General features: G+C 39.1%; 200 protein-coding genes and 3 pseudogenes (2 of these 203 cut by a window edge). 121 read left to right on the top strand and 82 right to left on the bottom strand.

Annotated elements, in window-relative coordinates; translation table 11 throughout:
• From CWB62_RS08005 to CWB62_RS07945, 13 genes are all read left to right on the top strand, one after another.
• Positions 1 to 400, top strand: the 3' portion of a protein-coding gene (locus tag CWB62_RS08005; protein WP_138528970.1) for a sigma-70 family RNA polymerase sigma factor. The gene continues 224 nt to the left of window position 1, outside the view; the window shows 400 of its 624 coding nt (coding positions 225-624); its start codon lies beyond the left edge, outside the window; the stop codon is at positions 398 to 400.
• Positions 393 to 1,073 (top strand): ChrR family anti-sigma-E factor, encoded by a 681-nt coding sequence (locus CWB62_RS08000; protein WP_138528968.1) that lies wholly within the window; start codon positions 393 to 395, stop codon positions 1,071 to 1,073. Before CWB62_RS08005 ends, CWB62_RS08000 begins: the two co-directional genes overlap by 8 nt.
• Positions 1,074 to 1,081: 8 nt before the next feature.
• Complete coding sequence (locus tag CWB62_RS07995) at positions 1,082 to 2,035, top strand: YbgA family protein (RefSeq protein WP_138528966.1); 954 nt, start codon at positions 1,082 to 1,084, stop codon at positions 2,033 to 2,035.
• Positions 2,035 to 3,429, top strand: coding sequence for a deoxyribodipyrimidine photo-lyase (gene phrB, locus CWB62_RS07990; RefSeq protein ID WP_138528964.1), 1,395 nt, complete (start codon positions 2,035 to 2,037; stop codon positions 3,427 to 3,429). The genes CWB62_RS07995 and phrB overlap by 1 nt, the downstream gene beginning before the upstream one ends.
• Position 3,430: 1 nt before the next feature.
• Positions 3,431 to 3,859 (top strand): nuclear transport factor 2 family protein, encoded by a 429-nt coding sequence (locus CWB62_RS07985; protein WP_058405142.1) that lies wholly within the window; start codon positions 3,431 to 3,433, stop codon positions 3,857 to 3,859.
• 2 nt (positions 3,860 to 3,861) lie between these two features.
• Positions 3,862 to 4,572, top strand: a complete 711-nt coding sequence (locus CWB62_RS07980) for an SDR family NAD(P)-dependent oxidoreductase (protein WP_138528962.1) — start codon at positions 3,862 to 3,864, stop codon at positions 4,570 to 4,572.
• Positions 4,569 to 5,825, top strand: a complete 1,257-nt coding sequence (locus CWB62_RS07975) for an NAD(P)/FAD-dependent oxidoreductase (RefSeq protein WP_138528960.1) — start codon at positions 4,569 to 4,571, stop codon at positions 5,823 to 5,825. The genes CWB62_RS07980 and CWB62_RS07975 overlap by 4 nt, the downstream gene beginning before the upstream one ends.
• Entirely contained in the window at positions 5,818 to 6,546 is a 729-nt protein-coding gene (locus CWB62_RS07970; RefSeq protein WP_138528957.1) for a DUF1365 domain-containing protein, read from the top strand. Before CWB62_RS07975 ends, CWB62_RS07970 begins: the two co-directional genes overlap by 8 nt.
• A gap of 49 nt (positions 6,547 to 6,595) precedes the next feature.
• Positions 6,596 to 7,858 carry an SAM-dependent methyltransferase gene (locus CWB62_RS07965; RefSeq protein WP_058405146.1) on the top strand — a complete coding sequence of 421 codons (1,263 nt, stop codon included), beginning with the start codon at positions 6,596 to 6,598 and terminating at the stop codon, positions 7,856 to 7,858.
• Positions 7,836 to 8,339, top strand: coding sequence for a DUF2878 domain-containing protein (locus CWB62_RS07960; RefSeq protein ID WP_138528955.1), 504 nt, complete (start codon positions 7,836 to 7,838; stop codon positions 8,337 to 8,339). Before CWB62_RS07965 ends, CWB62_RS07960 begins: the two co-directional genes overlap by 23 nt.
• A gap of 43 nt (positions 8,340 to 8,382) precedes the next feature.
• The gene (locus CWB62_RS07955) at positions 8,383 to 8,874 is read left to right on the top strand and encodes a chalcone isomerase family protein (RefSeq protein WP_138528953.1); all 492 of its coding nucleotides are present in this window, start codon (positions 8,383 to 8,385) and stop codon (positions 8,872 to 8,874) included.
• A 1-nt stretch (position 8,875) separates the two neighbouring features.
• Complete coding sequence (locus tag CWB62_RS07950) at positions 8,876 to 9,415, top strand: DUF3833 domain-containing protein (RefSeq protein WP_058405148.1); 540 nt, start codon at positions 8,876 to 8,878, stop codon at positions 9,413 to 9,415.
• 207 nt (positions 9,416 to 9,622) lie between these two features.
• The gene (locus CWB62_RS07945; protein ID WP_006793424.1) at positions 9,623 to 9,898 is read left to right on the top strand and encodes an HU family DNA-binding protein; all 276 of its coding nucleotides are present in this window, start codon (positions 9,623 to 9,625) and stop codon (positions 9,896 to 9,898) included.
• A gap of 90 nt (positions 9,899 to 9,988) precedes the next feature.
• Here the strand turns inward: CWB62_RS07945 and ilvN are convergent, their stop codons facing one another.
• Together ilvN and CWB62_RS07935 are read right to left on the bottom strand one after the other, a co-directional pair.
• Complete coding sequence (ilvN, locus tag CWB62_RS07940; RefSeq protein ID WP_006793425.1) at positions 9,989 to 10,486, bottom strand: acetolactate synthase small subunit; 498 nt, start codon at positions 10,484 to 10,486, stop codon at positions 9,989 to 9,991.
• Complete coding sequence (locus tag CWB62_RS07935) at positions 10,486 to 12,213, bottom strand: acetolactate synthase 3 large subunit (protein WP_058405149.1); 1,728 nt, start codon at positions 12,211 to 12,213, stop codon at positions 10,486 to 10,488. The genes ilvN and CWB62_RS07935 overlap by 1 nt, the downstream gene beginning before the upstream one ends.
• 481 nt (positions 12,214 to 12,694) lie before the next feature.
• On the opposite strand from CWB62_RS07935, the gene CWB62_RS07930 reads away from it, so the two are divergent.
• Complete coding sequence (locus tag CWB62_RS07930; protein ID WP_138528951.1) at positions 12,695 to 15,709, top strand: immune inhibitor A domain-containing protein; 3,015 nt, start codon at positions 12,695 to 12,697, stop codon at positions 15,707 to 15,709.
• A 52-nt stretch (positions 15,710 to 15,761) separates the two neighbouring features.
• On the opposite strand, the gene CWB62_RS07925 is transcribed toward CWB62_RS07930, so the two are convergent.
• From CWB62_RS07925 to CWB62_RS07900, 6 genes are all read right to left on the bottom strand, one after another.
• Complete coding sequence (locus tag CWB62_RS07925) at positions 15,762 to 16,769, bottom strand: isocitrate dehydrogenase (protein WP_006793428.1); 1,008 nt, start codon at positions 16,767 to 16,769, stop codon at positions 15,762 to 15,764.
• Between the two features lie 186 nt (positions 16,770 to 16,955).
• The gene (locus CWB62_RS07920; RefSeq protein WP_058405151.1) at positions 16,956 to 18,644 is read right to left on the bottom strand and encodes a hypothetical protein; all 1,689 of its coding nucleotides are present in this window, start codon (positions 18,642 to 18,644) and stop codon (positions 16,956 to 16,958) included.
• Positions 18,645 to 18,651: 7 nt separating this feature from the next.
• Positions 18,652 to 19,038 carry a DUF3192 domain-containing protein gene (locus CWB62_RS07915; protein ID WP_058405152.1) on the bottom strand — a complete coding sequence of 129 codons (387 nt, stop codon included), beginning with the start codon at positions 19,036 to 19,038 and terminating at the stop codon, positions 18,652 to 18,654.
• A gap of 69 nt (positions 19,039 to 19,107) precedes the next feature.
• Positions 19,108 to 19,881 carry a flap endonuclease Xni gene (gene xni / locus CWB62_RS07910; RefSeq protein ID WP_058405153.1) on the bottom strand — a complete coding sequence of 258 codons (774 nt, stop codon included), beginning with the start codon at positions 19,879 to 19,881 and terminating at the stop codon, positions 19,108 to 19,110.
• 10 nt (positions 19,882 to 19,891) lie between these two features.
• Positions 19,892 to 21,235, bottom strand: a complete 1,344-nt coding sequence (ppnN, locus tag CWB62_RS07905; RefSeq protein WP_058405154.1) for a nucleotide 5'-monophosphate nucleosidase PpnN — start codon at positions 21,233 to 21,235, stop codon at positions 19,892 to 19,894.
• A 65-nt stretch (positions 21,236 to 21,300) separates the two neighbouring features.
• On the bottom strand, positions 21,301 to 22,836 hold the full coding sequence (locus CWB62_RS07900; RefSeq protein ID WP_058405155.1) for a GGDEF domain-containing protein: 1,536 nt from the start codon (positions 22,834 to 22,836) through the stop codon (positions 21,301 to 21,303).
• 204 nt (positions 22,837 to 23,040) lie between these two features.
• Here CWB62_RS07900 and CWB62_RS07895 point away from each other — a divergent pair, with 204 nt between their 5' ends.
• The 4 genes and pseudogenes from CWB62_RS07895 to CWB62_RS18845 all read left to right on the top strand — a co-directional run.
• The gene (locus CWB62_RS07895) at positions 23,041 to 24,822 is read left to right on the top strand and encodes a M61 family metallopeptidase (protein WP_138528949.1); all 1,782 of its coding nucleotides are present in this window, start codon (positions 23,041 to 23,043) and stop codon (positions 24,820 to 24,822) included.
• A 154-nt stretch (positions 24,823 to 24,976) separates the two neighbouring features.
• Positions 24,977 to 27,064, top strand: a complete 2,088-nt coding sequence (locus tag CWB62_RS07890; protein ID WP_058405157.1) for a sensor domain-containing protein — start codon at positions 24,977 to 24,979, stop codon at positions 27,062 to 27,064.
• Positions 27,065 to 27,493: 429 nt separating this feature from the next.
• A pseudogene (locus CWB62_RS07885) lies at positions 27,494 to 28,764 on the top strand (O-acetylhomoserine aminocarboxypropyltransferase/cysteine synthase family protein).
• Between the two features lie 68 nt (positions 28,765 to 28,832).
• Positions 28,833 to 28,952, top strand: a pseudogene (locus tag CWB62_RS18845) (NADPH-dependent oxidoreductase); the annotation flags it as partial.
• Positions 28,953 to 28,988: 36 nt separating this feature from the next.
• On the opposite strand, the gene CWB62_RS07875 reads toward CWB62_RS18845, so the two are convergent.
• The 3 genes from CWB62_RS07875 to CWB62_RS07865 are packed head-to-tail and all read right to left on the bottom strand — an operon-like array spanning position 28,989 to position 32,109.
• Positions 28,989 to 30,695, bottom strand: a complete 1,707-nt coding sequence (locus tag CWB62_RS07875) for a sensor domain-containing protein (protein WP_058405282.1) — start codon at positions 30,693 to 30,695, stop codon at positions 28,989 to 28,991.
• On the bottom strand, positions 30,692 to 31,675 hold the full coding sequence (locus tag CWB62_RS07870; RefSeq protein WP_138528947.1) for an ATP-binding protein: 984 nt from the start codon (positions 31,673 to 31,675) through the stop codon (positions 30,692 to 30,694). Before CWB62_RS07870 ends, CWB62_RS07875 begins: the two co-directional genes overlap by 4 nt.
• 2 nt (positions 31,676 to 31,677) lie before the next feature.
• Complete coding sequence (locus CWB62_RS07865; RefSeq protein ID WP_058405284.1) at positions 31,678 to 32,109, bottom strand: STAS domain-containing protein; 432 nt, start codon at positions 32,107 to 32,109, stop codon at positions 31,678 to 31,680.
• A gap of 401 nt (positions 32,110 to 32,510) precedes the next feature.
• On the opposite strand from CWB62_RS07865, the gene CWB62_RS07860 reads away from it, so the two are divergent.
• Positions 32,511 to 32,669, top strand: a complete 159-nt coding sequence (locus tag CWB62_RS07860) for a hypothetical protein (RefSeq protein WP_235591490.1) — start codon at positions 32,511 to 32,513, stop codon at positions 32,667 to 32,669.
• A gap of 17 nt (positions 32,670 to 32,686) precedes the next feature.
• Here the strand turns inward: CWB62_RS07860 and CWB62_RS07855 are convergent, their stop codons facing one another.
• From CWB62_RS07855 to hisG, 10 genes are all read right to left on the bottom strand, one after another.
• Positions 32,687 to 32,875, bottom strand: a complete 189-nt coding sequence (locus CWB62_RS07855; protein WP_082653630.1) for a DUF1289 domain-containing protein — start codon at positions 32,873 to 32,875, stop codon at positions 32,687 to 32,689.
• Between the two features lie 158 nt (positions 32,876 to 33,033).
• Entirely contained in the window at positions 33,034 to 33,405 is a 372-nt protein-coding gene (locus CWB62_RS07850; protein WP_249310727.1) for a hypothetical protein, read from the bottom strand.
• Positions 33,406 to 33,547: 142 nt separating this feature from the next.
• Complete coding sequence (gene hisIE, locus CWB62_RS07845; protein ID WP_058405286.1) at positions 33,548 to 34,162, bottom strand: bifunctional phosphoribosyl-AMP cyclohydrolase/phosphoribosyl-ATP diphosphatase HisIE; 615 nt, start codon at positions 34,160 to 34,162, stop codon at positions 33,548 to 33,550.
• Positions 34,153 to 34,932, bottom strand: coding sequence for an imidazole glycerol phosphate synthase subunit HisF (gene hisF, locus CWB62_RS07840; RefSeq protein WP_058405287.1), 780 nt, complete (start codon positions 34,930 to 34,932; stop codon positions 34,153 to 34,155). Before hisF ends, hisIE begins: the two co-directional genes overlap by 10 nt.
• A complete protein-coding gene (locus tag CWB62_RS07835) occupies positions 34,914 to 35,648 on the bottom strand; it encodes a 1-(5-phosphoribosyl)-5-[(5-phosphoribosylamino)methylideneamino] imidazole-4-carboxamide isomerase (RefSeq protein WP_002960267.1) in 735 nt (244 codons plus the stop codon). Before CWB62_RS07835 ends, hisF begins: the two co-directional genes overlap by 19 nt.
• A gap of 33 nt (positions 35,649 to 35,681) precedes the next feature.
• On the bottom strand, positions 35,682 to 36,272 hold the full coding sequence (gene hisH, locus CWB62_RS07830; RefSeq protein WP_058405288.1) for an imidazole glycerol phosphate synthase subunit HisH: 591 nt from the start codon (positions 36,270 to 36,272) through the stop codon (positions 35,682 to 35,684).
• Positions 36,269 to 37,330, bottom strand: coding sequence for a bifunctional histidinol-phosphatase/imidazoleglycerol-phosphate dehydratase HisB (gene hisB / locus CWB62_RS07825; RefSeq protein WP_058405289.1), 1,062 nt, complete (start codon positions 37,328 to 37,330; stop codon positions 36,269 to 36,271). Before hisB ends, hisH begins: the two co-directional genes overlap by 4 nt.
• Positions 37,327 to 38,436 (bottom strand): histidinol-phosphate transaminase, encoded by a 1,110-nt coding sequence (gene hisC, locus CWB62_RS07820; RefSeq protein WP_138528945.1) that lies wholly within the window; start codon positions 38,434 to 38,436, stop codon positions 37,327 to 37,329. The genes hisB and hisC overlap by 4 nt, the downstream gene beginning before the upstream one ends.
• Positions 38,426 to 39,727 carry a histidinol dehydrogenase gene (hisD, locus tag CWB62_RS07815; RefSeq protein ID WP_058405291.1) on the bottom strand — a complete coding sequence of 434 codons (1,302 nt, stop codon included), beginning with the start codon at positions 39,725 to 39,727 and terminating at the stop codon, positions 38,426 to 38,428. Before hisD ends, hisC begins: the two co-directional genes overlap by 11 nt.
• A 5-nt stretch (positions 39,728 to 39,732) precedes the next feature.
• Positions 39,733 to 40,632: an ATP phosphoribosyltransferase gene (gene hisG / locus CWB62_RS07810; RefSeq protein WP_138528943.1), complete on the bottom strand. Its 900-nt coding sequence runs from the start codon at positions 40,630 to 40,632 to the stop codon at positions 39,733 to 39,735.
• Positions 40,633 to 41,041: 409 nt separating this feature from the next.
• Between hisG and CWB62_RS07805 the strand changes: the two genes are divergently transcribed.
• On the top strand, positions 41,042 to 41,290 hold the full coding sequence (locus CWB62_RS07805; RefSeq protein ID WP_058405293.1) for a hypothetical protein: 249 nt from the start codon (positions 41,042 to 41,044) through the stop codon (positions 41,288 to 41,290).
• A 13-nt stretch (positions 41,291 to 41,303) separates the two neighbouring features.
• On the opposite strand, the gene CWB62_RS07800 is transcribed toward CWB62_RS07805, so the two are convergent.
• Positions 41,304 to 42,263, bottom strand: a complete 960-nt coding sequence (locus CWB62_RS07800; protein WP_138528941.1) for a GlxA family transcriptional regulator — start codon at positions 42,261 to 42,263, stop codon at positions 41,304 to 41,306.
• Between the two features lie 187 nt (positions 42,264 to 42,450).
• On the opposite strand from CWB62_RS07800, the gene CWB62_RS07795 reads away from it, so the two are divergent.
• The 4 genes from CWB62_RS07795 to CWB62_RS07780 all read left to right on the top strand — a co-directional run bounded on the left by CWB62_RS07795 (position 42,451) and on the right by CWB62_RS07780 (position 46,311).
• Positions 42,451 to 43,077 (top strand): transglutaminase-like domain-containing protein, encoded by a 627-nt coding sequence (locus CWB62_RS07795; protein ID WP_249310724.1) that lies wholly within the window; start codon positions 42,451 to 42,453, stop codon positions 43,075 to 43,077.
• Between the two features lie 200 nt (positions 43,078 to 43,277).
• Positions 43,278 to 45,194, top strand: coding sequence for a DNA repair helicase YoaA (gene yoaA / locus CWB62_RS07790; RefSeq protein ID WP_138528937.1), 1,917 nt, complete (start codon positions 43,278 to 43,280; stop codon positions 45,192 to 45,194).
• Between the two features lie 9 nt (positions 45,195 to 45,203).
• Positions 45,204 to 45,905 (top strand): tRNA (adenosine(37)-N6)-threonylcarbamoyltransferase complex dimerization subunit type 1 TsaB, encoded by a 702-nt coding sequence (tsaB, locus tag CWB62_RS07785; protein WP_138528935.1) that lies wholly within the window; start codon positions 45,204 to 45,206, stop codon positions 45,903 to 45,905.
• Positions 45,906 to 45,981: 76 nt separating this feature from the next.
• Positions 45,982 to 46,311, top strand: a complete 330-nt coding sequence (locus tag CWB62_RS07780; RefSeq protein ID WP_138528933.1) for a hypothetical protein — start codon at positions 45,982 to 45,984, stop codon at positions 46,309 to 46,311.
• 64 nt (positions 46,312 to 46,375) lie between these two features.
• On the opposite strand, the gene CWB62_RS07775 is transcribed toward CWB62_RS07780, so the two are convergent.
• Complete coding sequence (locus CWB62_RS07775; RefSeq protein WP_138528931.1) at positions 46,376 to 47,665, bottom strand: alkaline phosphatase; 1,290 nt, start codon at positions 47,663 to 47,665, stop codon at positions 46,376 to 46,378.
• A gap of 360 nt (positions 47,666 to 48,025) precedes the next feature.
• Here CWB62_RS07775 and CWB62_RS07770 point away from each other — a divergent pair, with 360 nt between their 5' ends.
• The 3 genes from CWB62_RS07770 to rnd all read left to right on the top strand — a co-directional run bounded on the left by CWB62_RS07770 (position 48,026) and on the right by rnd (position 51,827).
• Positions 48,026 to 48,877 (top strand): alpha/beta hydrolase, encoded by an 852-nt coding sequence (locus tag CWB62_RS07770; protein ID WP_138528929.1) that lies wholly within the window; start codon positions 48,026 to 48,028, stop codon positions 48,875 to 48,877.
• A 115-nt stretch (positions 48,878 to 48,992) separates the two neighbouring features.
• Entirely contained in the window at positions 48,993 to 50,645 is a 1,653-nt protein-coding gene (fadD, locus tag CWB62_RS07765) for a long-chain-fatty-acid--CoA ligase FadD (RefSeq protein ID WP_058405299.1), read from the top strand.
• Between the two features lie 51 nt (positions 50,646 to 50,696).
• Positions 50,697 to 51,827, top strand: coding sequence for a ribonuclease D (gene rnd, locus CWB62_RS07760; RefSeq protein WP_138528927.1), 1,131 nt, complete (start codon positions 50,697 to 50,699; stop codon positions 51,825 to 51,827).
• Positions 51,828 to 51,888: 61 nt separating this feature from the next.
• On the opposite strand, the gene minE is transcribed toward rnd, so the two are convergent.
• From minE to minC, 3 genes are read right to left on the bottom strand one after another with little or no spacing between them, the layout of a single operon-like run.
• Complete coding sequence (gene minE / locus CWB62_RS07755; RefSeq protein ID WP_006793461.1) at positions 51,889 to 52,152, bottom strand: cell division topological specificity factor MinE; 264 nt, start codon at positions 52,150 to 52,152, stop codon at positions 51,889 to 51,891.
• Between the two features lies 1 nt (position 52,153).
• Positions 52,154 to 52,963, bottom strand: a complete 810-nt coding sequence (minD, locus tag CWB62_RS07750; protein ID WP_006793462.1) for a septum site-determining protein MinD — start codon at positions 52,961 to 52,963, stop codon at positions 52,154 to 52,156.
• Between the two features lie 5 nt (positions 52,964 to 52,968).
• Positions 52,969 to 53,673 carry a septum site-determining protein MinC gene (gene minC, locus CWB62_RS07745; RefSeq protein WP_058552296.1) on the bottom strand — a complete coding sequence of 235 codons (705 nt, stop codon included), beginning with the start codon at positions 53,671 to 53,673 and terminating at the stop codon, positions 52,969 to 52,971.
• 155 nt (positions 53,674 to 53,828) lie between these two features.
• Between minC and CWB62_RS07740 the strand changes: the two genes are divergently transcribed.
• Positions 53,829 to 54,110, top strand: a complete 282-nt coding sequence (locus tag CWB62_RS07740) for a YcgL domain-containing protein (protein ID WP_058405302.1) — start codon at positions 53,829 to 53,831, stop codon at positions 54,108 to 54,110.
• Entirely contained in the window at positions 54,103 to 55,119 is a 1,017-nt protein-coding gene (locus CWB62_RS07735; protein ID WP_138528925.1) for a lytic murein transglycosylase, read from the top strand. The genes CWB62_RS07740 and CWB62_RS07735 overlap by 8 nt, the downstream gene beginning before the upstream one ends.
• A 34-nt stretch (positions 55,120 to 55,153) precedes the next feature.
• Here the strand turns inward: CWB62_RS07735 and CWB62_RS07730 are convergent, their stop codons facing one another.
• The 3 genes from CWB62_RS07730 to CWB62_RS07720 all read right to left on the bottom strand — a co-directional run bounded on the left by CWB62_RS07730 (position 55,154) and on the right by CWB62_RS07720 (position 59,964).
• Positions 55,154 to 55,699, bottom strand: coding sequence for a GbsR/MarR family transcriptional regulator (locus CWB62_RS07730; RefSeq protein ID WP_058405304.1), 546 nt, complete (start codon positions 55,697 to 55,699; stop codon positions 55,154 to 55,156).
• Positions 55,700 to 55,886: 187 nt separating this feature from the next.
• Positions 55,887 to 58,304 (bottom strand): TonB-dependent receptor, encoded by a 2,418-nt coding sequence (locus CWB62_RS07725; RefSeq protein ID WP_138528923.1) that lies wholly within the window; start codon positions 58,302 to 58,304, stop codon positions 55,887 to 55,889.
• Positions 58,305 to 58,686: 382 nt separating this feature from the next.
• Positions 58,687 to 59,964 (bottom strand): Xaa-Pro dipeptidase, encoded by a 1,278-nt coding sequence (locus CWB62_RS07720; protein ID WP_138528921.1) that lies wholly within the window; start codon positions 59,962 to 59,964, stop codon positions 58,687 to 58,689.
• A 143-nt stretch (positions 59,965 to 60,107) separates the two neighbouring features.
• Between CWB62_RS07720 and CWB62_RS07715 the strand changes: the two genes are divergently transcribed.
• The 18 genes from CWB62_RS07715 (at position 60,108) to CWB62_RS07630 (ending at position 84,490) form a co-directional block, all read left to right on the top strand.
• On the top strand, positions 60,108 to 61,937 hold the full coding sequence (locus tag CWB62_RS07715) for a DUF885 domain-containing protein (protein ID WP_138528919.1): 1,830 nt from the start codon (positions 60,108 to 60,110) through the stop codon (positions 61,935 to 61,937).
• Between the two features lie 96 nt (positions 61,938 to 62,033).
• Positions 62,034 to 62,546, top strand: a complete 513-nt coding sequence (locus tag CWB62_RS07710; RefSeq protein ID WP_058552291.1) for a YcgN family cysteine cluster protein — start codon at positions 62,034 to 62,036, stop codon at positions 62,544 to 62,546.
• A complete protein-coding gene (locus CWB62_RS07705; RefSeq protein WP_058405309.1) occupies positions 62,546 to 63,061 on the top strand; it encodes an RNA methyltransferase in 516 nt (171 codons plus the stop codon). Before CWB62_RS07710 ends, CWB62_RS07705 begins: the two co-directional genes overlap by 1 nt.
• 156 nt (positions 63,062 to 63,217) lie before the next feature.
• On the top strand, positions 63,218 to 64,123 hold the full coding sequence (locus tag CWB62_RS07700) for a substrate-binding periplasmic protein (protein WP_138528917.1): 906 nt from the start codon (positions 63,218 to 63,220) through the stop codon (positions 64,121 to 64,123).
• An 85-nt stretch (positions 64,124 to 64,208) separates the two neighbouring features.
• Positions 64,209 to 65,459, top strand: a complete 1,251-nt coding sequence (gene fucP, locus CWB62_RS07695) for an L-fucose:H+ symporter permease (protein WP_138528915.1) — start codon at positions 64,209 to 64,211, stop codon at positions 65,457 to 65,459.
• 241 nt (positions 65,460 to 65,700) lie between these two features.
• Positions 65,701 to 67,590, top strand: coding sequence for a methyl-accepting chemotaxis protein (locus tag CWB62_RS07690; protein WP_138528189.1), 1,890 nt, complete (start codon positions 65,701 to 65,703; stop codon positions 67,588 to 67,590).
• 2 nt (positions 67,591 to 67,592) lie between these two features.
• Positions 67,593 to 68,681: a GGDEF domain-containing protein gene (locus CWB62_RS07685; protein ID WP_138528191.1), complete on the top strand. Its 1,089-nt coding sequence runs from the start codon at positions 67,593 to 67,595 to the stop codon at positions 68,679 to 68,681.
• A gap of 8 nt (positions 68,682 to 68,689) precedes the next feature.
• The gene (locus CWB62_RS07680) at positions 68,690 to 69,304 is read left to right on the top strand and encodes a DsbA family protein (protein ID WP_138528193.1); all 615 of its coding nucleotides are present in this window, start codon (positions 68,690 to 68,692) and stop codon (positions 69,302 to 69,304) included.
• A 222-nt stretch (positions 69,305 to 69,526) separates the two neighbouring features.
• A complete protein-coding gene (locus CWB62_RS07675) occupies positions 69,527 to 70,279 on the top strand; it encodes a DUF3450 domain-containing protein (RefSeq protein ID WP_138528195.1) in 753 nt (250 codons plus the stop codon).
• A gap of 10 nt (positions 70,280 to 70,289) precedes the next feature.
• Positions 70,290 to 71,657 carry a MotA/TolQ/ExbB proton channel family protein gene (locus CWB62_RS07670; protein ID WP_058405316.1) on the top strand — a complete coding sequence of 456 codons (1,368 nt, stop codon included), beginning with the start codon at positions 70,290 to 70,292 and terminating at the stop codon, positions 71,655 to 71,657.
• 3 nt (positions 71,658 to 71,660) lie between these two features.
• Entirely contained in the window at positions 71,661 to 72,188 is a 528-nt protein-coding gene (locus tag CWB62_RS07665) for a MotA/TolQ/ExbB proton channel family protein (RefSeq protein WP_138528197.1), read from the top strand.
• A 52-nt stretch (positions 72,189 to 72,240) separates the two neighbouring features.
• Positions 72,241 to 72,651 carry an ExbD/TolR family protein gene (locus tag CWB62_RS07660; RefSeq protein ID WP_006793481.1) on the top strand — a complete coding sequence of 137 codons (411 nt, stop codon included), beginning with the start codon at positions 72,241 to 72,243 and terminating at the stop codon, positions 72,649 to 72,651.
• Between the two features lie 9 nt (positions 72,652 to 72,660).
• A complete protein-coding gene (locus CWB62_RS07655; RefSeq protein WP_138528199.1) occupies positions 72,661 to 73,266 on the top strand; it encodes an energy transducer TonB in 606 nt (201 codons plus the stop codon).
• A 30-nt stretch (positions 73,267 to 73,296) separates the two neighbouring features.
• Positions 73,297 to 74,625, top strand: coding sequence for a CDC27 family protein (locus tag CWB62_RS07650; protein ID WP_138528201.1), 1,329 nt, complete (start codon positions 73,297 to 73,299; stop codon positions 74,623 to 74,625).
• 305 nt (positions 74,626 to 74,930) lie between these two features.
• On the top strand, positions 74,931 to 79,019 hold the full coding sequence (locus CWB62_RS07645; RefSeq protein WP_138528203.1) for a beta-helix domain-containing protein: 4,089 nt from the start codon (positions 74,931 to 74,933) through the stop codon (positions 79,017 to 79,019).
• 63 nt (positions 79,020 to 79,082) lie between these two features.
• On the top strand, positions 79,083 to 81,785 hold the full coding sequence (locus CWB62_RS07640; RefSeq protein ID WP_138528205.1) for a TonB-dependent receptor domain-containing protein: 2,703 nt from the start codon (positions 79,083 to 79,085) through the stop codon (positions 81,783 to 81,785).
• A 203-nt stretch (positions 81,786 to 81,988) separates the two neighbouring features.
• Entirely contained in the window at positions 81,989 to 83,128 is a 1,140-nt protein-coding gene (asd, locus tag CWB62_RS07635; protein WP_138528207.1) for an aspartate-semialdehyde dehydrogenase, read from the top strand.
• A gap of 246 nt (positions 83,129 to 83,374) precedes the next feature.
• Complete coding sequence (locus CWB62_RS07630) at positions 83,375 to 84,490, top strand: DUF748 domain-containing protein (RefSeq protein ID WP_138528209.1); 1,116 nt, start codon at positions 83,375 to 83,377, stop codon at positions 84,488 to 84,490.
• Between the two features lie 52 nt (positions 84,491 to 84,542).
• Here the strand turns inward: CWB62_RS07630 and CWB62_RS07625 are convergent, their stop codons facing one another.
• Positions 84,543 to 85,346 (bottom strand): ion transporter, encoded by an 804-nt coding sequence (locus CWB62_RS07625; protein ID WP_006793489.1) that lies wholly within the window; start codon positions 85,344 to 85,346, stop codon positions 84,543 to 84,545.
• Between the two features lie 100 nt (positions 85,347 to 85,446).
• Between CWB62_RS07625 and CWB62_RS07620 the strand changes: the two genes are divergently transcribed.
• The 6 genes from CWB62_RS07620 to CWB62_RS07595 all read left to right on the top strand — a co-directional run bounded on the left by CWB62_RS07620 (position 85,447) and on the right by CWB62_RS07595 (position 93,913).
• Positions 85,447 to 85,659: a hypothetical protein gene (locus CWB62_RS07620; protein WP_058405325.1), complete on the top strand. Its 213-nt coding sequence runs from the start codon at positions 85,447 to 85,449 to the stop codon at positions 85,657 to 85,659.
• A 9-nt stretch (positions 85,660 to 85,668) separates the two neighbouring features.
• On the top strand, positions 85,669 to 85,950 hold the full coding sequence (locus CWB62_RS07615; RefSeq protein WP_138528211.1) for a hypothetical protein: 282 nt from the start codon (positions 85,669 to 85,671) through the stop codon (positions 85,948 to 85,950).
• Positions 85,951 to 86,018: 68 nt separating this feature from the next.
• On the top strand, positions 86,019 to 86,210 hold the full coding sequence (locus CWB62_RS07610) for a YwbE family protein (RefSeq protein ID WP_138528213.1): 192 nt from the start codon (positions 86,019 to 86,021) through the stop codon (positions 86,208 to 86,210).
• Entirely contained in the window at positions 86,210 to 86,725 is a 516-nt protein-coding gene (locus CWB62_RS07605; RefSeq protein ID WP_138528215.1) for a DUF4240 domain-containing protein, read from the top strand. Before CWB62_RS07610 ends, CWB62_RS07605 begins: the two co-directional genes overlap by 1 nt.
• A 278-nt stretch (positions 86,726 to 87,003) precedes the next feature.
• Complete coding sequence (locus tag CWB62_RS07600) at positions 87,004 to 93,315, top strand: M4 family metallopeptidase (protein ID WP_138528217.1); 6,312 nt, start codon at positions 87,004 to 87,006, stop codon at positions 93,313 to 93,315.
• 130 nt (positions 93,316 to 93,445) lie between these two features.
• The gene (locus tag CWB62_RS07595; RefSeq protein WP_138528219.1) at positions 93,446 to 93,913 is read left to right on the top strand and encodes a hypothetical protein; all 468 of its coding nucleotides are present in this window, start codon (positions 93,446 to 93,448) and stop codon (positions 93,911 to 93,913) included.
• Here CWB62_RS07595 and CWB62_RS07590 read toward each other — a convergent pair.
• From CWB62_RS07590 to CWB62_RS07580, 3 genes are all read right to left on the bottom strand, one after another.
• Positions 93,908 to 95,170 carry a Y-family DNA polymerase gene (locus CWB62_RS07590; RefSeq protein WP_138528221.1) on the bottom strand — a complete coding sequence of 421 codons (1,263 nt, stop codon included), beginning with the start codon at positions 95,168 to 95,170 and terminating at the stop codon, positions 93,908 to 93,910. The genes CWB62_RS07595 and CWB62_RS07590 overlap by 6 nt on opposite strands.
• Positions 95,158 to 95,571, bottom strand: a complete 414-nt coding sequence (gene umuD, locus CWB62_RS07585) for a translesion error-prone DNA polymerase V autoproteolytic subunit (protein ID WP_010556176.1) — start codon at positions 95,569 to 95,571, stop codon at positions 95,158 to 95,160. Before umuD ends, CWB62_RS07590 begins: the two co-directional genes overlap by 13 nt.
• 83 nt (positions 95,572 to 95,654) lie before the next feature.
• On the bottom strand, positions 95,655 to 96,074 hold the full coding sequence (locus CWB62_RS07580; RefSeq protein ID WP_138528223.1) for a MarR family winged helix-turn-helix transcriptional regulator: 420 nt from the start codon (positions 96,072 to 96,074) through the stop codon (positions 95,655 to 95,657).
• Between the two features lie 122 nt (positions 96,075 to 96,196).
• Between CWB62_RS07580 and CWB62_RS07575 the strand changes: the two genes are divergently transcribed.
• On the top strand, positions 96,197 to 96,940 hold the full coding sequence (locus CWB62_RS07575) for a siderophore-interacting protein (protein WP_138528225.1): 744 nt from the start codon (positions 96,197 to 96,199) through the stop codon (positions 96,938 to 96,940).
• Positions 96,941 to 97,269: 329 nt separating this feature from the next.
• Positions 97,270 to 98,262: a patatin-like phospholipase family protein gene (locus tag CWB62_RS07570; RefSeq protein WP_138528227.1), complete on the top strand. Its 993-nt coding sequence runs from the start codon at positions 97,270 to 97,272 to the stop codon at positions 98,260 to 98,262.
• Between the two features lie 279 nt (positions 98,263 to 98,541).
• On the opposite strand, the gene CWB62_RS07565 is transcribed toward CWB62_RS07570, so the two are convergent.
• The 3 genes from CWB62_RS07565 to CWB62_RS07550 all read right to left on the bottom strand — a co-directional run bounded on the left by CWB62_RS07565 (position 98,542) and on the right by CWB62_RS07550 (position 100,494).
• Positions 98,542 to 99,015, bottom strand: coding sequence for a YfbM family protein (locus tag CWB62_RS07565; RefSeq protein WP_058405333.1), 474 nt, complete (start codon positions 99,013 to 99,015; stop codon positions 98,542 to 98,544).
• Positions 99,016 to 99,124: 109 nt separating this feature from the next.
• Complete coding sequence (locus CWB62_RS07560; protein WP_138528229.1) at positions 99,125 to 99,490, bottom strand: hypothetical protein; 366 nt, start codon at positions 99,488 to 99,490, stop codon at positions 99,125 to 99,127.
• Between the two features lie 572 nt (positions 99,491 to 100,062).
• Entirely contained in the window at positions 100,063 to 100,494 is a 432-nt protein-coding gene (locus CWB62_RS07550; RefSeq protein WP_058553230.1) for an Lrp/AsnC family transcriptional regulator, read from the bottom strand.
• 166 nt (positions 100,495 to 100,660) lie between these two features.
• Between CWB62_RS07550 and ocd the strand changes: the two genes are divergently transcribed.
• The 4 genes from ocd (at position 100,661) to CWB62_RS07530 (ending at position 105,324) form a co-directional block, all read left to right on the top strand.
• Positions 100,661 to 101,731, top strand: a complete 1,071-nt coding sequence (gene ocd / locus CWB62_RS07545; RefSeq protein ID WP_138528231.1) for an ornithine cyclodeaminase — start codon at positions 100,661 to 100,663, stop codon at positions 101,729 to 101,731.
• The gene (gene ctlX / locus CWB62_RS07540) at positions 101,728 to 102,639 is read left to right on the top strand and encodes a citrulline utilization hydrolase CtlX (RefSeq protein ID WP_138528233.1); all 912 of its coding nucleotides are present in this window, start codon (positions 101,728 to 101,730) and stop codon (positions 102,637 to 102,639) included. Before ocd ends, ctlX begins: the two co-directional genes overlap by 4 nt.
• A gap of 120 nt (positions 102,640 to 102,759) precedes the next feature.
• Complete coding sequence (locus tag CWB62_RS07535; RefSeq protein ID WP_138528235.1) at positions 102,760 to 104,166, top strand: alanine/glycine:cation symporter family protein; 1,407 nt, start codon at positions 102,760 to 102,762, stop codon at positions 104,164 to 104,166.
• 135 nt (positions 104,167 to 104,301) lie between these two features.
• The gene (locus CWB62_RS07530) at positions 104,302 to 105,324 is read left to right on the top strand and encodes a patatin-like phospholipase family protein (protein WP_138528237.1); all 1,023 of its coding nucleotides are present in this window, start codon (positions 104,302 to 104,304) and stop codon (positions 105,322 to 105,324) included.
• A gap of 5 nt (positions 105,325 to 105,329) precedes the next feature.
• On the opposite strand, the gene CWB62_RS07525 is transcribed toward CWB62_RS07530, so the two are convergent.
• Both CWB62_RS07525 and CWB62_RS07520 read right to left on the bottom strand, forming a co-directional pair.
• Entirely contained in the window at positions 105,330 to 106,250 is a 921-nt protein-coding gene (locus CWB62_RS07525; protein ID WP_138528239.1) for a DUF2971 domain-containing protein, read from the bottom strand.
• A gap of 148 nt (positions 106,251 to 106,398) precedes the next feature.
• Positions 106,399 to 106,962, bottom strand: coding sequence for a lipid-binding SYLF domain-containing protein (locus CWB62_RS07520; RefSeq protein WP_138528241.1), 564 nt, complete (start codon positions 106,960 to 106,962; stop codon positions 106,399 to 106,401).
• Between the two features lie 139 nt (positions 106,963 to 107,101).
• Here CWB62_RS07520 and CWB62_RS07515 point away from each other — a divergent pair, with 139 nt between their 5' ends.
• Both CWB62_RS07515 and CWB62_RS07510 read left to right on the top strand, forming a co-directional pair.
• Positions 107,102 to 108,313: a tyrosine-type recombinase/integrase gene (locus CWB62_RS07515; RefSeq protein WP_138528243.1), complete on the top strand. Its 1,212-nt coding sequence runs from the start codon at positions 107,102 to 107,104 to the stop codon at positions 108,311 to 108,313.
• On the top strand, positions 108,313 to 109,512 hold the full coding sequence (locus CWB62_RS07510) for a cation:proton antiporter (protein WP_138528245.1): 1,200 nt from the start codon (positions 108,313 to 108,315) through the stop codon (positions 109,510 to 109,512). Before CWB62_RS07515 ends, CWB62_RS07510 begins: the two co-directional genes overlap by 1 nt.
• Positions 109,513 to 109,576: 64 nt before the next feature.
• Here CWB62_RS07510 and ydiJ read toward each other — a convergent pair whose 3' ends face one another.
• Positions 109,577 to 112,624 (bottom strand): D-2-hydroxyglutarate dehydrogenase YdiJ, encoded by a 3,048-nt coding sequence (gene ydiJ / locus CWB62_RS07505; protein ID WP_138528247.1) that lies wholly within the window; start codon positions 112,622 to 112,624, stop codon positions 109,577 to 109,579.
• A gap of 144 nt (positions 112,625 to 112,768) precedes the next feature.
• Here ydiJ and CWB62_RS07500 point away from each other — a divergent pair, with 144 nt between their 5' ends.
• On the top strand, positions 112,769 to 112,981 hold the full coding sequence (locus CWB62_RS07500; protein ID WP_058405346.1) for a PGPGW domain-containing protein: 213 nt from the start codon (positions 112,769 to 112,771) through the stop codon (positions 112,979 to 112,981).
• 63 nt (positions 112,982 to 113,044) lie between these two features.
• Here CWB62_RS07500 and ppsA read toward each other — a convergent pair whose 3' ends face one another.
• Positions 113,045 to 115,420, bottom strand: coding sequence for a phosphoenolpyruvate synthase (gene ppsA / locus CWB62_RS07495; RefSeq protein ID WP_138528249.1), 2,376 nt, complete (start codon positions 115,418 to 115,420; stop codon positions 113,045 to 113,047).
• A 154-nt stretch (positions 115,421 to 115,574) separates the two neighbouring features.
• Between ppsA and ppsR the strand changes: the two genes are divergently transcribed.
• Positions 115,575 to 116,384, top strand: a complete 810-nt coding sequence (gene ppsR, locus CWB62_RS07490) for a posphoenolpyruvate synthetase regulatory kinase/phosphorylase PpsR (RefSeq protein ID WP_138528251.1) — start codon at positions 115,575 to 115,577, stop codon at positions 116,382 to 116,384.
• Between the two features lie 62 nt (positions 116,385 to 116,446).
• Here ppsR and CWB62_RS07485 read toward each other — a convergent pair whose 3' ends face one another.
• On the bottom strand, positions 116,447 to 117,796 hold the full coding sequence (locus tag CWB62_RS07485; RefSeq protein WP_138528253.1) for a class II 3-deoxy-7-phosphoheptulonate synthase: 1,350 nt from the start codon (positions 117,794 to 117,796) through the stop codon (positions 116,447 to 116,449).
• Between the two features lie 580 nt (positions 117,797 to 118,376).
• On the opposite strand from CWB62_RS07485, the gene CWB62_RS07480 reads away from it, so the two are divergent.
• A complete protein-coding gene (locus tag CWB62_RS07480; protein WP_138528255.1) occupies positions 118,377 to 119,252 on the top strand; it encodes a DNA replication terminus site-binding protein in 876 nt (291 codons plus the stop codon).
• 64 nt (positions 119,253 to 119,316) lie between these two features.
• Here CWB62_RS07480 and CWB62_RS07475 read toward each other — a convergent pair whose 3' ends face one another.
• On the bottom strand, positions 119,317 to 120,531 hold the full coding sequence (locus CWB62_RS07475) for a hypothetical protein (protein ID WP_006793243.1): 1,215 nt from the start codon (positions 120,529 to 120,531) through the stop codon (positions 119,317 to 119,319).
• A gap of 775 nt (positions 120,532 to 121,306) precedes the next feature.
• On the opposite strand from CWB62_RS07475, the gene CWB62_RS07470 reads away from it, so the two are divergent.
• From CWB62_RS07470 to CWB62_RS07440, 7 genes are all read left to right on the top strand, one after another.
• On the top strand, positions 121,307 to 122,545 hold the full coding sequence (locus CWB62_RS07470; RefSeq protein WP_138528257.1) for an AAA family ATPase: 1,239 nt from the start codon (positions 121,307 to 121,309) through the stop codon (positions 122,543 to 122,545).
• Positions 122,546 to 122,560: 15 nt separating this feature from the next.
• Complete coding sequence (locus CWB62_RS07465) at positions 122,561 to 123,523, top strand: transcriptional regulator (RefSeq protein WP_138528259.1); 963 nt, start codon at positions 122,561 to 122,563, stop codon at positions 123,521 to 123,523.
• A 425-nt stretch (positions 123,524 to 123,948) separates the two neighbouring features.
• Entirely contained in the window at positions 123,949 to 127,095 is a 3,147-nt protein-coding gene (locus CWB62_RS07460; protein WP_138528261.1) for a DEAD/DEAH box helicase, read from the top strand.
• 870 nt (positions 127,096 to 127,965) lie between these two features.
• Entirely contained in the window at positions 127,966 to 129,432 is a 1,467-nt protein-coding gene (locus CWB62_RS07455; RefSeq protein ID WP_138528263.1) for a DNA recombination protein RmuC, read from the top strand.
• A 133-nt stretch (positions 129,433 to 129,565) separates the two neighbouring features.
• On the top strand, positions 129,566 to 130,147 hold the full coding sequence (locus CWB62_RS07450; RefSeq protein WP_138528265.1) for a hypothetical protein: 582 nt from the start codon (positions 129,566 to 129,568) through the stop codon (positions 130,145 to 130,147).
• Between the two features lie 53 nt (positions 130,148 to 130,200).
• Positions 130,201 to 130,653 (top strand): GNAT family N-acetyltransferase, encoded by a 453-nt coding sequence (locus CWB62_RS07445; RefSeq protein ID WP_138528267.1) that lies wholly within the window; start codon positions 130,201 to 130,203, stop codon positions 130,651 to 130,653.
• A 55-nt stretch (positions 130,654 to 130,708) separates the two neighbouring features.
• Positions 130,709 to 131,110 (top strand): hypothetical protein, encoded by a 402-nt coding sequence (locus CWB62_RS07440; protein ID WP_138528269.1) that lies wholly within the window; start codon positions 130,709 to 130,711, stop codon positions 131,108 to 131,110.
• Positions 131,111 to 131,113: 3 nt separating this feature from the next.
• On the opposite strand, the gene CWB62_RS07435 is transcribed toward CWB62_RS07440, so the two are convergent.
• Positions 131,114 to 131,518 (bottom strand): MerR family transcriptional regulator, encoded by a 405-nt coding sequence (locus CWB62_RS07435; RefSeq protein ID WP_138528272.1) that lies wholly within the window; start codon positions 131,516 to 131,518, stop codon positions 131,114 to 131,116.
• 271 nt (positions 131,519 to 131,789) lie between these two features.
• On the opposite strand from CWB62_RS07435, the gene CWB62_RS07430 reads away from it, so the two are divergent.
• From CWB62_RS07430 to CWB62_RS07415, 4 genes are all read left to right on the top strand, one after another.
• Positions 131,790 to 133,034: an NADH:flavin oxidoreductase/NADH oxidase family protein gene (locus CWB62_RS07430; RefSeq protein ID WP_138528274.1), complete on the top strand. Its 1,245-nt coding sequence runs from the start codon at positions 131,790 to 131,792 to the stop codon at positions 133,032 to 133,034.
• 111 nt (positions 133,035 to 133,145) lie between these two features.
• Complete coding sequence (locus CWB62_RS07425) at positions 133,146 to 136,346, top strand: glycoside hydrolase family 2 TIM barrel-domain containing protein (protein WP_138528276.1); 3,201 nt, start codon at positions 133,146 to 133,148, stop codon at positions 136,344 to 136,346.
• A gap of 114 nt (positions 136,347 to 136,460) precedes the next feature.
• Positions 136,461 to 137,039, top strand: a complete 579-nt coding sequence (locus tag CWB62_RS07420; protein ID WP_138528278.1) for a DJ-1/PfpI family protein — start codon at positions 136,461 to 136,463, stop codon at positions 137,037 to 137,039.
• A 212-nt stretch (positions 137,040 to 137,251) separates the two neighbouring features.
• Positions 137,252 to 139,585 carry a S9 family peptidase gene (locus CWB62_RS07415; protein WP_138528280.1) on the top strand — a complete coding sequence of 778 codons (2,334 nt, stop codon included), beginning with the start codon at positions 137,252 to 137,254 and terminating at the stop codon, positions 139,583 to 139,585.
• Positions 139,586 to 139,755: 170 nt separating this feature from the next.
• On the opposite strand, the gene CWB62_RS07410 is transcribed toward CWB62_RS07415, so the two are convergent.
• Positions 139,756 to 140,730, bottom strand: a complete 975-nt coding sequence (locus tag CWB62_RS07410; RefSeq protein ID WP_138528282.1) for an alpha/beta hydrolase — start codon at positions 140,728 to 140,730, stop codon at positions 139,756 to 139,758.
• Positions 140,731 to 141,252: 522 nt separating this feature from the next.
• Positions 141,253 to 141,564: a hypothetical protein gene (locus CWB62_RS07405; protein WP_008110823.1), complete on the bottom strand. Its 312-nt coding sequence runs from the start codon at positions 141,562 to 141,564 to the stop codon at positions 141,253 to 141,255.
• Between the two features lie 109 nt (positions 141,565 to 141,673).
• Between CWB62_RS07405 and nhaR the strand changes: the two genes are divergently transcribed.
• From nhaR to CWB62_RS07380, 5 genes and pseudogenes are all read left to right on the top strand, one after another.
• Entirely contained in the window at positions 141,674 to 142,567 is an 894-nt protein-coding gene (gene nhaR, locus CWB62_RS07400) for a transcriptional activator NhaR (RefSeq protein WP_138528284.1), read from the top strand.
• Between the two features lie 523 nt (positions 142,568 to 143,090).
• Complete coding sequence (locus tag CWB62_RS07395; protein WP_138528287.1) at positions 143,091 to 144,065, top strand: DUF1852 domain-containing protein; 975 nt, start codon at positions 143,091 to 143,093, stop codon at positions 144,063 to 144,065.
• Between the two features lie 31 nt (positions 144,066 to 144,096).
• On the top strand, positions 144,097 to 145,137 hold the full coding sequence (locus CWB62_RS07390; RefSeq protein WP_138528289.1) for a methionine synthase: 1,041 nt from the start codon (positions 144,097 to 144,099) through the stop codon (positions 145,135 to 145,137).
• 295 nt (positions 145,138 to 145,432) lie between these two features.
• Positions 145,433 to 145,590, top strand: a pseudogene (locus CWB62_RS07385) (integrase core domain-containing protein); the annotation flags it as partial.
• 102 nt (positions 145,591 to 145,692) lie between these two features.
• On the top strand, positions 145,693 to 146,928 hold the full coding sequence (locus tag CWB62_RS07380) for a hypothetical protein (RefSeq protein WP_058405366.1): 1,236 nt from the start codon (positions 145,693 to 145,695) through the stop codon (positions 146,926 to 146,928).
• A 453-nt stretch (positions 146,929 to 147,381) separates the two neighbouring features.
• On the opposite strand, the gene CWB62_RS07375 is transcribed toward CWB62_RS07380, so the two are convergent.
• Positions 147,382 to 148,284, bottom strand: coding sequence for a LysR family transcriptional regulator (locus CWB62_RS07375; protein WP_138528291.1), 903 nt, complete (start codon positions 148,282 to 148,284; stop codon positions 147,382 to 147,384).
• A 103-nt stretch (positions 148,285 to 148,387) separates the two neighbouring features.
• Between CWB62_RS07375 and CWB62_RS07370 the strand changes: the two genes are divergently transcribed.
• From CWB62_RS07370 to CWB62_RS07335, 8 genes are all read left to right on the top strand, one after another.
• Positions 148,388 to 149,164, top strand: coding sequence for a DODA-type extradiol aromatic ring-opening family dioxygenase (locus CWB62_RS07370; RefSeq protein WP_138528293.1), 777 nt, complete (start codon positions 148,388 to 148,390; stop codon positions 149,162 to 149,164).
• A gap of 74 nt (positions 149,165 to 149,238) precedes the next feature.
• Positions 149,239 to 149,910 (top strand): haloacid dehalogenase type II, encoded by a 672-nt coding sequence (locus tag CWB62_RS07365; RefSeq protein WP_138528295.1) that lies wholly within the window; start codon positions 149,239 to 149,241, stop codon positions 149,908 to 149,910.
• Positions 149,911 to 150,238: 328 nt separating this feature from the next.
• Positions 150,239 to 151,777 (top strand): pyridoxal phosphate-dependent decarboxylase family protein, encoded by a 1,539-nt coding sequence (locus CWB62_RS07360; protein WP_138528297.1) that lies wholly within the window; start codon positions 150,239 to 150,241, stop codon positions 151,775 to 151,777.
• Entirely contained in the window at positions 151,777 to 153,096 is a 1,320-nt protein-coding gene (locus tag CWB62_RS07355; RefSeq protein WP_138528299.1) for a lysine N(6)-hydroxylase/L-ornithine N(5)-oxygenase family protein, read from the top strand. The genes CWB62_RS07360 and CWB62_RS07355 overlap by 1 nt, the downstream gene beginning before the upstream one ends.
• Positions 153,093 to 154,271, top strand: coding sequence for an MFS transporter (locus CWB62_RS07350; protein WP_138528301.1), 1,179 nt, complete (start codon positions 153,093 to 153,095; stop codon positions 154,269 to 154,271). Before CWB62_RS07355 ends, CWB62_RS07350 begins: the two co-directional genes overlap by 4 nt.
• 25 nt (positions 154,272 to 154,296) lie before the next feature.
• Positions 154,297 to 156,645, top strand: coding sequence for a GNAT family N-acetyltransferase (locus CWB62_RS07345; RefSeq protein WP_138528303.1), 2,349 nt, complete (start codon positions 154,297 to 154,299; stop codon positions 156,643 to 156,645).
• Complete coding sequence (locus CWB62_RS07340; RefSeq protein WP_138528305.1) at positions 156,638 to 157,276, top strand: hypothetical protein; 639 nt, start codon at positions 156,638 to 156,640, stop codon at positions 157,274 to 157,276. The genes CWB62_RS07345 and CWB62_RS07340 overlap by 8 nt, the downstream gene beginning before the upstream one ends.
• Entirely contained in the window at positions 157,260 to 158,339 is a 1,080-nt protein-coding gene (locus tag CWB62_RS07335) for a heparan-alpha-glucosaminide N-acetyltransferase domain-containing protein (RefSeq protein ID WP_138528307.1), read from the top strand. The genes CWB62_RS07340 and CWB62_RS07335 overlap by 17 nt, the downstream gene beginning before the upstream one ends.
• Positions 158,340 to 158,376: 37 nt before the next feature.
• Here the strand turns inward: CWB62_RS07335 and CWB62_RS07330 are convergent, their stop codons facing one another.
• Positions 158,377 to 159,243, bottom strand: coding sequence for a LysR family transcriptional regulator (locus CWB62_RS07330; protein WP_058405376.1), 867 nt, complete (start codon positions 159,241 to 159,243; stop codon positions 158,377 to 158,379).
• Positions 159,244 to 159,357: 114 nt separating this feature from the next.
• Here CWB62_RS07330 and CWB62_RS07325 point away from each other — a divergent pair, with 114 nt between their 5' ends.
• The gene (locus tag CWB62_RS07325; RefSeq protein ID WP_138528309.1) at positions 159,358 to 159,858 is read left to right on the top strand and encodes a lactoylglutathione lyase family protein; all 501 of its coding nucleotides are present in this window, start codon (positions 159,358 to 159,360) and stop codon (positions 159,856 to 159,858) included.
• 240 nt (positions 159,859 to 160,098) lie between these two features.
• On the opposite strand, the gene CWB62_RS07320 is transcribed toward CWB62_RS07325, so the two are convergent.
• Together CWB62_RS07320 and CWB62_RS07315 are read right to left on the bottom strand one after the other, a co-directional pair.
• Positions 160,099 to 160,479, bottom strand: a complete 381-nt coding sequence (locus CWB62_RS07320; RefSeq protein WP_138528311.1) for a hypothetical protein — start codon at positions 160,477 to 160,479, stop codon at positions 160,099 to 160,101.
• Positions 160,480 to 160,592: 113 nt separating this feature from the next.
• Positions 160,593 to 160,928, bottom strand: a complete 336-nt coding sequence (locus CWB62_RS07315) for a hypothetical protein (RefSeq protein WP_138528313.1) — start codon at positions 160,926 to 160,928, stop codon at positions 160,593 to 160,595.
• Positions 160,929 to 161,206: 278 nt separating this feature from the next.
• Between CWB62_RS07315 and CWB62_RS07310 the strand changes: the two genes are divergently transcribed.
• Positions 161,207 to 162,148: a ChaN family lipoprotein gene (locus CWB62_RS07310; RefSeq protein WP_138528315.1), complete on the top strand. Its 942-nt coding sequence runs from the start codon at positions 161,207 to 161,209 to the stop codon at positions 162,146 to 162,148.
• A 66-nt stretch (positions 162,149 to 162,214) separates the two neighbouring features.
• Here CWB62_RS07310 and CWB62_RS07305 read toward each other — a convergent pair whose 3' ends face one another.
• The 4 genes from CWB62_RS07305 to CWB62_RS07290 are packed head-to-tail and all read right to left on the bottom strand — an operon-like array spanning position 162,215 to position 165,574.
• Entirely contained in the window at positions 162,215 to 162,934 is a 720-nt protein-coding gene (locus CWB62_RS07305) for a HugZ family pyridoxamine 5'-phosphate oxidase (RefSeq protein ID WP_138528317.1), read from the bottom strand.
• The gene (locus tag CWB62_RS07300; protein WP_138528319.1) at positions 162,931 to 163,719 is read right to left on the bottom strand and encodes a heme ABC transporter ATP-binding protein; all 789 of its coding nucleotides are present in this window, start codon (positions 163,717 to 163,719) and stop codon (positions 162,931 to 162,933) included. The genes CWB62_RS07305 and CWB62_RS07300 overlap by 4 nt, the downstream gene beginning before the upstream one ends.
• Positions 163,716 to 164,768 (bottom strand): FecCD family ABC transporter permease, encoded by a 1,053-nt coding sequence (locus tag CWB62_RS07295; protein ID WP_138528321.1) that lies wholly within the window; start codon positions 164,766 to 164,768, stop codon positions 163,716 to 163,718. Before CWB62_RS07295 ends, CWB62_RS07300 begins: the two co-directional genes overlap by 4 nt.
• On the bottom strand, positions 164,765 to 165,574 hold the full coding sequence (locus tag CWB62_RS07290; RefSeq protein WP_138528323.1) for a heme/hemin ABC transporter substrate-binding protein: 810 nt from the start codon (positions 165,572 to 165,574) through the stop codon (positions 164,765 to 164,767). The genes CWB62_RS07295 and CWB62_RS07290 overlap by 4 nt, the downstream gene beginning before the upstream one ends.
• 139 nt (positions 165,575 to 165,713) lie before the next feature.
• Between CWB62_RS07290 and CWB62_RS07285 the strand changes: the two genes are divergently transcribed.
• Complete coding sequence (locus CWB62_RS07285) at positions 165,714 to 167,795, top strand: TonB-dependent hemoglobin/transferrin/lactoferrin family receptor (RefSeq protein ID WP_138528325.1); 2,082 nt, start codon at positions 165,714 to 165,716, stop codon at positions 167,793 to 167,795.
• 301 nt (positions 167,796 to 168,096) lie between these two features.
• Here the strand turns inward: CWB62_RS07285 and CWB62_RS07280 are convergent, their stop codons facing one another.
• Positions 168,097 to 168,768: a hypothetical protein gene (locus tag CWB62_RS07280; protein ID WP_138528327.1), complete on the bottom strand. Its 672-nt coding sequence runs from the start codon at positions 168,766 to 168,768 to the stop codon at positions 168,097 to 168,099.
• 108 nt (positions 168,769 to 168,876) lie between these two features.
• Between CWB62_RS07280 and CWB62_RS07275 the strand changes: the two genes are divergently transcribed.
• From CWB62_RS07275 to CWB62_RS07265, 3 genes are all read left to right on the top strand, one after another.
• Positions 168,877 to 169,752 (top strand): LysR substrate-binding domain-containing protein, encoded by an 876-nt coding sequence (locus tag CWB62_RS07275; RefSeq protein WP_138528329.1) that lies wholly within the window; start codon positions 168,877 to 168,879, stop codon positions 169,750 to 169,752.
• A 478-nt stretch (positions 169,753 to 170,230) separates the two neighbouring features.
• Positions 170,231 to 170,854 (top strand): fused MFS/spermidine synthase, encoded by a 624-nt coding sequence (locus CWB62_RS07270; protein WP_058405387.1) that lies wholly within the window; start codon positions 170,231 to 170,233, stop codon positions 170,852 to 170,854.
• On the top strand, positions 170,847 to 171,731 hold the full coding sequence (locus CWB62_RS07265) for a spermidine synthase (protein ID WP_138528331.1): 885 nt from the start codon (positions 170,847 to 170,849) through the stop codon (positions 171,729 to 171,731). The genes CWB62_RS07270 and CWB62_RS07265 overlap by 8 nt, the downstream gene beginning before the upstream one ends.
• 53 nt (positions 171,732 to 171,784) lie before the next feature.
• Here CWB62_RS07265 and arfB read toward each other — a convergent pair whose 3' ends face one another.
• Positions 171,785 to 172,198 (bottom strand): alternative ribosome rescue aminoacyl-tRNA hydrolase ArfB, encoded by a 414-nt coding sequence (gene arfB / locus CWB62_RS07260; protein ID WP_006793276.1) that lies wholly within the window; start codon positions 172,196 to 172,198, stop codon positions 171,785 to 171,787.
• A 211-nt stretch (positions 172,199 to 172,409) separates the two neighbouring features.
• Here arfB and CWB62_RS07255 point away from each other — a divergent pair, with 211 nt between their 5' ends.
• Positions 172,410 to 172,979 carry a hypothetical protein gene (locus tag CWB62_RS07255; RefSeq protein ID WP_058405389.1) on the top strand — a complete coding sequence of 190 codons (570 nt, stop codon included), beginning with the start codon at positions 172,410 to 172,412 and terminating at the stop codon, positions 172,977 to 172,979.
• Between the two features lie 131 nt (positions 172,980 to 173,110).
• Positions 173,111 to 173,446 carry a hypothetical protein gene (locus CWB62_RS07250; RefSeq protein ID WP_138528333.1) on the top strand — a complete coding sequence of 112 codons (336 nt, stop codon included), beginning with the start codon at positions 173,111 to 173,113 and terminating at the stop codon, positions 173,444 to 173,446.
• Here CWB62_RS07250 and CWB62_RS07245 read toward each other — a convergent pair.
• From CWB62_RS07245 to CWB62_RS07210, 8 genes are all read right to left on the bottom strand, one after another.
• Positions 173,433 to 176,645: a hypothetical protein gene (locus CWB62_RS07245; RefSeq protein ID WP_138528335.1), complete on the bottom strand. Its 3,213-nt coding sequence runs from the start codon at positions 176,643 to 176,645 to the stop codon at positions 173,433 to 173,435. The two genes, CWB62_RS07250 and CWB62_RS07245, sit on opposite strands and share 14 nt — an antisense overlap.
• Positions 176,646 to 176,649: 4 nt before the next feature.
• Positions 176,650 to 177,417: a fimbrial biogenesis chaperone gene (locus CWB62_RS07240; protein WP_138528337.1), complete on the bottom strand. Its 768-nt coding sequence runs from the start codon at positions 177,415 to 177,417 to the stop codon at positions 176,650 to 176,652.
• Between the two features lie 91 nt (positions 177,418 to 177,508).
• Positions 177,509 to 178,018 carry a hypothetical protein gene (locus CWB62_RS07235; protein ID WP_058405391.1) on the bottom strand — a complete coding sequence of 170 codons (510 nt, stop codon included), beginning with the start codon at positions 178,016 to 178,018 and terminating at the stop codon, positions 177,509 to 177,511.
• Between the two features lie 345 nt (positions 178,019 to 178,363).
• Positions 178,364 to 179,110: an SDR family oxidoreductase gene (locus CWB62_RS07230; protein ID WP_171034599.1), complete on the bottom strand. Its 747-nt coding sequence runs from the start codon at positions 179,108 to 179,110 to the stop codon at positions 178,364 to 178,366.
• 10 nt (positions 179,111 to 179,120) lie between these two features.
• On the bottom strand, positions 179,121 to 179,825 hold the full coding sequence (locus CWB62_RS07225; RefSeq protein WP_138528341.1) for a histidine phosphatase family protein: 705 nt from the start codon (positions 179,823 to 179,825) through the stop codon (positions 179,121 to 179,123).
• Positions 179,825 to 180,898, bottom strand: coding sequence for a phosphotransferase family protein (locus tag CWB62_RS07220; RefSeq protein WP_138528342.1), 1,074 nt, complete (start codon positions 180,896 to 180,898; stop codon positions 179,825 to 179,827). Before CWB62_RS07220 ends, CWB62_RS07225 begins: the two co-directional genes overlap by 1 nt.
• Before the next feature lie 12 nt (positions 180,899 to 180,910).
• Positions 180,911 to 181,732: an SDR family oxidoreductase gene (locus CWB62_RS07215; protein WP_138528344.1), complete on the bottom strand. Its 822-nt coding sequence runs from the start codon at positions 181,730 to 181,732 to the stop codon at positions 180,911 to 180,913.
• Positions 181,733 to 181,741: 9 nt separating this feature from the next.
• Positions 181,742 to 182,962, bottom strand: a complete 1,221-nt coding sequence (locus tag CWB62_RS07210) for an acyl-CoA dehydrogenase family protein (protein ID WP_138528346.1) — start codon at positions 182,960 to 182,962, stop codon at positions 181,742 to 181,744.
• Positions 182,963 to 183,077: 115 nt separating this feature from the next.
• Between CWB62_RS07210 and CWB62_RS07205 the strand changes: the two genes are divergently transcribed.
• A complete protein-coding gene (locus CWB62_RS07205) occupies positions 183,078 to 183,986 on the top strand; it encodes a LysR family transcriptional regulator (protein ID WP_138528347.1) in 909 nt (302 codons plus the stop codon).
• Positions 183,987 to 184,051: 65 nt separating this feature from the next.
• Here CWB62_RS07205 and CWB62_RS07200 read toward each other — a convergent pair whose 3' ends face one another.
• The 3 genes from CWB62_RS07200 to CWB62_RS07190 all read right to left on the bottom strand — a co-directional run bounded on the left by CWB62_RS07200 (position 184,052) and on the right by CWB62_RS07190 (position 187,846).
• Complete coding sequence (locus CWB62_RS07200; protein WP_138528349.1) at positions 184,052 to 184,927, bottom strand: bile acid:sodium symporter family protein; 876 nt, start codon at positions 184,925 to 184,927, stop codon at positions 184,052 to 184,054.
• A gap of 1 nt (position 184,928) precedes the next feature.
• Positions 184,929 to 186,914 carry an AMP-binding protein gene (locus CWB62_RS07195; RefSeq protein ID WP_138528352.1) on the bottom strand — a complete coding sequence of 662 codons (1,986 nt, stop codon included), beginning with the start codon at positions 186,912 to 186,914 and terminating at the stop codon, positions 184,929 to 184,931.
• Between the two features lie 125 nt (positions 186,915 to 187,039).
• Complete coding sequence (locus tag CWB62_RS07190; RefSeq protein ID WP_089349306.1) at positions 187,040 to 187,846, bottom strand: class II aldolase/adducin family protein; 807 nt, start codon at positions 187,844 to 187,846, stop codon at positions 187,040 to 187,042.
• A 90-nt stretch (positions 187,847 to 187,936) separates the two neighbouring features.
• Here CWB62_RS07190 and CWB62_RS07185 point away from each other — a divergent pair, with 90 nt between their 5' ends.
• On the top strand, positions 187,937 to 188,866 hold the full coding sequence (locus CWB62_RS07185) for a LysR family transcriptional regulator (protein WP_138528354.1): 930 nt from the start codon (positions 187,937 to 187,939) through the stop codon (positions 188,864 to 188,866).
• Here CWB62_RS07185 and CWB62_RS07180 read toward each other — a convergent pair.
• From CWB62_RS07180 to CWB62_RS07170, 3 genes are all read right to left on the bottom strand, one after another.
• Positions 188,850 to 191,234 (bottom strand): TonB-dependent receptor, encoded by a 2,385-nt coding sequence (locus CWB62_RS07180; protein WP_138528356.1) that lies wholly within the window; start codon positions 191,232 to 191,234, stop codon positions 188,850 to 188,852. The two genes, CWB62_RS07185 and CWB62_RS07180, sit on opposite strands and share 17 nt — an antisense overlap.
• Before the next feature lie 265 nt (positions 191,235 to 191,499).
• Positions 191,500 to 192,090, bottom strand: coding sequence for a uracil-DNA glycosylase family protein (locus tag CWB62_RS07175; protein WP_138528358.1), 591 nt, complete (start codon positions 192,088 to 192,090; stop codon positions 191,500 to 191,502).
• 150 nt (positions 192,091 to 192,240) lie between these two features.
• Positions 192,241 to 192,597: a VOC family protein gene (locus tag CWB62_RS07170; RefSeq protein ID WP_138528360.1), complete on the bottom strand. Its 357-nt coding sequence runs from the start codon at positions 192,595 to 192,597 to the stop codon at positions 192,241 to 192,243.
• Between the two features lie 257 nt (positions 192,598 to 192,854).
• Here CWB62_RS07170 and CWB62_RS07165 point away from each other — a divergent pair, with 257 nt between their 5' ends.
• The 3 genes from CWB62_RS07165 to CWB62_RS07155 are packed head-to-tail and all read left to right on the top strand — an operon-like array spanning position 192,855 to position 195,120.
• Positions 192,855 to 193,196: a hypothetical protein gene (locus CWB62_RS07165; protein ID WP_058553285.1), complete on the top strand. Its 342-nt coding sequence runs from the start codon at positions 192,855 to 192,857 to the stop codon at positions 193,194 to 193,196.
• Positions 193,193 to 194,788 (top strand): PepSY-associated TM helix domain-containing protein, encoded by a 1,596-nt coding sequence (locus CWB62_RS07160; protein WP_138528362.1) that lies wholly within the window; start codon positions 193,193 to 193,195, stop codon positions 194,786 to 194,788. Before CWB62_RS07165 ends, CWB62_RS07160 begins: the two co-directional genes overlap by 4 nt.
• On the top strand, positions 194,785 to 195,120 hold the full coding sequence (locus CWB62_RS07155) for a DUF3325 domain-containing protein (protein ID WP_138528364.1): 336 nt from the start codon (positions 194,785 to 194,787) through the stop codon (positions 195,118 to 195,120). Before CWB62_RS07160 ends, CWB62_RS07155 begins: the two co-directional genes overlap by 4 nt.
• Before the next feature lie 208 nt (positions 195,121 to 195,328).
• On the opposite strand, the gene CWB62_RS07150 is transcribed toward CWB62_RS07155, so the two are convergent.
• On the bottom strand, positions 195,329 to 195,850 hold the full coding sequence (locus CWB62_RS07150) for a lipocalin family protein (protein WP_138528366.1): 522 nt from the start codon (positions 195,848 to 195,850) through the stop codon (positions 195,329 to 195,331).
• A 120-nt stretch (positions 195,851 to 195,970) separates the two neighbouring features.
• On the opposite strand from CWB62_RS07150, the gene CWB62_RS07145 reads away from it, so the two are divergent.
• From CWB62_RS07145 to CWB62_RS07135, 3 genes are read left to right on the top strand one after another with little or no spacing between them, the layout of a single operon-like run.
• The gene (locus tag CWB62_RS07145) at positions 195,971 to 196,426 is read left to right on the top strand and encodes a YaiI/YqxD family protein (RefSeq protein WP_058405404.1); all 456 of its coding nucleotides are present in this window, start codon (positions 195,971 to 195,973) and stop codon (positions 196,424 to 196,426) included.
• Complete coding sequence (locus tag CWB62_RS07140; RefSeq protein WP_138528368.1) at positions 196,427 to 196,966, top strand: DUF6942 family protein; 540 nt, start codon at positions 196,427 to 196,429, stop codon at positions 196,964 to 196,966.
• Between the two features lie 23 nt (positions 196,967 to 196,989).
• Positions 196,990 to 197,382 carry an ACT domain-containing protein gene (locus CWB62_RS07135; RefSeq protein ID WP_138528370.1) on the top strand — a complete coding sequence of 131 codons (393 nt, stop codon included), beginning with the start codon at positions 196,990 to 196,992 and terminating at the stop codon, positions 197,380 to 197,382.
• A 71-nt stretch (positions 197,383 to 197,453) separates the two neighbouring features.
• Here CWB62_RS07135 and CWB62_RS07130 read toward each other — a convergent pair whose 3' ends face one another.
• From CWB62_RS07130 to CWB62_RS07100, 7 genes are all read right to left on the bottom strand, one after another.
• Positions 197,454 to 197,846: a tellurite resistance TerB family protein gene (locus CWB62_RS07130; protein ID WP_138528372.1), complete on the bottom strand. Its 393-nt coding sequence runs from the start codon at positions 197,844 to 197,846 to the stop codon at positions 197,454 to 197,456.
• 128 nt (positions 197,847 to 197,974) lie between these two features.
• Positions 197,975 to 198,421, bottom strand: coding sequence for a hypothetical protein (locus tag CWB62_RS07125; protein ID WP_138528374.1), 447 nt, complete (start codon positions 198,419 to 198,421; stop codon positions 197,975 to 197,977).
• A 149-nt stretch (positions 198,422 to 198,570) separates the two neighbouring features.
• Complete coding sequence (locus CWB62_RS07120; protein ID WP_138528376.1) at positions 198,571 to 199,227, bottom strand: class I SAM-dependent methyltransferase; 657 nt, start codon at positions 199,225 to 199,227, stop codon at positions 198,571 to 198,573.
• Between the two features lie 20 nt (positions 199,228 to 199,247).
• Positions 199,248 to 202,898 carry an SbcC/MukB-like Walker B domain-containing protein gene (locus tag CWB62_RS07115; RefSeq protein ID WP_138528378.1) on the bottom strand — a complete coding sequence of 1,217 codons (3,651 nt, stop codon included), beginning with the start codon at positions 202,896 to 202,898 and terminating at the stop codon, positions 199,248 to 199,250.
• The gene (locus tag CWB62_RS07110; protein WP_138528380.1) at positions 202,895 to 204,142 is read right to left on the bottom strand and encodes an exonuclease SbcCD subunit D C-terminal domain-containing protein; all 1,248 of its coding nucleotides are present in this window, start codon (positions 204,140 to 204,142) and stop codon (positions 202,895 to 202,897) included. The genes CWB62_RS07115 and CWB62_RS07110 overlap by 4 nt, the downstream gene beginning before the upstream one ends.
• A 78-nt stretch (positions 204,143 to 204,220) precedes the next feature.
• On the bottom strand, positions 204,221 to 204,457 hold the full coding sequence (locus CWB62_RS07105; RefSeq protein WP_138528382.1) for a hypothetical protein: 237 nt from the start codon (positions 204,455 to 204,457) through the stop codon (positions 204,221 to 204,223).
• Between the two features lie 135 nt (positions 204,458 to 204,592).
• The gene (locus CWB62_RS07100) at positions 204,593 to 204,829 is read right to left on the bottom strand and encodes a hypothetical protein (protein WP_138528384.1); all 237 of its coding nucleotides are present in this window, start codon (positions 204,827 to 204,829) and stop codon (positions 204,593 to 204,595) included.
• A 558-nt stretch (positions 204,830 to 205,387) separates the two neighbouring features.
• Between CWB62_RS07100 and CWB62_RS07095 the strand changes: the two genes are divergently transcribed.
• From CWB62_RS07095 to CWB62_RS07080, 4 genes are all read left to right on the top strand, one after another.
• Complete coding sequence (locus CWB62_RS07095) at positions 205,388 to 207,835, top strand: M1 family metallopeptidase (protein ID WP_138528386.1); 2,448 nt, start codon at positions 205,388 to 205,390, stop codon at positions 207,833 to 207,835.
• Complete coding sequence (locus CWB62_RS07090) at positions 207,835 to 208,329, top strand: DUF6702 family protein (protein WP_138528388.1); 495 nt, start codon at positions 207,835 to 207,837, stop codon at positions 208,327 to 208,329. The genes CWB62_RS07095 and CWB62_RS07090 overlap by 1 nt, the downstream gene beginning before the upstream one ends.
• A 312-nt stretch (positions 208,330 to 208,641) precedes the next feature.
• Complete coding sequence (locus CWB62_RS07085; RefSeq protein WP_138528390.1) at positions 208,642 to 209,259, top strand: HAD family hydrolase; 618 nt, start codon at positions 208,642 to 208,644, stop codon at positions 209,257 to 209,259.
• 121 nt (positions 209,260 to 209,380) lie between these two features.
• Positions 209,381 to 210,106: a YebC/PmpR family DNA-binding transcriptional regulator gene (locus tag CWB62_RS07080; RefSeq protein ID WP_058405417.1), complete on the top strand. Its 726-nt coding sequence runs from the start codon at positions 209,381 to 209,383 to the stop codon at positions 210,104 to 210,106.
• Positions 210,107 to 210,379: 273 nt separating this feature from the next.
• On the opposite strand, the gene CWB62_RS07075 is transcribed toward CWB62_RS07080, so the two are convergent.
• Complete coding sequence (locus CWB62_RS07075) at positions 210,380 to 212,560, bottom strand: malate synthase G (protein ID WP_138528392.1); 2,181 nt, start codon at positions 212,558 to 212,560, stop codon at positions 210,380 to 210,382.
• 233 nt (positions 212,561 to 212,793) lie between these two features.
• Between CWB62_RS07075 and CWB62_RS07070 the strand changes: the two genes are divergently transcribed.
• A complete protein-coding gene (locus tag CWB62_RS07070) occupies positions 212,794 to 214,395 on the top strand; it encodes an isocitrate lyase (RefSeq protein ID WP_138528394.1) in 1,602 nt (533 codons plus the stop codon).
• Between the two features lie 591 nt (positions 214,396 to 214,986).
• On the opposite strand, the gene CWB62_RS07065 is transcribed toward CWB62_RS07070, so the two are convergent.
• The 3 genes from CWB62_RS07065 to CWB62_RS07055 all read right to left on the bottom strand — a co-directional run bounded on the left by CWB62_RS07065 (position 214,987) and on the right by CWB62_RS07055 (position 219,710).
• Positions 214,987 to 217,011 carry a S9 family peptidase gene (locus tag CWB62_RS07065; RefSeq protein ID WP_058405419.1) on the bottom strand — a complete coding sequence of 675 codons (2,025 nt, stop codon included), beginning with the start codon at positions 217,009 to 217,011 and terminating at the stop codon, positions 214,987 to 214,989.
• Between the two features lie 160 nt (positions 217,012 to 217,171).
• Positions 217,172 to 217,897, bottom strand: a complete 726-nt coding sequence (locus tag CWB62_RS07060; protein WP_058405420.1) for a 5-oxoprolinase subunit PxpA — start codon at positions 217,895 to 217,897, stop codon at positions 217,172 to 217,174.
• A gap of 1 nt (position 217,898) precedes the next feature.
• Positions 217,899 to 219,710 carry a glycoside hydrolase family 3 protein gene (locus CWB62_RS07055; protein WP_138528396.1) on the bottom strand — a complete coding sequence of 604 codons (1,812 nt, stop codon included), beginning with the start codon at positions 219,708 to 219,710 and terminating at the stop codon, positions 217,899 to 217,901.
• 305 nt (positions 219,711 to 220,015) lie between these two features.
• On the opposite strand from CWB62_RS07055, the gene CWB62_RS07050 reads away from it, so the two are divergent.
• From CWB62_RS07050 to CWB62_RS06995, 12 genes are all read left to right on the top strand, one after another.
• Entirely contained in the window at positions 220,016 to 221,584 is a 1,569-nt protein-coding gene (locus CWB62_RS07050) for a sensor domain-containing diguanylate cyclase (RefSeq protein WP_249310683.1), read from the top strand.
• Positions 221,585 to 221,734: 150 nt separating this feature from the next.
• Positions 221,735 to 222,388, top strand: a complete 654-nt coding sequence (locus CWB62_RS07045) for a thermostable hemolysin (protein ID WP_058405422.1) — start codon at positions 221,735 to 221,737, stop codon at positions 222,386 to 222,388.
• Positions 222,385 to 223,854, top strand: coding sequence for an AMP-binding protein (locus CWB62_RS07040; RefSeq protein ID WP_138528398.1), 1,470 nt, complete (start codon positions 222,385 to 222,387; stop codon positions 223,852 to 223,854). The genes CWB62_RS07045 and CWB62_RS07040 overlap by 4 nt, the downstream gene beginning before the upstream one ends.
• A complete protein-coding gene (locus tag CWB62_RS07035) occupies positions 223,847 to 224,536 on the top strand; it encodes an iron-containing redox enzyme family protein (RefSeq protein ID WP_058405424.1) in 690 nt (229 codons plus the stop codon). Before CWB62_RS07040 ends, CWB62_RS07035 begins: the two co-directional genes overlap by 8 nt.
• Positions 224,533 to 225,303, top strand: a complete 771-nt coding sequence (locus CWB62_RS07030) for an SDR family oxidoreductase (RefSeq protein ID WP_058405425.1) — start codon at positions 224,533 to 224,535, stop codon at positions 225,301 to 225,303. Before CWB62_RS07035 ends, CWB62_RS07030 begins: the two co-directional genes overlap by 4 nt.
• Positions 225,304 to 225,331: 28 nt before the next feature.
• On the top strand, positions 225,332 to 225,979 hold the full coding sequence (locus CWB62_RS07025) for a tetratricopeptide repeat protein (protein ID WP_138528400.1): 648 nt from the start codon (positions 225,332 to 225,334) through the stop codon (positions 225,977 to 225,979).
• A 9-nt stretch (positions 225,980 to 225,988) separates the two neighbouring features.
• Positions 225,989 to 226,648, top strand: a complete 660-nt coding sequence (locus CWB62_RS07020; RefSeq protein ID WP_138528402.1) for a response regulator — start codon at positions 225,989 to 225,991, stop codon at positions 226,646 to 226,648.
• The gene (locus tag CWB62_RS07015; RefSeq protein WP_138528404.1) at positions 226,648 to 227,958 is read left to right on the top strand and encodes an ATP-binding protein; all 1,311 of its coding nucleotides are present in this window, start codon (positions 226,648 to 226,650) and stop codon (positions 227,956 to 227,958) included. The genes CWB62_RS07020 and CWB62_RS07015 overlap by 1 nt, the downstream gene beginning before the upstream one ends.
• Entirely contained in the window at positions 227,951 to 228,304 is a 354-nt protein-coding gene (locus CWB62_RS07010; protein WP_138528406.1) for a cupredoxin domain-containing protein, read from the top strand. Before CWB62_RS07015 ends, CWB62_RS07010 begins: the two co-directional genes overlap by 8 nt.
• Positions 228,291 to 229,031, top strand: coding sequence for an FTR1 family protein (locus CWB62_RS07005; RefSeq protein ID WP_138528408.1), 741 nt, complete (start codon positions 228,291 to 228,293; stop codon positions 229,029 to 229,031). Before CWB62_RS07010 ends, CWB62_RS07005 begins: the two co-directional genes overlap by 14 nt.
• Positions 229,028 to 229,744, top strand: coding sequence for a hypothetical protein (locus tag CWB62_RS07000; protein WP_138528410.1), 717 nt, complete (start codon positions 229,028 to 229,030; stop codon positions 229,742 to 229,744). The genes CWB62_RS07005 and CWB62_RS07000 overlap by 4 nt, the downstream gene beginning before the upstream one ends.
• A 239-nt stretch (positions 229,745 to 229,983) precedes the next feature.
• Entirely contained in the window at positions 229,984 to 230,193 is a 210-nt protein-coding gene (locus CWB62_RS06995) for a cold-shock protein (RefSeq protein WP_002959120.1), read from the top strand.
• 423 nt (positions 230,194 to 230,616) lie between these two features.
• On the opposite strand, the gene CWB62_RS06990 is transcribed toward CWB62_RS06995, so the two are convergent.
• Positions 230,617 to 230,686: the 3' portion of a substrate-binding periplasmic protein gene (locus CWB62_RS06990; RefSeq protein WP_058405432.1), read on the bottom strand. The gene runs 641 nt beyond the window's last position; the window shows 70 of its 711 coding nt (coding positions 642-711); the start codon falls outside the window, past its right edge; it ends in the stop codon at positions 230,617 to 230,619.

The raw sequence follows: 230,686 nt of genomic DNA, 5'->3' as shown, positions 1-230,686 counted from the left end.
AACATTAACGTCAGTTTGGCGTAAAGCGCATTTATACAATAGCGATAAAGGTGCTGCGACTACTTGGGTTTACACAGTAATGCGTAATGCCTCGTTTGATATGCTCCGCAAAATGAAAAGTAATAAAGAAGAAAACATCAGCGAAGATATATGGCCTTTAATTAACGATTCTGAAGACACAAATCATGAATACACTGACCATTTAGAAGATAAACAAATTAAACGCTACCTTGATAAATTGCCTATCGCTCAACGCGAAGTTGTTCGTGGGGTTTATTTTCAAGATATGTCGCAAGAGCAATTAGCTCAACAACTTAATATTCCAGTAGGCACGGTAAAATCACGATTACGTTTAGCCTTGCAGAAATTACGTAATGAAATGGGAGATCAGGATGATTAAACATCACCCGAGTGAAACACTACTTACAGAGTATTGTTCAGCGTCGTTAAGTGCCTCTTTGAGCCTTGCAGTTTCGATACATGTAGACATGTGTCCTGTTTGCCAAGAAAAAGTAGCAAAAATAGAAGCAAGCAATGCAGATGCTTTGTTTAGTGAAGACACCGGATCTTTTGAGCAACCGATTAATATCCAATCTCAATTGCTTGAAGAGTTTGATATGAACGTGCTTGACCTAATCACTGCTGATGATTCTATAGATGAAGTGTATGAGGTAGAACCTGTTAAAGTAAGTGTTAATGAGCATAACTACCAATTGCCTCGCGCATTGTCGCGTATTTCACACAGCAAATTTACTCAAGTTGGCAAATTAGCTCGCTCACGCGTTGCACTAGACGATGGTGCGCTACGCTCAAGTTTGCTACATATAGACGCTGGCGGTGAAATTCCTGAACATACTCATACAGGTTTTGAAATAACCCTGTTACTAGACGGTGAGTTTTGTGATGAAGACGGACACTACGTACCAGGTGACTTTATTTGGCAAGATGGCAGCCACCAACACACGCCAATAACAAAAGATGGGTGTTTATGCTTTACAGTTGTGAGCAGTGCGCTACATTTTAATAAAGGGCTAAGTAAGTTACTAAATCCAATTGGTAATTTAATCTACTAAGAGATTACATGCAAAAAACTACAATAAAAATAGGTATAAGCGCCTGCTTAGCAGGCGAAAAAGTTAGGTTTGATACAGGTCACAAAAGGTCAAACTTTTGTATGGACGAACTTGCAAAGCATGTTGAATATACACGCTTTTGTCCTGAGGTTGCGGTTGGCTTACCAATACCTCGACCTACAATTCGCCAAGTTCGAGTTGGTGACACTATTAAAGTTTGCCGTCCTGACGGCTCTGGCGACGTAGGTCCGCAGTTAACTGAATACGGTAAAAAGGTAGCGACTGAGCAGGCTAAAGAGTTGAGTGGTTTTGTATTTTGCGCCAAAAGTCCAAGTTGCGGCATGGAGCGTATAAAAATATACAATGAGGCTGGTACAGGTAACACCTCAGAAGGCGTTGGTTTTTTTGCCGAACAAATTATAAAGCATAATCCGCTGTTACCTTGCGAGGAAAATGGCAGATTGAACGATATGCACTTACGTGAAAACTTTGTAATGCGCGTATATGTTTTAAATAGCTGGCAGCAGCTTGTAAAAGAGCCACTAAGTGTTCACCACCTAACTCAATTTCATGCCAAGCATAAGTATTTATTAATGGCTCACAACTATCAAGCGTATCGAGAACTTGGTAAATTGCTTGGAACTTATACAGGTGACGACATAAATACGCTGGCTGATGAATACATTTTAGGCTTAATGACAGGGCTTAAAAAACCTGCGTCACGCCGTAATAATTGTAACACATTAATGCACTTACAAGGTTACTTTAAAAAAGACTTAGCTAAGGTTGAAAAACAAGAACTGCGTGAAGCAATAGACGAGTATCGCTCTGGTTTAGTGCCGCTTTATGTACCTCTTACTTTACTTAAACACCACCTAAAAGTTCACCCTAAAGAGTACCTAGAAAAACAGGTGTTTTTTAATCCCTATCCTCATGACTTAAAACTACGGTTTGGTATTTAATGAATACATTATTTTGGTTTAGGCGCGATTTGCGCCTTTTTTCGAATGAAGCGTTAATAGAAGCGCTAAATAATGGCGCTAAACACGCCATTTTTTTTGTTTGCGAAAAGCAGTGGCAACAGCACCAAGCAGCGCCCATACAAATTGATTTGCTTAAGCGACGTGTTGCTTATTTACAAGACCAACTTGCCAATTATGGTATAACGCTTCATGTTATTAATGCCCCTAGTTTCGACGACTGTGAAACTGAATTACTTTCGTTTTGTGAAACTAACAACATTGAGCACATTATTGCTAATACAGAATACGAATTAAACGAAGTTAATCGCGACAAGGCCGTTCTAGCAAAGTGTGACAAACGTTCTATTACTTTTACGTTATATGAAGGGGATTTAATTGCGCCTGTTGGTAGCGTTAAAAACCAAAGTAATGAAATGTATAAAGTATTCACACCATTTAAACGCGCATGGTTAAAGCAATATCAAGACACCCACTTTAGCTTGGCGCGATGGCCACTAGAGCAAAATCCTATAAAAATTGAAAAAAGCCAGTACCTTGAAAGCGATGGTAGCTCGGATAAATGGCCCGTTGATGATGAAACACTTTTAACCGTTGTTGAAAATTTTATTTGCGATAAGTTAACAAGCTATGACGACCAGCGTGACATCCCCAGTGTTAAAGGCACATCAGGTTTAAGCCCATATTTAGCTTTAGGTATAGTTAGCCCAAAACAACTATTGATCAATATACAGCAACGTTACCCCGACATACTCACCACATCAAAAAGTAAAACATTTACGTGGGTTAACGAGCTAATTTGGCGAGAGTTTTACAGGCACCTTATTGCAGAGTACCCGAAGCTTTCGCGTGGCGAAAACTTTAACGAGAAATATAATCCGGTTGTATGGCGTAAAAACGAAAAAGAGTTTAAAGCATGGACCGAAGGGCGTACGGGTTACCCATTAGTAGATGCAGCCATGTTACAACTAATGCAAACTGGATGGATGCATAACCGTTTACGAATGGTAGTAGCCAGTTTTTTAACCAAACACTTATTAATTGACTGGCGTGAGGGTGAGCGCTTTTTTATGCAGCACCTTATTGATGGTGATTTAGCCTCAAATAATGGTGGCTGGCAATGGGCTGCAAGTACAGGCTGTGATGCGCAACCGTATTTTAGAATTTTTAACCCTATTACCCAAAGTGAGCGATTTGATCCGACAGGTAAGTTTATACGTAAGTATTTGCCTGAGCTTGAAAATGTGCCAGATAAACACATTCATTTCCCACATACTTACTTAGCTGCAACAGGCAAAGGAAGTGAATGTTATTGGCCAGCAATTGTTGATCACAAAGCTGCACGTGAACGTGCGCTCGCTGCATTTAAGGTATGATATGGATAACCAGTTACCAGTAGATAAATTTGTTGATATTTACCAGCAACTCAATAGTTCTAACTTGGATTTATTAAGTGATATTTATGCCGACAACATTCAATTTATTGATCCAATGCACGAAATTAACGGCATAGTAAGTTTACGAGACTATTTTGCAAATTTATATAGTAACGTTAAGCACTGTCAGTTTGATATTACAGATTCGTTTGGTATTAATAACAATGCATTTGTCTATTGGACAATGCATTATTCACACCCCAAGCTGGCCTCTGGCAAAACCATATCTGTGCAGGGGCATAGCAAATTAATTTTTGATAATGAAAAAATTATTAAGCACCGTGATTACTTCAATGTCGGCGAACTACTCTACAAACACATCCCTATATTAGGCAGTGTGGTTAATTACATTGATAAAAGGGCGGGTTAATTATGGTTACCTTAATAACAGGCGCAACGTCAGGTATTGGCGAGCAATTAGCAATTAAATATGCACAAATGGGTGACACTGTTATTGCATGTGGCCGTAATACAGAAAAATTAGCGGAGCTTTCAAAACATAAAAATATTGAAAGTTGTAAGTTTGATGCAACAAGCCTAAAAGATATTAAAGAAGCAACGATTGGGTACCCGCACTTTGACCGCGTTATTCTAAATGCAGGCAATTGTGAATACATAGACGATGCGAAAAACTTTGACAGTGCCCTGTTTGAACGAGTAATTAATGCCAATTTACTGTCGGTAGGCTTTTGCCTAGAGGCGTTGCTCCCCAAAGTTAAAAGTGGCGGCCAGTTAGTTATTGTTAGTTCAAGCGTTACATACTTACCGTTACCACGCTCTGAGGCTTATGGTGCGTCTAAAGCGGGCGTGAGTTATTTAGCTAAAAGCCTAGCCGTTGATTTGACCGATATAGATGTAACGTTAGTTCATCCTGGATTTGTTAAAACTCCTCTGACCGAAAAAAATGATTTTCCTATGCCTATGGCAGTGACCGCTGAAGAAGCAGCTGATTATATGATCAAAGGAATAAACAAGCGACGTAAAGAAGTACATTTTCCGTATCGTTTTACGCTTATATTAAAAGCATTGCGGATTTTACCTTTATCGCTTTGGCTTAAAATAGCAAAAGGATTAACCCGTTGAAAAAAATAGCAATAATTGGAACTGGTGTATCAGGTTTAACCTGTGGGCATTTGCTTCACAAACACTACGATGTCACTTTATTTGAAAAAAACGATTATATTGGAGGGCACACTGCGACAGTTGACGTAGCTGTTAAGGGCGTTAATTACGCAGTGGATACCGGCTTTATTGTTTTTAATAACAGAACCTACCCTTACTTCGAAAAGCTACTTGCTCGCATTGGCATAAAAAAGCAAGAAACCCAAATGAGTTTCAGTGTTCATAATGAGGCAACAGGGTTTGAGTACAATGGCCATACCTTCACCAGTTTGTTTGCACAAAGAAGAAATATTTTTAGGCCTAAATTTTGGCGCTTGTTATCTGACATAGTTAAATTTAACAAACTATGCAAAGCCATACACGAAAAAGGCGAATACCAACAATCTCAAACATTGGGCCAGCTTCTTAATGAGAATCAGTTTAATGACTTTTTTAAGTATCATTATATCCTACCCATGGGCGCAGCTATTTGGTCTACTAGTATTAAGGAAATGGAAAATGTAGGTGTAGAGTTTTTTGTAAAATTTTTCTTTAATCATGGCCTTTTAGATATTACAAATAGACCTCAGTGGTATGTTGTGCCGGGCGGTTCACGCGAATACATTAACCCATTAATAAAAGGGTTCGCTGATAAAATAAAGCTTAACACTGATATCAAATCGGTAATTCGTGCAAATGACCAAGTAACCATTGAACTTACCAATGGTGAGCAGCATATATTTGATAAGGTGGTTTTTGCTTGCCACTCAGATCAAGCACTAAAATTACTTAGTGATGCCACAAGCCAAGAAAAATCTGTACTTGGTGCAATTCCTTATACTGAAAATTCAGTAGTGCTTCACACAGATACAAATTTACTACCTGACAGAAAAGCTGCTTGGGCTAGTTGGAACTATTTATTGAACAATAACACCGACAAAGCAGCTGTTGTTACTTATCAAATGAACATATTGCAAGGTATTCAATCAGACACTCAGTTTTGTGTTACGTTAAACCACCTTGAAGGGATAGATAAAAGCAAAATATTGCGTGAATTCACTTATCATCATCCTGTTTTCAACAAAGAATCCATTGCTGCGCAAGGTCTTAAACAAACTATCGATGGCCAAAATAATAGTTATTTTTGTGGTGCCTATTGGTACAACGGCTTTCATGAAGATGGTGTGCGCAGCGGTGTAGATGTGGCAAGGCAGTTAGGGGTTGAGTTTGACTAGTGCTGTTTATTTAGGCGATGTTAAGCATCGCCGTTTTGCTGTTAAGACTCATCATTTTAGTAATCCACTGTATATGATGTGGGTTGACCTCAATAACCCAGAGCAATTGAATAATAAGCATAAATGGTTAGGCACGTCTGGTTCAAAAGCATTAAAGTTTAATGAATCAGACTATTTTGTTAATAGTCCCCACAATAATGATGCTTCAATTATTGAACGTGCAAATCATCAGTTATTATCGCTCGGTGTAACAGAGACTTTTAGCCATGTTTACATGCTTGGACAGCTTCGTTGCTTTGGTATTTACTTTAGCCCAGTAAACTTCTTTTTTTATGGTAATAGTGACAGTGAATTTAAGTACATAGTCGCTGAGGTTAGTAATACACCATGGAATGAGCGACACTACTACTTGATACCTCTAGAGAAAAAAGTGAACTTTAAAAAAGTATTTTCCGTATCACCTTTTATGAATCTTGATATGAACTATCATTGGACAATCAGGTTAACGCAAGATAAAACATTGATTCATATTGAAAATAAGCGGGATGGTGAGTTGCTATTTGATGCTACTCTTCGATTAACCCGCAAAGAACTGACTGAAAAAGAAATGAGTCAGTTGTTAAAGCGTTTCCCAGCAATGACGTGGACAATATTTAAAGGTATTTATTACCAAGCGTTAAAGCTATTTATAAAAAGAGTGCCTTTTTTAGGCCATTCTTAAAAGTCACAAATTACATATAAGCAGTAATAAAAATAACATAGGTGTTCTAATGGAAAAAGTGTCTAGCTTAAATTGCGAACAAAACACAGGCTGGTTTACAGGGCTTTATAAAAAATTAGTATTTAAAGCCTTTTCTTCAATAGAAACAGGGCAAATCACCGTGATTGATGAAGATCTGCAGCTTGTTTTTGGAGATGCATCATCTGACTTAAAAGTAACGGTAACAATCCACGACAAAGCAATGTACAAGGCATTTGCGTTGTCTGGCAGTGTTGGTGCAGGCGAATCTTACATTTTAGGTCAATGGAGTTGTGACAATCTAACCCGACTAATTGAGTTGTTTGCCATAAATGAGAAGCAGCTGGATGAATTTGAAAGAAAGTTTGCATTTTTCAGTAATATTGCTAACAGGCTGACTCATTTAAAAAACAAAAATTCTCAGTCGGGATCCAAGAAAAACATAGTTGCTCATTATGATTTAGGTAACGATTTATACGAGTCGTTTTTAAGTAAGGAGATGCTTTATTCGTGTGCAGTATATCCCTCAAAAGATGCCAGTTTAGAAGATGCTCAGCAACACAAGCTAAAGCGTATTTGTGAACAGGTTGAATTGAAAGCCGGTGACTCAGTAATAGAGATTGGTACAGGGTGGGGGGCATTTGCCATTTTTGCGGCAACGCATTATGACTGCCAAGTAACGACTACAACGATATCTGATGAGCAATACGATTATGTCGCTCAAAAAGTTAAAGAGCTAGGCTTAGAAAATAAAATAACGCTCCTTAAACTCGACTATCGGTTGCTGACAGGCAAATACGACAAGTTAGTATCAATTGAAATGATTGAGGCGGTGGGCCACGAATATCTACCTAGCTTCTTTACGCAGTGTGGGTCCTTGCTAAAAGACGATGGCGCAATGTTGATACAGGCAATCACTATTAGCGATCAGCGTTATAAGCACTACCTTAAAAATTCAGATTTTATCCAGCAGTATATTTTCCCAGGTGGGTGTTTACCCTCATTAAACGAAATGAGTGAGCAAATTAAGAACAACACCGATATGGTTATTCATACTGTTAGTGATATTGGAACGCATTACGCAAGAACGTTAGCTGATTGGCGTGAGCGCTTTATCAAGAGTTGGCCAGACCTAGACCGCTCAAAATTTGATGACCGCTTTTATAGGCTATGGTTATTTTATTTTGCGTACTGTGAAGGTGCATTTAGAACCCGTGCAACCAGTACCGTACATTTAATGGCGCGTAAACCTCGCTTTAGTAGCAGTGTAGATGAAATTGCACTCGCTTATTAATTTTATTTTGTTTCAAGCAGTGTGGTTTTTATCATTACTGCTTGAAGGGAAATCACTTTTATTTAGTGCGATTGTTATTGTTTTAATGTTTTATTTATCAAAACAAAAAAAACAAGACGCATTACTCTTACTGAAAGCACTCCCAATTGCATTATTGCTCGAATATATTTCTGTAGAGCTTGGCTTACTTGCGTTCAAGGTCGATCCATTTCCTTTGTGGTTGGTTTTTCTATGGGCCGCACTACTACTATCATTAAACACATCGATGCACTTTTTGAGTCGTTTAAAATTTTGGCAAGTTTTTGTTGTTTGTTTGGTTTTTGCACCTGCTAGTTATTGGGCGGGGGCACGATTTAACGTAATTGATTTAGGGTTACCCCTTTGGCAATTTTGGTTAGCCTACGGTGCGATGTGGTCAGCAGCCTTTACGTTCATTGTACTTATAAATCAAAAAATAAAGTCGATAATACCTCCTACTTGAGGCCGGTTTACCTAGTTAATTTTTTATTTAAATAAGGACTTTAATGTTGAAAGCACTCATTAATACAACTTTGCTGTACCTATTATTATGTACTTCTGCTCTTGCTAATGCTGAATTTAGCAAAGTGGGTGAGGGTAGAATGGAGTATTTGTTTTGGGATGTATACGACGCCACCTTATATACTCCTTCTGGCGATTATGTTTTGGGTGAACACCCTGTCAAATTTAAGCTTATCTACTTACGTGATTTTGAAGCCAAAGAAATTGTAAAAGCAACTAATGAGCAGTGGGAGTTAATTGGTAAGGAAGATTTAGTTAATAAATACGATAAGCAGCTTTTATCGCTTTGGCCAAACATAAGCAAAGGCGACTCTTTAACCTTGATTACAGACGAACAAGGCAAAAGTACTTTTTTGTTTAACGATGAAAAAGTAGGTGTAATTGATGATATTGCCTTTTCGAGTGATTTTTTAGCTATTTGGTTAGCTGAAAATACGTCTGAACCGGCTTTAAGAAAAAAACTATTAGGGAATTAAAATGACTATTAATAACGCGTTAAAAATGACTTTTGTGTGCGTACTTGCGCTCCTTTTAGTTAGCTGCTCTGCACCTAGCGTTGAGCATTACAGTAAAACAACCCCCAATTTTGACTTTAAAACGTTCTTTAGCGGTAAATTAAAAGCCTACGGCGTAGTGCAAGACTTTAAAGGTGAATTAACCCGTAAGTTAGTGGTTGACATGAACGCTACGTGGGAGGGCAACCAGGGCGTTATAGAAGAAGATTTTGTGTATGATGATGGTGAAACACAAAAACGCATTTGGAAAATAACCCTTAACGATGATAACACGCTTACAGGTACTGCTGCTGACGTTCTTGGTGTAGCAAAAGGTAAGAGTGATGGCAGTGTATTTCATTGGAATTATAACGTTGAGCTTCCTTATGACGGGAGTACTTTAGATGTTAATTTTGATGACTGGATGTATTTGGTAACACAATCACGCTTGATTAACCGCACATCTATTGTTAAGTTTGGTGTCGAGGTCGGGGAAGTGACCTTAGTTATCGAAAAAATATAGTTTTGACATGTTGATGAACACGCACCAAAATTGTACAAAAATTAAGTCTTTGTTAACACAAGATGCTGTATTTTAGCGGAAATTAATAAAATTTTATGTGTTTTATAAGATTTTAACTAAAAATTGCAATTTGCTGTTGCTAACTTTTAAAAAATACATAAAGATAGGTTTTGCGAAGGCAAAATAATAACGAATAGGAATCTAACAATGAATAAAGCTCAATTAGTTGAAAAAATTGCTACTGACGCGGAAATTTCTAAAGCCGCTGCTACCCGTGCGCTAGACGCATTTACTGGTGCTGTAACTTCTGCACTTAAAGAAGGTGATTCAGTAGCATTAGTTGGTTTTGGTACTTTCTCAGTAAAAGAACGTGCAGCACGCACTGGCCGTAACCCTCAAACGGGTGCTGAGATCCAAATCGCAGCGGCAACTATCCCAAGCTTTAAAGCAGGCAAAGGTCTTAAAGACCAAGTAAACCTATAATTGGTTTTACAAATTAATTGAAAAAAGGGCTAATAAGCCCTTTTTTTTATATTCTAAAAGCCGTATTTAAACGGCTCCGTATCAGTAAAGTTAGGCTTTTAAGGCTTTATCGCCTCTGCCAATTCCAACTGCACCTGAACGCACAACTTCAATGATGTCTGTTTCATGGCGTAACGTATCTAAAAATGATTCTATTTTATCTGTGCTACTTACAAGTTGTAAGCTGTAACTCTGACGCCCCATATCTAAAATATCACCTTTAAACACATCGACCACACGCGTTACCGCTGCACGCGTTGTTTCATCTTGCGCAAATACTTTTACAAGAAGTAGTTCACGTTCAATGTGGCTCATTTCAGTTAAATCAATAATTTTTAGAACATCAACTAGCTTATTTACTTGCTTGGTAATTTGTTCAACAATTCGGTCATCACCCATTGTTGTTATCGTAATACGAGACAAAGATTGATCGTCAGTGGTACCCACTGTTAGGCTATCAATGTTGTATGCCCGTTGCGAAAATAACCCTACAATACGAGATAGTGCACCGGGTTCGTTTTCTAATAATATCGATAAAATACGACGCATTATGCTTTTACTCCTTTACGTAACCACATTTCGTCAATGCCACCTAATTTAATTTGCATTGGGTATACATGCTCTTTCTCGTCTACAAGTATATCTAAAAATACGAGACGATCAGTTATGCTCATTGCTTTATCAATAGCGGGTTGGAGCTCTTCAAGCGTGTTTACCTGAATGCCAACGTGGCCATAGCTTTCAACTAATTTTATAAAGTCAGGCAACGAGTCCATATACGAGGAAGAATGACGTCCGCCATACACCATATCTTGCCATTGACGAACCATTCCTAATGAACGGTTATTGAGAGAAACCACTTTAACCGCTAAGTTGTACTGTAAGCACGTAGAAAGTTCTTGAATATTCATCTGAATAGAGCCATCGCCCGTTACACATACTGACTCTTTATCAGGAAATGCAAGCTTAACACCCATAGCGGCAGGTAAACCGAAGCCCATAGTGCCTAGGCCACCAGAGTTTATCCATTGGCGAGGGTACTTAAATGGGTAATATTGTGCTGCAAACATTTGGTGTTGCCCAACATCAGAACTGATGTAAGCTTCTCCTTCAGTTGCTTTATAAAGGGCTTCAATAACGGCTTGAGGCTTAATTTTTTCAGATGGTTGTTGTTTATATCCCAAACATTTTTGTTCACGCCAGCTAATAATTTGTCGCCACCAATCCTCTTGTGCACTGCGATCTATTTGAATTGTGCTTTTATCTATGCCGTCTTGTAGTTGTTTAAGTACCGTGTCTAAACAGCCTACAACAGGGATATGTGCTTTAATGGTTTTAGAAATTGAGGTTGGATCTACATCAACATGAACAATAGTGGCGTTAGGGCAGAATTTTTTAACATTATTTGTCACCCGATCATCAAAGCGGGCACCTAATGCGAGTATAACGTCGGCGTTAGCCATCGCTTTGTTTGCTTCTAGAGTACCGTGCATCCCTAGCATACCAATAAAATTAGGGTGGACTCCTGATATACCACCAAGCCCCATTAAGGTGTTAGTTATGGGCGCATTTAATGATTCTACTAATCGAGTTAATTGCTCAGATGTGTTTGAAATAATAATCCCGCCACCAGAGTATATAACTAGCTTTTTAGCTTCCAAAATAGCAGCCACTGCTTTTCTAATTTGTTTTGAGTGGCCTTTTGTATTTGGGCTATATGTTCGAAGCTCAGTTGTTGTAGGAAAGTCGTATTCAAATTTGATTGTCGGATTTAGCATATCTTTTGGTAGCTCAACTACAACAGGGCCAGGGCGGCCAGTGCTTGCAATATAAAACGCTTTTGCCAAAATAGCTGGAATTTCTTGCGCGCTTCTGCAGTTAAAACTGTGTTTTACAATTGGGCGAGAGCAGCCAACGATGTCTGTTTCTTGGAAGGCGTCGTCACCAATTAAACTAGTGGGTACTTGTCCTGATAATACAACCATTGGAATCGAGTCCATATAAGCGGTTGCAATACCCGTAATACAATTTGTTGCACCAGGGCCTGAGGTAGCAAGAACGACACCGACTTCTCCGGTAGCACGTGCATAACCGTCAGCCATGTGTGTTGCTGCTTGCTCATGCCTAACTAAAATGTGTTCAATGTCATTTTGTTGAAAAAGTGCATCGTATAAATCCAATACCGAGCCACCAGGGTAGCCAAATATATATTTTACTTTTAATTCTTTTAATGCCTGAACGACTAGTTCAGAGCCATTATACTCTTGTTTGCTCATCCTCATTCCTCTGCGCTTTTTGTGCATAAAAAAACCCCCGCTTAAAGCGAGGGTTTTTAAAAAGCAGTATTACCTTTTAATACATCCCCGCTGGGCTTATTACTAAGACCAGTACGAGAACGACTAGAAGATTAAATTGTGTTTTCATAGTTATTTACTCTACTCAGCAAAACACTGCTTTGATGCGAAATTTTGTATAGGGCTATTTTTAAGTGTTTTAGGTGTGCATGTCAACCTTGAATGTGTATTTTTGCATTTTAAATTCATTTACTGGGCCTTTTTGGCTTTTTAATGCTTTATTTGAATGGTATTTAAAGGTTTTAAGGAGATAATATGCAATTTGTTTATTTTCATTTACTTGCTGTTGTTTTAGGGTTAAGCAAAAATAGGTTGCTAGCATATACTTTAAGCTAGTTTATAAACTGTTTAAATGATTGTTATTAGGTATGATGTGTCTAACAATCTGTTTGAGGAACACACAGTGAACAAAATAGCGTTACTTACTTTTTTTACTATGTTTTTTAGCACTATCGCTACTGCTAAAGCACCGACTCCGCACGATTTAGGGGTGACTAACAAAGAACGTATTTTGTATTGGCTTAATAAAAAAGAGGGTTTAACTCCCGATGAGTTAGAAGCTTCTTATAATGAATTCATCAGTAATCAATCACCACTGCAACTGCCGTTAAAAAATGGGTTTCGTCAATCATCAGGCATATCATCGTATAACTCGTTACAAAATAAGGCCTTGTTTAAAAAACAACCGAGTTATTCAACAGGCTTAGTTCCTGATGAGCGAGTAAATACAGTTAAAGTGCTAACTATTTTAATTGATTTTCCTGATTTAAAACACGACGAAAACCAGTTAACTCCTCAAGATACAGACATGTTTTATGCCGATTACTCAGCCGATCATTACCAGCAGATGTTGTTTAATCTCAGTGGATATGAAGGTCCTAATGGAGAGACTCTTTCGTCTGCAGCTGAGTATTATGCAGCTGCTTCGGGCAACAGCTTAAATTTTGAAGGGCAAGTTTACGGGTGGGTAACTGCAAATAATAATGCTAAATTTTACGGTGAACGTTTAGGCTCCACCCGAGATAAAGACGCTCCAAGCCTAGTGCAAGAAGCTGTGGAAAAAGCGGTTGCCCAATTTAATATTAATTTAGCAGACTATGATTTAACCGACCTTGATGACATAGACGGTGACGGTATTACCGATGAGCCAAATGGGATAATCGATCATGTTATGATTTTTCATTCTAGTATTGGTGAAGAGTCGGGCGGTGGTTATTTAGCCACTGATGCTATTTGGTCACACCGCTTTTATGTTTTAGACGAAAATAGCCAACCCTCTGAAGTTGTTGGTAGTGACATTAAGTTATTTGGTTACACAATAAACCCTATCGATGCAGCCATTGGTGTTGTTGTTCATGAGTTTGGACACGATTTAGGTTTAAAGGATGAATATGATTTACAGTCTAATACGGTTGGTGAACCCGTTGCTTCATGGTCTGTTATGTCATCAGGTACGTGGGCGGGCTCTCCCAGAGGGTCCGAGCCGGTCATGTTCAGCCCTTATGCGCTAGAGTATCTACAAACACGCTACCAAGGTAATTGGGTAAACCAGCTTAGCCTTGATATGGATGAGATTAATACCAATGCTGTGCAAGTGATAAATAATGCAGCAAGTACGTCTATTTCACAAAGCCAAATAAAGGTTGCATTACCACCAAAACTTGAAAAATTTAAAACCCCGGTAGAAGGTGTTTTTCAATATTATTCAAATACTGGCGATAATCTTAATACGAGCTTAGTAAATACCATTAATTTACCAAGTACAACTGAGTCGCTTATGCTGAGCTTTGTTGCCTTTTACAGCATTGAGAAAGATTACGATCTAGTCCAAATAAAGGTTAATGGTATGCCTATTGCTGGTAACTATACACAATCTATAAACCCTTACTATGGCAATATTGGCCCTTATATTACAGGCGATTCATTTTTAAATGCTGATGCGCAGCTTCCTAACGGTTATTTAATACACCAATTTGATTTATCTGCTTATGCAGGGCAAACAATAGAGTTGCAAGTACAATACTTAACAGACGCTAATGCGCACTATTATGGCTTTGTTATTGACGATATGCGCATTGAGCAAAGTGGTTCATTAATTTGGCAAAATAACGCAGAAACTCAAAGCACTATCACCTTAGCCGGCTTTTCAAAAGTGGGTAGTTATGTATTTGCTAGGCCATCATATTACTACCTGCAGTTGCGTGACTATTCGGGTATAGATAGTGGATTGCAAAAAGAAGGTTACTCGCCGGGGTTATTACTGTGGTACAGCGATGAGTCGCACACTGATAACAATACAACTGAGCATCCCGGCAGTGGTTTTGCATTGGTTGTTGACGCAGATCAGCGTGCTATCAATAAAGGAGCTACGCAATCGCCAGCAAATACAGCTATTCAGTTACGAGATGCCGCATTCAGTCTTTATGCTCAACGAGCTGGGCTAGGAGATAATGACTTATCTGCTATTAGTTCATTTAACGATAAGACGGACTTCAGCTTTGCAGAACAAGCTGAATCGGGTGTTAAATTACCACAAGTTGGTTTTGGTTTTACGCTCACAAACCAAGAAAGCAATAATGAAAGCATTGAAATATTATTAAATTATGAGCCATTAAATGGTATTAGTTACTCACTCTCAGATTTCACAGCTGATTTTAAAGTAGAAGGGTTATCGCTTTCACCATCTGACACGTTTATTTGGGATTTTGGTGACGGAAAAACAAGTTCTGAATTATCCCCCTCGCACGTTTTTGAAGGTTACGGACGCTATGATGTTAAATTTACAGCCAGTAACGGCAATGATGAGCAGACAGCAACAACGACAGTAACCATTGTTGCTCCCCTGAGTATCACTGCAATTGATTATGAAACAACACAAGGGCTATTAACAGCACAAGCTGACGTTGAAGGAGGGTTAGCGCCGTACAGTTACGAGTGGAATTTAGGCGATGGCAGTTCGTTAGCATCACAAAGCGTTTCACATAACTATTTATACTCGGGTGATTATTTAGTGTCGTTTACCGTGACTGATGACCAAGGGGTGTCGGTATCTCAAAATGTAAATGTAAACGTTAATGTTCCATTAGCAGTTAATACCACTTTTTCAACGAATAACTTAACGGTTCAATTTAATGCAGATGCAATAGGTGGCTTTAAAAATTATGCTTACAGTTGGGATTTTGGTGACGGCAGCGACCTATCTCAAGTTCAAAACCCACGTCATACGTATCAAAGTGCTGGCAGTTACTCTGTGGCTTTAACCATAACAGACACAAATACGGGTGAGGTTATCAGTGAAAACTTGTCTGTAAATGTAGCGCAGCCAGAAAATAATAATGGTTCAAGCTCTAGTGGCGGTGCGCTTGGCGGGTTATTAATTTTTATGTTGTTAATTTCAATTAGATTTAAACGCGCTTAAATGGCATAAAAAAGCCAGCAAAAATGCTGGCTTTTTTGAACGTCCTATTAAATTACAGACGGTCAATCACTGATTGTGTGAAATCAGTTGTTCCGTGGCTGCCACCTAAATCACGTGTAGTGCGGTCACCTGATTTGATTACATCAGCAACGGCGCTGCGTATACGCTCTGCTGTGTCACCCATATTTAAGTGCTCTAACATTTGAATAGATGCTAAAATTACAGAAGTTGGATTTGCTAGGTTTTTACCTGCGATATCTGGCGCGCTACCGTGCACAGCTTCAAAAATTGCAGCATCTTCGCCAATATTTGCACCTGGTGCCATACCTAAACCGCCCACTAAGCCAGCACATAGGTCTGATAAAATGTCACCAAATAAGTTTGTAGTAACAACTACATCAAACTCTTCAGGTGTCATTACAAGCTTCATACAGGTTGCATCAACAATCATTTCTGTTGATTCAATTTGTGGGTAACGCTCAGCTACTTCACGAGCAACTTTTAAAAATAAGCCAGACGTAGACTTTAAAATATTTGCTTTGTGAACAGCGGTTACTTTTTTACGGCCTTCACGCACTGCAAGTTCATAAGCAAATGTTACAATTTTTTCAGCGCCTTCACGTGTTATTACTGATTTTGCTTCAGCTTCATTGCCATCTTCACTCACTACTTGGCCTGCACCTGAGTACATGCCTTGTGTGTTTTCACGAATAGTGATGATGTCAATATCATCGTAACGGGCTTTAGTGCCCACAAATGATTTTACAGGGCGAACGTTTGCGTATAACCCAAATTGCTTGCGCAGTGTTACGTTGATAGACGTAAAACCTTCACCTACAGGGGTAGTTAATGGACCCTTAAGTGTAATTTTGTTTTTAGCAATGGTATCGATCGTCTCTTGTGGAAGTAACTCACCTGTTTTCTCAAGAGCGGCTAGGCCAGCATCAACAAATTCATAATCAAAATCGCATCCTGCGGCTTTTAGTATTTCAAGTGCTGAGTCGATGATGCTCGGACCGATGCCGTCGCCTTTGATCACTGTGATGGTTTGTTTGGCCATTAACGTTTCCTTTAAAGAGTTTGATGTGCACATAAAAAATTACTCTAAAAGAGTAACTGCTTGTTAGGTAATTTATGTGAATGATTGAAAATTTTAAGGGCGCATTTATACCAATTTACCACTTATTTTGCCAGTTTATAGAATAAATAATGGGTATAATTTCTATTTATAGTGGTAATAAACGAACTAAATATTGTTATATATTTGTAAACCCGCTAATTGGGCGTAAAAAGGTCGCTCATCATCCCAGCCATTTAGTCTTAGTTGCTCACTCAGAGTTTGCTGTTGCCATGGGGTTAATTTTAGCTCAGGTTTGAAAACCCGTTGAGCAATCACTTTTAAAGCAACCCATAGCTTATGCTCATTTGTTAGCTGTTTTTTTGCTGTTTGCTCTGCCTGTAACAACATGTTTGCCCAAGGGTTATCGCTTAGTAATTGCAAAAGCAATGCTTTAATATGCTCATTATTAATATTAGCTACACCAAAAAATGCACTAAATGGAGTGCTTAACGTTTTGTTTGGCACTTCATCGATAGCTATTTTTCGTGTTAAGCGAGTACTGCATTGGGTTAACAAAAAATGAGTATATGCGTACAAAGGTAAAGTGATGTGCTCAAATTGATACTGCTTATTGTGTGTTACCAATAAAGCCATTATTTTTACCAAACAGTCTAGTCGATTTAATATAAACTTTTGTAGTGGATGGGGTGTTGAATTAACCAATTGCTCAAATACGACGCGCTGAATAATAGCAGGCGCATTATTGTATCCAACCATAGACAAGCTATGGCGCAGATCTTTAGCTGCTTGATGTTCTTTATTATAAGGTTTAACGGCTTCACATACTCGCGCAATAATCTCAGGGTGATGAGCCATTATTTTATTCAAACCTTTAAAACTATATTCTTGGTTAACTTTAATTTGACTAATTAACTCAATTAGTTGCCTTGGTTTATCTAAACTGCTTGGCTCGTTAATAGTAATATGTTCACTGTTCCATACACTGTATAGAAGCTTTTTATCTGCACATTTCCATTGTTTGGGGTTGTCTTTTAATGTCGCTTTTACTCTAAACCAAGCTAATTTTTGTTTATTTTCAGGGGTAACTATTATATGCCTGTTTTGTTTATCGGTTGCTAGATAAACCATATTTTGATCTTGATACACAACTCGGCTACCAGCCAAAAATGCCCCTACGTGGGCAACGTAAGATTTAATTAAATGTTGTGCAAAAATATTTGGCGTGCGTAAATATAAATCGGACAAGGCCTGATAAAAGCTTATGTGCTTTTTAGCAGGGGTATGGGTTATATTCATTGCTATTATATTAGCGAGTGCAACAAGCGTAATTCCACCATCGTAAAGCATTATCTTTGGTGTATTTACGAGAGCTTGCTTATATTTATTTAGTTTTGCGAGTATATGTGTAATCGGTGCAGCGCTATTGCCACAGCTTAACATTATTTTTGCTGCAAATTGGTGGCGCAGCTGCCAAATCTTTTTATCGTTAGCACTAAATTCAGATTGTTCAGCTAGCTTGTTTAGTTGCGAGCAGACACACAAATGCTCCACAAGTGCGGCGTTTATGTAAAGTTCGGTTAGTTTTTTGTCGTAATTTTGGCTAGCACATAAGCTTGCAGTAATGACACACTGGCTTATCACTAAATTAGTTGAATAGCTGTAGTGGGAATTAAATAACGTTAATTTGGATAGTAGTGCATTAGGGCAGTGTTCGTATAAGACTCTATACTGTTCGGCTAATTTACAGGCCATAGGGTATAAGGCTTGCCAATGGTCTTTATTATTATAGCCAATTAAAAAACGCTGCGTATTTTCGTGCAGTTGTTTTAAACGATTTGCAAGGGGCTCATCCATTATGCCTTCACCTAATTTCTTCCTGATATTTACTATATGCACTTGGTCCCCATAAAATTAGCTGGCCATTTTTAAATAATAAGCCTGTGCATTCATCCATCGTTGTTATACCGTCTGACGTAATATGCTGTGTGCGATAAAAAATAATTTGTAATACTTGTTCATTATCGCGCTTGGCAAATGTTAAGTCTGGGCTACCAAGGTAATCAAGTACGGTGTTGAGTGTAGTTTGAGAATCTAGCGAAAGCTTTTCAATGTAGCGCTTATTAAATGATTCTCGATCTTGCCAAATCATTGCTTGTGGATCGTCTTTGTAAAAAGCAATCACTAAGGTTGCAATGAGCGCGTATAGCCCCAACCCTAAAATTAAATACCGTATAAACTTTTTCAACACTATTTACCTTAAATGCTACCACGGGTATTAGTATACGTTTTGTTATAAATACACGCTATTTACTTGCGACTAATTAAGCCTAAGCTGCTTTAAACTAAACCCTAAATTTATATCTGTTCTTAAACTAACCAATTGTTTAGATATAACGAACATGTCCATATTGGCTTCAAGTTTTTTGCGTAGCGCTGTGTTTAGTAATTCATCACTCAATGCTTCATTTATAGAGGTGTAATTATTAACAAGCTGCTGAGCTGATTTTATACCAACTCCTTTTACACCAGGTATGTCATTCGTTTTATCGCCTGCAAGTGCCCAAAAATCGACGAGTTTATTTTTTTCTACACCAAAGCGCTCTTCCATTGTGGGTTCATCTAAATACTGCCTTTTAAAATAATCATAAATCTGTATTTCATTGTTTAAATACGGTAAAAATCCCTTGTCAGTAGATACAATCGTATTCATTATTTTTTTATCAGCGGCTTTGCAAGCAAGCGTAGCAATAATATCATCAGCTTCATCATTTATTGGTTCAAACACAATAATACCGGTTTCCTCAATTGCTGATTTAAAATGATGTAACGCACCTTTTAGTGTTTCGGGCATCGGGGCTCTTGAGTGTTTGTAATGTTCATAAAAGTGATAGCGCCAACTTTTATCTCCGTCAAACACTGCAATTGCATGCGTTGCTTGCGTTATGCGAAGCAATTTTTTGCATGCTTGCGCTACACGCTCACTGCACGTAAGTATTAATTGGTCTTCGTTGTTGTGTTTTTGGTTTACATCAACTGCATAAATGCGCCTAATTAAATTAAGCGCATCAATTAATAATAAATGGGGTTTCAAACTATATGACTCATGCTTTTATTTTGTAACACGGAGTATACTTACTGCCAGGTAATTTCATGCGGCCTTGGTCAACAAAGGCTTGTAAAAGTACATCCATATCTTGCATTAATGCAGGTTCACCACTGAGAGTATAAGGTCCATGTTGTTTAATAGCGCGTACTCCCTCATCTTTAACATTACCGGCAACAATACCCGAAAACGCACGTCGTAAGTTTGCTGCAAGCTGTTGTTTTGGTTGATCCAAGTGTAAATCTAGGTTTGCCATGTTTTCATGTGTAGGTGCAAAGGGCTGCTGAAAATCGTTATCAATTTTAAGCGTCCAATTAAAATAGTATGCATCGCCCTCACTTTTTCTATACTCGCGAACATTAGCCATTTTAGATTTTAGTTTTTGTCCAACTAAACTGGGATCGTCAATAATAACTTCAAATTTGTCTAGCGCTTCTTTTCCGAGCGTCATTTCAATAAATTCGCACAGTTTTTCAAAGTAATCTTTGCTTTGTTTTGGTCCGGTTAAAATAACGGGTAAGCACTGCTTTTCGTTATCTGGATGCAATAAAATGCCTAATAAATACAATAATTCTTCGGCAGTGCCCGCACCGCCTGGAAATATAATAATTGCATGGGCTGTGCGTATAAATGCTTCTAACCGTTTTTCTATATCTGGCAATATAACGAGTTCGTTTACTATTGGGTTAGGGGGTTCTGCTGCAATAATGCTGGGCTCTGTTAGTCCTAAATAACGATTGTTTTTAATACGTTGTTTTGCATGGCCTATAGTAGCGCCTTTCATTGGACCTTTCATTGCACCAGGTCCGCAACCAGTACAAATATTTAATCCACGCAGGCCCAATTCATAACCTACTTGTTTGGTATACTTATACTCAATTTCGTTTATTGAATGCCCGCCCCAACAAACCACCATATTGGGCTCGCTATTTACACGAAGCGCATGCGCATTTCTAAGCATGTCAAACACCATATGAGTAATGGCTTTTTGTTCTTTTAGATCTTTTTCGTACTTTTGACAAATAAATAAAATATCGCGGATAACTGAAAATATGTGTTCGTGTATACCGGTGATTATTTCACCATCTACAAAGGCAGTTTGAGGTGGGTTTTCAAGCTCAATTTTTATTCCGCGCTCTCGGCTGAGTAAGCGAATGTCAAAGTCTTTATACTTGTCGTATATTTGCGAACTTTCGTCGGTATGGCTGCCTACATTGAGTACCGCTAATACACAATTTCTAAATAGTTTATAACGCTCGCTAGTTGAGGATTGTTCTAATAAATCAACCTCTAACTGAGATAGTAAATCTAATACACCAGTTGGGTTTAACTGTATTAACATGGGCGTACTCCTTGCTATTTATGTAAATTACTACTGAGCCATACATTATTTATACCCGTATGGCATTATTTACTTATACAAAGGCGGTCTCTACCAGTATTTTTGGCTTCATACAAAGCATCGTCAGCTCTATCAAAAGCTTTAATTGGGGTATCCCCTTTTTTTAACTGCGTAGCGCCTACGGAGATAGTTATTTCAATTTGCTTATCTTTAAATTTAAACGGAATATTTTTAATAACTTTTCTGAGTTTTTCAAGCGGTGCAACTGCATTGTCAACAGTGGTTTCACTCATTAATAAGACAAATTCTTCACCGCCATATCGCGCTATAAAATCAGATTTTCGTATCGACTTTTGTAATGCTTTTGCGATCACTTGCAACGTAATGTCGCCAGCTGTATGGCCAAACCTGTCGTTTATTGATTTAAAATGATCAACATCTATAACGACTAGCGTAACATTTGATTGCTGAACATTAAATAAATGCATTTCGTGGTTATAGCGTTCGTCAAAAGCGGCTCTATTAGGTAATTTTGTTAAGCCGTCTAGTAGGCTTTTAAAGCGTTGATCGTTTAAGCGCTTTTTGTATTTTGTTAGTTTTGTTTCAAGCGTACCAATACGGCCATTAATCTCATTAAAACTCGATACAAGTATTTCCCTGTCTTGGCGTTCTAGTTTTTCTTTTGCCATAAAGTCTTGAGTCAACGACTTTAGTTCATTATCAACAAGCTCTTTTAAAGATGAAATAGAAGTAGCGGATTGTGTTTTTTCGTTTAAGTTTTCTATTTTACTTTTAATATTTTTATTGAGGGTCTCAAACTCAGCCCCCATTGACGTCGAATGTTTACTTGTAGCGACTATTGATTTGTGAAGTTCTTCAATTGTCTGGTTAAGCGATGATAAAAAGCTTTGAGCTGACTCGCGTTCTTTATTTATATTTTTTACGACAACAGTAATTATGTTTATGGCCGTATCGAGCAAAGAGCCTAAATTATCGCTTTCAGATATGATGCTTTTAATACGCTTAATTTCTATTGTTGCTTCATCTTCAAGAACTAAGTCGTTAGCGAGTTCAAGTAGTTTTTGTGCTAATGCAGGCGTCGCTTCACAAGTAATCTTGCTATCTGCACGTAGTTTTGTGTTTAGCGCATGGTGATAAAAGCTAATTAATTTTTCCAGTAACGGAATAAAGTCATGAGTGGAATGAACGTTATTCATTTCGTGATCGAGTAAATTTCTTAATGAACGGCGTGTGCCTTCTGGCAAGCCTTTGGTTTTTTGGAGTTGTCTGCCCGCTGATAAAACACTTTCTTGTAGGTCACGTTGTTGCGAAAGTTGAATGGACTCTTGTTTTTTTAACAGCTTTATTGTTTCGTCAATTAAAGGGGATAAATCATCAAAACCAACGCCTTTGTTGAGTGCACTTCTAAAGTTAGCAAGTCTGTTGTCAAGTTCTGTGTCAAGACCCTTACACGCTAAGGATAATTTAGATGAAAAAATAGAGAGGGTGTCTACTTGATGTTTTCGCGCGTCTTCCAGTGCCATGCGCGCACCAATTGCTTGTTTTAGTTTTCTCTCTGTAGCAGTAGATTTTTCTGACACCTAGGCAGCCACCATGATTTGTAATTTTGTTACTCTAAGTCTACAACAAATTTATATTAAGTGTAGTTATCTCGGTAAAAACTCTATATTTTTATTAGCCTTGTGCGTACAAACTCGTATACATGAGGGTTTATCGCTTTTAATTCACATTTAAATGTTCGCTTGATAACCTTGGCTGCAATCAAGGTCTTAAATAGAGTTTATATGAAAAAGTTATTAGTTTTATCAATTTGTGCTGCATTATCGGCATCTGCTTTTGCTGATGTTGACTACTCATTGAGTATCGATGAGCCTCAGCATCATCTTGGTGATGTTCGCGTTCAATTTCCTAAGTCAGCACAAGCTCATCTTGATATTAAATTACCTTCTTGGCGCACCGGCCGTTATGAAGTCCTTAATCTTGCCAATGGAGTACGTTATTTTAACCCAACGGATAAAGAGGGTAATCCTCTAAAGTGGGAAAAAATTGATCACAGTACATGGCGTGTCCATATTGATACACCCACAGAAGTAAGTGTAGGTTATCAGGTTTACGCCAATGAACTAGGTAAGCGTGCTCGCCACATTGATGATAGCCATGCTTTTATAGATGCTTCTGGCTTTTTTATGTTCAGCGAATCATTTCGTCAAGAGCCTGTAACGGTTAAATTAGAGGTTCCTAAACTGTGGCGTTCTGTTTCTGGGATGGCTAATTTAAATTCAACACACTCGTTTATAGCAGCTAATTACGATGTACTCGTGGACTCGCCTATTGAAACAGGTATTAACCAACTCCATTCCTTTAGCGTTGATGGGCGTGAGTACGAATTGGTAATTTGGGGCGAGGGGAACTACGACGTTGAATTAATGCTGCGTGATCTCAAAAACCTAGTCACAACAGGTAATGTAATTTGGGATAGCTACCCGTATGAACGCTATGTATTTATGGTGCATGCAACGTCTGGCGCAGGGGGGGCAACTGAGCATTTAAATTCGACCATAATTCAACGCCCACGCGACCGTTTTGGTAGCCGCGAAGATTATTTAGGCTTTATTAGTACCGCTGCCCACGAATTTATTCATACTTGGAATGTAAAAGCATATCGTCCAGAGGGGTTGGTACCTTACGATTACACTAATATGAATTATTCAAAATTACTTTGGATAGCAGAAGGTTCAACAAGTTACTTTGAGGATCATTTGTTAGTACGCTCAAAAATTGAGACGACTGATGAGTTTTTTAATGGATTGACAAAAACCATAAATCGACACTTACAAACACCAGGTAGAGACGTTCAAAGTGCCAGTGAAACAAGTTTTGACAAGTGGATTAACCAAGGTGGAGATCACGGACGTAATTACAGTACAAATATTTATTCAGAGGGTTCATTGCTCTCAATGATCCTTGATATAAACCTATTAGAAAAAACAGCAGGTAAAGTCAGTTACCGGGATGTGCATAAAGCACTCTATAACAACCATAAGTTACCATTAGGTTTTAATGAAAAAGACGTACTAAGCATTTTACAAAACCTGACGGGTCTCGATTATTCAAACTGGTGGAAAGAGTATGTTGATTCACCTGCAAAAATTGATTTTGACGAATTACTCAATAAAGTAGGTTTGGTTTTTGAGCGACCCAAAGACGCTAAGGTTGTTGCCAGCATAGATGCAGTAGCTAAAAATACCGGGCAGCTTTTAACATTAACACATGTTCAACGTGGTGGTAGTGCGTGGAAAGCGGGATTAACGACCAACGATAAAATCGTAGCTATAAACAAGCATCATGTAGGAAAAGATCTGAAGTCGACCCTTGAAACCTTTAGTCCGTCAGATAAGGTAACCATTGACTTTATTCGTCGTGATTCACTGCAAAGCCTTACCTTAGTGTTAACTGAAAAGTTTGATAAGCCCAAAAAGGTAACAGCAAATCCCCAAGCAACTACAGATCAAAAAGCACGCTTCAAAGCATGGATGGGAGTTGAACACCCAAATGATGTTAAATAGAATTTAACAACACTAATAAAGGAGCTAAGGCTCCTTTATTATTATTTTAACAGTGAATAATACACTTAAGCTTACTTTTGAATATATGTGTATGGAAATTCAACAATTAACTTCTATTATAAAATGAGAAAATTTTATAGGAGATAACCACAATATGAGTTCCAACACGGTTGTTAATCAATTATCTAAACAGTTTGTTACTAACGATTCATTGCACCAACTATTTGAAAGTGTAAATTCAATTTCAGTGCAAGGTTATGATGAACAAAGACGAGTTGTGTATTGGAACAAGGGAAGTGAATTGCTTTATGGGTTTAAATCAGAGGAAGCATTTGGAAAGAAGTTAGAAGACCTTATCGTACCCGCTCCGATGAAAGACATGGTAGTTGAGGCTCATACAAAGTGGATAAATGAAGGCGTAGCAATACCCGCTGCAGAAATACTACTTAAGCATAAAAATGGAACTGATATATACGTTTATTCAAGCCACGTAATGTTTGAAAATGAATTTAAAGTCAAGCAAATGTATTGTATAGACATTGATTTGTCGGATGTAAAAAAGGCCCAAGCCATTGCTACTTTTAAAGAGCAAATGCTGAAAACAATCTTTGAAGCAATCCCTGATTTACTCTTTTTAATGGATCATGATGGAATCATCATTGATTACCATACTAATAACAAAAATACCCTTTATGTATCCCCTGAAAAGTTTATTGGTAATAGTATGCTTGATATTTTACCAAAGGGTGTTGCAAAAAAATTTGAAATACATATCGCTAAAGCAATCGAACAAGAAGAGATGGTGACATTTAAATATGAGCTTACAGTACGCCAAGGCTTAGCCTACTTTGAGGCAAGGATAAATAAAGTCTCTAAGTATGACCAAATAATGATAATTATTCGAGATATAACCGAACAACACCAATCAGAACAATTAATTCGTAAACAAGCTTATTTTGATAGCCTTACACAATTACCAAACCGCTTACTAGCCCTCGATCGATTATCACAGGTAACAGTAGAAGCCGATCGCAATGATGAAAAAGCCGCGATATTTTTTTTAGATTTAGACGACTTTAAAAAAATAAATGATTCACTTGGCCATGAGGCTGGCGATAAGGTTTTGATTGAAACAGCTAACCGCCTGCAAAGCGCTTTGAGAAAAGCAGATACAATTGGTCGACTAGGAGGAGATGAATTTATAATTCTGTCTAAAGGAATTTCTACTCAGCAAAATGCAGTGGGTATTGCTGAAAAGATTCTACAAAATTTTAGAGACCCCTTCACAATTGAAGGCCGTGAGTTAATGTTAACAATTAGTATTGGTGTGGCAATATTTCCAGATAACGGCAAAACGGCTTCTGATTTACTCAGAAATGCAGATACAGCGATGTATCAGGCAAAAGCACTGGGGCGCAACACATATTCGTTTTTTACCAGTCAAATGAATACCGTTATTCAACGACGCCTAGCAATAGAAGAGCAAATGCGAGGTGCTCTACAGCGAAAGGAGTTTATCCTTTATTACCAACCGCAATTTGATGTTAAAAACAATGAAATTACAGGCGCAGAGGCATTACTACGGTGGCTAAACCCTGTACTCGGTAGCGTGGCACCAGATGAGTTTATCCCTATTGCAGAAAAAACAGGCGTAATTATTTCTATTGGTGAGTTTGTTATTAAAGAATCACTTCACTTACTCAAACGATGGAAAAACGTAGAAAAGTTAAATAAAGATTTTACTATCGCTGTAAATTTATCTCCAAGTCAATTTAAAGATTTAAGTCTGTTTAACTTTATTAAAACATCGTTATTAAATGCGAATATTGAGCCTAAAAACCTTGAGCTTGAAATTACAGAAGGAGTGTTGATGACTGGAGAGTCCACCATTACTGACACTTTAACCAACATCACAAATTTAGGGGTTATTCTATCCATGGATGATTTTGGGACGGGTTATTCATCACTTAGCTACTTAAGGCAATACCCGTTTAATGTATTAAAAATAGATCGTGGTTTTATTGGGGGGATTACTGAAAACAATGAAGACTACAGCTTAGTAGAGGCAACAATTGCAATGTCGCATGGTTTAGGGTTAAGAGTGGTTGCTGAAGGAGTTGAAACTCAAGAACAACTCACAATATTAAAAGAACTTGGTTGTGATTTTGCTCAAGGGTATTATTTTAGTAAACCAATACCTGAGCAAGACCTCATTGATTTTTCGATACGTTTTTATAGTTAACTTGCAGTAAACCTTTTAAAGGGTGCGATGTAACTACCGTGTTTAAATAACATTTTATATACGGTTTTCGAATTCAAACATAAATCGATTTAAGACTTCGTTTAATTAATTACTTCCACATATTGCGGCATGAGCGCGTATTTTAACGTTTTGACTGTGCTATCGCTCTTAAATCTGTTGAGTTATATCTGCACGTCGGATTCAGCGTCTGCTATGTTTTGAGGTGACAATTTAATAGACAATAAGAAGTGCCAAGTTTAGTTCATGCTCTAGTATTAGCTGGTAGGAACTCCAAAACCAAATTAACTAGTTTAATCTTAATTTATAGATTTAACGATTATACTATTCTTTTCTTGTGAATTTATATTTTTACGTGCATTTAATTACCCTTAAGTGGTGTGTTTTAATAATTTACCAAAGGAATTAATTATGAAATTAGAGTCTTTAGCACTACACCATGGTTACGAGTCTGAAGAATCCACGAAATCAGCAGCAGTGCCTGTTTATAATACCTCATCGCACACGTTTGATAACACGTAACATGGTGCCGATTTATTTGATTTAAAAGTACCTGGAAATATCTATACCCGCATAATGAATCCGACCAATGCGGTACTTGAGCAGCGTATTGCGGCAATGGAAGGCGGCATTGGTGCGTTGGCTGTAGCCTCGGGTATGGCGGCGATTACCTATGCGATTCAATGTTTATGTGAAGTAGGTACTAATATTGTAAGCACCAGCCAAGTGTATGGCGGCACTTATAATTTATTTGCCCATACATTACCACGCCAAGGTATTGAAGCGCGTATGATTAAGGCTGATGACTTTAGCGCATTCGAGGATGCCATTGACGACAATACCCGTGATATTTTTGTGAATCTATTGGTAACCCTGCAGGTAATATTGTTGATATTGAGCGTTTAGCTAAGATTGCTCATAGCAAAGGTGTGCCACTTATTGTTGATAATACCGTTGCTACGCCGTATTTATGTCGGCCATTTGAGTTAGGTGCCGATATTGTGGTGCACTCACTCACTAAATATATTAACGGCCATGGTACCGCGATTGGCGGTATGATTGTTGATTCGGGCAAGTTTGACTGGAAAGCCAATGCGACTCGTTTTGTGATGATGAATGAGCCTGATCCGTCGTACCATAATGTAGTGTATACCGATGCATTTGCTGAGGCGGCGTTTATTGGTCGTTGCCGCGTTGTACCACTTAGAAATACCGGTGCGGCGCTTGCGCCTAAAAACGCATCTGATATTTTAATTGGCCTTGAAACGTTGGGGCTAAGAATGGATCGCCACTGCGAAAACGCGCAAAAAATTGCTGAATATTTAGAGAGCCATCCTAAGGTGCTTTGGGTTAATTATGCGGGATTAAAATCAAGCCCGTATAACGAAATGAGCCAAAAAATTACCAATGGTAAAGCGTCAGGTATTTTAAGTTTTGGTATTGCCGGTGGCCTTGAAGCCGGTACGCGGTTTATTGATGCTCTAAACATGATTTTACGTTTGGTAAATATTGGCGATGCTAAATCGCTTGCTTGCCACCCAGCATCTACCACTCACCGCCAATTAAATGATGAAGAGCTGGCCAATGCTGGCGTTAGCCGCGATTTAATTCGTTTATCGGTGGGTATTGAAAACATTGACGATATTATTGCCGATGTAAGCCAAGCGCTCGATAAGGCCTAAATCGTACAGTAAATACCTCAAACTTTTTTGAGGTATTTATTTTTGCAATTAAAAAGGAGTGCCGATACATGAAATTTTTAATTTTTCTCGGTTCGGTTAGAAAAAGTACCCCACCTAAACCTGCGCGTTTAGGGGAAAGGGTAGCGAAAGCATGTGAGCGATATTTGCTTGAGCATTACTCTGAGCACTAAACGTAGTAGTCAACTAATTTAAAAGTATTACCTCTACAATCCATTGTTTGCACTGGCTTTAGGATTAGAACTAACTTCATAGAACCCTTTTGGCCTAAGCTGTATTTCGTTAATCAATTCTGCTAAAAGTTGCGGTTTATGGATAAAGAAACCTTGGGCAAAATCTACTTTCATTTTTTTGAGTTCTTCCACGATGTCATTGCTAGAGGCGAATTCAGCAACAGTTTTTAAACCTATCTTGTGGGCAAAATCATTTATTGAGCATACCATTGCATGAGAAAAACTATCATCATTTATATCTTTTACAAACATACCATCAATTTTTATATAATCAACGCGAAGACTTTTTAAGTATTGGTAAGAAGAAAGGCCTGTTCCAAAATCATCTAATGAAAATGTATATCCATTTTCTTTAAGCGAGCTAATAAAGTTTTGAGTTTTCTCAATGTTTGAAATTACTGCTGTTTCTGTAATTTCAAACGTAACTTGTTTAGGGTTGACCTGATATCTATGAGACATACATATTATGAATTCAGCTAACGTCATGTCTGAGAGCGATTGACCGGATAAATTAATTGAAACATTAACTTTTGAATTAATTTTTGAAAAGGTTTCTGCGATTACCCAACGATCTATTTTTGCCATTATTCTAGCTCTCTCAGCAACTGGTATAAATAGGTTAGGAGGAATATTTGTACCGTCTTCAGATTTTAACCTAAGCAGAATTTCATAATGTTGGTGTTCCGAATTGCAAACCAGAGGTGATATTTCTTGTGCAACAAGATAAAAACTATTGTTAGCAATAGCAAAATTAATTGTATTTAAAAGATTGGTATCTTGTAGATAACTTTCAAATTCACCATAGTAACTATCAATAATATGAATTCGTTCTTCATTATCTCCTTTTGCTAATCGGCAAGCTGTATCTGCAGCATTAATAACTTGGCTAACATTGTCATACTTGCTAGGGTCAATAGGGGCTATTCCCGCGGATAAACTAACACCAAGTACTTTCCCTGAGCTTATTAAGTTAATATTTTCAACTTTTTGCAGTATTACATGAACTATGTCCTTCGCGCGATTTAGGGAACAATTTCTGATCAACAATGCAAATTCATCCCCGCCAATTCGAGCAATATCATCCGAATCTCTTACACAGCTGACAAGGGAAGTTGCTACTCGTTTTAAAACCTCATCACCATAAGCATGTCCTGCAATATCATTAATGAGTTTAAATCTATCTAAATCTATAAATACAACGACCGCGTTGTCGTTTATATTACTTTTTTGGTATGTTGTTTCTAATATTTTTTCAAAACTTTGACGATTCAATAATTGCGTTAAGTGATCATGTGACGTTTTATGAATTAATGCTTTTGTTTCAGTTCGGTCTTCTATTATGAATAACGTACCCTTTAGCATTTTCTGACAGGTAACATAAATGTTTAGGTTATGTTGTTCGCTGTCGCAAGGGAGCGCAAACTTTCTTCGCTTACCTGCCACAATTAAATTCTCATACTTGTCAACCAGAACTGGAATATTCATAAAGCTATCTTTATAATTTTGATCTATAACATCTGATGGACTTTGACTTGTTAAGCCAAGAAACTGGGTAGCGGAGGCGTTAATAATCTCAATTTCGTGAGAATCTGAAAGCACAACAACACCAAATGGGATGGCAGAAATAATTCCTGTCAGCTGCTCGTGTAGAGTCGTAAATTGATCAAATTGAATAGTCATAAAATCTTATCTCTTATAACAATTAATGTCGCATCATCATCTGGTAAAGCGGCTTCATTAAATAGTAAACATGCACTACGTTCTAAAGAACTAGCTTCTCTAATTTCTTTGAGATCTTGAGGCAGTATTATTCCGTCAGAATATAGAAAAAGAGTCATGTTCATAGGACGGTTAACTCTTATATTGTGGATTTTTGAAGGAAGTGTTAAACCTACACTGCCGTCATTTACTGGAAATGCTAATTGAGAGTCCGAAATAATTTTGATACCTAAATCTCCAACAACACAATATTCCAACCAATCAGGTGAGATACGTAATAATGCAATCTGCACAGGGCGATAGGGATAATTGTCTTTGAGGCTCGAGTGGCATAGGCTAATAATGGTCTTCAAATCATCAGTATAATGTTCTTTGACTATATTGAGTGCGCACTGCGATGAATTCGATGCATTGATGCCTTTTCCCGATCCATCAATTAAACAAACAAAAAGTTTATCGCTATGATATTGTTTCAGAAAATATTTATCCCCGTTGACACTGTTCCCAATAGCAGGAAAGGATATCGATACTTTGTCTAATTGATTTTCGGGAGTTGTTAGATAGTGCCGTAATGTAATTGAAAGGCCACTGGGATCATTTTTGTTGACTATAAATTCTTCAACGCACCTTTTAGCTGACCCTAGACCCTTACCTATACTTGGCTCTGAGTGAGTGCTAAATCCATCTACCATAGCTTTTTCAAGATCTGTAATGCCTGGTCCATTGTCTTTTATGGTAACTTGAATACCTCTGCCTCGCTCTATAACTGTCAAAGTAGCGACGCCCGGTAAAGCATAGCGAACTACATTTGTAGTAATTTCTGCAACAGCGATTGTTATCATACCAGCTTCAAATTCATTAAAGCCCAATTCAAAAGCTAATTTGCGTGCTTCTTGAGCAACATAATAAGCATCAACAGGCTCTTCGATAGCAATGTCCATTTTTATTTAGCAATAACATTTACTAACTCTAGGCCAGATGAGCTATAGAAAAAAGTCAATGCAGATTTTAAATCTTTAACCGTATCAAATTGGTCAAATTCCACGCCAGCAGTAACCATAGTTCGTGCTATATTCCCTTTTATCCCACAAAAAACAATTTTCACGCCTATAAGTTCAAGCACTTTTCCTAATCGAACCAAATGTGTGGCCACAGCAGTGTCAATCGCATCAACATTACTGAGGTCAACAATGGCTACGCTATAAGTTTCTTTTTCACATCGAAGTGTCAATGACTCTGTAATTTGTGCCATTCTGCCAGAGTCAATAGATCCAAAAAATCCAGTGTATAGACATTTTTCTGCAATTTCACACGCTATCATAGGAACTTCACCTATTATGTGCCTACGACTAATTGCGACATTTTCTTTAGACATTTTATGTTCCTTTTAAAATATAAAACTAATTTACTCAATGTCTAAACTATAATTTATAAAGGCAAAGAGTGATTAAAAACGTAATTTAATATTGTTAGTGAAATATGCTAAAGATTAACGTTTTTAAATTATGTTTCTTTTTTAAACCGTAAATATTCTGGGCTGTTTTTTATCTGGGTTGGTGTTTTCTTAATAATAGTTTATGAAATAGATTAAGCAAAAAAATTCTTGTATTTTCGATCTTTTACGTAAGTCTTCAAATTGTAGTGGCACACTAACTTTAAATATAAGTGGCTCAATTTGTAATTGACCAAGGCCATTAAGATAATAAGTCAACAGTAGGTAAATGTGGTACTCAATTAAATCAAGTATTTAATAGCCTGGCACCACCCGTTTCCCCCATGATGCCTGAGCAAACATCGTGGGATAGCTATTTTTCGCGCACCTTTAATCAATTAATGTGGTGGGCTGAGGGCTCCAGCAAACAACGTGAAGCGTTAGATCCTAAGCAATTAAGCAAAGATTTTAAACGAGACCCATCACAACGTAATGCGCCCTAACAGTTGATAAATTTATGCTAGTCTTTGTTTGCGTCTTCGCGGGGGGAGGCCAATATTGCTTGCTTTTGTTCGTCAGTTAAAATAATCCAGTCGAATATTTCGTCGCTAGTGCGCCCGCACCCAGTGCAGTAGCCATTCATTCTATAACATTCACCGATACAGTCTGTTTTTAAATGAGTGGATTGTTTACTGGGTGTTTGGCGCATACATTCTCTCGTTATTATTTAGTGGCGACGGGCTTTCCTACTTCTAAATAGGTCGACCAAGTTTTAATTTTTGATAACGTCTTACTGGTATAAACAGAAATAACCGGCGACTTATCATCAAGTACAAAGGTGGTATGCAGCGACGTTTCTGACTCTTTTTATGTTTCTAACCAGTTGTTTGTTTTAGTTAAACATTGGCGAGTGAGTTCAACTGCTTGTTGATGCATAGCTACCGCTTGTTGTTGATCTTTGTAGCTTTCTTGGCATTGATAGGTCACAGTTTTATTGTTAAAACTAGTCACTTGGCAGTTATCGCCAAATACATTGTACTTTGCAGTCCACACATCTAAATATGAGTTTTGTACTTTGGTGTCTTTTAATGCATCAAAGCGATTATCGAATTCGGTTATTAAGCCATCCATTTTTTCACAGGGCGTTAAGCTGTCTAATTTGGCTTTTTGTTCGCTGGTTAAACTGCTACAGCCAGATAAAATAAGGCCCGTGAGTATAAGCGTTAGATAAGTTTTCATAGTGCGCTATCCTTTTGTAATTGCTACCAAGGATACTTAAGGTAGAGAATAAATGCTATTGAGAGTCTGAATTAAAAAAGAAAAATTATGGCTTGTTATAACGATGTACGCCACATAATGGCGCACACAGTAATCGTTGTATTTACTTATGACGACCTTGTAGGCAAGCAACTACATCAGTGAGTTCTAACCCTTGGCGTTGTAATAGTACAACAAGGTGATACAACAAATCGGCCGATTCGTTGGTAAGCTCATCGTTATCGTGTTTCATTGCGGCAAGGGCAACTTCTACGCCTTCTTCACCTACTTTTTGACAACTACGGCTTAAGTCTTTAGCAAACAATGAAGCGGTGTAGCTTTTTGATGGGTCATCATTTTTACGCTCAACAATGACATCTTCTAATTGTGCTAAAAAGCTTAAGCTTGGTTTAGCATCATCGCCAAAGCAGCTTTGTGTGCCTAAGTGGCACGTTGGGCCCTCAGGGTTTGCCAGTACTAAAATTGAGTCGTAGTCACAATCGGTATGAACCGACACCACATTTAAGTAGTTTGCTGATGACTCGCCTTTAGTCCATAAGCGCGATTTAGAACGCGAATAAAAGGTTACTTTGTTGCTTTCAAGCGTTACCTTTAGTGCTTCGCTGTTCATAAAGCCTTGCATTAAAATAACACCAGAGCGAGCATCTTGAACAATAGCAGGGATCATTTCGCTTTTAGCAAAATCAACTTGAGTTTGGTTTTGTTGTGTTAATTGCATAATCTTGCTGCCACTTGGTTATCGGTTAAAAATTGTTTTAGTTCGCCAATGTTAATCACATTTTTGTGAAAAACACTGGCTGCTAATGCGCCATCTACTTCGCTTTGTTTAAATACGTCTACAAAGTCTTGCATGCTGCCTGCACCGCCAGAGGCGATAAGTGGGATATTACATAATGCACGCATTTTACTTAGCTGCTCGTTGTCGTAACCATTACGTACGCCGTCTTGGTTCATACAGTTTAAAACAATTTCGCCTGCGCCTAAGTCTTGAACGCGTTTAACCCATTCCTCGGTTTTATAACGTGTGCGGCTTGATGCGTTAGGATCGCCGGTTAATTGATACACTAAGTATTCGCCGGTCACTTCATCGTAAAAACTATCAATACCTACAACAACACATTGCTTACCAAATTCATCGTGTAGCTCTTTTATAAGCTCAGGGCGTGCAATAGCCGGGCTGTTAATACTTATTTTGTCTGCGCCGCGCTCTAAAACACGCGCTGCATCGGCTACCGATTTAATACCACCAGCCACACAAAATGGAATATCAATATGGCGGGCAATGCTCTCTACCCAGTTAACATCAAGTAAGCGTTTTTCAACACTTGCGCTGATCTCGTAAAAAACCAGTTCATCAGCACCAGCATCGCTGTATGCTTTTGCCATTGTTAAAATATCACCAACAACTTCATGGCCTTTAAATTTAACGCCTTTTACTACTTGGCCGTCTTTAACATCTAAACACGGAATTATGCGTTTTGATAACATGCCAACGCCTCCTCAACACTAAATGCGCCATCAAGCAGTGACTTACCTAAAATAACGCCGCCTACGCCAAGCTCTTTAAGTTTTTTAATGTCATCAAGTGAACTTACGCCACCAGAAGCTTGTACTTTAATGGTGCTGTTGTGACGAGTTAAATCTTCATACAATTCAAACGATGGGCCTGTCATGGTGCCATCTTTACTGATGTCCGTACATAAAAAGTCAATAACGCCCAAGCTTACATAAAAATCAACAAGCTCAAGTAAACCAAACTCAGATTCACTTAACCAACCGTGCGTAGCAGGTGCCCAGCCAGTGGCTGTTTTATTTACATCAAGGGCAATAACAAAGTGCTCTGCGCCAAATTGTTCAATCCAGGCTTTTACTTGCTCACGTTTTTCTACCGCCATTGAGCCAATAACAACTTGGTTAGCGCCGGCTTTTAGCCAATCACTTACATCTTGCTCTGAGCGAATACCGCCGCCCACTTGGTACGGTACGTTAAGCGCTTTAGTTGCGGCTTGAATATGTTTCCACTGCTTTTTGCTTGGATCGCGTGCGCCCTCTAAATCTACAAGGTGTAGCTTACCTGCGCCGCTGTCGGCGTATTCTTTTAAACGTGCACCAAGCTCAAAAGGGTAAAACTGAGCGGTGTCGTATTTACCTTGGTATAAACGAACAATTTGATTTTGTAATACGTCTAATGCTGGAATAATCACAAATAATCTCTTTATTGTTAGTTAATGGGCAGTTTATAACTGCCAATCAACAAAATTTTGTAATAAACGGGTGCCTACTTTTGCACTGCGCTCAGGGTGAAATTGCATGCCAGCGTAGTTGTCTTTAGCAACAATAGCTGAAAAGGTTTGGCCGTACTCGCCACTTACAAGTGTTGCGTCGTTTACAGTGTGCGCAAAGCTATGTACAAAGTACACTTGCTCGTCTTGTGTTAGCCCTTTAGTAAGTGCATGCTCTTTATTAATACTTAAGTTATTCCAACCCATGTGCGGCGACGTTAAACTGCCAACATCGAGGGCTTTTACTTGCCCAGGTATTTTACCTAAGCACTGTACGTTACCTTCTTCTGTGCTTTCGCACAGTAACTGCATACCTAAACAAATTCCCATCAGTGGGCGCTGGTATTCGTTTATAGCTTGTTGCCAGCCGTTATCTACTAGGCGTTTCATGGCAACAGATGCATGGCCAACGCCAGGTAATATTGCCCGCTCAAAGCCTTTTAATTGCTCTGGCGAGGTAATGACTGTCGGCGTTTGCCCTAAGCGTTCAAAGGCAAAACGTACTGAATTTATATTGGCACAACCTGTATTTATTATGGCAATCATAAACATCCCTTAGAGCTGGCTGTTTGTTGGGTCGTGTCTTGTGCTACTGCCATACGAAGGGCACGTGAAAACGCTTTAAATAAGCCTTCTACTTGGTGATGACAGTTACCGTCGCTCACCGATAAAATAAGGCTAATAGCAGCATTATCGCTTAAGCTTTTGAAAAAGTGCTCAACCATTTGTACGTCTAAATCGCCTGCTTTTTCGCGGCTAAAGTTAGCGTTTAATACAAATGATGCACGGCCCGATAAATCAATTTGTGCCTCTGCTTTACATTCATCCATTGGCAGTGCAAAACCATAGCGCGCTATTTGCGATTTAGTACCAAGCGCTTGCTTAAGCGCAACACCTAGGGCAATACCAATGTCTTCAACAAGGTGGTGCTCGTCTATGTGTAAATCGCCTTTGGCTTTAATGTTTAAACCAATGTTTGCGTGTGTGCGAATTTGATCAAGCATATGATCAAAAAAGCCAAGGCCGGTGTCTATGCTACCGTTTTTAGTTTGATCTAGGTTTATGGCTACATCAATTTGGGTTTCTTTGGTGTTACGCGTAACACGGCCTTCGCGGTTGGCTGTGGTTAGCTTGGTAACAATGGCAGGCCAGCTGCCATCGTACAAAATGCCTTCACAACATAAATTTTGTGCAAGGCCAATATCTGTTTGGCGATCGCCAATTACATATGAACGTGCTAAATCAACTTTGCCAGAGCGCATAAGCTCAGTTAATAAACCTGTTTTAGGTTTACGGCAATCACAGTTTTGCTCGTCAAAGTGTGGACAAATTAATACCTCGTCAAAGCTAATGCCTTGGCTTTGCATAATATCCATCATTTTATCTTGTGCTATATCAAAGTCAGCAGTCGGGAAGCTGTCTGTGCCTAAGCCATCTTGATTCGATACCATTACTAAACGGTAACCGGCGGCTTGTAATTGTAATAAAGCCGGAATTACACCTGGTAAAAAGGCAAGTTTTTCTAGGCTGTCTACCTGTTTGTCGGTAATTGGCTCTTCAATTATGGTGCCGTCGCGGTCAATAAATAAATAGGGGTTACTCATGATACTTCGTTTCCTGCTAATGGTGTTGTGGTAGTCGGCGTTTGTAAGCCATCTAACCAAATTTTAACTTGTTCGAGCTCTTGTTCACTACCAATTGAAATTCGTAGCCAATCGTCTTCACCGTATAGGGTAAACGCGCGCATTACTAAACCTTGCTCAAGGGCTACTTTAAAGTAGTTTTTGTTGGCTAATTTTAAGGTAACAAAGTTACCTTCACCAGTGAGGATTTTTAATGCAGCGGGGGAGGCGTTTAACCACTGTACAAGTTTAGCTTTTAAGCTATTTAAAATAGTCACTTGGCGGCGCATTGATGTAATTGCATCAGGTGCAATTGCCTGAGCTGCAATACTTGCCACCACCCCCGATACCGGATACGGCGCAATCACTTTACGAACTGGCGCAAGTACACTTTCTTGTGCAAGTGTAAAACCCGTTCTAAGGCCTGCAAGTGCAAACGCTTTAGATAATGTGCGCAGTACCACTACATTACTAAATTCGTTTATAAGTGCTGTGGCGCTTTGCTCTGGGCAAAATTCAATATAGGCTTCATCAACAATGACGAGTGCTTTTCCCGCAAGCGCTGTAGCAATTGCTTTTACTTTATTAAGCGGTGTTAGGCTACCTGTTGGGTTATTTGGATTACAAATAAACACCAGTTTCGAGTTGCCCACAGCCTTTACTATTTCATCAACACTACCATCAAGTAATAGCGCTTGCGTTAGGCTATTAATGGCAACGTTATGAGTATCAGCCGTTACTTTGTACATACCGTATGTTGGTAAAAATAACGCAATGCTGTCTTTGGCTGGTTCACAATAAGTGCGTACTAAAAGCTCAATGCCTTCATCGGCGCCTCGCGTCATTAATACGTTTTCGCTTTCAAGGTCTGTATAAGCAGCGTAGCGGTCAATCACTAGTTGCGGTTGGGGATCTGGGTAGCGATTTAAATCTTCAATACTCAGTTCAAGGTTTTTAGCATAAGGGCTTTCGTTGGCATTTAACCACGTTGTCCCTGATAGCTTTTCACTTTTAGCAGAGCTATAGGCAGCAAGTGCTGCAATATTTTGTGGTAATAAGCTTGTCGCTTGTGCGCTCTCATTGCTCATTTTTAATTGCCTCTAAACGAATTGAAACCGCATTTGCGTGTGCATCAAGGCCTTCTGCATCTGCAAGTGGTAAAATAGCTTTTGACAGCTGTGTTAAGCCACTTTTACTAATAGTTTGCACTGTGTACGTACGGAAAAAATCAAGCAAGTTTAAACTCGAGTAAGTTGCACTGTAACCGTAGGTAGGTAAAACGTGGTTAGTACCCGATGCATAATCGCCCGCTGACTCTGGCGTGTAGTCGCCTACAAATACTGAGCCTGCATTTTTTACTTTATCTAAATAAGGTGTTGAATCTGCTAATTGCAAAATTAAGTGCTCAGGGCCGTATTGCGCTGATACGTCAAATGCTTGTTCAACAGAGTCTACTAAAATAAGTGATGAATTAGCCAGTGCTTGCTCGGCTGTCTCTTTTCGGCTTAAGTTTGCAAGTTGGCGAGTAAGGGCCTTTTGCGTTTGCTCAATGATACTTTCGCTGTTACACAATAAAATAACTTGCGAGTCAGCGCCGTGCTCAGCTTGTGAGAGTAAATCTGCTGCTATAAATTCAGGATTTGCTCGCTCATCTGCTATTACTAATACTTCAGACGGGCCTGCTGGCATATCGATTGCCATACCAGGAATTGTTTGCGCAACAAGCTGTTTTGCCATCGTTACAAAGCTATTACCTGGGCCAAAAATTTTGTTCACTTTAGGCACTGATTCAGTGCCGTAGGCCATTGCGGCTATTGCGCCTGCGCCACCACTTTCAATTAAAGTTGTAATGCCACATAACTTAGCTGCATATAATATCGCAGGGTTAATGCTTTCATTACCTTGCACAGGGGTTGCAAGTACGACAGTTTTAGCACCACTTAATTGTGCAAGTACACCTTGCATAATAACTGATGATGGCAGTGGAGCACTGCCACCTGGTACATAAATACCCACAGCTTCGATGGCTTGATATTTCAGTTCACATACAACACCAGGTTGGGTTGATAACTTAATATCTTTAGGCAATTGCGCTTCGTGAAAACGTTTAACGTTTGCATAAGCGGTGTCAATTGCGTATTTAAGCTCTGCGCTTAGTGCTTGCTCTGATGCATTTATTTCATCAAGCGGTACACGTAAACGAGGGTTAGCTCTATTATCAAACTTTTTAGCCATATCAAGTAAGGCTTTATCGCCTTGCTCTTTAACATCGCTCATAATTGTTTGGCATATTGCTTCAACCTTTGCGCTGGCAGAAACCGCAGGGCGCATTAGCGCCGCTGCTTGTACTTGTGAAGATTCCTCATTCCAACGAAGCATGGTACTTACTCCATCATTTTTTCAATTGGCATTACTAAAATAGAGTTAGCGCCTAGGGCTTTAAGCTGCTCCATTGTTTCCCAAAATAATGTTTCGCTGCTTACCATGTGAAGCGCTACGTACTCTTCATTACCAGCAAGTGCTAGTAGGGTAGGTTGGCCTGAGCCTGGTAAAATTTCGCAAATTTCATCAAGTTTAGTTTTTGGCGCGTGTAGCATAATGTATTTGCTTTCTTTAGCTTGTTTAACACCACGAAGGCGCGGCATAAGCTTATTGATTAGCGCTAGTTTGTCTTCATCTTGAAGGTCTTTATTTTGAATTAAACAGGCGTTTGATTCTAAAATTGTTTCACCTTGCATCAAACCGTTCGCTTCAAGTGTTGCACCAGTAGATACTAAATCACAAATTGCATCAGAAAGACCGGCACGAGGGGCTACTTCTACTGACCCTGTAAGCATTACAGTGCTTGCATTAATGCCTTCGCGCTTTAACCACTGCGTTAAAATTTCTGGGTAGGTTGTAGCAATACGCTTACCTTCAAACCAGCTCTTATCACGTGGGCCAAGCTCTTGTGGCCATGCAAGTGCAAGGCGGCAGTAACCAAAATCTAGTTTAGCTAGTTTGCTAACTTCGCTTGTTACACCTTGGCGTTCACGTTCTGCTTGTACTTCTACTAGTACGTTTTCGCCAACAATACCTAAATCACAAACACCGTCCATTACTAAACCAGGAATATCGTCATCGCGCACACGTAGTACGTCAATTGGCATATTAGTAGAGTGTGCAATTAAGCGTTGTTCACGTAGGTTTAATTTAACACCTAATTGCTTTAGTAAATCTTGACAATCTTTAGACAGGCGACCGCCTTTTTGGATGGCGATACGTAAACGATTTGTGTTACTCATTATTCATTTTCCTTTAATTTAAAAACTAAAAACCCCGAGGGGAACCTCAGGGCGAAAATGAATCAATGTGTTTTGAATCGCCAGAGGTTCCTTTTAGGAATAACCTCTCAGCGAAAGACCTGACAGGTTATTCCGGTGAATGGTGGTGATGATGTACTGTTGTCAGGTTTAAGCGCATTTTTATATCCTATTATGCTTAGCGCTGTTTAGTGAGCGTTAAGCTTTAATCTGTTTCAATAATTTTCAAAGCTATAAAAACATATTAGCTATGCTTATAGCAAGTTTTTTTTAGCTTAATTAAAGCATAAGTTATAACTGCCGATACTATGGATATAACGACATAAGTTTGTATTATATCAACTGTTTGATTTTTGCTCACAACTAAGCGATTGCCTTTAAGGATGTATGTATGGATATGATGATACCTTACTTGGGTAGAATTACCCGATTGTCACTTGAGTCAAAAGGTGCATTTTATATCGCGGGTGTGCAAAGCAGTGCTGCTAGCGAAAAAATAGAACGTGAAAACAAAAAAAAACGTGAATTACAAAAGAAGAAAAAACTCAGTGTCATAGAAGATCAAACCAAGCCGCAAGTCAAAAAAAACAGTGTTACCCAAGACGATGATGGGATAGAACACTTAGATACATGGGCTTAAATTATTATCTAATCTAAGTAACTAAATCATTCTTGCGCCACTTAGCAGGCGTTAGTCCTGTGCTTTTTTTAAATAAACGGGAAAAAAAACTACTGTTTTCATAGCCCACATCTACCGATATTTCGTTCACGGTTTTGTCTGTTGCTAATAATTGCTTCTTGGCTTTATCTATTCGTACTTCTTGCACATATTTATTAATTGATATTCCTGTTGCTTGCGAAAATCGTCTTTTTAAATTGCGTTCACTAAAATTAAATTGTTTTGCTAACTCATGTATTGTGATTAAACCACTTGAATGGTTATGAATCCAATCTTGTATCTCATTAATTTTTTCGTCTTTATGATTATTAAATTGAGGCAAAATAAGATTTAACTTACCAGAGTCAGAAATAAGCAAATGAGTAGCGCATTGTTGAGAAAAGCGATCGCCTTTGTCTTTAGCAACAACACCTAAAAGCACGCTAATACCCGCCTCAAAAGAGCCTGTTGTATAGATATTCCCCATTTTTAAATACGATTTATGACTAATAAATTCACAATCAGGAAATAATCCACTGAGTGGTTTAACTAAACTCCAGTGAGTAGCTATCATCGTTTTGTTTAATTTAACTGTTGCTGCTAAAAAATATGAACCAGTACTTAAACTAAGAATAGACGTATTACTCTGTATTTTAGGTTTAAGCCACTCAATAATTAGGTCAGTGCCCAATGGCATATTTTTTAATTTAGAGCCTTCTATGGGCGGAATAATCACCAAATCATATGACTTGTCAGAAAGCGAATTATCGGCAACAACCAGTGAATTACTCGAGCTTGTTATAGGTGCACCGTCGGTCGTTATTATTTCTATGTTATAACTTTGAGGCAATGAGTAATGCGAGTCGAGTAGAGAAACAATAGTAAAAAAATCTTTTGCTAAAAATACGCTAACGGCCCAGCAGCCTTCGTAGGCAATAATTGCTATATTCTTCATAATTTCATTTGGCCTAATCGGACTGTTATAAATACCTGTGCAGACATATTATTTTAATTTTTGTAGAAGTAACATTAAAACATACTTTAAAGACTAACTTAACTTTAAAGTTGTTGTTTTAAAATGTTTTTTACTATTGAAAGATATAGTTTAAATATAAGCAATTACAATAAATATATTTATTAAGGTGGCAGGTTTGAAGCAGTACTTACAAAATGATACTTTTTTTAATCAAAATCATCATGAAATAAGCAGCTGGTTAAAAATGGTAAAAGGCAGCGGGGAACGCGCTAAGGCCGTTTCAATTTATTACCTTGTAAGAGACGGAATTAAATATGATCCCTTTACACTTTTAGATGGTGCAAAGTCACTCAGCAGCGATTATTGCTTAGACAACAAAGCAGCATACTGTATTCCCAAAGCATCATTACAAATAGCATTAAGTCGGGCTTGTAACATTCCTTCGCGATTGGGCTTAGCTGATGTGCGTAATCATTTAAGTACCCCTAAATTAGATGAGTTACTAAAAAATGAGGTATTTACAATGCATGCCTATGTAGAACAGTTTATTGAAGGGAAATGGGTTAAATCAACCCCAGCCTTTAACAAGGAACTATGCGACTTAGTTAATATAAAACCGCTAGAATTTGACGGGTTAAATCACTCTTTATTCCATCAATTTACCACTGATGGTAAAAAGCATATGGAATATTTAAAAGATCATGGTCAATATGCTGCAATGCCAACAGCGTTTATTAACCAAAACTGTGAGTTTTATTACCCACATTTAAATCTTAATTTCAACAATATTTAATAATACATAAACGAAAAGGGCTCAAACATACGCTCATTTGTTTGGGTAAAGCATAACCTGATTTTGAATAGGAAAGATTAACAGACAATGTTATTCAATTATGTTCAAAACCTATAATAGTTTTATACCTTGCATAGGCTTGTATTTGCTTGCCCTTGGTTAAAGCCTTACGTAAAATCACACTATTATTATTTTGAAAAGTGATTGCTGTTATCAAACAACTGTTTAGTGCAACCGGCCCTTTGGCGTTATCTTTTGATGGCTATACTCCGCGCCAACCACAAATTGATATGGCTGTCGCAGTTGCTCAAGCATTAAAAAACAGTTCACAACTCGTTGTTGAGGCGGGCACAGGAACAGGTAAAACTTTCGCTTATTTAGCGCCAGCCCTAAAATCTAAAGGTAGAACAATTATTTCTACCGGCTCTAAAGCACTACAAGAGCAGTTGTATCATCGTGATTTACCTCAATTGGTTAAAGCACTTAGCGCGACAAAAAAAACGGCATTACTAAAAGGGCGTGCTAACTACTTATGCACATACCGTTTAAATCAACATGTTGCGCATGTACCAACAGACGATCCCGATGTAATGCATCAACTGGCTATGGTTGCAAAATTTGCAAGCGAAACACAATCAGGCGATTTAGCTGATTGTATTGGTATAGAAGACGACGCCAAAGTTTTACCTTATGTGAATTCAACTGCCGATAATTGTTTAGGCAAAGAATGCCCAGACTTTCAAGAGTGTTACATACGTAAAGCGCGTTTGACTGCGGCGGAGGCGGATGTAGTTGTTATTAATCACCATTTATTTTTTGCAGACATGGCAGTTAAAGAAAGTGGCTTTGCCGAATTGATGCCCACAGCCGACGCCTATATTTTTGATGAGGCCCACCAACTAAGTGAAATTGCCAGCGATTACTTTGGTGAAAGTGTGAGTACTAAAAAGCTGGTGGACTTAATTACTGATTTACGCGCTATATACCGAGCTGAAATTCCTGACATGTTACAACTAGGTAAAAGCTTAAATAAATTAGAAACCAGTGTTGCCGACTTACGTTTACAGTTTGGTGTAGATGGTAGCCGAGGAGATTGGCGAGAAAAGCTGAGTGATAAGCAAATATGTGCAGCACTGCATCGCGTTATCAGCGATTTAGACTTTGTTTATCAAGTGCTAAAACTGTGCTTAGACAGAAGCGATAAAATAGAACATCCATTCGAACGGGCTTTAGCATTTAAAGGGCAGTTAGAACGGGTTTTTGATACCGCACAAACTGGTTTTAGTTATTGGTACGAGACAACACGACGCTTTTTAACTATAAATATTACACCACTCAATGTGTCTGTAAAATTTGCGCAAATGATGAAAGATACCGGTGCTGCGTTTGTGTTTACCTCAGCGACGCTGTCGGTCGACAATAAGCTTACCCACTTTAATGCCAGCTTAGGCTTAAAGCCAGAGCAAAGCATGATGGTCGACAGTCCGTTCGACTACCCAAATCAAGCATTATTGTGTTTACCTAGGTACTTACCAGAATCACATGCTGATAATATGCCTCATGCTATTGTTAAATTAACCCTTGAGCTTATAAAGTCAGCACAAGGGCGCTGTTTTGTGCTTTTTACAAGTTACCGTATGATGCATTTAGTCGCTGAGGGGCTTACAACACAAATTGACTACCCCGTTTACATGCAAGGGCAAATGTCTAAGCGAATTATTTTAGAAAAATTTACCCGCCATGGTAATGCCGTTTTATTAGGTACGGCATCATTTTGGGAAGGGGTGGATGTGAGAGGCAGTACGCTTAGCTGTGTTATTATTGATAAATTGCCTTTTGCAGCACCTGACGACCCCTTGCTACAAGCTAAAATGCAGGATTGCCAAATGCAGGGCAAAGATCCATTTGCACACATTCAATTACCGCAAGCAGTTATTGCATTAAAGCAAGGTGTAGGGCGTTTAATACGCGACAGCAAAGACAAAGGCGTACTTGTTATATGTGATAACCGATTAGTGACTCGACAATATGGTCAAGTGTTCTTAAAAAGCTTGCCTGCAATGCGTCGTACGCGAAGCTTAGAAGTCGCTAATACATTTTTACAACAAATTAATTAGAGTAATAAAATGATCAAAAGTAATATTCTTGCCCTTGATGCTTCAACAGAAGCACTATCACTTGTTTTACATTATAAGGGAGAGACATTTCATCATTTTGAAGAGTGCCCACAGCAGCACAGTCAAAAAATTCTACCTTTAATTGATGAGTTATTGACCAAAGCAAACTGTAAATTAAAAGAACTGGATGTTATTGGTTTTGGGCAAGGCCCCGGCAGCTTTACTGGCGTAAGAATAAGTGTGGCCATAGCTCAAGGGTTAGCGTATTCAACTAATTTACCTCTTGTAGGGGTTTCTACACTGGCAGTTATGGCACAGCAAGCCTATGAGCAAAACAACAACACACTTGTTTTTCCTAGCATAGATGCGCGCATGGGTGAAATTTACTTTGCACAATACAAATTACATAATGGTTTAATGAAATTAGTTAATAACGAGTGTGTTATTAAGCCTGAGCTTTTAACTAGTGAATATATAACAACCAATGAAGCATCAGTTGCAGTAGGCACTGGCTTTAAAACTTACCCTGATGCATTGTCAAACTTTGAAAACATTACGATTAATACAGATATAACATTACCAGATGCACGCTATATGCTTGCCTTTGTTGATGCAGCATTTATTGCAGGCAAGGGCGTTCGAGCAAGTGATGCCCAACCAAAGTATGTTCGTGATACTGTAACATGGAAAAAGTTACCGGGGCGCGAGTAATGCCGTGTTAGGTTAATTTGCAAATTGGCTATTTTTAAATCATAATTTTAGATATGTTCAAGGGTGGAGAAGCGTGATGACGCTGCCTATAGGCTCAGGTTTTTTTACAGGTGGTATTCCAGGCAGAATAATCCCTGCGAAGGGAGTGACTGCAAAACCACAAGGTTTGGTTGAACAGGGTTCTGTTCAAAAAACAAATACTGATTATGTAAAAAGCAGTAAAGAGGGCGTTGAGCTTGCTAACCAATTGTTTAAAAGTACCGCCAAGAGTAACGACTACAGCCAAACAATTTACGACCAACCGACTGCAAAAAATAGTAAAGCAATTTCTACTTATACTGAATTTGCAAACTTAGAACGCAGAGCAGAAGTCCAAAACTTAATTGGGGTAGATATTTACGCTTGAACGTAGTTAATCTCCAATAATAAAAAACCCGAACAATGTTCGGGTTTTTTGTTTTACTAACTGTTTAGTGTTTAATGAAATTGATTAACTTATCTGCGATGTCGGTGTTGTTTTGAGAACCAATAAATTGCTCACTCCCTTTGCCATAAGCAAAAACTTGAACATCTACTGCGGTATGTCCACCTGTTGTCCATCCTGTGAAGCTTGTATCACTTATAATACTTTTAACGGCTAAGTTAAGTGCTTTGTCACCCATAGATTTAGCTTGTTCAAGCTTTATTTTATTTTCAGGGGTAAATTCGATATTAGTATATTTATTCCACACCAATTTTAGATCATCAGAGTCGAGTAACTGTTGAGTAATTTTACCTGCTGTTGCTTTTACACCATGAACAACATTAGCTTCCCACTTGTATTGGCCATGTGCACCTAATGTTAACCCCCCAGTGGAGTGATCAGCAGTTATAACAAGTAGGGTGTCTTTATTTTTATCAACATATGCTTTTGCTTTTTCAATAGCAGATGCAAAATCATCCATTTCAGCCATAGCACAGGCAATATCGTTTGCGTGCCCACACCAATCAATTTGACTGCCTTCAATCATCACAAAAAAGCCATTTTTGTTTTGATTGTCTAATAAGTTGAGTGCCTTGGAGGTAAGCTGCGTTAACCTTGTTGGGTTTTTGTCTAACGCAAAAGGTAAGCCTTTAGCGGCATATAAACCAATGGCAGGAATTTGCGTAATTTGATCAAGGTTTTGAATGCTATCGCCATATTGGTAACCAGCAGCTTTAAATTCGTCTACCAAATTTCTGTCATCACGTATAAAGTATTGAGTCCCGCCGCCTAGCATTAAATCAACAGGTAACTTACCTACAATTTTATTATCTATATAGTCATCAGCAATATCATCGTAATTATTACGTGATTCATTATGAGCTGCAAAGCTTGCTGGTGTTGCATGGTTTATTTGTGATGTAGCTACTAAAGCTGTGGTCATGTTACGTTCTTTGGCAATTTCTAGCATTGTTTTAAGCGGCTTTTTATCGGTATCGACTGCAATTGCGCCATTATAGCTTTTATGTCCGCTGCTCAATGCTGTTGCACTTGCGGCGCTATCGGTTACAACTGTGTGATCGTCAGGATAAGTGCGTGCCATCCCTGTGAGCATGGTATCAAAAATGGTTTGCTCAACATTTTTTGTTGTTGGGTCATCTTTAAAATAACGATAAGCCGTTGTGTAGGCGGGCCCCATGCCATCGCCAATCATATAAATTACATTTTTAGGTGCGGTTTCGGCCATTGCACCAGACGCTGTACACATTAGTGCCAGCATACTTATCTGTTTTTTCATTTTTTTCGTACCTTATGAATGTACTTTATTAATAGCTAAATTATTGTATACCTTAACTATGATAAATAAATTAATAGATTGGGACAAATCACTGATTAGTGCGATTAAACATTGTTTTGATGCGTTATAGTCTAACGTATGGATACATCAACGCCTATATTGAACTCTCAATGAGTAAAGTTTATTAGCACTGAGTAAATAGGGCACTTTATAAAATTAACATTATGAATAAAAAGGTTTTTATTCATAATGTTGTTTGCACTTGTGCTTTTGACTACTAAAATAATAAACATTTAGGTAAACTATTTAGTGGTCTGACAACTTGTATGTTATATATTTATAAAATAAGAAGGAGCATATGTGCAGCCATTTAATATTCAAACACGTAATTTAAATATTCATGGCTTAAAAATAGGTTCCGGAGAAGAGGTTGTTGTAGCGCTTCACGGTTGGTTAGACAACTGCAATAGTTTTACTCCTATGCTTAATGGGCACACTCCTGAACAAACATGGTACTGTATTGATTTTTCAGGACATGGATTAACATCGTGGCGAAGTGATGATGCACATTATTATTTTGTTGATTATATTGACGATGTTTATCAATTTATTGAAGCTATTGGTGTAAATAAAGTTCACCTTGTTGGGCATTCTATGGGGGCTATGGTCGCTGGCCTTTTTGCAAGTTGTTTTAGTGATAGGGTAAGAGCAGTTAGTTTTATTGAGGGTATTGGCTGTGTGACAACACCTAGCGAGCAAGTCACTGAGCAACTGAAAAATGCAGTTCTCAATCGTACTAGAACGCATAATAAAAAAGCGCGAGTTTACCAAAGTAAAGCGCATATTTATGAGGCACGTGCTAAAACAACTGATTTAAATAATGAACTAATTTCGCTTTTAATGCAGCGAAACATAAAAGCACTTCCCAGCGGTTTTACATTAACAACCGATCCCAAGCTCAAAAATCATTCAGGTTTTAGGTTTGATGAAGTGCAATGTATTGGTGCAATAAAAGAATTACATGCACCATGCCAATTAATTTTAGGTAACCAAGGTTACCCATTTGTAAAACAAAATTTAGAAAAGTATATTAATTATTACAACCACTTGAGTGTAATTAATGTAGAAGGCGGACACCATTGCCATATGCAAAGTAGCAAAGAATGTTATGAACACATTCAAGCATTTATGGTGCAAAGTGGTGCACGTTAATTGTATATTGACGTTAAATGTGGGATTATCCTTGCATTAGAGTATTTGCTCAATTGTTAAAGTGCCTTACTTAGATTAAGGTTAATAAAAATATAATTATAAACAGGGGCTAAGAGTGGAAAAAATCTGGCTTAAGCGCTACCCAGAGGGTATGCCTGAAACAATCGATCCTGAGCATTACAACTCGTTACTCGAAGTGTTCGAAAAAAGTTTTTCTGATTACAAAGATTTACCTGCATTTACAAACATGGGTAAAACTTTGTCATATGACGAAATTGATACAGCAACTAAAAAAGTCGCCTCGTATATCCAAAATGATTTGGGTCTCAAAAAGGGCGAAAAAGTTGCCGTAATGATGCCTAACTTGTTACAAACACCTATTTCTATTTTAGGTATTTTACGCGCCGGTTGTGTGGTTGTTAATGTTAATCCTCTTTACACTGTTCGCGAATTAGAACATCAATTAAAAGACTCAGATACAAGCGCCATATTTATCCTTGCAAATTTTGCAGATACGCTTGAAAAGTCACTTGCTAAAACAGACGTAAAACACATCGTTGTTACTCAAGTTGGTGACATGGTGGGTGGTCTTAAAAAGCACATTGTTAACTTTGTTGTTAAGCACGTTAAGAAAATGGTGCCTAAATACAACTTACCGAACACCATTAAATTTTCAGATTTATTGAATGCTGACGAAAATGCGTACACACGCCCTGAATTGAATTTATCTGACTTAGCTTTTTTACAATACACAGGCGGTACTACCGGTGTATCTAAAGGCGCTATGCTGAGCCATGGTAATATGGTTGGCAACCTTGAGCAGGTTTCTGGCTGTTTAGATAAAGTGTTAGACCGTGGTACTGAAGTTGTTGTTACGGCACTGCCGCTTTACCATATTTTTGCACTTACAGCTAACTGCTTAACGTTTATGAAATATGGTGGTTTGAACTTATTGATCACTAACCCGCGTGACATGCCGGGTTTCGTTAAAGAGTTAAGCCAAACTAAATTTACAGCAATCACTGGTGTAAACACATTATTTAATGGTTTATTAAATACCCCAGGTTTTGATGAGCTTGACTTTAGTCACCTCAAAATGTCACTTGGCGGTGGTATGGCAGTACAACGTCCTGTTGCCGAAAAGTGGCAAAAAGTGACGGGTTCAAAACTAATGGAAGGCTACGGCCTTACTGAGTGTGCACCGCTTGTAACAATTAGTCCGTACGACTTACAGTCTTACAATGGCTCAATTGGTTTACCTGCACCCAATACTGATATTAAGCTAATTCTTGAAAATGGAGAAGAGGCAGCTAAAGGTGAGCCTGGTGAGTTATGTGTTAAAGGTCCCCAGGTTATGCTTGGTTACTACAAGCGCCCAGATGCAACTGCTGAATGTTTAAAAGACGGTTGGTTTGCTACAGGCGATATTGCAACATATGATGATGAAGGTTTCTTTTACATTGTAGACCGAAAAAAAGACATGATTATAGTATCTGGCTTTAATGTTTTCCCAAATGAGATCGAAGAAGTTGTTGCAATGCACGACGGAGTGCTTGAAGTAGCAGCGGTTGGCATTCCTCACGATGTAAGTGGTGAACAAGTTAAAGTTTTTGTTGTTAAAAAAGACCCTTCTTTAACTGAAAAAGATATAATAAACCATTGTCGTGATAATTTAACTAATTACAAGGTTCCAAAACTCGTTGAGTTTAGGGATGAGTTACCTAAAACTAACGTAGGTAAAATACTCAGACGAGCCTTGAAAGATTAGAAAACTATAAAAAAGCCGGCATTAGCCGGCTTTTTTATTGTAGGAGACTAAGTGCAATACCAATTAATTCAAACACAAGTTCAGCTCAATACTTTTGTTGAGCAGATCCAAAGTAAGCCTATTTTAGCTATTGATACTGAGTTTATGCGTCGTCGTACTTTGTATCCAGAAGTTGCACTCATTCAGGTTTTTGACGGTGAGCACCTAGCACTTATTGATCCCTTAGCTGAATTATCGTTATTTGATTTTTGGCAGGTATTAAAAGATCCAGCAGTTTTAAAAGTATTGCATTCACCTTCTGAAGATATTGAAGTATTTCAAAAATATGCTGGGTTTGTTCCTGCTCCTTTATTTGATACTCAATTTGCTTTGCAATTATTGGGTGAAGGTAATTGTATGGGCTTTGCCCTTATGGTTAAAACATTACTTGGTATTGAAATAGATAAAAGCGAATCACGTACTAATTGGCTACAGCGCCCGTTAACCACTAAGCAGCTAGATTACGCCGCCGCTGATACATTTCATTTATTACCGTGTTTTGAATTGATCATAGAGCGTATTAAAAAAGCCGGCTTTTTTGAAATTGTTTTGGATGAGAGCGAATTAATTGCTAATAAACGCGCGTTTCAAACACCAGATGAATTGCTCTATAAAGATATAAAAAATGCGTGGCAATTAAAGCCACACGAACTAGCAGTGTTAAAAGAGTTAGCCGTTTGGCGCCGTAATAAAGCAATTCGCAAAAATTTAGCTCTTAACTTTGTGTTGAAAGAACATAACATGACTGAAATTGCTAAGCGTGGGCCTTCTAGTTTAAATGCATTACGTCAAATACCGGGCGTGGAGTCGATTGAAGTTAATCGCTCAGGCGTTGAGATTTTAAAGTGTATAGAAAAAGCGAAGGCAATTGCTGTTGACGAGCACCCGCAAGCATTAAAACGGTTAATTGATTTTACTAATTACAAACAAACAGCAAAAGATATTAAGCAAAAAATAACCAAAGTTGCTAAAGCTAACGCTATTCCTGAAGATGTTATGGCATCTAAAAAGCAAGTAAATCAGCTAATTAGCTGGAACTGGAAGCTAACAGAAGAGCAAAAAAAGGCGCATATAAAGCCAGACTTAATGAGTTCTTGGCGTTATAACTTTATTAAAGACGCGCTAAAAGAGTGGGATACCTAAAGGGTTAACCTCTCAGTTGTTATTATTTATAAAGAGGGCGCTTAGTGCGCCCATTCTTCATTTATTTTTTCTCTTCGTCAGGTAAAGTAACGTTTAGCTCTAATACAGCTAAATCGTCTTCATTTTGATCAAATTGTACCTGAACTGCATCACTATTAACGTTCACATATTTTCGAATTACATCCAAAATATCTTGTTTTAATTGTGGTAGGTATTCAGGTGTTCCACGCTGCGAACGTTCGTGTGCGACAATTATTTGCAATCGCTCTTTTGCAAGAGACGCACTGTTTTTCTTTTCTGAGCGGAAATAGTCAAGTAACGACACATTAGCCTCCAAAAATCCGTTTAAAAATGCCTTTCTTCTCTACATCTAAGAAGCGAAAATCGACGGTTTCACCAAGTAAGCGGTTTATGGCATCAGCATATGCTTGGCCAGCATCTGATTCACCATCTAATATGACCGGTTGGCCTGAATTTGATGCACTTAATACTGCTTGTGACTCAGGAATAACACCGAGCAAATCGATTGCTAATATATCTTGTACGTCTTCTACAGAAAGCATTTCACCTTTAGCTACACGCTCAGGGTTGTAGCGTGTTAATAGCAGGTGCTCTTTGATGTTTTCTAGGCCTTCTTCAGCGCGTTTAGATTTGCTATGCAAAATACCTAATATACGGTCAGAATCTCGTACAGATGAGACTTCTGGATTGGTGGTTACAATCGCTTCATCAGCAAAGTACATTGCCATCATCGCACCTGCTTCAATACCTGCTGGCGAGTCACATACAATATAATCAAAATCTTCTTTAAGCTCGTTTAAAACGCGTTCTACACCATCGCGAGTTAGTGCGTCTTTATCACGAGTTTGCGATGCTGGAAGCAAAAATAACTTTTCTACACGCTTATCTTTAATAAGTGCTTGGTTTAAGTTTGCTTCACCATTTATAACGTTAACAAAGTCATAAACAACACGGCGCTCACACCCCATAATTAAATCAAGGTTACGTAAACCGATGTCAAAATCGATAATAACCGTTTTGTAGCCTTTTAATGCTAAGCCTGTGCCTATTGCGGCGCTTGATGTTGTTTTACCAACACCACCTTTACCCGAGGTAACGACAATTACTTTTGCCATGAGATTTATCCTTTAACCAAAGCTGAAATTTCTAATGATTCATTTTTTTGTTGTATTTGCACAGCACTGCCCCAAAACTCACCTTGTAGAGAGTCACTGATCCAGTAGTTGCCATTTATGGAAACAAGTTCCGCTTCTAGCTTTTGGCAAAATATATGTGCGTTTTCTAATCCTTTTGCGCCCGCTATAGCGCGACCGCGAAGGGTTCCGTAAATATGTACGTTGCCATCTGCTATTACTTCTGCACCATGACTAACAGCGCCTAGTACAATAAGATCGCGGTCTTTTGCATAAACCTGTTGACCTGAGCGCACCGTGCCGTTAATTATTTGTGCAGGAAGTATAATGTTTTTTTCAACAATTGATGTGTTTGGTTGTTTTTCAACGGGCTCTGCTTTTACGTCTTGCGAGTAATTTAAAACTGAGAAGCCAGCTTTTTTTGCGCTTGTATGTTGCTCTTCAGAGCCATTACATACACCCACTGCGTTAAAGCTCATTCGCTCTATAAGTGACTTTAAATGAACAAAGTCCAAAGAACTGCTTTTTACTTCTTCTAAATTAACAACAATAGGCGCTCCCTCAAAAAAACGGGGAGCTTGGGCTATTTTTACGTAGAGTTGCTCTGCTAAAAGGTTAATATCAGCACTATAAAGATGTAAAACTGATAACGTAAAAAGATTCCCTTTTAACTCAAAAATTTGGTCCGACATACACGCTCAATTGAATTGTATGATAAGAAATTGTAATTAGATAAACACAGGCTGAATAAGGCGTTTATCGAAATTTCTAATCTAAATTTTCTAACTTATTATTACTCTCATGGTATAGTGTGCGGCATTGTTGTGCAAGAATTTATAGGGTCATAATGTTAACTGCGGTGTATAAAAGTAAGAAAAAAGCGGATACCTTCTTATTTGTTGAAAAAAGAGATGATTTTAGCAAAGTTCCAGAACCTTTAATGGCTATGTTTGGCAAACCCCACTATGTGATGATTATTAATTTGGCTAAACGTGAACACCTAGGTGGTGCTGATTTAGAGACTGTTAAGGGTGCATTAACCGATCAAGGTTACTATTTACAGCTTCCACCACCGGAAGATAATTTGCTTACTGAATTAAGAAAACAAAATGGAGCCGATCGTGATTAAAAAACTGGCAGTTGTATTATGTGGTTTATGTTTAAGTTCGTCAGTGGTTGCAAAAACACAAGCCGAATTTAAAGATTACTTAACAAACTTAAAAAAAGAAGCAATCGCAAAAGGCTACGAAACATCGTTAATTGATAGTGCGCTTGCAACCGCAACCTACAAAGAAAAAGTAGTATCGGCTGACAAAAATCAGCCTGAAGTTAAAGAAACACTTGAAACCTATTTACCAAAACGTGTTCCGCAATGGAAAATTGACCGTGCTCGTAAACTGTATGCGGAAAATAAAGACATTCTTGAGCAAGTAGCTAAAGAATTCGGCGTACAAGCGCGTTTTATAGTGGCTTTGTGGGGCCTTGAAAGCAACTTTGGAACTATTCAAGGGGGGCACAATGTTATTTCATCATTAGTGACGCTTGCTTTTGATGGCCGCCGTGAAGCTCTTTATAAACGCCAATTATGGGCAGCTTTAGACATTTTAAAATCGGGCCATATTACCTTAGATAAATTTAAAGGCTCTTGGGCTGGCGCTATGGGACAAACTCAATTTATGCCTACGTCTTTTAATGCTTACGCCGTTGACTATAACAACGATGGTCGTAAAGATATTTGGACGACTAAAGAAGATGCGTTTGCTTCTATTGCTAATTACTTAAAGCAAGAGGGCTGGAACGATTCATTAACTTGGGGCCGTCAAGTCAAACTTCCAGATGGATTCGATAACAAATATATCTTAGTACGTGGTACGAATACGCGCAAGCAGTGGCTTGAATATTGGAATGATTCAGAACGTTCACTTGCTGATTGGCAGGCACTAGGGTTGAGAAAAGTCGACGGCAGTGCTTTACCTAATGTAAACGTGCGTGCTGCGTTGGTGATGCCTGATGATATTAACGGCCGTATGTTTTTAGCCTACGATAACTATAAAGTGTTGATGCATTGGAACCGCTCGTATTATTTTGCAACGAGTGTCGGTTATTTATCTGATCGAATTGGCTATCCAAAAATATAATATTTAATTAATCATAAAGCCGCACAGTGCGGCTTTATTCTTTTTTAAAAATCTTATCTTTTAGGTCTATTACCTTGCCAATGCCAGAACCGAGTTTCATTAGTTTATTAAGTTGCTCAGGAGTTAAACGTTGTAATTCAGAAGACCATTTAGTCACTGTTTCAAGTAAGTTGTGAATTTCCCCCATTTGTTTTTGTGCATAGATTTCTTCTTCATTACTTGCTTCGTCTAATAAGTTGTCGCGTAATAGGCTAAGTGTTGGATCGATTTCACGTTTTTTACGCTCTTCAAATACACGATTTGCCATATCCCAAATATCGCCTGCGGGTGCATAATACTCTTTACGGTCACCAGGAATGTGCTGAACTTTAATTAATTGCCAAGACTGAAGCTCTTTAATGCCCATACTCACATTGCCTCGTGAAATACTCAGTGAATCGGCAATTTCATTCGCGGTCATTGGGTTTTTAGTGATAATAAGTAATCCACACATTTGACCAATAGTACGGTTAAAACCCCAGCGGCTTCCCATTTCGCCGCAATGCATTACAAAGGTAAAGTTTTTCTCAGATAAAGTCATATCATTAACTTTCAGTAATTTCAGAAACTAAATGCTAGCATGTTGGTTAGTGATAGCAAGGAATTAGACTCATTAAAATACAGCTTAAGGTAAAACCTTAAACTTAACCAATGTCCAATGCCCTTGGCTAATCTATCCGTTATGATTAAAAAGCGCTCAGAAATGCAAGCGCTTATACATGAGCAAACTACAGTGTATAGCTAAAGCTTAGCTTAGCGTTACGTTCTTCACCCGGCATACCACCTAAAAACATCGCTTTAGAATAATATTGCTTATTGAATATATTGTTTAAGTTAAGTTGCATATGCCATTTGTTTGTTGTGTATGAAACAGCCGCATCATGAACCGTGTAACTTGGTACATAGCCATCAGGAATACCAAAACTTGATGAGTTGGTACTCCTATCATCAACATAAGTTACACCTGCACTTATATTTAGCGTTTCAGGCAAACTAAAAACAGTTGCGTAATAAGTTACCCACGTACTGGCAGTTACATAAGGAACCCCTTTTTTACGTGTGGCGTGATTGTTTATATTAGGGTTTAGTTGGTTTCTTGCATCTTGATAAACACCATTTATATTTACTTTCCATTGCTCATTTAAATGCGCATTTAAATCAAGCTCAACCCCTTTTGTTTTTTCTTCCCCATCATAAAAGCTTTTAACTACATCTGGTGCCGAAACGCCCGCTTCATAAAGTGGATTGCTGTATTCTAGGTTGGTTCGCGCACTTTCAAAAACAACGAAAGAGGCAAGTAGTTGGTCGTCAAACGCTTTATATCTAAATCCTAAGTCATTGCTCATTGATTCTGAGTCTTCTCTATCCGCTTCGTTACCAGCAATGGACCCTAATACACTATATGCAGTGCGGCCTTTAGCGTGATTAACAAATATAGAAAAGTCTTCAGTGGGTTGATATGTTGCGCCTAAATTATACGTTAAACCACTGTCTGAGGTGTCAGCCTCTGGTGTTGGTTCTGCTCGACTTGCGCTATAACGCTCATCTACACCAAAATGTTCATAACTTTGTTTAATGCGGTTATAAGCAACACCTACGCGTGTTGTTAAATGCTCATTAATATAGGCAACATGTTGGAGGCCCAAACCCCAGGCCTTTACTTTTTTATTGTAGTCACTGGTTTTAAGAGGATCGTAATCGTAAAAATTACCTGTTGGCCAATTGGGATCTCGTATATCAAATATATAGGGTAGGGAACCTTGATATGTTACTTCGTTGTTTGTATCTGTAATAACGTAATCTTTATCCCATATAGAATATTGTTTAAAACGAATATCGCGATCTTCATAATTAGCATTAACCAAAAGTTCGTTATCAATATCACCCAACATAAAGTCGTAGCGCAAATCTAAAAAGTACTGCCATGACTTTTCATCAGCCTCAACTTGGCGGTATTCTTGGCGACGAGCAGCAAAAGGGTAAAGCACATCGTCAACGACTAACGGTGAACGTGGATCTTGATTAATAACACCACGACGATCCCAATAAACATAGTTATAAGCCCCCGTTTGACGTGCGAAACTTGATGTGTAATTACGGTATTGTAACTGTTGATTTAAAAATAAGTCGTCAGTAATAAAGTAATTATGAGTAAGCTTAAAGCGCAACTCTTCACCTTCGTTATCATCAGCCATTGGCGAAATAATTCCGTTAGTTCCAAATTGATAAGGTGTTAATCCGTCGTTATCTGACAATGAGTTTGCCAGTTCATTGCGCTGAGATTCACTAAGCTGTAAACCACTACCCGTAGGATCGTTAACTAAATCAGATCCTGTTACTTGTGAGGCTGTTAAACCATTAGCAGAGTCTGCATTATAAATTCGAATAGGGTGACCAATAGAGTCCACCGCTATTGAGTCTTTAATGTATGCAGCAGAAACCATAACGTCTTGTTGATCACTCAAAATGTATTTAAGTGATGTATATATTTCGTCTCGGTCTTCTTTTAAATCACGAAAACCATCACTTGATGCTGTTTTAGCCATCACGCGGTATGCTAAGTCATTTGTAATTGCATTGGTGCTATCAAAGGCAAGTGAATAGCTATCCCACTGACCAAGCTCAGCTGATACTTTATGTTTTTCTTCAAACTCTGGCTTTTTTTCAATCAGGTTAATTACACCACCTGCACTACCAATGCCGTATAAACCTGTAGCAGGGCCCTTGAGTACTTCAACTGATTCAACATTAGTAAGTGAACGGGTAGGGTTAAATGTATTACCTAATCCTGCACCGCCATACATCCCATCGTAAGTATAATTAGCATCTAGACCTCGAATAACTAAGTTATCGCCAATCCCGTAGTTATTACCTGCTTGGGTTAATCCACTTACATTACGTACAAGCTCTTGCAGGCTATCTACACCTTGGGATTCAATCAGTTCACGGTCAATAATAACGACAGGTGCTGGGGTTTCCATTAACGACATATCTGACTTAGTTGCAAGCCCTGAGCTCATAACAACTTGGTTTTGTTTCTGATAAACACTTATATGTTCGATATCTTGATTTGCAGTGGCTTGTGCTAAAACGGCTTGCGCATTTAAACAAGCGAGGGTGAGTAATGAGTAATTGAAACTTTTCATTATGATAATCATTCGCATTTAATAAAGTGCGGCAATAGTAATGATTATTATTTGCAAAATAAACTAAAAGTTCAATTAATATTAGATTTAAACAACTGCTTGCATGTTTTTTAAACAACCGAGTGGATTTAGAGGATGTAAATCAACCAAATATAAAAGAGGTGGGAGTTACGTGGCGACCATAATAAATAGATTGCAACATGCCTTGGCTAAAACAACCTCTCAATGAAGGGTAATCAGATCAAAATGATAATAGAGCTAAGCTAAAGTAATGCTATTAAAGTGTAACTTTTAACATATTGTTTAGCTAAGGCCTTTAATTTTTTAACGTTAAATGTAAAGGCTAACACTATAAAGTCAGCCCTTATTTAGAATGAAATTTTTATTTTTCAGCTTTATAAACAATACCCGCTTTCATAACGAAAGGAATTTGCTCTAATGTAGAAATGTTTTTTAATGGGTTTCCCTCTACTGCAATAATATCTGCAGCAAATCCGGTTTTTATTTGCCCGAGCGTATTTTGCATTTTTAAAAGCTTGGCACTGTTTATAGTTGCTGATTGAATGGCTTGCAGTTCAGTCATGCCAAATTCAACCATGCGTGAAAATTGCTTTGCATTATCACCATGTGGGTAGATGGCCGCATCGGTTCCAAAGACCATATTTACACCGGCTTTAACTGCTCTGCTAAAGCTATCTCTTTGTTTTTTTGAAACTTGACGTTCTTTATTTAAGTTTTCTTCGTCTACACCATTTTGTTCGCCAAAGCTTAATGTATATTCTGTGTTGTATATGTCCATTGAAAGCCAAGTCCCATGCTTTTTAGCCAAGGCAATGGCTTCATCGTCTAAAAAGCTTGCGTGTTCTACGCTGTCAACGCCTGCAATAATGGCTGTTTTAATCCCACTTGTACCATGTGCATGAGCAGCAACAGGAAGGTCGCGCATGTGTGCTTCTTCAACAATGGCCTTCATTTCTTCTAGTGAGTATTGTTGTACTCCTACTTTTGTGCCCTTTGAAAATACACCGCCTGTTGCGCAAAACTTTATAGCATTAGCTCCATACTTTATATTTTCACGCACTTTTGTCCTTACGGCCCATGGCCCATCGGCTACGCCTGTTGAGGTATATTTTAACTCAGGCGGTAAGCGGTTATTGTCACAATGCCCGCCTGTTATACCAAGAGATGGACCTGCAGCCCAAATTCTTGGGCCTATAATATCACCTGCATTAATACCGTCACGCACCGCAATAACACTATAACCATCTGCGCCTACATTTCTCACAGTGGTAAAACCGGCTTCGAGTGTTTTTTTAGCAAAATAGGCCGATTTAACGGCCATGCGTGGGATTGACTGACCTAACCGCTCACTACGTGAAACAGTAGGATCACTTGTTAAATGCACATGCATATCCATTAAGCCTGGCACTAATGTTAACTGCGGTAGATTTATATGTTCATCACTTTTGCCAACTAGCGGCTTTTTGTTGCGTTCTATCGAGGTGATCACGCCGTTATCAACAGTAATAAGAGGGGATTGAATAAGTGTGCCATTTTCTACATCTAACATGGCCTTTGCAGAAATGTAGGTAACTGCTTGAGTGGGTAGACTACTCAAACATAACATGGCGACTGAGGCTGATAACAGGTGCTTTTTCATTTTTTAATTCTTTTATATGACATTAAAGTTATTTTGACTTTACCAAGCTTAAGTAAAAGTGCAATAAAATAACGACTAAGTAACTACTTTATTTAGCTTAATTTAAAGCTCATAATCGGTTTGTATTTTTTAAAAGGATTAACATGAAATTATTAAAATTAGCACTTGTGGCTACATCAGTGATGGGTGCTTTAACGGGGTGTAGCAATACTGCGCCTCAACAAAGTAATAGTAAACCGGTTTCTTCATTTATAAATGCTGTGGTGTCAGAGCTATCTGCTGAGCAACAACTTGATGTGCTAGTTAACCAATATTATGAAGAGTCACTCACGTTTGCACCAATTCGTGCTACATACAGCGGAAAAAATGAATTTAATGATGTATTCACACCTGAGATCTCAGTTTTAAATCGTGATAAAAAAGCGGCTTTTTATAAAAAGTATCAACAACGCCTTGGCTACATTGATTCCGAGCAGTTAACAGGGCAAGCGCTATTAAGTTATGAAATTTTAAAGCGCGACTTAGCACTTAATTTAGAAGGAATGCAGTTTCCTAGTTATCTTTTGCCAATAAATCAAATGTCGGGTGCGCATAATATTTTTGCGGGCTTTGGCTCTGGTCAAAGTGCACAACCTTTCAAAACTATGAACGATTACGCTAATTTCATAAAACGCAGTGATGGGTTTGTTAAGTGGCTTAAAAGTGTTGAGCTTTCTATGGCTGAAGGTATAAAACAAAATATTGTTTTACCTTCTCCACTTGCAAAAAAATTAGCGCCACAATTTAGTGCGCATGTTGTCAATAAGGCTGAAGACTCACTGTTTTGGGGGCCTATCAATAATTTACCAGACTCGTTTACAGCAGAGCAAAAACAAGAAATAACAGCCCAATACCGTGATTTGATCATGACGCAATTAGTCCCCGCTTATCAAAGCATGCACACATTTTTAATTAATGACTATATTCCTAATAGTCGTGCTTCAGTAGGCTACAGCGATTTTACCAATGGTAAAGCTTGGTACGAATATCAAATAAAGAAAAACACAACACTTAGCCTGTCTGCCGATGAAATTCATGATATAGGTTTAAGTGAAGTATCTCGTATTTTAAGTGAAATGAAACAGGTCAAACAAACAGTCGGCTTTGATGGCGATTTACCTGCATTTTTTACTCATCTACGTGATTCTGATGAGTTTTACTTTAATACCGCTGAAGAGCTTGTTGAAGCGTACGAAAACGTTAAGAAGAAAATAGATGCTAAAGTACCGCTGTTATTTGATGTTGCGCCTAAAGCCCCTTACGTTGTTAAACCAGTTGAAGCGTACCGTGCGCAATCTGCGGCAGGTGCTTCTTATGCTGCTCCAGCCCCAGACGGTTCTCGCCCAGGTATTTTTTATATTAATACATTTAATTTAAAAGCACAGCCTAAGTTTTTGCTGGAAACACTCTCGATTCATGAAGCGGCGCCGGGTCATCACTTTCAAATTGCTCTTCAACAAGAAATTGACGGCTTACCTGATTTTCGTAAATTTGGAGGGTATACTGTTTTTGCAGAAGGGTGGGCGCTTTATGCTGAAAGCTTAGGAAAGGAGCTTGGTTTATTTACCGACCCGTATATGTGGTACGGGCGTTTAGCCGACGAGCAATTACGAGCCATGCGCTTAGTACTCGACACCGGTTTTCATGCAAAAGGATGGACACGCGAGCAAGGTATACAATATATGCTTGCCAACTCTTCAATGGCTAAAAGTGATGTCGTTGCAGAGGTGGAGCGTTATATTGCGTGGCCCGGGCAAGCTCTCTCATACAAATTAGGAGAGTTTAAAATTAAAGAACTTCGCGATTATTGTAAAAAAGAGTTAGGAAACCGGTTTGACATTAAGGCGTTCCATACGCAAATATTAATAGATGGTGCATTACCCATGCCTATTTTAGAGAAGAAAATTAAACGTTGGGTGCAGTCGCAGCAATAAACTACACGCAAAGCGAGTATCGTTTCAAGGTATTGGCTTTGCGCCATTTAATGCATTACGGTAGAATGCGCGCTCTAAAAGGGGCGTGAGTACACTATGTTTGATCAACAGTTAGCAAATACACAATTTTGGCTTAAAAAAAGCCTGAGCGAAATGAGCCAAAGTGAATGGGAAGCTATTTGTGATGGCTGTGGTAAGTGTTGTTTAAATACATTTATAGATAGTGAAGACGAAGATGATTTTGCCCCAACCGATCAGCTACGTGAAGGTGAGCAGCTTATTTTCACTAATATTGTGTGCCAGTATCTTGATAACAATACCTGTGGGTGTAGTGAATACGAAAACCGACAAACTTTGGTACCCTCTTGTGTAAAACTTACTAAAGAAAACCTTAAAGATATATTTTTTATGCCGCAAAGCTGCAGTTACCGACGTTTACACGAAGGACGAGGTCTTGCATCGTGGCATCCGCTAGTGAATAACGGCGATAAAAGTCACATGCACGAACTCGGTATTTCAGTGAAAGACAAAACAGTGAAAGACTGTGATGTAAAATTAGATGACTTTGATTTATATATTGCAGAATGGCCAACAAAGGATTGCGATTAATGAGTAAGTTACAAGCAAGTATTGGCTTAATAAACCCAAAAAGCCCCACCAACGTTGGCGGCGTTTTGCGAGCTGCAGGGTGTTACGATGCAAATCAGGTTTACTTTACGGGTAATCGTTATCTTAACGCAAAAAAGTTTCATACCGACACTAAAAATGTGGTTGAGCGTATTCCCTTAACACCTACGGATTGTTTGGAACAATGTAAACCGCAAGGAGCTACTGTCGTTGTTATTGAGCTCATTGAGGGGGCGACTCCTTTACCCGAGTTTGAGCACCCAGAAAATGCATTTTATGTATTTGGCCCTGAAGATGGCTCAGTTTCAAAAGACGTACTAAAGTGGTGCGACGAAGTCGTGTATATACCGACCATTGGCTGTATGAACCTTGCAGCAACCTGTAATGTCGTGCTTTATGATAGGCTTGCTAAATTAGGTGGCGTTAAAAGTAGCGATGACACCATAATAAGCTCGCGCGATACTAACAACAAAATGAAATGGGTAAAACCAGCTTAATATCTTCCTTTAAACGCCAATAAACCTTATTAATTGGCGTTTAAACTTTGTATACATTCCCCTTTTAACGCTTACTTAGAGTCCTTTTAATTAAATTTTATTTCACTGCTCGTATGTGAACTACACTTAACTAAATAAATTTATGATAATTTTAATATGCATATTGTTATTATTTTATTAGCGTTAGTTAGTTGTTTTAGTACTGCAAGTACATCAGTGAGTTATCTTAACAAAAGCACACTTACCACTGTTGAGGGTCAGCGTTATAAGTCAGGAGTATTATATAAATCACCTAACAATAAGCGTACTTTGCATATTGCTACTTTGAACTGGCCGCCTTACATAAGCGATAGCCTTTGCAATAAAGGTTGGGTTTATCATTTTGCTGTTGCTTTACTAAATAGCCGAGGTTATGACGTTTATATCGAGTTTTTACCTTGGGCGAGAGCTGTACGAAATGTTGAAATAGGGAAAGCCGATATTTTAATGCCTGAATATTTTATAGAAGACACAGCCCCCTCTGACTTTGTTGAAAATAGAACCAGACGAGAGTTATTAGGTATTTCAAATACATTTAAAGGTGGGAATATTGCTTTTTTAAAGCGTAAAAACTCACCGGGTATTTTTACAGGTAACTTAAATTCGTTAAAAAGTGCAAAAATAGGCGTTGTTAGAGGGTATCAAAATACCCCTGAGTTTGATGCAATGATGGATAACAATGAATTTAGTATTATAAGTGCTGTAGATGACCTACAACTAGTGCAGCTACTCGTTGCAGAACGTGTGGATCTTATTATTGGCGATCCAGTTGTATTGGCGTATTCAGTTAAATACTCAACATTGAATGACAATGCTAAATCAAAGTTGCTCAATTTTATAGAGCAAGATGGCAAGCCACTTCGTTATAACCCATTGTATTTTGCAATTAGTAAGCAAACACCCAACTGGCTTGAAGTACTTGAAGACATTAACCAGGCTTTATATCACTTTAACAATAGCGGCGAAACTAAGCGATTAATTGATGTAATTTCAGCTGAGTGTCCGAGCACAAGTTTGAATTGAATTGGAACGTTCTTATTTTGGTGTGATAAAAAAACTTATTAACAATGTAGAATCAGTTTAACTTGTTAATGGAGTGAAAATAAAAATGAGCACACTGAACACTAATCAACCCTATGGCGTGAATGAACAGCAAAAAAATAATTATCTGTTTCCTTTGACTGCCATGACTACCTTATTCTTTTTATGGGGATTCATAACCGTTTTAAACGACGTGCTTATTCCTAGATTAAAAGGTGTATTTGATCTCACATATTTTGAAGCAATGTTGGTGCAGTTTTGCTTTTTTGGTGCCTATTTCATTGTATCTATCCCTGCAGGTATTTTAGTTAAACAACTAGGCTATAAAAAAGGAATATTAACGGGGCTCATTGTTGCCTCTATTGGTTGTATGCTTTTTTACCCTGCCGTAGTGGTTCATGAATATTGGTTGTTTTTAGGTGCATTGTTTGTACTTGCTGCAGGTATAACGGTGTTACAGGTGTCTGCTAACCCATACGTTGCGGCTCTTGGTCCTGACAAAACAGCCTCTTCACGATTAAATTTAGCACAAGCACTTAATGCACTGGGCACTACTGTAGGGCCTTATGTAGGAGGGATTCTATTTTTCGGAACGGCAGGCACATTAGCAGCATCTGCTGCATCTGCAGAATCAGTAAAAGTACCTTACTTAATGCTAGCAGCGGCACTTTTACTCATTGCTATTGTGTTTGCATTTATTAAGTTACCAGAAATAGAAGCCCACAAAGATGACAGCACTGATACCGAAACGCGCTCATTAATGCAAGCACCGCATTTAACTATGGGGGTTATTGCTATTTTTTGTTATGTAGGTGGCGAAGTGGCCATTGGTAGTTTTTTAGTTAACTATTTTGGTGAAGCACACATCGCCGGGCTTGAAGAGCATGCAGCCGCTGCACTAATTAGTTATTACTGGGGTGGCGCTATGGTAGGGCGTTTTATTGGCTCTGCTTTATTACAGAAAATTGCGCCCTCTAAGGCTATTGCTTTTAATGCGATAAGTGTTATTGCTTTGTTATTAATCACTATCTTTACACAAGGTGACGTGGCTTTATATTCAGTACTGGCAATTGGTCTATTTAATTCAATTATGTTTCCGACTATTTTTTCTGTCGCAATTGAAAAATTAGGCGCGCTAACAAGTAAAGGCTCTGGTTGGTTATGTTTGGCTATCGTAGGTGGAGCTTTGGTTCCATTATTACAAGGATATATTGCTGATACTGTAAACATTCAAGATAGCTTTTTTGTTCCTATGCTATGTTATGTATTCATCGCTTGGTATGGTTTAAATGTGGTTCGTTTAGCTAAAAAGTGGTAAAGAGCAGGCTGTATAATAATGACTGAATACGTATTCAGTCATTATTAATCCTCCTTTTAACTGGAACATTCCAAAATGAGTTCTTATCTAAAATTAATTACTTAAAATTTACAATCAAGTTTACCTAATCCTTTTTTATTGTTTTTAAGTGGTATTTTCGTAAAAAGCGAAAATTGCTAAGACAATCCTCCCAATATTTGCTAAAACTAAACTGCTAAAAATTAAAAAATAAAGGGCATTTATGTTTGGGGCACTTAAGTTCACAACAAAAGTTACAATAGCAGCGTCAGTAGTACTTGTTTTGGTGTTAGGCTTATTTACCGTAAATAACTACACCACTTTAAAAAACCAAACACAAACGCAACTTGCTTTGGTGCTTCAACAAAACTCAGAGTCAGTGTCGCAAAACATTGCAAGCTGGCTAAATGCCAAACTATCAATCGTCAATGCGTTTGCCCAAACGCACAAACCATCTGATTCAAACACATTGACGCTTTCTCAATTAAATACGGCTGAATTAGCAGGTGACTTTAAAAATACTTATATAGGCCAATCAAACGGTAATTTTATTTTAAACGACCAAACAGTAGTTTTACCTCCTGATTTTGATGCGACGTCGCGCCCCTGGTATAAATTGGTTGAAAATAAAACCAACACCGCTTTTACAACTCCTTATATAGACGTAACAACCAATGAGCTAACTATATCTGCCGTTGTGCCTATAAACCACAATGATCGCTTTGTTGGGGTTGCAGGCGCTGATATAGACATGCAAACGGTCACAGACATTATTAACGACATTGACTTTTTAGGGTTAGGCTACGGCTTTTTGCTCGATGACAACGGTCAAATATTAAGCCACCAGCAAAGCAGCTTTAATTTAAAAAATATTTCAGCGCTTTTTGGCACTAAGCCACCTCTGAGTAGCGAGTTTGTTGAATATAAAATTGCAGGCGAAACTAAATTGGTTTCGTTTAATAAAATCCGTGGAATCGAAAATGTAAATTGGTATTTAGGGGTTGTTATAGATCAACACAAAGCATTTGAGAGTGTATCCAGTTTTGGTAAAACAGCATTTATATATTTAATTGTAGGTACGATAGTCATTGTAATTTTAATGCAATTTTTGCTTCGTTACTTAATGCGCCCAATGAATCGGTTAAATGATGCTATTAAAGATATTTCTCAAGGAGAGGGCGATTTAACACGTCGTTTAGAAATAGAAAATGACGATGAGTTTGGTGAGTTAAGTCATTCATTTAATGTGTTTATCGAAAAAATTCAATCTTCAATAGGGCAAGTTAAAGATACAACTGTCCTTCTTGATGGTGTTATAGCAAGCCTTCTAACGCAAACGCATTCATCACTTGCTATGTATGACGATCAAAGTATGCGTACTGATAGCGTTGCAGCTGCAATTAATCAATTTACAGGGATGACATCAGATATATTCAATAGTGCGTCTGACGCATCAACACTTGCAAAAGATGCAAATCAACACTCGACAAAAAATCAAGAAATATTAAGTAACAACGTTGCTGGGATTCACGAACTGTCTGCCAATATAGAGCAAGCTCAACAAACTATTAATAGCTTAAATGCACATACAGAAAGCATTGGTAATGTTTTAGAAGTGATTAAAGGCGTGAGTGAACAAACCAACTTACTTGCATTGAATGCGGCTATTGAAGCAGCTCGCGCAGGTGAAGCAGGTCGAGGTTTTGCAGTAGTGGCAGATGAAGTTCGACAATTAGCTCATCGCACCAAAGAATCAACACAAGAGATAGAAGAAACAGTTATAGAATTGCAAAAAGGGTCAACTTTGGCGGTTGAGTTAATGAAAACAAGCTTGCAAGGCAGCGAAAAAAGCGTGTCAGAAGCGGATGCTGTTGGTGAATTAATGCAGCAAGTAATAGAAGATATAAAACAAATAAGCGCTGCCAATCATGTTGTTGCTGGCGCTACAGAAGAGCAAAATCAAGTTGTTAAATCACTTGATGCGGATATACAAACCATCAGCGAGTTGTCGATTCAAAGTAAAACCAACCTAAATAATACGCTAAACGAATGCACAAAACTGAGGCAACAATTCGGTGATTTAGAACAAATGGTTAAAAAGTTCAAAGTATAAATATGGAAAAGGAAACCTTGAGCAAGTCGAGCTGGCGCAATTTAATTAACATAGATAGCGTTTACAATTCTGACAGACAGCGTCAAGCATTTTCGTTATTTGCAATGATAGCCTTCGCAATTGTTGTGTTAGGTTTTTTACTTTTAGCTAATTATGATGTGTATTCACCTATTCTCAGTGTCGCTTTGCTCGTTGCTAATATGACGATTATTGCCTGTACCGTTTACTTTTTTAAAACAGGTAAACTAGAGGTTGTATCTATAACGACCATGTCGATCATATTTATTATGTGTATTGCGCTGATATATACGGGGGGGAAAGAAAACACGGCGCTTTACTGGCTTATGTTTTACCCAGTTGTTACTTTTGCAACGTTAGGAGTAAGATTGGGCTTTTGGCTAAGTTTTAGTCTGATCCTTTGCTGTATAGCGCTTTTATATGGTCCTAATTTTGGACAAGTCGATTACGGCATTGTTGAAAAATCACGCTTTATGGCTTCGTTTAGTTTGGTATTTACGTTTTCGTTTATTGGTGAATTTTTTAGGCAAAAAAGTCACGCGTCTATTGCTGAAATCACATTGGCACAAAAAAAGGATGCGTATACCGATCAGTTAACAGGAGCTGCTAACAGACGCTTTGTTACATCTCATTTTTTTAAACTGGTTAGCGATAATCCCGATATTTATTTACCGTTCTCAATTTTACTTTTGGACTTAGACCATTTTAAATCTATTAATGATAACTATGGCCATGACAGTGGTGATACGGTATTAATTGAATTTACTAAAATGTTAGAGTCACAATTTAGCCGTGATTCAATAAAAGCGCGTTATGGTGGGGAAGAGTTTGTGGTGATATTACCTAAAGAAACAATCGAAACCGCTGAAAAAGTTGCTAATAGTTTTAGAGAAAGTGTCGCCAATACAACGCTTTTGAATGTTGACAGCAAAAACGTAGCACTTACCTGCAGCATAGGTGTAGCACAAGTTAATAAGCTAACAGACTACAATGATGCGCTAAAACAAGCCGATCGATGCCTTTATAAAGCAAAGGAAACGGGTCGAAATAAAGTTGTCTCAGCTTTTACTTAGGAGTTGTTATGTTTCAAAGTAAGTTAATTTATATACACGATCCAATGTGTAGCTGGTGTTGGGGCTATGCGCCTACGTGGCTAAAATTAAAAGAACAGCTTGAGCACAAGATTATTGTTGAATATAAAGTGGGTGGTTTAGCACCCGATAGCCAGCAACCCATGGAAAAAGCAATGAAAGCAATGCTTGAAGAAACGTGGCATAAAATACAAAAGCAGTTAGGCACAGAGTTTAATTATGACTTTTGGCGTAATTGCGAGCCTCGTCGTTCTACTTATCCGGCTTGTAGAGCAGCTCTTATCGCGCGTAAAACCAATAAAGAAGCACAAATGATAGAAGCAATCCAGCATGCTTACTATTTAAATGCGCAAAATCCATCAGATGAAATCACGCTAGTAGAACTAGCTGAAGGAATCGGTTTTGAAAAGACTGCGTTTGCAGAAGAGTTAGCGTCATTATCACTAAATAATGAATTAAGTGACGAGCTTAATTTTATAAAAACGTTGCCTATTAACGGTTTTCCTTCTTTAGTGTTAATTCATAACAACAGCTACTACCCCATTGCGGTTGATTACACAGATTGGCAAAGTACCTATGACAAAATTAGTAGCATTATTGATTAATCGCTCTTCAACAGCCTGCTAGTTTATTTATTTTTAATTTACAAAACCTCTTTAATACCAAATTATGACAGCTGTCATAAAAGCGACTTTTTTGCGCAACATCCTTGTCATCTTTTATCTATAAACTTCCTTTCATTGAATTATTCAAACCAATAAATCTCTGTTTATTGGTTTGAAATACAACCTAGCAAATCCGCTAATTAACGAGTAAAGGTGTATGCGATGAAAGGCGTTAAACCATTAATCTTAGCTGGTATTGTGGCCGCAAGTGCAGCAGTACACGCTAACGATTTAGACAAGGTTATTGATAAAAGCAGTGAAATAAATATATCAGCTGCGCAATCACAAACAAAAATAGACAAGATTGCAGATTCAATGCAAGGTCGTTTACAGCAGTTTAAAACACTCAATAAAGAAATTGATGGTTTAGCTGTATACAACGCGCAGTTAACTAAACAACTTAATAATCAGATTGAAGAAATGGAATCGCTTAACCTATCAATGGATCAGGTTTCTATTATTGAGCGCCAAATTACCCCGCTTATGATGCGAATGATCACCGGTCTTGAGCAATTTGTATCGTTAGACATTCCTTTTTTACAAGACGAACGCGCAAAGCGTTTAGCATCACTTAAAGCCATGATGGACCGTGCCGACATTACGTCTAGTGAAAAATTTCGTCGTGTACTTGAAGCTTACCAAGTAGAGGTCGATTACGGGCGCACTATTGAAGCTTACACTGCATTGCTAGATGTAAACGGTAAAGATCGTGAAGTTGATTTTTTACGCATTGGCCGATTAGAGCTGATTTACCTAACGCGTGATGGTAAACACGCTGGTAGCTACAACACAGAGACCAAATCGTTTGAAGCTTTACCTGATTCAACAATAAGTCAAATAAATAAAGGTTTACGCATAGCGCGTAAACAACTTGCCCCAGACATGCTAACTCTGCCAGTACATGCAGCAGAATAAGAGGTTAAAAATGAAATTGTTTACTCAAATAACAAAAGTGGCGCTGTTTGCAACAAGCATTAGCTTTGCAGGTGTTAGCACTGCGGCAGAAACAATGGATCTAGATTCATTATTAAAAGCATTAGAGAGCGGTAAGTCTGCACAAAGCGAGCAAAACAAACAACGTGAACAAGAGTTCGCGTCTCGTCAAAGTGAACAAGTGCAAATGCTTAAAAACACACAAGCTAAACGTAATCAAATGCTTGTTGAATCAGAGCGACTTGAAACACAATTTGAAGAAAATGAAGTTAAACTTGCTAACTTAACCGATACCTTGTCAAAACGTATGGGGTCACTTAAAGAATTATTTGGTGTTCTACAGCAGGTAGCTGGAGACTCTAGCAATAAATTTGCAACGTCGGTTGTATCCGCTCAATTACCGGGTCGTAGTGACTTTATGGATGAGTTAGCTCAAAAAATGGGTTCAACGTCTAAACTAGCGTCAATTGAAGATATTGAAAAAGTTTGGTTTGAGCTACAACGTGAAATGACTGAACAAGGAAAAGTAAGTCGCTTTAATACAACCGTTATTATAGAGGGTGGTAATAAAGCAGAGCAAGAAGTTGTACGCGTTGGTGCGTTTAACTTAATTTCTGAGGGGCAATATTTAGAGTACAGCCCTGGGACAAATACACTGAGTGCGCTTACTCGTCAGCCAGTATCTCGTTATACCTCTACGGCTGCTGATTTACAAAATGCCAAAAGCGGTGTTGTACCGTTTGCATTAGACCCAACTGGCGGTTCTATTTTAGGCTTACTTGTTCAAGCACCTGATACATCAGAACAAGTACACCAAGGTGGTGCAGTTGGTTATGTTATTTTAGGTGTTGGCTTATTGGCTTTATTAATTGCTATTGAGCGTTTTATTTCATTGTTGCTTGTTGGCGGAAAAATTCGTCGTCAGCTAAAGGATTCGGTTGCTCGCGACGACAACCCATTAGGTCGTGTAATGAAAGTAAAAGACGACTACCCAAATGTAGCGTACGACACGCTTGAGCTTAAATTAAGTGAAGCAATTTTACGTGAAATGCCAAAAATTACCCGTAACTTAACGCTGATTAAAATCATCTCAGTGGTAGCCCCCCTGCTTGGCTTACTAGGTACCGTCACGGGCATGATCAACACATTCCAAGCTATTACATTATTTGGTACGGGCGACCCTAAACTAATGGCTGGTGGTATTTCTCAGGCACTAGTTACGACCGTACTTGGCTTAGTTGTCGCAATCCCAACTGTGTTTATTTATACATTACTAAATACACGTTCAAAAGGCTTATTGCTTATTTTACAAGAGCAAAGCGCAGGTATTATTGCAGAGCGAAGCGAGAAGGGAGAATAAACCATGGTGCTATTGATTGACTCAATCAATGCTATCCGTGATTTTCTCGACACCGGTGGCCAAGTCCTCTTGGTCATTGGAGTGTTAATCTTCGCGATGTGGTTATTGATACTCGAGCGATTTATATATTTTTTTAATGGTTTTCGTGGATATAAAAGCAGCGTTAAAGGCACATGGTCAACGCGTACCGAACGCAATAGCTGGAACGCGGAACAAATACGACAGGCTATGATTTCGCGAGCAAGTATGCGCTTGAATGCAAACCTTGCGCTTATAAATGTAATGGTGGCTTTATGTCCGCTGCTGGGCTTACTTGGCACAGTAACGGGCATGATAGAAGTGTTTGATGTAATGGCTATTACAGGTACAGGGAGTGCACGTTCAATGGCGTCAGGCGTATCTAAAGCGACAATTCCGACAATGGCGGGCATGGTCGGGGCGTTATCTGGGGTATTTGCCTCAACCTACTTACAACGTAAAGCCAAACGCGAAGTAGAACTACTTGAAGACAGCATGTTGCTAGATCACTAGATAAATTTTATGGGCGGCAAAATAAATCCCGCTCATATTAGGAGAATAAAAAATGAGAGCCCCTTTAGGTAACTTAATGCAAGAAGACGAAGCAGAAGAAATAAACATGACGCCTATGTTAGATGTTGTATTTATTATGCTTATTTTCTTTATTGTAACGGCATCGTTTGTAAAAGAAGCAGGCATTGACGTTAACCGCCCAGAAGCTGCAACTGCGGTTAAAAAAGAAAGAGCCAACATTTTAGTTGCTATTTCAGACAAAGGTGAAATTTGGATTAACAAACGCCAAATAGATGTTCGCGCTGTGCAAGCGAATATTGAACGCTTAAAAGCTGAAAACCCACAAGGTAGTGTTGTAATTCAAGCTGATAAAAAAGCGACTACCGATACGTTAATTAAAGTAATGGATGCCGCACGCGCTGCAGGTGTGTTTGATGTTTCAATTGCGGCTCAAGAAGCGTAAGGGTAAGTAATGCGTTATTTAGTAGCATTAATAGTAGCCGGTGTAGTCACGTTTATGCTGTTTTTGGGCATGCAAGCGCTTATAACCGGCGGCGAAGGGGCTATGAGTGAGCCTGCAAAAGGTAATGTACTTGATTTTGTTCGTTTGAAAAAAGAAGAAAGTGTTCAAAAGAAAGAGCGTAAACCACAAAAGCCACCTACGCCAAAAGAGCCACCACCACCCATGGAGTCGCCACAAATGCAAAGTAGTGATGCCAATGCCAACGCCAATAATTTTGATTTTGGCGCAAATGTTGATGCCGATGTTAATTTGGCGGGTGGCTTAGCACTGGAAACCAGTGATGGCGAATACTTACCTATTGTAAAAGTTGCTCCGGTTTATCCGCGTCGTGCTTTATCACGTGGCATTGAAGGGTATGTAATTGTTGAATTTACTGTTACAAAGCAAGGCACAGTTCGCGACCCTCAAGTATTAAAAGCTGAGCCTGAGTCGTTATTTGACCGAGCTGCAATGGATGCAGCCCTTAAATTTAAATACAAACCTCGTGTTGTCAATGGTGAAGCTGTTGAAGTGGCGGGTGTTCAGAACAAAATATCTTTTCAAATTGGCGGATAACAGCCAATTTTTAAAGTCTGTGAGGCGATTATGAAATTACTAACTACAGCTCAATTTTTAAAAGTAACACTACTTTGTACCACTGCGATAGGCATGAGTATTGTTACACCGAGTGCACTAACGTTGTTACCTGGCGTATCTATTACAAGTGCGCAAGCGGCGCAGCAGCAAAAAACTAAACGCGTACCTGCACTACGTGAAAAAGTGTACAGCCAATTAGCGCGTGCACAAAAACTGGCAGACGACGGTGATGTTAAAGCGGGACTTGAAGCGCTAGATAGCATTAATGAACGTTCTTCAAGTATGAACTCATACGAAATAGCCATGATGCATAATTTTTATGGGTTTATTTACTACAATCAGAACGACTTACCAAAAGCGATTGCTTCTTTCGAAAAAGTAGTAGCAGAAGAGGGTATCCCTGAAACATTACGTTTAAGTACCACTTTTAGCTTGGCGCAATTGGCTATGGCAAACAGTGATTACGACAAGGTTATTGCGTTTTTAGATAGTTGGGATGAAATTAACACTCAGCCAATCCCTGAAGGGTATTACTTACTTCGCGCCCAAACGTATTATCAATTAAAAGACTATAAGCAAGGGCTTAACTATATAACGAAAGTTATCTCATTAAGTGATGACGAAGGCAAAACGCCAAAAGAAAACTGGCTTGTGCTGCAACGCGCAATGTTTTACTCATTAAATCAAACCAATAAGGTTGTTGAAGTACTTGAACGTATGGTTAAACTTTACGACAAACCAGAGTATTGGGTACAACTTTCAGGTATGTATGGTGAAACCGGGCAAGAGAAAAAACAATTAGCCATCATCGAGGCAGCATACCAACAAGGTTTTTTAACTTCTAGAGCTGATTTACGCCAACTTGCACAAGTTTATTTATACAATGGGCTTGCATATAAAGCGGCACAAGTAATGAGTAAAGCAATTGATAAAGGCATTGCCGAACAATCAGCTAAAAACTATGCGTTTGTCGCTGAAGCAATGATCCAAGCAAAAGAAGATGAAAAGTCGATTACTTATTTTGTAAAGGCGGCTGATTTATCAGAGCATGGTAAATATGACCAACGTTTAGCTGAAGTTTACGTAAACATAGAGCAATACGACGATGCTGCTGATTCAGCTCGTAAAGCCCTTGATAAAGGCGGCCTTGATTTTGAATCAAATGCATTTGTTGCTTTAGGGATGGCGCAGTACAACCTACAAAATTTTGATGCGTCTATATTAGCGTTTGAACAAGCTGAAAAACACAAAAAATCTCAACGTTTAGCACAACAGTGGATCAAGTATGTAAAGCGTGAAAAAGTGCATGCAGAAACCCTAAAAACTGCGCTGCTTTAAATTTAAAACAACCAAACGCCAAAATTTTTGGTGTGTAATACCTATTTCATAATCGCACTACGCAAGCAGACTCAATAATAATTGAGTCGGCTTTTTTATTGTTTCTAAAATTAAGTTGTTGAATTTTAATAATATAGTTTTGTCATGTTATGTTTATTAAAGTGTAACTCCAGTGTCATATAGCTCCCGTAAGGTAAGCCCTGCTGATAACTCAAGTGACCTTAGCGCATTACTCAGTGCTTTAAAGTGACTTGAGTTTTTATAAAGCGCTAACAAAATAATTAAATACTTTAACGGAGTGAACAATGAAATTATCTGACTTATTCAAAGTTAGTTTGATTGCAACTGCAGTATCTTTAGCGGGTTGTGGTGGTGACTTAGTAGTATCTGAAGGCGACACAACAATTAATGAAGGCGATACAATAACAAACGTTGTTGAAGGCGGCTCAGACACAGGCGGTGAAACGTCATCTCGCGATGACTCACAAAACGGCACAACTGGTTTTCCTACCACTATTGATAACGCATTTGTTCAAGGTTTAGCTACTGATGTTTCTAGCGAATTTCCGGCAATTACAGACAAGCCAGTATATCGTCTAACAGCAGATACAACGTTCACTACTGATGCAACATTTACAAATGATGCACATTGGATTTTAAATGGTCGTACAGCGGTAGGTAATGACCGTGCAGATAACGCAAAGCTATACATTCAGCAAGGTACAACAATTATTGGTGAGTCAGGGGATGACTTTTTAGTTGTTCGTCGTGGTTCACAACTTGAGTCGGTTGGTACTGTAAGCCAGCCAATAACAATGACCTCAATTCAAGATGTAACAGGCGGCGAAACAGCCATTGGCCAATGGGGTGGTTTAGTATTATTAGGTAATGCACCTGCCAATTCATGTGGCGACCAAGAAGGTGAAGCAACTGCAGATGAACTTGCTAACTGTGGTGTCTCTGCAGAAGGCGATGCAGGTCAATTTGGTGGCGATGTTGCAGACGATGATTCGGGTACATTAAAGTATTTAATCGTTAAGCAAGCGGGTAAAACATTAGGTAACGGTGATGAGCTAAACGGTATTTCGTTTGCTGGTGTCGGTTCAGCTACAACAGTTGATTACATTCAAGTACACGAAAACCTTGATGACGGTATCGAGTTTTTTGGTGGTACAGTTAATGTAAGTAATGTTGTATTAACCAGTATTGGTGATGATTCACTTGATTGGTCGTTCGGTTGGACAGGCTCTGCAACAAACGTATACATTCAGCAAGCTGCAAACGTCGGTGATAACGCAATTGAAGCTGACAACTCTGAGTTTGATTCAAACGCTACACCATTAACCATGCCTACAGTTTCTAATGTAACAATTGTAGGTGCAGAAGGTAATAATGGTATTCGCTTGCGTGCAGGAACTGCAGGCGCATTAAGCAATGTATTCGTAACGGGTCCCGCTACTTACGAAAATTGTTTACGTGTGGGTTCAGACTCTGTACCTCGCGCAGAAGACGGCACACTGACTATTACTAATTCAATTGTTGCATGTCAAACAACGGCTAACAACTTTGGCAGCGAAGCGATTAATGGCGGCGATGTTAAATCGTGGTTTGAGGCGCAAGACGGCAACCAAACACTAACTCCAGCAGACTTAATGCTTGACGATAATGGTTACACACCACTTCCAGGTTCACCGCTTATTGCCAATGGTCAAATTGGTGCATTTAATGGCACAACCAATTGGATGGAAGGGTGGACTGTAGGTATTAATGGTGGCTTCCCAACCGATATTACAAATGCATTGGAGCAGGGTTTAGCGACTAATGTATCAAGTGAATTTCCACAAATTACCGATAAGCCAGTTTACCGCTTAACTGAAGATACTACATTTACAGCCGATGTAACGCTTACAAACGATGCTCATTGGATTTTAAATGGTCGTACTGCGGTAGGTAACGATCGTGCAGATGAAACAACGCTTTACGTTCAAGCGGGAACTACGCTAATTGGTGAAACAGGTGATGACTTTTTAGTTGTGCGTCGTGGTTCGCAAATTAACGCAAATGGTAATGCAACAGCGCCTATTACTATGACATCTATTCAAGATGTAACGGGTGGCGAAACAAATATTGGTCAATGGGGTGGTTTAGTATTACTTGGTAATGCACCTGCTAACTCATGTGGCGACCAGCAAGGTGAAACAACACCAGAAGAGCTCGCTAACTGTGGTGTATCGGCAGAAGGTGATGCCGGTCAGTTTGGTGGTGATATCAGCGATGATAACTCAGGTGTTCTTCGTTACATTGTTGTAAAACATGCTGGTAAAACACTAGGTAATGGTGATGAACTAAACGGTATTTCGTTTGCGGGCGTGGGCTCACAAACTAAAGTTGAATATATTCAGGTTCATCAAAATCTAGATGACGGTGTTGAGTTTTTTGGTGGTAGCGTTAATGTACGTAACATTGTACTGACTGATATTGGTGATGATGCATTTGACTGGTCGTTTGGTTGGACAGGTCGTGCACAAAACATCTACATTCAACAAAGTGCTGTTGAGGGCGATAACGCCATTGAAGCTGATAACTCTGAGTTTGATTCAAATGCAACGCCATTGACTAAGCCACTTATTTCTAACGTCACTATTGTAGGTGCCGATGGTACTAACGGTGTTCGTTTACGTGCAGGTACAGCGGGTGTGCTTCGCAATGTTGTTATCACTGGCCCAGATGGATATTCAAACTGTTTACGTGTAGGTTCTGACTCGGTAGCTAATGCAGAGTCGGGTGAGCTTTCTATTGAGAACTCAGTAGTAGCCTGTAATGAAGATAATAACTTCGGTAGCGAAGCGATTGCTGGTGGCAACGTTCAATCGTGGTTTGAAGGCCAAACGGGCAACCAAACACTCACCGCTGCAAGCTTAAGCTTAGCAACAGATGGATTTACACCTAAGTCTAGTTCACCTTTACTAGGCGCAGGTGTTGATACCTCTGACCTTGATTCGTTCTTCACTAAAACCGATTACATTGGTGCGTTTGATGGCGATAACAACTGGATGGAAGGGTGGACCGTTGCTATTAAACCTAGCTTTCCAACTGATATCCAAAACGCATTAGAACAAGGGTTAGCAACAGATGTCTCTGCTAGTTTCCCAGCTATTACCGATAAGCCAGTTTATCAGTTAAATTCTGATGTGGTATTCACCGCTGATGTGACACTAACAAACGATGCGCATTGGATCTTAAAAGGACGTACAGCTGTGGGTAATGACCGCGCTGATAACACAACATTGTATGTTCAGTTTGGTACAACATTAATTGGTGAATCGGGTGATGACTTCTTAGTTGTTCGTCGTGGTTCTAAAATTGAGGCGGTAGGCACAGCAACGCAGCCAATTACCATGACGTCTATTCAAGATGTGACGGGTGGCGAAACAACAATTGGTCAATGGGGTGGCTTAGTATTATTAGGTAACGCACCGGCCAACTCTTGTGGCGACCAAGAAGGTGAAGCAACTGCGGATGAACTTGCAAATTGTGGTGTATCTGCGGAAGGTGATGCTGGCCAATTTGGTGGTAATGACCCAGAAGATAACTCAGGTACGTTAAAGTATGTTGCTGTAAAACAAGCGGGCAAAACGCTAGGTAACGGTGATGAACTTAACGGTATATCACTGGCTGGTGTAGGTAGCCAAACAGAGCTAGATTACATCCACGTTCATGAAAACCTAGACGACGGCGTAGAGTTTTTCGGTGGTACTGCAAACATTAGCCACTTAGTGCTTACAAACATTGGTGACGATTCTCTAGATTGGTCATTTGGTTGGACGGGTAAAGCGCAATACGTACTTATTAAGCAATCAGGCTCTGAGGGCGATAACGCGATTGAAGCTGATAACTCTGAATTTGATTCAGATGCATCACCACTTACTATGCCTACTATTTCTAATGTAACCATTATTGGTGATGCAGGCGTAAACGGTATTCGCTTACGTGCAGGTACTGCCGGCATACTTAAAAACGTAGTGGTCACCGGCGGCGCAGATTACGCAAACTGTTTGCGTGTAGGTTCAGACTCAGCACCACGTGCCGAAGACGGTTCACTTAGTATTACTCACTCAGTGGTTGCGTGTGAAACAGCAAACAACTTTGGTACTCAAGCAATTGGTGATGGCAATGTTGAGTCTTGGTTCTTAGGTCAAGCTGGTAACTCAGTACAAGCTGCTGCAAGTCTTGCACTAGCGAGTAACGGTTACATGCCTTCAAGTGAGTCATTATTACTGGGTGCTGGTTTTGATTCGTCTAGCTTAGATAGTTACTTTGATAAAGTAGATTACATTGGTGCAATGGATGCACAAACAGACTGGACAGCGGGTTGGGTAAAAGTAGGTCTTTAACCTTAAACGCTTTAGGCCGGGCGAAAGCCCGGCTAATGTCTTGTTTTGTTTCGGAGTATAAAAATGAATTCTTATAAACCCTCTAAACTTGCCCTATCAACATTAAATTGCGCCGTTTTGGCTGCACTATTTGGTTGGTCGGTAAATACTGCCGCTGCTGCAGAAGCCGAAATTCAAGAGCAAGAAATAGAAGAAGTGGTTGCAGTAGGGCAACGACTCAAAGGGAGCGCAGGTGCAGTACTGCAAGAACGCCAAAATCAGGCGTTTGTTGCTGATATTATGGGTGCCGACCAAATTTCACGTACCGGCGATGGTGATGCAGCATCGGCTCTTCGCCGTGTTACAGGCTTAACCTTAGTTGATGGTAAATTTATATATGTGCGTGGTTTAGGTGAGCGTTACTCAAGTACACAATTAAATAGCATGTATGTACCAAGTCCCGATCCTACCCGCTCGGTTGTACCTCTTGATTTATTTCCATCTGAAATAATCGAAAGCTTAAGTGTACAAAAATCTTTTTCACCCGACATGCCAGCGCACTTTGGTGGTGGTAATGTAAATATTCGTACTAAATCAATTCCTTCTGACTTTTTATTTAAAGTAAAAGTAGGTACTGCGTACAACACATCAAATAGTGACACGGGTTACTTTTACGAAGGTGGTGATGATGACTGGATGGGGCGCGATGATGGTACGCGAGCTTTATCAGGTGTTTTTACTGATGCACTTACCAGCGACGTAGGCCTTGAAGGTAATATTAACTCTACGCTAGATGAGCGTAAAAACCTGATTCAATCGCTTGATTGGAATGTGGGTATTAGCAAGGAAGATGTTGACCCAGCTATGAGCTTTTCTGTTGCCGTGGGCGATAGATTTGAAAGCGAAATAGGTACGTTTGGTGTGCTTGGTGCTGTGTCCTATGACAACGAGTGGGAAGTTGTTCAAGAACAAAGTGGTTCAAGCTTAGGTAGTTTGGGCTGTGAGAACAAATGTTTTGCACAATATTACAATGGTACATCGACTGAACAAAATGTTCGTTGGAGCGGTACATTAAATTTAGGGTACGAACTTAATTCAAACCATAAGTTTGAGTTAACCAATATAGCTTTGCATGATATGAGCGATCGTGTTCGTAACCGTAGCTACTACGACGCTAACGAAACCGAAGAAGGTGAGACTGAACTTCGTCGTGTTGATATCAGCTATGAAGAGCGTGAAATGTTTTCTTCTCAGCTAAAAGGTACGCATAACTTTCCAGATTTAAATAACTTATTTGTTGATTGGTATGGTGGTTTAAGTCGCGCAAATCGAAACGCACCTGGTGGCTTAGATGTCGTTTTTCAACAAAACTTTAATAACGGCGTATTTGAGTCTGAGCAACTTCAAGATGTGGCTGCGACCAATATTACGCGTGAATACCAAGTACTTCACGATGACGTAGAAACGTTTGGTTGGAATATGGGGTTACCTTTTTATGGCGATGGTTACGAGCTTGAACTAAAAATTGGTGGAGATTTTTCAGAAAAAACGCGAGATGCAAGCAATGTTAAATTTGGCATAACGCACCGTGGTATAAGCGATGAGTTTACGTTTGGTAATAACATTAGCGATATTTTTGCCGATGCAAACACATCAAACGACGCCTTTTATACAAGTAGCACAGGCGCTGGTATTTTTGACGATGGTACAACTGACGGCGACAAATACAGTGCAGCGCATAAGTTAGATGCTTATTACTTTATGGCTGACTACTTTTTTGAAAATACGTGGCGTATTACTGGCGGTGTTCGCTGGGAAGATTTCAAGCAAGTATCGGTAGGGTATCAGGCACACAGCAATTTATTTGAAAATACCCTTGAAGAAATTCAAGACGTTGCGATAAACGAAAATAATTTTTTTCCATCGCTTGCTGTTACGTACATCATGGATGAAGAAATGCAGTTTCGTTTAAATGTCAGCGAAACCACCATTCGTCCTGACTTACGTGATGTAAGTACCTCGTTCTTTGTTGATCCGCTAACTGAATTTTTGGTTCGTGGTTCGCCTAGCTTACAAAGCTCTGAATTAACGAATGTTGATTTTAGGTTTGAATGGTATATGCCAACGGGTAACAACCTATCGATTGCCTTATTCTATAAAGATATAGAAAATCCAATTGAAATGGTCGAGCTTGCAGGTGTTGGTGGTGCGTCACCGCAGTTACTTACGGCGAATGCGCAATCGGGCAAACTTTCAGGTATTGAGGTCGACTTTTTAACCGACTTTGGTTTTATTAATAAAGATTGGTCGTCTGCATTTTTGTCGGGTAACGTAACGCTATCTGATTCAAGCGTTAATTTAGGTATAAATGACTCAGATAATGTCGATTCGTTATTTGAAGCTCAGCTTAAAGAAGCGCTAGAGGCTGATACTGTATCAAACATTGTTACTAATAATAAACGCCGTTTGGTAGGCCACTCTGAATGGGTTGCTAACTTACAAATGGGTTACGACTCAGATGATGGTTTTCATTCAACATCAGTTATTTATAACGTTTTTGGCCCACGAATTATCGTACCCGGTACGCGTGGAAATGAAGATGCTGAAGAAAAGTCGTTCCATTCTCTTGATTTAGTTTATTCTTACTTTCCTAACTTTAACTCTAAAGTTAATTTTAAAGTGAAGAATATCTTAGGCCAAGAAAAGCAAATAGAGCAAGAAGGGTTAACACTTTGGGGCCAAGAAACTGGCACCGAATTTAGCTTAAGCTACAGTTACGAGTTTTAACTTTATCGATCCAAACATAGTTCATTTATGTTCTTATTAGCCCTGTATTTTATACAGGGCTTTTTTATACCTTATTGATGCATGAAAAATATTTAAGTTCTATTTTATTCACTAGTTTTAGCCGTCTAGCAGTGTTAGTTTGTTAACTTGAAAATTAGATCTCACGCAATGAATTTAATTTTTAATGTATTAAGGCATTTTTTATGAACAAAACAGTGGGAAAAACAATGAAAAAAGTAGGTTTAGTCGGTTGGCGTGGCATGGTTGGCTCTGTGTTATTAGAGCGTATGAAAAAGCAAAATGATTTTGCCAACATAGACACCACTTTTTTTACCACCTCACAAGCCGGTCAACTCGGTCCTGATTTAGCCGGTGACGCAAAACCGCTACTTGATGCAAGTGATGTATCTGAACTTGCAAAAATGGACATTATTGTTACTTGTCAAGGGGGCGATTATACCAAAGCGGTTTACCCAAAACTTCGTGAGTCGGGCTGGAATGGTTACTGGATAGATGCAGCTTCTGCACTTCGTATGAGCGACGATAGTATTATTGTACTCGACCCTGTAAATAAAGATGTAATTACTCAAGGTTTAGCGCAAGGCGTTAAAACCTTTGTTGGCGGTAACTGTACGGTATCGTTAATGCTACTTGCTTTAGGTGGGTTGTTCGAGCAAGACCTTATTGAATGGGTTAGCCCAATGACTTACCAAGCGGCTTCGGGTGCGGGCGCACGCAATATGAAAGAGCTGATTGCACAAATGGGTTCTATTCATTCAAGTGTTGCCGATCAATTAAATAACCCAAGTTCAGCTATTTTAGAAATTGATAAAATAGTGAGCGAAAAAATGGCTTCAAGTGACTTACCACAAGATCAATTTGGCGTGCCATTAGCCGGTAGCTTGATCCCATGGATTGATGTGCCAATGCCAAGTGGTCAGTCTAAAGAAGAGTGGAAGGCACAAGTAGAAGCTAATAAAATTTTAGGTTCTACTCATCAGCCTGTCCCTATTGATGGTTTATGTGTTCGCATTGGTGCTATGCGTTGTCATAGCCAAGCAATGACCATTAAATTACGCGAAGACATTAGCGTTGAAAAAATAGAAGAAATATTAGCTTCGCACAACGAGTGGGTTAAAGTTATTCCTAACGAGCGCGACATTACATCCACCGATTTAACACCGGTTAAAGTAACGGGCACATTAAGCATCCCTGTTGGGCGTATTCGTAAGCTTGCAATGGGGCCTAAATATATTAGTGCTTTCACCGTGGGCGATCAGCTTCTATGGGGCGCAGCAGAACCCCTTCGTCGTATGCTTCGTATCATTGTAGACGCTGAGTAATTTCAGTTTTTTAATTTATTTATTTTATCGGGTTAGCATAGTGCTAACCCTTTTTAGTTTTTATTCCTTCCTTTCACACTTTTTTGTGACCTTTAAATAACCGTCTGTGTGGCATAGCCATTGCAAAGGTAAAATAGTATTTTGCGTGCACCTAGTAATTTAAGTACTTAACAGCTTAGTTGTGCTTATTTTTGTGTAGTTTTTACACATCGTCATGCTCATAATTACACAAATAAGGATGGTTATATGGCGTTAATTTCAAAGGTTACTCAAGCTAAATGGTTTACTACTTTTGTTTTAATCATTGTGCTTTTATTACTATTGCGCGTTGCTGCGCCCCATGCTATTCAATATTATGTTACCCAACAAATTAAACACACGCAGGGAATTACAGGCCACGTAGGTGACGTAGATTTATATTTATACCGCGGTGCGTATTCAATTGACGGCATAAAAATTTATGCAAAAGAGGATAATTTAACCCCTAAACCGCTACTTAGTGTTGCAACCCTCAATTTTTCACTTTCATGGTCAGCACTATTGAAAGGGAATTTAGTAACTAACATGCAATTTACCCATCCTGAAATTGTTGTTTACGACAAAGCCCCTAATAAAATGGAGCAAAACAAACAAGTTAAAAACGAAACAACGTGGATTGGTCTTGCTAATAATTTAGTCCCTTTTTCAATTGATACATTAATTATTGATAACGGTAAGGTTTCATTAGTTAATGCCACCCGCGAGGGTGATAAACCTACTTATATTTCAAATATTAATGCTGATATTAAAAACATTACCAATGCCCAAAACCTCACTAAAACGTTAGTAACTTCTTTAAACGTTGAGGGGGATTTAATGGGCGAAGCTGCACTTTCTTTAACGGGTAAATTAGATCCATTTAGTGAAAAAGCAAACTTTGACTTTAATGTAGAGGTCCAGCGCTTTTCTGTTAAACACCTCGAAACTGTTTTTAAAGTTTATACCCCGTTTGATATTGAAGCGGGCGGAATAGATGGAGCAATGGAACTTGCTGCAAAGAACAATGTTTTAAACGGCTATGCAAAAGCTGGCGTGTATAATTTGAGTGTTTTTTCATGGCGTGAAGATATAGAAAAAGACGATGACGGACTGTTAACCGCTATTTTTGAAGGCAGTATTGATGCTGTCAGTGCTTTACTTGAGAACGCTGACTCAGAGTTAGTTGCTGCGCGTATACCGATCGACGGCACATTAAACAATACCGACATATCAACGTTTCAGGCAGTGGTATCAGTATTAAGAAATGCGTTTTTAGACGCGTTTAAAATGGAAGTGGACGACGTGATATCGTTTGAAACAATAGAAAACACATCAGATGAATAACAGGTTAAATGAGTTTTAAGCCCCACAAACATATTTTGTGGGGCTTAAAGTGTTACTTTTTACTCAGCAATGTTTTTAACTCTGCTATTTGCGCTTGTAACTCGTTAACTTGCCCTTGTGTTGCAGGAAGTGAGTCGTTATCAGCTTGCTCTTCTCGTGCATTTCGGTGTTCTTCACCCATTACCTCTAAAATAGCCCCAACCATCATGTTTAAAAATACAAAGGCGGTTAAAAATATAAAGGTCAGGTAGTAAATCCAGCTTAGCTCGTACACCGCCATTGTTTCGTACATTATGTCGGTCCAATCTTCAAAGGTCGCTATTCTAAATAGTGTTAGCATTGAAATAGACACATCTTGCCAAAGCACAGGGTTAATGTCGGCAAACATCATACTTCCCATAGCGGCGTAAATATAAAAAATAACAAACATAAGCAGTGCAATGTAGCCCATTTGTGGGATTGCTTTAAGTAACGAGTTAACGAGTAATCGAAGCTCAGGGATCATCGACACTAACCTAAGCACTCTGAATATACGCAGTAAACGTGCTATTAGCATTGTAGAGCCCGCGGCGGGGTACAAGCTACCCAATACAATAATGGTGTCGAATATATTCCATCCCTTCGAAAAGAAGTCTTTTATGCCTTTACTTGCAACAAAGCGAATAATAAGTTCAATTAAAAAGAATGCGGTTATGCCAATATCCATCCAGTTAAGAGCAAGCTCAACCGTAGGATGAAGACTATAGGTATGAGCGCCTACAGTTAGGGCAGAAACAATAATGACAGCTATAACAAATGATTGAAATATCTTGCTTTTGTCTATACGCTGAAACAAGGCTTGTAACTGCGACATCATAATAAGTGGTCCTGTAATACAAAGGTTTTTATGGCGCTAATATACAATATAATCGCCATAAATTAACGTCTTTTTAAACGCAATTGTGTAAGGAAATTTAATGGTTATCAATAAACTAAAAACCGCGGCTGTTTTTATAATCGGATTACCTATTTTAGCCGGGTGTAGTTCCGATGCACGCTTTGAACAATTGCAGTCAGCTCGCCTTAACGAGTGCAATTACAAAGCAGATAAAGAGTATTATGAGTGCCTTAAAGAGCAAGACTCAAATTACGAAGAATTTAAAAAACAACAAGCAGAAAAAAGTAAATAATTTATCCTCATGACTAAAACACAAAAGCAACGAGATAAACAAATACGCGCTGCGCTGACTAAAGCGTGTGAGTCCATTAAAGACTCAGTGGCCGGTTTTTCATACCTTACTCACACCGTTGATTTAAATAACGAAGCCAACACCTTAAAAGTTAACTGCTATTTTGAAGACACCATAGCGCTTAATAACGCTGACTCTGAGATTGAACACCTTAAATCTATAATACTTACGCAACTTGCGAGTATTAAGTTGCCGATAAAACCGTCACATATTGTGTTTTTTGCTAATTAAAATGGGTTTTGTTGGTTTGCCTGCTGTTGGGCGGTATAATTAAGAAAATTATATATAGGGTTTAAATAATGGCTGTTCCTTCTCGTTCGCAAATATCACCAGGTACTGTAGTTAATATCGTTTTAAAAGAAGACCAACGCAGCGGAACATTAACCGAAGGCGTAGTTGAGCGTTTATTAACTAAATCGCCAACCCACCCGCATGGTATAAAAGTGAGATTAGAAGATGGCCAAGTGGGCCGAGTAAAAGAGATTTTATAATGGCAGCGTTATCAGAACAGGCTTTTTGGGAGTTAGTAACTACACCCGACTTAGGTCTAGACCCAGAAAGTGTCAGCGAGAATTTAAAAGTTAAACTAGGTGCTCTAACTGACGAGCAGCTTATTGCCTTTGACAAATTTTTTGGTATTAACATGCGCAAGTGTTTTACCTGGGATTTATTTGGCGCGGCATTTGTTATGGCAGGCTGTAACGATGAATACGGCTTTAGTGAGTTTAGATGTTGGCTTATTTCACGCGGCAAAGCCGTGTTTGATAATGCACTTGTTTATGCCGACTCTATTGCATTATGTACACCTGTTTATCACTTAAATGAACAGCCTTACCCATATATTGACGAGTACGACCTTATCGCCGGCTTATTATATGAAGAGCGCAACGAAGATGAACTTCCCTTCGTGCCATCAGGTGAACAACCCGCAGGCAAACGCTTTAAAGACAAAGCAAAATTTTTAAAACAAGCCTATCCACAATTATTTGCAAAATATTGGCGTTAACACGCTAATTTTGCATTACTCTTAACAACTTTTTGAAACAGAAATCTGCGTAGATGTTTAATTTTTATGCAGTTTTTTGTATGCTTATTATTTATTTTTCTCACCTTTAAAATTCAAATCACAGTTTCAATTAATTATTTAGTTACCTTTTACATTAGTTAACAATTGTACCTATTAAACTAGTTTTTTGAATGACTCTCCATTATCAAATATGTTACATTTGACTGTTTTTAAATGAATAAACACTGAATAATTACAATATACGACATAGGAATGTTATGTATAAAACACTTTCATCAGGATTGATAGCATTTTGCTTTTTGAACACGCTAAGTTCTCAAGCTGCTGTTTCACAGCGAATAAATAAATCATCCACCCAAGAAGTTAAGCAACTTTTAAATCAAAACCCTTCTATTGCCAATACATCTTCGGCAAGTTCTTATTTTGTAGAATTAGAACAACCTCAATTGAGCCTTTCACAACAAGTTAATGCATCTTCTAAAAAGATGCAGCAATACTTTTCTGGGGTTCCAGTATGGGGGCAGCAAATTAGAGTTCAGTCTAACTCTGAACATATTAGTGGTTTTTTTGCTAAAAACATTAACTTTGCATCTTTGAATAAAACCGCGAGCACCACTTTTGATCAGTCAAAGGCGGTTAAATCGTTGCTGACTAAGTCTAAATTAGATGATTCACTAGAGAGTGAAATAATAAATAATAAGCGCTACATTTATATTCATGATGGAAAAGCTTACTACGTTCGCTTAATTGAACTCAAAGTAACTGAGAGTGGCATTGAAAAAATGCCAATAGGTTTAATAAGTGAATCGACTTATCAGATTTTTGAACTGTGGGACAATATTCAAAGTGTTGACGGGACAGGACCTGGTGGTAATCAAAAGATTGGCCAGTATGAATACGGTACAGATAAAGACGCCTTTAATGTTACCCAAGTTGGCGATACTTGTTTTTTAGAGAATGACAAAGTAAAAACGGTCACTATGGAATCGGGCTCTGAGCCAAGTGAAGCCTTTTCATTCACATGTGATCGTAATACACATAAGGAAATAAATGGTGCTTTTTCTCCATTAAATGACGCTCATGCATTTGGAACCGCTGTTTTTGATATGTATCAGCAATGGTACAACACTGCACCGCTTACATTTCAATTGTTAATGCGAGTTCACAGCGGGGATAACTGGGAAAATGCCACCTGGAATGGCCAAGCAATGACCTTTGGTGATGGCGCTGATAGGTTTTACCCGCTGGTTTCACTTGATATTGTATCTCATGAGGTTAGCCACGGCTTTACTAGTCAAAACTCCAATCTTATTTACTCTAATCAATCAGGCGGAATTAACGAGTCTTTCTCTGATATGGCAGGTGAAACTGCAGAGTATTTTTTACGTGGTGAAACCGACTGGTTATCAGGGGCGGATATTTCAAAAGTAGATCCAGCTCTTCGTTACTTTGAAACGCCTTCATTAGATGGTGTTTCTATTGATAAAGCCAGCGATTTTTACCCGGGCATGGATGTTCACTTTAGTAGTGGTGTTTTTAACCGTGCTTTTTTCCTGCTTTCAAATACTGATGGCTGGGATCCTCAAAAAGCGTTTGAAATAATGCTAAAAGCAAATCAAAACTACTGGGTTAATTCGAGTGGTTTTATCGATGGTGCATGTGGAGCAATCAACTCTGCAATTGACTTAAACTATAATGCATCTGATGTAATTTCAGCATTTAATGAAGTAGAAGTTATTTGCGATAATATTAAGTTTGTCGATACTGATTCAGATTTAATGGATGATAACTGGGAACTTTTATACGGACTAGACCCTTCAGATGCCGATGACGCCAATTTAGATTTAGACCAAGATGGCCTTTCTAACTTGGAAGAATACTTGGCAAATACTTTTCCAAACTTAGTTGATTCTGATGCTGATAGTTTATCTGATTACGATGAATTAAACGTCTACATGACACTGCCTAACAATACGGATTCAGATTCCGATCGTATGCCAGATGGTTGGGAAGTCACTTTTGCATTTAATCCACTTGATGCAGCTGATGCAGAACTTGATTTTGATTCCGATAGCTGGGCTAACTTAATTGAGTATTATGGCAACAGCGACCCAACTGATCCAAACTCTGAACCTTCTGTTTTTCCTGAAACTACCTATAATTTTGATGACGCAGTTGTCCCTGAACTTTTAGTTTCTTCAAATCCTCAAGCCCCTTGGTTTATTACTGATTATGACGGTCATGATGGCTTAGTGTTATCTAGCAGTGATATTACTGATTCGCAACAAACGAGCATTGAGTTTCAATTTTTAAGTGACGAACAACGTTTTGTTAACTTTAACTACCTATTGGAAACTGAAGCAACTTATGACTTTTTCAAAGTTTATATTAACGATTCATTAGTGCTTAATGAGTCAGGCCTAACTGACTGGAAGGTGGCTTCTTTTCCAGTTCCTGCTGGGTTCAATACAGTTAAGTTTGTGTACACTAAAGACGTTATAGTGTCTGAAGGTTTAGATGCTGTATTTATCGATAATTTATATATTGGGCCTAGCTTCCCTGATTCTGACGGTGATGGTATGTCAGATATGTGGGAATTATCTTATGGTTTTGATATAAATACTGACGATTCAGTACTTGATTTAGACAACGATGGTTTATCTAACCTTCTTGAGTTTTTAAATAATGGTTTACCTAACAACTCAGATACTGATGGCGATTTAATGCCTGATGGGTGGGAATATAACAACAGCCTAAATCTTACGGATGCCTCAGATGCGTCACAAGATGCTGACAATGATGGATTTACTAACCTTACAGAGTTTCAAGCAAATACAGACCCTCAGTCAGATACCTCTTACCCTGTTGCTTTAAATATCACAACGTCATTTGAAAGCGATACACTTCCAACATGGATGATTGAATCAGCAAACTCAAGTGCGCCGTGGTTTATCACAGACGACTTTGCCACACAGGGCTCACAAAGTATTTGTTCAGGAGATATCTCTGATTCTCAGTTTAGCGGGTTTACTGTCACGGGTTTATTTGAAGAAGGGGTTTTAGCGTTCGATTATAAAATTGATTCTGAATATTGTTGTGACTTTTTTATGGTGACTATAGATGGCCAAGAAGTTATTGGTTTTGCTGAGCGTGGAAATTTAGAAGCACCTGAACCAACTTCATTTTTAGTTAATATTAGTGAAGGGGTGCATAAGATTGAGTTCAAGTATACCAAAGACGGATCAGTATCAACTGATGCTGATGCAGTATGGCTTGATAACTTTGTTATGCTTCCAGTCGGTGATCAAACCGATACTGATAACGATCAAATACCAGACTACTGGGAACTACTAAATGGTTTAAATCGTTTTGATGCAAGTGATGCACAATCTGACAATGACGCTGACAGCCTTTCAGCCCTTGATGAGTATAACCTAGGAACAAATCCAAATTCAGCTGACACAGATTCTGATGAGTTAAGTGATGGCTATGAAGTTAATAATGGCTTGCTACCACTTGACCCTTCGGATGCAAGTTTAGATTTTGATGCTGATGGTTACACTAATATCCAAGAGTTCTATGGGCAAAGCCTTGCTAATGACGCAACATCAACTGTGCAGTCTTTTTCTCAGCTAAATGAAAGCTTTGAAGAAGGGCTTTTGCCAGCTATATTTACAGAGCTTGCAGAACATACTACACAATGGCAGCTTAATACCAACTGGTCTACGGATGGTTCATCAAGTTTAAGCCTAAATACTTCTCCAGCAGGTAGTATAAGCGGCTTTGCAATTGCAGGGTTATTTGAGGCAGGGTTCATTAATTTAGATTACTTTTCAAACAATAACTCATCATTCCAAATTAGTGTTAACGGTACTCAGTACAATATTAAGCATTATCGCTCTCGCTTGTTAATTCCGGTAAATGATGGTTTTAATATTGTGAAGGTAAAATACGAAAGCCCTTACTTAGCAGATATGCCTTTTTCAGTTGATAATATTTCATGGACTGCTGAGCTGGATGTAGTTAGTGACTTTGATGGCGACGGTATTCCAGATTATTGGGAAGCACAGAATGGACTAAATGCACTTGATTCTAATGATGCATCAAAGGATTCAGACTACGACGGTTTATCTAATCTAAACGAGTATCAGATGTCTAGTAATCCGCTTTCTACAGATACAGACGGCGACGGTGTGCAAGATAGTGAAGATAGTCACCCAACTGATTCTAGCTTGGGTGAAAATATAGCCCCTGTTTTTGTATCAAGTTTAGAGCCTATTACTCTTGAAGCAACGTCTCAAAATACTAACCTTACAAATATTTTTGTTCCTGAGGCGACTGATAACGGACATTTAGAACCTTATGTTTATACTTTCTCTGGCTCATGGTTGCCCCTTGGTGAACATCAAATCACATGGGTTGCTCGTGATTATGTTGGTAACGAAACGACGGCTATTCAAACGGTAACCTTAGTTGACACAACGCCACCTGTTATACAAGACTATTACTCAGTTAATGTTTATGGAAGCTCAATCGATGACATAAAAGCGGCATTATTTAACTCTAATGCTATCTACGATAGTGTATCGGGTGTGGCTATTATCGATATTGATAGTAACTTTGTGTTTAGAACCGGGGATATTTTAATTCCTGTTTCTGCCGTTGATGGAGCGGGTAATACTTCTACAGGTGAAATAAATGCTTATGTTTTTCCTAAAGTCAGTATCCAGCCTACTACGTATGTTTACCAAAATGGTAATGCGGTTATTGATGTACTCATAAGTGGTAAAAGCCCATACGGTTCAGTAAGCTTTGATCTTATTGGCAATAATACTAGTAAATATATATCTACAAACCATCATGGCCTTGTCAAGGTAGAGCTAGAACGTGAGTTCTTTGAAAATGCGTCGAATATTCGCATTAATACGACAAACAATTCATTTACCGATGGAAATGATACTAGCCAGTTAGTTTTTCTAAATGAAACTGCAAAACCTGAATTTATTACTAATCTATATCAAAATGGAAAAGTAATAAGCAAGATGGTTCAACGTGATTCGTCAGACTTTATTGTTGATGTTCATGCAGTTAATTTACCTAGTGCAGAAGCTGATAATTCAATAGAGCTCCAGCTATCTTCACAAGGTGATTATTTTGTAAATAAAATTGGTCCCTCAAAGTGGAATATTACTTTTACGCCTCAATTGCTCACGGACTCTAACAATCTAGACATTACGTTTACTATAAAACAGAATAGCGAGACTGTTGCAACGGATCAAATTAGTTTACGTGTGATTGACGCAGTTACTTTTAATGATCCTGAGTTAGATACTGATGGTGATGGTATTCCTGATGCTGAAGAAGGTGTGAGCGATGGCGATAAAGACGGCATTGTTGATTACTTAGATAGCTCTTCTATTACGCATTCAGCTGTTTTAGATTCAGGTGATACGGTTCGTAGCATCGATGAGTTTAATCACTTGTCAGTAGGTAACATTAAACAGACTAGTGTAACGCAAATGATTGCTGATATGTCTATTTCAGAGCAAGACTTAAGTACTTACTTTGATAGCTTAGATATTACAGAACCTCACTTTCAAGCTAAAAGTGATATTGTAAATATTCATATTACCCTCTCAAATTCATCGGGTACCGCTGAAATTGCGATACCAGAGTACGTTAACTCTATTTTAAGTTCAGAAATGCAAATTCGTTTGTTATCTAATACAGGTTGGCAGTCGGTTGCAAAGCTAACTGGTAACGTGTACGAGCAAATTTGTTCAGGTTGCTTTACTTTTGCAGTAACAGACGGCAGTGAATTTGACTTAGACGGTGAAGTTAATGGAGTGATTGAATTAGTTGCTAAGTTAGCTGAAGAAAGTTTAAACCAAGCGCCTGTTTTAGATATAACAATTCCAGCAACCATTGAAGAGCTTTCAACTACTGAGCTTGATGCGTCAGGAACAACAGATCCTGATGGTGATTTGCTAAGTTTTGAGTGGAGTATTGATCATCCTCAATTATCACTGGCGCCTTTAGAGACAGACAGTAAAGCGACACTGACTGTAGGTGAATTAGAGGAAACGTTCACTACAGATATCACTTTATTAATCTCAGATGGTTACGAGCAATTCACAGAGGTATATACAGTGACCTTTATGCACGTTAATCAATTACCAGCAGTTGAGTTGAGCTCATCTTCTTTATCGGTTGATGAGGGTAAAGACGTTAGCGTTACAGCAACTGCAACAGACAAAGAGTCATCTGAACTTACTTACAGCTGGGTTCAAACACAAGGTATAGAAGTCGCAATTGAAGATGCTAATTCAAATACATTGTCGTTTATCGCGCCAAGTGTATCTGTAACAAGTGAACTTGGCTTTAAACTCAGCGTTTCTGATGGTGAAGGGGAGACAGAGCAAAGTGTTATCGTTACCGTTAATGATGTACCTGTTGCACTGCCAACACCTAAAGAAGGTGATAAAAGTGGAGGAGGTTCTTTCAGTTTCTTCTTATTACTCTTAACCGCTTTGTTTGTTTACAGAAGAGCACAGTTGTTTCACAAATAACAACAGTCTAATTGTATAACTATTAAATCCCTTGATTGCTATCAAGGGATTTTTTTTGCATAAATTTTAAAATAAGTAAGTAGGTTTAATGTGTTAAGCTAATTGTATTGTGACTTGTTAGGTTTCTTTAATGAAAAATTATAAAGTTTTACTATGTGTTTGTTGTTTATTTTTTGCTAATCAGTCTTTTGCTAAAACGATTTTACCTAGTAACAAAACTAAGTTTGTTAGCTTGTTTAATAGTAAAGTTGGCGATTATGAATTAGTTTCTGGCGATGCTCGCTATTGCGATTCAGGCTCATTAATGTGGCTTGATAAAAATAATACTGATTTGGGTTTTAGACTTGGCAGTTTAATTTCTTTTATTGATTTACATAATGGCACACAAACTAATAAAGTCCCTGATTTTTGCCTAGTAACTACAAAGTTTAAATATACGAGTATTGGCTTAACAATGGATTTACGCCAAGATCGGTGTGACAATAATAACGATATATTAGATGTTAGCCGCACGCTAAATTTTGTTTCTGATACACAGTTAGAATACTTGATTAAAAATGCTAATGTTCAGTGCAAGTTTGAATTAAAGCGTCTATAAATCGCATTTTATTTTTGGTATATCGCGCCAGCGGGTTGTGTACTGAGGCGATAAAAAATCTCTGTTCATATGCCAGCGATCGTTTAATTTACTACTTGCTAAGCCCAACATACCCTTGCCGTATCGGGTATTAATAGCATCTAAACAGCCCATCAACTTTGGGTTATCTTGTTGTGGTGCAAATAAGTCACTTTGCTGAAATTGCTCAGCGGTGAGTTCTAGTGCACCTACACCACACTTATAAAACCGCACGCCAGGTTGGTAAATTTTTTCAAACACCTCAGACACCGCATTGGCCATAACGCAGGTATCGTTTGTTGGCATGCTAAACTGATACATATAAGACTTCTTATAAAATACGTCTTCATGGGATGAACTCGATGCAAAAATATATAATTGCTTTGCAAGCGACTTTTGCGATCTTAGTTTTTTACCCACAATAGTAACATGGTTAATTAAAGCGGTTTTAAGAGCGGTTGGTTCATAAATACGCTCTCCAAAGCTGCGAGTTGAGTAAATTTCGCGTTTATCTTGGCGTACATCATCCCAGTTTAAACATACTAAGCCATTAAGCTCGCTTACTGTGCGCTCTACCACCACACTAAAAGCGCGGCGCATAGTTTTTGGGTTTTGTTGGGCAAGCTGCCATGCGGTATTTATGTTCATTATTTTTAGCTTTTTAGCTAAGCGCTTGCCAATTCCCCATACATCTTGGCAGTCCATGCGCTGTAAAATTGCACGGCGGCTTGCTTCGTCATTTATGACAGCAACACCGTCAAAGCCTGTTAATTTTTTAGCTGCATGATTTGCTGCTTTTGCAAGTGTAGGCGTTGGCCCAAACCCAACGCCCACGGGGAGCTTTGTTTCTCGCCATACGGTTCGTCTAATAAGGTGCCCGTAAGTATGCCAATCTTTTACAACGTTTTCATAGCCGCTAAAGTGCAAAAACGATTCATCAATACTGTAAATATGCTGGGTATCACAAAAGCGACCAATCACACTCATCATTCGGTCGCTTAAATTAGCGTATAGTTCATAGTTACTAGAGCGTACAACCACATTGTTTTGTTCTAATAACTGCTTAACTTTAAAGTAAGGGCCAAATTTAGGAATATTAAGCTTACGCGCAATAGGGCATACCGCACACACGCAGCCATCGTTATTGGTAAGTACTACGACAGGTTTTGAGCGAATGGCAGGATCAAATACTTTTTCGGCGCTGGCATAAAACGCTACTGCATCGACTAAGGCATACATGAAAGTAACTCAGGGCTTTGGCGATGCATACGAATAGACAAACTGACTACGCCTTCAAGCTGAAATTCATCGCTAGGCGTAATATTTACGGGTTGATATAAAGGCGAAGCCGATAGCAATCGAGCGTTTGTTTTATCAAGTAGTTTACACACAAATAAGCCATTTAAATTAGCCACAATTACATCGCCATCTTTAGCGTGCTCTGCTCGGTCTACTACGAGTAAATCACCCTCAAAAATCCCTACTTCTTGCATAGAGCTACCCGACGCAATACCAATAAATGTGGCATCAGGGTGCTTTATTAATAGCTCATCAAGGGAAACGCCAAGCTCAGTGTATTGTGCTGCAGGAGATTCAAACCCGCAAATACCTGCTTCTATATAAATAGGAATAACAAACATAAATAAACAACCAAAACACATATACTGTATAAGTGTACAGTATATGTGTTTTGTATTCGTTATGCCAAGTAATGAATGGCAGATCAATCCATGTTTTTGATCATTTGTTGGGCCGTGTGTAAAAAGTCATTGATTTGCTGTGAGTTTAAATTTTTACACATTTGTGCATTTACTTGCTGTTCGGCAGCTAATAGCTTGTCATAAAGCGTACGACCTTCAGAGGTAAATGACAAAATAAAACAACGCTTGTCGTGTTCACTGGCCGTTTTATTAATCAAGTTTAACGCGAGTAGTTCTTTCACTAACCGTGCTATTTGGGCTTTATCGCGCTGAGTTTGATTCACAATATCGTTTGCTGTGCACTGAGTTGTGGTTGCAATAATATGAAAGCAGCGTACGTGCATTGCGTTTAATCCAAGCTCGCCCGCATTAATCGCTTCGCGTATGGTAACGCGGTAATTTTGCATTAAAGTAAATAATGTATTGGCTAATGAGGTATACATAATAAATCCATAATGGTTGACAATGTCAATTAAATTGCTATAGTTGATTTTATCAACCAATGGGGCGTTGTGCAACATCTGCTTTATAAAGCAGTAATTTTTAATCAATGAGGTTAATTTATATGGCAAAAAAAATACGCAAAGTAAGAGTATTAAGCACAAAGCAAATAACCCCACATTTACAACGTATAGTTTTAGGCTCTGAAGAGTTTACAGATTTAACTTCTGATCACATTGGCAGTTATGTAAAAGTGCTTATTCCAAAAAACGGTGTGGCCGACTTCAATTTAAAAACGGCGTGTATGCGTTCGTACACAATACAAAATGTAAATAAAAGCAATGGTGCAATTACGCTCGATTTTGTTATTAATATGCACCAAGGCCCGGCGACTAATTGGGCAAAAGTTGCCAAAGTAGGTGATGAACTAGCTATTGCAGGCCCTGGCCCTAAAAAGCTTGAAAATTACCAGCACTCACATTATGTGTTACTAGGCGATTTAACCTCGGTGAATGCTATTAAAGGGTATGTTCAGCAATTGCCAATAAACGCTAAAATTGACGCGTTTATTCATACCCCGAATAAAGCGGATATTATCAGCTTAGATTCAACGCGCCAGGTCAATTGGTTGATAACTACAACGCCAGAGATTGAGATGGCTAATGCCTTAAGCACACTACAGCAACATGAACAGCCACCTATTATATTTATGGCACTCGAAGCAGGGTTAGTACGTGAGCTGAAAACGCTATTAACTAGTAAGCTTGCTGTACCGCGTACTAATATCGTGTCATCAGGTTATTGGAAAAAAGGCTTAAACTCAGAAAACTATAAGTTAGAGTGCCAAGCTAATACACAAACGGCTTAATTTTTTATAGCTAAGTAAAATAGGTTACTTAGTTATTTAATACACTCGTTAACACTCATTTTTATTTTAGTTAAGCAAGCGTACACCTAAGGCTTGTTAAAGTAGGGGCATCAATCAGTAATTTACAATTTAAATTAATTGATGTGATGCCTAAACATTTAAAATAAAACAAAACGCATTAGTAACTATTAGTTAAGTGTATTAATAGATGGTTTATCGTTCTGTTTTATCAATCAAATTGATTTAAACAATCAATTTTAAGGCATTACTTTAATTCTATAAAATGTATTTATTGAAACAAACATTATTAAATTAAAGGCAGGTACCCCGTGAACTCTCTAAACAGCGCAACAGCTTCTTCAGTAACTAAAATAGCACAGCCTAAGGTTGCGTTAATTGCTGAAGGTGGCGGACAGCGAGGGATTTTCACCGCAGGTGTACTTGATGCGTGGTTAGAACAAAACTACGACCCATTTGATTTATTTATTGGCACATCGGCAGGTTCACAAAACTTAACAAGCTATTTAGCTCGTCAAAAAGGTTACGCTAAACGCCTGATTAGAGGGCTGTCTCGTAATAAACGTTTTTTTCAACTAGGTCGTGGCTTAATGGGAAAACACATTGTTGATTTAGACTGGTACTTTGATAAAACCAAAGAAGTAAATAGAGCAATTGACTTTAAAACAGCTAAAACATCATTAGGTGAACGTGAGTTACTTATTACTGCTACAAACGCACGTGACAGAAAAGCGTATTACTTATCACCAACAGGTGAAGAGCATCAATGGCGCGAGCTATTAAAAGCGTCAAGCGCATTACCCTTTTTGTACAAACAAGGTGTTAAATTAACACCTTGGCTAAATGCACAAGCCGCTAACGAAGCAAACACAATTACCGAACCTCAAGAAGACTTTTTTCTTGACGGTGGACTAGCTGCACCATTACCAGTCCGCGAAGCGTACAACCGTGGCGCGCGTAAGATTGTGGTTATAAGAACGGTAGACGCTGATTTTCAAGCGCAATCGGCATGGGTTCAAAAGCTTAGATCGCTTGCTACGGCAGCAGGTTACTGTCCAAAAACGCTCGACTACCTAATTCAGCATGAACAAGCTTACCTAGACGAGCTAAACTTTATGACAAACCCGCCTAGTGATGTAGAAATTATACAAATTTTTGCAGATGAAACACTGCACAGCAAATTACTAGGCAGTACAAACGACGATTTACGTAAAGATCATAAACTTGGTGTAAAAGCGGGACGTGAATACTTAAAAAGCCAAAATGCACGGATTGTAGATTACGCACACAGCTACGCAATGTAGCTGTAAAACAAATAGTTTAGAAACAACCGTAAAAAATTACGGTTGTTTAACTGAATAAGCCTTAACTAAATATGATAGTCATATATGTGCTGCGAGAAAACATTGAAGGTTTTTAATGTATGAAGTCAAGATTTGACCCCATTAGCTTTAACAGCCGTATCGACAGACGAAGTAAACGAATTTGTTTATTGGTTTAGAATTGACCGTCAATTTATAAAAACGGTCAAAAAGAACACTAATGCCTATTGACAGAGTTAAGGCTCATATGTGTTATGATTTTTAGCACATATACGTAATTATACTGTTTCCAGACTTAACCACTTCCGAACAAAACTCTTTTAAGTGTGTAAAATTCTGAGCGATGTACTCTCTATCTTCTTCATTATCTGAAAATCCTGGATAAATTTCTGATTCAGATACCAAAGCCTCAAAATGTTTCAGAAGAGTAACATCAGAAACTTCCATTAATTCTTCTGAGATTGCGGCGCTCTCTTCCGCGGTAAAGTATCGGGCTGGTCCATATCCAACATCTTCATCTGAGATCGGAGTTCCACCTAAAAAAACAGAACCACCAATAGATGAAAACTCCCATACAGCCTTATTTAATAGGAAATGAATGGCATGCCAAGCTTTATCAACATCACAAACTTTCCCATCTTCTTCATATAAATATGAAGTTAATCCATCAGGATTTGATAACAAACTCTTTAGTTTATTTTCATTTACACTCTTCAATGACGCAATCATTGACATGTCCAGCACTCCTTACTTGAGAAAAACATAACGCCCTAATAACAGGCAAAAAATTGTTTGCTAAAATGTTGAGGAACGAAAACAGCAAACTGTTTTTTGTCCTTGTTAATTAGCTTGTTAGGCATACTTTAAACTGCTTACGCTTTATTAACAAAGTAATACCAAGCAAGACTCCAAATAAAGTAGAGAATGGAAAGCCTAGAATTAAAAATACGGAAATCATAACTAAAAAGTTGTAGTAGCGCTTTGACCTATATTTGGTAAAAAATAAAACACTCATAGCTAATAACCAGCCTGGTAAAGCCAGAAAAAAGTAAACTACATAATTAACTAATGATTTGCTTATGTGGCCAGCCATGACTTTTGGATCTCCCACACCATCAAGTTTTATGGTTTGGAAAACATCATATAAAGATAAACCTGTTTTAAATATGCCGATAAATATCACAAGCATGGATAAACTCAACATAGCCATTATATAGCTAGCTTTAGAGTAATTTTTTTTGACAGAAATTGAATCTTCGATGGTAGCGACTTCCTTGTATGCCTAAGATGTTTATAGCGAGCTAATCGCGCGTATTTCTACCACAATGTAGCTCGTTTTCTTATTGGTTTATTTTTAACAAACTTGTCAACTAATTGCCAGTGTTATTAAAATTCATCCGTGCTCGCTTTTCTTTTCATTATAAAACGAGCGACTGGGTCGTTTTCTTGACTATGCGAGCGACTGAGCTATTACTGTGCATACATACAGCGTCAATTCGACGGATTGAAAATAAAAACTCGCTCTGCGTATTTAAATTACATTGCCGACTATATGCTCACTCGACAGTATTCATTAAAAGCCTAGAAAAGCCTAGGGTCAAATCTTGACTTCAGACATTAAAGGAAAGCCTTGGGTCAAATCTTGACTTCAGAAATTAAGATTTTTGACTAACTACTTCTTGCTAATAGCTGTCTGTTAAATGAGGTCAAAATCTAATTACTTAAACTGTAAGATCAGACATGAGCAAGGCGATATCAATATTCACGTGTTAACATTAATGCTTAAGTAGATGACAATAAAATACTGGTTTCGCTATTTAAAATGCCATCTATCTCGCGTACTTGCCTAAGTACGCCATCAAAGTCACTTAGGTTTCCTGCTTGTATTTCTGCTACTAAATCCCAAGCGCCGTTGGTGGTATGTAACTTAGTGAGCTCGGGTATGCCGCGCATTGTTTTTATAACTTGCGAGGTCGATTTACCCACCACTTCCACCATCATTATTGCTCTTACGGCTTCGGTTTCTATGTGTTCGTGCACCCGCACAGTAAAACCTAATATAGCGCCCGATGAAACTAACCGATCCAAGCGGTTTTGTACTGTCCCGCGCGACACCTTTAAAACATCAGCTAAAGCAGAAATAGATGCACGGCCGTCTTTTCTTAATTCGGCTATTAGGGCGTTATCTAATGAGTCATAAATATAAGGGAGCATACGCTTACCTCTAATTATTTTTTATACAAAATACTAAAAATTTATATTTATGCCTAGCAAATTGCTAAAAAATACCATTATTTGTATAAAGTATTAGCATTTTAAGTGGCATCTGTAGTCGATAAACTTATTTTAATTAGTTTATATTGTTATTACAGAGGTAGTCATGAGTCATTTTATAGCGCAGCCAAAACACGGTGTTCCATTTGTAAGTGTTCAAGCTATGGCCAAGCTAATAAACACATTAGGAATAGAAAATGTATTAGTTAGCCTAACTAACAAACTAAAACACGACTTTGCTCGTTGGCACGAATTTGATAAATCGCCGCGTTATGCAGCACATTCTCCCGATGGTGTAATAGAGCTTATGCCGGTAAGCGATGGCAAAATGTTTAGCTGCAAATACGTAAATGGTCACCCAAAAAATACCTTTAAAGAGCTTCAAACGGTGGCAGCATTTGGTATTTTGTCGGATGTGGATAGCGGTTACCCGGTGATGATCAGCGAAATGTGCCTATTAACCGCACTACGCACTGCTGCAACATCAGCGCTTGTGGCTACTTATTTAGCACCAAAAAACTCAACCACCTTAACCCTGATTGGTAATGGAGCTCAGTCTGAGTTTCAGGCTTTAGCGTTTAAAGCGGTATTGGGTATTACACACATTCGTTTATACGATATAGACGAAGCAGCCTCTCTAAAAGCGTTTAATAACTTAAGCACTAAAGGTTTAAACGTGACTATATGTGAAAGTGTTGAAGAGGCAATAAAGGGCGCACACATAATTACCACATGCACGGCCGATAAAACAAACGCAACCATTTTAACAAACGATATGATCCCAGAAGGTGTTCATATTAATGCGATTGGTGGCGACTGCCCAGGCAAAACCGAGCTTGATTCCGCTTTACTCGAACGCGCTAATGTATTTGTAGAGTATGAACCACAAACCAGAATCGAGGGCGAAATTCAACAAATGAGCAGGTGCTTTGCTGTAACCGAGTTTCATAAAGTCATTAATAAACAGCAACTTGGTCGTACAAGCGAAAAAGAGCTTACTATTTTTGATGGTGTCGGCTTTGCAAGCGAAGATTTTACCGCATTAGTGTATATTCGCGAGCAACTTATTAAATCAGGAGAATACGAAATACTCGACCTGATCACCCAGCAGCGCGATCCGCGTAACTTATTTTCAGTTCTTGAAGTATCGCGTATAGATAAAGAGAGCGCAGCATGAGCCTAACACAACAAGCACCGAGCGCAGTTGTGATGGTGCGTCCGCATCACTTTACGTCTAATCCACAAACTATGCTCGACAATGCGTTTCAAAGTGAATGTGCAGCAAAAAATGAAAGCGAACAAGCCTTTAAAGAGGTTACCAATGCGGTTGAGTTATTACAAAATGAAGGTGTAACCGTTCATTTATTTGAAGACGAGCAAACACATACGCCCGATTCTGTCTTTCCAAATAACTGGTTTTCTACGCATCAAAATGGGCAATTAATTATTTACCCAATGTTTGTTGAAAACAGAAGATTAGAATATCGTAAAGATATAATTGATTATTTAACAGATCACTATAAAGTGTCGGTAGTGAGTGATTATGCACATTTAGCGAAAGAAAATGCATTTTTAGAAGGCACCGGATCATTGGTACTCGATCACCACTATAAACTTGCTTATGCGGTAGAATCTAAGCGCACAACAAGATCGGTAGTAAATACTGTGTGTAATTTACTTTCGTTTAAGCCAGTTGTGTTTAACGCCGCTGATGAGCAAGGTATAGCGGTGTATCACACTAATGTACTAATGTGCGTAGCCAGCAAGTTTGTAATGATTGGCTTAAGTATGGTGCCCGAAGCGCAGCGCAGTGCGCTGGTAGGGCATTTTTTACAAAGCCATCACGAAGTAATCGATCTGTCAGTTGAGCAAATAAATAAATTTTGCGGAAATGCCATTGAATTAAAAGGTAAAAACGGCCGAATTTTAGCGCTGTCGCAAACCGCTTACAATGCGCTAACGGGCGAGCAAATAATTGCGATACAAAAAACGGCTAAACTAGTGGCTTTGCCTATACCTACCATTGAATCTGCTGGTGGCTCTGTAAGGTGTATGATTGCAGGGGTACATTTACAAAGCAAATAAGGCGAAATTTAAAGGCAACATGGTTGCCTTTATTGCATATGAAAGAGTAAGCGTTGCGAGTACATTTTAAAATGACTATGTTAAAGCGCATAACTATAAAAATATAATAAGGAATTCGCAATGTTCGATACGGTAGTAAAAAGTGTAAATAACCTGTTGTGGGGAGAAGGTCAGGTACTCATCTATATTTTACTTTTCACCGGCGTATGGTTTTCTGTTCGTTTAAAAGCAATTCAAATAGTTAAATTTAAACATATGTTTAGCCTGTTAAAAGGCAGTAGTAAATGTAATAAAAACGATATTTCGTCATTTCAGGCATTGTGTACCGGGCTTTGTGCTCGGGTAGGAACGGGTAATTTAGCCGGTGTTGCCGTGGCTATCTCGCTTGGCGGCAGTGGTGCCATATTTTGGATGTGGGTTATTGCCATACTTGGCATGGCAACCGGGTTTGCCGAAAGTATATTAGGCCAAGTATACAAAATTCGCGATAGTAACGGTGAATTTAGAGGTGGCCCTGCGTATTACATTCAACAAGGGTTGGGCAGCCGTGCCTTTGCTATAGTATTTGCCGCGTGTTTATTTTTAGGCTATGGCTTTACCTTTAGCGCAATGCAAACAAATACAATTACCGATGCACTAAACTATGCATTCGAAGTACCCACTTTTTATTCAGGTTTAGTTATTACGGTATTAGCAGGGTCGATTATTTTAGGCGGCTTTAAAGCCATTGCCCGTTTTGCGGAGCGTGTAGTGCCATTAATGGGTATATTGTTTGTAGCAGCTGCCGTTATTATTACAATTATGAACTTGCCACAAGTACCTGGCATGCTAAAAGATGTGTTTTTATCTGCTTTTGGTTTGCAAGAAGCGGGCGCAGGTGCAATGGGCGCAGCCATTAAAAATGGTATTCAACGCGGTCTATATTCTAACGAAGCGGGTGCGGGTAGTGTGCCGCATGCCGCAGCAAGCGCAAGCCCCATTCCTAATCACCCAGTAACACAAGGCTACATACAAATGCTTGGCGTGTTTTTCGACACCATTGTACTTTGTAGTTGTACCGCCGTCGTTATTTTATTAGCCGATGTAGACATAAGCGGCGAAATGGAAGGCATACGTTTAACGCAAAGCGCCATGACCGCGCATTTAGCACAAGGTGGTGTGTACTTTGTAGCAGCAGCTATCACGCTATTTGCATTTACCTCGGTGGTAGCTAACTATGCCTACGCTGAAAGTAACTTACATTTATTTAAGCTTGATAACAAAGTAGGGCGCGGTATTTACACGTTACTTTATTTATCAATGATGCTTTGGGGCGCATCGGCCACATTAAAAGAAGTATGGGATTTAGCCGATATTGCCTTAGGGTTAATGACAGTGGTTAATGTAATCGCTATCATACTGTTAACGCCAACTATTTTGTCGGTAACACACGATTACCACGCACAAAGAGACAAAGGCATAGAACCCGAATTTAAAGTAAAAGACGTAAAAGTACAGGGAAAATGCGAAGACGGCATTTGGGATTGATTCGCGTATTTTAAGTAACTTTAACGATAAAAAGCGGTTTTATGGCAGCATAAAGTCGCTTTTTAATTTTGCATAATTATTCATATTTAGAGCGTGTGAAATTTAAAAATAGATATAAAAGGTAAAAATACAGACATGATCGACATTGTCGCAGGGAAGAACGCAACAAAAATAATAAACGAACAAGGTTTTAAACCCGAGCTATTTACCTCTTTTTTAGGAGCAAGTGGCGGGCCTAAATGGTTTACCTTATTTGGATTAGACAAATATATTTTTGGCGAATTTTTTAAAAACCGCACCCAACCCCTTAACTTAATTGGATCATCGGCAGGGGCTTTTCGTTCAGCGTGTTTTGCCCAAAACGATCCGGTTGCTGCCATTGAGCGGTTAGCAAAATCGTATTCGCAAACGCGTTATTCTAGTAATAAACCAACGCCTAGCGAAATCACAATAAAAGCCCGCGCATTACTTGAAGATGTTTTTGGCGATAACGGAGTAACCGAAATAATAAATAACCCCGTTTTTAAAGCGCATTTTATAGTGGCTAAATCGAATGGTTTTATTGCCAGCGAAAATAAATTGATTCAGCTTTTAGGTTTATCAAAAAGTTATATGCTAAACCGCGTTAACCGAAAATTATTAGGCTCTCAGTACGAGCGGTTTATTTTTGGCGCGCCAAACAGTAACTTATCAATAACCGACAGTTATAATTTTAAAACGCAAAACATAGCACTTAGCCAAACTAATTTAAAAGATGCCTTACTTGCATCGGGCTCTATACCACTAGTAATGCAAGGCATAAAAAATATTGCAGGCTCGCCACAAGGTATGTATCGCGATGGCGGAATAATTGATTACCACTTTGATTTAAAAATTAACAACCCAGGTTTAATTTTATATCCGCATTTTAATAGCGAGCCAAAAGCAGGGTGGTTTGATAAAAATTTAAAACGTAAAGTAGCACCACAAAATTACGATAATGTAGTGATGATCACCCCATCAAAAGAATTTATAGCCGGTTTACCTTACGGAAAAATCCCAGACAGAAACGACTTTACCGATCTTGATGCAGACACGCGTATTAAATATTGGAATACTGTTTTTAGTGAAACGGAAAAATTGGCTGAAGCGTTTGATGATTACATTAACTATAGCTGATGACTTTATATAAATTTGTGCTCAACAATTTCAAAAGATAAACCCGTGCTACCTCTAGTAATTTTAAATATATTTTTTAGCTCTCTATGGTATATACCTGGAGTACTAGTAATAAAACGTCGATTGAAAAAATCATGTTTTTGTAAGTTTTTTATATTTGAGGTTAAATTTGGTAAATCAAAATTATTCCCTAGAATAAGTTTTCTAATTGCTACAGATATTCCCATTGAACCTCTATTTAAATCAATTCTTTTAAGAAAAAGAATCTGGTTACCTTTATCAAATGAATAAAACCAAAGTTTTTTCCTTTGAAAAGAATGAATATCAGCTATTTTGTTACATGCTCTTTTGAAATCACATGTGTAAAACATACAACCATCATATATAAAATCTAAATCAATAGTTAAAAAAAATGAATCTGATTCAAAAAGTACTTTATGTATTTTAATAATATCAACATAGTAATAGGGTAAGATTAATCTAAACTCATTTTCAGGTAAGAACGAAATATGCTTTTGGAATGGGTAATAATCAAAGATTTCCATAGGGTTAGAAAAATCTGAAAAGCTTTTTAAATCAATACAATATTGAATATTTTTAGCAATATATAAATTAGGATCTACTGCAGGGTTCAAATAAAAAATAGAACCTATAATGTTAGAGCTATCTGCTTCAAGTACAAACGAAAAACCTTTATGATTATTAGCATAGTTAGTCCACATCAAAGGTGCGGTTTCGCTTTTAGTTAAAGAAATGACTCCATGCATATTTATAACATTATCCAACTCAGGGTTGGTTATGAATTCATGACATTGTGCTCCAAACTCAGCTTTGTCTTCAAAGCATTTACTTGGTGTTAATCTTAAACAAGGATCTTTTAAAAAGCTATCAAGAGCTGACTCTGGTAAATACTTAACTAATTTCATTTATCGAGCAATAAGAAATAATAAGAATAATATCATAAAAGGAGGATATGATATACGCCCATAAATTACGTTATGTTAAATTGCGAGGTAAGTAATAAAGCGGGCGTGATTATTCAAACCAGCCCGCTTTTAGGAGAGTTATTAATGGTTAATTTAGCTCAGAATCTACCCAAAATTTAGTGCCTTTTAATACAGCTTGAAGTGCAAGGCCATTTTCGGTTACAGAATATACAGTAACTTGGTCTGCAATGGCTTCGGCTACCAATGCTCCACCTTTATCTTCGTATTTTGCTGCTGCATCTGCGTTTCCGCCAAAAGCCCAACCGTGTTCAATAAATCTATTTACTGCTGCTTGGGTATGAAAAACCATAACTACGTTAAAATCTTTAACACCTAAACCTAACCCTAAACCAGCTTCACCCATGTTCATGTAAGTAGATTTACCGGTTAAGTTATTTTTTACTACACCATAACCACCACCAAAACTAGCAAGAATAACGTTAACATTCGCGTTATCAAAAACTGCATAGCCTGCTGAGTTTGCTATTTGCGTTTTAACATCAGGCTTTTTAGTATAAAGTTTACTAAGCGTGTTACTTTTCATACTTTGTACTAAAGACCGTTTTTCGCTTGGTGATGCACTACCGGTAGTCGCACAACCTGTAAGTACCAACAAGAGTGTAAGTAAAAATAATATACTAAGTTGTTTCATAATTTTTCCTTAATAAGATTTGGCATGGCAATTTAAACATAGTCTAAAATAAGTATTTAATTACTATGTCCAATACTAGACAGTATCGGACTTAAAGGTTATTCTGTAACTAACTTATTTAATTGAATATTTATATACTATGCTTGTTGCGTTAGTCGATACGTTAAAACAATTAAGGTATCAAATTGCTCATCTTGATGATGGCACTCTTAATTCAGAATACCCAGAACTTGCTACCTTTATACAGCAAGTTAGCTTGACTGTAACTGAATCAGAATCTGATCTTAAATTTTTATACCAATTTTTATATGTGTATGGCCGAAAATCAGAGGCAACATACAGTCGTTTTAGAAACGAACTTGAACGTTTTTATTTATGGTCATGGTTAATTGCCGAAAAATCAGTGTTCGATTTAAAACGTGAAGACATAGAAGCTTATGTAGATTTTATGGTTGAGCCTGATAAAAAATGGGCATCAACATCAGTGCAATGGCGCTATAAAGATGAGCAAGGTATCCGCCGATTAAACCAAAATTGGCGCCCTTTTATGTTAAAAGAATCAACGGCAAGTCAGCAAACATTATCGGCTATGTTTACTGCACTCAATGTTTTTTATAAATTTTCATTATTAGAAGAAAAAACCTTTGCTAATTTTGTTCCTGTTGTGAAAAAAAATAGCCCGTATTTAGTTGTGCAATCTCAAATTCAGATCCCAGACACCTTAAGCGATATACAGTGGGAATATGTGTTTGGGGTTACTCGCGATTTATGCGAGAAAAAACCAAATTTAGAACGTAATTTATTTACCTTAGCTTGTTTAAAAGGTTTATATTTACGAATTTCTGAATTGTCAGAGCGCCCGCAGTGGTCGCCAGTTATGTCGCATTTTTGGCAAGACAATGACGGCTTTTGGTTTTTACGTATTATGGGTAAGGGCAATAAATTACGAGATGTTACGTTAAGCGATGATTTTGTTGAATATTTAAAACGTTATAGATTATACAGAGGGTTACCCGCCCTTCCCCGAGTTGATGAATCCGAACCTTTGGTCCATAAAATTAGGGGCCAAGGTGGCATGACTGTTAGGCAAATTCGCCGTTTAGTACAACAAAGTTTTGATTTGGCTCAACAATCATTATTAGATGATGGTTTTAAAGATGATGCAGAACAACTTGAAGCTGCTACTGCACATTGGCTTCGCCATACTGGTGCAACACATGATGCGCAAACGCGGCCGCTTAAGCATTTATCTGAAGATTTAGGCCACGCAAAAATTGCGACAACAGATCAAATTTATATTCAAACTAATATTAAAGAACGAGCAAAGTCTGGCGTTAAAAGGAAAATTTAATGACCTATTTAATTATCGCCTTTATAGGTGCATTATTTTTAATTTATTCATTAACATTTAGACAGTTAGAAAAAACAGAAGTCACCGGCCCAATGTTTTTTGTAATGGGCGGCATTGTTTTAGCTAACGTATTGCCTAATAACGGCGGTGAATTAAAAGCTGGTGTAGATTTATTACTTCCGTTTATAGAGTTAACCTTAAGTATATTTTTATTTTCGGATGCGGCAAAATCTAAGTTGAGCGTACTAAGGCATAGTTTTCAATATCCAGGCTTATTGTTATTTATTGCCCTCCCCTTAACATTATTGTTGGGGATAAGTGTTAGCTTGTTTATTTTTTCCGAACTTTCATTAATTCAATCTGCATTAATCGCAATTATATTAACACCAACCGATGCGGCATTAAGCAAAGGATTATTAGCAAGCACAGAAGTTCCTGAAAAAATTCGCGAGGGTATTAATACCGAAAGTGGATTAAATGATGGATTATGTGTTCCAGTATTTTTAATATTTATTTTGTTAGCTAAAAACCCTGAGTCAGCTATTACCGCTTCTCACGTTGTAAGTGTATTTTCTCGAGAACTTGGATTAGCACTGTTTGTTGCTGCAGTTAGTATTAGTATTTTTATTCCCGCTTTAAACTTTGCAATGAAACGGCACTACTTTGCACAAAACACTAGCCCATTTTTATTGCTAGGTTTTGCAATGGCTGTATTTTCTATTACACAGTATTTTCATAGTAGTGGATTTATAGCTGTGTTTGTTGCAGGTTTATTGTTTGATAAGTTTTCAACTAAAGCAGTTAGTACAGAGTTAATTGAGGATTCAGAACATATTGCTGATTTTACGTCGCTGATGATTTGGTGTTTATTTGGCTATGCATGTGCGTATTTAGTTTTTCCAAAAATGAATTTTGAAATTGTAGTTTATGCGTTGCTAAGTACTACGCTAATCAGAATTATTCCGGTTATGTTATCGCTGCAATTTACATCTTTAAATCTAAAAGAACGATTTACCTTTGCATGGTTTGGGCCACGGGGACTTGCATCGATAGTATTTACTTTGATGGTGATTGATACGCAAATAGAAAATAAATTTCAAATTGCGAGTATTGCTATGACCACAATATTTTTTAGTGTGTTTATTCATGGGATAAGTACAAAACCAATCGCGCAGAGTTTTAAAAAAGCATCAAAATAAACGTATAAAAAATTTAAATAATAAGGCAGGGATAAATTTATTGCTGCCTTTTTATTTGATTAAATTATTTGAGCACGTGTGCTAGTAATTCAATTGGGTGTTTAGGTTTAAATTTCTCATACCGCTTTACTTGGCTACGACATGAAAACCCGGTTGACAAGAGTTGTTCTGATTTAGTTTTATCAACAATGGGCTTCCAACTCATTTCGTATAATGCACGAGAGTTATTTTGGTTTTGGGCTTCGTGCCCGTAAGTTCCCGCCATGCCGCAACAACCTGTATTGGTTGTGTTTAATGTTAGCCCAATATCGGAGAATATAGATTGCCAAACATTGGCTGCTTTTGGCAGTGATGTGGTTTCAGTACAATGGCTCAATAATGTAAATTCGGTTTCACTATTTTTATTTGCACTTAAGCCTTTAAACGATTGAGTTTCTAACCATTCGTGGGCAAGTTGTACATTAAAATCACCGCGGTTATTTTCTAAAATTGTATTATATTCATCACGGTAACACATAACCAACGACGCATCTAATCCTACTAATGGCGCATTTATATCATTTAATTTATTTAAAAATTCAGCTGCTTTTTTGGCGGTTATTTTAAATTCATGCAAAAACCCTTTTACATGTTGTGGTTTACCATTGGGTTTAAACGGTAACAACATTGGTTTTTTGCCAAGTTGAGTTATTAGAGTAATAAAGCTTTCTACTAATTCAGCTTCATAAAAACTAGTAAATGGATCTTGTACTATTAAAACGTATTCGCTTTGTTGCTGGGCAGTTAAGTTAGTTAAAAGCTCAAAGTTAAATTGCTGTGCTTTGTTAATTCGTTTTGAAAGTGCCGGAATGCTCAGTTGGGGTGTATCAACATAGCCAACAGTTTTTTTAATTAAGCTGCTAACAAACGTTGTATTTACAACTGGGTTAATTATTTTTCCAAACTTGGCCATCAGTGGCGCGCTACTTTCTATGTTACCTACTAAGTAATCTTTAAGTGGACGTGCATAGTAACTGTGGTAGTAATTTAAAAATCGAGCACGAAAAGTAGGAACATCAACTTTTATAGGACAAGCCGTTGTACAAGCTTTACAGGCTAAACACTCATCCATAGACGCTTTTACTTCGTGAGAAAAATCGTAAAGACCTTTCTTTTTCTCGCGGCTATGTACAAATCGTTCCCACCAAGTGATGACTTCGCCTTTGTTTAATTCTTTTTCTACACCAAGCAAATCTATGTTTTTAGATTCTTGCAAACGCAGCCATTCGCGCATTAAACTCGCTCGTCCTTTTGGTGAATTCCGACGATCGCCTGTCACTTTATAAGACGGACACATTGGCGAATTTTCATCGTAGTTAAAACAAATACCATTACCGTTACACGTCATCGCGTTATTAAAACTGGTTTTTACATCGATTGAAATTTGTTTATCGAACCACGATCTTTTTTGCCCATCGACGCTTACTAGTGAGTCTTCACTATCGATCGGGGTGCATATTTTACCTGGGTTTATTCGATTATATGGGTCGAACGCTGTTTTAATTTTTCGTAGTTGAGTAAATAATTGTTCGCCAAAAAACGCCGGTCCATATTCACTACGGTAGCCTTTACCATGTTCGCCCCACATTAGGCCGCCGTACTTTGCAGTGAGTTTAACTACTTGGTCTGAAATTGTACGTAGTAGTTTTTCTTGTTCTGGATCGCACATATCGAGTGCCGGTCTAACGTGCAAAACGCCGGCATCTACATGACCAAACATACCGTACTGTAAATTATGACTGTCGAGTAAAGCTCTAAACTCAACAATATAATCGGCTAAATTTTCAGGCGGTACTGCAGTGTCTTCTGCAAAAGCTAATGGTTTTTGACTGCCTTTTACATTACCAAGCAAACCAACAGACTTTTTACGCATTGCATAAATTTTTAAAATGTCACTTTTGTTACTGGTAAGCTGATAGCCAATAACTCCATTTGTTTGATTAGCTACACAGTCGTCTAGTAATTTACAAAGGAAGTCTACTTTATCTTTTATGTCGTCGGCGGCCACAGCATTGAACTCAACCATATTGAGTCCTTGCATGTCTTTATGTGGAACGTCGGTTATTAAGTCCGATACTGAATGCCAAATGATATCTTCACGTGCAAGGTTTAATACTTTGCTATCAACAGTTTCTACCGATGTAGCACGGGCATCAACCAAAAAGGGAGAGTGACGAAGTGCTGAGTCAAAGCTGTCGTATTTAATATTTATTAATGTTTTAAATTCGGCTATGGGGGTTAGGTTTAATTTTGCCTCAGTAACAATTCCAAGTGAACCTTCAGCACCGGTTATTAAGCGGCTCATATCAAAAGTAAGTAAGTCATCACTTAGTATATGTTCTAAGTCGTAGCCGGTTAAAAAACGATTTAAACGTGGAAATTTAGTTAAAATAGCATCACGTTCATCAATGGCAATATTAAGTACGGTTTTGTATATAGAGCCGACTAAAGTGTCTTGCTCTGCAATAATTTTTGCTTTTTCGACATTTATTGGAGCGGTACTCATTGGTGTACCGTCTACTAAATAGGTTGTAAGGCCTAATATATGATCGCTTGTTTTACCGTAAACGAGTGAACCTTGACCTGATGCATCGGTACTTATCATACCGCCTATGGTTGCACGATTACTGGTAGATAAATCGGGAGAAAAGAAAAACCCATAAGGTCTTAAAAAGTCGTTTAACTGATCTTTTATTACGCCGGTTTGAACCCGAACCCACCCTTCTTCTACGTTAATTTCGAGAATTTCACGCATATAACGGGATAAGTCAACAACGATACCAGGTGTTAAAGACTGGCCATTAGTGCCAGTGCCACCACCACGAGGTCCAAACGTTAATGATAAAAAAGGGTCTCGTGATGCGGTTTGCAAAGCAAGTTGAATGTCTTTTTCGTTTTTGGGAAAAATAACACCTTGCGGCAATTGTTGGTAAATACTATTGTCGGTTGACGCAGTAATACGGGTTGCATAACTTGCATCGGTATCACCCGTAAAGCCTTGCTTTTGTATTGTATTTAGGTAATTTGCGACAAGGTCTGACGCGGCATCTTGCTGAGTAATTGTTGCGATCATAACGGCATACTTTTAGACATTTGGTTAATTATATCATGCTGATTGCTAATAGAAATTGAAGAATTTACAGTTTGTAACACTCTTTTTGTCGATTTGAGCGCTGCTGTAATTATAATCAAGTTAACTACACGAGAGGTCAATTATATGAAAAAAATTGTATTACAGATCATGGGTGCGTTATTTATTTTATTAGGATTAATATTTGCGGTTGTACCTGGTCCATCACTTATATTTTTTATGGCTGGTTTATTGTGTTATTCGTTTTATTATCCAAAAGCGCGGTATTATTTGTCGCTTTGCCAAAAAGCACTGACTAAATCGTGTCAGTATTTAGATAAAAAATTAGCACGCTATTAAAACAAATTAAATTAAGCAACAAAAAAGCCAGCATAAAATGCTGGCTTTTACATAGTTACACGGTTATTTAGCTAATTTTTTAGCTAAATATAACCAAGTTTCGATTACTGTATCTGGGTTTAATGATACAGAGTCTATGCCTTGGTCTACCAACCATGCAGCAAAGTCTTCATGATCTGAAGGGCCTTGACCACAAATACCTACATACTTTCCTTTTGCTTTGGCTGTTTGAATTGCCATAGAAAGCAGCTTTTTGATTGCAGGGTCTCGCTCGTCAAATAAATGAGCAATTAGACCTGAATCTCGGTCTAAACCTAGAGTTAACTGTGTTAAATCGTTAGAGCCGATTGAAAAGCCATCAAAGTGTTCTAAAAACTCTTCAGCAAGCAATGCATTTGACGGAAGTTCACACATCATAATTACTTTAAGACCATTTTCGCCACGTTTAAGGCCATGCTCTTCTAGTAATTCGATTACGCGCTTACCTTCTTCAAGTGTGCGTACGAATGGAATCATGATTTCAATGTTAGTCATGTCCATGGTATTACGTACACGCTTAATAGCTTCACACTCTAGTGCAAAACAGTCGCGGAAGTCTTCAGATATGTAACGTGCTGCACCACGAAAACCTATCATTGGGTTTTCTTCTTCTGGCTCGTATTGTTGGCCACCCACTAAGTTAGCATATTCGTTTGATTTAAAATCAGACATACGAACAATTACACGCTCTGGTGCAAACGCACAACCTAATGTCGAAATACCTTCAACGAGTTTTGAAATGTAAAATTCGACAGGTGAATCGTAACCGGCAATCATGTCGGTTATTTCAGCTTTAAGGGCATCTGTTTGTGCATCAAAATTTAATAACGCTTTTGGATGCACACCAATCATACGGTTAATAATAAACTCAACACGGGCAAGACCAACACCTGAATGTGGTAAACGTGCAAAGTCGAATGCGCGGTCTGGGTTACCTACGTTCATCATCACTTTCATTGGTAGGTCTGGCATTTCGTCAACACGTGAAGTGAGCACTTCAAAGTCTAAAATACCTTCGTAAATGAAACCCGTATCGCCTTCGGCGCATGATACTGTTACTTCCTGTCCTGCTTTAATTAGGTCGGTTGCATTACCACAACCTACCACGGCAGGAATACCAAGTTCACGAGCTATGATTGCTGCGTGACATGTACGGCCACCACGATTAGTTACAATCGCTGCTGCACGTTTCATGATCGGCTCCCAGTCTGGGTCGGTCATGTCGGTAACTAAAATATCACCAACCTGTACTTGATCCATTTCGTCAATCGAGTCGAGTACACGTACAACACCGCTACCAATTTTATGGCCGATTGCGCGCCCTTCTACAACAATGTTGCTTGAACCGTTTAATTGAAAACGTTCCATTACGTTGGTGTCTTCGTTTGAACGAACCGTTTCTGGACGAGCTTGCACTATATATAGTTTGCCGTCGTTACCGTCTTTTGCCCATTCGATGTCCATCGGACGGCCGTAATGCTTTTCAATTATTACAGCTTGCTTGGCAAGGTCTTGTACTTCTTCGTCTGTAATTGAAAATTTATTAGAAAGTTCTGGATTAACATCCACTATTTCTACTTGTTTGCCGTGTGCTTTGTCGTCTGAGTAAATCATTTGAATGGCTTTAGAACCAATATTACGACGAACTACAGAAGGCTTCTCTTTTAATAATGTTGGTTTATGTACATAAAATTCGTCTGGGTTAACAGCACCTTGTACAACCATTTCACCTAAACCGTAGCTTGAAGTAACAAACACAACATCTTCAAAGCCAGATTCAGTATCGATACTAAACATAACGCCAGATGCTGATTTATCTGAGCGTACCATACGCTGGATACCAGCTGATAAAGCAACACCACGATGATCGTAACCTTGGTGTACACGATAAGAAATTGCGCGGTCGTTAAATAACGAGGCAAAAACGTGTTTAATTGCAACCATAACGGAATCGATACCAACTACATTTAAAAATGTTTCCTGTTGGCCTGCGAAAGATGCATCGGGCATATCTTCAGCGGTTGCAGATGAGCGAACTGCAAATGATACATCTGCTGAAGCGTCGCCATGAAGTTGGCTATATGCATCGCGAATGGCTTGGTCTAAATTTGGTTGGAATGGTGTATCGATTATCCACTGGCGGATATCGGCACCTACTTTAGCGAGTGTATTTACATCATCAACATCGAGTGTATCTAAGATGTCATGAATTTTGGCATTGAGTCCAGATTGGTCTAAAAACTCATTAAAAGCATCGGCGGTTGTTGCGAAACCACCCGGTACTTGTACACCAGCGTTAGCTAGGTTAGAGATCATTTCACCAAGGGAGGCATTTTTACCACCTACTCGAGGAACATCTTGCATACCAAGCTCTTGATACCAGAGAACGTATTCTTGCACGGGTCTTTCTCCAAAAAACAAATTGTAGTTGAAACTGTGAGAGTTAAGAAAGAAAACCTTTTATAAAGGCCACCTTCATTCTACACTGGCAACAGTCCTCGCGTAAACCGTGAGTAACCCATTTTAGGGATTAAAAGTAACAAAAAGGTTAATTATGAGAACTGCATTTTATATATCTGATGGAACAGCAATTACATCAGAAGTGTTTGGGCATGCAACATTATCTTTGTTTCCAATCGATTTTAATCACAAAACTATTCCTTTCGTAGAAACAGAAGAAAAAGCACACGAAATTAAAGCGTTAATTAATGCAACGGCTGCAAAAACAGGTGAAAAACCCTTTGTATTTTTTACATTTGTAAATCACAGTTTGAGTGAAATTATAAAGTCAGCAGATGCTATTCCGTATGATTTTTTGACCACGTACAGCGAAAAAATTGAAAAAGAACTAGAGGTAGCGCCTGTACCAAAAATGCACCGGACACATTCTATACACGAGAAAAGTTATGACTTTAGAATAGACGCGGTGAACTACGCTTTAATGAATGACGATGGCGGCAATATTAAAAACTTTTCTGAGGCTGATATTATTTTAATTGGTGTGAGCCGAAGTGGTAAAACACCAACTAGTTTGTACTTAGCTTTACAATATGGCATTAAAGCAGCCAACTACCCTATCACTGAAGAAGATTTAGAAAGCGAAGGTCTACCTAAATGCTTAGTGCCTTACAAACATAAATTATTTGGTTTAACTATTGACCCAGAAAGGCTCGCTGCAATTAGACACAGACGAATGGCCAATTCCAAATATGCTTCTATTAGGCAGTGCCGTATTGAAGTACGTGAAGTTGAAATGCTCTATAAACGCCATAAAATTGCGTACTTTAATTCAACCCATCATTCTGTTGAAGAAATATCTGCAAAAATACTAATGGATAACGACTTAGAGCGTCGTAAGTACTAACTTATTTATAATTAAAGTAATAAAAAAAGCCGCAATTAAGCGGCTTTTTATATGAGTGCGTTTTATTTACGTGCGTCTTTTAATAAATCAGCAACTAAAAAGCCTAACTCTAGTACTTGGTCTGCATTAAGACGAGGGTCACATTGTGTTTTGTAACGCTGCGCTAAATCGTCGTCTGATAACCCATATGCTCCGCCGGTACATTCAGTAACATGTTGACCTGTCATTTCTAAGTGAACTCCACCTGCGTATGAACCTTCTGCTTTATGAACAGAGAAAAACTGGCTAATCTCACGCATTATATTGTCAAAGTTACGAGTTTTGTAACCAGAGGTCGCTTTTTCAGTATTGCCATGCATAGGATCTGAGCTCCAAATTACCTTACGCCCTTCCTGTTGTACTTTACGTACTAGTGCTGGTAATTTTTCTGGCAGTATATCTGCACCCATGCGCGTAATTAATGTTAACCGACCTGGGATGTTATCTGGATTTAATGCATCAATTAGACGTATTAATTCATCTGGGTCCATACCTGGGCCAACTTTTACACCAATCGGGTTTTTAATGCCTTTAAAAAACTCAATGTGTGCGTGGTCTAATTGACGTGTGCGTTCACCAATCCAAACAAAGTGCGCTGAACAGTCATACCAATCGCCCGATAGGTGATCGCGTCGTGTTAGTGCTTCTTCGTAGCCCAGTAACAATGCTTCGTGTGATGTATAAAGGTCAGTTTCTTTAAGGCTAGGAGCAATAGTTGAATTAATACCACATACTTCCATAAATTCTAGTGCATCTTGAATTTTGTCAGCTAACTGTTTGTATTTTTGTTTTTGTGGATTGGCAGCTACAAACCCCATGTTCCAACGATTGACCTGATGTAAATCAGCTAGACCACCCTGTGCAAATGCACGCAATAAATTCAACGTAGCAGCACTATGATGGTACGCAGTCATCAAACGCTGTGGATCTGGTATGCGCGCTTCAGCTGTGAAGTCAATGTTGTTAATGATGTCGCCACGGTATGATGGTAGTGAAACACCATCAATAGTTTCTAAATCTGCAGAACGTGGTTTGGCATATTGTCCAGCCATACGCGCTATTTTAACTACTGGGCACTTTCCGCCATAAGTTAAAACCACTGCCATTTGTAAAATTGTTTTAAACGTATCTCGAATATTGGCTGCGTTAAAATCACTAAACGACTCTGCGCAGTCTCCACCTTGAAGTAAAAATGCGCGGCCTTCACATACATCTTCAAGCTGTTTAAATAGGCTACGCGTTTCTTCTGCAAAAACTAACGGTGGTGCTGTTTTTAATTGGCCTTCAACAGACTTTAATACTTCTTGATCTGGGTACTGTGGTTGTTGCAGTATTGGCAGTTCTCTCCAGCTATTTGGGTTCCACGATTGCATATTCTATCCTCATTCCTACTTTACCTGATGTAGTGAAATTAACGTATGCAAGTACCTCTATTCAAGCACTAAATTCACTATTTACTAATTATTTTGTTATGGGGTAGTTATAAACAAACATTAATCACTTTATTTTTGCATTTATATGAAAAATAAACTTCATCAAGTTTGTAATATAAACGCTTAATATCAATAAATTACAAATAAAAACATTAGATTTATAGTGTACAAGAACTGTTAGCATAGTAAGGGATATTATTAGCAATATATATAGGAACACATCATACTTAATTACCGCTCATTGTACTCTTAACTTTACAGTGGTAGTTAAGTAATTGTTGGCGCTAGTATTGCGTTTGTAAATTATTGTGCTAACAAAGCATACTCAAGGTTTAGGTACGACCCCCTAAGATTAATAATCTTATGTAAAAGAGTCACCTATGTGCACAACACAAAGAACACATCATACTTTATACTATTAAGATTTTAATCTTAGCATGTGAAGATATATAAACTATTGCAATCAAAGGACAAGGTTAGTATTCTTATTCATAAATGTAAGATGTGTTCTTGGTGTGTTGTGGCCTCAAAAATTAAAATAAGAAGTCAGTTTGATTTAATGAGCGAGTTAACCTCATTATTGATTGGTGAACTCAAGCTGTGTGAATATTCAAAAGCTGAATATTATAAGTTGCCTGATGTGAGTGCTAGCGAGGAAGATAATGTGCCTCAAAGTATATCCGTTTCAAAGATAAAGGGAGATGATGCTCAACGAGCTATTTTTAATTCATTTACTGATATATATACAAAGTCAGGATTAAGTAGTCGAGTACTTAAAAGACACCCTGGTTTATTAATTATAAAAAACGCTGATAAACAGGCGCTTGCTAATAGGATTGCTCAGGTAAATACAGCTAAAGCAGCATTTAAAGAATGTATTCTGAGTATTGATAACAACGACGCTCGTTTTGAAGCTGTTCATAATGCTGTACCAAATTTAATTACCCTAGCCGCATACAGAAAAATACACAGTGAAAGTGAATCACCTTTTTCTGTTAGATTTACATGGATGCACAAACACGCAACCAAAACCCTCACTAAAAAAATGGCTCTCGAGATGTTAAGTAAATCTGCAGGTTATACAAACCCAAGAATGATCGACCAACAAAAATGGCAATCTCTGGTCGCTCAAGAACAAATGAGAATAGCAAGTTTAGGTGAAAAGGAAAAACTAAGAATAAGACGCCCTACTCGAGTAAGCCCGCAAGTTAATATCAGATACACTGCACAAAATCGTTACCACGTTAGTGCTGCATTACCATTTATATTAATAAACCCCGAGCCCGATGTTAAAATTGGTACCTTACCAGATTACGAAAAGCCAGCTAGTCACCCTCGAAAACGAGAGTATGATTTCCTAGTAGATAGACTTTACCTTGAACAGGTAACAAATTAATTATGTTAAAAAGGCCACATTAAGCGGCCTTTTAGTATGTGTAATAACAAAAATAAATTATTAACTATTTTTCGACTATTTCTTCTATTTTATCTTCATCAATTAAAACGGCGTTTTCAACGATGCGTTTACCGCCTTGAATTTCAATACGTTTATTATGCTTGTTCAATGTAAGTATTTCATCACAAAATTGATCTGACGGGTGCATTTCATAGGTGTAATCTATAATATTGCCTGTTTTATCGTCTTTTACATTGGTAATACTGTATTCAGAGATAGCCCCCTTTTCAATAAGGTCTTTCATAGTCGTTGTCATATCACGACGTAATGCTTTTAATTTGTTTTCTGTAATGTTGTCGGTTGAGTATATCGAACCATATTTTTCCATAATAGAAAGCAATCTGAAATGATACGTTTTGCCAGGTGCCGCATAGCGCCAAAGGTGGTATAAACGTAACATCATCCAGCGTGATAATCCCCGCTTTAATTCTTGGGCACTATTAAAATAATAACCTTTATATTCAAGGTTATCGATCATGTTATGAACAAAAGCATTTAAACACGCAACGCATTTAACATTGCCTCCCTGCCCCTTTTTCCCGCTAAAATGTAAAGAAGATAAAAAATTCATATTTGATTCGTAGAACGAATCATCAATATCTGAATTTTTAGTATCTGTTGCAGAATATTTAAAAGAGAGTTTTGAGCCTTGAAGTGCTTCAAGCGATTCTTTAATAGCAGGATATGGCATAGACTGACCAACCGCTTTAAGTTCTTGTGCTAACTCGTTCATAGAAAAAACAACGGCATATTGAATACCGGACTTAAAATTTATTTTTACTATTTTACCTTTGGAGGCTAAACGGATAAGAGCACGTTCTACTTTTTCTTCTCTATCTGATGGCCAGACTAGGTATTCAATATCTTCACCGTCTTTACGAGTACTAACAACTGCCGGTGTTATTTTTATTTCGCCGTCATATAAGATACCATCTACTTTTTCTGATATCTTACGCGTAATAATTGTTTTTTTAGGCGCTTCTTCTAATGGAAGTTTTTTATGACCCGATCGAACAAAACGTCCCCATAAATCGTAATGATTAAATGTATTAGAATAAGCACGTAAACCATGTGCTGCATTTTCAATAGAAATGCGAACGTCTTTGTTATCTGTAAATAGTGCTAAACTTTCGTTATCAATTGCACTTTCCACCCCGTGAATTTGGCCTCTTAATGTATCAGGCAAGTTATCTACCGAGATGTTGACCTTTCGGCTCATTGTTCTTATTTCCATTTATTATTGCGACATCTAATAACAACACATAAAACAAAAAAAGTTAAATGTTTAAGTTAGTATAAAAGTGATCTGCCTTTAATTAATCAATTCAGATCAGTTTTATACTAAGTAGTCGCGTTTTTCTTTAATTTAAGATCATCATTATACTAACAAAGGTGTTTCAAATCTCATTTTTACTAACTCAGTTAAAAATTTGTCCACTAGTATGCTAAATTTAGCGGGCAAAGCACGACAAATTTTGTATTTAATATACCAGCCTGTGTATAAGAGCATTGTCAGTTAGCATAGATCTGATCTGTACTTACTACAGATCAGATCTATACCAATTAATTACTGCATTTACTTAACTGAACGGTGTATAACTTTCTAATTTACTTAGTAAATGCATGATCTTAAGCACCGTATTTGTTTATAACTTTAAGGGTAAGCTGTGTATAACTGCAAAATATATTTAGCAGTTAATCAAATGCTGATCTGTAAGTTATTAAAGATCTGATCTTAACCACGTATAATACTGATCTACTTTTTTAACATTTATTTATATTTATCATGTATTTACACGCTTATTTTCCGCCCTTAGCCTTTATTACCTTATATATTTAACCACCTTTATACTTCTTTATTTATACTAAGCAATATTAAAGGTGTAAAATTATTATATGATGTCTTCTTTTTAAAACACATGTCGCCATAAATAGTTGTTTACAGGTATTTGAATGGACATTATACTAATTACCTAACTTTGAGGAATGAAAGTATGTCAATTAATAATAATGCGCTAGATACCTATCGACTTTTAAAAGCAACAGCTGAAGTTGCTGAAAAGTCACTAGAAGGACGTATTCAACATTATCGCGCTCATCTTAAATCAGAAGAAAAAGAATTAAGAACATACACCCAAAAAGCAGCCGCTGATTTATTAGGATGTAACAATCGTACATTAAAACGTCGTCATGACAATGGTGACTTTGACGATTTGAACATCAAACGTGGTGCTAACGGGCATTACGCTTACACCTTGGTTAATATATTTGCAATGGCAGATATAATGGATATAAAGCCTGATCACCGAGCTAATAGCGATAAACTACAGGTTATTGTTATTAATTCGCTCAAAGGAGGATGCGGCAAAACAACTAGTATGGTTAATATTGCAGCGGCATTAGCCACTACAAATATTAAGCGTTACCGCATTGGTATTATAGATCTCGATCCTCAGGGCTCTTCGTCTAGCTTTTTCCCATCGAGTGAGCATGATCCCATTACTGTCGGCGACTTAATGCGCGATTGTATTGATTTAGATGACGGTGAAACCTGGCCAGAATTCGTTTCAAGTTCATTTTTACCAACGCATATACCAAACATTCGCGTCCTACCTTCCGGTATGGATGATTTTTACTTTGAACACGAAACTGCAACTTTACTCAAAGACACCTCAAATTATGAAGAGACTCGTCATTATCATAAATTACTCGAAAAGGTCATTGAGCCTGTAAAAGACGAATTCGATATATTACTAATAGACACAGCACCTACTCTTAACTTTATGTTTTACAATGCATTAATGGCATCAACAGCAATGTTAATTCCTGTTCACCCAGAAGCGGTCGATTTTGATGCTAATAATAAATATTTAAAACGTTTAGGTGAGATTTATCATACTGTTGCAGCTCTTGGCCATGAAGGTTGGGACTTTATGCAATTTCTAGTAACGAACTACGTTAAAGGTAACCACTCACAGCGTGACATTGTTAAAGATGTACGTAGTGCTTTTGGTCGTCAAGTCATGAGTTATCCAATTAACCATAGCTCTGCAATTACGGCTAGTTCGTCTTCTTTCAACACGATATTTGATCAAAAAGCGTCAGACAGTTTAGCAAGCCGCGAATCTCTTATGCGTGCTCAAGAAAATATTAAAGATGTTGTTGACGAGCTTGAAATGCTGATCCGATCTAACTGGCAATCTACCCAATCAAAATTAAATACCCCTAGGTAAGGATGTTAAATAACAATGGCTAAAAAACGTAAAAACGACACCCGCTTAGATCCGTTTGCAACGGCTGTAGGGAATAGCAGCCTTGATGCGCTTTTAGAGCAAGCGAATGCTGGCGATGTTATTAAAATGCCTGCACCGAGTGACTCCTCGCGCCAAATTACCCTTGTTTGTAAAGTAATTTCGCATGCTGATATTCAAAAAACGACTAATGTTTATGGTAAAAATCGTCGTGTCCAGTCGTTATTAAATGAAAAATCGGTATCGGATATCCTTCCTGCTATTCGTGTGGATGGACGAAACCAGCATCCAGCTCTGCTTTGGGAGCAAGATGATTCAAGTTTGGTACTTGCTGGTTCGCGCCGTCGAATGGCGTGTATTTTAGGTAATGCAGATTATCTTGTTTTAAGTTCAAGCGATTTCACAGAGCAAGATGCTAAAATTTTAGCTGTATCGTCCGATCAATACATAGCACCAAGCCTGTGGGAATTAGGCCAAGCTTACCAACAAACCAAAAACGAGCTGCTCGAACAAGGTAAAAAAGGATCGTACCGCGAAATTGCTGCGATTGAAGGTGTATCTCACACCGCAATTGCAGACGCAATAAAAGCGTATGAGCAAATACCGTCTTCTGTTATTGCTTTGTATCCAACCGCTAATCACGTTGGTCGAGAAGTCGCTAAAAAGCTTATTACTGCCAAGGAGCGTAACGCAGAGAGCTTTAACCGACTGATAGCTGATGTAGCTAGCAATACTGAAGTAAACGCTATTACAAGTGACGACAAGCGTGCTATGGCTATCACTAAGTTATTGACTACAGAACCTCAAGCGGCTTCAAAAAAAGAAGCTGTACTCGAAAACGAGTATGTAATGTTGCAGCGAAACTTAAAAAGTGGCGATGTATCAATTAAAATTAACAATAAAGTTATGACAGACAAGCGTTTAGAGCAGTTAACTAAGTTACTTAGTGCATTTAATTAGTTAGTAAAAAAATGATCTGCTAGGTCCTATAAGTTAGTAAAATCATGATCTACCAGCTTGCTCAGTTAGTAAAAATTTGATCTAAAATAACGTTTATTTAGCTGCTTTACCTAAATAGCGTCACTGAGATCATTTTTTTACTAACTTTTTACCACTTCAGCACCATTCTGTGAGTTATCCGTTTATCCCTTAGTAAAATTATGATCTGTAAAGCCCCCATGCTGTGTAAAAGGTATTTATATTTTGTACGTTATTTGTGGGTTATTGTTTATTTTTTTATTATTGGGCTATTTAGTACCACAAACCGAATTTTTACCAAGCTATCAGCTCCAACCAGTTTACATTACTGTGAATAGTGCTTTAGCTCAGCGCTTATAAGGCATATACTGGGAAAATTATTTTTAAAAATTAATCCTTTGAGTGACATGTCTGCTAACCTATCAAAAAATGATTTACTCGCTATTTTTGAAGAAATTAAAAATGAGCAGGCTACCCAGTTTCCTCTTTCCGAACGCTTTATAAATAAACTGTTTAAGCCAAACGTGTTGGCAAAAGGAAAAGAATATTATAAAAATGGTAAAATTACTTGGTTAGAACATAACAGTGATTTTTCGGTGGTAGACTCAACTGTTCAAAGTGATACCGGTGCTTCGTATAACCAGCGAGTTGAGATCAGTAAATTACCAACGGGTTATTCTGTTGATACCCATTGCACCTGTAATATCAAAACAAAATGCCTACACCTCGCAGCCATTTTACTAAAGCTCAAAATAGAGCACTCTGGTGAGTATGGCGAAGACTACTTTATAAATGATTGGTTCAGCGAATTAAGTACACTTAAAAGTACCGAATTAACAACCCCATCCCAAGTGTTACTTTTTATATTAAGTGTTGAAAATAATAAAGTATTTATATCTCCCAAAATTGCTAATTATGATAAAAACCAAAATTATACGTTAGGGCGTAACTTAACCGACCAGCAATTAAATAGCTTTATAACGCCAAATGATTTACTTGAAAGTGACTTTAGGCTTTACAGCTGGATTCGCTCACAAAATGCAGTCGGTAGCCTCGAGCTAAAAGGTCAATGGGGATTTAGTGCGTTACAGCAATTAATTGCTACCGAGCGCTTATTTTTACATCGCTCTCGTGTTGCAATTAAACCTCAAAGTGGTCAATCACTTAGTTTTAATTGGCAACAAGAAAAAGAGCTTACAAAATTAGTTGTTAACTTAGAACAAAGTAAAAATTGGGCGGTGCTCAAAACCACACCGCCCACATATATTGATCTTGACCATCTAAAAGTTGGCCGCATACGTACACCGTTAAGTGGCGATGAAATAGCGCATTTACAAACCATGCCTGCAATACACAGCGCTAATTTTGATCGTATTTATAAGCAGCTTGCAGATAACTTTGGTGCGGGAGTTATCCCTCACCCTACCAATACGCAATCTGTTTTACCGCAAACAGCGAGTAACGCAGTAATTAAAGTATCTATGGGAGATGCTGGTTTAAGGCTGTCCTTATCCTTTAGGTATAAAAATAAAAATTACCCTGCAGGTAAAGCGTCAAATAATTTAATTAACAGCGCGTTTGAAAACACAGTAACCAATGAGCTTGTTAATTTAGGTTTTGAGTTTTGTAAAGGGGGTTTACAAAGTGAGTTTACTTTCAACAAGCAATCGGCTATTCATCTGCATTGGTTAACTTACGAGGTATTTCCGAGCTTTAAAGAGCATGGTTGGAAAGTCACTATTGGTAAGATGGATATCGCCAATCCACAAAGTGAAGTATCACTTATTGCTAATAGAGCTGCAGGGCATCAAATGCACTGTAAAGTGCTCATTAACAATAGTAAGCTTTCACACCTTTTTAGTAACGAAGATCCACTTTATCAATCGTTAAATCGACAAAGTCAGTTGTTTCATTACTACCCTGTTGGCCGACAGTTTGGTGTTATTAATAAGTCAGCTATAAATTTGCTGACTGATTTTAAGCAACGTTTTGAATTTGTAAAAACGCGTGATGAATTTAATATACCGCTTTCGTACTTGCCAGAACTTGTAAAAAATACTGCAATCAACGTTGAGCTTCACGACGATTCACTCGAGCGCTACCTTGAGGAGCTTAACAATACCGGTAAAGCTATGCCGAGTGTATCGCTGCATGGCTTAAATGAGTCGGTTGAACTTAGAGAGTATCAACAGCAAGGTGTTGATTGGCTAAGTTTTTTAAAACGTCATAAACTTGGTGGCATTTTAGCTGACGATATGGGGTTGGGTAAAACACTGCAAGTCATTGCGTTTTTAACAAGTACGTATAATCGTCCACAAGCGGGCCCTACACTCATTGTGTGTCCAACTAGCTTAGTGAGTAACTGGCAAAACGAAATAATAAAATTTACTAAAGGTCTTAAGGTAATAACCATATTTGGCGCTAATCGCAACGAGCCATTAAAGCACCTAGCACAAGCACAATGTATACTTACAACTTACCCTTTATTAAAGCGCGACATAGCTTATTATTCGCCGCTTTATTTTGAAAATATAATTCTTGATGAAGCGCAATATATTAAAAACGATACTGCTCAGGTATCACGATTAGTAAAAAGGCTTAATGCTGATTTTAAATTGTGCTTAAGCGGTACCCCAATTGAAAACAACTTGCTTGAGCTAAAGTCTTTACTCGACTTTGCTATGCCCTCTTTATTAGGCTCTCAGGCTCATTTTAAACAACATTTTCAAACGCCTATTGAACGCGAAGCCGATATGGAACGTGCCGAGCAATTAAAAGCACTCATAATGCCGTTTATTATGCGTCGAACTAAAGCACAAGTTGCGCAAGAACTACCGCAAAAAACAGAAATTACTAAAGAATTTGAGTTTGAGCCTAAACAAAAAGAAATGTATCAAGGAATAACACGTGCACTTGAAGAAAAGCTAATTGATCTATTTGCTGAGCAAGGCGTTCAAAAAAGTAAACTTGCCTTTTTAGAGGCTTTACTAAAGCTTAGGCAAATTTGTTGCCATCCAAAGCTTATTGAGCCCGATACACAAGCAGGCTCTGCAAAATTAGAATGGTTGTCTACTCACCTCCCTTTAATGTTAAGCCTAGGGCGTAAAGTAATTATATTTAGCCAATTTACGTCCGCGTTAGATTTAATTGCTAAACAATTGAATGAGCTAAACATTAACTTTAGTTTATTAACAGGCCAAACTCGCCATCGCGATAAAGTCATTGATGAGTTTACCAGTGGTAAAACGTCTGTATTTTTAATTAGCTTAAAAGCAGGTGGTACTGGGCTTAATTTAACACAAGCAGATACCGTTATTCATTTCGATCCATGGTGGAACCCTGCGGTAGAAAAGCAAGCCACCGATCGAGCCTACCGTATTGGGCAAACAAACCCTGTTTTTGTTTATAAGTTGATCATGAGTCATTCAATTGAACAAAAAGTTTTTAAAATGCAAGAGGACAAACAAGCGCTTGTTGATGCCCTATTTACTGATAAATCAATGAGTTTTACACAGTTTGATGAGCAACAAATGTTGTCACTTATAAAAAGTTAATTTATTTTAAAATTAGTGCGATCTTTTTTGAACTTATTCAAATCTAGGGCGTCTACTATTATGCTTGTTGATTAATTGCAGTTAACACAAGCTTTCATGTTGATTTCCTATTTAGTTACTAACTTTTAGTAATGATTAAGCCAGTTCATTTTGAACTGGCTTTTTTTATGCTTCTTTTTAGCTGCCCATAAGCCGAGGCTGAAGTTATACCAATCCGCAATAATGCTTAATCATTTTGTGGGGCCAAAAGTGTCGCTATCTGAGTTAAAAAATTCTCATTCACGACTGCATGGGTGCAGAAGGTAGAGCAATGCAGGAGTAATTGCCGAGAACAACTAAATAACGAATTTTTTGCCTAGCTATCAATACGTTTACCTACCCTCAAAATAGATCTCTTAATTAAGCGGATTGGTATTATTTAAATTAATTCGATCTTTTTATGAACTTAATTCAAAACAGAGCGTCTACTATTATGCTTGTTGATTAATTGCAGTTAATACAAGTTTTCATGTTGATTTCCCCCATTTAGTTACTTATTTAGTAATGATTAAGCCAGTTCACTTTGAACTGGCTTTTTTATTGCTAATTTTTAGCATTTAATGGTTTATGAGCCAAAGATCAGTTTATTTAGAATAATTTGATCTTTTAATGAACTTAATTCAAATAGCGGCGTCTACTATTATGCTTGTTGATTAATTGCAGTTAATACAAGTTTTCATGTTGATTCCCCCTGTTGTGTTACTTATTTAGTAATGGTTGAGCCAGTTCACTTTGAACTGGCTTTTTTTATGGCTGTTATTTACTACCCCCTACTTCTGTTCAAACTTATTCGTTATGATGGCATGTCCATAAATTTTATAAGTTTATTTTATGATTACTCAAATACTCACCCAAATTGATTGGGTAAGCACTGCAGCAGGGTTTACTGCAGGTATTGTGCTTTATAGTGTTATTGCCGTTTTGCCTCGCAAAAAATTAAAAAAAACAATTAACGAGCAGCAACAGCAACTTTTTTTATTACAAAGTCAGTTTGATAACAAAGCAGAGCAGCTTAGCGCCTTACAAGATGAACACGAGCTGCTTGAACATAGCCATCAAGAACAGCGTGACGAGGCGCAGCATTTTAAAACGCGTTGCAGTGAGCAAGAAAAACAAAGCATGCAATATAATCAGTTTTGGCAAAAAGCCGAAACTGAATTAACTCAGCTACGTGCGCAATATAATAATCGAGACGTAGAGCTCAATAATATGCGAACCACGCTAGAGCAAAAGCAGCAAAACTTTACTGAGCAGCTAGCGCAAATAGAGCAAAGTAAAAACGTACTTAAAAAAGAGTTTGAAAACTTAGCCAATAAAATACTCGATGAAAAAACCCAAAGCTTTAAAGTGACCAACCAAGAAAGTATTGAACAACTGTTAAAACCTGTTCAAGGCGAGTTAAAAGGCTTTAGAGATAAAATGGAGTCGATTCATGTTGAAGATTTAAAACAGCGAGCTCAGTTAAAAACAGAGCTTTTACACTTACAAGCCAAAAGCCAATCCATCACCGAGCAAGCTGATAAACTAAGCAATGCGCTGCAAGGGCAAAAGAAAACCCAAGGTAACTGGGGAGAGCTGATGCTTGAAAACGTACTCGATAGCGCAGGCCTTCGCGCCGGTACTGATTACAAGCGTGAAGTGTCGTTTAATACCGAAGACGGCCGCTTACGCCCCGATGTTGTTGTGTACTTACCACAAGGTCGTCATTTAGTGATTGACGCAAAAACATCTCTTAATGCCTACACCCGTTATGTAAATGCTGAAAATGAACTGGATGCTAATCAAGCTATTAAAGAGCATGTAAATGCAGTTACAGCGCGTATTAACGAGCTAGCAAGTAAATCATACGACCGTTTGCCAGGGCTCAACTCGCCAGAAGTTGTGATTATGTTTGTACCAATAGAGTCTGCGTTTGTAGAAGCGCTTAAATATCAAAGCGATATTTACCAACAAGCGATAGAAAAAAATATACTGGTTGCCACACCTACAACGCTGTTAACCAGTTTAAATATTGTTAAACAGCTTTGGCGTTTTGAAGAGCAAACCAAATATTCAAAAGAGCTTGCAAACCGTGCCGAACGTTTTTACAACAAATTAAACGGCTTTTTACTGAGTATGGAAGGGGTTGGTAAACAGCTAGACCGAGCAAAAGAAAGCTACGACAAGGCTTTTTCGCAGCTTTACCGAGGCAAAGGTAACTTAATTAAACAAGCCGCTGAATTTAAAGAGCTTGGTGTATCTGTTCAAAAAGAGTTGCCTAACGAGAGTGTAGAGCGAGCACAGCTAGAGTTAGACTAGCCCTATTGGTTTGCTTGGTGATAGCGTTTATAAACTGTAAGCGCTATTTATCAAACTTTGCTTTAATCGAGCAATACCCTCAATTACTAGGCTTAAACACAAAAGTAAAACGCAATAAAAAGGAATAACGTAAATGAACGCTAAATTTATTATTTTTGCTTTAAGCCTATCAAGCTTTTTTACCCACGCCTCAAATGAAAAAACGTATCAACCAACTCAAGCTGACTATAGTGAAGGTGAAAAGTGGGTATGGAAATATAAAGGGGTAACACCTAGCAATGAAATACGTGCACAAGGCACCGACACTAAACAAATAGTCAGCAAAAGTGGCACTCTAGGTATGTTAACGGGTAAAGGAATTACCACTTTAAAGGTATTAACAAAGCCTAATAACAGCACAACGGCGCGTTATTATTGGCCGTTATATGTGGGTAAAACATGGGTGTTTGAAGAGCACTGGGAAAGCGAAGATGGCACTAAGGGCTCAACAATTCAAAATGCTAAAGTTATCTCATATAAAGATGAAAAAGTAGAAGCTGGCACATATAAAGCTTATACCATTGAGTACACAGGTAAAATTACTAACTCAAGAGGCTACTCAGCCGACACACAAGATATTCACTTATATGCACCTAAATTAAAAACATTCATTAAGTTAACTCAGCGTCAAAAAGGGTATTTATACGTTGAAGAGCTAATTGAATATACCAATTAATAATTTATTTTTTTCAAATAGCTGCAATATCCAAAAACATAAGTGACATTAAAATGGTCGTACAACTAGAAAATGCAGTTCCTTCTGTAGCCGAGAAAATTTATAACGTTTTTCAGAGTGCTTATAAAGTAGAGGCCCTTTTAATAAAGGCTTCACATTTTCCACCTCTTAGCAGAATGCAGCACGATATTGTACGCAGCAACGCATTATTTTATGGTTTTTATTGTGAAAGTACCCTAGCTGGAGTTATAGAAATTAAAGTAAAAAATAAGTGCTTAAGTATCGAAAGTTTAACTGTGCATCCAAGCTACTTTAAAAAAGGGATAGCGGGTAAGTTAATTGCTCATGCGCTTAAATCGCATACGTATAACAAAGCGGTAGTAGAAACTGCTGTCGCAAATACGCCAGCAATTAATTTGTATAAAAAACATGGCTTTTCTGAATATAAACAATGGTTGCCGGCACATGGTATTTTAAAAACGGCGATGCTACTTGAACTTAACTAACAAAGTACATGATTGAGTTATCTACTTTAATTAACAAACCGGATAGGCAGAAAACATGACAAAAAATAAGCTAATTAAATTTGGTTTTATTATGGCTGCAGGCATGAATATAAGCGGGGTTTTACTTTTCTCTCGATTTTTTACAAATCCCGTAATAAATGAACTAGACCCTGTTGTTATGTCTAACTTTGGCTTGTTAATGATCGTTATATGGGGCTTAGCGTATTTAGCTAGCGCTTTTATTACCTCAAATATAAAGTGGCTTGCCGGCGCGTTTGTTATTGAAAAACTGGTTTATGTTGTGACTTGGTTATTATGGTTAGCAAACAACAACCTAAGTAATGTATATGATAAAGATTTATTCGCAGGTATTTTTTACAGTATTTACGGTATAAACGACTTTGTGTTTATGGTGTTTTTTGCTTGGGTATTTCTACTTAATAATAAAAACGGCTAACCGTTAAAACTGGCCCTCATTCAATAAATCACTCATTTGTTTCTGTGTTAAACATTGTCCATTTGACCAGCTTGAATTTAATTGCGTAATTAAGCTACCAATGCGCTGCGATTTTTTTTGCAGCTGAGTTATCAGCGCATTCGCTTCGTTTTGCTTTTGTTGCAAGCGCTCAATAACAACCGTGTGATCTAGGTTATTTTCTGGTGTTTTTAACGTCGGTATTTCCTCTAACGAAAACCCTAAACTTTGTGCAAACTTAATCATTTTTATTTGCTCAATGCTTGAATATTCGTATTGCCTGTAGCCATTACTATTGCGGCTGCTTTTCGGTAACAAACCTTTACTTTCGTAATAACGAATTGTACTAGGGGCAACGCCAACGAGTTTTGCAAGTTCACTTATTTTCATCGTGGTCCTATTTAACCTGAACTCTGGATAATAAACCTATATCTAGCAGCTATTTTCAACGCTAACTGCGCCAGCTATTGACGCGTAAAATCGCCTTGTTTTCATTGAAAATCTCTGGCTAGAAAAAATCAATTTAAATACCACCTTTATGCAATATATTAGTAAGTCTCTTAACCATAGTTCAGGTTAATTAATTTATAAATACTGCCTTGACCTTAAAGCTAACTTTAAAGTTATAGTGGCGATAATGTCAATTTAATTGGTTTGTAACATGCCAGAAAATCAACAAGGTGTCGTCTTTTCACCTATTACTTTACCTAGCGGTTTAGTTTTAAAAAATAGGCTAGTAAAAGCGGCCATGGAAGAAAACCTAGCTGAAGTCGATCTTACACCATCGCAAGTACTTAAAAATTGTTACAGCGCATGGGCACAAGGCGGGGTTGGTTTAGTGATCACCGGTAACGTTATGGTTGATCACTTAGCTATGACAGGCCCAGGTGGCCTGGCGCTTGAGCAGCACACTGATATTACATCGTTTGCTGAACTTGCGCGATTATCAAAGCAAAAGGAATGTAAAGTTATTATGCAAATTAACCACCCAGGCCGCCAAGTATTTAAAAAAATGGGTGGGAAAGTGCTGTCAGCCTCTAACGTGCCACTAAACATGGGAAAACACTCTCATCTATTTGGCCAACCAAAAGCAATGACACACAACGAAATTAATGATGTTGTTGAGCGCTTTACAAATACGGCATTGCAAGCACAAAAGGCAGGGTTCGATGGTGTGCAGATACATGCGGCTCATGGTTACTTATTAGCCCAGTTTTTATCGCCTTTAACCAACAAGCGTGATGATAAATACGGTGGCAGTCTTGAAAATCGTGCGCGTTTATTAACCGAAATAACGCAAAAAATTAAGGCTAGTTGCGCAAATAACTTTTCGGTATCGGTTAAACTAAATTCTGCTGATTTTCAGCGCGGTGGATTTGAACCTAGCGACGCCCAAGCTGTGGTAACCCTGTTAAGTAACTTAAATATAGATTTTGTTGAGCTTTCGGGCGGTAGTTACGAAGCACCTGCCATGCAAGGTAAAACGGCCGATGAACGCACACTCGCTCGTGAGGCGTATTTTTTAGAATTTGCCAAAGCAATTAGTGAAAAATCCAGTATTCCTATTATGACTACGGGTGGTATAAGCCGCTTAGGTGTAGCAAGTACGGTTGTTAGCTCAGGAGTGGCGCTTGTAGGGATGGCAACTGCGTGTGCATATTACCCTTCTCTGGCCAAAATTTGGCAAACAAAGCCAAATTTTATTGCATCACTACCTGTTGTTACTCTAAAAGACAAAACCCTAGCAGGCCTAGCCACTATGGCATTAGTAAAAAAGCAAATTCGCCGCATGGGCCAAGGAAAACCTGCAAAAATTAATGCATCAGCGGTATTTACTTTAATTGGCGACCAAATTAGAGCCATAAAATTAACAAAGCGCTATAAAAAACGTTTTATTGAAAAATAGTCCTCATAACCGCCGTTGTTGTCTCTATTAATTAAGTTTATTAATTGTTAAAAGTACGCTAAAGTTTAATTAGCATATTTATATGATAAAAACCAATGAAAGGAAAACAGAATGCGGTTTAAAGGTTATCTAAAAAAGCTTCTATGCTTTTGGGGACTTCATTTATTAATAATTAGCTTGCCAGGCCTTGCAACAGAACAGCAAGCAGCGCAGGCATGGCAAGATCCAAGTATATTTAGAGTCAATAAACTCCCACCCCGCTCGTTCTATTACCCTACAGCAACCGAGCAAAACGCATTTACAATGGAGCCTTGGCAGCTAGATAACTATAAATTACTAAATGGGCAGTGGAAGTTTAACTGGGTTGACTCTCCTAGTAGAAAACCAGATGGATTTGAAAAAGTAACCTTCAATGACGCAAGCTGGGATGAAATAGCCGTCCCTGCCAATTGGGAGCTAAATGGTTACGGTTCTCCTTTTTATCACTCTCACTACTGTTTAATACCTAATACTGAGCAAATTGAGCTGCCGCGTTACTATAATCCTGTTGGCTCATACCGAAAAATAATTAACATTGACGAAAGCTGGAATAACAAACAAATCCTTATTCATTTTGGGGCGGTAAAGTCGGCGTTTTATATTTATGTAAATGGTCAGCAAGTTGGTTATTCAGAAGACTCTAAAACTGCCGCTGAATTTGATATTACGCCATACGTTTCTGAAGGCGAAAATACCCTAGCACTACAAGTTTACCGTTATTCAACAGGGTCTTACTTTGAATGCCAAGATATGTGGCGTATGAGTGGCATTGAGCGCGATGTATATTTATATGCTGCGCCAAAAGTGCGTATAAGTGATTTTGAAGCCAATACCACTTTGATAGATAATTACACAAACGGCGAGCTAACGCTAACCACAACAGTACAAAACCACACTAAGCAAACCCACGCTAACTTTGACTTGCTCGTTTCACTGCTAGACGCAAACGATCGGATAATTAGTACTAAAACGTTGTCAGTTCCTAAAATAAAAGAGCAACAAAGTACGCAAGTTAAAGCAGTGTTTAAAGTCAATGATGTACTGCCCTGGAGTGCTGAAGTTCCTAATCTTTATAAATTAAAAATAGGCTTACGCAATAGTAATGAACAGGTGGTTGAGTGGATCGGAAAATCAATAGGTTTTAGAAGCAGTGAGCTAAAAAATGGCAATATTTTAGTTAACGGCAAACCGGTTTTATTTAAAGGTGTAAATAGGCACGAGCACGACCCTGTAACAGGGCACGTGGTTTCTAAAGAGTCTATGGAAAAAGACGTAGCATTAATGAAAGCCTTTAATATTAATGCAGTACGTATGGCTCATTACCCGCAAGATCCATACATATATCATCTTGCAGACAAATATGGCTTATACGTTATGGATGAAGCTAACATTGAGTCACATGGAATGGGAGCTGCAAACCAAGGTAAGTACGACCCCTCGGCACACTTGGTAAATAAGCTTAGCTGGCAAAATGCATACATAGATCGCATTTCAAACATGTATCACCGTTCTAAAAATAACCCATCGGTTGTTATGCGCTCACTGGGTAATGAATCGGGCGATGGTATTAATTTAGAGGCGTCGTACGACTGGCTAAAGCGTCAAGCCCCAGGATTTCCAGTCGTATCTGAACAAGCACAGTTAAGACGCCACACCGACGTATACGGCCAAATGTATGCGCCAATTCATTCGGCTGTTCGCTATGCGAAAACGAAGCATGACGTATCAAGGCCCATGATCTTAATTGAATACGAACACGCAATGGGTAATTCGCTAGGTAACCTTGAAGAATATTGGCAGGCCTTTGAAAAATACTCACAGTTACAAGGTGGTTTTATTTGGGATTGGGTCGATCAAACTTTTACCATGAAAAACAGTAAAGGTGAGCTTTTTTGGGCATATGGTGGCGACTTAGAGCCACCATTTGCGGTAAGCGCAAAAAGCTTTGCTGCAAATGGGTTAGTTTACGCCGACAGAACGCCTTACCCTTATTTGTGGGAAGTTAAACAGGTACAGCAAAACATCGACTTTGAGTTAACGAGCAAAGCTCCTTACGAAATAAACGTAATTAACAAACATTTTTTTGCCGACCTGTCTGACTTTACTTTGTCATGGCAGCTAATGGCCAACGGTGTTGAAGTCGAGCAAGGTGCTAACCTTGGTATTAATGCCAAACCACAAACATCTCAGCGTGTTAGTTTGCCAATTAAAACAAAACTAGGAGCAGGCATTGAATATTTTTTAAATGTACAAGCCGTTCTCAAAAACGCTAAAAATACATTGCCAACGGGTCATGTAGTTGCATCAGAACAACTAGCATTAACAGGCTTTGCACTGACTATTAATACAAAATCAGCCTCGTTAAAAGTAAAGGATTCTGAAAATTCTTTAGCTTTTTCTACTAAAAACGCTCGGTTTACGTTTAATAAGAAAACAGGCTTATTGAATGAAATTAATGTCTTTAGAAAGCCATTACTAGCCAATAGTGTAGACCAACCTGTGCAGCCTAACTTTTGGCGTGCGCCTACCGATAATGATTTACCACAAAAGGGATATGGTGACTCGTTTGCTGTGTGGCAACACGCGGGATCAAATACAACACTGACTAGTTTTAGTAGTAAAAAAGTATCCTCAACACAATACAAAGTCGAAACAGAGCACACATTAAATAACGTTGAAAGTCGGTACTTCACAACTTACACAATAAATGGCAATGGCGTAGTTGATGTAGATGTTTACTTTTATGCTGCACCTCATAATTCGTACTCAGCCTTACCCAGATTAGGTATGCAGTTTGTTGTGAACGAGAACTTTAAAAACGTACAGTGGTATGGCCGAGGGCCTCACGAAAACTACGACGATCGTAAGTCATCGGCTTTTGTTGGCTTATATCAGTCTGACGTTGACTCTTTACGTGTACCGTATGTTCGCCCGCAAGAAAACGGTCATAAAACGGATGTACGGTACGTTACGTTTTATAATGATAAAGGAATTGGTGTTAAGTTCTCTGGCGATCCCTTAATTGGCTTTAATGCATCTTTCTACGATATGCACGACTACGATAAGAGTACTGAACAAGTTAATCGGCGCAATATGCACCCATCAGATTTAACCAAAGCCCCGTACATTTTTGTAAATATAGATTACAAGCAGCGTGGTGTTGGTGGAACGGATTCGTGGGGTAGTAAACCCTTGTACGAATATGAGCTCCCATGGTTAGACTACAAATACAGCTATAAAATTGAAGCTGTTAAGTTAAACGCTAAAAAATAGCTATACATAAAGCTTTAAATGACTACCCTAAGCCCGCTTTTTCCCCTTAAATAGTGGGCTTTTTTTATGTAAAACATGTAAGTTAAAACCATTAAAAATAGAAAAGGTCGTTAAATGAACATAGGTATTTATATATATGATGATGCTGAAGTGCTCGACTTTTCAGGCCCATTTGAAGTATTTAATACGGCTAAACGTTTAGCTAAAAACGAGTGGAACATATTTTTAGTCGCGCAACATATTCAGCCGGTCAATGCGCGAGGTGGTTTTAGTGTAAACCCCCATTACAGTTTTGCTGACCATCCTGCCATTGATTTACTTTTAGTGGTTGGCGGTGTTCATAATAATGAGCTTACCAAAGCACCTGTGATTGATTGGATAAAACGTACAGCCCAGTCAGCTCCGGTAGTGGCATCGGTTTGTACCGGTGCATTTTTATTAGCAAAGGCAGAGCTATTAAATGGTAAAAATGTAACAACTCACTGGGAAGACATAAACGACCTAGCTGCGATGTTTCCTTTACTCAACGTAATAAGTAATAAGCGCTGGGTTAAGCATGATAAGTTTACAACCTCGGCGGGTATTTCGGCAGGTATCGATATGAGTTTACATTTAGTCGCTGAGCATATAAGCCCTGAACTTGCAGAGCTAACAGCAAAACAAATGCAGTACACCTGGCACAAAAGTATTTAATCACCCTCTAACAACCTATTGTAAAAAAAGAAGTTTACTGATTAGCAAAAACAATACGGCTTAAATGTACCTATTATGCGATAAGCATACTGATATAAAGCAAAAAAGTTTGCTAAATTAAGGTTGGTTAATACAAGTATGTATTGCTAAATCAACTTATTGCAAAACTCATAAAATAATAGCAGTAAGTAAATATCACTTTAGGGATTCACATGACATTACTTAAAACCTCGGCACTTGCTTTTTCTATATTAGCGGGGCTGTCTTTATCTGGCTGTTCTATGACTCAAAATACTCCATCTACCTTGGCCTCTGCTGAAATAGTCACGTCACTTTCACTCGCGCAAATTTATAAAGATAAAGAATTTAAAACCCAGCGTAGCACTTACTTTAAGTGGCTAGATGATGGCACCGGCTACACCGTACTTGAAGAGCGCGAAAGCGAAAAAGAAAAAGCAGACGACAGCAACACCGATGACGAAAAAGAGCACGGCGTAAAAGGTAACGACATTGTATTTTACAATGCTGACGGCACAGGCCGTAAAGTACTGGTTGAGTTTGAAAAGCTACTGCCAGAGGCCTCAGACGAGCCATTTGCAATAGAAAGCTACCAGTGGTCAAAAGACGGTAAATGGCTGATGGTATTTACCAACAGCGAGCAAGTTTGGCGTTCGCGCAGCCGCGGGGATTTTTGGTTACTTAACCTTGAGACTAACCAATTACAGCAATTAGGTGGTAAAGACGTTGAGCCAACTAAGTTAATGTTTGCTAAGTTCTCGCCAGATAGCTCAAAAGTAGCCTACGTACGCGATAACAATATTTATATGCAAGCGGTTGGTAGTAACGATGTAACCGCGCTCACAACCGATGGTAACGCCACTATTGTTAACGGTAATTTTGATTGGGTATACGAAGAAGAATTCACTATTGCCGATGGTTTTCGTTGGAGCCCCAACAACAAATCAATCGCCTATTGGCAGCTTGATACCAGTGACGTTAAATTTTTCACTATGATCAACAACACCGACGAACTGTACCCTACCCTTAAAAAGTTCCCTTATCCTAAGGCCGGTGAAACCAACTCTGCCGTGCGTGTTGGTGTGGTAAGCCTTAGTGATAAACAAACCCGCTGGGCTGAGCTTGAAGGCGATAACCGCGACCGTTATATTCCTCGTATTAGTTGGGCGGGCACCGGTAATGAATTAATGATTCAAGACTTAAACCGCCCACAAAGCCATAACAAAGTGTGGTTGTTTGATTGGCAAAAGCAGCAACTGACCAAAATTTTAGAAGACAAAGACGATGCGTTTATCGAATGGTTTTATAAAGCCAACTGGTCAAAAGACGGTGAGTTTTTTATTTGGCATAGCGAACGCAACGGTTGGCGTCATCTTTATCGTGTATCGCGCGATGGCAAAACTATTATCGACCTAACCCCAGGCGATTACGACATTATTGATATGCTTACCATCAATGAAGATAAAAACGTAATGTATTTTATTGCCTCGCCAAACGATCCTGGTCAGCGTTATTTATACAGCACACCGCTTGATGGCAGCAGCAAACCGGTACGGATCACACCTGCTGAGTTTGAAGGTTCAAACAGCTACTACATGTCAAAAGATGCCTCGTGGGCTATGCACACTTACTCAAAGTTTGGTATGCCACCGACTAAAGAGATCATTAAAGTGAGCGATCATAGTAATGTAAAAACTTTAGTTGAAAACAACGAGCTTAAACAAAAACTGGCTGAACAAAGCTTACCAAAGCATGAGTTTTTTAAAGTAAATGCGCAAGATGGCACTGAGCTTGACGGCTACATTATGTTCCCTGAGAACATGGATAAAAGTAAAAAATACCCAATTGTGTTTTACGTATACGGCGAACCATGGGGCTCAACCGTGCAAGACCGCTGGGAAGGCAACAGTTACTTGTATAAATCACTGTTAACGCAAAAAGGCTTTATTGTCGCATCGGTTGATAACCGTGGTACACGTGCACCAAAAGGCCGCGATTGGCGCAAATCTATTTATAAAAAAATTGGCTCCATTACCGTGCAAGACCAAGTAGACGCCCTAGATGCCATGGCTAAACGCTGGGATGTAATAGACACCGAGCGTGTTGGCGTATGGGGACACTCAGGGGGCGGTAGTTCAACCCTTAACTTATTATTCCGCCATGGTGATAAATTTAAAGTAGGGATTGCCTCAGCACCGGTGCCAGACATTCGTTTGTACGACACCATTTACCAAGAGCGTTATGCAGGCAACCCAAATACCGATCCTGAGAGTTACGATAACACCTCGCCGATTACCTTTGCCAAAAACCTAACCGGTAAGCTATTGCTTATTCACGGCACAGGTGATGATAACGTGCATTACCAAGGCTCAGAACGCTTAATTGACGAGCTTGTAAAGCATAACAAGCAGTTTGAGTTTTTCTCATACCCTAACCGCTCACACAGCCTACGTGAAGGCAAAGGCACCACCTTGCATTACCATACTATGATGGCTGACTTTTTTGAAAAGCACTTACTAAATCAATAGCTTGATTAGTTAGTTTAGAGACTAAAAAGCCACGCACTAACAATAGTGGGTGGCTTTTTTAATCAAAGTGTAACGGGGGTTTACAGTCTGTAGGTTGGATAGAGTGCAACGAAACCCGACAATAATAAAAAATGACTTATACACTCAATGTCATCTAAAATAGCCAAGGCTCACCATGTTATTAGCCAGTTTTCAATTTCGATAACATCATCACGATCAAACACCATTAAACTTGAATGAGAGCGAGCATTAAAAGTTATTTTTTTTACTAACTCATTTTGTATAGATGAAAAGTAAGCTGGGGGGGATAGAGAGTCAACATCTGAGTTAATTAACAATACAGGCTTTTTAGTCTCAGTTAATTTAGGCAATAAATTTGTTTCTTGAATGGTTACTCCTGCCTCAAACATTGCTTGGTTAACAATATTATCAATCTCGTTATGAAAAAAATGACTAAGCAAAGGCGATTTATAAGGTAAGTACTCCTTAGCTGCAACCTCAAAACTCATCATTGGGGCAAGTAAAATAGCAGCGTCAACATATTCTGATGATAATAAGTTACTTGCAGTAAGTGCTCCCATAGAATGGCCGACTACAACAGTCTGGTTATTTGTTTGATTTAAAAGTGGTTCAGCAAGCAGTTCATTTAAAATGCCGTGCTCTTTTGTTGCAAATACAAATGCTTCAGTTGATTCACCATGGCCAAAAAGATCTGGAATAATAACGTTCATACCAAGCGCTCTAAAATAGATAGCTGAAGCCATCATTGCTTCCTTACTGCCCCCATAGCCATGAAGTAATAAAGCAGTGCCTTCAAAACGATTAAATGTATCTGGTGTCATTCTGTGTGAAATTGTATTTTCTACATTATTACCAGTTGCATGAAGGTTGTAATAAACAGAACTCTCTTGCGAAAATTCGGCTGCCTGATAAGGTTCAGCAGTCAGATATGTAATGCATTGAGTGGTACTAAAAGAGCAAAATTTTTGTTTTTTAAAGCCAATGTCGCTAGGTTTTGCTTTTATAAACTGTGCTTCAGAAAGATAGATACCGGGGTTTGACATGACGTAACTGCCAATTGAAGTGCAGCCAGACAAAGAAAATATATAAAGTGTAACTGCTAATAGTTTGGTGAAATTTTCCATTTTCGCTTCATTAGTTAAACTTGAACATCAACACTTTAATTAAGCAGATAACGTCCTATGAGGTGGAGGAGGTTTTAGCCGTTAGTTAGGCATTTTTTTATTATTTCAAAGTACCTTAACAGTATCTTCTATCCACCTCAATTTTCTCAAGTAAATAAATCTGTTTGGCATTAGGTAGACACTTGCTTATTAATCAAAACCCAAATTTAGTGCTTAGTTACGACTTTGAGTTACTTTTTTTAGCTGAGTTTTATGGATTTAGAGGCTGAAATTTCACTCTCTTTTTAATCAAAATGGTGCGGGGGTTTACAACTGAGGTCAAAGGTCAAAGGAACAAGGTCAAAGATTTTTAGTTCCGGTAACTTGGGTAGAGTGTAACGAAACCCAACAAGGGAAAGGCGGCTTTGCTCAATAGCAATGCGCTAAAGGCTCAATAGGCAATAATTAAATCGTTTTTACTAAACAAAGTTTGGTATTAAAGGGCATTAAAAAAGTAGCATCCTTGCTACTACAAGTGCGATATTAAGAGCTTGGTTGCGAAGGTTGATACTTATTAACGAGAATGTGCTGCAAACTTTTAAGTGCCCGCTTTATCGCTTGCAGCATACTTCTTCCCTTTGTATTTACATTAATACTGGGTAGCCCAGGCAAAAGAATATTAATTTTACATTGCTGCAAAGTGCCGTGGCGCTCACTCGAAAGATCATTTATTTGAATCTCAACTTTACGAATATTTAAAGCATGTTTTGCCAATTGGCTTTTTATCAACTTCAAAAGCGACATCTTTTCACTTGCGTTAATTATCTTGTTTTTAACTGTAAGTTTTAGCTTCATGCAATGACACCTTTTAATAGTAACTATGTTGCAGGCATGACTGTAATCTACTAACTTAGTGTCAAAGGAAAAAGCTGATTATTTCTTACTTTAAAACAGGTATTTTCGAATGATTACCAACATCAACTACAATCACTTATATTATTTTTGGCAGGTAAGTAAGCACGGCAGTATTGCGGCGGCGAGTAAAATACTTAATTTAACGCCGCAAACAGTCAGCTCGCAAATTACTAACTTAGAGCAACGATTAGGAAAACCACTGTTTGTTCGCCAAGGGCGAGGCCTACAGTTAACGGAATTTGGCCATGTAACCCAGCAATATACCAATGATATGTTTGCTATTGCCCATGAATGGCTAGAAACCACGCAAGGTGATACCACGCATTATTCACGAACGTTAAAGGTGGGTATTTCAGATGTATTGCCTAAATCACTGGTGTCGAAGTGGCTTGCGCCTTTAATTAATAACGAGCGTATTACAAACTTACACTGTATTGACGGCCAACAAGATGAGTTGCTGGCACAAATGGCGATTCATAAGCTCGACTTAGTGTTAGCCGATAAACCACTAGATACCACCTTGCCGTTTAAGGCGTTTTGCCATGAAATAGGTAAAAGCCAAATCGCGCTTTTTGGTAACGAAACATGGCATTCGCAATTACATAAGCAGTTTCCGCAGTCTTTAAATAACAAGCCTTTAGTACTCCCCGCAAAAGAAAGCCCCGTCGCACGCGCTATTTATTATTGGCTACAAGAACAAGATATTGAAATGACAATAGCTGGCCATGTTGACGACAGCGCATTAATGAAATCGCTTGGCGAACAAGGGTTTGGCATATTCCCCGCGCCAATTTTAGTAAGAGCCGAAGTAGAGCGCCATTACGACGTTAATTACATTGGTACAATTAATAATGTTTATCAGCATTATTATGCCTTTACGCCTGACAGGCTCATTAAAGACAGTATTTATGATGAATTTATAAAGCACGCTCAAACAACGTAAGCTTATCGCTATTCGTCATGTACATATTAGTTGGCTTAATTAAGTGCTCTATTTTTAAATACAAAGTGGTATTTATAACAAAGTAAAAACTTCGTCATTTAGCTTTATATTAAACTTTCAACGCGAGTCATCCGATACTTAAATCCATAAATAAATTAGATTTTATACCTAAGCCGACTTACCAGTACCAACCATAAGCACGTTCTAAAAGTATTGAATAATATTCAGGTTTTATATGAATAAACTGCATGGCTTGTTATTTTAAATAGATATCTAGATGGCTTAAATGCGTTTTACCTCTTATCACTTATCAATCAGTGCTGTTAATTTAGTTAATTCACTTAAGCGTGAATCTGGCTCATGTTTTACCTGAAATAAACCCGTTTTTCTTCATGCCGCATACCGCGTATAAATTTAATAACTCTGCACAGCACCATTACAGTTATCCCGTTAGTTTGGTTTTAACAGCGAGTAATGTGTCATTGATAAAAGCAGCAACAACTCAAATTGAAAGGATACGGCTATGAGCACTGATCTTACATTTACTATTAAAAGCACTAACTTGGATGAAAACTACCATCCATCAAATAACACACGTATTACGACCAATTTCGCTAATTTAGCAAGGGGTGAAAGCCGCCAACAAAACCTGCGTAATACCCTAAAAATGATCAACAATCGTTTTAATGCCCTGGCCAGTTGGGATAACCCACAAGGGGATCGTTACGAGGTTGAGCTAAAGATCATTTCGGTTGATTTAGACATTGCAGGCAGTGGTGAGGCATTTCCGTCAATTGAGGTATTAAAAACTAATATTATTGACCGCCAAACCAACGAGCGAATTGAAGGCATGGTGGGTAATAACTTTTCATCGTATGTGCGCGATTACGACTTTAGCGTGTTATTGCTTGAGCATAACAAAAGCAAACCGCAATTTAGCATTCCCGATAACTTTGGTGACTTACACGGCAAGTTGTTTAAATGCTTTGTAAACTCACATACCTATAAACAGCATTTTAAAAAGCCGCCAGTTATTTGTTTAAGCGTGTCTGATAACAAAACCTATCAGCAAATCGAAAACTTACACCCTATTTTAGGCGTAGAGTACCAGCCTAATGAGTCGTCGTTAACTGAGCAATATTTTAAAAAAATGGGCTTACAAGTGCGCTACTTTATGCCACCAAACAGCGTTGCACCGTTAGCGTTTTACTTTTTTGGTGACCTACTCAACGACTACAGCAACCTTGAACTAATTAGCACCATTAGCACCATGGAAACGTTTCAAAAAATTTATCGTCCAGAAATTTATAACGCCAATGCCGCCGCAGGTAGCCGTTATAAACCGAACTTAAAAAATGACGACCATTCATTAACGCAAATTGTGTATGACCGCGCAGAGCGAGGTCAATTAGCGGTTGAGCAAGGCAAATTTACCGAGCAGCATTTTATTAAGCCTTATCAGTCAATGCTGCAGCAGTTCTCAGCAAGTATCGCTTAATCACACAACAAAATTAAAGGCAGCATTTATTATGAAAAAACTATTACCTACATCATCAGCAGGCAGCTTGCCAAAACCGTCATGGCTTGCTGAGCCCGAAACCTTATGGTCACCGTGGAAATTACAAGGCAATGAGCTGGTAGATGGCAAACACGACGCCCTGCGTATTTCCCTGCACAAGCAACAAACCGCAGGCGTAGATATAGTCAGCGATGGCGAACAAACTCGCCAGCACTTTGTAACCACCTTTATTGAACACTTAAATGGCGTTGATTTTGAAAACCGTAAAACAGTTAAAATTCGCGACCGTTACGACGCCAGCGTACCCACAGTGGTTGGCCCTGTGTCTCGCACTAAATCGGTATTTGTTGAAGACGCCAAGTTTTTACGTCAGCAAACCAGCCAACCAATTAAATGGGCACTGCCAGGGCCAATGACTATGATCGACACCCTGTATGACGATCATTATAAAAGCCGTGAAAAACTAGCATGGGAATTTGCTAAAATACTCAACCAAGAAGCCAAAGAGCTAGAAGCCGCTGGGGTTGATATAATCCAATTTGATGAACCCGCTTTTAACGTGTTTTTTGACGACGTAAACGACTGGGGCATAGCTTGCCTAGAGCGAGCCATAGAAGGGTTAAAATGCGAAACCGCCGTGCATATTTGTTATGGCTACGGCATTAAAGCCAACACCGATTGGAAGAAAACCCTCGGCACCGAGTGGCGACAATACGAAGAAGTATTCCCTAAGCTGCAAAAATCGAATATAGATATTATTTCGCTCGAATGCCAAAACTCACAGGTACCCATAGAGCTACTTGAACTCGTACGCGGTAAAAAAATAATGGTAGGCGCAATCGATGTAGCCACCCATACTATAGAAACCCCTGAAGAGGTGGCCAACACCCTTCGCGAAGCGCTTAAATATGTAGATGCCGATAAACTATACCCTTGCACCAACTGCGGTATGGCACCCCTGCCCCGCGACATCGCAAACGGTAAGCTCAACGCCCTAAGCAAAGGCGCAGAGCTAGTACGTAACGAGCTATTAGCAGCGAATGTCGCTTAATTTTTAGTTGCAGCTGCTGCAAAAAAGCCGCACTTTAAAAAATGTTGAGGTGTGGCTTTTTTAATCAAAATGTAACGGGGGTTTACAGTTAAAATAAAGGTTAAAGGCAAAAGGTTCTAAGTTCGTTGAATATTGGTTGGATTTAGAGCAACAAACCTAGTAAAAATAGTTAAATTTAACCGAGCCGTAAGGTAGTACTGGTTGAGTGGAAAGTGCCTCTTGCAGACTATCAGGATCTATAATATCTGAAGTCAAGATTTGACCCCCTTTGACTGACCCTCTGACTTCTGGAGGTAATACTGTCATAGAGCGCTTTTTTGGTAATTTAAAGCATGATTGGTTATTCAAAGTACATCAGTCAACGAGAGTGTTTATGAAAAAGGCGTGGCTGCATACATTAAATATAACAACTTAGAGCGCCTGCATTCAGCGAAGAATGATCTATCGCTTTGAAAGTTTAAAATTATCAAGTTAAATTTTCCAGCTTTAGTTGAAAAGAACTGGTTCAAAGTCTAGTGTTTAAGGGATTAAGTAAAGCATGTTTAAGGAAAGTTCATGAATATATTAAAAATAAAAATTATCGTAGCATTTTGCTTTACCTTTTTCTTTATAAACAAAGTATATGCAAGCGGTCTTACCGCGGCATACTCATGTTCAAACTGTGATTATCAGGGGGCAGTAAACCTCGCTCAGAGTTTGTATATTAGTCCGAATTGTAATGAAGAAAATCTACAAGGTGGTCAAATATTTTTAGGAACAACTACTTTTCAGTGTTACAGCAATCCTAGAACGCTCATCATTGCAAATCCAATTACAAGAGACGCATTCAAATTTGTGGTGACTACTGAACAAGTTTCTAGTTTTAGCAATACTTACAACGTTCTTGTTAGTGATCAAGTATTGACCGTGACAGAATCGCAAGCATTAGAGACCTTTTACAATATCGATGCAGACTTTAGAGAGGCCGTAACCTCCTTTGCCGCTACCTCTGTTACGAATTCGCAAGTGCAAAAACAAGAATCCTTTTACAATAAAAATGCATTTGTATTGAACAGCAATGCGTCAACATTGAATAACAATGAAACAAATTGTGATGTACATCCAGCCAATTTTTTGTTTAACCCATCGTTTGGAAGAGATTTATACGAATCACTTACTAATGATATCAGTTCACAAATAGGTTACAGGCAAACGTGGACAGATTTTACGTCTTCTCAATCTATCACCGGTAGCGGATTAACTGTATCTAATAACGGAGTTGGAATACAAGTAAACTTATCGAGAGATATCAATAAAGTTTATGCATCTCAGGTTTACGGAAGCTCCAATAACTTACTAAACTTTGAAGTAACATATCATGGTGATACATTTATAGGTGACCGAAGCTTTCAATATACTCCCCCACTTGATATTGGCTATTTGCCGGACAGAGTGCTCAAACTTAATTTTACATTTTTGCCTGGCTCATCGAGAATTGATGGGTATCCTGTAAGCTTTTTTTCTAGGTCTAATTTAAACTTCCAAAGTGAAGGTATGTCTGAGTGTCTTCAACAAATATTGGAGCAGAATTCAAACTCAACCCGGAGAATACTCGTTAACCCAGACGGGACAGGCACAGTTGTAGGCGCAAGTGGTACAGGAGGGTCTCTTGATTCAGGTGGTACTGCTGTCACAATACCTGGTATCTACCGAAATATGGGTGGTTGTCATATTGTCGAGCTTGTTGTAGTGGTAGAGTACCCGGATGGTACTGTTAGCAGCAGCGTAAGTGCTAGATGGTTAGATTGTTAAAGGTCTTTGCCGAATAACGTCATGATTGTTGAAAAGCATTTGTGCGAAGTTAGTTAGCAATCATAGCGTTTGAATCTTAGGACTGTATCCAAGTGTTCTTATCATTTAAACTCACTTTAAATATGACTACGCACTCAGTAATGACATCGATTGGTGTGAATATGCATCATTCACGCATATGAATTAAGTCAGTTTAATTAAAACCAAAGCGGTCAAAAACTAAAGGGATCAGACCAAAGAGAGACAAAAAAGTTATTTGCCAACCAGTTTTTCTTATTTTAACTTTTAGGTAAAGGCTAATACGCTGGGGGCGACTTTTGTAATTTACTTTTTAAAGTTGCTAGTTAGCTAGCAAGGTGAGCCTTATGAAAATAAGATTGGCTAACCGCTAACCGCTAACCGCTAACCGCTAACCGCTAACCGCTAACTATTAACCTTAACGCCTTCTTTGTATTAATAGCTATCCCAATATGGGGTGTCTCCGAAGTATTTGCTTGAAAAATCAACAAACGCGCGTACTTTACTCGGTAAAAATTGCCTGTTTGCATACACCATGTAAAGCCCCATAGGCTCGGGTTCAAGGTGTTGTAAAATACGTACTACTTTTCCTTGGGCTAATGCCTCTCCTGCAATAAAAGTAGGTTGCATGGCAATGCCGCCGCCTGCTATGGCTGCGTTTAGTAATATATCGCCATTGTTAGCCACTAAATTACTATTAAGTTTAAACTCACCTTTTAGCTGGTCTACACCTGCAAGCATTTTTGTTGGCTCTGCGTTGGCGTAGCGCAAATAGTTATGTTGTTGCAGCTCTTGCAATGTAGTGGGTGTGCCGTGCTGTTTTAAATATGCAGGCGATGCAAATACTGCTAACTGTATAGGCGCTATTTTTTTAGCAATAAGGGATGAGTTTTTTAACACGCCTATACGCAATGCTATATCAATGCCTTGCTCAACTATATCTATAAATTGGTCTGTTAGTTTTAAATCTAACTTTAAATTTGGGTACTGTTTTTGAAACTCAACCAGCAGTGGTGCTAAATGCCTTGTACCAAACGACATAGGCGCGCTAACACTTAATACGCCAGATACACTGGTGCTTAAATTATTAAGAGAGTTTTCCATATCATCAATATCAATAATAACTTGCTGGCAGCGCTTAAAATACTGAACACCCGCTTCGGTAGGGCTTACTTTACGTGTAGTGCGGTGCAGTAAACGAGTATGTAAATTATCTTCTAGGGCTGAAACATATTTACTAACTAACTGAGGAGAAATATCGAGCTTTTCGGCAGCTTTAGAAAACGAACCTTCTTGCACAACGGCTAAAAAGGTTTTCATGGTGGTAAGCTTGTCCATAATTAACAACAATTTGTTTTTAATATATAAATAAATAGCATATTTATCGTCAAAATAAAAACCAATATAGTGCTTAAACTCATTGTTAGTTAAGGTTTTTAGTATGACTCAGCCCGCATTATTTTTATCCCATGGTTCACCAATAATGGCTATAGAGCAATCGGCTACTGCTAATTTTATAGCGTCTTTGGGGCAGTCACTTAATACACCCAGTGCTATTGTGGTTTTTTCAGCGCATTTTGATCAAGCAAGCAATATTAAAATTACCGCAGGGGCAGCACCTAAAACTATTCACGACTTTTATAACTTTCCAACTCAAATGTACAACATACATTATCGCGCTCCTGGTTCACCAAAACTTGCCAATACTATTGCTAATTATTTTAATAGCGAAGGAATGAATGCGATACTTGATACCGAGCAAGGGTGGGATCACGGTGTGTGGATCCCATTACGTTTAATGTACCCACACGCTAATATTCCTATTGTGCAGGTGTCTATTAATACCCGCTTAGGCGCAAAAACTATGTATAAATATGGCCAGTTACTTGCTCCGCTTCGTGAGCAAAATATATTAATTATTGGCTCCGGCGGTATTAGCCATAACCTAGCTGAAATATTTAAAACCCCGGCTACCCCAAACCGAGTGCCCATGGTAAAAGCATTCACCCATTGGGTTGAACAAACGCTTTTAGCGCACGATATTCCAAAACTATTAAATTACTTAACCGAGGCGCCATTTGCCTTATTTAACCACCCTACACAAGAGCACTTTTTACCATTATTTGCTGCTATGGGTGCAGGGGGCAGTTACATTGAAAAGATTCATGAGCAAACCGAAATGGATATTTTAGCGCTTGATGCATATAAATTTTATTAATTTGAGCAAGTGTTCAAATTAAGTTAAGCTGGTAGTCACTAATCTACAAGTATCTTAAATTTTTGGGAGTAAACATGGCAACCACACTCGCATTTGACGTATACGGCACGCTTATAAATACCCATGGTGTGCTTACATTACTTAAAGATATGATTGGCGATAACGCACAAAACTTTTCAAATACATGGCGTGAAAAACAGTTGGAATATTCGTTTAGGCGCGCCTTAATGCAAAACTATGTTCCGTTTTCAGTTTGTACTAAACAGGCACTTGATTACGCGTGTTTAGCGCATAAAACACAGCTTGGTGACGATCAAAAACACCAATTGCTTGAGCAATATAAAACGTTACCCGCCTTCGACGATGTTAAAAAAGGGCTTGAGCAACTTAAAGCACAAAATTACCGATTGTTTGCGTTTTCTAATGGCGCGGCCGCTGCGGTAAATACCTTACTCGAAACGGCTGGCATTATTGAGCTTTTTGAAGGTGTTGTAAGCGCCGACGACATTAAAACTTTTAAGCCAAACCCGGGTGTTTACAGCCATTTTTTACGCGAGGCAAATTCAACGGGTGCAAATACGTGGCTTATTTCGAGTAACCCTTTTGATATAACCGGCGCTATTTCGCATGGTATGCGCGGTGCGTGGATAAAACGCTCAGAAGACTCTATTTTTGATCCATGGGAAATTCAACCAATTACCACAGCAACCGATTTAGTTGATTTAAAGACCAAATTGGTGAGCTAATTAACATTGCCTTTAATGCACTCATTGGTGCAAAGCCAAGGTTTTATTAAAAGGTTTTAGGGCGTTGCTGTTAACGCCCTTATTTTTAAGTATTTTTAAATACCCAACCTTCCCCTTTTTATGCATTTTATTCAAATTACACATAAACTCGACTTCCAAACTTTTAATATAAAACGTGTTTACATTATTTCTAATGTAATTTTTTGTAATTAATTATCCATTTCTTAACCCGAAAAAAAAACATAGAAGTAATCCATTTTCATTATTGTAAATAAAAATCATTACCATTAAGATCCTTGAACCCAAAATGAGTACCAAGGAGCGAAATATGTCACAATTACAAACTGCACAGCTCAGCCCTATCCAAAACCAAGCTATATTTGAGAAAAATGGCCTTCCGCCGCAATTTAATCTTGATCAATTTATTAATTATCAAATAGCGTCGTTGCAGGGGCTTTCGGCTGTGCAACAAGCTATGGCAAAAGCGCAAAAGCCGTTTTCTGGCGTGTCTGTTAATACACTTGCCGCCACTGTTAATGATGTAGATTTAGCCAAACCTCTCGCTGATTTTCCTGCTGTATTAAACGAGCTTAAAAGCGTGTATTTGGATCACGCTGTGTATTTTCATCATCCGCGTTACATGGCGCATTTAAATTGCCCTGTTACGTACCCTGCGGTTGTGGCAGAGCACATAATTGGCGCAATCAATACCTCGGTAGACACGTGGGATCAAAGCGCTGGCGCGACCCTTATTGAGCAAAAATTAATTGATTGGAGCTGTGAAAAAGCAAAATTACCGAGCACTGCCGATGGCGTTTTTACAAGTGGTGGTACGCAATCGAATTTAATGGCTATGCTTGTTGCACGCGAAGTCGCAGTGAGCCGTTATGCCCCTGAGCATCAAGTAAAACTTCAAGGTTTGCCAAACGTTGCCTCGCGTTTTCGTATTTATTGCTCAGAGGTTGCGCATTTTAGTATTCAAAAGGCTGCGGCGTTATTGGGCTTAGGTTATAACGCGGTAGTGCCTGTGGCTACAAACAGCAAAATGCAAATGGATATGGATGCGCTTAACCATGCAATTGAGGATTCTAAAGCAAAGGGCGATTTACCTATCGCTGTGGTAATTACCGCAGGTACAACCGATTTTGGCTCAATTGACCCTATTGAAGACATAGCAAAACTTGCTAAAAAAGAGCAGCTTTGGTGCCATGTTGATGGCGCATACGGCGGCGGGTTACTAGTAAGCGAGCATCACCGAAGTGCTTTAAACGGCATAGAAAAAGTAGATTCAATTACCATTGATTACCATAAATCATTTATGCAGCCGGTTAGCTGCAGTGCTTTTTTATTAAGTGACAAACGCCATTTTAGCCATATAACCCTTTACGCCGACTATCTAAACCCGCTTGCTGAGGCCGGCAATGGCACGCCAAATTTAGTTGATAAAAGCTTACAAACCACACGCCGTTTTGATGCCTTAAAACTTTGGTTAACACTGCGCACTATGGGCGAAGCGCCACTTGGCCGAGCGTTTGATAAAGTAATTGGGCTTGCTCGTCAAACCCACATTGTGCTTAACGACCACCCTGATTTTGAAGTTATAAATTACCCAGAGCTTAGCGCGCTAGTATTTCGCTTTGCGCCAGAAGCGCTAAAACATAATCCCGATTTACTCGATATCCTAAACCTGCACGTACGCCAAACATTTTTAAATACCGGTGAAGCCATGATTGCGCGCACCAAAATTAACGGCCGTCACTACCTTAAATTTACGTTACTCAATGCGCAGTGCCAATTGAGCGATGTGCGCGCCGTGCTTGAACAAATTAGCACTATTGCGTGGCAAACGTATAAGGAGCAAAAATAATGAGTAACCAACCTTATGATTTTATAGCCATTGGCCTTGGCCCGTTTAATTTATCGTTAGCGTGTTTAAGTGAACCATTAGAGGGCGTTAAAAGCTTATTTTTAGAGCAGCGTAGCCAATTTGATTGGCACCCAGGAATGATGCTAGAAGGTGTTACTTTGCAAACGCCGTTTATGTCTGACTTGGTGACCCTTGCAGATCCTACTAGCCAGTACAGTTTTTTAAATTATGCCAAGCTTAATAATCGCTTATACCCATTTTATATTCGCGAGAGCTTTTTTTTACTGCGTAAAGAATACAACCTATATTGCCAGTGGGTGTGCTCGCAGTTGAGTAACGTAAGCTTTGAGCAAAGTGTAACTAAGGTTGAATTTTGCCAGCAAACTCAGTGCTATACCCTTACCTGTAAAACCCCAAACGGGGAGCAACACTATGTTACGCGCCACTTAGTACTTGGCACCGGCCCTGCACCATATATTCCTGATTGTGCAGTGCAAAGTAATTCTAATAACGTAATGCACAGTAGCGACTTTTGCCACCGCCTTGATGAGCTAAAATCTGCTAAGCGCGTAACGGTTGTGGGAGCAGGACAAAGTGCTGCCGAAATTTATCACACCCTATTACAACAAGCGGTGCCACAAGGTTTGCAACTAGATTGGATTGCGCGATCGCCGCGTTATTTTCCGCTGGAGTACACCAAACTCACCCTTGAGATGACCTCTCCTGAGTATGTTGATTACTTTTATAATTTAAAAACAGAGCAACGAGATTGGCTTAATCAAAATCAAAAAAACCTATTTAAAGGCATTAATGGCGGTTTAATTAACGACATTTTTGACACCCTTTACGCGCAAAGCCTAGATGGGCCCATTTCTACCACATTTAAAACTAACAGCAAGCTTACTAATACACGTAAAAGTGCTGGTCGCTTAGTCACTGAGTTTTATCATCAAGAGCTAAATGAAGCCTTTGAAATAAAAACCGATTACTTAATTTGTGCCACGGGCTTTAAATACAAGCGCCCTGCTTTTTTAAATTCTATTGCGCAGCAGCTCCCAGAAGATGAACAAGGCCGCTATTTAGTTAGCCGCGAGTATGCGGTAGATAGCGACCAAAAACGTATATTTGTACAAAATGCAGAGCAGCACACCCATGGTTTTGTAACCCCCGATTTAGGCATGGCGTGTTATCGCAACAGTATAATTTTGCGCGAAATACTTGGTTATGCGCCGTATCAGGTTGAGCAAAAAATTGCTTTTCAGTGTTTTGATTTAAGCGATGTAGAAACCCATTCACAGCAAAAGAGTAACGCCGCATGAGTTTACGTTTAGCACTTATTTTGCTTACGGTTATTTCGGTGGTGTGCGACACCTTATTACTGCCGTTTTATCCGCAATTTTTTGCCAGCGAATTTTCTGTAAGTAACCCCACACTAATTGGGGTGTTTGTAGCTAACTGTTGTATTACCGTTATGCTCGCGCTGCCCCTGTGGGCAAAGGTTGCCAAAAAATACCACGAACTGGCTCTTTGGCTTGTAACGCAAGTGATTGCCGCCTGCTTTGGGTTGCTTTGTTATTTTGCAACTAATGTGTGGGAATTTTGGTTTTATTATCAGCTTATGTTGGTGCTTAAAGCCAGTTACCTGCTTATTTACCCGTTTGCACTGCGTTTAGAGCAGCAAAGTAAGCACCTTTCTATTATTGGCTTGTTTTCGGTACTTATGCACTTTGGCGCTATTGGTGGCGCATTAGTTGGCGGGTACTTTTTTAGCTTAAACGAACCGCGTTATGCACTGTTATTAAGTGCTGCAGGCGATGTAATACAAGTGCTGCTATGTGGCTATTTAATGCTGAGCTTAAAGCTAGGTATTTATCAGCACGCTATTGAAAGCGAAAAACCGCGCACTCGCACACCTTACTTTATTTGGCAATTTTGTTTTATAAGCGTGGTTGTTTACTTTAGCGCCTTTTTAATTAGGCCATTTTTTACGACCCATTGGCAAGGAATGAGCGCGCAAAGTAGTGCGTTTGAAAGTGCGCTTGTGTACGCCATTCCTGCTTTTTCAGCCCTACTAATGCTGTTGTTTAACCACTTTAGGCAGCACTTACCTCTTCCTACGCTTAGCCGCACAAGCACATTATTGTGCGCGCTTATTTTTGGCGCTATTGGGCTTTATTTACAGGCGCAAGAGTCGGTGTGGTTAGTTGTCAGCTCGCGCATTCTATACGGTATAGCGCTGTTTCAAGTAATGGTTTTATTGGAGGTTATGTTATTTGCTAAAAGTGAGCCTGCTCACTACGGCAGTGATTTTGCCAAAGTGCATGTTGCGCAAAATATTGGCGTTATTTTAGCGTCGTTATTGGTGGGTATGAGTGTGGAATATTTTAATACAACCGTGCCTTTTTACTTTGCAGCCATTGGCTTTGCAAGCCTTGGCGCTATTTTGCTATGGCGGGTTAAATTTGTTGACCGCACTGCACACACAGCCACTTAATAATTAAAAAGATTTAGGAGTTTTTATGTATTTTTCATCTTTTGTAACCACGTTACAACACACAGGTAATGTGACTATGCGGTTACTACAGCAAAGCGACATGCCTATTATTTGTCAGTGGCTTACACTGCCTTATGCGCATTTTTGGGGTATGAGTAAACACACACCCGAGCAAATGTGCAGCGCCTACCAAGATATAATTAACAACCCACATCATCATGCGTATGTTATTGAACAAAATAATGAGCTACTTGCCCTTGTTGAGCTTTACAGTCTAAAGCATGACGAGCTACTCGCAGCTGCCTATGAGGTAATGCCAAACGATACGGGCATGCATATTTTACTTGCCCCAAATACAAGGCCCAAACGCCATTTTAGCTTTGAAATAATGCAGTGCGTATTGCACAGTATTTTTACCCATAATGATAATGCACGGGTAGTGGTAGAGCCCGATATTGCCAATAGTAAAATTCATACCTTAAATAAGCGTTTAGGCTTTGTGCATATTAAGCAAATAATCCTTGGTGATAAAAACGCATACCTTGGATTTTGTAATAAAGCCGCGTTTGAAACGCATGTTGATTTACATTACAAATCGCAAACGCCAATAAACACCGACTATGTAAAGTTTGATCACTGGCAGTGGGCAAATAGGCACTTACAAAGTAAAGCCATTAGCGAGCTTGTACACGAGCGCTTATTGGTTGCGGAGCAAACCCCACACGGTTTTAAAGTCAATATTGAAGGGGGTTACTTTATATTTAATGGCTGCGCTATGGCGCTTAACCACATAGATATAGACGAGCCAAGCTTATGTTTTTATAACCTTAACAATGAGCAAGTAGCGCTTGATGTACTACACTTTTTTAGTGTGCAAGGCCCTGCGCTGGGTTTAACTGGTGAGCGTTTAGCCACCTACCTTGAAGAGCTTAACGCCACACTTGCCAGTGCCTGTTATAAACGCGAAAACAACACGCTTAGCGCAGCCGAACTTGCGAAATTAGGGCTGCAACAAATAGAGGCTGCAATGAGCGAAGGCCACCCTGCATTTGTGGCTAATAATGGCCGAATTGGTTTTAGCAAAAGCGACTTTTTACGCTATGCGCCAGAAGTGGGTAAACCGTTTAAAGTGCTGTGGTTAGCGGCGCACAAAACAGTATGTGATTTTGCTTATAGTGAATACTTTAGCGATTATCCAAGCCATATTAGTGGCGAGCTTGATTTAACCACTCGTGATGCGTTTAATAAAGCGCTAAAAGCGCAAAATCTAAACCCCGACGACTACCTATTTATGCCGGCCCATCCGTGGCAGTACCAGCATAAATTAAGTGTGGTGTTTGCCAACGAGTTTGCCAATAACCGCTTAGTGTATTTAGGAGAAGGCGACGACTTATATCAAGCGCAGCAATCTATTCGTACATTATATAACTGCTCGCACCCGCATAAACCGTATTTAAAAGTGGCGCTGTCTATTTTAAATATGGGCTTTATGCGTGGGCTTTCGCGTGCTTATATGGCAGTCACTCCGGCCATAAATGATTGGGTGTTTAATAAAGTAAACCACGACCCAACACTTAGCGCGTGTAACTTTACAGCACTTAGAGAGTACGCCACTTTAGGGTATGCGCATCACACTTTTGAGCAAAGTGCACTCGGTGATACACCGTATCGTAAAATGTTTGCGTGTTTATGGCGCGAAAACCCAAACCATAATTTACAAAATAATGAGCAGCTCACCACCATGGCCGCATTGCTGCACCTAGATAACAACGGTAAAAGTATGGCAGGTGCATTAATAGATCAAAGCGGTTTAACCACACACGCTTGGCTGCAAAGCTATTTTAACGCCTACCTTATTCCTTTAGTGCATTGTTTTTATGCCCATAAATTAGTGTTTATGCCCCACGGCGAAAACCTCATTTTAAAGCTTAAAAATTCAGTGCCTGTGGGCGCTTACATGAAAGACATAGGCGAAGAAGTCGCGCTGCTTAATAGCACTGAGTCTTTACCTGAGGAAGTGTCGCGTATTCATATTGCTATGCCTAAAGAGCTTGAATTACTAAGTATATTTACTGATGTATTTGACTGCTTTTTTAGATACCTAGTCGCTATTTTAGTAAGAGAAGCGCGCATTACCGAGCACGATTTTTGGCAAGGCGTTGCGCAAAGTGTAAACGCGTATCAACAAGCCAACCCTGCCTTAAATGAGCGCTTTAAAGAGTATGACTTTTTTAGTGATGAATTTGCACACTCTTGCTTAAACCGCTTACAGCTTGGCAATAATAAGCAAATGGTTGATTTAACCGACCCCGCAGGCAGCTTACAGTTTGCAGGAAATTTAGATAACCCGGTATCGGCAAAGCTGTATGGCTAAGCCTAACACCCTTTCGCACTTTTTGTTTTGCCCAAATGAGCCGGTTGCTGCGGCTCATCCAAGCTTAAATTTAGTGTATGTATTGGCTTCTCATTGCAAGGCGCACTACCCCCATGCGCCTACGCAATTTATTAGCCGGCATTTATATTTGCAGCTTTGTTGGCAAGCTATTCATGCCTATTGTTATTGGCATACGTGCAAACACAACGCGCATAACCCAATACATTTACAGTTAAAAATGAGCGGCGCGTATAGCCGAGGGTTTACCCTTACAGGCGCGCCTTTATTAAGTAAAGCTGAGCAAAATAATGCACTAATTGAATTTGTAAGCTGTGTAGGTAAGTGGATAAATATTAAGTATGCGCTGGGTAAAAAAGAGCAAGGCCGGTTGTTAATCGACACCCTTAACAGTGCATTTGAGCGCGCTCATAGCTTAAATTTAGCAAGTGCTGAGCACATTACACATTGCCATCAACAGTTACATAACTTAATCAGTAATCACTTTAATTTAAACACCCCATTTAAATTAACGCCTAAGCGCTTAACGTGCTGTCGTTATTATTTAGCAGGTTATAACAAATGCCAAACCTGCCCAAAAAAGGATATTAAAACCAATGAACACACGTCTTAAAACGATTGACCTTGCCCGAGGTGCGAGCGTTTTTATTATGATTTTAGTACACACTTTATGGATGTACTCGAGCACGGAGCTTCAAAGTGAAAGCCTATTTGGCGCTGTTATTCATATACTTGGCAAAGGCACAGCCTCGTTTTTGGTGGCAATGGGGCTATCTATGGCGCTTTCGCGTAGGCAAACACCCATGTTATTAATTAAGCGCGGCATACAGCTTTTACTACTTGCGTATTTAATGAATGCGGCAAAGTTTTGGCTACCCATTGAGGTATTTAACACCATGCCAGAGGCATTTATAAATGCCTATGGCTGGCAAAGTCCGCTCAGTGCGGGGCAATTACAATTTATGGTGCTTACAGGTGATATTTTACAACTTGCCGGAGTAAGCTTATTGCTGTTTGGGGCGCTTAATATTGCCCGTTGGAAAACCGCATGGATTGCATGCTTAGCCATTGCTATTGCACTTATAAGCCAGTTTTTAAGGGGGCAGCAGTTTGCACTTTCGCCTTATATTAGCGATTTGTTTTTTGCTAATAACTACCAGGTTTATTTTCCGGTGTTTCCGTGGATAAGCGCTATATTAACCGGCTACGTGCTTGGGCGTTTATACATAAATAGTCAGCATAGTGCTGCGTATTTATTTAGTGTATGCGCAAAGTTAGGTGCTGCATTATTAATTATTGGCACAGCGTGGCTTATTACTGATTTTAAGGGGCAGTTTGGCAACTTTTTTCATTTAAATGGCGGCGGTATTATTTATTTAATCGGTTTAAATTTATTTGGATTAGCGGTAATAGAGTATGTGTTTGCTAATAAATTCAACGGCCCTATTACCCGCGCTCTTTTGTATGCGAGCAAACATGTAACTGCTTTGTATGTTATTCAATGGGTGCTAATTTGCTGGCTTATGGGCGTGTTTGGTTATCACACTCAGTCACTATGGCCAACACTGTGCTTAATGGCCCTTATGGGTTTACTAACCTTTGCAGTGCACAAAGTGTATTTGCAAACTAAGCAAAACATACTCGCAATTAAGCAAAAGCCTAAGCGCACAGCTTAAGTTGTAAAGGGGCTTTACGGGCGCAGTTACACGCGCCCTAGCCTGCCTTTATTGCTTCAATTACTGTATTCATGCGCTTTGCCATTGGCCTATTTCGGTGATGGCACACATAAATATTTTCGCTAATCGGATTAGCTAAGTGGTGCGTTTTAATTAGCGCAGGTTTATTAAATGCGCTAACGGCATGCGCAGGTAAAACCGTAAAACCTAGCCCTAAACTTACCGGCTCCAGTATTAAACTTATCTGGTTAGAAAACCCCGTGCGTTTAATTTGATCAACATGTTCAAACTCACTGTAGTTTTCGCTTAGTAGGAGCTGTGCGTGGTGTTTTGCATCGGGGTGGCCAATAAAGCCAAGCTCACATAAGACCTCCCACGTTGGGTTTTTAATATGTGCGGGTGTGACAAGTAATAAGGCTTCTTTACCAATTTTGTGGCTGGTGACTTCGCTAAGCGTAGGGGCTTGGGTTAAAAAGCCTATGTCGGCACTGTGGTTTGCCACAGCTTGCTCTACACTTGTATTGGGTGCAAAGCGATAATCAATATTAAGCTCGGTATGCTTTGCCTGCAGCGCTAATAATTGGCTATAAAATTGTAGCCCACAACTACCAGGCGATTGTATTTTTACCAAGCCGCTGTAAGGTGAATCATCTTTTAATTGTTGTTCTAAAAATTGCCATTCCTTTAATAACAAGCTGCCTTGTTGATACAAGTTTTGCCCATGTACGGTAAGGGTAAATTGTTTGCCGTGGCGCTCTAATAGCGCGCAGTTTACTTGCTGCTCTAGCTTTTTAATGTGCTGACTTACGCCCGATTGGGTCATAAAAAGACGCTCGGCGGTTTGGGTAAAATGATTTACCTCAACCAAAGTACAAAACGTGTTTAACCATGTTGGATTTATCATTACAAAACGTACTCAAAATGATGATTAATGATAATTTTACTTAATATTGTTCAATTCGTAAACTAACTCCATCAACTAGTCACAAGATAAGTCACAAGTTAAAGAGGAAGTATTATGAGTCATACATATCCACGTAGTTTTTCGCACATTGGTATTTCGGTTCCCGACGTTGAAAAAGCAGTCGAGTTTTACACTAAGGTGATGGGTTGGTACACAATAATGAAACCGACTTTAATTACCGAAGACAAAAGCCCAATTGGCGAAATGTGTACAGAAGTATTTGGCGAAAAGTGGGAAAAATTCAAAATAGCGCACCTATCTACAGGGGATCGTATTGGTGTCGAAATTTTCGAATTTAAAAACCAAGAAAACCCAAAAGACAATTTTGAATACTGGAAAACAGGCATCTTTCATTTTTGTGTTCAAGACCCTGATGTAGAAGGTTTAGCCGAGCGTATTGTAGAAGCTGGCGGTAAAAAACGTATGCAAGCCCCTCGTTATTACTACCCGGGTGAAAAGCCGTACCGCATGATCTACATGGAAGACCCGTTTGGTAACATCCTTGAGATTTACAGCCACAGCTACGAGCTTATTTACAGCGCAGGCTCTTACTAAACTTAGCTAGTTTAAAAAAGTTTAGCTAAAAACAAAGGCCGCAGTATTTATTACTGCGGCCTTTTTGTTTCAGTTATAGAGTTTTTAAATACACTTCACCGTCTTCTTATTCTCTATAACTTGTTTTTGCTTAGCTTGTGCAGCATGTTTTGCCCTGAGTTGAAAATATTATCAACCTCCAGAAAAACACTACCAATCGAACTGTGTACTAGTGAATTTATGAACGACATAATGTATTTGTCAGGAACTTTTGCTCTTATCCACAAACAGGCTACATGTCAGTACCGCTGAGATTAAAAAACAAAACATTACGCTTAATGTAAATAATATAAAGTTTTCATTTTTTGATATAGCTGCTCCTTTAAGGAGTATTTCACCGCTATTAAGTGCATCTACTCCTACATAGATCATCAACGGAATTACAAAAAATGCATTGCTGAGCTTAATAAGTAAGTCCTTCGATGAAAGGCTTACTAATTGAGAAGCTTCATGGTCTTCTTCGTCTCTATTTAATAGTTCGGCTTTTAATAGCTCAAAGCGTTCAGGGTACAAAGCCCTATCAATAGACGTGATAGCTTCTTGCAATTCAGTAATAGAATATTCTGAATAATTTGGTTCCATCTATTAAACCTTCTCCAGTGCCTAGCGCTTACATAAGCGGAAAAATATAGTTGACAAAAATGGTTTTAGGAACAAAAAACAGCCAACTATAATTTTTTCATTTGATATTTACGTTAGGTTTTTTCAGTTAACTGTATATAAAACAGGTGCATATAGCTAATGGACCAAAGTAAGAATATGGAAGCTACTAGTTTAAAGTGTCCATTTTTATATGAATGTGCTTGTGCTGAAAACCAACTTAACAAAACTCCAATTACACATAAAATCTGAAGAATGTTACCAAACCAGTGTTCATTAAGGAAACTCATAAAACTGGTGTTTTGACTTGCAAATATAAATAATAAAAGAGCTGAGGTACCAAATAAGAGACAGCTTCTTGATTCAGAAGATTTTAGTAAGAATAGGCTAAAACCATCTTCCATGTTTTCACTAAAAAGTGGATGCTTCATAGAACTCCATTTAACATCTAACAATTTTATAGACCGCGAATCGAGCATACTTCTGCCGATGTCACGCTCATGTTTCTACTTTATACAGTTTTAACAAATTACCTAAGGCATTGCTATCAAATGCTATTTAATATTTACAAGCAAAGTTAAGACATATAAATACACGTTTCGCTCATTTCCTTGATTATGTAAGTAAGCTGCAGTTTGGCTGGCTTAGTACGCATTATAAATATATGATATTGATAATTATTTGCATTAACGGATTTTAAAAGGTGTGTATGAAAAAGTCTATGTTAACTCTGGCGTTAGTTGCGGGTTTGAGTGGTTGTAGCACAACAGCCACGGTGCCTGATAAAAGCTCATCATTATATTACTCAGCGCTTTATAATGCACAAGCAAAGCCTGTTAGCTCTGTATTATTAGAGCCCAAGCTATTAAATGCCGATGTGGTTTTAGTAGGAGAATGGCATACGCACCCGGGTGTGCATTTATTTCAGGCTGAGTTATTTGAGCAATTAAGCAAAAGCAATAAACGCACTGCCCTTTCGCTTGAACAATTTAGCCGCGCCGATCAGCTTACTTTAAACCAGTATGTTAAAGGTGAAATTGGTGAGCAATACTTAATTGACAACACCCAAGCGTGGCCAAATTACAAAAGTGGTTACCGTGCGCTGGTAGAGCTGGCAAAAACGAACAATCGCGATGTAATAGCTGCAAATGCCCCTAAAAATATAGTCACCTGTATTGGCAGGCAAGGGGTAAGTTATTTAAGTAAACTTGATGAAACACAGCAGAGCTATATTGCAGCCGCTATTGATACGTCTCCCAGTGATTATAAACAACGTTTTATGACCTCAATGCACCACGGCTCGCCCAGTCAAAACGAGAATTATTATGCTGCGCAAGTTACATGGGATGAAACCATGGGGGAGTCTATCGTTAACTATTTAAATAATCATAAAGATGCGCAGGTAATGCATATAGCGGGCGATTTTCATGTGAAAAATGGCGAAGGTATAGCGCGCGTTATTAAGCGTTTAGCGCCAGAGCTAAATGTTGTGTGGATATCGCCGGTAACGAATGTGCAAGCTAATCAAAATGGATATCAGTTGCAGGTTAACCCTTTGCCACCCCGTTATGTACAAAAACAGCATCAGCAAGCCGCTTTTAAAGCGTTAGGCAAGCGAAGTGAGCGAGGCGAGCAAACAGCTTGCTTATAAAATAACGACATAGTTAGTAAATCTCTTAACCAAGGCTCAGGTTAACTATGTCGCCATGTATTTAGTTTAGTTATTTCGGGCTTGGTTGGTTAGCTCAACCAGCGCTTTACGTACCTCTAGCGGGCTGTTGCACTGGGTTTTAAAATTAATAAAGTAATTACGCTTTTGGCTTTGAATATAAAAGCCTGTGGGTAATAAGCCGCTCATTATTGGTGTGTTGTCGGCAACGTTATAGTGCTGCATTAATATGAGCGACATAGCATCTTGGTGATCTTCATTCATATGGTTAATCATGCTTTGCTGTTGGCTTTCGTCCCACTTTTTAGGCTGAGCTTGCCATTCGTTTTGCTCAAGCCAAAATATTTTTCCAAAACCGCCAATATAACGCACCCGTACTACATCTAATTGCCAAAACTGAAAATCATGCGCATTGCGATAGCTTGCAGCCTCAGGATACAAAGCTATATATTTATCAAGTAGCACTTCGCTTCGCTCCTTTGTCACAATAGAGCCATCACCTACGAGTGTTACGCGGCCGTGCTCGTTTTGATCGCCACTGTCGGCGGCGTCAAATACAGTAAGGCTCATACGCGAGTCGTGCTTTAAATTTTTAGTGTGCTGGGCTATATCGCTAATAAAAAAGTAAACACGGCCTTGTTCGTCGCACATATAGGGGGTTACTGAGCCAAACGGGTAGCCGCGTAAATTATTAGAAATGGTCGACATGACACCGGCATTGGTTTTGTAAACCAAGGTACGTGCATCTTTTAACGCTTGCTCTCTCATAAAAACTCCTGACGTTGAGAAAAAACCATGGGTGCATCGTTATAAGGATGAGGGTTTACGTGCAGTTTCATGGCATACATTTGTTGTAAGTTTTGTTCAGTTAATACGGTGTTTATAGGCCCGCTTTGCAGCACTTTTTTGTTGTGCAGTAAAATAGCATCGGTTGAATACAGGCTGGCCAAATTTAGATCGTGTATTGCTATAATAGCGCTGTTACCTTGCTCTACAAACGCTTTAACACAGCTGAGCAAAGCATGCTGATGGCGCATATCTAGTGCTGATGTAGGCTCGTCGAGCAGCATGATTTTTGGCTCAGCCGATTGTGTAAAGGCGTTTAGCTGCGCCAAAGTACGCGCCATATGCACACGTTGTTGCTCGCCGCCCGAAAGCGCACTTATGCGGCGAGTTAAGTAATTACTTAAATCCATAATGGCGGCGTATTTATGTACTTTTTCGCTTTGCATTTTTAATGACTCTACATACGGGTAGCGGCCCATGGCAATAAGCTCAAATACTGTAAAATCAAACCCGACGTGGTTAGCTTGCATCATTACTGCGCGCTGTGTGGCTAGGCTTTTTTTAGCATGAGAGGCCAGCGGCTTATTATTAAAAAGTACATTACCTGTAAAGGCATGCATACCAGCTAAGGTATGCAGTAAAGTAGATTTACCTGCGCCATTTTCACCAAGTAGTGCAACAAGTTGGCCTTGTTTAGCACTGCCATTAATGGTGTTTAAAACGTTATGGTTGCCAAAGCCAACACTTAGGTTGTTAAACGCGATCATGACCAGCCTCGCTTATTTTTAACGATTAAATAAATAAACAATGGCGCACCCAAAAGTGCGGTAATAATGCCAATAGGTAGCTCTGCTGGCATAATAATAATACGTGCTAACCAGTCAGAAAGTAGCAATACCACTACGCCAATTAACATACAAAGCGGCAGCATATTACGTAAATGCGGCCCCACCATTAAGCGGGCAATATGCGGGACTACTAAACCAACAAACCCTATTAAACCAGTAAGTGCCACAACCGCACCCACGCCTAATGCAACAAGTATAATTACATATAGTTTGAGTTTGCTGGTGTCTACTCCTAGGTACTGAGCTTGTGATTCGCCAATAAGGAGCAAGTTCATGGGCTCTTTTAACCGCCACAGGCCAATAAGGCTAATAAGCAGTAACGGTAAAGCTTGAATAATAGTGCCCCAGCTTGCTCCGCCTAATGAGCCCATGGTCCAGTAATTTATTAATCGCAGTGCGCTGTCGTCGGCAAAAAAGCTCAATAGCCCAATAACCGCAAAGGCTAACGCGTTAATGGCCACCCCCACTAATATAAGTGTGGTGATATTTATTTGCCCTTGTTGCTTGGCAATAAAATATACCAGCGAGGTAACACCAAGCGCCCCTAAAAACGAGGCATAAGGTAAATACAGCTGCGCGTTAAAATTAAACTGCGCGCTAAGTGCTATAAACGCCACAGCAACCATGGCTGCACCTGCACTAATGCCAATAATGGATGGGTCGGCCAATGGGTTGCGACAAAGCGCTTGCGTTGACGCGCCTGTTTGGGCAAGTACCAACCCTACAAGCACAGCAAGCATAAAACGTGGCAAACGTATTTGCATAACCACATTAATTTGCAGCGCATCAAACTGATTAAAGCGCTCAGGCGCAAGCCAAGCAATGGCTAAACGCCAATCCCATCCGGCAGGCCCGTACCCTATGCTTAGTAGCGCCAAAGCAAAAATAAAAACTGAGGCTAATAGCATCCATTTATAGGGTTGGCTAAGTGTTACAGGGTTAAAACGGCTCAATGTTAGGGTGTTCATAAGCGGGTTTTATACTCGCTAAGCTCATTAATTGCTGTGGCAATACGCGGCGACATGCCAAGCGAAAGTAGGCTATCCATTACAAGTAAGTTACAGGTTTGCGCCGCTTTTAATAAACGTAGTGTAGGCTGCTCACAAAAGGCCTGCTTACCGCCAAGGCTGTGTACAACATGGGCTGGGGCGACTAAAAAATCGGGTTGATTTACAGCCAGCACCTCAGTGTTAATTGCTTTAAAGCCTGAATGCGTAGCGCCTATATTGGTAATGCCTGCATAGCTAAATAATAAATTAGGCACGGTTTCCTGCCCGGCAGCAACAAGCCCGCGCTCATTAGCTGAGAGTAAAAATAGCGCGCTGTGTGTTTGCGCTTTTGCTTTTTCAGGTAACGATTTTGTAATGTGTGTAATAAGTGTTTGTGCTTTTTGCTTGGCGTTTAAATCATCACCAAGGCGTTTAATTAGCGCAAGTAGCTCGTTAACTGAAGTAGGCTTTTTATAATGAATGAGCTTAACCCCAGTTGCCTCAATTTGCTTAAGTGCTTGGCTTCGCCCTGCGCCTTCAAGCGCTAATAAAGTGGTTGGGCGCATAGAAAGCACGCCTTCTGCTGCTAAATCGCGATAATAACCCACCTGGGGTAATTGCGTGGCTTGGTGCGGGTACATGCTCGATTGATCCACAGCTACAAGGGTATTTTGTTTGTCTAGCGCATAAATTATTTCAGTAAGGGTGCCGCCAGCGCTAATAACGCGCTCTTGTGCAAGTGCAGATTGGGCCATTAAAGCAAACAATATAAATAGGTATTTCATTACACACTCCGGTTTTATTTTTTGGCTATTATAACCACTTAAATCTAAATGAAAATGATTATCATAATTATTTGATCTTATTTTGACTTAGTTGTAACATCTCCGCCATAAATAATAACTATTATCATTTGGAGTTAAAATGAATCCCTCTGCGTTTAGATTTACTGCTATAGCAACCTTACTACTCGGCTCGGGCACTGCCATTGCCGAAAACATAATTGACGATCATATTGTTGTAAGTGGCTCGCGCTTTGAGCAAAAGCTTAAAGATGTAACAGGCTCAGTCACTGTTATTACCGAGCAAGACATAGAGCGTCAGCTAGCTGTAGATTTACAAACCATGTTTAAGTACGACCCAAGCATTGCAACGACAGGCAGTGGCGCAGGCGCGCAAACACTTACAGTACGTGGTGTTGGTGGTAACCGGGTTGTATTTATAAAAGATGGCCGACGCACCAACGATGGTTATGCAGGTGGAGGGGGCTATTTAGTTGGCCGTAATTATTTTGACGTAGCAGGTGTAAAACAAGTAGAAGTAGCCAAAGGGGCTGTATCGTCATTATATGGCTCTGATGCACTTGGTGGCATTGTGGTTATAACCACTAAAGATCCTAGTGATTATTTAAAAAATAACAGCAGCTTTGTAAAAATGGCGCTTGGGTATCAAGGTCAAAGTAATCAAGTTGCCGCCGATATTACTGCGGCAAAAGACTTAGGCGACTTTGCAGTAAGTGCCGTGTATAGCCACCGCGATAGCGAAGAAGTACAAAACTATGACGAAAACTTACCCGGTTATGATGCTAAGTCGGATGCTTTATTAGTTAAATTTGAGCAACAGCTTGATGAAAAACGCACACTTAAATACACCCTTGATTACTTTAATCAAACAACTGAGCAAGTAATAACCCCCGCTGTTCAAGAAACCGAAGAAGATGACACGAGTTGGTCACTGGCGCTCGATTACCATTCAGAAGTAGCAACCGCTGCGTTTGATAAATGGTACGGGCAAGTGTCTTATAGTAGTTACGAGCAACAAAGCGATCAAATTAGTGGCGCAAGCACCTACACCGATTATAACGACTATCGTTTTGAGCAAAATATTTTAGGTTTAAAAGCGGTATTTAATAAAGGGTTTAACGCAGAGGGTGCCGATCATGAAGTGGTATACGGGATTGATATAGACTTATACGACACCACCCGCCCACGTTTTAAAACCCGTATTTTAGCCGATGGCACTGTTGATTTTACAGACCAAAAACAAAAAGCATTCCCGGGGGCTGATACCTCTTTAATTGGCGCTTATGTACAAGACAGTATCTCGTTTAATAATAGCGCGTGGTCGGTTATTGCGGGTGTGCGATATGATTACTACACCCTAGAGGCTAAAAATGATGAGCTATACGCCGATGCGCAGCTTGGTGATATTACCGAATCTGCTTTTTCGCCTAAGCTAGGTGCTATATACCAAGTGGATGATAACTTGTCGTTGTACGGGCAATACGTACGAGGCTTTAAAATACCACCACACGACCAAGCCTATCAAAGCCACGGCGTTGAACCGTTTTATCAAATATTACCAAACGCCGATTTAGACCCTGAAAGCAGTGATTCGTTTGAGCTTGGGCTAAGATACGCCAGCAGCGATATTAGCGTAAATTTAAGTGCTTTTTATGCAGCATACGATGACTTTATAGAAACCGCCGTAGTGGGTGTTGAGCCAACGTACATTCCTGGCGTAAACAAAACGCTGTATCAGTACCAAAATATTAGCGAAACACAAATAAGCGGTGTGGAAGCCGGAATTGCCATGTATGTAGCTGAAAATATACTACTAGAGGCAAACGTAGCCTACGTTGATGGTGAAAATAAAGAAACCGATCAGCCACTTACCAGCATTAGCCCGTTAAATGGCTCAGTATTGTTAAGTACAGAACAGGGTAATATTAACTGGACCGCCGCGTTGCGTTTGGCTAAATCGCAATCGGATGTAGTACTTGATACAAACGGTAATAAAACTACGCAAGGACATGGCTACGGCGTTGTTGATTTATACGCAAACTACGAATGGCAAGCGTGGCAGCTAAATGTAGGTGTACTTAACTTGCTCGATAAAGAATATGTACCTTTTGAATTGATTGCAGGTCAATCACAAGGTGCTGATTTTAGCCAATACACCCAACCTGGGCGTAACTTTTCAGTCAAAATAAGCTATGAGTTTTAATTAGCTCCTAGAAAATTAAATAGCAACAAACGGTGCATGAAGCTGCAGCGTTTGTTGAGTTTATTTTTATGATGACACCCAACCTAATTTTTTATTTATTGATTCCTAGATTCTAGTTGGAAGTGCACCACCTAATTCATTATGGCTAAAGTACAAAATTAACGGTGGGTGTCATCTCAAAATTTCAAAGTACAAAATTAACGGTGGGTGTCATCTCAAAATTTCATCTTAAAATTTACTAAAAACGAAGCAACACTTCATAAAACCAGCGATTTAAAGCCAAAATTACTGGTTTTATAAATTAATTAACTGCAAAGTCTTTGGTTTCTAAATAGCTTGGTACAGTTTTAAAACATGCCTCTAGTTTGCTTTTAAGTGCAGTGCTTATCGAAGCATCACACTTCAATTTCCCGTTATATTTACTCATAGTAAGCGGTACTAAGCTTAACGAGTCATAGCTTGGCTTGCTTTGTATTTTATGAATTACTAAACCTTGCTGCTCTGTTAGCTTTATTAATGCAAACACATTTTTTTGTGCTTGATTAGTCGTTATTTTTTCAACATATAGCGGGTTTTTAAAGGTTAGCTTTGTAGTAAAAAGTGCGTTGCCACCGCGTTCAAAATGGCCGTTAAATACAGTTACATTTAAGGTGGGTGTCTTTTTATTTATTAATAAATTTAGGTCAAACTTGGTTGGTAAAATAGTGATCTTTTCTTGCTCGTCTGCTGCTTTATTTAAAATATTTTTGATTGTTTTTAAGTGGGTGTCATCCGTAGTTACTTCATACACTATTTGGTAGTTGTGTGGAGGGGCGTATAAAGGCATGTGGCTGGCAAGTACTTTATCGCCGGCTAAAATAAGCGCCATACCATGGAAGCCATTATAGCTTTGGGTTTTGTGTGAATTGTGTTGAGGTGTATTTGCGTGCGCTGCACTCGATAATAAAATAAAAAATAGCAGTATGTGTTTCATGTTAGTGCTCAAAAAATATATATAGCGCCACTATAAGCTGATTTATATATACAAATAATCGATAATAAGTGATTAGTTGTTTCCTTTTAGTTAATACGGTTTGGCGCTATGCATTTAGATGACATTGAAAAAGTAATTCATATGGCGAGTTCGCAAAACCTGCATACAACCGCTAAACATTTTAATATTACCCCAGGTGCGCTGTCTAAAACGCTTAAAAAGGTTGAGGCAAACTTAGCCACGGAGCTGTTTAACCGTGTGGGTAAAACCTTAGTACTTAATGATAAAGGCAAAGAGTTTGTTAAGCACAGTAGCGATTTAGTTCATAATTACCAGCAGCTTACTAGCCGCTTTAAAAGTGAAAATCATAAATTTAATGCGGTTATTTCAGGGCCTGCCATTTTACTTAAAAGTGGCCTTAGAAAGCTACTTACACCTCTTAGCCAACTGCCCTGCTCGGTGCGTATTAATAATGTATTTGAAGGTGAAGCCATAAGCCAAGTTGCGTCTGGCTCGGCGCATATTGCGCTAGTAACTCGCGAGGCACTAAATAATAGCTCACACTCTAATTTAGTGGCGGTTGATGTATTTAATACTAGGTTTAGTGTGGCTGCGCATGCTTCGCATCAGCTAGTGCAACAAGGTGCGTTAACGCTTAATAAAAACCAATTACTGCATACGGCTTTTGCATGCCCTTTGTTTTCGCCGTTATGTGGCTTAGAGCAAGGTATAGGCTCCGACGGCTGGCAAGATCACATGGCCCCGCGCAATATTGTATTTAGATGTAGTGATTACAGTGCATTAATAGAGGTGGTTCAAAGTGGCTTGGCGTTAGCATATTTACCTAACTTTGTGATTGACGATTTAGGGCTTACAAAATTAGCTGTAAAGGGGGTTAACAGTCACTACACTGAAAGCATTGTAATGATATATAAGCCATCAAAGGCCGATGGTTGGCTTAATAAACTTATGCACGCTTTATAAAATGAGGCCTAATAAATAAAGCGCTTTAGCCACTACGCTAAAGCGCTTTAGGATGAAAACTACATTACAAAATAAGTAAGGTGGTTAAAAATAGTAATTCGTAATAATACTTAATCACTTTGCGGGCTAAAGGTGGCGCTACTTGCGTTAAAAACTTTCATTTACGGCTGCTGGATGCAGAAGTTACAGCAATGCAGGAGCAATTGCCGAGAACAACTAAATAGTAAATTTTTTTAGCTAGCTATCAACACATTTTTTAGCATCAAAGTAGATCACGTAATTAAACGAAAATATACAACTACAATTAACCGACAACACAACAAAATAAATTATGTTATATTGTAACAAAAATGATAGCATAACAAATTAATAAGCAATACTCTTTTTTATTCCTGCAAACGGCTAATTATTACACTGGCGACTCTGGTGGCATCACGTTAGTATGGTGATCTACTTATAGTTACATAACGATAAAAACATGACTTTAAAAACAAACGCTTTGATTTACTTTTTAGCCTTTTGCAGTGGCTTTTGCATTATGGGGATTGAGCTTTTAGGAGGGCGTATTTTAGCGCCTTATTTTGGCAGTAGTGTGCATATTTGGGGCAGTATTATTACTGTATTTATGCTTAGCTTGTCGTTTGGCTACTTGCTTGGCGGTAAGCTGAGTACAAAAAATGCGTCGCTAACAAAATACGGATTAATATTTTTAGTGGCGAGTATTATGGTTGTGCCTATTACATTGTTTGCTGAGCCTATAATGGAATTTATTTTTACTCATATTGAAGACAGCCGTTATGGCTCGTTACTCGCCTCTACGGCTTTATTTTTTATTCCAACCATTATTTTAGGCATGATTTCGCCTTATTCAGTAAGGTTATTGGTTACCGACAGCGAAAAAAGCGGCCAAGTTGCGGGTATTTTATATTTTGTAAGCACGCTAGGGAGTGCCCTTGGTACTATTATTACTTCGTTTTACTTTGTACTCGCGTTTGATGTTAACACCATTATTAGCGCCTTTGCTTTAACGCTTGGCTCACTTGGCGTACTCGCAATTGGTGTTAATAGTTTTGCTGGTAATAAGGAGTTGGCTCATGCTTAAATATTTATTGTTAGCTGCGAGCGTCTTTTCGGGTGCAGCAATGAGCGAGGTCATTCATGAAGAACGCTCTTTGTATCGAAATATAATTGTTGATGAAACTCGCGACTTACGTTGCCTAAAATTTAACACTAAAAGTAGCCAAACAAGTCAAAGTTGCATGTACAAAAACGACCCCGACAAACTCGTATTTAACTACACCAAGCTTACTTTTGCGAGCTTGTTAGTAACCGAAAACCCTAAAAACGTGCTGGTTATAGGCTTAGGTGGCGGCACGCTTTCTAATGTTATTCATGAACTTTACCCTGCCGCTAAAATTCATAATGTTGAAATAGATCCGGCAGTATTAAAAGTAGCCCGCGATTACTTTAATTTTATAGAAACCGATAACGTGACATCAAGCGTACAAGACGGCCGTATATTTATAAAACGCGCGGCTATTAAAAAGCAAAAGTACGACTGGATCATTCTTGATGCATTCAATGGCGATTACATTCCTGAGCATTTGCTTACCAAAGAGTTTTTTGAAGAAGTACAAAGTGTACTGGCTGAAGGGGGCGTGATTGCTGCTAATACGTTTTCGAGCAGCAAGTTATACGAGCATGAGTCGGCAACGTACCACAGCGTATTTGGCGATTTTATTAATGTAAGCCGCGCTAATCGAAGCAACCGTATTATTTTAGCGGGCATTAAGACTATGCCAACACAGGCGCAACTTAACGAACGTGCTAAAGCGCTTGAGTCAAAGCTTAAAAAATATGATGTAGATATAAACGCCATAAGCAATTACATGCAGTACACAAAAAACAGTCAAGATTGGCCTAAAAATACCAAAATACTGACCGATCAATACTCCCCTGCTAACCTACTTAACTTTTAATATGCAATGTGCCTAACCATTGTGTTGTTAGGCGCAGCCATTTAGGTTTGTTGTTAAAACTTAATATTACCGCGCAGTGCTTTAGTTTGGCCGTGTTTGGTTTTTTTATCCATGCGTTTACGCTGCGAGTTACGGCTTGGCTTGGTTGCGCGGCGGGCTTTGTTAACCTTTGTTGCGCTTAATATGAGATCTTTTAAACGTTTTAACGCGTCTTCGCGGTTGAGCTCTTGAGTACGGTGGCTTTGTGCTTTAATGATGAGAACCCCCTCTTTGGTGATCCTCGAATCGTTTAAAGCAAGTAAACGTTCTTTGTAAAAGTCAGGTAATTTAGAGCGATTAATATCAAAACGTAAATGAATGGCGCTGGCTACTTTGTTAACGTTTTGGCCACCGGCACCCTGAGAACGAATAGCGGTGAGCTCTAATTCCCACTCATCAATAGTGACTGTATTTGAAATTGTTAACATTGCGTTCAGTTTCCGTTGTTAAAAATGCATTGTACCATTTGTACATTGACTTAGGGTGAATAAGCCTAATGGGCGGTTAATGCTAAGTTGAGTAATCAATGACGCCAATAGACAAGTTTAGATTGGCATATGCAATTATTTAGTTTTTAATTGCGCAGCCCTTATACGGGCCTAATATAATAATCGATTTTCGATAATAGGAAGTACCTGCATGAAAAAATTACTTGTATCACTGAGCTTGTTAGCGATGAGCTTTTCTGGTTTTGCTAAAGATATCACCGAGGGTGACTTACAAAGCTACATGAAAGCTCTACCTGCTGTTACAAGCTGGGCGAGCTCGCAAGATGCGTTAAAAAACGTTGACTTAGGTAGCATGCTAGGCGCAACCGCAGATCAAACTACAGCAGAACAAGGTGCGCTTGCAAATACAGCCCTTAACATGATTAAAGAGCAATCATTGTATAAAAGTTTTGCGAGTGTCACTACTCGCTACGGGTTTACGCCTGAGCAGTTAATTACTGTTGGTTCAGAAGTGTCTATGGCGTACATAGAAAATCTTAAATCGGGTTTGTCTGATGAAAATAAAGCAACAGCAAATTCACTAATGGGTGGCTTTCAAAGCATGAAAAGCGCTAAAGATAAAGGCGCTACATCGTTAATGGGGTCGTTAGGTAATGCGTCAAGCGCTGCTGATACAAACGAACCTCTTGTTAGCGAGAGCAACTTGGCATTAGTAAGTGAATACATGCCACAGCTTAAAAAGTTGTTTGCACTTTTATAAGTTAACCAGAGTTCTCGTTAAGTTAATAAACACTTTAAGGTGGCATTTGCCACCTTTTTTAATGCCTAAAATAAGTGCATAAAGCTTATTTAGTTCTACAATTTAGGTATGTTTTATTTGGGTATGACTTTATGAAAACGTGGTACGTAGTGGTAAGTATATTGTTATTTTGCAGTGCCTACTTTTCGGTGTTTGCGCTTGCTAAATCAAGCAAAACATTTAGCGCAGGCGTTATAGCTCAAGAGCAGCACTTCCCTATAAAAGAATTAAAGCTGGGTAACTATGCGCGTTGCACAGTTATTTCAGCTCAAAAAGAAGATGCTTTTTATTCTGCTTGTTATTTAAAGCGTGAACAAAAATCAAATTGGATTGCAGAGTCAGCGGGCGCGCGCTGTGAAATAAAATGCGAATCTTATGCCGATAGTAGTGGAAATATTAGCGCGCATTACTTCACTACCTTAAAGTAACAATACTTTCCCACGATTTTTTTATTGGTGTGGCAAGTTCTTTTATTTGCTTACTGATGTTTGTATCGCATGCATCTTGTTGTTGCGGTTTATGTGGGCCAGAAAGCATTAACAAGTGTTTTTTACCTTTTATATTTTTATCAAGAACAAACAAGGATGGGTTTGCGTTTAGCACATTAGTTTTTAGTGACTTTTTTGAGGTATAAGCTGCATATTGGCAAAAATATAGCGTGGCTTTGTTAGCTTTTTCAGTTTCCCATAAGCCCATTAGCTGCCAATCTAAAGAGGCATAGCGCCTCGCATCAACCATAAAACTTCCATAAAGAGCTGGGGTTGAATAAACCGCATTAATGGTTGTTTGCGCCTTTTTAGCATTTGAATAGGGGCCAGCTACTAAGTAGTAGTTATCTCGATTTTGATGTTTGTATAACCTCAATGGGTATTTATCCCAATCTACTTTATTAGCAACAATAAGGGCTGATTCAAACTGCTTAAACACGCCTAATTGAACAAAATACGCAGTGTTATTTGTGTTTATTACTGGCGCTTTAGGTGTGCTGGCAAGCATCGAAGAGCTTTGAGTGTGCAGTACAATGTCTTGTAATATTATGGTGTCACCGGTTTTAGAGGTAATGACATGCTCTGGTAAGTTTTTAACACTCAGTTGAGAGGTGTCAGTGTTTGTGTTTTGAACTGAAAGGGTGTATTCACCCTGCGTTATATTGGCAAAATAATAGTAACCATCGTATTCGGTCACTGTGCTGTATGTTTTATCTGAATCTATGTCGTGTAAGTTCACAGTAATACCTGCAGCAGGTTTGCTCATTCCATTAACTGAAATATAAACGGTCCCTTCCACCTCATTAAATATCACCATAGGTATGCTAACTTTAGTTTGCCCTCCCCTGTGGGCGTTTGTTTTAATTTTTCTGCGTGTTGGCTGTAAATAAGGGTTAGGTAAAGAGCGTAAATCCACATCTAAAATTTGTCCGCCATGGCTACTGGGTAACAAAATTTTTCCATCGCTATTTGTATATTTATCTCGCCATTGGTAGTTACCCGTAAACTTTACATCTTGGAGTGGCTCATCGCCGTCATCAAATAGTTGATTTTCGTTCCAATCAATAAACGAAGAGGCTTCTATTTGCCCGGCACTCAACGATCTAGGAGTATCAAATACAAAATCTGTTTTTAGGTGATCAAAGCTAAATGTACCATTTAAACCAAACGATAAAAGCCAATCGCCATGACTGTCATATTGCCCCGAAAGTTGCACGTTAAACGCGTCGTGTCGATAAGTATATTGATGACTCAGTTTGGTACTTGCTGCCAAGCTTGGGTTATATGAAATTTGTGTTTGGTTAAAAGTGTCTTGAGTTTGAGGCCAACGTAAATTACTGCTTACGCTAACAATGTTGTTCCCATTAGAGGGCATCCAGTCTAGTGTGTTTGTTAACTTCCAGGAGTTAATATCGATTGATGCGTAAAGCTGATTGGTTAGTTCGTTATTCTCATCGTTATAAAAAAGTCGGCTTGCCCAAGTGCCGCCTACAAAATTATTATTAATACCAAACGAGTACGAGTTTTTAGCAGCAGTGTTTTGGCGCTTTTCGTTTTGCCACCTCATAGTCCAATTTAACGAATCAAACATACTCGTTTTGCCATTTAAGCTTAGGAGTAGCTTATTTTTAAGAATAGTACTTTGTGGTAAATATAACGCGCTCGAAAAATTATTTAATAGGCTGTACTCAATATTTACGTTTATGTCGTTGTATAAATCGTTTGAAAGTAGGCCCCTAAAGCCTGCAAAAAGAGCATGCCCCGCCTCAAGTTGATTAGTCGCTAATAAGCGATAACTACCATGTTCAGACAGTATATTAAGCCCAGAAGAGATATAACTATTGCTATTTTTATCACCATTTAAGTGGGTTAGTTGCGCGTCAAACGTGACGTTATCGTTAACCCCATAGGAAACAATACTTTTAAAAGAGTTGCTAAAGGGGGAGTTGTTAGATGCCGCTTGACCAAATACGCTTTTATCTGAATTTATTAACTCAACCTGATAACTGATTTTCCCTGGCGATAGGGCGTCTAAGCCTATGGTATATTTTTGGGTCCGTGTTATTTGCTCCCCTTGCGGACCGAAAAGTTTAATTTCAAAAATGTTGTTTCCGTAAAACGTTTCAATATCGGTAAAGGTCACCAAGTTATTATCGTTTGCTTGTGTGGTTGCTATAAATTGACCGTTTCGGTACAGCTCGGCTTGCCAGCCTGGTAAGGCCGGTTCTTCAATGGTAATAGCTGAAAAGTTTTGTGTAGAGTGAGGATTGGCATTAGAAATATAAAACCCCATACCTTGGCTTGCACCTGCAATAAGTGGATCTGATTGCGATTGAATGTCACCTATTTGATAGTGTATACGCTCAAGAGAGTGATCTTGCGAAGTTAGGTTAAAGTCTTTACTCACTTTAAAAAAGGTATTGGCAGTGTTCTCGTTTTTATTAAATCGTATCTCCGCTTTATGATGAAATAAATCAAAGTAACTATTAAGCCTTATTAAGCCCTTGTAGCGGTTTTGTTTGTTGCGATAGCTAGCAGAAAGCGCGTATTCAGATACAGGGTAAGTGAGTGTTTGATACTCATCGTCAATAACGTGTTCGTACGCGGGTTTTAAAACTTGTTTTTTACTTGAGTAAGGCGCCGTTTTATTGCTTTGTTCGCTGACTAATGAACTTATAAAAGACACCTGCATGAGCGAGTAATCAAAAACAGCCTCGGTTTTTAAAAGTGTATTAATAACCGACAGCTCAACATAATGATCGTAATCATCACGCGCCCACAATGTATCGTTTAATTGCGAGGTATTTGCTTCTTTAATTGGGATATTTAAAGTGTGCTTTGAATCGTCAAGGGTGGCTATTAATTCGCTTCGGGTAATTTTAAAACTAATTCCCATCGTCGATTTTAATGCACTAACAGGCAGCAAAAGTTTATTTGTTTGCGTGTAGTAAGCTTCTAAGTCAGATACAACAGAACGGCCATTAACTCTTACATTGACGATCACAAATGCCTCTTCATCAATAGGCCATTGATAAAGAGGCAATAATTGTGTTGCATGTGTGGTTGTAGGTACTATAAAAAATAAAATAATCAGTAAGCTAATTAAAGCGCTACAACAATATGCGCGTGGTTTAAACACAGTTTTACTGAATATTTACAGGGATAGCCAACTCAATATTTCCGCCATATGAAGCGTTTTCTTTATATTTTAAAGTGAGCGGTCCTGATATAGGTTCTTGAAGTGTTATGTACACTTTACGACGCGACAAAGGGGTATAAACAGCGACGTTTGTTAATTCACCAACAGGTAAGTTGTCGCTATTAACGAGTTCAAAATTACCATACACAGAACGATTACCGGTTAATGTTTGCCAAAATGTAAGGGTTGGATGCCCATTTTGAGTTATTAGCTGCGGGTTTATTAACTTCGAATCGGCTTCTAATTGCCCGTGGCGAACAATAACAGGCACGCTGTAAGCAACTTTGGGGCGTATGCTGATACCTGTTGAATTAGGGTTTTGAGATTCAGAAGCGATAATTCTTAAAACAGCTCGGTACTCTCCCGCAGGGAGTTGTGCTTTTTTTCGCACCGTCATTCTTATTGCTTGCATGCCTTTAGGAGCAATTTTTCCGCGTCTGGGCGAAAACTTCAACATGTCTTTAGCTGAGCGACCTTCAACTTGTTTGGGCGAAACATCTATTAACGCGCCTTCTTCAGTCATGTCTTTGTGGGTGATCTCTAGTTTAAAGTCGAGATTTTTGTCAGACGTATTTCTGATCATTAAAGAATTGTTTTTTGTACGTCCATCAAAGTATAAACGGTATTCAGACAAAGCAAGGTTGGCACTACAAATTTGGGGAAGTAGTAATGTTAAGCACAGAGCGGCCCAACAAAAAAATTTAAAAGTCATGGGAGTCAACTAATTCATAAAACATATAACATGTGGGGTAATATCCCCACATTATGCGTGTAGTTATTATTTACTAACTACATAGTACCTATTACTGAAAAGATACATCTACAGTGTAATCTACTGTATAGCTTGCACCAGCTGTAAGTGCTGTATCTACGTTCATAGCACCGTATACGTTAATACCAATATCTGTTGCACTGGCATCTGTTGTAAATGCTGATGCTACGCCGTCAGCAGTTGTTACAGTTGTTGTACTATCGGTTGCAGTTGTTACTGGAGCAAATGTTAGATTGCTGCTTGAGCTACCTGAAACAGTAATGTTCATCGCAGAATTTGGTGCTAATCCTGAAACAGTTAATGCACCTAGTTGAATGTTTGCATCTGATGCATCACAGTCACCCGTAATTGCGCCAGCATTATCCATTGTACACGTAGAGCCTGTTGCTAAACGAATTTTACCAAAGTGTAATGCGCTATTTTCTGCAAACGTTGGCTCGCTCCAACCATTTACACTTGCTTGAAATGTTTGGTTAGATGCTAATAAAGAAGTAGATGAAATAGCTAATAAGGCTGAAGCTGCAAGGATTTTTTTATTCATAATTTTACCATTTTAAATGTTTATTATTTTATTTACCTCCGTGTGCGGTCTTATTTATAAGTATTTTATTCCATTGCGGCAATTTAAACATAGTATGTACCTGTTTGAAATAAATAATTAACATATTGCATTTTTAGAAACAATAAATGATTAAAAAGTATTGGTTTTTGAGGGTTTTAATTTCTATTCGGTATAAAAATTAAGCTGCTGCATGTGACTTGTTAAGTTTAGGATGAAGAGCGCAAACTATTTTGTTAACTTTTTAATTTGGTAATTGCAATAGTGGAATGGCCTAAACATTATTTTTTAGGCCATTAAACTATTACATTATTCTATCAACTAGCGCTATGACATTTTACGAAGTGTGCTTAAAGGCACTATGCGTAAAACCCAATGTAAAAACGCCCACGGCCAGGTTGGCACAAAGCTGTTGGCTTTTTCTTTATTAATGGCTTTTACAAGCGCTTTACAGCCGGTTTCGGTATCAACAATAAACGGCACTGTTTTTACTTTTTCGTTTATTTCGCTTCTTATAAAACCTGGGTGTACACAGCTTACTTTTATAGGCGTGTGCATTACATCTATGCGTATACCTTCGCTTAATGAGGTTATGGCCGCTTTTGTAGCTGCGTAAACGGTCATGGCGCGCCTAAAACCTCGTACCGCACTTATAGACGAAATAGTCACTAAGTGGCCATGGTTTTGCGCTCTAAAAATTTCCATTGCGGCCTCAGCCTGGGCAAGGGCGGCTACAAAGTTGGTTTGTGCGGTTTGTTTATTAGCATTAAAATAACCCGTACCAATAGAAGCACCTTTACCCATACCTGCATTTATAATTACTCTATCAAGGCCGTTAAGCTCTTCTTTAAAGGCGTTAAATACGCTAAACACTTGGTCGTGATCGTTAACATCAAGCACTTTTATGCTAATGGTTATATTAGGGTTTACCTGTTCAAGCTCGCTTTTTAGTTGCTCTAGCAGCTCAAAGCGCCGAGCACATAAAGCAAGGTTACAGCCTTGTTTTGCAAACTCTTTTGCCATACCTTTGCCTAAGCCTGAACTTGCACCTGTTATGAGTATATTTTTGCGCATAATTAAATCCTTAGGTATATGTAATTAATTTTTGTTGTGGGTGGCACTCTAAAAAGTGATGCTCGTTTAAGCTGCTAATGCCCAATTTACGGTTTGCTCCTTTGCCGCGCGCCACTACTTTGGTTACGCCTGCGTTTACTAAGCTCCAATTTATATCAATAAAGTGCTCGAGTTTTAGCCCCATTAAATGGCTGGTAATAATGCTAATAGGCCCGCCAGAGGTATAAATAAGTACTTTTTTGCCATGGTTTTCATTGGCTATTTGCTCAAGGGCACCCAGTACTCGCGCAGTAAATGCATTAAAGCTTTCGTTGTATAGCGTGCTATCGGGGTTAAGCACCCACTGCTCAATGGCGCTAATAAATACCGTTTTAAAATACTCCATTGGGTCGGCTTGTTTGCTAAGTGCAGCACGCACTTGGCGTGCGGTGGCAAGCTCTGGGTTATAAACCGCTAAAATGTGCTCGTGATCGTACTCGTTTAAACGCGGATCGTTTATTACCACTGGCGTATTATTAATACTTGCTAAACTTAGCTCTGCGGTTTGATTATGGCGTAGCATACTCCCTGCAAATACCACATCGGGCGTTAGCTGCTTTTGTGCTAAATACTCACCCAATAATGTGGCTTGCTGCTGTCCTTTTTCTGAGAGCATATCGTAATTATCAGCCGAAAAACTGGCCTGCCCATGGCGCACTAAATATAAAATACACATTAGGCTTTTCCTTGATTTTTAATGGCTTTATTACAGCGCCACAAAAGGTAATGTACAAACACCCAAAAGTTTTTAAAGGCGGGGTTTTTAGTTTGCCCATGGTGATAGCGGTAATAAATTTGCTGCACAATGCCTGCAAGCCTAAATAGCCCGTACACTTCGTAAAAAGTAAAATCGTCTACGGTTATATCCATTTTTTTACAGTAATAGGCCACGACTTCTTTACGCGTTAGCATGCCCTCTAAATGGGTAGGTTGGCGGCGCGTGGCTTGGGCTAAAAAGTCATCGCCGGGCTCTACCCAGTAAGCCAATGTGTTGCCTAAATCCATAAGTGGGTCGCCAAGGGTGGCAAGCTCCCAGTCTAAAATACCCAGTACTTTGGTGTAGTCGGTTGCATCAAGTACAACGTTATCAAACCTAAAGTCGTTATGCGTTATACAAATGCGCTCGTGGCTTGGCATGTTGTTTTCGAGCCATTTAATTACTTTTTTGCCGCTTGGTACATTCCACGTTTTAGCTTTAGTAAAGCGCTCGCTCCAGCCGCTAATTTGGCGCTGCGTGTACCCTTCGCCTTTGCCTAAATGGCTTAAATTGGCCTGTTTGTAATCTACTTTGTGCAGCTCTACTAGGCAGTCGAGTACGTTTTCGCACAGCTGTTTGGTGCGCTCGGGCGTTACCGTTAATCCGCGCGGCAAGTTTTTACGCGGAATAATACCCGTAAGCTTTTCCATAACGTAAAAGTCGGTGCCAAGTATGCTTTCATCATCGCAAAACGCTTGCATAGTAGGTACGTAACTGTAAACCGGTTTTAGCGCCTGCTGTAATTTAAACTCGCGCCCCATATCGTGTGCGCCTTTGGCTTTTGTACCTTTTGGGGCACGGCGCAAAATAAGTGATTGCTCTGGGTAGTCTAGGCAGTAGGTCCAGTTTGACGCGCCCCCTGCGTATTGTGTAACGTTTGGATCGCCAGTTAACTGTGTAATGTGTTGTTTAAGCCAGGCATCTACTTTTTGTGTGTCGAGCTCTTCGCCTTGGCGCACGCTTTTGGCTTGATCTAATAATTGTGTGTTCATTGTTAGCCTTTATTATTTTGATTTTAAACGTTGCATAGAGCGTGTTTTTTTCAGCATGCTTTTAATGTACCACTCAACGGGGAGTAGTTTTTTCATTAAAAAGGCCTGTTTACCTAATTTATGGGTCAAAATTAAAAATGGGCGTTTAAGTGACTGCTTATAAATAATATCTGCAACTTGTTCGGCATTAATGGGTGAGCGCTCAAAGGCGCGGTTTAACATAGTTTTCATAGCCGGTTCGCTGGTGCGCATAGATTCATCAAGGTTGGTTTTAAAAAAGCTAGGGCACACAACACTTACATCTATATTGTCGTAGGCAAGTTCAAGTTTTAGGGTTTCGCTAAAGCCAATAACTGCCGCTTTTACTGCGTTATAACTGCTCATAAACGGAATAGGTGTAAGCCCTGCTTGCGACGCTACATTAATAAAGTAGCCACTGCCTTGTTGCTTAAGTAGCGGGTAAAACGTTTGGCACACCCGCACCATAGACAGCAAATTAATATCCATAATCCACTGCCATTGCTCAAGCGATTCGCCCTCAAGTGAGCCGCCCGTAGCAACGCCTGCATTATTTATAACAATATCCACGCCTTGCCACTTGGTTTGAATTAAATCGTAAAGCCCCTTTACATCGGCTTGTTTTGTTACATCGCAGGCGTAAAAAAAGGCATCGGCTTTTAATGCTTGTAGCTCGTTAATAGTTACGGCTGCGCGTTCGGCGTTTATATCGGCAATACAAATTTGTAAGTTTGCGCCCAAATTACTCGCGTAACTAAGTGCTAATGCTTTGCCAAGCCCTGTGGCTCCACCTGTTATTATTAGTTTTGTTTTCATGGTGTTGCCTTAGCGGTATTTGTTAAGTTCGAGGCGCGAAACCATGCCCATGTGTACTTCATCTGGGCCATCAGCAAGGCGTAAAATTCGCCCCATTGCATTAAACGAGGCAATAGGGAAGTCGCTCGACACCCCCGCGCCACCAAATACCTGTATGGCCATATCAGAGACCATTTGCAGCATATTTGGCACCACTACTTTTATACTCGATATTTCGGTCATGGCGTGTTTAACGCCTTGAGTGTCTATTTTCCATGCGGCATGCAGTGTTAATAAACGGGCTTGATCTATTGCCATACGCGCCTGCGCTACGCGTTCTAAATTGCCGCCTAATTTAAGTAACGGTTTACCAAAGGCGCTGCGCGAAAGCCCGCGTTTAATCATTAGCTCCAAACAGCGCTCTGCAGCGCCAATTGCGCGCATACAGTGATGAATTCGCCCAGGCCCTAAACGCCCTTGTGCAATAGCAAAGCCTTTGCCTAACCCTAAAATAAGGTTTTGTTTTGGTACACGCACGTTATTAAATTCCATTTCGCCATGGCCGTAGGGGGCATCAAAATCGCCGCAGGCACTTAGCATGCGTTTAATATTTACGCCGGGTGTATTTAGCGGCACAAGTACCATGGAGTGCTGGCTGTGTTTATCGTTTTCGGGGTTAGAAAGCCCCATAAAAATAGCTACCTGCGCATTGGGGTGGCCAAGGCCGGTGGTCCACCATTTTTTGCCATTTAAAATGAGTTCGTCGCCATCAACATCTATAGTTGCTTGCATGTTTGTGGCATCTGATGAGGCTACATCGGGCTCGGTCATGGCAAATACAGAGCGTATTTCGCCATTTAATAAAGGTGTTAGCCATTGCTGTTTTTGCTCATCGTTTGCAAAGTGATACAGCACTTCCATATTGCCGGTGTCGGGGGCGTTACAGTTAAATATTTCTGATGCAAATAAACATTTACCCATTTGCTCTGCAATAGGGGCGTACTCTAAGCAGGTTAAGCCTTGTGCTAGCGCTGCATCGGGTAAAAATAAGTTCCACAGGCCAGCGGCTTTTGCTTTCGCTTTTAATGGCTCAATGTGCTCACTTAGCTGCCAAGTGGTCCAATCGTTTGAATTGTTTTTTGCGTGATTATGCGCAACGACCGCTTGTTCAATAGGTAATACGTGTTCATCCATAAAGGCGGTAACACGCGTTAGGTAGTCTTGGCTTTTTTGGCTTGGCTCAAAGTTCATTAGGGTTGCCTGTTTATTTTTTAGTTAACCCAGCATAAAACATTCGCCCCAATGAATTAAATGAAATATATTACCAATTAAGTGTGAATAATATTCATAGTGTGAGCGGGTAATAATGATTGAAGCTAAAAATATTCAGCAGTTAGACTTAAATTTACTTAAAATTTTTGAGTGCCTCTACCGAGAAAAAAACATGAGCGAAACCGCAAAGGTGCTGTATATAACGCCCTCAGCAGTAAGCCATGCTATAAAACGCCTGCGCAGTGTATTAAACGATCCGTTATTTGAGCGCCAAGGGCAGTTAATGTTGCCCACCCCAGCGTGCCAACGTATGGCGCCAGCGCTAATAGATTTGCTCGAAAAGTTACGCCAAGTACTGCAAGCCTGTGGCGATTTTGACCTAGCCACCACCGCGCAAACCTTTAAAATAGCCCTTCACGATGCCATTGAACCCATAGTGCTGCCAAAGTTGCAGTTAATAATTGCAAAACACGCCCCTAACGCAAGCATTGCAAGCGTTAAGCTAAACCGTGACGACATGCACAAGCAATTGGCTAATCATCAAATTGATATGGCCATAGATGTAGCGCGGCCAATAAAAGCGCCTATTAGCCATGCTGTGCTTTCAAGCGATCACTTTTGTGTATTACTAAAAAAAAATCACCCGCTAAAAAATAAGTTAAATATAGAAAATTACTTAAGCGCTAAGCATGTAGCGGTTTCAAACAGAGCCACCGGCACCGTAATTGAAGACATAGCCTTATTGCAGCTAAGCTTTAACCGCGAGGTAGCGATGCGCTGCCAAACGTATTTTGCCGCAAAAGAGGTAATTAAAAACTCGCCATTTTTACTTACCCTGCCCTCAATGGTTGCAAGCCAATTGCTAGACGACACGCTAATAGCGCGCCCCGTACCCACCACAATGCCAGCTATTTATCAGCATTTATATTGGCACCAAAATACCGATAAAGACGACGCCCTAATGTGGCTACGTAGCCAAGTAGAAAATATATTTAAGCGTTAATTTATACAAAAAAGCGCCAAACTTAGCAGGCTAAGTTTGGCGCTTTGTAAGCATTATTTAAGGGGTTATAACGTAATTAGTGCGCGTTTGTTTTTAATTTTTAGCGCAGCAATTAATAACAGTGGGCCTATAAACATGGCAAGGCCATATACGCCGCCTGTTACTGCGTATTCGGGCTTATTTAAAAAGCTTATAGCAATTAAAATAGCCAGCGATGCGTTTTGAATCCCTACCTCAATACCCAGTGTTAGTGAGTCGGTAAGGTTAAGGTTTGAAAGTTTTGCTATGAGCAAACCAATAATCATTGAGCCAATATTAAGCGCTATACACGCCCAAAATACATCGTTAAACGAGTTTACCAGTAATGCGCGCTCTTTTATTACAAGTGCGGCTATCATGGCAAGCATAAAAAATAACGAAAAACGCCTAAAAAACGGCTCGCTTTTAATCGCAAATTCGCTTTTAAAATGGCGCAGGCTTATGCCTATTGCTACCGGTACTAAGGTAATTACAAATAGCCCAAGTGATGTGGTTAATATAGAAAAACTGGCATCAGTTTGCGGGGCAAATTGGTGCATGGCAAAACCAATAATAAACGGTGTGGTAATAATGCTAATAGCGGTTGAGGCCGCGGTTAAGCTTACCGACAGCGCTAAATTAGCTTTTGCCAGTTGGCTCACCACATTTGACATAGTACCGCCTGGGCACGCGGCTAAAATCATTAACCCTATTGCAATTGGCGTGGGTAAATTAAGTAAATAACATAAGCCTAAAGCAAGCAGCGGCATGGCAATAATTTGACCCACCAAGCCCATAGCAATTGCTACGGGCTTTTTAAAAAGCCGCGTAAAATCGTCAAGTGTAAGCCCAAGTCCCATGCCAAACATAATAAGGGCAAGCGCGAGGGGGAGTATGATTTCTGTTAAAAATGATGCATTCAAATTAGGCGGCCTCTGTTGTTTTTAATGCCAGCACTTCGTAGTTAAATGAGTACGGGGTTAGCAGCGTTTTTATGTGTTGTTGCAGCGCGTCTAACTCACCTTCTTTAACTGAAATTATGGCTTTTATGCCTAACTTTTTATCAGCAAATACATTTATTTGCACGGTTTTGTTGTTTAAATGCTCGTTAAGTGCCTCTGTAATGGTTTGTTTTATTTCTAGGCAAACCAGTTCGGGTTTATAAATTTTACCTACGGCAGTTAGCGGTATTTCATCAATTACATAAATAGCTTTAGGTATTGCAGCTCGCTCAGGTATGTGGGTACTAACATACGTGGTGAGCTCATCAAGGTTAAGCGTGCTTTGTGGACTAAGCATTACGTAAAGTACCGGCACTTCTCCTGCGTAGCTGTCGGGGCGTGGTACGGCGGCTGCAAGTGTTACATCTGGGTGGCTGGTTGCTGCATCTTCAATCATTTTGGGGTCTATATTATGCCCGCCACGTATTATTAGCTCTTTTTGCCTACCACATAACGATACATAACCGTTGTCGTCTATTTTTCCTAAATCGCCGGTTCTAAAATACTGTTGGCCGTTTTCATCAACTACCCATGCACCTTGGTTATGCGCATCTTCTACGTAACCCGGAAATACGTTATTACCGGTTATTATTATTTCGCCAACATCGAGTGTATCGCACATTTTAACAAGCCTGCCTTGCTCGTTTATATCGGCAATTTTAAGCGTAATACCCGGTATTGGCAGCCCTACAGACGCCTCTTTATTAATTGGATTTACAGGCATTAACGTACTCACTGAGCTGCCCTCCGTTGAGCCATAACCTTCTACCAGTGGGGTGTTGGTCAGTTTAGTAAACAGGGCTTGCAAGTCTGATGAAAGCGGCGCAGCCCCGCAAATGGCAAACTTCATTTTAAGCGGTGGTACAGTAATTTTTTGCGACGTAATTTGTTCAACCATAGCAGCGTAAACTGTGGGTACCGCGGTCATAACGGCTACATCGTAATTATTAATTAGGGTGAGCAAGTTTTGAATGATGTTTTTACCCCTAAAGCCAGAAGGGCTTGCGAGTAAAATTTTACAGCCTTTCATTACCGAGGCTATGCCCGTTGCTACCGCTGCATTTACATGAAATATGGGCAAGCCTACTAGCATGGTATCGCCTGCATTTACCGGCGAAAGTAAATTAACCTGCCCTGCATTTGTAAGCTGGTTTAAATGTAAGTGCTTGGCAAGTTTTGGTAAGCCGGTTGTACCACCCGTATGAAAATACGCGCATACATCGCTTTGCTCAGGCACAGTAAAATTAGCTGCTTGAGTATTTTGCGCCGCGAGTAACTTTTTAAACCCATACACAGGTACTTTATTGTTTTGCGAGCACGCTATGTCGTCACCAAATAAGCTAATAACCGCTTTTAGGCCGGGTATATGCTCTTTAATTGCGAGTACTTTTTGCCAAATATCGCTACCGGGTACTGGGCCTAGAGCAATAATGACTTTGGTATTGGCAGAGACCATAATTTCTTTCATTATGGACTCATCAAGCAAGGGGTTTATTGGGTTTGCAATGCCAGCGGCCTCTGCTGCCCAAAGCGATACATAGGTTTCTGGAAAGTTAGGTAACACCAGCGAGGTTACATCGGTTTTTGTTATGCCTAACGAGTGCAATGCATTACCAAGCCCTGTTACGTTATTGGCAAGCGCTTTGTAGCTCATTTTACGGTGTGGATTTGCAAAGCTTTTACCTTTAAAGGTCATTAAAATGCGGTGAATAAGCTTTTTTGCAAACGGAATTTGCGCTGGGTTAATACAGTCGCCATCTAAAATGTATTCAATAGCGGTTGCATCACCAAAGTTTTTTGCCGACTGTAAAATGGCATGATAAGTAGAGCGAGGAAGTTGCTCTGGTGATATTTCAGCAAGGTTTAAATTGCCAACATCGGCGTGGTTTTTAATTGTTGTTATAGTCATAAAACCCTCAACGTATTTTTATAATGTGTGTTTTGTGTGAGTGCATGGTGTTTAAACGCGGCTATACTGTGTGGGCATTAACCGCGCAAAATTTAGTCTATCAAAATTAAACCATTACCACTGTTTTAATCTAAAAAACTGTTATCTTTTGCGGCAACTACCTGATACATGGGCTGAAAATTTCCCCATGTAACCAGCTCTGAGCCATTGGCTTGTTTAGTATGTAGTGCTACCTCGTGAGAAATAAGCTTAGGCTCGCCTGCAGCTTGCGCTAATAACTGGCTTTGGCAGCAGCTATCTAGCAATACAAAATTGGCAACAGCGGCATCAACCGACGAACCCGCAGTTAGCAAACCATGGTTTTGTAAAATAACAGCGCAGTTGTCAGCTAGTGATTTAGCTATCATGTCGCCCTCTTCGCTGTCGGCTACTACGCCGCTAAATACATCAAATACACTGTGGTTTTCGTAAAATACGCAGGCGTCTTGCGAAATAGGTTTAAGTAGCTCACCTAATGCCGAAAACGCACGGCCATAACGTGTATGCGCATGGGCTACTGCGTTTACATCGGGGCGCGCCATATGTATGCGTGAATGAATAGCAAACGCGGCATTATTAATCGGTGTGCTGCCTTCAATAATATTGCCTTTATGGCAAACTCTAATGAGATCTGACGCTTTAATATGCGCAAAGTGCATACCTACTGGGTTTACCCAAAAAGTATCGGGCTCTATGCAATCGCGAAGCGTTATATGCCCCGCAAGGCCTTCGTCAAAACCGTACATGGCAAATACTCTAAAACCCGCGGCTAAGCGTTGTTTTTCGTAGCTGCGTTGCTCTTCTAGGGTGTTAAATTTAGGCGGCATAATAAGTTTAAATTTGTCGCTGCCTATGGTCATTTTTGCGGCTTGCTGCTCTAGTGTATTGCTCATAATAATCCTAAATTAAACTCTGTTGACTTTAGTTTAGTCTCGCTTATGATAAATAGAAGTGATGTTAATTAATGGTTAAATATAAATACTATGCATGGAAAGATAGATTTAAACTTGTTTGTAATCCTTAAAACGGTATACCAAGAGGGCAGTATTACCAGTGCGGCCAATAAACTTCACTTAACACAACCGGCTGTTAGCCACGCGCTTTCTCGCCTTAGAGACAAGTTTGACGACCCCTTATTTATTCGCCACGGTAGGCGTATGGTGCCCTCGCCTTTTTGCCAAAAAATAATAGCGCAAGTGATTGAGTCGGTGCAGGCGTTAGAGGCCACCATGAACAACGAGCGGCTTTTTGATATAGCTGCGTTTAAGCGCGAAATTAAATTTGGCTTTAGAGATATTTTAGAATCGATATTTTTTCCGCCACTAATGAGCGACCTACTCACAAACACCCCCAATATCACGATTAACAGCCGACAGGTGTCGCATGTTGATATGGAAAAATCTCTCGAAAACCAAGAGCTCGATATAGTTATTGATGTGCTTACACCAACGAGTAACCACATAAAAAACACCTTTATTTGTAATGAACATTTTTCGCTAATTTGTAGGCACGATCACCCCATATTAAATGATTTGACTGTACAAAGTTACGCAAAGGCGTCGCACGCGGTGGTGTCGTTAAAAGGGGCGCAGGTAGATATTATTGATATGGCGCTGGCAAAGCATGCGCTGGCGCGCAATGTGGTGCTTAAATGTGAACACTATTTTGCGGCGACTAAAGTGATTAGCCAAAGCGACATGATAATGACCATGCCAAACTCGTACGCGCAGGTATTAAAAGAGCAAATGCCTGTGCATGTAACTAGCTTGCCGTTTGATGTGCCGTTAATGCCCGTGCACATGTATTGGCACGAACAAGCGGAGGACGATTTAGTAAATAGTTGGATGCGAGAAAAGCTGCTAGGTTTGGCCCAGCAACTTATCCCTGCTGAAAAACTTAAAAGCGGTAATTAAATTGTGCGTGATAGCTGCGCCCACGCTCCGATAAAAAACGGTGTGCGTAGCTAATTACAGGCACATCATTGGCCTGCGAAAAAGTTTGCTTATCGGTTAGGTTTTTAGCTAATAACGACACCGACCAATCTCCTTCACTGCTGCCTAGTTCTACGCGTAAATTTAGCTTTTCAAAAGCGCTTTGCTTGGCTATTGGGTCAAGATCTTGTTCTAAAAAGTAATCGTCACTAAAGTTAAGCGCCAAATTACTGCTTAAAGTTAAGTTAGAAAACACCTCGGTATTATAATCAATTGCTATATTGCCTGAGTAATCGGGAGCAAACGCGCCCGTTTGCCCTGTTAAATCTTGAAACGCTTGGCCAAGTAGCTCGCTTTGCATAACTGTGGGTGAGGCGCTAGCGTATTGCTCGTATTCAAAATCAAGCACAGCAAGGTTTGCCGATAGCTGCCAGCTTTGATTTATTGCCCAGCGCGAGTCTACTTCAATCCCTTTTACTTTGGTTTCGGCAGCATTTTTAACTACAAATGCATTACCATTAAATTCAGATACTTGTAGGTCATCGTACAAGGTATAAAACAGTGTGGCGTTTACTTGTAATATATTTTTAATTGGCTCTGCTTTTATGCCAAATTCAAAGTTTGTGGCTTTTTCGTCGTCAAACTCAAAGCCTGAGTTTTCATCAATCGTATTACCTTGTGAGCCATTTAAGCCTGAGCCATCAAAGCCACCGGCTTTATAACCTATGCCTGCGCTTGCAAATAACATGGTGTTGTTAAACCCTAAATACTGCACACTAATATTGGGTGATAAGTGCGATTCATCACGCTTAGCAGAAAGGTTATGTACACCCGCACCTGAGAGCTGCCCAGCAATAGTGGGCGCGGCCACATTGGCAAATTGTTGTACTGCAAGCGGTGTATTGGGCTCAAATACGCTATACACACTTTGTACGCTGCTCACTTCTTTTTCTTCTTTTTGATAACGCAGGCCAAAATTAGCGCGCCATTGCTCGTTTACATTCCACGTAAGAGCTGTAAATGCTGAGTAGCTTTGTTGGTCTTGATCAAACAGGGCATTTACGCCCAGTGATGTGCCAGGCAACTGAGGAATAAGTAACGATGCGCCAAATAAAATATTGTTTGGATGCTCAAGCTCGCTGTTCATATAAAAAATACCCGCAACGTATTCAAGCGTGCGCCCTGTTGGCGAGCTTACTCTAAACTCTTGCGTAAACTGGTTATAGTTTTCTAAGTAGTCTTGTTTTATAAGCGGGATTTCTGAAAAGTCGGCGTCAAAGGTTGAGTCCCAATCGTACTCACTATACGTAGTTACAGAGGTAAATTCGTATTCGCCATGGTTATAAGTTAGTTGCAGTGAAGCGTTATCAAGCGTGGTTTTACTTTGCTCATTTAGCCCACCGGGGTGGCCATTTCCCGATACCGAACTTGTATAATCAAGGCCTGAGTTATCACTTAATAAAAGTGAGCGGTAGCCAACATTGCCTGGGTTAGTTGGGTCATTCGCTATTTGTAAATCGCGGTTGGGTGTATCAATAATGTATTGATAGCGCGAGCCATGCGATTCAAACTCACCGTGTTCCCATTTAAATAATGCGTTTATATCATCGTTTATTTGCCAATCTATTGATAAACGTGCGCCTGATGAATCGTTAGATTGCTCATCGCTTTGGCGCGCTTGGTTATATAAAAAGCCATCAACAGAATGATCAAACGCGGCAATACGAATGGCTAAATCATCATTTATGGGAATATTTATAACGCCGGTAAAACGCTTTTCGTTGTCTGATCCAAACTCTACCGACACATTGCCCTCAAGTACATCGGTAGGCGAATTTGAAACCATACTAAATGCGCCTGCCGTGGCGTTTTTACCAAACATAACCGACTGCGGACCTTTAACAAGCTCAAGGCGCTGCATATCTAAAAATGGAAATTTAGCCTGATGCCCGCGCCCTAAATAAACGCCATCTTTAACCATAGCAACCGATTGTTCAAAGCCTGAGTTAGTGCCCGAGCCAATACCGCGTACAAAAATACGCTTACTACTTGAGGTTTCGGTAATGTGTACGTTGGGTAGGCTTTCACTTAAGTTGAGTAAATCGTCAACGCTGTTTTGCTCGAGGTAGTCACCCGAAAGCGCTTGAATAGAGGTAGGAATATCTTGCAGTGATTGCACCCGCTTTTGCGAGGTGACGGTAATGGTTTCAAGCTCGCTTTTATTTACCTTATTATCGGCAGCTTGTGCCATGCCCACGCTGAGTGCGCTGAGGGTAAATAAAGTAAGTGCTTTTTGCTTTAAAAAAGCATGATTTAAACGTGTGTGTGACTGTGTGTGTTCAGTTGTCATAGCTGCAACTCCATTATAGAGGTTATTTTTATTGGATATTTTTGCGTCTATTTCATACTGACGAGTCTTAAAATAAATAACAGTGATGTTTATTTATTCAGCACTATTAGTAATATTTATAGTTGAGCTAAAAAAGTTTAGTTTTTAATGGGGGTAGTGCGGAGTTAGAGCGGATTAAAAAATACCTGTGGATTAGCGGTTTTATTTAGCTCGTTGTTGCTGTAAAGCCCCTTTACAAGCATATAACCATCTGTTTTGTAACTGCTCATTGTGGCTCTTTGATTAATATTTTAGCTACACGTTCGCTTAGCTCTGGTAATACCGTTTGCTCAAACCATGGGTTCTTTTTAAGCCAAATATTATTGCGTGGGCTTGGGTGCGGTAACACTAAATATTGTGGCCAATACTCACGCCACGATTTTACTAACTCGGTTAAAGGCCTATTTTTAGTATGCGGTAAATGATACGCCTGCGCGTATTTACCAAGCACTATTGTCAGTTCTAAATTTGGCAGAGCGGCCAGTAATTGCGCTCTCCATGCGGGCGCGCATTCTTTTCGAGGTGGTAAATCGCCCGACTTTCCTTTACCAGGATAACAAAAGCCCATAGGTAAAATAGCTATTTTTTGTGGATCATAAAACTCATCAACACTTAGCCCAAGCCATTCGCGTAGGCGGTTTCCGCTGGCATCGTTAAAGGGCTTGCCAGTTTCGTGTACTTTTATGCCCGGTGCTTGGCCGGCAATTAAAATACGCGCATTGGCATTAAATTGTATAACGGGGCGAGCACCTAACGGTAAATGAGGTTCACAGATCACGCATTTACTAACTTGCTCAATTAAATTGATGGGAACCATATAAATTTGGCCTTAAATGCTTTAATTTTGTTCTAAATGGCCATTTTGACCCAATGAGTTGGTAAAAAATCGGTTTATTTTAATTAAAACGGACCGTAGTTGGTAAAATCGTGATCTCTGTTTAAAACAGCGCTGTAGCCCTTGTAATACTTAGTGTTTTTCAGACCAAACTGCAAATTCGTTACCACTGGGCTCTGTAAAATGAAACCGGCAACCACCCGGGAACTCAAAAATAGATTTTACTATTTCACCGCCAAACTGCACGACTTTTTTATAAGTTGCGTGAATATCGTTACTGTAAAAAACCAGCAAAGCAGCCCCATTTTGAGTAAGCGATTTAAGCGGCGCATTAAAAAATCCGCCATCAAGCCCTTGGCCGCTAAACGCCGTGTAATCTGGGCCGTAGTCGGTAAACTGCCAATTAAACACGTTAGTAAAAAAGCTTTTTGTGGCTGTTAAATCGCACGCTGGAAACTCAACATAATTTAGTTTTTCGTGGTTGCTCATTATAATTTGATCTTTTTTTATTGTTTGATTTTAAACCTTAGCCTTTAGTAAATCGTTGTGCAACGGTTACTTCAAAACATAGATCAGTATTTTACTAAGTAATATACGTTATTTACTAGTGAATCCATTTAATTGCACGCTAGGTTGAGTTTGAAATTACAGCCTAATAATCTAAATGATAATTACTATCTTTTGCATCTTTCGAATGTATAATAGCGCCCTAAATTTATTCTTCATGCTTAAAGAGAAACAATGCTATGCGTGCAGCGTCTTTCAACGCATTACTAACCAAGCTGAGCTCATTTAGTCTTTTAAATAAACGGCTAAGCCGTTATCAGCTATTAGTATTTTTACGTTTTTTTATCGCTATTGTTGGCGGGTATGTGTTTACCTCTACCCTAATTGCATTACTTAGCGTTGTATTGCCTATGGCTAAACAAGACGCCGTATTACTTTGCGTTTCGCTTAGCATTTTAATTTACGCGGTTGTGTTTATATGTGCCTTTTGGGTTAAATCGTTAACAACAGTATGGATCAGTATTTTACTAAGTAGTGGAGTGTTTTTAGCCATACTTGCATCACTAAAGGATTGGGTATGAAAGATAGCTTTTTTAGATCGATGACCTGGCTTCATACATGGGTAGGCTTACTTACTTGCTGGATAATTTACGTTATATTTTTTGCCGGAGCGGTGAGTTTTTTTAGAGACGAAATAAACCTGTGGAACCAGCCCGCAATTCATAATGTGCAAGCTCAAACCGACAGAGTGGCCGCGCAGCGTATGCAAATTGTTAAAGGCTTTGATTATTTAAGCCACTATGGTGCAGGCTCTAACAGTTGGCGAGTAACGCTACCAGAGCAGCGTATTCCCTATTTAGTGTATGGCTATGCCAAACCAAAAGAGCCAGGGCAGCGGCGTAGCAAATTTGTAAATACCCAAATAAACCCTAATACGATGCAAGAACTACCACCTTTTGTAGAAACCAAAGGCGGTAACTTTTTTTATCGGCTGCATTACCAGCTTTATTATTTAGATGCCATAACAGGGCGTTGGGTGGTGTGTTTTGCCAGCTTTTTTATGTTGCTTGCGATTATATCGGGTGTAGTTATTCATAAACGTATTTTTAAAGATATGTTTAGTTTTAGGCGTAACAAAGGAGTGCGTAGCTGGTTAGATGCGCATAATTTAAGCTCGGTGCTTGCTTTGCCATTTCATTTAATGATTACCTACACAGGCATTATTACGCTTATATTTATGTTATTCCCCTACCCTGCGCTAACTACCTACGACAATGGCATGCGTGGCTTTTTTAACGATGTATCACCTAGTAATAACGTGACGAATAAAGCGCAAGGTAGCGCGGCAATGTTGCCTATTAATACCATTTTGGATCAGGTTTATACTAAGTGGCCAGATGCAGATATACGCAGTGTAAGAGTTAGCGAGCCTAATATGGCGGACTCAACGGTTACTGTTTTGGTAGACCCAGGTAAGGCGCTGCGCGATCAAACGCCAAGGCTTTTATTTAGTGGCGCTACAGGTGAGTTAGTTGCACAAAGCGATGATGAACTCACTAACAGTAAAGCGCTATACGAATCGCTAAACGCTATGCACACAGGGCGTTTTGCCACACCGTTATTACGCTGGTTGTATGTATTAGGCGGTATTGCAGGCTGTGTGATGATAGCTACTGGCTGCATACTGTGGGCTAAACGTATACGCGAGCGCAGTAAAGGTAAGGCATCGTTTGGTTTACAGTTAGTAGAAGGCTTAAACCTTGCCACTATTATGGGCTTACCGCTTGCAACTTGCGCATTTTTTATTGCCAATAGGTTACTTAGCCCTACCCTTTCTGGGCGCGACGATAAAGAAGTAACAGCGTTCTTTTTAGCTTGGTTGGTGGCGGGTGTTATTGCCCTAATTAAACGCGATAAGCTCCAGTGGCGGGTAATGGCCGCTATTAATGCGCTGGCGTGTTTAAGCGTACCGGTAGTTAATGCGCTTACAACTAATGGCAATATTGTTAGTTATTTAATGCATAAACAGTGGGCGTTATTTATATTTGATGCGCTATTTTTGCTCTTTAGCATATTGTTTTTTGTACAAACCGAAAAATTACGTACTGCTACAAAGGCAAAACACACACCCTTAACTCGCCGTTCAAATACTAGTAAAGGGCAAAAAGCATGATTGATTTACTCAGTTTTAGCCTGTGTTTGTTCGCGTTTAATGGTTTTGCGCTGGCTAAATTTAACCACTTTAAAGATGTTTTTAAAAAACGCCCTACCGAATTACAACGCACACTGCTTTTAGCTATTGCTTGGATCAGTATTTTACTAAGTTTAGCGATGTGTGTAGAAACACAAAGTGGCTATGGCGCACTGCTTTTTTGTGGGTTTATGAGTTTAAGTGTTTTAATTATAACGATTTTTTATAATTTACTAACTAGGTTTGTAAAAGTATTTAGTGTTTTAAATGCGGTATTAATTACAGTGAGTGGGCTATTTTTAGCGTTAAATTAACTTTAGTTAGTAAAATCATGATCTGTAGCTATAAATTTTAGGCAAAAAAATGGCAAGCCATTAGGCTTGCCAAAAATAGGGGGGATATTCAGTATGTCCAACACTTGTATGTCTCGTTGCAAGTGCAGCTAATATAGCCCCAACATATTTAACTTACTTTACAATAAGGTGATCCTTTTATTACAGCTGTAAAGGGGCTTTACACATCTTATTGCTCAACCCAAATTATTTGCTCTGTAGCAAAATCGAGTTTTTTAGCTTTAGCTATAAAATGTTGTTTAAGCTCGTCGCTAACGTTAGGCGTGCGCGATAAAAACCATAAAAAGTCGCGGTTATAGCTCGTTATAAACGCGTATTGGTAATCGGCTTGGTCGAGCTCAAAAATTACGTAAGCACCATAAAATGGGCCAAAAAACGACACTTTAAAATGGCCCGTGTCACTGCTTTCTAAAAATTTAGCTACACCTTCCGCTTCATCCCACTTTTGCTCTTTAGTAATATACCCTTTGTTAAGCACCTTTACTGTGCCGTCGTCGTTTACTGTGTAAGTCGCGGTTACTTGCTCCATACCTTCTTCAAATGAGTGATTTAGGCGGGCAATTTCGTACCACTTACCTTTGTATTGCTCAAGGTCAAAGTTTTTAACGGGGGTAATTCCTTCAGGTGCACTTGTGCAGGCAGTGAGTAAAAATAACCCTGTAATAAGTAAAATAGCTGTAATGGCCTTCATGAAAGCTCCTTTTTAAATATGATGCTGTTTGTACGGCTATAAGCCAATAAAGTTTGCTAGCCGATTAAAATAAATTGCTATAGGATCAACTAAATACTAGAGCAATTAAAAGATTAAAGCATGAAAATATGGGTAGATGCCGACGCGTGCCCCGTGGTTATAAAAGAAATTCTTTTTAGAGCCGCAGAGCGCACGCAAACACCAACCATTTTAGTGGCTAACCACGCAATGCGCATTCCGCCTTCAAAGTTTATTAGCCGGGTACAGGTTTCGAGCGGGTTTGATGTGGCCGATGACGAAATAGTAAAACGTGTAGAAAAAGGTGATTTAGTTATCACGGGGGACATCCCCCTTGCCAGCGAAGTTATTGATAACGGCGGCCAAGCACTTAACCCGCGCGGCGAGCTTTACACGCCAGAAAACATTCGCTCGTTACTAAACGTGCGCGACTTTATGGATACTATGCGTTCAAGCGGCGTTGAAATGAGTGGCGGGCCACCACCACTTAGCCAAACTGACCGCCAAAACTTTGCTAATAACCTTGACCGCATTTTAGCGCAAAACAAGGCCAAGTAAGTGACAGAGCAAGCTGTTGGCTTAGGCGAGCATGATTTTAATGTAGCCGTGTATGTCGCAAAAGCACCGCCTATGCCCTATTTTGAAACCCTGCAAAGTGTTGAGCCTGTAATCAACAAGCAAATTAATACCATAAACCAGCACTGTGGAAATGGTTGGCGCAAGGTGTTTAACGTATACGCTAAAGTGTTGTTTGCTCTACCGAGCGAGCATTACAGCTTTGCTAAACAAGTCGATAGCTGGCAAGCGTATCGCGATAAATTTTTACTGCAAAATAACAGTAAAACAGCCCTTTTATTTAGTGCGCCTATTATTAACGGCACTAACAAAAACCAGCTACATATAATTGCTGGGCGTACACACGCTAAAAACCTACTTCAACAAGGTAAGCTTAATGCGCAATTTAATTGGCTCGACGATGAGTTTGCAATTGATACAACCAACCACATTATTGTGTGCCCATATTTTGATTACAGACAGTTAAGTAATATAAAAATAGCCCGATTAAGCGAGCTAGTTGCCGAGCTTAAAAATGGCTAAATAAAACATTGTAAGGAATCCACATGGCGGGAATTTTAGAACTGAACACCTTGCTTAAAACAATGAACCCTGAGCTTAAGCAAGGTGAATACATATTTTGTTGTTTAGCAGGTAGCCTTGCCGACTACGTTCACTTAAACCCACTTGCTAGCTATGCTGAAGATGAAGGCTTAACCCTTATTTTAAATGCAGATACCGCCGACAAAGCCGGTATTACTTATGAGGGTAAATATAATTTAATTACCCTTAATGTGCATTCAAGCTTAGAGGCTGTTGGGCTAACTGCTGCGGTATCGGCTAAATTAACCGAGCATAATATTAGCGCTAATGTAGTGGCTGCGTTTTATCACGACCATATTTTTGTACAAACCGATAAGGCACAGGCTGCATTGCGAGCACTCAAGGAGATTGGTTAAATTAAACTTAACTATAAAATCACTCGGTTATGGGGTGTTTACTGCCCTAACCGAGTTTTTACTTTTTGTAATTACACAATCGATTCAACTATATTTAATGCTTTAATTTCGTTTTCATGGGTTATGCCATCAGCTTCAATTACTTGCTTAAGTAGCTCTAAAACAAACACCCTCATTGGTTGGTCAATAATGTGCGACATACGGTGTTGAATAAATGACTCTATTTCGTTTGCCTGCACAGCTGAAACACATTTTTTAGTCATTTCTATAATATAATTGTCTATCTCTATTGCTGAGTTCCATTCAATTTTTTGTGCCCAAGCACTCACTACATTTAGCTCTTCGTCAGCGATAGAGCCATCAACGGTAACAAAAAGTAAAGCAAGATCTAATAGCGATTCTTTTTGAAGTTGCTCAACACAAATGCCCATATCAAAATTATTTAATAACTGTTCAAACTTCATAGTGCTTCCTTGATGGATAAATATACTGCTAAAGAGCTTATAACAAAGCACACCAAAAAGTAATTTTAATGGGTTGGTTTAATTGCAACATTTTGTAAGTAATAAATAATACAACTTTTGTCGCTAGCTTAGCTTTCGGTACTTTTATTGTTTATGCAAAAGCTGTTATTAGCCGCTTTCAGCTGTACTTTATTTCCAGTTTTAACTCTTACACAGCGAGTGCTATTAGGCAGTTTTTTCTTTTGAATAACTATAAACTCGCCGTTCTCTGCATCGTTAAGTGTGTATTGATATGCTGTGTTACCGCCTTCAAATAAGGCCGTGAAAAGTCCGCCAACCAATGCTCCCGCAATGGCGCCGCTGATCATGTCTTCGGTGTTACCATCTAAATCTTCGGCTAAACCAACGCCGGCACCAACCATGATTCCGGTCCCTACTTCAGATGACAGCTTTACCTTTTCAATCGATTCGACTGTTGCATAGTAATGCTTAATGATATGACCTTGGTCGTCACGGTCAACGCCTTGAGAAGCACAGCCAGACAGTAATAAAAGGGCAATTAAACTTTTTTTCATGATTATTCTCTGTGTTGATAATGAGTACAATCATAATCGCTAATTCGTAATAAAACTGTGAGAGCTTTGTTTGTAGCTGTTAGAAGTTGTAAGAATGTGTTCAGAGGAAAACATCGACTCAGGAAAAGCCGATGTTTAAATTAAGGCGATTAAACAACGTATCCGCTAAAACCAAGCGCTTTAAAATAAAGCTTAGGAATACCGTATTTACACTCGTTAAGTAACTCGCTAAAGCGCATTCTATCAAGTGGATAAAATTCACTTTCTAAGTTTTGAGCTGTGTAGGCTTGCCCTGCATCACTTAGGCCTAAATCGGCACACACAGTAATTTGCGCTTCGCGCTCAAAGTCGGTTTCGGGTTTCATTAAATCGCTAATATATAAGTGTGCGCCTTTATTTAAATTAGCTTTAATGTTTTTAAGTAGCTGCTTTTTGCTGCCATCGTCTTCTAAAAAGTGCATTACGAGTAGGCATAGTGCGGCATCGGCCTTGGTAGAGAGTTTATCAAGCTCGCCTTCAATAACGTTAACGCGCCTTGTTATGCCGTGCTCTTCAAACGCTTGTTTAGCAATGGCAAGCATATCACTTGAGGTATCTTGCGCGGTAAATTGCCAAGTAGGGTTAAGCGCGGCAAGGGCGAGTATTTCTTTGCCTGTGCCTGCGCCCACAACTAAAATATGTGCGTTATCGTTAAGGGTTGCTTTAAGCTGTGCATTAGTCAGTTGGTGCAATAGCTCATAACCAGGTACTAAGCGCGTTATGCGGCTGTTGTAATGCGTTGCTTGCTCGCCTGTAAATGTTGGCATTTTTAACTCCTTTAATCAGCTTATAAAACTTCAACAGTGGAGTATCCACCACTTTGTTTACTTACATGTACTTGCGTGGCTACACGTTCGCTCATTTCGCTCACATGAGATATAACCCCCACTTTGCGGCCCTGTGCTTGTAACGAATCGAGCGCGTCCATAGCAACGCTGAGTGTTTCGCTATCTAACGTACCAAACCCTTCGTCAATAAACAAAGAGTTGATTTGCACTTTGTTTGAAGAAAGCGATGCAAGCCCTAATGCCAGTGCTAGTGATACTAAAAATGATTCACCACCAGAGAGCGTATTAACCGAGCGTTGTTCGTCGGCCATGTCGCGGTCAATAATGGCAATATCGAGCGATTGCGCAATGGCTGTGAGTTCGTAGCGTTTGTTAAGGGTTTTTAAATGGCTATTTGCATAATGCAGTAATATTTTTAGCGTTTGTGTTTGCGCTAAATTACGCATGGTTTTACCGGTTGCATCGCCTAATACTTTATTTAATAAATGCCACTGCTCAACTTGCTTTTTAAGGGCAGCTAGCTGTGTTTGCTTACCCTCAAGCGCTTTGGCATTTTGGTTATGCTGCTCTATGGCGGTGTTTGTGGCAAGTAAACTATTTTGCTGCTCAGTTTGCTTTGTATTTAATGCCGCTAATTGCTCGCTAAGTTCAACTTGGTTTTGTGATGGCTTGTTAGTATTTTGGTGATCTGTATGCGCACTTTGTTGCTGTTTAAGCGCTGCATTTGCATCTAAAAGTGAAGCTGTTAGCTGCTCAAACTGGGTTAAATGGGCTTTAATTTGCTCACTACTTAAAGTTAGTAAAATTGTGATCTGCTCATGCGTTGCCTCACTGTACTGGGCTTTAAAGTCGCTAAACCACTTGTTATAACGTTCCTCAAGGGTTGCAAGCTCTGTGCTTTGCTCGGCTAAGCGAAGCTCTGCGTTTTTAAGCTCAATTGCATGCTCGTCTCGTTTTTTAACAGCCCTATCGTAAGCTTGCTGGCTTGCGTTTAACTGTGTTTGGCATTGCTCAAGTTGGGCATTAATTTTTGCTTGATAGTCGTTTGCGCTTATTTGTTCGTTATTAAATAACGCAAGGCGCTCACTTTGTGTTGTATTTTGTAGCTGCTGAGCGCTGACTAAATCCTCTTTTAGCGTTTTAAGTGCACTTTCGCTTTTAGTCATTAGCGGCGTAAGTTGCTGCAATTGCTGATTAGCAGTGTCTATTTGTTTTTGACTTTGCTCAAGTTGCGCATGTGTTTGCTGATACTGCTCAACCTGCTGGTTTAAATCGCTTAGGTTAAGCGAGCTTGCTTGTAGTTGTTGCCAAAAGTTGCTGTGTTCAAATTGTGCATTAAGCGCTGTAGTGAGCTCACTAATTTGCGCCGTTAGCTCAGTGTGTTTTGTATTTATTTGGCTTAGTTTATTGGTTAATTCACTATTTAAATGATGCAATTGCTGCTGTGTTTGTTGCTCTGCTTTTAGTGAGTTTTGTTGTTGGTTTACTTTTTCTTGCAGGGCATTTTGCTGTTTTTGCGATTCAAAATACTGCGCTTTTTGCTCATTAAGCTGTTTATAGGTTTCATCAAGCTGTTCTGCTGTAAGGGCATTTAGATGAGTACGCGCAGCCTCCATGGTGGTTTTCATTTCGCTTCGTTTAGTATTGAGCGTTTGAATGGTTTGGCCGTGCTGAGCGTGTTCGTTAACGAGAACGGCATGCTGTGTTTGATGCGTGTGTAACTGCGTTTGGGCACTATCGTGCTGCTTTTTGGCATTAGTATAGCTGGCTTCAAAATCGGCTATTAAGTTGTTTAATTGCGGGCTTTGATTAGTAGCATAGGGGTGCTCGGTTGCACCGCACACTACGCAGGGCTTGTTAGGGTTAAGCTGCGCGCGCAAATGCTCTACGTTTTCGCTGGCACGAAGGCGAGCTTGGTTTAGCGCGTACTCGCTATGTTTTAGTGCTTGCTCGCACGTTGCTAGGTTTTGTAAAAGCGACTGCTGCTGTTGCTCACTTTGGCTAAGTTTAGCTGCAATGTTATTTTGCGTTTGTGTGCTTTGCTTTAGCTCTTGGGTAAATTGTGCGTAGCGTATTCGCTGCTCTTTTAAGTAATCAATATTTTTAAGTTCGCTGTCGCATTGCTCAATATTAAATTGGCGTTGTTGCTCATTCAGCTCGTTTAGGTTTTTTTGATCATGGCTTAGCTGCTGCTCTTGCTGCTCTACTTTTTTATTTTGCGTTGTTAAAAGCTCAGCCTGTTTGCTTTGCTCTATTAGTAACTGCTGGTTTTGAGTTGCAGCTTTATTAAGTTGCTTATTAGCGCTTAGATACTGATTAAAGCTATGTTGGTAATAATTCCAATCGTTCGCTAATGGCTTAAGCTGTGTATGCTCAGCAAGCCATTGCTGATGCTGCGTGTTTAGCTTAGTTGCTTCATCAAGCGCGGTTTGGCTTTGCTTATGTTGTGCGTGTAAATCACTTAATTGCTGTTGTTCTTTGTTGCGTTGCTGAGTAAGGCTAGTAATGCTTTGTGCGTGTATAGCAAGCTGACTGTCGAGATCGCGGGCTTTTGCAATAATTGGCTCAGCAGATTGCTTTTGCTTTTGCGCTGTTTTTAACTCGCTTTGCTTTGTTTTAAGTGTTGCGGCCTGCTCTTCTATAAGCGCTGCATGGTCAATATTTTTTAAGTCAGTTATTTGTGTATTAAGGGCATTATTTTGCGCCGCTAAATACGCATGCCGCTTACGGTTATCTTTTATTTCTAGCGCGCTTTGTGCTTGTTTTGCTTGCTCACTTTGCTGTGCAATTGCTGCAAGTTCGCTGTTTGCATGCTGCTGATTTTTTGTGGCTTGTTCAAGAGCTTGCTCAAGGGTATTGGCTTGTTTATACCAATTTAGACTTTGCTCTGTGTTTGTTAGCGCTTTTTTAGTGTGTTCTATTTGCTGTTTTAGCTCATTAAACGTGGTGTGTTTTACTGCTAATTCATCTTCACTTAATAAGGTATAGCTTGCGAGGCTTGCTTGTTGTAAATCAAATTCATCTTTTAGTTCTTTGTTGCGCTCAAATATACGCTTACCAATCAGGCTAAATTTATCGGTCCCGGTTAGGCACTCTAATAATTGCGCGCGTTCATCGCCTGTGGCTTTTAAAAATGCAGCAAATTCGTGCTGCGCTAGTAATACCGCACGGGAGAATTGCTCAAAGCTTAGCCCTATTTTGCTTTCTATTTGTTTTAGTGTTTGGCTTTTGTCGGCTATGAGGGTTTCATCTGGCAAGGTAACTAACGTATGCTCGGCTACTTTTAATTTACCTGTGGCTTTTTTATGGGTGCGCTGGATTGAATAACGGGCGCGGTAAAGCTGTTTGTCTTGCCCTACAAAGTCAACTTCTGCGAAGCCTTCCCATTTTCCTCGGCGTAATAGGTTACGGGCATCGTTTAACTTTATGCTGTCGCCATTAAAATCAATCAGGTTACCCTTATCGCCCTTTAGTCGTGCTGTTTTTGTGTAAAGAGCTAAACAAATGGCATCTAAAAAGGTACTTTTACCCGCGCCGGTGTCGCCGGTTATAGCAAATAAACCTGCATCTTTTAGTGGGGCTTGTGTAAAGTCGATTTCGGCGTCAACTATTGATGCTAAGTTGTGTATGCGTACTGCGGTTATTTTCATAGTTGCTCTTGCTCCGCTAGTTCATTTATAACATCGTTTAAAAGGGCTTTTAGTTCATCGGGTACACTTTGCCCTGCCATGTCTTTATCGTTTGCAAAAGCTTGCTCTAATAAATTTTGTGGGTTAAGCATTTCAACTTCACTTAAATCTTCAAATACAGCGTCGCTGCTGGTGTTATCTGATTGTTCGCGTACGCGTTCGATACCGCAAAATTTTACATTTTTGCCCTCCAGTGCCTGTTCAATTTGTTCTCTGAAAGTGGTGTCGGTATCACTTGATTTAAGCTTTACGCGTAAATAGGGCGCTACAGTATTTTGCGATATATCGAGGGTTTTAATTTGTTTGCACAGTTCATCTAATGGTACACACTCCCCTTTTGGTAAAATAATAACGTCTGCTGAGCGCGGAATGTAAAGGGGGTTTACAGTTGTACTAATGTTCTTTTTTTCATCGCTTATAAATTCAATAATATTAATTTGGTGAGAGTAATTACGCTCTGAAAACGACATAGGAATAGGCGTGCCGCTGTAGCGAATAGCGTCATTTTTAGCAACTTGTTGCGCTTTGTGTAAATGGCCCAAAGCGACATAGTTGGCTTTATTGCCAAATACATTGGCCGAAATAGACTCTTCACCACCTATCACTAAGTTACGTTCTGAATCACTTGATATGTCGCCTCCTTTAGCGTGTAAGTGGCCCATAACTATGAGTGGTGCGTTTTGCTTGTTAATTTTATAAGCATGATTTAAGGCAAGTTCGTATGCTTTTGCAACGCCTTGTGCGTAGCTAGGGCCGTTTTCTGTTTGGCTTAGTGAACTTATATCGCTTGAGCGTAAAAAAGGCATAGCGGCGATTACAGCACGCTTATCATTAATATTTACTTCTAAAATAATATCGCTAGGCGCTGATACATCAAAACGACCTACTACGTGGGTATCAAACTGAGCAAGTAAAGGCTGAGCTGCTAAAATACGATTTGCAGAGTCATGGTTGCCCGCAATAATAACCACGTGTAATTGTGGGCACTGTTTTTTGGCGTCTTTTATAAACTGATAAAGTTGGTTTTCGGCGCTAGAACTGGGTGTTGCCGTATGATAAATGTCGCCAGCAACTAATAATAAATCTATTTGCTGCTCAACAAGTGTGGCAAGTAACCAGGTAAAAAATGCTTGATGCTCTTCACGGCGGTCGTGTTCATAAAATTGTTGGCCAAGATGCCAATCGGAGGTGTGGAGGACTTTCATGTCGCGCTCTTAAAAACCAGTAAGAGCGCCAATATACCCAAGGCAGTTAAAGATGCAAGCCTCTGTAGTACTAAACTGTTAGCTTAAGCTGTACCAAATGCCAAAAATCACCGGCAAAGCAATTAATGCAAGTAGCAGAGTTTTTTTTAACGTTTTGGTTTGCTTTGTTTGCAGCCTTTTAAGCGCATTCGTTTCATTACAAGCGGCTACTTTGTCAATGTAAAAATAACCTGAATCAAGATACTGCTTACAGCTGTTTTCGTTGGCTGGGATTGCAATTAGTTCTTGTTGTTTTTTTAGGATATAAAAATCCATAAGCCCACCGCATTTCTTACTAGTAATCGATACTGTATTTGAGGATAAATATTAGAAATTTATTTGCCTCAAATAAAAAGGTGGGCGATTTTAAATACAAATGGCTACAAAGATCAACCAAAAACTACCGTATTTTTAATTTATCGTACAAATAATTAAAATTAGTGAAATCACCGCAATATTTACGCCAATTATTAGCCGTTTTTTACTGTGTTTTTGTTCAGTGTTAAGGCGTTTTAGTGCATCTTCTTTATTGCAGGCAGATACAACATTAACATACGAATAATGATTGTTTTTGTAGTGCTGTAGTAGCTCTTTATTGGCAGGGATCGCTTCTAACTGTTGGGCCTTTTTCACAATGTAAAATTTCATATGGAGGACCTAAAAAACGTCACTTAATTTTACTGTAATTTAGGGCGTGTTGACCTTTGCGGAGTGAAATTTGTTCAATCTAGGGGTGATTAAATCGCGGCGCGAGGTTTGTAACTTAGTGGGCTAAGTAAAAACCGAGTAACAAAGAGTTTATCGCCCCTAGGCAGAACCCGAAGGGCAGCGCCTGTTTGGCATTTATGCTGCGTTATCGCCTATTTATGGGGAATAACCACACTACATAGACTCTGCCTTGCCTAAAAGCCAAACATGCTGCTGCAAATTCAATCATCAAAGATCAACACGCCCTAATTTGATGAACTTGACCTTAAGCTATTAGTGCGGTTAATACCTTTGCTTTTTAATACCCTATTCGGCTTGTAAATTGTAAACCCCCTTTACACTTTTTTATGAACTGAAATATGTAACATATTATTCTTATTTTATTGTTTTAAATATAAGTGAATACCACCCTAAAAATAGGGTGTTTGGTCGCTATTTAATTGAAGAAAACGACTATATTTGACACAGTAAGCTCACAAAATTAATTTAGGACTAACAATGAAAAAAATAAGTCTTACGCTAAGTGCGCTTTTATTGCCAGTGGTAATGTCGGGCGGTGCTTTTGCGTCTTCAGTTGAACAAACAAAAGGGTCGTTCGTTGATAAGTTTCGTCAATTAGACGAGGCATTACCTACACCAAATGTGTATCGTAGCGCAGCGGGTGAGCCGGGTGAAAATTACTGGCAACAAAAGGTAAATTACGATATTGACGTGAAATTAGATGAAAAAAAACGTCGTTTGAGTGCAAGCCAAAGTATTGAATATAAAAATAACTCGCCTCATACATTAAAATATTTATGGTTACAGTTAGATCAAAATATTTTTAAGAGCGATTCAATTGCTGAAACTACAAAAACATTTAAAAGCACACTTGAAAGCTTACCAGCGCAAAAGCCAGCAAAGCTTAGCTTAGGGGAGTTGCGTCGTCAGCAGTTTATGAGCGATAACGAGCTTGGCTTTGCAATTAGCAATGTTAAAGACGAAGACGGCAAAGCACTACGTGTAACAATTGTAGATACATTAATGCGCATCGACTTAAATGAGCCACTGAAGCCAGGTAAAGAAGTTGAGTTCAGCATGGACTTTGCGTTTAATATTGTTGAAGAAGATGCTGTAGGCGCGCGTTCAGGTTATGAGCACTTTGAAAAAGACGGCAACGATATATTTTTACTTGCACAGTGGTTTCCGCGTTTAGCAGCGTACACAGATTACGAAGCTTGGACAAACAAAGCCTTTTTAGGGTCGGGTGAATTTACCCTTGAGTTTGGCGACTACGATGTAGAAATTACAGTACCCGCTGATCACATTGTTTCGGCAACAGGTAAGTTAGATAACCCAAGTAAGGTACTTACGAGCACACAGCGTAAACGCTTAAAGCAATCGGAAACGGCTAAGCGCCCAGTGTTTATAGTGACCGAAGAAGAAGCACTCGAAAACGAAAAAGAAGGCACAGATAAAACTAAAACGTGGCGCTTCAAAGCCGAAAATGTTCGTGATTTTGCGTGGGCGTCTTCACGTAAATTTATGTGGGATGCAAAAGGGTATCAGCAAGGTGGCGATGTTCAGCCACTTGTAATGGCAATGTCGTTTTTCCCTAAAGAGGGTGGCGACTTATGGAAAAAATACTCTACAGAATCGGTAGTACACACAATGGAAGTGTATTCAAAGTATTCGTTTGATTACCCATACCCAACTGCACAATCGGTAAATGGTCCGGTTGGTGGTATGGAATACCCAATGATCACTTTCAACGGTCCGCGTACTAAGTTACAAGATGACGGCACACGCACTTATTCTCAATCAGAGAAACGCTTTTTAATTGGCGTTGTTATTCATGAAGTGGGTCATATCTACTTCCCAATGATTGTTAATTCTGATGAACGTCAATGGACGTGGATGGATGAAGGCCTAAATAGCTTTTTAGATGGCGTTGCTGGGCGCGAGTGGGACCCTACTATTCCTTGGGGTGTTGAGCCTCGTGATATTGTGTCGTACATGAAATCTGAAGTTCAGGTACCGATTATGACGCAATCAGATAGCGTACTTCGCTTAGGTCCTAATGCGTATACTAAACCTGCTGCTGCGCTTAACATTCTACGTGAAGTGATTTTAGGTCGTGATTTATTCGACTTTGCGTTTAAAGAGTATGCCCAACGCTGGAAGTATAAGCGCCCTACTCCTGCTGATTTTTTCCGTACTATGGAAGAAGCTTCAGGTGTTGATTTAGATTGGTTTTGGCGTGGTTGGTTTTACACCACAGACCATGTAGATATTTCGCTGGATAAAGTGTATCAACTTCGTTTAGATACTAAAAATCCAGATATTGACTACAGCCGCCTACGTGATATTGAAGCCGATAAGCCAACATCGTTATTTGTTGAGCGTAACCGCGCTGAAGGTAAAAAAACATGGGTTGAGCAAAACCCTGATATTACCGATTTTTACGACGAAAATGACCGTTTTACGGTAACGAATAAAGAGCGTAATGCTTACAACAAGTTTTTAAAAGGGCTTGAGCCGTGGGAGCGTAAAACGCTAGACCGCGCACTAAGTGACGATCAAAACTATTACGTAATGGAATTTTCAAACCTAGGTGGTTTGGTAATGCCTATTTTACTTGAGCTCACGTACGAAGATGGTAGCAAAGAAGAGCGCTATATACCTGCTGAAATTTGGCGTCGTAATCATAAAAACGTGCAAAAGCTTATTGTTACAGATAAAGATAAACCGCTTGTATCAGTAAGCGTTGATCCGCGATGGGAAACAGCAGATGTCGATATAGAAAATAATAATTACCCGCGTCGTATTATTCCTTCACGTATTGAAGTGTTTAAAAAGAGTAAGAGCAAAGCTAAAGTGAGTCGCGATATCATGCAAGATATTAAAACAGAGCTTAAGAGCGATGAGAAAAAAGACGAAAAAGATGACGTTGAGGAACAGCAATAATGCGTTTTTTGCTTATTGTTGTTTGCCTTTTAGTTGCTGCGCCAAGTTTGGCGCATCAATTAAAATCATCTGTTACAACCGTACTTTTTAACAAAAGAACCCACAACGTTGAGCTTATGCATCGATTTTACTTGCACGATACAGAGCATGCGGTTGGTAGTTTGTTTAAAGGCAAAATAGACATAATTAGTAATAAAAACGACCAGCAACGTTTTGCTAAATATGTTGAGTCACATGTGGCTTTGCAAACATTAAATGGTGACGCTGTGCCGCTTAGCTTTGTTGGCGCTCAGGTTGACGGTAAGTTTTTTTGGGTTTACCAAGAGGCGCCCATCCCAGAGGGAATTGAAGGGATAAAAATGAGTAACGGTGCGCTGCGCGATTTGTGGCCATCGCAAGTAAATATGGTCAATGTTGAAGGCAAAGGTAGGGTTAAAACCCTAAACTTTGCTCAAGACGATACCTGGCTTGAAGCTCGCTTTGAGACTAACTAACTCATCATTAATACACAATGCGCACTTTGTTTAAGTGCGCATTTTAATGCGCTGTTTAAGCTGTGTTCATAATTGATCGGTAAAATATTGAGATACGTAAAAATCTAGGTTGTTTATATTTACCTTGTTTTGCGCAACATACAACTAGCTGCTAAGCTTCTTTCCATTGGTAGTTGCTTTGAAGCTAATGAACACCTCGCACTATTAATTTAAATATAATTAGTATTAACTGTTCCCATTTTAGGGTGTAAGCTCAGAGAATTTTATGTTTGAAAAAAGCTTAACTAATTATTTTCACAAACAAGGATTGGTATGACGACTCAGGTAGAGGCTATCCATGGTGTTATTTTTGATCTAGATGGTACATTAGTATCTTCAGAGCTCGACTTTTCACTTATTAAAGCCCAAATTGGCTGTCCCGATAACGAAGATTTACTCGACTTTATAGCGGAACTTCCTTCTCCTTACATGCGCGAAGAGGCAATGAACATAGTTCATCAGCATGAATTACTAGACGCTCAACATGCCACGTTACTACCTGGCGTAAGTGAAGCCATTGCACTTTTACATGAACGAAATATTCCGATGGCAATCGTGACGCGCAATTTTGACAAAGCCGCTGCACTTAAATTAAAAAATAACCCCCTTCCTATCAGTACAGTGCTTACACGAAGTGATGCACCCGCTAAACCTGATCCGAGTGCATTAAATGCCATTGCTACGCTTTGGAACATAAGTGCTGATAACCTGCTGTATGTGGGCGATTATTTGTACGACATTCAGGCAGCACACAATGCTAAAATGCGTGCATGCTTATATGCTCCAGATGAAACGCCGTCTTACGCAGATCAAGCCGATTACGTTTTGCATGATTTTTACGACTTAGTTGCTTTAGTTGAAAGCTACGCTAAAAAAGTAGAGTTATGTTAAATTAGCCGCTGATTTATTTCAGTTGTATACATTACCTATAAAATGCACGTAAGGTTTACTAGCCCAACTCGCTTTGAATTGTTAAAATATTAAAAAGTAATGTATTTATTAGAGGCACATAATGGGCAGAGCATTTGTAGTTCGTCAAAGTTCTATGATCAAAACAGCCAATGCAAAAACAAAAGTAAATTCAAAGTACGGTAAAGAAATTTACGTTGCGGCTAAAAATGGTGAACCCGATCCTGAAGTAAACCAAACTTTGCGTCGTCTAATCGAAAAAGCTAAAAAAGATCAAGTTCCTGCACATGTTATCGACAAAGCAATAGAAAAAGCAGCCGGTGGAGCTGGAGAGGACTATGCTGTTGCTCGATACGAAGGTTATGGCCCTGGCAACTGTATGGTAATTGTTGATTGCTTAACCGATAACCCAAACAGAACAATTAAAGATGTGCGTTTGCCGTTTACTAAAACTGACTCAAAAATAGGTACACCTGGTTGTGTAGCGCACATGTTTGATCATTACGCGGTATTGGGTTTTGCAGGCGATGACGATGAAGTTGTATTAGAAGCGCTAATGATGGCAGACGTTGACGTTGCTGATGTAGAGGCTGAAGATGGAAAAATTTCGGTTTTTGCACCGCCTACAGAATACTTTAAGGCTAAAACAGCGCTTGAAGACGCATTTGAAGGTATTAACTTTGAGGTAGACGAAATTACTTTTATCCCTCAAGTTAACATTGATATTGAGGACGAAGAGGTTATTGCTAACTTCGATAAATTTATAAACATGCTTGAAGACTGTGATGATGTACAAAATGTTTATCACAATGCAATTATAAAAAAATAACCTAACTTCGTTTATTTATAGCAAATAAAATTAAAAAGCGTGTTTTGTGTATGCAAAACACGCTTTTTTGTATTTACAGAAATGTTAGGTATTCATAGAGGTTATTGATTTATGTGTTTCTATTTTAAAATGTGCACTTTTTATTGTATTTATACACATTGATATGAATACCGGTGTGCTTGTTATTTAATTTAAATAATAAAAAACCAGCCCTGAGGCTGGTTTTGACACGAAATAAACAATTAAGATACAGCGTTAAACATTTGGAGTGTATTAACTTTGCTGTAACTTATACTGTATACGGTAGCTATGTAATAACGGTTCAGTATAGCCACTAGGTTGTGTTGTTCCTTCAAGTACTAAGGCGAGGGCAGCTTGAAACGCAATACTATTGTTTAGTGTTTCAGGGCTGCTGGCCATTGGGGTATAGGCTTTATCGTGTTCGTTTTGGCCGTCTACTACCTTAGCCATTTTTGCCATTGTGGATGTAATTTGTTCTTGTGTACATATACCATGCAATAACCAGTTAGCCATATGTTGGCTTGAAATTCTAAGTGTTGCTCTGTCTTCCATTAGTCCGACATGGTTAATATCTGGCACTTTAGAGCAGCCTACACCTTGGTCTATCCATCTTACGACGTAACCTAAAATACCTTGCGCATTGTTTTCCAGCTCACTTTGTATATCTTCTTTTGAAAGTGACGATGGGTCTTGCATCAGTGGTGGAGTAAGCAGGTCGTCAAGGCTCGCTATGGCACGCTGAGCGATTGCGTCTTGCTCGCTAAAAACATTTATATCATGGTAATGCATAGCATGCAGCGTTGCAGCAGTAGGCGAGGGCACCCATGCTGTATTAGCACCCGATTTAGGGTGTGCTAACTTTTGCTCCATCATTAGCGCCATTTTATCAGGCATAGGCCACATACCTTTGCCTATTTGAGCTTTTTGGCTTAATCCACAGGCAAGGCCAATATCGACGTTGCGATCTTCGTAAGCACAGATCCACGGCTGTTGTTTTATTTCGGCTTTAGGGAGCGCAACACCCGCTTGCATTGATGTGTGAATTTCGTCGCCTGTACGGTCTAAAAAGCCAGTGTTAATAAATACAACACGTTGTTTTGCTTCATTTATGCATGCTTTTAAGTTTACAGATGTACGACGTTCTTCATCCATAATACCCATTTTTAAGGTGTTTTTTGGTAAGTTTAATGCCTCTTCTACATGGGTAAAGAGTGTACTTGTAAACGCAACTTCTTCTGGGCCATGCATCTTAGGTTTTACAATATTAATGCTCTGTGCACTGCTATTTTTTACACCAGACGTTTTATTTAAGTCATGTAGGGCAGCTGTGGCAGTAAACATTGCATCCATTATGCCTTCAAAAACCGGCTCTCCGTAAACGTCAGTAATAGCTGGGTTTGTCATTAAATGGCCAACGTTTCTGACAAACATCATACTACGGCCCTTAAGTGTTATAGCGGTGCCATCAATAGAGGTATATGTTCTGTCGCTCTGCAGCGTACGCTCTACGACTTTATCGCCTTTTTTAAACGATTCAACCAGATTACCTTGCATTAAACCAAGCCAGTTTTTATAAACCTGTACTTTGTCTTGTGCATCGACAGCGGCTACAGAGTCTTCACAATCCATAATAGTGGTTAGAGCCGCTTCAAGTACCACATCTTTTAAACCCGCTTTATCAGCTTGGCCAATAATATGATGATGATCTATCTGTAATTCTATATGTAAACCGTTGTTCTTAAGTAATACAACGCTTGGATTTTGTGCTTCTCCCTGGTAGCCAATTAACTGAGATGGATCAGCTAACGTGGTTTGAGAGCTGTCACGTAGCGTAATAACCAGTGCGCCGTTTACAACAGAATAGTTAGTGCTTTCTATATGCGAGCCGTTTTCAAGCGGGAGTGCTTTGTCTAAAAACTGGCGTGCGTATGCCATTACTTTAAAGCCACGAACAGGGTTATAGGTAGTGCCTTTTTCGGCTCCGTCATCTTCACTTAATACGTCAGTCCCATACAAGGCGTCGTATAAAGAGCCCCAGCGTGCGTTAGCCGCATTGAGTGCAAAGCGTGCGTTACTTACTGGAACAACTAACTGTGGGCCTGCTGTAACAGCTATTTCGGGTTCAACCTGTTGTGTTTCAATTTTAAAATTAGCAGGCTCTGGTACAAGGTAGCCAATGTCACTTAAAAAGCGTTGGTATTGCTCGCTATTCCACGTTTTATTTTCATTGTGGTATTGATCAATTTGTTGCTGCAGTTGTTCTCGTTTGGCCAGTAATGCTTTGTTTATTGGCGTAAGTGTTTGAACAATTTTTGCAAAACTTTGCCAAAATTGGTGTTCTGATAAGTGTGTACCAGGTAGTAGTTGAGTTTTAACAAAGTCAGCAAGCTCTAAATCTACGCTGAGTCCTGAATGTGTGAGAGTGTGGGTCATAATTGCCTTCCTTAAACGGTCGCCATAGTATTTGTGCGTTTGAGCAACAATAACGTAAAAAAGTCATGTTGAGTGTGTTTTTGATATTCACAAAAAATATAGTCGTAATAAAAACTATAAATTTACTAAATCTGAAAAATAAGCCTAATGTTGAACTAAGCGCTACGGAGCACTAGCAACGTTGCCACTCTCACAACATATATTATTTATATACCCGTTCGAAGGACTTTATTATGACAACATATCAACGCGAAACCGATACACTTTCTACTTTATGCCAATCTCAAGGTAGTGCATGGCAGGCAATTAACCCAGAGTATGCAACTCGCATGCGTTTACAAAATCGTTTTCGCACTGGGATTGAAATTGCTCAATACACAGCAGACGTAATGCGTGAAGATATGGCCGCTTACGATAAAGATACAAGCCAGTACACACAGTCTTTAGGGTGTTGGCATGGATTTACTGCCCAGCAAATGATGATGGCTATTAAACGCCACCAAAAAACAACTAAACGTAGTTATGTTTACTTAAGTGGTTGGATGGTTGCTGCACTTCGCTCTGCGTTTGGTCCGCTACCAGACCAAAGTATGCACGAAAAAACATCTGTACCAGCGCTTATTGAAGAAATTTACACATTTTTAAAGCAGGCCGATGCCCGTGAGCTTGACCACTTATTTAATGATCTAGACGAGGCAAAAGCGAATGGCGGCGACGTTCAAGCTGTGCTTGATAAAATCGACAACTTTGAAACGCACGTGGTTCCAATTATTGCTGATATTGATGCCGGTTTTGGTAACGAAGAAGCAACCTACTTACTTGCTAAAAAAATGATTGAAGCCGGTGCATGTGCTATTCAAATCGAAAACCAAGTATCTGATGCTAAACAATGTGGTCACCAAGCGGGTAAAGTAACCGTACCTCACGAAGACTTTTTAGCAAAAATTAATGCGGTTCGCTATGCATTTTTAGAGCTAGGTATCGATAACGGTATTATTGTTGCTCGTACTGACTCATTAGGTGCTAGCTTGACTCAAAAAGTACCGGTATCACAAACTCCAGGTGATTTAGCAAGCCAGTATAATGCCTTCTTAGAGACGACACCTATTAATGGCGTAGAGGACTTGAACGAGGGTGATACGGCGATGAAAATTAACGGTGAGCTTTGTAAGCCAACTCGCCTTGAAAATGGTCTGTACCAGTTCCGTGAAGGAACGGAGAAAGACCGCGTAGTACTTGATTGTGTTACTAGCCTTCAATCGGGCGCAGATTTATTGTGGATTGAAACTGAAAAGCCGCACGTAAAACAAATTGCTGAACTTGTAAACCGCGTTAAAGAGCAAGTACCAAACGCTAAACTAGTTTACAACAACTCACCTTCATTTAACTGGACGCTTAAGTTCCGTGAGCAAGTTTATCAAGAGTGGGCCGAAGAAGGCCGCGACCTTAGCGCATACCCAAGCTTAGGCGACAACAAAGCATTGATGGCGCCAGAAATGGATGCAACAGAGCTTGCCGCTGCTGCTGACGTACTTGTACAGAACTTCCAACGTGATGGTGCACGTGAAGCAGGTATTTTCCACCACTTAATTACGCTGCCTACTTACCACACAGCAGCACTTAGCACAGATATTTTGTCAGAGGGCTACTTTGGTGACCTAGGCATGCTTGCTTATGTGCGTGATGTTCAACGTCAAGAAATTCGTCGTGAACAGGCTTCTGTTAAACACCAAGACCTAGCAGGTTCAAACATTGGTGATACACATAAAGAGTACTTCTCTGGTGATAACGCATTAAAAGCCGGTGGTGAAGATAACACCATGAACCAGTTCTAAAATTTCTAGATAGTGTTACTCAAGGGCCGTAAGGCCCTTTTTTTATGCGCAATGAAGTCTTTCTTAATAACAAGGTCTTTAGCCATATTTAAAGCGATTTTTTATGAGGAATAAGGCTTACATCAGGTTACTTAGGTATTGTAGATCATAGTTTTACTAACAACAGATTCACAGATCACGATTTAACTAGCTAACCGTATTTGTAGATCAGAGTTTAACTAACCGCTTAATTAAAGTGTTTTGTAAGTATTATTTTGCTGTAAAGGGGCTTAAAAGAGCAATGAAAGTATTGAAATGCGTTAATTTTTGCTGTTTTTAGCGCTTAAACTTAATTTATAAACCGATTTTTTACCAACGCTTACCTTCCACAAAACAAATTTTTACTAACTGAAAGGCTATAAACAGTGACTCAAACCGGTTTTTTACTAACTCAAGTTATAAAAAAAGCTATAAACCGAAATTTTACTAACTGAGAAATGGGTTAAGTCCGATATGAGATGTGTCATTAAAATGTAAAGGGGGTTTACACTTTGCATATATACAAAAGCCACTTTAAAAAAGTGGCTTTTAATAATCAACTCAAATGAAAAGTTATTTACTGTGCTTATCAAACCACCATTGAATATAAGCCACTTTAGTCATTAAGTTAGACGGGCGCGCTGTAATGCCATGTGATGCAGCAGGTATACGAACCATAGCGGTGTCTACACCTTGTAGTTTTAGCGCTTGGTAGTATTGCTCTGTTTCAGAAATGGGTGTTCGGTAGTCAGCTTCACCTGTTAGTAGCATTGTAGGGGTAGTCACATTACCTACATAACTAATTGGCGAGCGTTTCATATAATGCTCAATGTGGTCCCAAGGTTTGCCTGGAAACCAGTAATCAGCAAAAAAAGGATAAAAGTCAGCAGTTAGTACAAAGCTGATCCAATTTATAACGGGTTTTGCAACAACGGCAGCAGCAAATCGGTCAGTGTGACCAACAATCCAAGCAGTTAGTACACCTCCGCCAGAGCCTCCGGTAACAAATAGTTTAGATTCATCAATAAATCCTTTTGCAATAAGTGCATCAACCCCAGTCATTAAGTCATCAAAGTCATTACTTGGGTAATTATGATGAATAGTTTGTGCAAACTCTTTCCCATATGAGTCACTTCCGCGCGGGTTCATGTATAACACCACATTACCTTTTGCTGCAAAAAGCTGAACTTCGGCACTAAAGTGAGGGCCGTAATTAGCCACTGGCCCGCCATGAATTTCGAGTACGAGAGGGTATTTTTTAGATTTATCAAATCCTGGCGGGTAGGCAATCCAGCCCTGTATAGGTAATTGGTCATGGCTTGATTTAAGCCAAATCTCTTCTACTTTAGCCAGTTGTTTATCACCCAGCGCATCGCTATTAAGCGTGGTTAAACGCTCAGTTTTACCGCGTTTAATAGTTGCTATATCTGCAGGGCGTTGAGTGTCGGCAAGTGTAAAAGCAATATCGCCGTTATTGCTTACATCAAAATCCCCGCCTGAGTATGGTCGGCCGAATGCCACACTGCCAATTTTTTCGGTGATCACCTTACGTTTACCACTACGAGGTTGGTAGGCGAGTGCGGTTTGGCCTTCATCGGCATAGCTAAAATAGAGGCCTTTTGAATTTGCGTTCCATTTTATTTGGCCAACGCTGCGATCGAAATCGCTAGTTAGGCTTTGGGTATCACCGGTTTTTAAATCACGAATATAAAGTTGAGTGTTCTCGTAATTAGTGCGCTTGTCATCGTAGCCAGTATAAGCAAGGTAACGACCATCAGGCGAGACTTTTGGCTGTTGATCTGGGCCATTTCTATCAGTGATGGCTTCAATGGTTAATGTAGTAAGGTTTAGCTTATATACTTCAGTATTTGTGGGTTTAAGCTGGTTATTTTCATGCCTATTAGCTGAATAATACAGTGAGCTACCATCTTTACTAAAGCTGACATCGCCAGCGCTATCAAATTCATCACGGGTAAGTTGCTTAGCATTTCCGCCGTTAGCATCAAGTATAAATAACTGATTAAAGCCTTTTTGTGAGTAGCCGCCGCCATCAGCTCTATAGTATACATCGTCAATAAATTTAGCAGGCTCTGCCCACGTAGCCCCTTTAGGTTTTCCTGGTAAATTGACAGGTGTTACGGTTTTGCTTGGTACAAACATACTGAACACAAGCTGGCTTGAATCGGGAGTCCAGTTAATAGCGCGAGGGCTACTGGTTAAATTACTTATTTTGGCAATAGCACCGGTTTTAAGCCACTTCATATAAATTTGGCTGCTACCATCGCGGGTAGAAATAAACGCTAAGCGCTCACCATCGGGCGATAAAACAGGGGAGTAGTCCATATGCACGCCAGACGTTAGTGGCTGCATTTGTTTGGTTTTATAATCAACAGACCAAATGTTTCCGACTTTTCGGTCTGTTTTTATATCCATGCGGTTTCGCACAAAATAAACGGTTTTGCCGTTGTCGGTAATATCTATTTGGTTGGCGTATTCTAAGTCGAATATATCTTGAAGTTGCAATGTGTGTGTATCGTCTTTTGCGCTGGCTAAATGGCTTGCGCTTAATATAAGACTAAGAGCTAAAAACTGTTTCATTATTAATCCCTGTTGTTAACGTATGTACAGTTATAAGTGAGGGATTATTAAATTAACAGCACAATGCGATGAAGCTCATAATTAACTCTATGATTGCATTAATTTAGTAGAGTTATAAAAGCTGTAAAGGGGGTTTACAGCTTTCACGTATTAGTAAACTTTAGTCACAAAGTACTTTTATTTCTTTGATGAGTTCAATTGCATCATTATTGTCGCCATGAACACATAGGCTGTGCGCATTAAGCATAAGCTGCTTACCTGAGCGTGTGGTTACACTGCCATTTTGCAATAGCTGTTTTACCTGCGCCAATAAGGCGTGCTTATTTAGCACGCTGCCATCGAGCTTACGAGAAACTAAATAGCCTTCATCGGTGTACTGCCTGTCTGCAAACGCTTCGAGTATTAATTCAACATTAAACTGTTTAGCTAACTGAACGTGTTTTTCAGCGTTTTTGGTGGCTAAAATCATCAGTTTTAATCTGCTTGGGTAGCTCGCGACAGCAGATATAACGGTTGCTAATAGGTCGTTATTAGCCATCATATCGTTATAAAGCGCACCATGTGGTTTTACATAGCTTAAAGTTAGCCCCTGTATTTTTGCCATGCCTTCAAGAGCCGCTATCTGATAATGAATACAATTAGTTAGTTCGCTTGTTGATAACGCCATAGAGCGTCGGCCAAACCCCTGAAGATCGGGGTAACTTGGGTGTGCCCCCACCATTACGTTGTTTTGTTTAGCTAACTTTAATGTTGTTGCTATTACATCTGGGTCACCGCCATGAAAACCACAAGCAATATTAGCCATATTAATATGCGGCATAACTTGATCATCCAAGCCCATTTTCCATGAACCAAAGCTTTCGCCTAAATCACAATTGAGTTTCATGTTAATGGCCTTTTTGCGGTTTAATGGTAACAGGCAAGGTGCCCTTGGCAGTGGCTTGCCCCACTATTACTTTAGCGAGTGCGGTAAACGCTGGGCCTGAAACACGCTCATGCTTGTCTACATCAATATTGTAAGCATAAGAGGCCAATACACTGTGAGCATAGTCGCCAAATTTGGCGATATCGTAAGGGGCTCTCAAACTTATAAATACAGTACACTTATTAAATTTATTAGCCATGGCAAGCAGTGACTCAAGCGCCTTAGGTTGCTCTGCGTTATTTAAAGCAAAGCTTGGGTTATCGGCTAAGTCATCCATACCGCCAATCTCAACCGCACTTTGATTGGGCGTGGCGTTACCCGCTATAACAACATCAGCGGTTTTAATGCTCAGGGTTGCTTTCGCAGAGTCAAACCCTTGTAAGCTGCTACAGCTGAACGTAATAGACGATGAACTTACCGATTCAATTGCTTGTTGCATAGCCATACATTTGCGTGTGTCGGGCATAATAATATGTATGTGTTGGCCATCATTTAAATTTAGCGGCAATGTATTTTGTGTGTTTTTTACTTGTGTTATTGCTGCTAGAGCAAGCTCTGCTTCTACTTGTCTGTGCTGTTCGTTACCTATTATACTTTTTGCATGAACGACTGCATTGATAGGATCAAACTCAGTGGATAACTCAAATGCATTTTTAAGTGAAACAATACGCGCGGCCGATTGTGATATTTCTTGCTCATCTAATTGATTTGATTTAACAGCGTTAACTAACGACTTAATAAGCTCATCAAGCTTTGTTATATCATCGGGAGTTCTTATTTCTATTGGCATAAGCGCAATATCAACACCAGCTAAAAACGTATTTATAACCGCTTGAGTGGGTGAAAAAAACTGACTGATCCCTGCCATATCGAGTGCGTCGGTAACTACCACACCTTTATAGTTAAGCTCACCTCTTAAAATATCGGTAATGATAGTGCGCGACATAGTGGCGGGTTTAACCATTGTTTTGCCTTCTACAGAGACAAACGTTGAACTATCAAGCGCCGGATATTGTATATGCGCTGTCATGATCATACCGGGGTTTTGTTCGGCAATAATATGTTTAAAGGGGGCTAAATCTTGTTCGTAAATAATACTTTTTGAGTGGCCAACATTAGGAAGCCCTGTATGGCTATCAACGTGAGTATCGCCATGCCCCGGGAAATGTTTGAGCGATGTAATTATGCCATTACTTTCAAAGCCAGCAACTTGTGCTGCGCCGAGCTCACCCACACGTTGTGGGTTCTCACCAAACGAGCGTACATTTATTACCGGATTGTCTGGGTTCATATTTACATCAATGGTGGGTGCATAATTGACGTTGATACCCAGTGCGCTTAGCTCCTTGGCAATAACCGTTGCTGATTTAGTCGCAAAGTCAACGCCGTGCTGTTTATAGGTTGCACCAATAGACATATTACCCGTAAACGAGGTTGCAACATCACGCGGCAGCCGTGCAACTCGGCCGCCTTCTTGATCTATTGATATAAATAGCGGCAGTTTGCTTGCTGATTTACTGGCAGCGGTTTGTAGTTGGTTATTAAGCGCAATAGTTTGTTCAATTGACTGGGTGTTTTCTGAAAACAATATAACGCCACCAATGTTATAGTCGCTGATTGCTTGTGCCAATGGTTTTGGTAACTCTGTCATTGGTGTTCTGCAATGTGCACGTGCGCCTTGTTCACAAAAATAACGAAAGTCGAGTATTAACTTTTGTCCTAGTTTTTGCTCAAGAGAAAGAGCCGGTTTTGCAACCGTAGTAAGTGATGGCATTAAGCACCCAGATATAAAAATAATTGACGATAAAACATACTTATTTAGCAAAATACACTCCAAAGCTAAATAAAATGAACAAGTGAAAGCAGCTTATCTATTTTTTTATATAACTGCAAAATAAGCGCAGCCTAGTTACTACGGGGAAATATAACGTCACAGTGTAATAGATGGTTATTTGGCTGGTTATTAAAAATACACTATGTGCTCAAATATTAGATAATTAATGAGTGACGAGGTATAATTGTAAATACTCTTTAACAAAGTACTTGCTGTAATGGCAGTGTACTGTGGGCAGTTTACTTTTGCTGAATAAATTATTTCCTGTGCTTAATCTTCGTCTTCTTATTGTGCTGTTGGCTTTTTCTGCGTCGTTGGCAACGCTTATTAGTAGTTTTTATTCCACATACCAAGTACAAAAAGAGCAATTGATAAATCACACATTAAAAAGTAATTATGCCTATGCTAATAAACTTGCCTCAGCAACCGATAATTTCCTAGAGTCAGCAAAACAACAGCTGGCCTATTCTGCAAATAAAATTGAGCAAAACATTAACGATGCTTCACTATTACAAGAAGAAGTAACGCGCTTAAATTTGCAAACAAATAGCTTTAATTCAGTTGTTATAAATAAAAATGGAATCATACATGTTACGTCTCCTTATTTGCCTGAAATTATAGGGAAATCAATTTCCTCACCAGGCTCATCACAAGCTTTGAAAGAAAAAAAACCATTAATTAGTATGCCGTATATGTCGGCGGCTAAAAATTTAATTATTTTTATTTCGCATCCCTTGTTTGATAAAAACGGTAATTACTTAGGGTATGTTGGCGGTTCGCTCTATCTAAAAGAAAGAAACATATTAAATGATCTTCTAGAGCAACATTTTTATGAAGGAGGCTCGCACATATATGTGGTCGACGGGAGTAAACAAATATTATACCACCCAGACAAAAAACGCATAGGAACAAGCGTTACCAATAACAAGGTGATCAATGCGGTTATAACAGGGCAGTCGGGCCAAGTTACAGTATTAAATAGTAAAAATGTAGAAATGCTTGCAGGGTTTGCACCTGTAACAGCTGCGAATTGGGGGATTGTTGCTCAGCGCCCAGTAAAAGCAACGCTTTCTTCTCTAGATACATTAATTATGGAAGTATTTGCAAGAACACTTCCCATGGCATTAGTGACTTTTATACTCATTGGTGTTTTCTCGCATTTTATTTCCCGGCCATTAAAACAGTTGGCTAATAGCGTTAATAGGCTCGACGAAGCAAATAGTATAGATAAACTAAAACGCATTAAATCGTGGTACTTTGAAAGCCAAAAGCTAAAGCTCGCTATGCTTAACGGCGTAAATATATTGCATACACAAATCGGCCAGTTAAAACACGATGCTCAAACCGATCCGCTCACAAACACACATAATCGCAGAAGCTTAAATGGTTTGCTCAGCCAGCTTATGCTTAACAACACGCCGTTCGCTATTTTAGAAATAGACATCGATTTTTTTAAGCGTGTAAACGACACTTTTGGGCACGATAAAGGCGATGAAGCACTTAAAATATTAGCTGACATTATAAAAAATATCTCTCGAAAAGGGGATATTGTCTCGCGTATTGGTGGTGAGGAGTTTTTACTTGTATTGCCTCATGAGGACAGCCAAAGCGCCCTAAAAATAGCAGAACGATTACGCACCACGGTGGAAACAACTCAAATGGAAACAATCGGGTTCATTACCGTTTCAATCGGAATTGCAACTTGGCCAACCCACAGCAATAACATAGACCAAGTATACAAATGTGCAGACAAAGCCCTATACCATGCTAAAGAGCATGGCCGTAACCGCTGTGTAGTGGCAGAGCCCAGTTAATTTACACATGTTAAACCTTAATTAACCTTTAGCTGGAATAAGGTTTACTTTAAAAGCCCTTAAATTTATTTAGGGGCTTTTTTATTCCTTAAGTTTTCTTTAAGTTTCGCTCTTTAAATTATAAACATACTCCTTAAACGGGCGATGTTTATGCAATTAGCACAGTCAAACTTACCACTAAATTACACATCTAATCCGACACATTATATCAGTGCTCGAGTGAATGATGAGCATCGAAATGAACTAGAGGCCGCAGTAAAAGAGGGGTTTTTAGTGGCTTACAATGCAACGCTTAAATCATTTATGCCGCTACTTTGCCAATACACAACAAGTGAGGGGCAATGTACGTTAGGTTTAAGGCAAGCTACCTCTTCCTTATTTATTGAGCAGTACACGGCAGAGCCCATCGAGCACTTTTTATTAGAACAAACTCCGCGTAGTAAAATTTTTGAGCTAGGTAATTTATGCTCTACACATCGAAAGGCAACGCTTGGGCATTTTATTGTTGTTAACGAGGCGCTTTACCATACTGGAGCTAAATATTTAGTATTTTGCGCCACTAAAAAAGTACGAGCTATGCTTCGACTGTTAGGTGTTAACTGCACTGAAATTGCTGTTGCTAACAGCTTTGTAGTAGAAAACCCATTAAGTTGGGGAAGTTATTACGCTAATCAACCAACTGTCTGTGTTGTGAGTTTAGAGCAAGCTCACCAACAAATCGTAAAAACAACAGAGCTTTATAGCTTATTGCGTCAAAACCAGCATGAAATTGATACATTAGCGAATGCATTGGTGAAAATATGAGTTTATATGATACGCAATCAAATGCAGCTATTGTTGTTTCACACAGTAATAATAAAACCCATGAAATAAGTGGAAAAGAGTTTGACCAACAAACCACAACGTTGGCTAATACTTTAAAGGCTTTTGAAGGAAATGTGGTTGCTTTTCAGCTTGATAACACCCCCGCATGGCTAGCCTTAGATTTTGCAACTCGAATAATCGATAAAGTGGCTATACCTATCGCTCCATTTTTTAGCGAGCAACAAACGCAGTATGTACTCAATCAATGTGGCGCTGCTATTTTTATTACAGATACTCTGCCTGGTCCTAACCAGCATCCAGCGCTGAGTGTTATGTTATTTGATTGCTATTGTTTGTATATATACTCACAAACAGTGAGTAAAGCAGTTAACTACTTCGATACGACCCAAAAAGTAACGTTTACATCAGGCTCGACAGGTGAGCCAAAAGGGGTGTGTTTGTCTGCTCACAGTCAAATGCAAGTGGCGCAATCATTGTGCGATAAGATTAATATTAATCAGCCTGTGCATTTATGTTTATTACCACTGGCGGTGCTTCTTGAAAACATAGCAGGTGTATATGCGCCTTTGAAAAGTGGCGGTCAAGTTCATTTAATACCACTGAACGAACTCGGTTTTGTAGGGTCTTCGTTAGCGCAACCTAATGCACTTATTAACGCTATTGATAAAGTAAATCCTAATACACTTATATTGGTGCCAGAGCTTTTAACATGCCTTGTTACTTTTGCAGAACAAGGCTGGCAGCCGCCTAAATCACTCAAGTTTATAGCAGTGGGTGGGGCGATTGTAGATAAAACCATAATTGTTAAAGCTAGAAGTTTAAATTTACCTGTTTATCAAGGTTATGGACTATCTGAAGCAGCGTCGGTAGTTAGCTTAAACACAGTCAAAAACGATAATTACCATAGTGCAGGTCGTGTTCTTCCTCATATTCAAACCAAGATTACAGACAATCAATTATATATTAAGGGAGACCTGTTTTTAGGGTATTTAAATCACCCGCCACACGATCAAAACCAGTGGTACGCCACCGGGGACTTGGTTGAGCAACAAAATAATACATTATTTATTAAAGGGCGGATAAAAAATCTAATTATTACCAGTATGGGGCGAAACGTGAATGCTGAATGGCCTGAATCATTATTGCTAAGCCAAAGCGGCATTTTACAAGCGGTTGTTTTCGGCGAAGGTAAACCCTTTTTAACCGCCATTATTTACGTCAATTCAACACTAAACAAACAAAGCTTAACTCTACTTATAAATAACGTAAACCAACAATTACCTGATTACGCTCGCATAAAAAAATGGCACTGCATAGCTAAGCCATTAAGTGCTCAACAAGGGTTGTTAACAACTAATAATCGTCCAAAACGACAAGCAATTAGTCGCCATTACCACCATGTTTTCGAACAATTTTACCGACCTGGAGAAGTAATTAATGAGTAATTTTTTTAATACATTAAAAGCACAAACACAAAACGAGCGTGAGTACTTATTAGCTGCGCCAATTATACAGCGTGTATTTAACGGACAAGCAACGCTTGAAGAATATGCCTCTTTTCTGGCGCAGGCTTATCATCATGTAAAACACACGGTTCCTTTAATGATGTCAGTTGGCGCGCGTTTAACTGATGAGCAAGAATGGTTACGCGAAGCGGTAGCAGAATACATTGAAGAAGAAATTGGCCATCAAGAATGGGTGCTTAACGATATTGCCGCTTGTGGTTTTGATAAAGAACGCGTGCGTCATTCCAAGCCACAGTTTGCAACAGAAATAATGGTGTCGTATGCCTACGACAGTATTGCTCGTAAAAACCCGTTGAGCTTTTTTGGTATGGTCCATGTGCTCGAAGGTACCTCTATAGCGCTGGCCGACGGGGCTGCATCAAATATTGCAAGCGCCGTGGGTTTACCAAAAAAAGCGTTTAGTTATTTAACCTCTCATGGTGCCTTAGATATTGAGCATGTGAAGTTTTTTGAAGACCTCATGAACAAAATAACCAATGAGGCCGATCAACAAGCAATCATCCATGGTGCAAAGTGTTTTTACCGTTTATACGGGAATATATTTCGCGATTTAGATAGTGAACCCTTTTTTAAGACTACTACGCAAAGTGCATCTGTATGAGTGGGGCTCTATGTGTATTAACCGGTGCCTCGGGTGGAATAGGGCAAGCTTTTGCAAAAATGTTACATGAGCAAGGTTGGTCATTATTGTTGGTGGGGCGTAATAAACCAGCCCTTGAAGCCCTAAACAAAACGCTCCCAAATAGTGAGGTTTTTATTGGTGATTTAACCGATGAAGCTACCCGCGTTAATTTAGCTATAAAAGCAAACCAACTCGGTGGTACTAAGCTGTTGGTTAATAACGCAGGCATTAATGTTGTGCAAGGTTTGAAGCAAACCAGTTGTGATCAAATAGACTCGGTATTGAGCACCAATTTATTGGTCCCCATAAAATTATGCCAATTGTTTTTGCAACAGCTAGAAAACTCAAAAGGCATAATAGTAAATGTAGGATCGTCGTTAGGCAGTATTGGATACCCCTATCACACACTTTATTGTGCAAGTAAATTTGGTTTACGGGGGTTCACCGAAGCCCTTTCTCGTGAGCTTAATGGCTCTGGAGTTAATGTGACTTATTTAGCACCAAGAGCTACAGATACAAGTATTAACAATGATCAAACCCGTGCAATGAACAAAGCGCTTGGTAATAAAATGGATACACCTGAACGCGTAGCAAAAGAGTTATTAACGTTAATTAATTCAAGTAAAAAAAGACGCTTTATTGGTTTTCCAGAAAAATTATTTGTGCGTATTAACGGTGCTTTTCCAAGCATTGTGGATGGCGCAATTGGTAAACAACTATCAATAATAAAACGATTTTTAAGTTAAAAATAAACGAATACACGAGGATAAAGTTATGTATAAAATGACCCTAGCGTTATATTTAATTGTGTTAAGTATATTATCAATATCAGCCAAAGCAGATGAATCGCAAGATTTACTCGCCATTCAACAACAATGGGCAATTGCCAATTATGAACTTGAAGACGATGCGCAAATAAAAGCATTCACAGATCTAACTGAGCAAACAACATTATTTGTGCAAAACTACCCAAATTCTGCACAATCACATATTTGGCATGGCATTGTACTAGCCAGTTTTGCCGGAGCTAAAGGAGGGATCGGGGCTCTGGGATATGCAAAACAAGCAAAAGAATCGCTAGAGCATTCACTTGAAATTGACGGCACAGCACTTGGAGGCTCTGCGTATGCGAGCTTAGCCACGCTTTATAGCAAAGTACCTGGTTGGCCTATAGGTTTTGGCGATGATGATAAGGCTAAAAAGCTTTTTAAACAGGCACTTGCATTTAATCCGCAAGGTATTGATACTAACTACTTGTACAGCGAATTTTTGTATGGTGAACGTGAATACAAAGAAGCTAAAGCACGGTTAGAGGTCGCGCAAAAAGCGGGTATACGAGAGCACCGACGTAAAGCTGATGAATATCGTCAACAAGCCATTAGCCAATTACAAGTAAAAGTAGATAAAAAACTTAAGAGATAAATAATAAGCATGCATTTACTGTTAGTAGAAGATGATCAACTTGTGGCGCAGGGACTTATCCGTTCATTGCGCCAAGAAGGCTACAGTGTTGAACACAGTGGTACAGTAAAACATGCGCTTCAATGCATATCTGGGGGTGAAATAGAACTCGTCATACTCGATTTGGGATTGCCCGATGGCGACGGTACTCAGATTTTAAAACAAATAAAACAACAAAAAAAAATAATACCTGTCGTTATTTTAACGGCACGTAGCAGTATAGATGACAAAGTACTTGGGCTCGATATGGGAGCTGATGATTACTTAGCTAAGCCTTTTGAGCCAGCAGAACTATTTGCACGTTTACGGGCCGCGAGTAGGCGAATAAACCATACCCATTCAAGCCTATTAAACTGTGGCGATGTTGTCCTTGACACATCAGCCCACAGCGCCAGTGTAAGTGGGGAGCCATTAACCTTGCCTCGCAAGGAATACATGCTATTAAAAGCATTAATGGAAAATCAAGGGCGTGTGCAGTCAAAGCAGCAGCTCGAAAATAAACTTTACCAATGGGGCGAAGAGGTCGGCTCTAATACCATAGAAGTTCACATACACCACTTACGAAAAAAGTTTCCAAAAGATTTTATTAAAACTCTTCGTGGTATCGGGTATGTGGTAGGAAAACGTTAGTGTCTATTCGTAAACGCCTTACCTTAATACTACTGTCGATGATGGTGCTTATCTGCTTTTTTGCGCTTGTAAAAGGGTATCAAAAAAGTATGCGTGAAGGTGAAACTCTGCTCGATAACGAGTTAAAAATAGTGGCGCTAGTACTGGGTGAACAGCCCTTAGTCAAAACAGCACAAGCTATAAAGTTAAATAGCGCTAATACCCAGCTTCTTTACCAAATTTGGTACCAAGATACGTTATTGAGTGGATCTGCTAGTTTAAAAATAGAGCCCATGGATTTTGAAGAGGGCTTTCAAACTGCCAATATTGCAGGGCAGAGAATGCGAGTGTTTGTTTTAACAAAAAATAACCGAAAAGTGATAGTAGCTGAGCCAATATCAAAACGCTTTGAGTTGGCAGAAGCCGTTATTTTGTCTGCGATGCTACCCATGCTTTGGGCTGTGCCAATACTTGCCGTGTTTATTAGCTTTTTTATTAAGCATGCACTGGCGCCCCTAACACAATTATCGAAACAGCTTGCTGAGCGTAAAGCAAATGATTTTAGCCCTATAAGCTGGCACGTTACCGACCAAGAGATTAAGCCCGTAATAAATAGGTTAAATGATCTATTTCAACGAGTAGAGACTGCCTACCTAAGAGAGCGCTTTTTTGCCTCAGACGCAGCCCATGAACTGCGAACCCCACTCAGTAGTTTAAAAATAAATGTGCATAATTTAAAAAAATTGGAAAACGATCAGTATTATGAGCAAGAGTTAGAGGCTATGTCACAGGGGGTCAATCGACTGGGTAATATAGTGGAGCAAATGCTTATCTTGGGCCGTACCCATCCAGAGCAATGGCAAAAGCAATTTACTGAACAATGTTTACTGGTAATTACCCAGCATGCGGTATCTGATCAATACGACAAAATAGATGAAAAAAATCTAACAATAAGCTTAGAGGGTGATGACTTTAAAATTAATGGCGATGAGTTTACGCTTACTACGCTTATTTCTAACTTATTAAGTAACGCAATAAAATACACCCCTACAAATGGTAAAATTACAATAAAGCTTGTCAATAATGATGGGTATTATTGGCAAATTGACGATTCAGGTTCCGGCATGACTGATGAGCAAAAACAGCGTGTATTTAATAGGTTTTATCGTGTTGGAGGGGATCAGCATCCATCAGGAGAGCAAGGAGCTGGATTAGGCATGGCTATAGTGCAACACATTATTGCTATATATTCAGCCCAAATAACATTAACAGATAGCCCTTTGGGCGGACTAACCGCGCGTGTCACCTTCAAGGGGGAGCAACATGGGTAAGTGCATAATTAAGCAATGCTTATGTCTTTTAGTGCTTATATCGTTTGAAATTAATGCAAAAGAGTACCTGATTGTACTAAAAGATCACTTATTTTACCCTTCAAAAATAACGATCCCAGAAAACCAAAAAGTTAAATTAATTATAGAAAACCAAGACGACACCCCTGAAGAATTTGATAGTTTTGATTTGAATAGAGAGAAAGTTCTTTATCCGCATCGAAAAAGCGTTATTTATATAGGCCCTCTAAAAAAGGGGCGGTATGCGTTTTTTGGCGAATTTTCGCCAAATTCTGCAACAGGTGTTGTAATTGTAAACAACAAAGAGGCGCAACATGCTAATAACTAGTTTAGTAGTTAGCCTTAACCAATTGCTTCCAATTGCAATTTTATTAGTACTATTACAAGTTTTTGCAAAGCAAAGCGCCCACCATATATGGATCTGTTTGATGGTTGGTGTTGCAATGTCGTTTTTATATATGTACAGCGCGTTGTGGGCTAGTCAGTGGTTTGATCATAAAGGGCTGGAGTACATTCAAATCGCTATGTGTATTGCAATATTCATTGCGGTACTCGTGTTTGTTATACAGCAAAGTGTTACGGCTTTTAATTTTGCAATTATTACTACGATAGTCATGTACTTAAGCCACTATGTTATTTATCTCAATAGCTTTTGGAAAAATAGTGATGCAGCTGAAAGCTTATTTATAGGCACATTCTTAGGCTCTGGTATTTGTTTAAGCTTTTGTGTGTTGTTGTACTTTTTTATGAGTGGCGTTAAGCACCGTTTTGGTAATTACCCAATACTCATTTTAATTGCCTTAAATAGTGCATCTAAGCTGCTGGTTGCTCTTGATTTAGCAAGTCAAATAGACTTAATTACAAATACTAATCCTATTTGGGATTTAAGGCATTGGATTAGTGAGCACTCAGAGCTTGGTCGAGTGCTTCGCGCTCTAATTGGTTACGAGGCTACTCCTGATCTCACTACGGTGCTTACCTACATCGCAAGTACAGCGTTATTTTTAATATTTTGCTACGTTATTCCAGCTTCAATATCTAAGGAACGAGTATGAAAGCACTCAACCTGTATTCAGCACTATTTTTAACCGCTTTTTGTATGCTGTTAATTCCAAACCAAGCGAATGCCGATGGTATTGTCGTTGATAAGGTTTACCATCCCTATGTATTGCCGCTAGAGCGCGAGTTTGAATGGCGTTTAGTTTCTCATCAAACCGACAATGGCAACCTCTTAGCACAGCGAATTGGTGGTGGTGGAGCAATCAACGATACGATGGCTGTAGAAGGCTATTTTGTAGGAGAGCGAGATGACACTGGTGACTTTGGTTTAGAATCATATGAAGTTGAACTGCGTTGGCAATTAATAGAACAAGGTAAATTATGGGCTGATTGGGGCGCGTTATTTGAACTTGAAAAAATGCACAATGAAGACATCTACGAAGCAACGACGGGTTTTTTAATAGAAAAAGAGTTTGGTAAAACGAGTTTAACCATGAATGCATTTTTAGTGTACGAATGGGGTAAAGATATTGAAAACGAATGGGAAACCCAGTTCAGGGTACAATATCGGTATAGATACCTATCTGCGTTTCAACCTTCCATTGAGTTGTATGCAGGAGAGGATTTCATTGGGATTGGGCCAGGGTTTATTGGGTTATACAGGTTTGAAGGTCAAAAGCAGCTAAAATGGGAAGCCGGTTTTATAAGTGAAATTAGCCAAGCTGAAAAAAACCATAGTTTTAGACTAGCCCTAGAATTTGAATTTTAAGCTAGTAAACACAATGTGGTTATTTATTGCTCAGTAATTAAAGGAAGTGCTTGACTTATATTTGGTTATCTATATAGTGGGCCGCAGCTAGAAAGAAAGCATGTAAGCTATAAATCTCCATTTCGATGTTGTATAAGTAATACTTGTAGTACCGTCCTGAAGTTTTTAAAGTACCATCTCATTTTTTGCTACACCCGCTCATATGAGCATATTTTTTATTTTTATATCAGGATATTACAATGTCTAACATCGTATCAGGTACAGTTAAGTGGTTTAACGAGTCTAAAGGTTTTGGTTTCATCGAGCAAGAAAATGGCCCAGACGTTTTCGCACATTTCTCAGCAATCAAAAGCGAAGGTTTCAAAACTTTAGCTGAAGGCCAACGTGTAGAGTTTACTCTTTCACAAGGTCAAAAAGGTCCTCAAGCTGATAACATCACAGCTGTATAATTTTACTTTTTAAGTAAAATGAAAAAAGCGCCTAGGGCGCTTTTTTTGTGTCTAAAATAAACCTAACTTATGTAACAACCCTACCTACTACTAACAAGCACAATTTAAGTGATTCTATTTCCCCCTAAACACCACTACTTTTTGGCAGGAATACGTGGCAATAAAATGTCGAAATAGCCGGTTTTAACAAATAATACCAACTCCCTTAATTAAGTGATCTTTTAAGGATGAAAAAGCGCGTGAAAGCTACTCTAAATGAGTTTTTTACGCAGATAACGATACGTTTTTCATTGCAGGTTGGTATAAAAGCGAAGATGGTAACAAGTGCTTGCAGCGCTTATTAAAGTACTAATTAATACGATGAGGTAACAACACTTGTTATTGGTTTACAGCACAGTTAAACAATACAAATTAAAAGTTTGCTTATTTACCGTAAGGGCTTTTTTTAGTTTTATTTATCTCTTTATATGCTGTTTGCATTTTTTCTATAAGA

The organism is Pseudoalteromonas sp. S408, from assembly GCF_005886645.1.
Taxonomy (GTDB): Bacteria; Pseudomonadota; Gammaproteobacteria; order Enterobacterales; family Alteromonadaceae; genus Pseudoalteromonas.
Note: the sequence above shows the minus strand (reverse complement) of the source record. Positions and strands in the feature narration are given on the sequence as shown.

What these genes read in the sequence shown, in the direction of transcription:
- CWB62_RS08000 (WP_138528968.1), top strand. Translation starts at nt 393, where the DNA reads ATGATTAAACATCACCCGAGTGAAACACTACTTACAGAGTATTGTTCA.
- CWB62_RS07995 (WP_138528966.1), top strand. Translation starts at nt 1,082, where the DNA reads ATGCAAAAAACTACAATAAAAATAGGTATAAGCGCCTGCTTAGCAGGC.
- phrB (WP_138528964.1), top strand. Translation starts at nt 2,035, where the DNA reads ATGAATACATTATTTTGGTTTAGGCGCGATTTGCGCCTTTTTTCGAAT.
- CWB62_RS07985 (WP_058405142.1), top strand. Translation starts at nt 3,431, where the DNA reads ATGGATAACCAGTTACCAGTAGATAAATTTGTTGATATTTACCAGCAA.
- CWB62_RS07980 (WP_138528962.1), top strand. Translation starts at nt 3,862, where the DNA reads ATGGTTACCTTAATAACAGGCGCAACGTCAGGTATTGGCGAGCAATTA.
- CWB62_RS07965 (WP_058405146.1), top strand. Translation starts at nt 6,596, where the DNA reads ATGGAAAAAGTGTCTAGCTTAAATTGCGAACAAAACACAGGCTGGTTT.
- CWB62_RS07960 (WP_138528955.1), top strand. Translation starts at nt 7,836, where the DNA reads ATGAAATTGCACTCGCTTATTAATTTTATTTTGTTTCAAGCAGTGTGG.
- CWB62_RS07955 (WP_138528953.1), top strand. Translation starts at nt 8,383, where the DNA reads ATGTTGAAAGCACTCATTAATACAACTTTGCTGTACCTATTATTATGT.
- CWB62_RS07950 (WP_058405148.1), top strand. Translation starts at nt 8,876, where the DNA reads ATGACTATTAATAACGCGTTAAAAATGACTTTTGTGTGCGTACTTGCG.
- CWB62_RS07945 (WP_006793424.1), top strand. Translation starts at nt 9,623, where the DNA reads ATGAATAAAGCTCAATTAGTTGAAAAAATTGCTACTGACGCGGAAATT.
- ilvN (WP_006793425.1), bottom strand. Translation starts at nt 10,486, where the DNA reads ATGCGTCGTATTTTATCGATATTATTAGAAAACGAACCCGGTGCACTA.
- CWB62_RS07935 (WP_058405149.1), bottom strand. Translation starts at nt 12,213, where the DNA reads ATGAGCAAACAAGAGTATAATGGCTCTGAACTAGTCGTTCAGGCATTA.
- CWB62_RS07925 (WP_006793428.1), bottom strand. Translation starts at nt 16,769, where the DNA reads ATGGCCAAACAAACCATCACAGTGATCAAAGGCGACGGCATCGGTCCG.
- CWB62_RS07920 (WP_058405151.1), bottom strand. Translation starts at nt 18,644, where the DNA reads ATGGATGAGCCCCTTGCAAATCGTTTAAAACAACTGCACGAAAATACG.
- ppnN (WP_058405154.1), bottom strand. Translation starts at nt 21,235, where the DNA reads ATGTTAATACAGTTAAACCCAACTGGTGTATTAGATTTACTATCTCAG.
- CWB62_RS07895 (WP_138528949.1), top strand. Translation starts at nt 23,041, where the DNA reads ATGAAAAAGTTATTAGTTTTATCAATTTGTGCTGCATTATCGGCATCT.
- CWB62_RS07890 (WP_058405157.1), top strand. Translation starts at nt 24,977, where the DNA reads ATGAGTTCCAACACGGTTGTTAATCAATTATCTAAACAGTTTGTTACT.
- CWB62_RS07875 (WP_058405282.1), bottom strand. Translation starts at nt 30,695, where the DNA reads ATGACTATTCAATTTGATCAATTTACGACTCTACACGAGCAGCTGACA.
- CWB62_RS07870 (WP_138528947.1), bottom strand. Translation starts at nt 31,675, where the DNA reads ATGGACATTGCTATCGAAGAGCCTGTTGATGCTTATTATGTTGCTCAA.
- CWB62_RS07865 (WP_058405284.1), bottom strand. Translation starts at nt 32,109, where the DNA reads ATGTCTAAAGAAAATGTCGCAATTAGTCGTAGGCACATAATAGGTGAA.
- CWB62_RS07860 (WP_235591490.1), top strand. Translation starts at nt 32,511, where the DNA reads ATGATGCCTGAGCAAACATCGTGGGATAGCTATTTTTCGCGCACCTTT.
- CWB62_RS07855 (WP_082653630.1), bottom strand. Translation starts at nt 32,875, where the DNA reads ATGCGCCAAACACCCAGTAAACAATCCACTCATTTAAAAACAGACTGT.
- CWB62_RS07850 (WP_249310727.1), bottom strand. Translation starts at nt 33,405, where the DNA reads ATGAAAACTTATCTAACGCTTATACTCACGGGCCTTATTTTATCTGGC.
- hisIE (WP_058405286.1), bottom strand. Translation starts at nt 34,162, where the DNA reads ATGCAATTAACACAACAAAACCAAACTCAAGTTGATTTTGCTAAAAGC.
- hisF (WP_058405287.1), bottom strand. Translation starts at nt 34,932, where the DNA reads ATGTTATCAAAACGCATAATTCCGTGTTTAGATGTTAAAGACGGCCAA.
- hisH (WP_058405288.1), bottom strand. Translation starts at nt 36,272, where the DNA reads ATGATTGCCATAATAAATACAGGTTGTGCCAATATAAATTCAGTACGT.
- hisB (WP_058405289.1), bottom strand. Translation starts at nt 37,330, where the DNA reads ATGAGTAACCCCTATTTATTTATTGACCGCGACGGCACCATAATTGAA.
- hisC (WP_138528945.1), bottom strand. Translation starts at nt 38,436, where the DNA reads ATGAGCAATGAGAGCGCACAAGCGACAAGCTTATTACCACAAAATATT.
- hisD (WP_058405291.1), bottom strand. Translation starts at nt 39,727, where the DNA reads ATGCTTCGTTGGAATGAGGAATCTTCACAAGTACAAGCAGCGGCGCTA.
- hisG (WP_138528943.1), bottom strand. Translation starts at nt 40,632, where the DNA reads ATGAGTAACACAAATCGTTTACGTATCGCCATCCAAAAAGGCGGTCGC.
- CWB62_RS07805 (WP_058405293.1), top strand. Translation starts at nt 41,042, where the DNA reads ATGGATATGATGATACCTTACTTGGGTAGAATTACCCGATTGTCACTT.
- CWB62_RS07800 (WP_138528941.1), bottom strand. Translation starts at nt 42,263, where the DNA reads ATGAAGAATATAGCAATTATTGCCTACGAAGGCTGCTGGGCCGTTAGC.
- tsaB (WP_138528935.1), top strand. Translation starts at nt 45,204, where the DNA reads ATGATCAAAAGTAATATTCTTGCCCTTGATGCTTCAACAGAAGCACTA.
- CWB62_RS07780 (WP_138528933.1), top strand. Translation starts at nt 45,982, where the DNA reads ATGACGCTGCCTATAGGCTCAGGTTTTTTTACAGGTGGTATTCCAGGC.
- CWB62_RS07775 (WP_138528931.1), bottom strand. Translation starts at nt 47,665, where the DNA reads ATGAAAAAACAGATAAGTATGCTGGCACTAATGTGTACAGCGTCTGGT.
- minD (WP_006793462.1), bottom strand. Translation starts at nt 52,963, where the DNA reads ATGGCAAAAGTAATTGTCGTTACCTCGGGTAAAGGTGGTGTTGGTAAA.
- minC (WP_058552296.1), bottom strand. Translation starts at nt 53,673, where the DNA reads ATGTCGGACCAAATTTTTGAGTTAAAAGGGAATCTTTTTACGTTATCA.
- CWB62_RS07740 (WP_058405302.1), top strand. Translation starts at nt 53,829, where the DNA reads ATGTTAACTGCGGTGTATAAAAGTAAGAAAAAAGCGGATACCTTCTTA.
- CWB62_RS07730 (WP_058405304.1), bottom strand. Translation starts at nt 55,699, where the DNA reads ATGACTTTATCTGAGAAAAACTTTACCTTTGTAATGCATTGCGGCGAA.
- CWB62_RS07725 (WP_138528923.1), bottom strand. Translation starts at nt 58,304, where the DNA reads ATGAAAAGTTTCAATTACTCATTACTCACCCTCGCTTGTTTAAATGCG.
- CWB62_RS07720 (WP_138528921.1), bottom strand. Translation starts at nt 59,964, where the DNA reads ATGAAAAAGCACCTGTTATCAGCCTCAGTCGCCATGTTATGTTTGAGT.
- CWB62_RS07715 (WP_138528919.1), top strand. Translation starts at nt 60,108, where the DNA reads ATGAAATTATTAAAATTAGCACTTGTGGCTACATCAGTGATGGGTGCT.
- CWB62_RS07710 (WP_058552291.1), top strand. Translation starts at nt 62,034, where the DNA reads ATGTTTGATCAACAGTTAGCAAATACACAATTTTGGCTTAAAAAAAGC.
- CWB62_RS07705 (WP_058405309.1), top strand. Translation starts at nt 62,546, where the DNA reads ATGAGTAAGTTACAAGCAAGTATTGGCTTAATAAACCCAAAAAGCCCC.
- CWB62_RS07700 (WP_138528917.1), top strand. Translation starts at nt 63,218, where the DNA reads ATGCATATTGTTATTATTTTATTAGCGTTAGTTAGTTGTTTTAGTACT.
- fucP (WP_138528915.1), top strand. Translation starts at nt 64,209, where the DNA reads ATGAGCACACTGAACACTAATCAACCCTATGGCGTGAATGAACAGCAA.
- CWB62_RS07690 (WP_138528189.1), top strand. Translation starts at nt 65,701, where the DNA reads ATGTTTGGGGCACTTAAGTTCACAACAAAAGTTACAATAGCAGCGTCA.
- CWB62_RS07685 (WP_138528191.1), top strand. Translation starts at nt 67,593, where the DNA reads ATGGAAAAGGAAACCTTGAGCAAGTCGAGCTGGCGCAATTTAATTAAC.
- CWB62_RS07680 (WP_138528193.1), top strand. Translation starts at nt 68,690, where the DNA reads ATGTTTCAAAGTAAGTTAATTTATATACACGATCCAATGTGTAGCTGG.
- CWB62_RS07675 (WP_138528195.1), top strand. Translation starts at nt 69,527, where the DNA reads ATGAAAGGCGTTAAACCATTAATCTTAGCTGGTATTGTGGCCGCAAGT.
- CWB62_RS07670 (WP_058405316.1), top strand. Translation starts at nt 70,290, where the DNA reads ATGAAATTGTTTACTCAAATAACAAAAGTGGCGCTGTTTGCAACAAGC.
- CWB62_RS07665 (WP_138528197.1), top strand. Translation starts at nt 71,661, where the DNA reads ATGGTGCTATTGATTGACTCAATCAATGCTATCCGTGATTTTCTCGAC.
- CWB62_RS07660 (WP_006793481.1), top strand. Translation starts at nt 72,241, where the DNA reads ATGAGAGCCCCTTTAGGTAACTTAATGCAAGAAGACGAAGCAGAAGAA.
- CWB62_RS07655 (WP_138528199.1), top strand. Translation starts at nt 72,661, where the DNA reads ATGCGTTATTTAGTAGCATTAATAGTAGCCGGTGTAGTCACGTTTATG.
- CWB62_RS07650 (WP_138528201.1), top strand. Translation starts at nt 73,297, where the DNA reads ATGAAATTACTAACTACAGCTCAATTTTTAAAAGTAACACTACTTTGT.
- CWB62_RS07645 (WP_138528203.1), top strand. Translation starts at nt 74,931, where the DNA reads ATGAAATTATCTGACTTATTCAAAGTTAGTTTGATTGCAACTGCAGTA.
- CWB62_RS07640 (WP_138528205.1), top strand. Translation starts at nt 79,083, where the DNA reads ATGAATTCTTATAAACCCTCTAAACTTGCCCTATCAACATTAAATTGC.
- asd (WP_138528207.1), top strand. Translation starts at nt 81,989, where the DNA reads ATGAACAAAACAGTGGGAAAAACAATGAAAAAAGTAGGTTTAGTCGGT.
- CWB62_RS07630 (WP_138528209.1), top strand. Translation starts at nt 83,375, where the DNA reads ATGGCGTTAATTTCAAAGGTTACTCAAGCTAAATGGTTTACTACTTTT.
- CWB62_RS07625 (WP_006793489.1), bottom strand. Translation starts at nt 85,346, where the DNA reads ATGATGTCGCAGTTACAAGCCTTGTTTCAGCGTATAGACAAAAGCAAG.
- CWB62_RS07620 (WP_058405325.1), top strand. Translation starts at nt 85,447, where the DNA reads ATGGTTATCAATAAACTAAAAACCGCGGCTGTTTTTATAATCGGATTA.
- CWB62_RS07615 (WP_138528211.1), top strand. Translation starts at nt 85,669, where the DNA reads ATGACTAAAACACAAAAGCAACGAGATAAACAAATACGCGCTGCGCTG.
- CWB62_RS07610 (WP_138528213.1), top strand. Translation starts at nt 86,019, where the DNA reads ATGGCTGTTCCTTCTCGTTCGCAAATATCACCAGGTACTGTAGTTAAT.
- CWB62_RS07605 (WP_138528215.1), top strand. Translation starts at nt 86,210, where the DNA reads ATGGCAGCGTTATCAGAACAGGCTTTTTGGGAGTTAGTAACTACACCC.
- CWB62_RS07600 (WP_138528217.1), top strand. Translation starts at nt 87,004, where the DNA reads ATGTATAAAACACTTTCATCAGGATTGATAGCATTTTGCTTTTTGAAC.
- CWB62_RS07595 (WP_138528219.1), top strand. Translation starts at nt 93,446, where the DNA reads ATGAAAAATTATAAAGTTTTACTATGTGTTTGTTGTTTATTTTTTGCT.
- CWB62_RS07590 (WP_138528221.1), bottom strand. Translation starts at nt 95,170, where the DNA reads ATGTATGCCTTAGTCGATGCAGTAGCGTTTTATGCCAGCGCCGAAAAA.
- umuD (WP_010556176.1), bottom strand. Translation starts at nt 95,571, where the DNA reads ATGTTTGTTATTCCTATTTATATAGAAGCAGGTATTTGCGGGTTTGAA.
- CWB62_RS07580 (WP_138528223.1), bottom strand. Translation starts at nt 96,074, where the DNA reads ATGTATACCTCATTAGCCAATACATTATTTACTTTAATGCAAAATTAC.
- CWB62_RS07575 (WP_138528225.1), top strand. Translation starts at nt 96,197, where the DNA reads ATGGCAAAAAAAATACGCAAAGTAAGAGTATTAAGCACAAAGCAAATA.
- CWB62_RS07565 (WP_058405333.1), bottom strand. Translation starts at nt 99,015, where the DNA reads ATGTCAATGATTGCGTCATTGAAGAGTGTAAATGAAAATAAACTAAAG.
- CWB62_RS07560 (WP_138528229.1), bottom strand. Translation starts at nt 99,490, where the DNA reads ATGGCTATGTTGAGTTTATCCATGCTTGTGATATTTATCGGCATATTT.
- CWB62_RS07550 (WP_058553230.1), bottom strand. Translation starts at nt 100,494, where the DNA reads ATGCTCCCTTATATTTATGACTCATTAGATAACGCCCTAATAGCCGAA.
- ocd (WP_138528231.1), top strand. Translation starts at nt 100,661, where the DNA reads ATGAGTCATTTTATAGCGCAGCCAAAACACGGTGTTCCATTTGTAAGT.
- ctlX (WP_138528233.1), top strand. Translation starts at nt 101,728, where the DNA reads ATGAGCCTAACACAACAAGCACCGAGCGCAGTTGTGATGGTGCGTCCG.
- CWB62_RS07535 (WP_138528235.1), top strand. Translation starts at nt 102,760, where the DNA reads ATGTTCGATACGGTAGTAAAAAGTGTAAATAACCTGTTGTGGGGAGAA.
- CWB62_RS07530 (WP_138528237.1), top strand. Translation starts at nt 104,302, where the DNA reads ATGATCGACATTGTCGCAGGGAAGAACGCAACAAAAATAATAAACGAA.
- CWB62_RS07525 (WP_138528239.1), bottom strand. Translation starts at nt 106,250, where the DNA reads ATGAAATTAGTTAAGTATTTACCAGAGTCAGCTCTTGATAGCTTTTTA.
- CWB62_RS07520 (WP_138528241.1), bottom strand. Translation starts at nt 106,962, where the DNA reads ATGAAACAACTTAGTATATTATTTTTACTTACACTCTTGTTGGTACTT.
- CWB62_RS07515 (WP_138528243.1), top strand. Translation starts at nt 107,102, where the DNA reads ATGCTTGTTGCGTTAGTCGATACGTTAAAACAATTAAGGTATCAAATT.
- CWB62_RS07510 (WP_138528245.1), top strand. Translation starts at nt 108,313, where the DNA reads ATGACCTATTTAATTATCGCCTTTATAGGTGCATTATTTTTAATTTAT.
- ydiJ (WP_138528247.1), bottom strand. Translation starts at nt 112,624, where the DNA reads ATGATCGCAACAATTACTCAGCAAGATGCCGCGTCAGACCTTGTCGCA.
- CWB62_RS07500 (WP_058405346.1), top strand. Translation starts at nt 112,769, where the DNA reads ATGAAAAAAATTGTATTACAGATCATGGGTGCGTTATTTATTTTATTA.
- ppsR (WP_138528251.1), top strand. Translation starts at nt 115,575, where the DNA reads ATGAGAACTGCATTTTATATATCTGATGGAACAGCAATTACATCAGAA.
- CWB62_RS07485 (WP_138528253.1), bottom strand. Translation starts at nt 117,796, where the DNA reads ATGCAATCGTGGAACCCAAATAGCTGGAGAGAACTGCCAATACTGCAA.
- CWB62_RS07475 (WP_006793243.1), bottom strand. Translation starts at nt 120,531, where the DNA reads ATGAGCCGAAAGGTCAACATCTCGGTAGATAACTTGCCTGATACATTA.
- CWB62_RS07470 (WP_138528257.1), top strand. Translation starts at nt 121,307, where the DNA reads ATGTCAATTAATAATAATGCGCTAGATACCTATCGACTTTTAAAAGCA.
- CWB62_RS07465 (WP_138528259.1), top strand. Translation starts at nt 122,561, where the DNA reads ATGGCTAAAAAACGTAAAAACGACACCCGCTTAGATCCGTTTGCAACG.
- CWB62_RS07460 (WP_138528261.1), top strand. Translation starts at nt 123,949, where the DNA reads ATGTCTGCTAACCTATCAAAAAATGATTTACTCGCTATTTTTGAAGAA.
- CWB62_RS07455 (WP_138528263.1), top strand. Translation starts at nt 127,966, where the DNA reads ATGATTACTCAAATACTCACCCAAATTGATTGGGTAAGCACTGCAGCA.
- CWB62_RS07450 (WP_138528265.1), top strand. Translation starts at nt 129,566, where the DNA reads ATGAACGCTAAATTTATTATTTTTGCTTTAAGCCTATCAAGCTTTTTT.
- CWB62_RS07445 (WP_138528267.1), top strand. Translation starts at nt 130,201, where the DNA reads ATGGTCGTACAACTAGAAAATGCAGTTCCTTCTGTAGCCGAGAAAATT.
- CWB62_RS07440 (WP_138528269.1), top strand. Translation starts at nt 130,709, where the DNA reads ATGACAAAAAATAAGCTAATTAAATTTGGTTTTATTATGGCTGCAGGC.
- CWB62_RS07435 (WP_138528272.1), bottom strand. Translation starts at nt 131,518, where the DNA reads ATGAAAATAAGTGAACTTGCAAAACTCGTTGGCGTTGCCCCTAGTACA.
- CWB62_RS07430 (WP_138528274.1), top strand. Translation starts at nt 131,790, where the DNA reads ATGCCAGAAAATCAACAAGGTGTCGTCTTTTCACCTATTACTTTACCT.
- CWB62_RS07425 (WP_138528276.1), top strand. Translation starts at nt 133,146, where the DNA reads ATGCGGTTTAAAGGTTATCTAAAAAAGCTTCTATGCTTTTGGGGACTT.
- CWB62_RS07420 (WP_138528278.1), top strand. Translation starts at nt 136,461, where the DNA reads ATGAACATAGGTATTTATATATATGATGATGCTGAAGTGCTCGACTTT.
- CWB62_RS07415 (WP_138528280.1), top strand. Translation starts at nt 137,252, where the DNA reads ATGACATTACTTAAAACCTCGGCACTTGCTTTTTCTATATTAGCGGGG.
- CWB62_RS07410 (WP_138528282.1), bottom strand. Translation starts at nt 140,730, where the DNA reads ATGGAAAATTTCACCAAACTATTAGCAGTTACACTTTATATATTTTCT.
- CWB62_RS07405 (WP_008110823.1), bottom strand. Translation starts at nt 141,564, where the DNA reads ATGAAGCTAAAACTTACAGTTAAAAACAAGATAATTAACGCAAGTGAA.
- nhaR (WP_138528284.1), top strand. Translation starts at nt 141,674, where the DNA reads ATGATTACCAACATCAACTACAATCACTTATATTATTTTTGGCAGGTA.
- CWB62_RS07395 (WP_138528287.1), top strand. Translation starts at nt 143,091, where the DNA reads ATGAGCACTGATCTTACATTTACTATTAAAAGCACTAACTTGGATGAA.
- CWB62_RS07390 (WP_138528289.1), top strand. Translation starts at nt 144,097, where the DNA reads ATGAAAAAACTATTACCTACATCATCAGCAGGCAGCTTGCCAAAACCG.
- CWB62_RS07380 (WP_058405366.1), top strand. Translation starts at nt 145,693, where the DNA reads ATGAATATATTAAAAATAAAAATTATCGTAGCATTTTGCTTTACCTTT.
- CWB62_RS07375 (WP_138528291.1), bottom strand. Translation starts at nt 148,284, where the DNA reads ATGGACAAGCTTACCACCATGAAAACCTTTTTAGCCGTTGTGCAAGAA.
- CWB62_RS07370 (WP_138528293.1), top strand. Translation starts at nt 148,388, where the DNA reads ATGACTCAGCCCGCATTATTTTTATCCCATGGTTCACCAATAATGGCT.
- CWB62_RS07365 (WP_138528295.1), top strand. Translation starts at nt 149,239, where the DNA reads ATGGCAACCACACTCGCATTTGACGTATACGGCACGCTTATAAATACC.
- CWB62_RS07360 (WP_138528297.1), top strand. Translation starts at nt 150,239, where the DNA reads ATGTCACAATTACAAACTGCACAGCTCAGCCCTATCCAAAACCAAGCT.
- CWB62_RS07355 (WP_138528299.1), top strand. Translation starts at nt 151,777, where the DNA reads ATGAGTAACCAACCTTATGATTTTATAGCCATTGGCCTTGGCCCGTTT.
- CWB62_RS07350 (WP_138528301.1), top strand. Translation starts at nt 153,093, where the DNA reads ATGAGTTTACGTTTAGCACTTATTTTGCTTACGGTTATTTCGGTGGTG.
- CWB62_RS07345 (WP_138528303.1), top strand. Translation starts at nt 154,297, where the DNA reads ATGTATTTTTCATCTTTTGTAACCACGTTACAACACACAGGTAATGTG.
- CWB62_RS07340 (WP_138528305.1), top strand. Translation starts at nt 156,638, where the DNA reads ATGGCTAAGCCTAACACCCTTTCGCACTTTTTGTTTTGCCCAAATGAG.
- CWB62_RS07335 (WP_138528307.1), top strand. Translation starts at nt 157,260, where the DNA reads ATGAACACACGTCTTAAAACGATTGACCTTGCCCGAGGTGCGAGCGTT.
- CWB62_RS07330 (WP_058405376.1), bottom strand. Translation starts at nt 159,243, where the DNA reads ATGATAAATCCAACATGGTTAAACACGTTTTGTACTTTGGTTGAGGTA.
- CWB62_RS07325 (WP_138528309.1), top strand. Translation starts at nt 159,358, where the DNA reads ATGAGTCATACATATCCACGTAGTTTTTCGCACATTGGTATTTCGGTT.
- CWB62_RS07320 (WP_138528311.1), bottom strand. Translation starts at nt 160,479, where the DNA reads ATGGAACCAAATTATTCAGAATATTCTATTACTGAATTGCAAGAAGCT.
- CWB62_RS07315 (WP_138528313.1), bottom strand. Translation starts at nt 160,928, where the DNA reads ATGAAGCATCCACTTTTTAGTGAAAACATGGAAGATGGTTTTAGCCTA.
- CWB62_RS07310 (WP_138528315.1), top strand. Translation starts at nt 161,207, where the DNA reads ATGAAAAAGTCTATGTTAACTCTGGCGTTAGTTGCGGGTTTGAGTGGT.
- CWB62_RS07305 (WP_138528317.1), bottom strand. Translation starts at nt 162,934, where the DNA reads ATGAGAGAGCAAGCGTTAAAAGATGCACGTACCTTGGTTTACAAAACC.
- CWB62_RS07300 (WP_138528319.1), bottom strand. Translation starts at nt 163,719, where the DNA reads ATGATCGCGTTTAACAACCTAAGTGTTGGCTTTGGCAACCATAACGTT.
- CWB62_RS07295 (WP_138528321.1), bottom strand. Translation starts at nt 164,768, where the DNA reads ATGAACACCCTAACATTGAGCCGTTTTAACCCTGTAACACTTAGCCAA.
- CWB62_RS07290 (WP_138528323.1), bottom strand. Translation starts at nt 165,574, where the DNA reads ATGAAATACCTATTTATATTGTTTGCTTTAATGGCCCAATCTGCACTT.
- CWB62_RS07285 (WP_138528325.1), top strand. Translation starts at nt 165,714, where the DNA reads ATGAATCCCTCTGCGTTTAGATTTACTGCTATAGCAACCTTACTACTC.
- CWB62_RS07280 (WP_138528327.1), bottom strand. Translation starts at nt 168,768, where the DNA reads ATGAAACACATACTGCTATTTTTTATTTTATTATCGAGTGCAGCGCAC.
- CWB62_RS07275 (WP_138528329.1), top strand. Translation starts at nt 168,877, where the DNA reads ATGCATTTAGATGACATTGAAAAAGTAATTCATATGGCGAGTTCGCAA.
- CWB62_RS07270 (WP_058405387.1), top strand. Translation starts at nt 170,231, where the DNA reads ATGACTTTAAAAACAAACGCTTTGATTTACTTTTTAGCCTTTTGCAGT.
- CWB62_RS07265 (WP_138528331.1), top strand. Translation starts at nt 170,847, where the DNA reads ATGCTTAAATATTTATTGTTAGCTGCGAGCGTCTTTTCGGGTGCAGCA.
- arfB (WP_006793276.1), bottom strand. Translation starts at nt 172,198, where the DNA reads ATGTTAACAATTTCAAATACAGTCACTATTGATGAGTGGGAATTAGAG.
- CWB62_RS07255 (WP_058405389.1), top strand. Translation starts at nt 172,410, where the DNA reads ATGAAAAAATTACTTGTATCACTGAGCTTGTTAGCGATGAGCTTTTCT.
- CWB62_RS07250 (WP_138528333.1), top strand. Translation starts at nt 173,111, where the DNA reads ATGAAAACGTGGTACGTAGTGGTAAGTATATTGTTATTTTGCAGTGCC.
- CWB62_RS07240 (WP_138528337.1), bottom strand. Translation starts at nt 177,417, where the DNA reads ATGACTTTTAAATTTTTTTGTTGGGCCGCTCTGTGCTTAACATTACTA.
- CWB62_RS07235 (WP_058405391.1), bottom strand. Translation starts at nt 178,018, where the DNA reads ATGAATAAAAAAATCCTTGCAGCTTCAGCCTTATTAGCTATTTCATCT.
- CWB62_RS07230 (WP_171034599.1), bottom strand. Translation starts at nt 179,110, where the DNA reads ATGCGCAAAAATATACTCATAACAGGTGCAAGTTCAGGCTTAGGCAAA.
- CWB62_RS07225 (WP_138528341.1), bottom strand. Translation starts at nt 179,825, where the DNA reads ATGTGTATTTTATATTTAGTGCGCCATGGGCAGGCCAGTTTTTCGGCT.
- CWB62_RS07220 (WP_138528342.1), bottom strand. Translation starts at nt 180,898, where the DNA reads ATGAACACACAATTATTAGATCAAGCCAAAAGCGTGCGCCAAGGCGAA.
- CWB62_RS07215 (WP_138528344.1), bottom strand. Translation starts at nt 181,732, where the DNA reads ATGAAAACAAAACTAATAATAACAGGTGGAGCCACAGGGCTTGGCAAA.
- CWB62_RS07210 (WP_138528346.1), bottom strand. Translation starts at nt 182,962, where the DNA reads ATGAACTTTGAGCCAAGCCAAAAAAGCCAAGACTACCTAACGCGTGTT.
- CWB62_RS07205 (WP_138528347.1), top strand. Translation starts at nt 183,078, where the DNA reads ATGATTGAAGCTAAAAATATTCAGCAGTTAGACTTAAATTTACTTAAA.
- CWB62_RS07195 (WP_138528352.1), bottom strand. Translation starts at nt 186,914, where the DNA reads ATGACTATAACAACAATTAAAAACCACGCCGATGTTGGCAATTTAAAC.
- CWB62_RS07190 (WP_089349306.1), bottom strand. Translation starts at nt 187,846, where the DNA reads ATGAGCAATACACTAGAGCAGCAAGCCGCAAAAATGACCATAGGCAGC.
- CWB62_RS07185 (WP_138528354.1), top strand. Translation starts at nt 187,937, where the DNA reads ATGCATGGAAAGATAGATTTAAACTTGTTTGTAATCCTTAAAACGGTA.
- CWB62_RS07180 (WP_138528356.1), bottom strand. Translation starts at nt 191,234, where the DNA reads ATGACAACTGAACACACACAGTCACACACACGTTTAAATCATGCTTTT.
- CWB62_RS07175 (WP_138528358.1), bottom strand. Translation starts at nt 192,090, where the DNA reads ATGGTTCCCATCAATTTAATTGAGCAAGTTAGTAAATGCGTGATCTGT.
- CWB62_RS07170 (WP_138528360.1), bottom strand. Translation starts at nt 192,597, where the DNA reads ATGAGCAACCACGAAAAACTAAATTATGTTGAGTTTCCAGCGTGCGAT.
- CWB62_RS07165 (WP_058553285.1), top strand. Translation starts at nt 192,855, where the DNA reads ATGCGTGCAGCGTCTTTCAACGCATTACTAACCAAGCTGAGCTCATTT.
- CWB62_RS07160 (WP_138528362.1), top strand. Translation starts at nt 193,193, where the DNA reads ATGAAAGATAGCTTTTTTAGATCGATGACCTGGCTTCATACATGGGTA.
- CWB62_RS07155 (WP_138528364.1), top strand. Translation starts at nt 194,785, where the DNA reads ATGATTGATTTACTCAGTTTTAGCCTGTGTTTGTTCGCGTTTAATGGT.
- CWB62_RS07150 (WP_138528366.1), bottom strand. Translation starts at nt 195,850, where the DNA reads ATGAAGGCCATTACAGCTATTTTACTTATTACAGGGTTATTTTTACTC.
- CWB62_RS07145 (WP_058405404.1), top strand. Translation starts at nt 195,971, where the DNA reads ATGAAAATATGGGTAGATGCCGACGCGTGCCCCGTGGTTATAAAAGAA.
- CWB62_RS07135 (WP_138528370.1), top strand. Translation starts at nt 196,990, where the DNA reads ATGGCGGGAATTTTAGAACTGAACACCTTGCTTAAAACAATGAACCCT.
- CWB62_RS07130 (WP_138528372.1), bottom strand. Translation starts at nt 197,846, where the DNA reads ATGAAGTTTGAACAGTTATTAAATAATTTTGATATGGGCATTTGTGTT.
- CWB62_RS07125 (WP_138528374.1), bottom strand. Translation starts at nt 198,421, where the DNA reads ATGAAAAAAAGTTTAATTGCCCTTTTATTACTGTCTGGCTGTGCTTCT.
- CWB62_RS07120 (WP_138528376.1), bottom strand. Translation starts at nt 199,227, where the DNA reads ATGCCAACATTTACAGGCGAGCAAGCAACGCATTACAACAGCCGCATA.
- CWB62_RS07115 (WP_138528378.1), bottom strand. Translation starts at nt 202,898, where the DNA reads ATGAAAATAACCGCAGTACGCATACACAACTTAGCATCAATAGTTGAC.
- CWB62_RS07110 (WP_138528380.1), bottom strand. Translation starts at nt 204,142, where the DNA reads ATGAAAGTCCTCCACACCTCCGATTGGCATCTTGGCCAACAATTTTAT.
- CWB62_RS07105 (WP_138528382.1), bottom strand. Translation starts at nt 204,457, where the DNA reads ATGGATTTTTATATCCTAAAAAAACAACAAGAACTAATTGCAATCCCA.
- CWB62_RS07100 (WP_138528384.1), bottom strand. Translation starts at nt 204,829, where the DNA reads ATGAAATTTTACATTGTGAAAAAGGCCCAACAGTTAGAAGCGATCCCT.
- CWB62_RS07095 (WP_138528386.1), top strand. Translation starts at nt 205,388, where the DNA reads ATGAAAAAAATAAGTCTTACGCTAAGTGCGCTTTTATTGCCAGTGGTA.
- CWB62_RS07090 (WP_138528388.1), top strand. Translation starts at nt 207,835, where the DNA reads ATGCGTTTTTTGCTTATTGTTGTTTGCCTTTTAGTTGCTGCGCCAAGT.
- CWB62_RS07085 (WP_138528390.1), top strand. Translation starts at nt 208,642, where the DNA reads ATGACGACTCAGGTAGAGGCTATCCATGGTGTTATTTTTGATCTAGAT.
- CWB62_RS07080 (WP_058405417.1), top strand. Translation starts at nt 209,381, where the DNA reads ATGGGCAGAGCATTTGTAGTTCGTCAAAGTTCTATGATCAAAACAGCC.
- CWB62_RS07075 (WP_138528392.1), bottom strand. Translation starts at nt 212,560, where the DNA reads ATGACCCACACTCTCACACATTCAGGACTCAGCGTAGATTTAGAGCTT.
- CWB62_RS07070 (WP_138528394.1), top strand. Translation starts at nt 212,794, where the DNA reads ATGACAACATATCAACGCGAAACCGATACACTTTCTACTTTATGCCAA.
- CWB62_RS07065 (WP_058405419.1), bottom strand. Translation starts at nt 217,011, where the DNA reads ATGAAACAGTTTTTAGCTCTTAGTCTTATATTAAGCGCAAGCCATTTA.
- CWB62_RS07060 (WP_058405420.1), bottom strand. Translation starts at nt 217,897, where the DNA reads ATGAAACTCAATTGTGATTTAGGCGAAAGCTTTGGTTCATGGAAAATG.
- CWB62_RS07055 (WP_138528396.1), bottom strand. Translation starts at nt 219,710, where the DNA reads ATGCCATCACTTACTACGGTTGCAAAACCGGCTCTTTCTCTTGAGCAA.
- CWB62_RS07045 (WP_058405422.1), top strand. Translation starts at nt 221,735, where the DNA reads ATGCAATTAGCACAGTCAAACTTACCACTAAATTACACATCTAATCCG.
- CWB62_RS07040 (WP_138528398.1), top strand. Translation starts at nt 222,385, where the DNA reads ATGAGTTTATATGATACGCAATCAAATGCAGCTATTGTTGTTTCACAC.
- CWB62_RS07035 (WP_058405424.1), top strand. Translation starts at nt 223,847, where the DNA reads ATGAGTAATTTTTTTAATACATTAAAAGCACAAACACAAAACGAGCGT.
- CWB62_RS07030 (WP_058405425.1), top strand. Translation starts at nt 224,533, where the DNA reads ATGAGTGGGGCTCTATGTGTATTAACCGGTGCCTCGGGTGGAATAGGG.
- CWB62_RS07025 (WP_138528400.1), top strand. Translation starts at nt 225,332, where the DNA reads ATGTATAAAATGACCCTAGCGTTATATTTAATTGTGTTAAGTATATTA.
- CWB62_RS07020 (WP_138528402.1), top strand. Translation starts at nt 225,989, where the DNA reads ATGCATTTACTGTTAGTAGAAGATGATCAACTTGTGGCGCAGGGACTT.
- CWB62_RS07010 (WP_138528406.1), top strand. Translation starts at nt 227,951, where the DNA reads ATGGGTAAGTGCATAATTAAGCAATGCTTATGTCTTTTAGTGCTTATA.
- CWB62_RS07005 (WP_138528408.1), top strand. Translation starts at nt 228,291, where the DNA reads ATGCTAATAACTAGTTTAGTAGTTAGCCTTAACCAATTGCTTCCAATT.
- CWB62_RS07000 (WP_138528410.1), top strand. Translation starts at nt 229,028, where the DNA reads ATGAAAGCACTCAACCTGTATTCAGCACTATTTTTAACCGCTTTTTGT.
- CWB62_RS06995 (WP_002959120.1), top strand. Translation starts at nt 229,984, where the DNA reads ATGTCTAACATCGTATCAGGTACAGTTAAGTGGTTTAACGAGTCTAAA.